General features: G+C 69.4%; 193 protein-coding genes, 1 tRNA gene and 34 pseudogenes. 126 read left to right on the top strand and 102 right to left on the bottom strand.

All coding sequences use genetic code 11. From position 1 onward, the window contains the following. Window positions 1–184 precede the first annotated feature (184 nt). Window positions 185–1,870: a ribonuclease J gene (locus tag ACIPUC_RS13735; protein ID WP_446589397.1), complete on the bottom strand. Its 1,686-nt coding sequence runs from the start codon at window positions 1,868–1,870 to the stop codon at window positions 185–187. Window positions 1,871–2,256: 386 nt separating this feature from the next. On the opposite strand from ACIPUC_RS13735, the gene ACIPUC_RS13740 reads away from it, so the two are divergent. Next, window positions 2,257–3,054, top strand: a complete 798-nt coding sequence (locus ACIPUC_RS13740; RefSeq protein ID WP_446589399.1) for an ATP nucleotide 3'-pyrophosphokinase — start codon at window positions 2,257–2,259, stop codon at window positions 3,052–3,054. Window positions 3,055–3,167: 113 nt separating this feature from the next. Here the strand turns inward: ACIPUC_RS13740 and xdhC are convergent, their stop codons facing one another. Genes xdhC through ACIPUC_RS13755 form a run of 3 tightly spaced genes read right to left on the bottom strand, consistent with a single transcriptional unit; the run spans window position 3,168 to window position 7,928 of the window. After that, window positions 3,168–3,977, bottom strand: coding sequence for a xanthine dehydrogenase accessory protein XdhC (xdhC, locus tag ACIPUC_RS13745; RefSeq protein WP_446589400.1), 810 nt, complete (start codon window positions 3,975–3,977; stop codon window positions 3,168–3,170). Between the two features lies 1 nt (window position 3,978). Then, window positions 3,979–6,432 (bottom strand): xanthine dehydrogenase molybdopterin binding subunit, encoded by a 2,454-nt coding sequence (gene xdhB / locus ACIPUC_RS13750; protein ID WP_446589401.1) that lies wholly within the window; start codon window positions 6,430–6,432, stop codon window positions 3,979–3,981. Then, window positions 6,429–7,928, bottom strand: a complete 1,500-nt coding sequence (locus tag ACIPUC_RS13755; protein ID WP_446589402.1) for a xanthine dehydrogenase small subunit — start codon at window positions 7,926–7,928, stop codon at window positions 6,429–6,431. Before ACIPUC_RS13755 ends, xdhB begins: the two co-directional genes overlap by 4 nt. 643 nt (window positions 7,929–8,571) lie before the next feature. On the opposite strand from ACIPUC_RS13755, the gene ACIPUC_RS13760 reads away from it, so the two are divergent. Continuing rightward, entirely contained in the window at window positions 8,572–11,004 is a 2,433-nt protein-coding gene (locus tag ACIPUC_RS13760; protein WP_446589403.1) for a SpoIIE family protein phosphatase, read from the top strand. 129 nt (window positions 11,005–11,133) lie between these two features. Here the strand turns inward: ACIPUC_RS13760 and ACIPUC_RS13765 are convergent, their stop codons facing one another. Further along, window positions 11,134–11,931 carry an alpha/beta fold hydrolase gene (locus tag ACIPUC_RS13765; protein WP_446589404.1) on the bottom strand — a complete coding sequence of 266 codons (798 nt, stop codon included), beginning with the start codon at window positions 11,929–11,931 and terminating at the stop codon, window positions 11,134–11,136. Window positions 11,932–12,076: 145 nt separating this feature from the next. Next, window positions 12,077–12,217 (bottom strand): hypothetical protein, encoded by a 141-nt coding sequence (locus tag ACIPUC_RS13770; RefSeq protein WP_446589405.1) that lies wholly within the window; start codon window positions 12,215–12,217, stop codon window positions 12,077–12,079. A 163-nt stretch (window positions 12,218–12,380) separates the two neighbouring features. On the opposite strand from ACIPUC_RS13770, the gene ACIPUC_RS13775 reads away from it, so the two are divergent. The 4 genes and pseudogenes from ACIPUC_RS13775 to ACIPUC_RS13790 all read left to right on the top strand — a co-directional run bounded on the left by ACIPUC_RS13775 (window position 12,381) and on the right by ACIPUC_RS13790 (window position 16,892). Beyond that, window positions 12,381–12,962: a hypothetical protein gene (locus ACIPUC_RS13775; RefSeq protein WP_446589407.1), complete on the top strand. Its 582-nt coding sequence runs from the start codon at window positions 12,381–12,383 to the stop codon at window positions 12,960–12,962. 139 nt (window positions 12,963–13,101) lie between these two features. Next, window positions 13,102–13,257 (top strand): annotated as a pseudogene (locus tag ACIPUC_RS13780) (TetR/AcrR family transcriptional regulator); the annotation flags it as partial. A gap of 519 nt (window positions 13,258–13,776) precedes the next feature. Then, a complete protein-coding gene (locus ACIPUC_RS13785; protein ID WP_446589408.1) occupies window positions 13,777–15,978 on the top strand; it encodes a heavy metal translocating P-type ATPase in 2,202 nt (733 codons plus the stop codon). An 80-nt stretch (window positions 15,979–16,058) separates the two neighbouring features. Further along, window positions 16,059–16,892, top strand: coding sequence for a DUF2182 domain-containing protein (locus ACIPUC_RS13790; RefSeq protein WP_446589410.1), 834 nt, complete (start codon window positions 16,059–16,061; stop codon window positions 16,890–16,892). Window positions 16,893–17,211: 319 nt separating this feature from the next. Here ACIPUC_RS13790 and ACIPUC_RS13795 read toward each other — a convergent pair whose 3' ends face one another. The 3 genes from ACIPUC_RS13795 to ACIPUC_RS13805 all read right to left on the bottom strand — a co-directional run bounded on the left by ACIPUC_RS13795 (window position 17,212) and on the right by ACIPUC_RS13805 (window position 18,995). Then, complete coding sequence (locus ACIPUC_RS13795) at window positions 17,212–17,832, bottom strand: DUF1326 domain-containing protein (RefSeq protein ID WP_446589412.1); 621 nt, start codon at window positions 17,830–17,832, stop codon at window positions 17,212–17,214. A 388-nt stretch (window positions 17,833–18,220) separates the two neighbouring features. Further along, on the bottom strand, window positions 18,221–18,658 hold the full coding sequence (locus ACIPUC_RS13800) for an SRPBCC family protein (RefSeq protein ID WP_446589413.1): 438 nt from the start codon (window positions 18,656–18,658) through the stop codon (window positions 18,221–18,223). Window positions 18,659–18,674: 16 nt separating this feature from the next. Beyond that, complete coding sequence (locus ACIPUC_RS13805) at window positions 18,675–18,995, bottom strand: ArsR/SmtB family transcription factor (protein WP_446589415.1); 321 nt, start codon at window positions 18,993–18,995, stop codon at window positions 18,675–18,677. 99 nt (window positions 18,996–19,094) lie between these two features. On the opposite strand from ACIPUC_RS13805, the gene ACIPUC_RS13810 reads away from it, so the two are divergent. The 4 genes from ACIPUC_RS13810 to ACIPUC_RS13825 all read left to right on the top strand — a co-directional run bounded on the left by ACIPUC_RS13810 (window position 19,095) and on the right by ACIPUC_RS13825 (window position 21,920). Further along, the gene (locus ACIPUC_RS13810) at window positions 19,095–19,535 is read left to right on the top strand and encodes an SRPBCC family protein (RefSeq protein WP_446589417.1); all 441 of its coding nucleotides are present in this window, start codon (window positions 19,095–19,097) and stop codon (window positions 19,533–19,535) included. Next, the gene (locus ACIPUC_RS13815; protein ID WP_446589419.1) at window positions 19,532–19,981 is read left to right on the top strand and encodes an SRPBCC family protein; all 450 of its coding nucleotides are present in this window, start codon (window positions 19,532–19,534) and stop codon (window positions 19,979–19,981) included. The genes ACIPUC_RS13810 and ACIPUC_RS13815 overlap by 4 nt, the downstream gene beginning before the upstream one ends. 303 nt (window positions 19,982–20,284) lie before the next feature. Further along, the gene (locus tag ACIPUC_RS13820) at window positions 20,285–21,286 is read left to right on the top strand and encodes an ArsR/SmtB family transcription factor (protein WP_446589421.1); all 1,002 of its coding nucleotides are present in this window, start codon (window positions 20,285–20,287) and stop codon (window positions 21,284–21,286) included. A 202-nt stretch (window positions 21,287–21,488) separates the two neighbouring features. Beyond that, window positions 21,489–21,920, top strand: a complete 432-nt coding sequence (locus tag ACIPUC_RS13825) for a hypothetical protein (protein WP_446589423.1) — start codon at window positions 21,489–21,491, stop codon at window positions 21,918–21,920. A 182-nt stretch (window positions 21,921–22,102) separates the two neighbouring features. Here the strand turns inward: ACIPUC_RS13825 and ACIPUC_RS13830 are convergent, their stop codons facing one another. The 3 genes from ACIPUC_RS13830 to ACIPUC_RS13840 form a co-directional block, all read right to left on the bottom strand. After that, on the bottom strand, window positions 22,103–22,318 hold the full coding sequence (locus ACIPUC_RS13830; protein WP_446589424.1) for a hypothetical protein: 216 nt from the start codon (window positions 22,316–22,318) through the stop codon (window positions 22,103–22,105). Window positions 22,319–22,531: 213 nt separating this feature from the next. Continuing rightward, the gene (locus tag ACIPUC_RS13835) at window positions 22,532–22,750 is read right to left on the bottom strand and encodes a hypothetical protein (RefSeq protein ID WP_446589426.1); all 219 of its coding nucleotides are present in this window, start codon (window positions 22,748–22,750) and stop codon (window positions 22,532–22,534) included. Further along, window positions 22,719–23,273 (bottom strand): transposase family protein, encoded by a 555-nt coding sequence (locus ACIPUC_RS13840; protein WP_446589428.1) that lies wholly within the window; start codon window positions 23,271–23,273, stop codon window positions 22,719–22,721. The genes ACIPUC_RS13835 and ACIPUC_RS13840 overlap by 32 nt, the downstream gene beginning before the upstream one ends. A gap of 127 nt (window positions 23,274–23,400) precedes the next feature. Here ACIPUC_RS13840 and ACIPUC_RS13845 point away from each other — a divergent pair, with 127 nt between their 5' ends. Together ACIPUC_RS13845 and ACIPUC_RS13850 are read left to right on the top strand one after the other, a co-directional pair. Continuing rightward, window positions 23,401–24,030, top strand: a complete 630-nt coding sequence (locus tag ACIPUC_RS13845; protein ID WP_446589429.1) for a class I SAM-dependent methyltransferase — start codon at window positions 23,401–23,403, stop codon at window positions 24,028–24,030. A gap of 301 nt (window positions 24,031–24,331) precedes the next feature. After that, on the top strand, window positions 24,332–24,652 hold the full coding sequence (locus ACIPUC_RS13850) for a DUF6191 domain-containing protein (protein ID WP_446589431.1): 321 nt from the start codon (window positions 24,332–24,334) through the stop codon (window positions 24,650–24,652). Window positions 24,653–24,798: 146 nt separating this feature from the next. Here ACIPUC_RS13850 and ACIPUC_RS13855 read toward each other — a convergent pair whose 3' ends face one another. Further along, complete coding sequence (locus ACIPUC_RS13855; protein ID WP_446589432.1) at window positions 24,799–25,482, bottom strand: TetR/AcrR family transcriptional regulator C-terminal domain-containing protein; 684 nt, start codon at window positions 25,480–25,482, stop codon at window positions 24,799–24,801. A 120-nt stretch (window positions 25,483–25,602) separates the two neighbouring features. Here ACIPUC_RS13855 and ACIPUC_RS13860 point away from each other — a divergent pair, with 120 nt between their 5' ends. Next, on the top strand, window positions 25,603–26,322 hold the full coding sequence (locus tag ACIPUC_RS13860; RefSeq protein WP_446589433.1) for a DUF4386 domain-containing protein: 720 nt from the start codon (window positions 25,603–25,605) through the stop codon (window positions 26,320–26,322). A 199-nt stretch (window positions 26,323–26,521) separates the two neighbouring features. On the opposite strand, the gene ACIPUC_RS13865 is transcribed toward ACIPUC_RS13860, so the two are convergent. Continuing rightward, complete coding sequence (locus ACIPUC_RS13865) at window positions 26,522–27,388, bottom strand: NmrA family NAD(P)-binding protein (RefSeq protein ID WP_446589435.1); 867 nt, start codon at window positions 27,386–27,388, stop codon at window positions 26,522–26,524. Then, window positions 27,385–27,813, bottom strand: a complete 429-nt coding sequence (locus ACIPUC_RS13870) for a nuclear transport factor 2 family protein (protein ID WP_446589437.1) — start codon at window positions 27,811–27,813, stop codon at window positions 27,385–27,387. The genes ACIPUC_RS13865 and ACIPUC_RS13870 overlap by 4 nt, the downstream gene beginning before the upstream one ends. Window positions 27,814–27,905: 92 nt before the next feature. Here ACIPUC_RS13870 and ACIPUC_RS13875 point away from each other — a divergent pair, with 92 nt between their 5' ends. Next, on the top strand, window positions 27,906–28,514 hold the full coding sequence (locus tag ACIPUC_RS13875; protein ID WP_446589439.1) for a TetR/AcrR family transcriptional regulator: 609 nt from the start codon (window positions 27,906–27,908) through the stop codon (window positions 28,512–28,514). Window positions 28,515–28,772: 258 nt separating this feature from the next. After that, window positions 28,773–29,048, top strand: coding sequence for a hypothetical protein (locus tag ACIPUC_RS13880; protein ID WP_446589440.1), 276 nt, complete (start codon window positions 28,773–28,775; stop codon window positions 29,046–29,048). 133 nt (window positions 29,049–29,181) lie between these two features. Here ACIPUC_RS13880 and ACIPUC_RS13885 read toward each other — a convergent pair. The 7 genes and pseudogenes from ACIPUC_RS13885 to ACIPUC_RS13915 form a co-directional block, all read right to left on the bottom strand. Then, window positions 29,182–29,437: pseudogene (locus ACIPUC_RS13885) on the bottom strand (NF041680 family putative transposase); the annotation flags it as partial. 41 nt (window positions 29,438–29,478) lie between these two features. Next, window positions 29,479–29,745, bottom strand: a complete 267-nt coding sequence (locus tag ACIPUC_RS13890) for a hypothetical protein (protein ID WP_446589442.1) — start codon at window positions 29,743–29,745, stop codon at window positions 29,479–29,481. A 516-nt stretch (window positions 29,746–30,261) separates the two neighbouring features. Next, complete coding sequence (locus ACIPUC_RS13895) at window positions 30,262–31,563, bottom strand: RICIN domain-containing protein (protein WP_446589443.1); 1,302 nt, start codon at window positions 31,561–31,563, stop codon at window positions 30,262–30,264. 94 nt (window positions 31,564–31,657) lie between these two features. Then, window positions 31,658–33,100, bottom strand: coding sequence for an endo-1,4-beta-xylanase (locus ACIPUC_RS13900; RefSeq protein ID WP_446589445.1), 1,443 nt, complete (start codon window positions 33,098–33,100; stop codon window positions 31,658–31,660). Between the two features lie 614 nt (window positions 33,101–33,714). Then, window positions 33,715–35,181, bottom strand: coding sequence for a family 43 glycosylhydrolase (locus ACIPUC_RS13905; protein WP_446589446.1), 1,467 nt, complete (start codon window positions 35,179–35,181; stop codon window positions 33,715–33,717). Next, complete coding sequence (locus ACIPUC_RS13910; protein WP_446589447.1) at window positions 35,178–37,397, bottom strand: glycoside hydrolase family 3 N-terminal domain-containing protein; 2,220 nt, start codon at window positions 37,395–37,397, stop codon at window positions 35,178–35,180. The genes ACIPUC_RS13905 and ACIPUC_RS13910 overlap by 4 nt, the downstream gene beginning before the upstream one ends. A 9-nt stretch (window positions 37,398–37,406) precedes the next feature. Further along, window positions 37,407–38,420 (bottom strand): LacI family DNA-binding transcriptional regulator, encoded by a 1,014-nt coding sequence (locus tag ACIPUC_RS13915; RefSeq protein WP_446589448.1) that lies wholly within the window; start codon window positions 38,418–38,420, stop codon window positions 37,407–37,409. Between the two features lie 234 nt (window positions 38,421–38,654). On the opposite strand from ACIPUC_RS13915, the gene ACIPUC_RS13920 reads away from it, so the two are divergent. The 9 genes from ACIPUC_RS13920 (at window position 38,655) to ACIPUC_RS13960 (ending at window position 48,354) form a co-directional block, all read left to right on the top strand. Continuing rightward, a complete protein-coding gene (locus ACIPUC_RS13920; RefSeq protein WP_446589450.1) occupies window positions 38,655–39,947 on the top strand; it encodes an extracellular solute-binding protein in 1,293 nt (430 codons plus the stop codon). A gap of 85 nt (window positions 39,948–40,032) precedes the next feature. After that, window positions 40,033–40,929: a carbohydrate ABC transporter permease gene (locus ACIPUC_RS13925; RefSeq protein ID WP_446589722.1), complete on the top strand. Its 897-nt coding sequence runs from the start codon at window positions 40,033–40,035 to the stop codon at window positions 40,927–40,929. Further along, a complete protein-coding gene (locus ACIPUC_RS13930; RefSeq protein WP_446589452.1) occupies window positions 40,926–41,756 on the top strand; it encodes a carbohydrate ABC transporter permease in 831 nt (276 codons plus the stop codon). Before ACIPUC_RS13925 ends, ACIPUC_RS13930 begins: the two co-directional genes overlap by 4 nt. Window positions 41,757–41,792: 36 nt before the next feature. Next, on the top strand, window positions 41,793–43,169 hold the full coding sequence (locus ACIPUC_RS13935; RefSeq protein WP_446589454.1) for a glycoside hydrolase family 30 protein: 1,377 nt from the start codon (window positions 41,793–41,795) through the stop codon (window positions 43,167–43,169). A 29-nt stretch (window positions 43,170–43,198) separates the two neighbouring features. Further along, the gene (locus tag ACIPUC_RS13940; RefSeq protein ID WP_446589455.1) at window positions 43,199–44,239 is read left to right on the top strand and encodes an endo-1,4-beta-xylanase; all 1,041 of its coding nucleotides are present in this window, start codon (window positions 43,199–43,201) and stop codon (window positions 44,237–44,239) included. After that, complete coding sequence (locus tag ACIPUC_RS13945) at window positions 44,236–45,282, top strand: Gfo/Idh/MocA family protein (RefSeq protein WP_446589456.1); 1,047 nt, start codon at window positions 44,236–44,238, stop codon at window positions 45,280–45,282. Before ACIPUC_RS13940 ends, ACIPUC_RS13945 begins: the two co-directional genes overlap by 4 nt. Then, window positions 45,279–46,139, top strand: coding sequence for a DUF6807 domain-containing protein (locus ACIPUC_RS13950; RefSeq protein WP_446589457.1), 861 nt, complete (start codon window positions 45,279–45,281; stop codon window positions 46,137–46,139). The genes ACIPUC_RS13945 and ACIPUC_RS13950 overlap by 4 nt, the downstream gene beginning before the upstream one ends. Next, window positions 46,136–46,879: a cupin domain-containing protein gene (locus ACIPUC_RS13955; RefSeq protein ID WP_446589459.1), complete on the top strand. Its 744-nt coding sequence runs from the start codon at window positions 46,136–46,138 to the stop codon at window positions 46,877–46,879. Before ACIPUC_RS13950 ends, ACIPUC_RS13955 begins: the two co-directional genes overlap by 4 nt. Then, entirely contained in the window at window positions 46,879–48,354 is a 1,476-nt protein-coding gene (locus ACIPUC_RS13960) for a non-reducing end alpha-L-arabinofuranosidase family hydrolase (protein ID WP_446589461.1), read from the top strand. Before ACIPUC_RS13955 ends, ACIPUC_RS13960 begins: the two co-directional genes overlap by 1 nt. A gap of 131 nt (window positions 48,355–48,485) precedes the next feature. Here ACIPUC_RS13960 and ACIPUC_RS13965 read toward each other — a convergent pair. Beyond that, window positions 48,486–48,788, bottom strand: a pseudogene (locus ACIPUC_RS13965) (DUF418 domain-containing protein); the annotation flags it as partial. Between ACIPUC_RS13965 and ACIPUC_RS13970 the strand changes: the two are divergent. Next, window positions 48,788–48,953, top strand: a pseudogene (locus tag ACIPUC_RS13970) (IS481 family transposase); the annotation flags it as partial. The pseudogenes ACIPUC_RS13965 and ACIPUC_RS13970 sit on opposite strands and share 1 nt — an antisense overlap. A gap of 183 nt (window positions 48,954–49,136) precedes the next feature. Here ACIPUC_RS13970 and ACIPUC_RS13975 read toward each other — a convergent pair. Continuing rightward, a complete protein-coding gene (locus ACIPUC_RS13975; protein WP_446589462.1) occupies window positions 49,137–50,393 on the bottom strand; it encodes a DUF6923 family protein in 1,257 nt (418 codons plus the stop codon). A 272-nt stretch (window positions 50,394–50,665) separates the two neighbouring features. On the opposite strand from ACIPUC_RS13975, the gene ACIPUC_RS13980 reads away from it, so the two are divergent. From ACIPUC_RS13980 to ACIPUC_RS13990, 3 genes and pseudogenes are all read left to right on the top strand, one after another. Next, window positions 50,666–51,067 carry a hypothetical protein gene (locus ACIPUC_RS13980; protein WP_446589463.1) on the top strand — a complete coding sequence of 134 codons (402 nt, stop codon included), beginning with the start codon at window positions 50,666–50,668 and terminating at the stop codon, window positions 51,065–51,067. Window positions 51,068–51,110: 43 nt separating this feature from the next. Next, a pseudogene (locus ACIPUC_RS13985) lies at window positions 51,111–51,936 on the top strand (IS5 family transposase). A gap of 15 nt (window positions 51,937–51,951) precedes the next feature. Continuing rightward, a pseudogene (locus tag ACIPUC_RS13990) lies at window positions 51,952–52,260 on the top strand (IS481 family transposase); the annotation flags it as partial. A gap of 6 nt (window positions 52,261–52,266) precedes the next feature. On the opposite strand, the gene ACIPUC_RS13995 reads toward ACIPUC_RS13990, so the two are convergent. Beyond that, window positions 52,267–52,773: a DoxX family protein gene (locus ACIPUC_RS13995; RefSeq protein ID WP_446589464.1), complete on the bottom strand. Its 507-nt coding sequence runs from the start codon at window positions 52,771–52,773 to the stop codon at window positions 52,267–52,269. A 381-nt stretch (window positions 52,774–53,154) separates the two neighbouring features. Here ACIPUC_RS13995 and ACIPUC_RS14000 point away from each other — a divergent pair, with 381 nt between their 5' ends. Further along, on the top strand, window positions 53,155–53,826 hold the full coding sequence (locus tag ACIPUC_RS14000) for a MerR family transcriptional regulator (RefSeq protein WP_446589465.1): 672 nt from the start codon (window positions 53,155–53,157) through the stop codon (window positions 53,824–53,826). Between the two features lie 454 nt (window positions 53,827–54,280). Here ACIPUC_RS14000 and ACIPUC_RS14005 read toward each other — a convergent pair whose 3' ends face one another. Then, window positions 54,281–55,312, bottom strand: coding sequence for a hypothetical protein (locus ACIPUC_RS14005; protein WP_446589466.1), 1,032 nt, complete (start codon window positions 55,310–55,312; stop codon window positions 54,281–54,283). Between the two features lie 303 nt (window positions 55,313–55,615). Between ACIPUC_RS14005 and ACIPUC_RS14010 the strand changes: the two genes are divergently transcribed. Then, on the top strand, window positions 55,616–56,038 hold the full coding sequence (locus tag ACIPUC_RS14010) for an acyl-CoA thioesterase (protein WP_446589467.1): 423 nt from the start codon (window positions 55,616–55,618) through the stop codon (window positions 56,036–56,038). A gap of 186 nt (window positions 56,039–56,224) precedes the next feature. On the opposite strand, the gene ACIPUC_RS14015 is transcribed toward ACIPUC_RS14010, so the two are convergent. The 8 genes and pseudogenes from ACIPUC_RS14015 to ACIPUC_RS14050 all read right to left on the bottom strand — a co-directional run bounded on the left by ACIPUC_RS14015 (window position 56,225) and on the right by ACIPUC_RS14050 (window position 66,660). Further along, window positions 56,225–56,665 carry a VOC family protein gene (locus ACIPUC_RS14015; RefSeq protein ID WP_446589468.1) on the bottom strand — a complete coding sequence of 147 codons (441 nt, stop codon included), beginning with the start codon at window positions 56,663–56,665 and terminating at the stop codon, window positions 56,225–56,227. A gap of 101 nt (window positions 56,666–56,766) precedes the next feature. Then, window positions 56,767–57,318: a hypothetical protein gene (locus ACIPUC_RS14020; protein ID WP_446589469.1), complete on the bottom strand. Its 552-nt coding sequence runs from the start codon at window positions 57,316–57,318 to the stop codon at window positions 56,767–56,769. 245 nt (window positions 57,319–57,563) lie between these two features. After that, window positions 57,564–58,862, bottom strand: coding sequence for an MDR family MFS transporter (locus tag ACIPUC_RS14025; protein WP_446589470.1), 1,299 nt, complete (start codon window positions 58,860–58,862; stop codon window positions 57,564–57,566). A 9-nt stretch (window positions 58,863–58,871) separates the two neighbouring features. Further along, window positions 58,872–60,746 carry an ABC transporter permease subunit gene (locus ACIPUC_RS14030; protein ID WP_446589472.1) on the bottom strand — a complete coding sequence of 625 codons (1,875 nt, stop codon included), beginning with the start codon at window positions 60,744–60,746 and terminating at the stop codon, window positions 58,872–58,874. 4 nt (window positions 60,747–60,750) lie between these two features. Further along, a complete protein-coding gene (locus ACIPUC_RS14035) occupies window positions 60,751–62,259 on the bottom strand; it encodes an ABC transporter substrate-binding protein (RefSeq protein ID WP_446589474.1) in 1,509 nt (502 codons plus the stop codon). Between the two features lie 158 nt (window positions 62,260–62,417). Beyond that, a complete protein-coding gene (locus ACIPUC_RS14040) occupies window positions 62,418–63,002 on the bottom strand; it encodes an ABC transporter ATP-binding protein (protein WP_446589476.1) in 585 nt (194 codons plus the stop codon). Next, window positions 62,999–63,752 (bottom strand): annotated as a pseudogene (locus ACIPUC_RS14045) (FecCD family ABC transporter permease); the annotation flags it as partial. The pseudogene ACIPUC_RS14045 and the gene ACIPUC_RS14040, both read right to left, overlap by 4 nt. A gap of 46 nt (window positions 63,753–63,798) precedes the next feature. Then, entirely contained in the window at window positions 63,799–66,660 is a 2,862-nt protein-coding gene (locus ACIPUC_RS14050) for a peroxidase family protein (protein ID WP_446589477.1), read from the bottom strand. 583 nt (window positions 66,661–67,243) lie between these two features. On the opposite strand from ACIPUC_RS14050, the gene ACIPUC_RS14055 reads away from it, so the two are divergent. Then, entirely contained in the window at window positions 67,244–68,950 is a 1,707-nt protein-coding gene (locus tag ACIPUC_RS14055; RefSeq protein WP_446589479.1) for a thiamine pyrophosphate-binding protein, read from the top strand. Between the two features lie 115 nt (window positions 68,951–69,065). Beyond that, window positions 69,066–70,457 carry a hypothetical protein gene (locus ACIPUC_RS14060; protein ID WP_446589481.1) on the top strand — a complete coding sequence of 464 codons (1,392 nt, stop codon included), beginning with the start codon at window positions 69,066–69,068 and terminating at the stop codon, window positions 70,455–70,457. Between the two features lie 44 nt (window positions 70,458–70,501). Here the strand turns inward: ACIPUC_RS14060 and ACIPUC_RS14065 are convergent, their stop codons facing one another. The 3 genes from ACIPUC_RS14065 to ACIPUC_RS14075 are packed head-to-tail and all read right to left on the bottom strand — an operon-like array spanning window position 70,502 to window position 74,966. Continuing rightward, a complete protein-coding gene (locus ACIPUC_RS14065) occupies window positions 70,502–71,356 on the bottom strand; it encodes a DUF5995 family protein (protein ID WP_446589482.1) in 855 nt (284 codons plus the stop codon). Then, window positions 71,353–71,928, bottom strand: a complete 576-nt coding sequence (locus tag ACIPUC_RS14070) for a hypothetical protein (protein ID WP_446589483.1) — start codon at window positions 71,926–71,928, stop codon at window positions 71,353–71,355. The genes ACIPUC_RS14065 and ACIPUC_RS14070 overlap by 4 nt, the downstream gene beginning before the upstream one ends. Before the next feature lie 56 nt (window positions 71,929–71,984). Beyond that, window positions 71,985–74,966, bottom strand: a complete 2,982-nt coding sequence (locus ACIPUC_RS14075) for a hypothetical protein (protein WP_446589484.1) — start codon at window positions 74,964–74,966, stop codon at window positions 71,985–71,987. Between the two features lie 276 nt (window positions 74,967–75,242). Here ACIPUC_RS14075 and ACIPUC_RS14080 point away from each other — a divergent pair, with 276 nt between their 5' ends. Together ACIPUC_RS14080 and ACIPUC_RS14085 are read left to right on the top strand one after the other, a co-directional pair. Continuing rightward, window positions 75,243–77,168 carry a M28 family peptidase gene (locus ACIPUC_RS14080; protein WP_446589485.1) on the top strand — a complete coding sequence of 642 codons (1,926 nt, stop codon included), beginning with the start codon at window positions 75,243–75,245 and terminating at the stop codon, window positions 77,166–77,168. Window positions 77,169–77,198: 30 nt separating this feature from the next. Continuing rightward, window positions 77,199–79,235, top strand: a complete 2,037-nt coding sequence (locus tag ACIPUC_RS14085; RefSeq protein ID WP_446589486.1) for a M36 family metallopeptidase — start codon at window positions 77,199–77,201, stop codon at window positions 79,233–79,235. A gap of 92 nt (window positions 79,236–79,327) precedes the next feature. On the opposite strand, the gene ACIPUC_RS14090 is transcribed toward ACIPUC_RS14085, so the two are convergent. From ACIPUC_RS14090 to ACIPUC_RS14130, 9 genes and pseudogenes are all read right to left on the bottom strand, one after another. Next, window positions 79,328–81,529 (bottom strand): endonuclease, encoded by a 2,202-nt coding sequence (locus tag ACIPUC_RS14090; protein ID WP_446589487.1) that lies wholly within the window; start codon window positions 81,527–81,529, stop codon window positions 79,328–79,330. 464 nt (window positions 81,530–81,993) lie between these two features. Next, window positions 81,994–83,151, bottom strand: coding sequence for an MFS transporter (locus tag ACIPUC_RS14095; RefSeq protein ID WP_446589488.1), 1,158 nt, complete (start codon window positions 83,149–83,151; stop codon window positions 81,994–81,996). After that, complete coding sequence (locus ACIPUC_RS14100) at window positions 83,148–83,780, bottom strand: HAD-IA family hydrolase (RefSeq protein WP_446589490.1); 633 nt, start codon at window positions 83,778–83,780, stop codon at window positions 83,148–83,150. The genes ACIPUC_RS14095 and ACIPUC_RS14100 overlap by 4 nt, the downstream gene beginning before the upstream one ends. Continuing rightward, window positions 83,761–84,657 carry an alpha/beta fold hydrolase gene (locus ACIPUC_RS14105; RefSeq protein ID WP_446589491.1) on the bottom strand — a complete coding sequence of 299 codons (897 nt, stop codon included), beginning with the start codon at window positions 84,655–84,657 and terminating at the stop codon, window positions 83,761–83,763. The genes ACIPUC_RS14100 and ACIPUC_RS14105 overlap by 20 nt, the downstream gene beginning before the upstream one ends. After that, window positions 84,650–85,672 (bottom strand): glycosyltransferase, encoded by a 1,023-nt coding sequence (locus ACIPUC_RS14110; protein WP_446589492.1) that lies wholly within the window; start codon window positions 85,670–85,672, stop codon window positions 84,650–84,652. Before ACIPUC_RS14110 ends, ACIPUC_RS14105 begins: the two co-directional genes overlap by 8 nt. A gap of 272 nt (window positions 85,673–85,944) precedes the next feature. Then, window positions 85,945–86,193: pseudogene (locus ACIPUC_RS14115) on the bottom strand (IS5/IS1182 family transposase); the annotation flags it as partial. Continuing rightward, the gene (locus ACIPUC_RS14120; protein WP_446589493.1) at window positions 86,178–86,525 is read right to left on the bottom strand and encodes a hypothetical protein; all 348 of its coding nucleotides are present in this window, start codon (window positions 86,523–86,525) and stop codon (window positions 86,178–86,180) included. The gene ACIPUC_RS14120 and the pseudogene ACIPUC_RS14115, both read right to left, overlap by 16 nt. Window positions 86,526–86,553: 28 nt before the next feature. After that, complete coding sequence (locus ACIPUC_RS14125; RefSeq protein ID WP_446589494.1) at window positions 86,554–86,820, bottom strand: hypothetical protein; 267 nt, start codon at window positions 86,818–86,820, stop codon at window positions 86,554–86,556. After that, window positions 86,817–86,945 carry a hypothetical protein gene (locus ACIPUC_RS14130; protein ID WP_446589495.1) on the bottom strand — a complete coding sequence of 43 codons (129 nt, stop codon included), beginning with the start codon at window positions 86,943–86,945 and terminating at the stop codon, window positions 86,817–86,819. The genes ACIPUC_RS14125 and ACIPUC_RS14130 overlap by 4 nt, the downstream gene beginning before the upstream one ends. 611 nt (window positions 86,946–87,556) lie before the next feature. Between ACIPUC_RS14130 and ACIPUC_RS14135 the strand changes: the two genes are divergently transcribed. Both ACIPUC_RS14135 and ACIPUC_RS14140 read left to right on the top strand, forming a co-directional pair. Further along, on the top strand, window positions 87,557–87,709 hold the full coding sequence (locus ACIPUC_RS14135) for a hypothetical protein (RefSeq protein ID WP_446589496.1): 153 nt from the start codon (window positions 87,557–87,559) through the stop codon (window positions 87,707–87,709). Window positions 87,710–87,828: 119 nt separating this feature from the next. After that, the gene (locus ACIPUC_RS14140) at window positions 87,829–89,310 is read left to right on the top strand and encodes a UDP-N-acetylmuramoyl-L-alanyl-D-glutamate--2,6-diaminopimelate ligase (RefSeq protein ID WP_446589497.1); all 1,482 of its coding nucleotides are present in this window, start codon (window positions 87,829–87,831) and stop codon (window positions 89,308–89,310) included. 428 nt (window positions 89,311–89,738) lie between these two features. Here ACIPUC_RS14140 and ACIPUC_RS14145 read toward each other — a convergent pair. Further along, a pseudogene (locus ACIPUC_RS14145) lies at window positions 89,739–89,878 on the bottom strand (transposase); the annotation flags it as partial. A 136-nt stretch (window positions 89,879–90,014) separates the two neighbouring features. On the opposite strand from ACIPUC_RS14145, the gene ACIPUC_RS14150 reads away from it, so the two are divergent. Beyond that, on the top strand, window positions 90,015–91,211 hold the full coding sequence (locus tag ACIPUC_RS14150) for a protein kinase domain-containing protein (RefSeq protein ID WP_446589499.1): 1,197 nt from the start codon (window positions 90,015–90,017) through the stop codon (window positions 91,209–91,211). 279 nt (window positions 91,212–91,490) lie between these two features. Here the strand turns inward: ACIPUC_RS14150 and ACIPUC_RS14155 are convergent, their stop codons facing one another. Further along, on the bottom strand, window positions 91,491–92,513 hold the full coding sequence (locus ACIPUC_RS14155) for a LysR family transcriptional regulator (protein ID WP_446589500.1): 1,023 nt from the start codon (window positions 92,511–92,513) through the stop codon (window positions 91,491–91,493). A 115-nt stretch (window positions 92,514–92,628) separates the two neighbouring features. Between ACIPUC_RS14155 and ACIPUC_RS14160 the strand changes: the two genes are divergently transcribed. Both ACIPUC_RS14160 and ACIPUC_RS14165 read left to right on the top strand, forming a co-directional pair. Further along, a complete protein-coding gene (locus tag ACIPUC_RS14160; protein WP_446589501.1) occupies window positions 92,629–93,441 on the top strand; it encodes an inositol monophosphatase family protein in 813 nt (270 codons plus the stop codon). 50 nt (window positions 93,442–93,491) lie between these two features. Next, complete coding sequence (locus ACIPUC_RS14165) at window positions 93,492–94,136, top strand: NADPH-dependent F420 reductase (RefSeq protein WP_446589502.1); 645 nt, start codon at window positions 93,492–93,494, stop codon at window positions 94,134–94,136. A gap of 312 nt (window positions 94,137–94,448) precedes the next feature. On the opposite strand, the gene ACIPUC_RS14170 is transcribed toward ACIPUC_RS14165, so the two are convergent. Beyond that, window positions 94,449–95,006 carry a DUF3291 domain-containing protein gene (locus ACIPUC_RS14170; protein ID WP_446589503.1) on the bottom strand — a complete coding sequence of 186 codons (558 nt, stop codon included), beginning with the start codon at window positions 95,004–95,006 and terminating at the stop codon, window positions 94,449–94,451. Between the two features lie 207 nt (window positions 95,007–95,213). On the opposite strand from ACIPUC_RS14170, the gene ACIPUC_RS14175 reads away from it, so the two are divergent. The 9 genes and pseudogenes from ACIPUC_RS14175 (at window position 95,214) to ACIPUC_RS14215 (ending at window position 103,841) form a co-directional block, all read left to right on the top strand. After that, window positions 95,214–95,411 carry a hypothetical protein gene (locus tag ACIPUC_RS14175; RefSeq protein ID WP_446589505.1) on the top strand — a complete coding sequence of 66 codons (198 nt, stop codon included), beginning with the start codon at window positions 95,214–95,216 and terminating at the stop codon, window positions 95,409–95,411. A 335-nt stretch (window positions 95,412–95,746) separates the two neighbouring features. After that, complete coding sequence (locus ACIPUC_RS14180) at window positions 95,747–96,253, top strand: DUF3995 domain-containing protein (protein WP_446589506.1); 507 nt, start codon at window positions 95,747–95,749, stop codon at window positions 96,251–96,253. A 57-nt stretch (window positions 96,254–96,310) separates the two neighbouring features. Further along, a pseudogene (locus ACIPUC_RS14185) lies at window positions 96,311–97,156 on the top strand (IS5 family transposase). Window positions 97,157–97,243: 87 nt separating this feature from the next. Continuing rightward, window positions 97,244–97,750 (top strand): DinB family protein, encoded by a 507-nt coding sequence (locus tag ACIPUC_RS14190; RefSeq protein ID WP_446589507.1) that lies wholly within the window; start codon window positions 97,244–97,246, stop codon window positions 97,748–97,750. 138 nt (window positions 97,751–97,888) lie between these two features. Beyond that, a complete protein-coding gene (locus ACIPUC_RS14195; RefSeq protein ID WP_446589508.1) occupies window positions 97,889–98,302 on the top strand; it encodes an SgcJ/EcaC family oxidoreductase in 414 nt (137 codons plus the stop codon). Between the two features lie 522 nt (window positions 98,303–98,824). Then, the gene (locus ACIPUC_RS14200; protein ID WP_446589509.1) at window positions 98,825–99,352 is read left to right on the top strand and encodes a hypothetical protein; all 528 of its coding nucleotides are present in this window, start codon (window positions 98,825–98,827) and stop codon (window positions 99,350–99,352) included. 455 nt (window positions 99,353–99,807) lie between these two features. Continuing rightward, a complete protein-coding gene (locus ACIPUC_RS14205; protein WP_446589511.1) occupies window positions 99,808–100,224 on the top strand; it encodes a hypothetical protein in 417 nt (138 codons plus the stop codon). 323 nt (window positions 100,225–100,547) lie between these two features. After that, on the top strand, window positions 100,548–101,177 hold the full coding sequence (locus tag ACIPUC_RS14210; RefSeq protein WP_446589512.1) for a hypothetical protein: 630 nt from the start codon (window positions 100,548–100,550) through the stop codon (window positions 101,175–101,177). Between the two features lie 141 nt (window positions 101,178–101,318). Beyond that, window positions 101,319–103,841 carry a M48 family metalloprotease gene (locus ACIPUC_RS14215; protein WP_446589513.1) on the top strand — a complete coding sequence of 841 codons (2,523 nt, stop codon included), beginning with the start codon at window positions 101,319–101,321 and terminating at the stop codon, window positions 103,839–103,841. 490 nt (window positions 103,842–104,331) lie between these two features. Here the strand turns inward: ACIPUC_RS14215 and ACIPUC_RS14220 are convergent, their stop codons facing one another. The 6 genes from ACIPUC_RS14220 to ACIPUC_RS14245 all read right to left on the bottom strand — a co-directional run bounded on the left by ACIPUC_RS14220 (window position 104,332) and on the right by ACIPUC_RS14245 (window position 112,778). After that, on the bottom strand, window positions 104,332–106,542 hold the full coding sequence (locus tag ACIPUC_RS14220; protein ID WP_446589514.1) for a geranylgeranyl reductase family protein: 2,211 nt from the start codon (window positions 106,540–106,542) through the stop codon (window positions 104,332–104,334). Beyond that, window positions 106,539–107,507 carry a polyprenyl synthetase family protein gene (locus tag ACIPUC_RS14225; protein ID WP_446589515.1) on the bottom strand — a complete coding sequence of 323 codons (969 nt, stop codon included), beginning with the start codon at window positions 107,505–107,507 and terminating at the stop codon, window positions 106,539–106,541. Before ACIPUC_RS14225 ends, ACIPUC_RS14220 begins: the two co-directional genes overlap by 4 nt. Continuing rightward, window positions 107,494–107,946: a hypothetical protein gene (locus ACIPUC_RS14230; RefSeq protein ID WP_446589517.1), complete on the bottom strand. Its 453-nt coding sequence runs from the start codon at window positions 107,944–107,946 to the stop codon at window positions 107,494–107,496. The genes ACIPUC_RS14225 and ACIPUC_RS14230 overlap by 14 nt, the downstream gene beginning before the upstream one ends. 49 nt (window positions 107,947–107,995) lie before the next feature. Beyond that, on the bottom strand, window positions 107,996–109,417 hold the full coding sequence (locus ACIPUC_RS14235) for a S8 family serine peptidase (RefSeq protein WP_446589518.1): 1,422 nt from the start codon (window positions 109,415–109,417) through the stop codon (window positions 107,996–107,998). A 1,038-nt stretch (window positions 109,418–110,455) separates the two neighbouring features. Continuing rightward, complete coding sequence (locus ACIPUC_RS14240) at window positions 110,456–111,886, bottom strand: non-reducing end alpha-L-arabinofuranosidase family hydrolase (protein WP_446589519.1); 1,431 nt, start codon at window positions 111,884–111,886, stop codon at window positions 110,456–110,458. Between the two features lie 544 nt (window positions 111,887–112,430). Continuing rightward, complete coding sequence (locus ACIPUC_RS14245; protein ID WP_446589520.1) at window positions 112,431–112,778, bottom strand: hypothetical protein; 348 nt, start codon at window positions 112,776–112,778, stop codon at window positions 112,431–112,433. Between the two features lie 309 nt (window positions 112,779–113,087). Here ACIPUC_RS14245 and ACIPUC_RS14250 point away from each other — a divergent pair, with 309 nt between their 5' ends. Then, window positions 113,088–114,914 carry a hypothetical protein gene (locus tag ACIPUC_RS14250; RefSeq protein WP_446589521.1) on the top strand — a complete coding sequence of 609 codons (1,827 nt, stop codon included), beginning with the start codon at window positions 113,088–113,090 and terminating at the stop codon, window positions 114,912–114,914. A 321-nt stretch (window positions 114,915–115,235) separates the two neighbouring features. After that, entirely contained in the window at window positions 115,236–115,562 is a 327-nt protein-coding gene (locus ACIPUC_RS14255; protein ID WP_446589523.1) for a hypothetical protein, read from the top strand. A 419-nt stretch (window positions 115,563–115,981) separates the two neighbouring features. On the opposite strand, the gene ACIPUC_RS14260 is transcribed toward ACIPUC_RS14255, so the two are convergent. Then, window positions 115,982–119,254, bottom strand: coding sequence for a DEAD/DEAH box helicase (locus ACIPUC_RS14260; RefSeq protein ID WP_446589524.1), 3,273 nt, complete (start codon window positions 119,252–119,254; stop codon window positions 115,982–115,984). Between the two features lie 680 nt (window positions 119,255–119,934). After that, complete coding sequence (locus tag ACIPUC_RS14265; RefSeq protein WP_446589526.1) at window positions 119,935–120,351, bottom strand: hypothetical protein; 417 nt, start codon at window positions 120,349–120,351, stop codon at window positions 119,935–119,937. Window positions 120,352–120,610: 259 nt separating this feature from the next. Here ACIPUC_RS14265 and ACIPUC_RS14270 point away from each other — a divergent pair, with 259 nt between their 5' ends. Together ACIPUC_RS14270 and ACIPUC_RS14275 are read left to right on the top strand one after the other, a co-directional pair. Beyond that, a complete protein-coding gene (locus ACIPUC_RS14270; protein ID WP_446589527.1) occupies window positions 120,611–121,162 on the top strand; it encodes a recombinase family protein in 552 nt (183 codons plus the stop codon). A gap of 132 nt (window positions 121,163–121,294) precedes the next feature. Beyond that, window positions 121,295–121,417 (top strand): hypothetical protein, encoded by a 123-nt coding sequence (locus ACIPUC_RS14275; RefSeq protein WP_446589529.1) that lies wholly within the window; start codon window positions 121,295–121,297, stop codon window positions 121,415–121,417. Window positions 121,418–121,604: 187 nt separating this feature from the next. Here ACIPUC_RS14275 and ACIPUC_RS14280 read toward each other — a convergent pair whose 3' ends face one another. Both ACIPUC_RS14280 and ACIPUC_RS14285 read right to left on the bottom strand, forming a co-directional pair. Then, window positions 121,605–121,856, bottom strand: coding sequence for a hypothetical protein (locus tag ACIPUC_RS14280; protein WP_446589530.1), 252 nt, complete (start codon window positions 121,854–121,856; stop codon window positions 121,605–121,607). A gap of 140 nt (window positions 121,857–121,996) precedes the next feature. Further along, the gene (locus tag ACIPUC_RS14285) at window positions 121,997–122,488 is read right to left on the bottom strand and encodes a DUF6326 family protein (protein ID WP_446589532.1); all 492 of its coding nucleotides are present in this window, start codon (window positions 122,486–122,488) and stop codon (window positions 121,997–121,999) included. Between the two features lie 159 nt (window positions 122,489–122,647). On the opposite strand from ACIPUC_RS14285, the gene ACIPUC_RS14290 reads away from it, so the two are divergent. From ACIPUC_RS14290 to ACIPUC_RS14300, 3 genes are read left to right on the top strand one after another with little or no spacing between them, the layout of a single operon-like run. Next, window positions 122,648–123,790, top strand: coding sequence for a sensor histidine kinase (locus ACIPUC_RS14290; protein WP_446589533.1), 1,143 nt, complete (start codon window positions 122,648–122,650; stop codon window positions 123,788–123,790). Beyond that, window positions 123,787–124,443: a response regulator gene (locus ACIPUC_RS14295; protein WP_446589534.1), complete on the top strand. Its 657-nt coding sequence runs from the start codon at window positions 123,787–123,789 to the stop codon at window positions 124,441–124,443. Before ACIPUC_RS14290 ends, ACIPUC_RS14295 begins: the two co-directional genes overlap by 4 nt. 16 nt (window positions 124,444–124,459) lie before the next feature. Next, window positions 124,460–124,585 carry a hypothetical protein gene (locus tag ACIPUC_RS14300; protein ID WP_446589535.1) on the top strand — a complete coding sequence of 42 codons (126 nt, stop codon included), beginning with the start codon at window positions 124,460–124,462 and terminating at the stop codon, window positions 124,583–124,585. 177 nt (window positions 124,586–124,762) lie between these two features. On the opposite strand, the gene ACIPUC_RS14305 is transcribed toward ACIPUC_RS14300, so the two are convergent. From ACIPUC_RS14305 to ACIPUC_RS14315, 3 genes and pseudogenes are all read right to left on the bottom strand, one after another. Then, a complete protein-coding gene (locus tag ACIPUC_RS14305) occupies window positions 124,763–125,140 on the bottom strand; it encodes a DUF4265 domain-containing protein (RefSeq protein WP_446589536.1) in 378 nt (125 codons plus the stop codon). Further along, a complete protein-coding gene (locus tag ACIPUC_RS14310; RefSeq protein ID WP_446589733.1) occupies window positions 125,122–125,253 on the bottom strand; it encodes a hypothetical protein in 132 nt (43 codons plus the stop codon). The genes ACIPUC_RS14305 and ACIPUC_RS14310 overlap by 19 nt, the downstream gene beginning before the upstream one ends. 53 nt (window positions 125,254–125,306) lie before the next feature. After that, a pseudogene (locus ACIPUC_RS14315) lies at window positions 125,307–125,519 on the bottom strand (DUF6461 domain-containing protein); the annotation flags it as partial. A gap of 363 nt (window positions 125,520–125,882) precedes the next feature. On the opposite strand from ACIPUC_RS14315, the gene ACIPUC_RS14320 reads away from it, so the two are divergent. From ACIPUC_RS14320 to ACIPUC_RS14330, 3 genes are all read left to right on the top strand, one after another. Beyond that, a complete protein-coding gene (locus ACIPUC_RS14320; RefSeq protein WP_446589538.1) occupies window positions 125,883–128,048 on the top strand; it encodes a DUF3289 family protein in 2,166 nt (721 codons plus the stop codon). Between the two features lie 10 nt (window positions 128,049–128,058). After that, on the top strand, window positions 128,059–128,634 hold the full coding sequence (locus ACIPUC_RS14325; protein ID WP_446589540.1) for a hypothetical protein: 576 nt from the start codon (window positions 128,059–128,061) through the stop codon (window positions 128,632–128,634). 87 nt (window positions 128,635–128,721) lie between these two features. Continuing rightward, complete coding sequence (locus ACIPUC_RS14330) at window positions 128,722–129,030, top strand: barstar family protein (RefSeq protein ID WP_446589723.1); 309 nt, start codon at window positions 128,722–128,724, stop codon at window positions 129,028–129,030. Between the two features lie 13 nt (window positions 129,031–129,043). Here ACIPUC_RS14330 and ACIPUC_RS14335 read toward each other — a convergent pair whose 3' ends face one another. The 3 genes from ACIPUC_RS14335 to ACIPUC_RS14345 form a co-directional block, all read right to left on the bottom strand. Then, window positions 129,044–129,184 (bottom strand): hypothetical protein, encoded by a 141-nt coding sequence (locus ACIPUC_RS14335; RefSeq protein WP_446589542.1) that lies wholly within the window; start codon window positions 129,182–129,184, stop codon window positions 129,044–129,046. Window positions 129,185–129,514: 330 nt separating this feature from the next. After that, window positions 129,515–130,633, bottom strand: a complete 1,119-nt coding sequence (locus tag ACIPUC_RS14340; protein WP_446589543.1) for a fatty acid desaturase family protein — start codon at window positions 130,631–130,633, stop codon at window positions 129,515–129,517. Between the two features lie 7 nt (window positions 130,634–130,640). After that, entirely contained in the window at window positions 130,641–131,696 is a 1,056-nt protein-coding gene (locus ACIPUC_RS14345; RefSeq protein ID WP_446589545.1) for a ferredoxin reductase, read from the bottom strand. Window positions 131,697–131,783: 87 nt separating this feature from the next. Between ACIPUC_RS14345 and ACIPUC_RS14350 the strand changes: the two genes are divergently transcribed. From ACIPUC_RS14350 to ACIPUC_RS14365, 4 genes are all read left to right on the top strand, one after another. Then, complete coding sequence (locus ACIPUC_RS14350) at window positions 131,784–132,923, top strand: PucR family transcriptional regulator (RefSeq protein ID WP_446589547.1); 1,140 nt, start codon at window positions 131,784–131,786, stop codon at window positions 132,921–132,923. A 190-nt stretch (window positions 132,924–133,113) separates the two neighbouring features. After that, the gene (locus ACIPUC_RS14355; protein ID WP_446589548.1) at window positions 133,114–133,269 is read left to right on the top strand and encodes a hypothetical protein; all 156 of its coding nucleotides are present in this window, start codon (window positions 133,114–133,116) and stop codon (window positions 133,267–133,269) included. Between the two features lie 576 nt (window positions 133,270–133,845). Further along, the gene (locus ACIPUC_RS14360) at window positions 133,846–135,819 is read left to right on the top strand and encodes a collagenase (RefSeq protein ID WP_446589550.1); all 1,974 of its coding nucleotides are present in this window, start codon (window positions 133,846–133,848) and stop codon (window positions 135,817–135,819) included. Between the two features lie 293 nt (window positions 135,820–136,112). Beyond that, entirely contained in the window at window positions 136,113–136,634 is a 522-nt protein-coding gene (locus ACIPUC_RS14365) for a hypothetical protein (protein ID WP_446589551.1), read from the top strand. A 364-nt stretch (window positions 136,635–136,998) separates the two neighbouring features. Here the strand turns inward: ACIPUC_RS14365 and ACIPUC_RS14370 are convergent, their stop codons facing one another. The 4 genes from ACIPUC_RS14370 to ACIPUC_RS14385 all read right to left on the bottom strand — a co-directional run bounded on the left by ACIPUC_RS14370 (window position 136,999) and on the right by ACIPUC_RS14385 (window position 139,792). After that, the gene (locus tag ACIPUC_RS14370) at window positions 136,999–137,304 is read right to left on the bottom strand and encodes a hypothetical protein (protein ID WP_328622911.1); all 306 of its coding nucleotides are present in this window, start codon (window positions 137,302–137,304) and stop codon (window positions 136,999–137,001) included. Window positions 137,305–138,001: 697 nt separating this feature from the next. After that, window positions 138,002–138,433: a VOC family protein gene (locus ACIPUC_RS14375; protein ID WP_446589552.1), complete on the bottom strand. Its 432-nt coding sequence runs from the start codon at window positions 138,431–138,433 to the stop codon at window positions 138,002–138,004. 416 nt (window positions 138,434–138,849) lie between these two features. Then, on the bottom strand, window positions 138,850–139,047 hold the full coding sequence (locus tag ACIPUC_RS14380; protein WP_446589554.1) for a hypothetical protein: 198 nt from the start codon (window positions 139,045–139,047) through the stop codon (window positions 138,850–138,852). A 295-nt stretch (window positions 139,048–139,342) separates the two neighbouring features. Then, complete coding sequence (locus ACIPUC_RS14385) at window positions 139,343–139,792, bottom strand: SRPBCC family protein (protein WP_446589556.1); 450 nt, start codon at window positions 139,790–139,792, stop codon at window positions 139,343–139,345. A gap of 662 nt (window positions 139,793–140,454) precedes the next feature. Between ACIPUC_RS14385 and ACIPUC_RS14390 the strand changes: the two genes are divergently transcribed. The 3 genes from ACIPUC_RS14390 (at window position 140,455) to ACIPUC_RS14400 (ending at window position 143,646) form a co-directional block, all read left to right on the top strand. Next, window positions 140,455–141,087 carry a hypothetical protein gene (locus tag ACIPUC_RS14390; RefSeq protein ID WP_446589724.1) on the top strand — a complete coding sequence of 211 codons (633 nt, stop codon included), beginning with the start codon at window positions 140,455–140,457 and terminating at the stop codon, window positions 141,085–141,087. A gap of 736 nt (window positions 141,088–141,823) precedes the next feature. Then, entirely contained in the window at window positions 141,824–142,798 is a 975-nt protein-coding gene (locus tag ACIPUC_RS14395) for an ABC transporter ATP-binding protein (RefSeq protein WP_446589557.1), read from the top strand. Then, on the top strand, window positions 142,795–143,646 hold the full coding sequence (locus ACIPUC_RS14400; protein ID WP_446589558.1) for an ABC transporter permease: 852 nt from the start codon (window positions 142,795–142,797) through the stop codon (window positions 143,644–143,646). Before ACIPUC_RS14395 ends, ACIPUC_RS14400 begins: the two co-directional genes overlap by 4 nt. Before the next feature lie 206 nt (window positions 143,647–143,852). Here the strand turns inward: ACIPUC_RS14400 and ACIPUC_RS14405 are convergent, their stop codons facing one another. Then, window positions 143,853–144,698: a peptidoglycan recognition protein family protein gene (locus tag ACIPUC_RS14405; protein WP_446589559.1), complete on the bottom strand. Its 846-nt coding sequence runs from the start codon at window positions 144,696–144,698 to the stop codon at window positions 143,853–143,855. Window positions 144,699–144,893: 195 nt separating this feature from the next. Between ACIPUC_RS14405 and ACIPUC_RS14410 the strand changes: the two genes are divergently transcribed. Further along, a complete protein-coding gene (locus ACIPUC_RS14410; RefSeq protein WP_446589560.1) occupies window positions 144,894–145,139 on the top strand; it encodes a hypothetical protein in 246 nt (81 codons plus the stop codon). A 544-nt stretch (window positions 145,140–145,683) separates the two neighbouring features. Next, the gene (locus ACIPUC_RS14415) at window positions 145,684–145,842 is read left to right on the top strand and encodes a hypothetical protein (protein ID WP_446589561.1); all 159 of its coding nucleotides are present in this window, start codon (window positions 145,684–145,686) and stop codon (window positions 145,840–145,842) included. 681 nt (window positions 145,843–146,523) lie between these two features. On the opposite strand, the gene ACIPUC_RS14420 is transcribed toward ACIPUC_RS14415, so the two are convergent. Continuing rightward, window positions 146,524–146,736, bottom strand: a complete 213-nt coding sequence (locus ACIPUC_RS14420) for a hypothetical protein (protein ID WP_446589562.1) — start codon at window positions 146,734–146,736, stop codon at window positions 146,524–146,526. Between the two features lie 899 nt (window positions 146,737–147,635). On the opposite strand from ACIPUC_RS14420, the gene ACIPUC_RS14425 reads away from it, so the two are divergent. Continuing rightward, on the top strand, window positions 147,636–148,505 hold the full coding sequence (locus ACIPUC_RS14425; protein ID WP_446589564.1) for an MBL fold metallo-hydrolase: 870 nt from the start codon (window positions 147,636–147,638) through the stop codon (window positions 148,503–148,505). 251 nt (window positions 148,506–148,756) lie between these two features. Here the strand turns inward: ACIPUC_RS14425 and ACIPUC_RS14430 are convergent. The 3 genes and pseudogenes from ACIPUC_RS14430 to ACIPUC_RS14440 form a co-directional block, all read right to left on the bottom strand. After that, window positions 148,757–148,876: pseudogene (locus ACIPUC_RS14430) on the bottom strand (TetR/AcrR family transcriptional regulator); the annotation flags it as partial. Between the two features lie 185 nt (window positions 148,877–149,061). Then, window positions 149,062–150,315 carry a PucR family transcriptional regulator gene (locus ACIPUC_RS14435; RefSeq protein ID WP_446589565.1) on the bottom strand — a complete coding sequence of 418 codons (1,254 nt, stop codon included), beginning with the start codon at window positions 150,313–150,315 and terminating at the stop codon, window positions 149,062–149,064. Between the two features lie 28 nt (window positions 150,316–150,343). Beyond that, window positions 150,344–150,490, bottom strand: a complete 147-nt coding sequence (locus ACIPUC_RS14440; RefSeq protein WP_446589566.1) for a hypothetical protein — start codon at window positions 150,488–150,490, stop codon at window positions 150,344–150,346. Between the two features lie 259 nt (window positions 150,491–150,749). Between ACIPUC_RS14440 and ACIPUC_RS14445 the strand changes: the two genes are divergently transcribed. From ACIPUC_RS14445 to ACIPUC_RS14475, 7 genes are all read left to right on the top strand, one after another. After that, window positions 150,750–151,742 carry a DUF3068 domain-containing protein gene (locus ACIPUC_RS14445; protein ID WP_446589568.1) on the top strand — a complete coding sequence of 331 codons (993 nt, stop codon included), beginning with the start codon at window positions 150,750–150,752 and terminating at the stop codon, window positions 151,740–151,742. A 245-nt stretch (window positions 151,743–151,987) separates the two neighbouring features. After that, window positions 151,988–153,187, top strand: coding sequence for a glycosyltransferase family 4 protein (locus ACIPUC_RS14450; RefSeq protein WP_446589570.1), 1,200 nt, complete (start codon window positions 151,988–151,990; stop codon window positions 153,185–153,187). After that, on the top strand, window positions 153,184–153,915 hold the full coding sequence (locus ACIPUC_RS14455) for a class I SAM-dependent methyltransferase (RefSeq protein ID WP_446589571.1): 732 nt from the start codon (window positions 153,184–153,186) through the stop codon (window positions 153,913–153,915). Before ACIPUC_RS14450 ends, ACIPUC_RS14455 begins: the two co-directional genes overlap by 4 nt. Then, window positions 153,912–158,039, top strand: a complete 4,128-nt coding sequence (locus ACIPUC_RS14460) for an alpha-(1->3)-arabinofuranosyltransferase domain-containing protein (RefSeq protein ID WP_446589572.1) — start codon at window positions 153,912–153,914, stop codon at window positions 158,037–158,039. The genes ACIPUC_RS14455 and ACIPUC_RS14460 overlap by 4 nt, the downstream gene beginning before the upstream one ends. A gap of 71 nt (window positions 158,040–158,110) precedes the next feature. Further along, the gene (locus tag ACIPUC_RS14465; protein WP_446589573.1) at window positions 158,111–159,349 is read left to right on the top strand and encodes a condensation protein; all 1,239 of its coding nucleotides are present in this window, start codon (window positions 158,111–158,113) and stop codon (window positions 159,347–159,349) included. After that, entirely contained in the window at window positions 159,346–160,281 is a 936-nt protein-coding gene (locus tag ACIPUC_RS14470) for a hypothetical protein (protein WP_446589574.1), read from the top strand. Before ACIPUC_RS14465 ends, ACIPUC_RS14470 begins: the two co-directional genes overlap by 4 nt. Further along, entirely contained in the window at window positions 160,265–160,504 is a 240-nt protein-coding gene (locus tag ACIPUC_RS14475) for a Trm112 family protein (RefSeq protein WP_446589575.1), read from the top strand. The genes ACIPUC_RS14470 and ACIPUC_RS14475 overlap by 17 nt, the downstream gene beginning before the upstream one ends. A 153-nt stretch (window positions 160,505–160,657) precedes the next feature. Here ACIPUC_RS14475 and ACIPUC_RS14480 read toward each other — a convergent pair. Together ACIPUC_RS14480 and ACIPUC_RS14485 are read right to left on the bottom strand one after the other, a co-directional pair. Next, window positions 160,658–160,778: pseudogene (locus ACIPUC_RS14480) on the bottom strand (transposase); the annotation flags it as partial. Window positions 160,779–160,877: 99 nt separating this feature from the next. Beyond that, the gene (locus ACIPUC_RS14485; RefSeq protein WP_446589576.1) at window positions 160,878–161,195 is read right to left on the bottom strand and encodes a hypothetical protein; all 318 of its coding nucleotides are present in this window, start codon (window positions 161,193–161,195) and stop codon (window positions 160,878–160,880) included. On the opposite strand from ACIPUC_RS14485, the pseudogene ACIPUC_RS14490 reads away from it, so the two are divergent. Continuing rightward, window positions 161,136–161,585 (top strand): annotated as a pseudogene (locus tag ACIPUC_RS14490) (IS5 family transposase); the annotation flags it as partial. The gene ACIPUC_RS14485 and the pseudogene ACIPUC_RS14490 sit on opposite strands and share 60 nt — an antisense overlap. A 527-nt stretch (window positions 161,586–162,112) precedes the next feature. Here ACIPUC_RS14490 and ACIPUC_RS14495 read toward each other — a convergent pair. Beyond that, a complete protein-coding gene (locus ACIPUC_RS14495) occupies window positions 162,113–162,571 on the bottom strand; it encodes a hypothetical protein (RefSeq protein ID WP_446589577.1) in 459 nt (152 codons plus the stop codon). A 288-nt stretch (window positions 162,572–162,859) separates the two neighbouring features. Here ACIPUC_RS14495 and ACIPUC_RS14500 point away from each other — a divergent pair. Next, window positions 162,860–163,060: pseudogene (locus tag ACIPUC_RS14500) on the top strand (alpha/beta fold hydrolase); the annotation flags it as partial. On the opposite strand, the pseudogene ACIPUC_RS14505 reads toward ACIPUC_RS14500, so the two are convergent. Beyond that, a pseudogene (locus ACIPUC_RS14505) lies at window positions 163,056–163,391 on the bottom strand (sigma-70 family RNA polymerase sigma factor); the annotation flags it as partial. The pseudogenes ACIPUC_RS14500 and ACIPUC_RS14505 sit on opposite strands and share 5 nt — an antisense overlap. 397 nt (window positions 163,392–163,788) lie before the next feature. Between ACIPUC_RS14505 and ACIPUC_RS14510 the strand changes: the two are divergent. Together ACIPUC_RS14510 and ACIPUC_RS14515 are read left to right on the top strand one after the other, a co-directional pair. Continuing rightward, window positions 163,789–164,397, top strand: a complete 609-nt coding sequence (locus tag ACIPUC_RS14510) for a hypothetical protein (RefSeq protein WP_446589579.1) — start codon at window positions 163,789–163,791, stop codon at window positions 164,395–164,397. 65 nt (window positions 164,398–164,462) lie between these two features. Next, window positions 164,463–164,975 (top strand): annotated as a pseudogene (locus tag ACIPUC_RS14515) (VOC family protein). Here ACIPUC_RS14515 and ACIPUC_RS14520 read toward each other — a convergent pair. Both ACIPUC_RS14520 and ACIPUC_RS14525 read right to left on the bottom strand, forming a co-directional pair. After that, window positions 164,926–169,044, bottom strand: coding sequence for a hypothetical protein (locus tag ACIPUC_RS14520; RefSeq protein WP_446589580.1), 4,119 nt, complete (start codon window positions 169,042–169,044; stop codon window positions 164,926–164,928). The pseudogene ACIPUC_RS14515 and the gene ACIPUC_RS14520 sit on opposite strands and share 50 nt — an antisense overlap. A gap of 226 nt (window positions 169,045–169,270) precedes the next feature. Next, window positions 169,271–169,669, bottom strand: coding sequence for a hypothetical protein (locus ACIPUC_RS14525; RefSeq protein WP_446589582.1), 399 nt, complete (start codon window positions 169,667–169,669; stop codon window positions 169,271–169,273). Window positions 169,670–169,797: 128 nt separating this feature from the next. On the opposite strand from ACIPUC_RS14525, the pseudogene ACIPUC_RS14530 reads away from it, so the two are divergent. The 8 genes and pseudogenes from ACIPUC_RS14530 to ACIPUC_RS14565 form a co-directional block, all read left to right on the top strand. Beyond that, window positions 169,798–170,060, top strand: a pseudogene (locus ACIPUC_RS14530) (HNH endonuclease); the annotation flags it as partial. Window positions 170,061–170,616: 556 nt separating this feature from the next. After that, on the top strand, window positions 170,617–171,420 hold the full coding sequence (locus ACIPUC_RS14535) for a class I SAM-dependent methyltransferase (RefSeq protein ID WP_446589583.1): 804 nt from the start codon (window positions 170,617–170,619) through the stop codon (window positions 171,418–171,420). A 2-nt stretch (window positions 171,421–171,422) separates the two neighbouring features. Further along, window positions 171,423–172,712 carry a salicylate synthase gene (locus ACIPUC_RS14540; RefSeq protein WP_446589584.1) on the top strand — a complete coding sequence of 430 codons (1,290 nt, stop codon included), beginning with the start codon at window positions 171,423–171,425 and terminating at the stop codon, window positions 172,710–172,712. 716 nt (window positions 172,713–173,428) lie between these two features. After that, entirely contained in the window at window positions 173,429–174,268 is an 840-nt protein-coding gene (locus ACIPUC_RS14545; RefSeq protein ID WP_446589586.1) for an alpha/beta fold hydrolase, read from the top strand. Window positions 174,269–174,327: 59 nt separating this feature from the next. Beyond that, complete coding sequence (locus ACIPUC_RS14550; protein ID WP_446589587.1) at window positions 174,328–174,450, top strand: hypothetical protein; 123 nt, start codon at window positions 174,328–174,330, stop codon at window positions 174,448–174,450. Window positions 174,451–175,355: 905 nt separating this feature from the next. Next, window positions 175,356–177,224: a hypothetical protein gene (locus ACIPUC_RS14555; RefSeq protein ID WP_446589588.1), complete on the top strand. Its 1,869-nt coding sequence runs from the start codon at window positions 175,356–175,358 to the stop codon at window positions 177,222–177,224. 405 nt (window positions 177,225–177,629) lie between these two features. Further along, a complete protein-coding gene (locus tag ACIPUC_RS14560; protein ID WP_446589590.1) occupies window positions 177,630–178,070 on the top strand; it encodes a hypothetical protein in 441 nt (146 codons plus the stop codon). Between the two features lie 348 nt (window positions 178,071–178,418). Beyond that, on the top strand, window positions 178,419–178,559 hold the full coding sequence (locus tag ACIPUC_RS14565) for a hypothetical protein (RefSeq protein ID WP_446589591.1): 141 nt from the start codon (window positions 178,419–178,421) through the stop codon (window positions 178,557–178,559). Between the two features lie 19 nt (window positions 178,560–178,578). On the opposite strand, the gene ACIPUC_RS14570 is transcribed toward ACIPUC_RS14565, so the two are convergent. Both ACIPUC_RS14570 and ACIPUC_RS14575 read right to left on the bottom strand, forming a co-directional pair. After that, window positions 178,579–178,707: a hypothetical protein gene (locus ACIPUC_RS14570; RefSeq protein WP_446589592.1), complete on the bottom strand. Its 129-nt coding sequence runs from the start codon at window positions 178,705–178,707 to the stop codon at window positions 178,579–178,581. A 169-nt stretch (window positions 178,708–178,876) separates the two neighbouring features. Beyond that, window positions 178,877–179,470 (bottom strand): hypothetical protein, encoded by a 594-nt coding sequence (locus ACIPUC_RS14575; RefSeq protein ID WP_446589593.1) that lies wholly within the window; start codon window positions 179,468–179,470, stop codon window positions 178,877–178,879. Window positions 179,471–179,584: 114 nt separating this feature from the next. Between ACIPUC_RS14575 and ACIPUC_RS14580 the strand changes: the two are divergent. From ACIPUC_RS14580 to ACIPUC_RS14610, 7 genes and pseudogenes are all read left to right on the top strand, one after another. Next, window positions 179,585–180,120, top strand: a pseudogene (locus ACIPUC_RS14580) (IS5 family transposase); the annotation flags it as partial. A gap of 113 nt (window positions 180,121–180,233) precedes the next feature. Beyond that, window positions 180,234–180,545, top strand: coding sequence for a ribosomal protein L7/L12 (locus ACIPUC_RS14585; RefSeq protein WP_446589594.1), 312 nt, complete (start codon window positions 180,234–180,236; stop codon window positions 180,543–180,545). A 43-nt stretch (window positions 180,546–180,588) separates the two neighbouring features. Then, entirely contained in the window at window positions 180,589–180,807 is a 219-nt protein-coding gene (locus tag ACIPUC_RS14590; RefSeq protein WP_446589595.1) for a DUF6233 domain-containing protein, read from the top strand. A 23-nt stretch (window positions 180,808–180,830) separates the two neighbouring features. Then, window positions 180,831–181,040: a hypothetical protein gene (locus tag ACIPUC_RS14595; protein ID WP_446589597.1), complete on the top strand. Its 210-nt coding sequence runs from the start codon at window positions 180,831–180,833 to the stop codon at window positions 181,038–181,040. 44 nt (window positions 181,041–181,084) lie between these two features. Continuing rightward, entirely contained in the window at window positions 181,085–181,321 is a 237-nt protein-coding gene (locus tag ACIPUC_RS14600) for a hypothetical protein (RefSeq protein ID WP_446589598.1), read from the top strand. Between the two features lie 127 nt (window positions 181,322–181,448). Beyond that, complete coding sequence (locus tag ACIPUC_RS14605) at window positions 181,449–181,892, top strand: hypothetical protein (RefSeq protein WP_446589599.1); 444 nt, start codon at window positions 181,449–181,451, stop codon at window positions 181,890–181,892. After that, complete coding sequence (locus ACIPUC_RS14610) at window positions 181,889–182,449, top strand: hypothetical protein (RefSeq protein ID WP_446589601.1); 561 nt, start codon at window positions 181,889–181,891, stop codon at window positions 182,447–182,449. The genes ACIPUC_RS14605 and ACIPUC_RS14610 overlap by 4 nt, the downstream gene beginning before the upstream one ends. A gap of 207 nt (window positions 182,450–182,656) precedes the next feature. On the opposite strand, the pseudogene ACIPUC_RS14615 reads toward ACIPUC_RS14610, so the two are convergent. The 3 genes and pseudogenes from ACIPUC_RS14615 to ACIPUC_RS14625 form a co-directional block, all read right to left on the bottom strand. Beyond that, a pseudogene (locus ACIPUC_RS14615) lies at window positions 182,657–183,496 on the bottom strand (IS5 family transposase). A 49-nt stretch (window positions 183,497–183,545) separates the two neighbouring features. After that, on the bottom strand, window positions 183,546–184,127 hold the full coding sequence (locus ACIPUC_RS14620) for a hypothetical protein (RefSeq protein WP_446589603.1): 582 nt from the start codon (window positions 184,125–184,127) through the stop codon (window positions 183,546–183,548). 114 nt (window positions 184,128–184,241) lie between these two features. Then, complete coding sequence (locus ACIPUC_RS14625; protein ID WP_446589734.1) at window positions 184,242–184,475, bottom strand: hypothetical protein; 234 nt, start codon at window positions 184,473–184,475, stop codon at window positions 184,242–184,244. 861 nt (window positions 184,476–185,336) lie between these two features. Between ACIPUC_RS14625 and ACIPUC_RS14630 the strand changes: the two genes are divergently transcribed. From ACIPUC_RS14630 to ACIPUC_RS14665, 8 genes and pseudogenes are all read left to right on the top strand, one after another. After that, window positions 185,337–185,714, top strand: coding sequence for a hypothetical protein (locus ACIPUC_RS14630; protein WP_446589604.1), 378 nt, complete (start codon window positions 185,337–185,339; stop codon window positions 185,712–185,714). Next, window positions 185,692–186,036, top strand: a pseudogene (locus tag ACIPUC_RS14635) (transposase); the annotation flags it as partial. The gene ACIPUC_RS14630 and the pseudogene ACIPUC_RS14635, both read left to right, overlap by 23 nt. Further along, a complete protein-coding gene (locus ACIPUC_RS14640; protein WP_446589605.1) occupies window positions 186,033–186,314 on the top strand; it encodes a hypothetical protein in 282 nt (93 codons plus the stop codon). The pseudogene ACIPUC_RS14635 and the gene ACIPUC_RS14640, both read left to right, overlap by 4 nt. Before the next feature lie 8 nt (window positions 186,315–186,322). Next, window positions 186,323–186,733: a transposase gene (locus ACIPUC_RS14645; protein WP_446589606.1), complete on the top strand. Its 411-nt coding sequence runs from the start codon at window positions 186,323–186,325 to the stop codon at window positions 186,731–186,733. Between the two features lie 657 nt (window positions 186,734–187,390). Further along, a complete protein-coding gene (locus tag ACIPUC_RS14650) occupies window positions 187,391–189,154 on the top strand; it encodes a family 43 glycosylhydrolase (RefSeq protein WP_446589608.1) in 1,764 nt (587 codons plus the stop codon). A 225-nt stretch (window positions 189,155–189,379) separates the two neighbouring features. After that, a pseudogene (locus ACIPUC_RS14655) lies at window positions 189,380–190,987 on the top strand (glycoside hydrolase family 43 protein); the annotation flags it as partial. A 24-nt stretch (window positions 190,988–191,011) separates the two neighbouring features. Next, window positions 191,012–191,455 (top strand): RICIN domain-containing protein, encoded by a 444-nt coding sequence (locus tag ACIPUC_RS14660; RefSeq protein ID WP_446589726.1) that lies wholly within the window; start codon window positions 191,012–191,014, stop codon window positions 191,453–191,455. A gap of 955 nt (window positions 191,456–192,410) precedes the next feature. Continuing rightward, complete coding sequence (locus tag ACIPUC_RS14665) at window positions 192,411–192,668, top strand: hypothetical protein (protein ID WP_446589727.1); 258 nt, start codon at window positions 192,411–192,413, stop codon at window positions 192,666–192,668. A 210-nt stretch (window positions 192,669–192,878) separates the two neighbouring features. Here ACIPUC_RS14665 and ACIPUC_RS14670 read toward each other — a convergent pair whose 3' ends face one another. After that, window positions 192,879–193,382, bottom strand: a complete 504-nt coding sequence (locus tag ACIPUC_RS14670) for an N-acetyltransferase (RefSeq protein ID WP_446589609.1) — start codon at window positions 193,380–193,382, stop codon at window positions 192,879–192,881. Between the two features lie 503 nt (window positions 193,383–193,885). Between ACIPUC_RS14670 and ACIPUC_RS14675 the strand changes: the two genes are divergently transcribed. The 4 genes from ACIPUC_RS14675 to ACIPUC_RS14690 all read left to right on the top strand — a co-directional run bounded on the left by ACIPUC_RS14675 (window position 193,886) and on the right by ACIPUC_RS14690 (window position 198,002). Next, window positions 193,886–194,470: a hypothetical protein gene (locus tag ACIPUC_RS14675; RefSeq protein ID WP_446589610.1), complete on the top strand. Its 585-nt coding sequence runs from the start codon at window positions 193,886–193,888 to the stop codon at window positions 194,468–194,470. A 596-nt stretch (window positions 194,471–195,066) separates the two neighbouring features. Continuing rightward, complete coding sequence (locus tag ACIPUC_RS14680) at window positions 195,067–196,176, top strand: FecCD family ABC transporter permease (RefSeq protein WP_446589611.1); 1,110 nt, start codon at window positions 195,067–195,069, stop codon at window positions 196,174–196,176. Then, the gene (locus tag ACIPUC_RS14685; protein ID WP_446589612.1) at window positions 196,176–196,961 is read left to right on the top strand and encodes an ABC transporter ATP-binding protein; all 786 of its coding nucleotides are present in this window, start codon (window positions 196,176–196,178) and stop codon (window positions 196,959–196,961) included. Before ACIPUC_RS14680 ends, ACIPUC_RS14685 begins: the two co-directional genes overlap by 1 nt. Before the next feature lie 15 nt (window positions 196,962–196,976). Continuing rightward, complete coding sequence (locus tag ACIPUC_RS14690; protein ID WP_446589728.1) at window positions 196,977–198,002, top strand: ABC transporter substrate-binding protein; 1,026 nt, start codon at window positions 196,977–196,979, stop codon at window positions 198,000–198,002. A gap of 823 nt (window positions 198,003–198,825) precedes the next feature. On the opposite strand, the gene ACIPUC_RS14695 is transcribed toward ACIPUC_RS14690, so the two are convergent. Continuing rightward, window positions 198,826–199,584: an RDD family protein gene (locus tag ACIPUC_RS14695; protein ID WP_446589613.1), complete on the bottom strand. Its 759-nt coding sequence runs from the start codon at window positions 199,582–199,584 to the stop codon at window positions 198,826–198,828. Between the two features lie 353 nt (window positions 199,585–199,937). Here ACIPUC_RS14695 and ACIPUC_RS14700 point away from each other — a divergent pair. Next, window positions 199,938–200,096 (top strand): annotated as a pseudogene (locus tag ACIPUC_RS14700) (hypothetical protein); the annotation flags it as partial. Beyond that, the gene (locus ACIPUC_RS14705) at window positions 200,045–200,167 is read left to right on the top strand and encodes a hypothetical protein (RefSeq protein WP_446589614.1); all 123 of its coding nucleotides are present in this window, start codon (window positions 200,045–200,047) and stop codon (window positions 200,165–200,167) included. The pseudogene ACIPUC_RS14700 and the gene ACIPUC_RS14705, both read left to right, overlap by 52 nt. A gap of 774 nt (window positions 200,168–200,941) precedes the next feature. On the opposite strand, the gene ACIPUC_RS14710 is transcribed toward ACIPUC_RS14705, so the two are convergent. The 3 genes and pseudogenes from ACIPUC_RS14710 to ACIPUC_RS14720 all read right to left on the bottom strand — a co-directional run bounded on the left by ACIPUC_RS14710 (window position 200,942) and on the right by ACIPUC_RS14720 (window position 203,870). Next, window positions 200,942–202,330: a hypothetical protein gene (locus ACIPUC_RS14710; RefSeq protein WP_446589615.1), complete on the bottom strand. Its 1,389-nt coding sequence runs from the start codon at window positions 202,328–202,330 to the stop codon at window positions 200,942–200,944. 286 nt (window positions 202,331–202,616) lie between these two features. Beyond that, window positions 202,617–202,907, bottom strand: a pseudogene (locus ACIPUC_RS14715) (ATP-binding protein); the annotation flags it as partial. Between the two features lie 90 nt (window positions 202,908–202,997). Beyond that, window positions 202,998–203,870 carry a hypothetical protein gene (locus tag ACIPUC_RS14720; protein WP_446589616.1) on the bottom strand — a complete coding sequence of 291 codons (873 nt, stop codon included), beginning with the start codon at window positions 203,868–203,870 and terminating at the stop codon, window positions 202,998–203,000. Window positions 203,871–204,310: 440 nt separating this feature from the next. Between ACIPUC_RS14720 and ACIPUC_RS14725 the strand changes: the two are divergent. The 4 genes and pseudogenes from ACIPUC_RS14725 to ACIPUC_RS14740 form a co-directional block, all read left to right on the top strand. Further along, window positions 204,311–204,463, top strand: a pseudogene (locus ACIPUC_RS14725) (IS110 family transposase); the annotation flags it as partial. A 59-nt stretch (window positions 204,464–204,522) separates the two neighbouring features. Then, window positions 204,523–205,197, top strand: a pseudogene (gene istB, locus ACIPUC_RS14730) (IS21-like element helper ATPase IstB); the annotation flags it as partial. 87 nt (window positions 205,198–205,284) lie between these two features. After that, a complete protein-coding gene (locus tag ACIPUC_RS14735) occupies window positions 205,285–205,644 on the top strand; it encodes an Imm51 family immunity protein (protein ID WP_446589617.1) in 360 nt (119 codons plus the stop codon). Between the two features lie 105 nt (window positions 205,645–205,749). Further along, window positions 205,750–206,777: pseudogene (locus ACIPUC_RS14740) on the top strand (IS110 family transposase); the annotation flags it as partial. Here ACIPUC_RS14740 and ACIPUC_RS14745 read toward each other — a convergent pair. After that, window positions 206,774–207,073, bottom strand: a complete 300-nt coding sequence (locus tag ACIPUC_RS14745; protein ID WP_446589619.1) for a hypothetical protein — start codon at window positions 207,071–207,073, stop codon at window positions 206,774–206,776. The pseudogene ACIPUC_RS14740 and the gene ACIPUC_RS14745 overlap by 4 nt on opposite strands. 361 nt (window positions 207,074–207,434) lie before the next feature. On the opposite strand from ACIPUC_RS14745, the gene ACIPUC_RS14750 reads away from it, so the two are divergent. Then, a complete protein-coding gene (locus ACIPUC_RS14750) occupies window positions 207,435–207,791 on the top strand; it encodes a hypothetical protein (RefSeq protein ID WP_446589621.1) in 357 nt (118 codons plus the stop codon). On the opposite strand, the pseudogene ACIPUC_RS14755 reads toward ACIPUC_RS14750, so the two are convergent. Next, window positions 207,781–208,071, bottom strand: a pseudogene (locus ACIPUC_RS14755) (transposase); the annotation flags it as partial. The gene ACIPUC_RS14750 and the pseudogene ACIPUC_RS14755 sit on opposite strands and share 11 nt — an antisense overlap. Before the next feature lie 102 nt (window positions 208,072–208,173). Next, window positions 208,174–208,292 (bottom strand) — tRNA-Gly (locus ACIPUC_RS14760). Between the two features lie 145 nt (window positions 208,293–208,437). On the opposite strand from ACIPUC_RS14760, the pseudogene ACIPUC_RS14765 reads away from it, so the two are divergent. Beyond that, window positions 208,438–208,559: pseudogene (locus ACIPUC_RS14765) on the top strand (IS5/IS1182 family transposase); the annotation flags it as partial. A gap of 20 nt (window positions 208,560–208,579) precedes the next feature. Here ACIPUC_RS14765 and ACIPUC_RS14770 read toward each other — a convergent pair. Beyond that, entirely contained in the window at window positions 208,580–208,876 is a 297-nt protein-coding gene (locus ACIPUC_RS14770) for a barstar family protein (protein ID WP_446589622.1), read from the bottom strand. Between the two features lie 26 nt (window positions 208,877–208,902). On the opposite strand from ACIPUC_RS14770, the gene ACIPUC_RS14775 reads away from it, so the two are divergent. After that, window positions 208,903–209,064, top strand: a complete 162-nt coding sequence (locus tag ACIPUC_RS14775) for a hypothetical protein (RefSeq protein WP_446589623.1) — start codon at window positions 208,903–208,905, stop codon at window positions 209,062–209,064. A 254-nt stretch (window positions 209,065–209,318) separates the two neighbouring features. On the opposite strand, the gene ACIPUC_RS14780 is transcribed toward ACIPUC_RS14775, so the two are convergent. Together ACIPUC_RS14780 and ACIPUC_RS14785 are read right to left on the bottom strand one after the other, a co-directional pair. Then, the gene (locus ACIPUC_RS14780) at window positions 209,319–209,756 is read right to left on the bottom strand and encodes a DUF3592 domain-containing protein (protein ID WP_446589624.1); all 438 of its coding nucleotides are present in this window, start codon (window positions 209,754–209,756) and stop codon (window positions 209,319–209,321) included. Window positions 209,757–210,022: 266 nt separating this feature from the next. Further along, window positions 210,023–210,262: pseudogene (locus ACIPUC_RS14785) on the bottom strand (ATP-binding protein); the annotation flags it as partial. Between the two features lie 216 nt (window positions 210,263–210,478). On the opposite strand from ACIPUC_RS14785, the gene ACIPUC_RS14790 reads away from it, so the two are divergent. Both ACIPUC_RS14790 and ACIPUC_RS14795 read left to right on the top strand, forming a co-directional pair. Next, a complete protein-coding gene (locus tag ACIPUC_RS14790) occupies window positions 210,479–210,688 on the top strand; it encodes a transposase family protein (protein ID WP_446589730.1) in 210 nt (69 codons plus the stop codon). A 278-nt stretch (window positions 210,689–210,966) separates the two neighbouring features. Beyond that, complete coding sequence (locus ACIPUC_RS14795) at window positions 210,967–211,404, top strand: hypothetical protein (RefSeq protein WP_446589626.1); 438 nt, start codon at window positions 210,967–210,969, stop codon at window positions 211,402–211,404. Window positions 211,405–211,705: 301 nt separating this feature from the next. Here the strand turns inward: ACIPUC_RS14795 and ACIPUC_RS14800 are convergent, their stop codons facing one another. Further along, window positions 211,706–211,948, bottom strand: coding sequence for a hypothetical protein (locus ACIPUC_RS14800; protein WP_446589627.1), 243 nt, complete (start codon window positions 211,946–211,948; stop codon window positions 211,706–211,708). 59 nt (window positions 211,949–212,007) lie between these two features. Between ACIPUC_RS14800 and ACIPUC_RS14805 the strand changes: the two genes are divergently transcribed. Both ACIPUC_RS14805 and ACIPUC_RS14810 read left to right on the top strand, forming a co-directional pair. Beyond that, complete coding sequence (locus ACIPUC_RS14805) at window positions 212,008–212,229, top strand: hypothetical protein (protein ID WP_446589629.1); 222 nt, start codon at window positions 212,008–212,010, stop codon at window positions 212,227–212,229. Between the two features lie 230 nt (window positions 212,230–212,459). After that, complete coding sequence (locus ACIPUC_RS14810; protein ID WP_446589630.1) at window positions 212,460–212,963, top strand: hypothetical protein; 504 nt, start codon at window positions 212,460–212,462, stop codon at window positions 212,961–212,963. 244 nt (window positions 212,964–213,207) lie between these two features. Here ACIPUC_RS14810 and ACIPUC_RS14815 read toward each other — a convergent pair whose 3' ends face one another. Beyond that, the gene (locus ACIPUC_RS14815) at window positions 213,208–213,546 is read right to left on the bottom strand and encodes a hypothetical protein (protein ID WP_446589631.1); all 339 of its coding nucleotides are present in this window, start codon (window positions 213,544–213,546) and stop codon (window positions 213,208–213,210) included. Between the two features lie 1,178 nt (window positions 213,547–214,724). Here ACIPUC_RS14815 and ACIPUC_RS14820 point away from each other — a divergent pair. The 3 genes and pseudogenes from ACIPUC_RS14820 to ACIPUC_RS14830 all read left to right on the top strand — a co-directional run. Further along, window positions 214,725–215,464: pseudogene (locus ACIPUC_RS14820) on the top strand (IS701 family transposase); the annotation flags it as partial. Between the two features lie 638 nt (window positions 215,465–216,102). Further along, window positions 216,103–216,561: a hypothetical protein gene (locus ACIPUC_RS14825; RefSeq protein ID WP_446589632.1), complete on the top strand. Its 459-nt coding sequence runs from the start codon at window positions 216,103–216,105 to the stop codon at window positions 216,559–216,561. Between the two features lie 603 nt (window positions 216,562–217,164). Beyond that, window positions 217,165–217,839 carry a hypothetical protein gene (locus tag ACIPUC_RS14830; protein WP_446589634.1) on the top strand — a complete coding sequence of 225 codons (675 nt, stop codon included), beginning with the start codon at window positions 217,165–217,167 and terminating at the stop codon, window positions 217,837–217,839. A 627-nt stretch (window positions 217,840–218,466) separates the two neighbouring features. Here ACIPUC_RS14830 and ACIPUC_RS14835 read toward each other — a convergent pair. Then, window positions 218,467–219,120, bottom strand: coding sequence for a DUF1326 domain-containing protein (locus ACIPUC_RS14835; RefSeq protein WP_446589635.1), 654 nt, complete (start codon window positions 219,118–219,120; stop codon window positions 218,467–218,469). A gap of 392 nt (window positions 219,121–219,512) precedes the next feature. Between ACIPUC_RS14835 and ACIPUC_RS14840 the strand changes: the two genes are divergently transcribed. Next, a complete protein-coding gene (locus ACIPUC_RS14840; RefSeq protein WP_446589636.1) occupies window positions 219,513–219,653 on the top strand; it encodes a hypothetical protein in 141 nt (46 codons plus the stop codon). 267 nt (window positions 219,654–219,920) lie between these two features. On the opposite strand, the pseudogene ACIPUC_RS14845 reads toward ACIPUC_RS14840, so the two are convergent. Then, a pseudogene (locus ACIPUC_RS14845) lies at window positions 219,921–220,753 on the bottom strand (IS5 family transposase). Window positions 220,754–220,876: 123 nt separating this feature from the next. Between ACIPUC_RS14845 and ACIPUC_RS14850 the strand changes: the two are divergent. The 3 genes and pseudogenes from ACIPUC_RS14850 to ACIPUC_RS14860 form a co-directional block, all read left to right on the top strand. Further along, window positions 220,877–221,973 (top strand): annotated as a pseudogene (locus ACIPUC_RS14850) (IS630 family transposase); the annotation flags it as partial. Between the two features lie 581 nt (window positions 221,974–222,554). Further along, a protein-coding gene (locus ACIPUC_RS14855) for an IS5 family transposase (RefSeq protein WP_446589637.1) occupies window positions 222,555–223,468 on the top strand; the annotation gives its coding sequence in 2 pieces (ribosomal slippage) (window positions 222,555–222,912 and window positions 222,912–223,468; 915 coding nt in all). Between the two features lie 126 nt (window positions 223,469–223,594). Then, window positions 223,595–224,248, top strand: coding sequence for a GNAT family N-acetyltransferase (locus ACIPUC_RS14860; protein WP_446589638.1), 654 nt, complete (start codon window positions 223,595–223,597; stop codon window positions 224,246–224,248). A gap of 109 nt (window positions 224,249–224,357) precedes the next feature. Here ACIPUC_RS14860 and ACIPUC_RS14865 read toward each other — a convergent pair. Continuing rightward, window positions 224,358–225,211 (bottom strand): annotated as a pseudogene (locus ACIPUC_RS14865) (IS5 family transposase). A gap of 265 nt (window positions 225,212–225,476) precedes the next feature. Continuing rightward, window positions 225,477–225,869 carry a nuclear transport factor 2 family protein gene (locus tag ACIPUC_RS14870; RefSeq protein WP_446589639.1) on the bottom strand — a complete coding sequence of 131 codons (393 nt, stop codon included), beginning with the start codon at window positions 225,867–225,869 and terminating at the stop codon, window positions 225,477–225,479. Window positions 225,870–226,243: the final 374 nt, after the last annotated feature.

Here is a 226,243-nt window from a genome sequence, read left to right on the forward strand (position 1 = left end):
GGACCGGCAGAGCAGCCGGCCCGCCGGGGGGGGGTACGGGTGGCGTTGGTTGCGCCCCGCCCCCCCCCCCCACCCCCCACGGCTGTCGTAACGGAGAGGGCCCCCCTGCGCATTCAGACAGCGCAGGAAGGGATGCGGCCGCCCGCAGTGCGCGGTGCGCGACCGGCCGTATCCCGCCTCGGCATCACGCGTCGATGATCACCGGGATGATCAGCGGCTTGCGCCGGTAGGTGCGAAACGCCCAGGAGGCCACCGCGCGGGCGATGAGCTGTTCGAGCTGGACCGCGTCCCCGACACCTTCCTCCGCGGCGGTGGCCAGGGTCTTTTCGATCACGGGGATGACGGACGCGAAGGTCGTGTCGTCGTGCTCGAATCCGCGGGCCAGGAAATCGGGTGCCTCGGCCAGCGTGCCCGTATCGGCGTCGACGATGGCCACGACGGTGACCACGCCCTCGTTGGCGAGGGCGACGCGGTCCTTGAGGGACGCCTCGGTGGCGCCGCCGACCGTCATGCCGTCCACGTACACGTTGCCGGCCGGGACCTTGCCGGTGATGGAGACCCGTCCGTCGACGAGGTCGACTACGACGCCGTCCTCGGCGATGACGACCCGGTCGGGGTCGACGCCGGTACGGATGGCCAGGTCGCCGTTGGCGCGCAGGTGGCGCCATTCGCCGTGCACGGGCATCACGTTGCGGGGTTTGACGATGTTGTAGCAGTAGACGAGTTCACCGGCGCTGGCGTGTCCGGAGACGTGCACCTTCGCGTTGCCCTTGTGGACGACGTTGGCGCCCCACCGGGTCAGGCCGTTGATGATCCGGTAGATGGCGCTTTCGTTGCCGGGGATCAGGGAGCTGGCGAGCAGGACGGTGTCGCCCTTGCCGATACGGATCTGGTGGTCGCGGTTGGCCATCCGCGCCAGGGCCGCCATGGGCTCGCCCTGGGAGCCGGTGCAGATCAGGGTGACCTTGTTGTCCGGGAGCTGCTCCAGCTCCTTCATGCTCACCACCAGGCCGGACGGAACCTTCAGGTAGCCCAGCTCGCGGGCGATGCCCATGTTGCGGACCATCGAGCGGCCCACGAAGGCGACCTTGCGTCCGTGCTGGTGGGCGGCGTCCAGTACCTGCTGGATGCGGTGCACGTGGCTGGCGAAGCTGGAGACGATGACCCGACGCGGGGCGGTGCGCAGCACCTGCTCGATCGCGGGGTTGAGCTCGCGCTCCGACGTGGTGAATCCGGGGACCTCGGCGTTGGTGGAGTCGGTGAGGAAGAGGTCGACCCCCTCTTCGCCGAGGCGGGCGAAGGCGCGCAGGTCGGTGATGCGCTCGTCCAGGGGGAACTGGTCCATCTTGAAGTCGCCGGTGTGCAGCACCATCCCGGCGCCGGTACGGATGGCGACCGCGAGGCTGTCCGGAATGGAGTGGTTGACCGCCACGAACTCGCAGTCGAAGGGGCCGAACGTGCGCCGGTCGCCCTCGCGCACCCGTACCGTGCGGGGCCTGATGCCGTGCTCCTTGAGCTTCGCCTCAAGGAACGCCAGCGTCAGCTTCGAGCCGACGACGGGGATGTCCGCCCGCTCGCGCAGCAGGTACGGCACGGCTCCGATGTGGTCCTCGTGGCCGTGGGTGAGCACCACAGCCACGATGTCGTCCAGCCGGCCCCGGATGGAGGTGAAGTCGGGAAGGATGACATCGACCCCCGGCTGGTGCTCCTCCGGGAACAGCACGCCGCAGTCGACGATGAGCAGCTTGCCGGCGTGCTCGAAGACGGTCATGTTGCGGCCGATTTCGCCCAGACCGCCCAGGGCGGTGACCCTCAGCCCTCCGGCGGGCAGCGGCGGGGCGGTTTTCAGTTCGGGATGGGGATGACTCATACCCTGACGTTACCCGGATGGAAATCGCCGACCGTCTCTTCACCCTCTCCGCCAACGGCGTGGTGAACAGAAGCGACCTGCTCGGCGCGGCCGCCGACGCCCGCCCGGAGCTCCGAGACATGCTCTCCCGGCTGCCCGTACGAGCTCTTCTTCGCCTCCTCCAACGGCCTAGCACCCCAGCGTGCCGTAGCAGCCGACGACGACGACCGGCCGCCTCGCGAGCTACTCGACCAGGTAGCGGCCGAGCTGTTCGAGCCTGTTCCTCGCCGCCCGGTAGCCGATCCAGCCAAAGATCACTCCACCGCTCCTGCACACGCAACTTGGGGCCGTGTCCGCCTGTTGTGCCGCGCGTAACGACTCCTCACGCAAAGGCAGGGCTCACGCGGATGACCATCACCCGTACCGTCACCCGGGCCGCGATCGCGGCCGCACTGACCACCGCACTTGGCACGGGCATCGCCTCTACGGCCATGGCCGTCCCCGCCGGGCCGGCCAAGACCGGCACCTCGCAGACGGCTACCGCCCAGCAGCCGGGCGACGGGTGGACCGGGGAAGGCGGGCTTTCGCTCAGCCCGGCCGACAACAAGCGGGTCGACGACTACGTCGAGAACGCCGAGCGGGCCGAGCGGGCCATCAGCCCCCAGGTACGGGCCGCAGCCTGGATCGCCGGCGCCGAGGTCATCGGCTTCGAGAACCGGCTCAAGTCCCCGGATTCCCTCAAGCGCAAGGTCGCCACCTCCCTCAGGGAACACCCGGGGCAGAGCGCCGAGGCTGGCCTCGCCACCCTCGGCGACGCGGTGCGCTACACCCTTCAGTGGCGCGACGATCAGTACACCGACGGCGTCACGACCGCCGCGCAGGTGCTGTCCTCGTGGGGTAACGACAGTACGAAGTGGTCCAACACCTGGGGCCGCACCGATGGGTACAGGGGACTCAACACCGGCTGGCGCGCTCCCCGCTCAGGGCAGCTCTTCGAAGTCCAGTTCCACACCCCCGCCAGCAAGTGGGCCCAGGAAGCCACCCACAAGCTGTACGAGGAGCAGCGCCTTCCGGGCACCAGCCCCGAGCGGAAGAAGGAACTCCAGGAACAGCAGAACGCCCTCTTCGCCGCCGTGCCCGTCCCGGCCGGCGCGGACCGGCTCACCGCGCCCGCTGCGCCCCGGGTACCCGCGCCCCTCGGGTAGCGAGCTCCCGACAGCCCACGAAAGCCGGCCCTGGCACAGCCGGCGCCGAGAGGGTGCCCCGCATACATGCGTTCCCACGAGTGCGGGGCACCTCTGTCGACCCGGTGGGAGCGTCAGTCCCCCTCGATTTCGAAGGTGCGCAGCAAATCGGCGGCGACGCTCACGGCAATGGTCGCGGGGTCCTTGCCGGTGATGTCGGCCAGCCCGATCGGGGTCTTGATCCGATCGATGGTGGCCTGGTCGTGACCGCCCTCCGTGGCGAGGCGTTTTGCGAACCGCACCCACTTGGCGGCCGACCCGATCAGCCCGGTGGAGCCGAGATGGGTGGTGCGCAAGGCGGCGTCGCACAGAGCGGCGTCCTCGGCGTGATCATGGGTCATGATCAGGACATGGGTGCCGCGCGGCAACTCCGCCAGCACCTCCTCGGGCAGCAGCGGCGTGTGATGCACGTGCACGTGCGCCACCGCGTCGGCCAGCACGTCGAGCCGCTCCTCGGTGAGGATGTCGGAGCGGGTGTCGATCAGATGGAGGTCGAGATCCTGACGTGCCAGGATGCGCGCCAGTTCCAGCCCGACGTGCCCGACGCCGAAGATCGCCACGGCCCGTACCACGGGCAGCGGTTCGAGCAGTACCGAGACCGTGCCGCCGCAGCACTGCACGCCGTGCTGGTTGGTCACCTTGTCGTTGAGGGCGAACTCCATCAGATCCGGCTCCGGCTTGGACGCGGCGATCATCTCCCGGGCCCGATCGATCGCGACGGCCTCGACATTGCCGCCACCGATCGAGCCCCACGTCTCGGTCCGCCCCACAACGAGCTTCGCACCGGCGTCGCGCGGGGCATGGCCGCGTACGGCCGCGACGGTCACCAGCACGCCGGACTCCCGGCGTGCTCGCAACCGTGCGACCGCGGCGATCCATGTCATGTCAGGCACCGCTCAGCGCTTCTGAGTCGGTTCGGATCCTGCCGCCGGCGTGCCCGTTTCCGCCGTGGCCGTTTCCGGCGTGGCCGTTGGTGGCAGACCCGTCACGGGCGTGACCGTCCCGCGCTGCATCGCCCTGGCGAACCGCCTGGATCGCCCAGTACACCGCCTCCGGGGTTGCCGGCGAGGCCAACTCGACGCTGACCCCGCTCGGCCCGAACGCGGCGGCGGCCTGCCGCAACGCCTCTCGCACCGAGAACGCCAGCATCAGCGGGGGCTCACCCACCGCTTTGGACCCGTACACCGCGCCCCCTTCGGTGGCGTTCTCCAGAAGGGTGACGTTGAACTCCTCGGGCATCTCCGAGAAGCTCGGCAGCTTGTAGGTGCTCGCGGCCTGCGTCAGCAGCCGGCCGCGCTGCGGCCCGTCACTGCCGTCCCAGCGCATGTCCTCCAGCGTCAGCCAGCCCGCGCCCTGCACGAACCCGCCCTCGACCTGACCGATGTCGATCATCGGAGACAGGCTGTCGCCGACGTCGTGCACGATGTCCACCCGCCGGATGCGGTACGCGCCGGTGAAACCGTCCACCTCCACCTCGGCCGCGGCGGCGCCATGGGAGAAGTACTTGAACGGCGAGCCCCTGAACGACTTCGCGTCCCAGTGCAGACCCTCGGTCCGGTAGAAACCGGCCGCCGACAACTGGACTCGCTGGAAGTACGCGGTGCGCACCAGGTCGTCCCACGCCAGTTCCTTGTCGCTGCCCAGGGTGCGCGCGACGCCCCCGACGATGCGCACGTCCGAGGCATTCGAACCGAGCTGGGTGGCGGCCACCTGCAGCAGCCGCTCGCGCAACTGCTCGCAGGCGTTCTTCACCGCGCCACCGTTGAGATCCGTCCCGGCACTGGCGGCGGTGGCAGAGGTGTTGGGTACCTTGTCGGTTCGCGTCGGGGCCAGCCGTACCTTGTGCAGCGGGATGCCCAGGGTGGTCGCGGCCACCTGCAGCATCTTGGTGTGCAGGCCCTGGCCCATCTCGGTGCCGCCGTGGTTGATCAGGACCGAGCCGTCCTTGTAGATCAGCACCAGCGCGCCGCCCTGGTTGAAGGCGGTGAGGTTGAACGAGATTCCGAACTTGATGCCGGTGACCGCGAGCGCCCGCTTGGTGTGCGGGTGCGCGGCGTTGAAGGCGGCGATCTCGCGCTTGCGACCTGCGACGCCGCCGTTGTCCAGGGTCTTGTGCCAGACGGCGGAGATCCGTTCGGGCTGGACGACCGGCTGTCCGTACGGGGTCGCCTGACCCTGTCGGTAGAAGTTGCGTTCCCTCAACTCCATCGGATCCAGGCCGAGCAGTGGCGCGCACCGGCCCATGATGTCCTCGATCACCAGCATGCCCTGCGGCCCGCCGAAGCCTCGGAAGGCGGTGTTGGAGACCTTGTTGGTCCTGGCGATGCGACCGGCGATGCGCGCGTTGGGAATCCAATAGGTGTTGTCGATGTGGCACAGAGCTCGGGCCACCACCGGCTCGGAGAGGTCCAGGCTCCAGCCGCCGTCCGCGGTCAAGGTGGCGTCCAGGGCCCGGATGCGGCCGTCGGCGTCGAAGCCGATCTTCCAGTCGGCGCGGAACCCGTGCCGCTTGCCGGACATGGTCAGATCCTGAGTCCGGTTGAGCCGCAGCCGTACCGGACGGCCGGTCAGCTTGGCGCCGAGCGCGGCAATGGCTGCGAACCCGTGCGGCTGCATCTCCTTGCCGCCGAAGCCGCCACCCATCCGCAGACATTGCACGGTCACCGCGTGACTGTGCAGGCCGAGCACGTGCGCGACGATTTCCTGGGTCTCCGAGGGATGCTGGGTGCTGCTCTGAACGAACACCTGCTCGGCCTCGTCGATGTGGGCCAGTGCCGCGTGCGTCTCCAGGTAGAAGTGCTCCTGGTCGGAGAACTGGAACTCGCCGGTGAAGACGTGCGCGGAGTCGGCGAAGCCCGCGTCGACGTCGCCGGTCAGCATCACGGGTCGAGCGCCGTGAAAACTGTCGGCCGCGATGGCGTCCTGCAGCGTGACCACGGAGGGCAGTTCGTCGAGTTCCACCTCGACGGCCGCCGCACCGAGCCGGGCCGCCTCCAGGGTCTCGGCGAGCACCCAGGCGACCGCGTGGCCGTAGAACATGACCTCGTCGGGGAACAGCGGCTCGTCGTGCTTCATCCCGGCATCGTTGACGCCGGGCACGTCGGCGCCGGTCAGCACGCGGACCACGCCCGGCACGGCGAGCGCGGGCTCGGTGCGCAGCGCGGTGATCCTGCCGTGGGCCTTCATGACCTGGACCGGGTAGGCGTGCAGCACGTCCTTCGTGCGCCAGACCAGGTCGTCGGTGTAGAGCGCGGTGCCGGTGACGTGGAGGACGGCACTCTCGTGCGGCATCGAAACGCCGACGACAGGCTGTTCGGGACGCTCGGACAGATGACTCATGACGACACCGCCTCGGTGGTTTGCGCGTGCAGCTTCAGCAGGCTCTGGCCGAGCATCGCGGAACGGTAGAGAGCGCTGGCGCGATGATCGTCCATCGGTGTGCCCTCGCCCCGCAGCACCCGGGCCGCGGCCTCGACGGTCTCCGCCGCCCACGGCTTGCCTTCCAGGGCCGCCTCGGTGGCGAGGGAGCGGATCGGGGTGGCGGCCACGCCGCCCAGGCCGATGCGCGCCTTGCGGACGATCCCGCCCTCGATGTCGAGCGCGAAAGCGACCGCCACGCTGGAGATGTCGTCGAAGCGCCGCTTGGCGATCTTGTGGAAGGCCACGACCGGCGACAGCGGCAGCGGGACGCGCACCGAGCGGATCAGCTCGCCGGGACGCCGCACGCTCTGCCGGTAGCCGGTGAAGTAGTCCGCCAGCGGGACCTCGCGCTCACCGTCGGCGTCGGTGAGTACGACGGACGCCTCCAGCGCGAGCAGCACCGGCGGGCTGTCGCCGATGGGGGAGCCGGTACCCAGGTTGCCGCCGAGGGTCGCTCCGTTGCGGATGAGCCGGGACGCGAAGAGCGGGAACAGCTCAGCCAGCAGCGGGATTTCGCCGTCGAGGCGGCGCTCGATCTCGGTGAGCGTCAGCGCCGCCCCGATCTCGATGTGGTCGGATTCGACGCGCAGCTCCCGCAATTCGGACAGCCGGTCGATGCCAACCACGCAACCGGTGCGCCGGGCACGGATGTTCACCTCCACGCCCCAGTCCGTGGAGCCGGCGACCACCACCGCGTCGGGCCGCTCGCGCAGCAACTGCAGCGTTTCGGCCAGAGTGCTCTTCCGCAGGAACGCGCTGCCGTCCTGGGCGTATTCGGTGGCGACCGGTGCGGGCGGGGACTGATCGCGACGCTGCGCCAGCGGGTCCTCGTCGGTGGGCGTCCCCACGGCGAACGCGGCATCGCGAATCGGGCGGTAGCCGGTGCAGCGGCACAGGTTTCCGCTCAGCGCGTGCAGATCGAAACCGTTCGGACCGTGCTCGGGGTCGGTGCTTTCGGTCGCGTACGGGCTTTCGGTCGAGTCCGCGCTGTCGGTCGAGTCCGCGTGCGTGCAGCGGTCGGGTCGGTAGTACTCGGCGGCCATGCTGCAGACGAATCCCGGCGTGCAGTAACCGCATTGGGAGCCGCCGCGGACCGCCATCTCCTCCTGCACCGGGTGCAGGGTGGGCGGCGTGCCGGATTCACCGGCGGTGGCGAGACCTTCGGAGGTGATGATCTCCTGGCCGTCGAGCGCCGCTGCCGGGACCAGGCAGGCATTGACCGCCACCCAGTCGGTGGGCTTGTTCACCCCGGGACGGGCCACCAAGACCGAACAGGCGCCGCATTCACCCTCTGCGCAGCCCTCCTTGGTGCCGGTGAGGCCACGCTCGCGCAGGAAGTCCAGCACGGTGGTGTGGGGCGCAGCCGGGGAAATCGGTGTTTCTTTCCCGTTGACCGTGATCCGCGCCGCTACCATGACAGGCCTTCATTTCGGTGCGCGATCGATTGATTCATCATGTTCGCCAATTTCAGGCAGCTTTCTGTGCTCAGACGCGCCACGTGAGAGAAGCGGGCGCAAAACGGCACGCAGCAGCGACGTGCCGGGAAATGGTGAGGGGAAACGCGGAATGTGCCACACACGGGCACATCAGAACGGCTTGCTCAGCAGCCGTTCCGGAACGTGCCACTGACGGGCATACGGCGTGCTCGGCAGCCGTGCGCGATCCGACCCGGAACCCAGGCCGTGCGGCGGGCGAGGCGACTCAGATCAGAGCTGATGTACATCCGCTGGTCGCCTCCTTTCGGGAGCCATGGGTCGACGTCTACGGCAAAGTAGTGGCCAGGGCCATAGAGGTCAAGAGGTTGACCTTGAACGTGCACCAGTGGATCGGCAGCATCGTGCCGAACGGGCCGCCGCCCAGCTCGGCCCCAGACACCCCGCACCTTGATGGCCGTACGCCACCATGGCCGCGCACCCGGCCCTTCACGGCATGGCGCACGCAGCGTAGGCAGGCGCCGACACCCTGCCGCCCGCATTCCGACTCGCCCGAACGGTACCCGGCGCGACAGCATGGAGAGAGGGCGGTCGGCTGGATGCTTCGGGAGGAGCGATACAGACAGTGACCAGACATCGCTTTGCGTTCTGCGGGGCTGAGCTTGCCGCTGTCTATGTGGTCGCCGACCAGGGCAGGGAACTTCATCTGGCCGAGCTGACCGGAAACCGCGGCGTCCTCTACGGGCTGCCCGCGATCCTCGCCGTGGCCAGCCATTCGCCCGCCGCCAACGCCTTCCGCTCAGGCCGCCCGCTCTGGCTGAGTCCCAAGGAACTCGCCACGTTCATCGAGGACGATCCCCACCACTTCCCCACCCGGATTGGGGACGGTGACCCCACCTCGCCGGCCAGGATCTCGCTGGGCGCGCTGCCACTGGGGCACGGCGACCAGGAGCTCGGGTGCCTGATCGTCGCCGGCGTGGTCGGGGACGGCTTCAGCGCCGACGACCGCAGCCTTCTGGAGCTCTACGCCGATCAGGTAGCCGCCGGGCTCGAATCGGTCGCCGCTCGCTTCGCCGGGCGCAAGGCCCCGCAGGCACATCTGGGCCAGTCCCTGGTGCCTCACCAAGGCGGCGCGTTCATCCTGGAACTGAGCACCGGCCGCATGGAGGCCCACGCGCACGTGCTGGAACTGCTCGGTCTGCCTCCCGACCAGTTCGACGGGCAGGTGGAGACCCTGCTCGCCTGCGCCGTTCCCGACGACATGCCCGCACTGATGGCGATCGTGGAGCCGGACCGGCTGGCCGCCGCCGGACAGCAGCTGGCGTTCCGTATCCGCCGCCCGAACGGCGAGCTGCGCTGGCTGGGGCTGCGTTGCCGCGTGGAAACCGACTCCGATGGCGCACCGCAGCGCGTCCTCGGTGTGGTGGCCGATGCCACCTATCTGCGCCCCAGCGCGGACGAGGTCTCCCTCGTGCAGCGGCTGTCGGCCACGCTGGCAGGAGCGGCGACCGTCCGGGAGGTCAGCCGGCGGGTTGTCGCCGCCCTGCGCGAGCCGCTCGGCGCCTCCCGGGTCGCGGTCGGCGAACTGGAGCACGAGCGACTCGTGGTCACCGCCCTCGACCCGCCGGAGTCCGATGCCTGGCCCGAGGTCTGGCGCTCGGAATGGCGCTCCGAGTGGCCCGACGCGTCGCTCAGCGACCTGCCCACCCTGCAGGGCGCGCTGCGTGGGGGGCATATGAGCCTGTGGCCGCCGGGCGCGGATCTCGAGCCCGGTCTGCTGGGCGTCGGGCCCGGTGGTCTCGCGGTGCTGCCGCTGCCCGCTGAAGGCCGGATGGTCGGGGTGTGTCTGGTGGGGTGGGACGCGGAGCACCGGTTCGGACCGGAGGAGCGGTCGCTGCTGACGGCGACCGCGGGGTTGGTGGGACAGGCGCTGGTGCGCGCCCACGCACTGGACGCGGGCCACGAACTCGCCACCATGCTCCAGCGCAGTCTGCTGCCCCGCAAGCTCCCGGAGCTGCCGGGCGGGGTCGCTGTCGCCCGCTACCTGCCCGCGACGGCGGGACTCGAGGTCGGCGGCGACTGGTATGACGTCATTCCGCTCAATGACGGTCATGTGGCGTTCGTCATCGGCGACGTACAGGGGCACAGCGCGGGAGCCGCCACCATCATGGGCCAGATGCGTACGGCGGTCAGGGCCTACGCGGTGGAGGGCCACCCGCCCGATGTGGTGGTCGCGCGGGCCAACCGTCTGCTCGTTGGCATGGAGACCGATCTGTTCGCCACCTGCGGGTATGTGGACCTGGACATGGAGGAGGGCATCGCCAGGGTCGTACGGGCCGGCCATCTGCCGCCGATACTGCGCCATCCCGACGGCGTCGCCGAGGAGATGGCGGTCGAGGGCGGGCCTCCTCTGGGAGTGCTCGCGGAAGCCGAGTTCCCCATGACCGAGGCGGGGCTGGTCCCCGGCACCCTGCTCGTTCTGCTGACGGACGGCCTCGTCGAGTCCGCCAGGCTGCCTCTGGAGGAGGGCATGCGGCGGGTGTGCGATGCGCTCGCCGCGGCCAACCCGGTCGATGTCGGAGCGGTCGCCGACGAGTTGGTCGCCGGTGTGGGCCGTCGCGACGACGATGTGGCGTTGCTGTTGTTGCGCTACGACGGCACAGGGGGCCGGCCGATGCGGAGCCATTGGACGGTATGGCGGTTGCCCAACGCGGTCATGCACGCGCGCCGCTTCACCGCGCGCATCCTGCGGTCCTGGGGAGTGGCGGAGGAACTCGACGCAGCTCTGCTGGTCGTGTCCGAGCTGGTCACCAATGCCATCACGCACACGCAGGGCGAGGTAGGGATGGACCTGACCCTGTCGACGGACCGGCTGCGGATCGCCGTAAGCGACGCGTCGCCGCGCAGCCCCGTCAAACCGGTATCGGTGAGCTGGGAGTCGACCGGCGGTCGCGGGCTCCTCATCGTCGAGGCGACGACGATGGCTTGGGGCTCGGTGCCGCTCAGCGGCGGCAAGCAGGTGTGGGCCGAGATCCCCTGGCGGCGCGCGAGCGGCTGACGCAGAGCGCGAGGGCCCGCTGCGCCCCCTCGCCACCGGGGCTCTGCGCTCACTCCGGGCGTAGAACGTAGCCGGGGTGGAGGTCTCACAGCAGTTGTGACTGTTCACCGTGGGCTCTGCGACCGGCAGCTACGCGAGTGCGCGCAGGAACGGCCTGATGGTGCGGACGAATTCCTCGGAATGATTCCACTGCGGCGTGTGTGCGCCCGGGGTCTGCACAACCTCGACCCCGAGTCGGGCGGCGAGCCAGGCGGCAGCTTCGCGGAAGGAATCCGGTGATTCCCGGCCGACCAAGACCTGGGCAGGGGCGGTGATGCCGGCGAGCGTCGCATCGTCAGGGCGGTAGGACTCGAACGTCCCCATCTCGACGCCGAAGAGGGTTTCCCCGTTCGAGGTCATCCTGTGGCGCAGGTCCGGGTCCAGGCGATCCCAGGTCTCGTCGCCCGCAGCGAATCGGATGAAGTGCTCTACGGCTGTCTGAGGCCCTCCGGCGGCCATCCCTGCTTCGACGACTGACCTCACGACGGCCTGGGCCTCGCCCGGATTTTCCAGGATCGAGAAGAGCGTGATCTCGTGCAGGAGGGCGCCCCGGACGACGCCGGGGTGGCGGATGAGCAGGTCGAGGGCGGTGATCGCCCCATAGCTGTTGCCGAACACGGCGGCGGGAGCGAGCGCGAGCGCGGTGAGAAGTGCCGCGGCGTCGTCGGCCTGCTCACCTGCAGAGGTGGTCTCCCACCCGCTGGGGCGGGGGCTGCGGGAGTTGCCGCGGCGGTCGTAGGTGACCACGGTGAATTCGTCGGCGAGCAAGTCCGCGACTCGGTCGAAGTGTCCGGCATCGCCGGTCGCGCCGGAGATGAACAGCACCGATGGGCCAGTGCCCCGAAGCTCGTAGTAGAGGTCTGTCCCGTTCACGGCAATCGACGGCATAGCGACTTCCTTAGCTGGACGAGGGCCTTCGCGCCCCTGCTGGATACTGCTGGTTCTGCTGCCTGTGCGCGTCGGGCGCGGCGCGCGGTGTCGCCTGCGGAGGGGCGCGTCGAACGGCCGAATGGCGGTCTCCCGCTGCCCCTCTTCAGGTGCCGGCTTCCGTGGTCTTCGCAGGTGCTGCGGCCGTACTCCAGTTGCAGGAGAACAAGGGCGGCTGGGCGGCGATCTCGGCGATCCGGCTGGAGTCGAGGCTGGCTCGGCGCAGGGCGCTGCAGGTCCGCACCATCAGCCCCACACGTCCCTGGCAACACTCTCGTTCGCATCGCTGTAGGCCAACGGGCGACGTATCGGATCCAAGCCGAGCATGTGGCCGGTAGGCGCCCTGTCGACCGGGCCGGTCGCGAGGGATCCTGAAGCCCGCCGAACGGACACCTGCTCAGGAGGAAGTTGTGCGAGTTCCCGGAAAATCGTCGCTGTCAAGGACTCTCCTCACGGCCGGTGCGGCCTTCACGCTCGCCCTCTCCGCCGCCAGTTCCGCCTCCGCCTCCGCCTCGGCCGCGCCCCATCCCGTGCCAGATGCCGTCGGACAGTACTGCGCGATCGACCTCAGCGCCCAGAAGAAGGCTTGCTTCACCTCCGAGCAGGACCTGACCACCCACAGTTCCACCCTGGCATTGCTCCCGCTCGTCGCTGTCTACAACTGGATCAACTACAACCAAGCGGGCGGCTACAGCATCTGGTACGGCGATCACGCATGCACGGCCACCACCACGGACGTCGATTACGCGCTCCCCGACCTCACGGGAGAGACGTACGACCACAACGGTCCCGGGATCAGCGAGAACAACACCTACAGCTCGGTGAGCACTTATGTCGCACAGTCTTGCGACATCAAGCTGTTCGACGGGACGAACTACAGTGGCTCCTCCTCGCCGTGGATCGACCGCTGCACTCACCTGGGCGGGTCAGGGACCGGGGACTGCCCCACCACCAACTGGTACGACCGAGCGGGCTCGTACCAGCTCAGCTGACCATCCCTACGGCCAGGGCCTGGTCATGTCACCCGTCACCTACGCGGTCGAACACGCCGAGACTCACGGCACCACACTGGTGATCACCACCAACCAACCCCACCCGAGCAACTGGTTCGGAACGCAAGGCGGCCGAGGACTCGTGGCGGAGACGGCCGAGCGCACTGGCCAACCACTCGCCCAGCCCGCGGAAACGATCGCGCGCTTCTTCCTCGCAGGCTTCGACGGACTCACCACGCAGCGCTTGGCCCTGGCCGGCGGCCGGCTGGACCTCGTGTCCCTGCCGAGCGCCTGATGACGATTGCGCCCCGCCGGCGGCCCGAACCCGGTGCGGCGCCCGGTCTCTCCGGTCGCCGCCGACTCACTGCCTCGACTCGCGAGGCCAGGTAGGCGACCGAGGCGGCCCGTGTCAGACCCGCGCTCTGCCTTCCCTCTCCGAACACGCTCTGTGACAGGCCGAGAGCCGTCCAGCGCGAGGACGGCCTTCGGCGCCACGCACTGCTCCGGCGCCATCGGGCATCGCGGACCGTGGTCGGGCGCTGCGACGGCGGCAGAAGCCTCGGCGTGCCCGCGGACCGCGACGTGGCGTCGCCGCAGGCGCGCCATGCCAGGCCGTGACGCGTGCGCCCTCCGGACCGGTCGCTCCGCGGGTCAGGACGCCGCCGACGTGCCTTCGACGATTCGGCAGGCTCCTGCGCTTTCAGGAAATCGCTGACGAGGCCGCGCGGCTGCTCGCCGCTGCGCGTGGTCGGACCGGCGGAGCTGTCGCCCCCGCCCGGTTCCGTACGACACTGAATGCGAGAGGAACCCCGCCATGGCACCTACCGTTCCGGCTCAGGCCGAGCACACCGTGGAGCTGGCCATCACTGGCATGACCTGTGCGTCCTGTGTGGCGCGGGTCGAGCGGAAGCTGGCCGAGCTGCCCGGAGTGAGCGCGACGGTCAACCTCGCCACCGCGACCGCGCACATCACCCGGGACGACCCGCAGGTGTCGCAGGAGCAGCTGATCGCCGCCGTCGAGGCCATCGGGTACGGGGCCTCGGCGACGGGCCGCGAGTCCGGGCGGGAGGAAGCCGAAACGGATGCCGAGAGCGCCCGCCTCGCCGGGCTTCGGCGGCGGCTGATCGGTTCGGCGCTGCTGGCACTGCCTGTGGTGCTGGTGTCCATGATTCCGGCCCTTCGGTTCGACGGGTGGCAGTGGGTCGCACTGCTGCCGGCCACGCCGGTGGTTGTGTGGGGCGCCTGGCCGTTCCACCGGGCCGCCGCGCTGAACCTGCGGCACGGGTCGGCGACGATGGACACCCTGGTGTCGCTGGGAGTGCTCGCCGCCTACCTGTGGAGCGTCGGCGCCGTCGCCGCAGGTGGCGACCACCTGTATCTGGAAGTCGCGGTCGTCCTGACGGTCTTCCTGCTGGCCGGCCGGTTCTTCGAGGCCCGCGCCCAACGCAGGGCCGGGGACGCCATCCGCGCGCTGTTGGACCTGGGCGCCAAGGACGTCGCCGTGCTGCGCGGCGGTACTGAGGTACGGATTCCGGTTGAGGACCTGGCAGTCGGTGACCTGTTCGTCGTACGGCCCGGGGAGAAGATCGCCACGGACGGCGAGGTCGCCGAGGGTGCTTCGGCAGTGGACGAGTCTGTGCTGACCGGGGAGAGCCTGCCGGTGGATGTCGAGCCTGGCTCGGCGGTCACGGGCGCGACCGTGAACAGTCACGGCCGGCTGGTCGTACGGGCCACCCGGATCGGAGCGGACACCAAGCTGGCACAGATCGCCGCCCTGGTGGAGAGGGCACAGACGGGCAAGGCGGCCGTGCAGCGGCTGGCCGACCGGATCTCGGCGGTGTTCGTGCCCGTCGTCATCGCGCTCGCCGCAGGCACCTTCGGCGTCTGGCTGCTGACCGGCGCCTCCGCCGCAACCGCGCTGACCGCTGCCATCGCCGTGGTGATCATCGCCTGCCCTTGCGCGCTCGGCCTGGCCACCCCGACCGCCCTGGTGGTCGGGACCGGCCGTGGCGCGCAGCTCGGACTGCTCATCAGGGGGCCGGAGGTACTGGAGTCCACCCGTCGGATCGACACGGTCGTCCTGGACAAGACCGGCACGGTCACCGAGGGCCGGATGCGCCTGACAGAGGTTGTCGCTGCCGCCGGTGAGGACGAGGGCGAGATCCTGCGGCTCGCCGGAGCCTTGGAAGACGCGAGCGAGCACCCCATCGCCGCCGCGATCGCCCAAGCTGCACGGGAGCGGCTCGGCTCCCTGCCCCCGGTGACCGGCTTCGCCAACACCCGGGGCCGGGGCGTCACCGGGACCGTCGAGGGGCGCGCCGTACACGCGGGCCGCGCCTCCTGGCTGGTGGAACAGCAGGAGCTGCGGCTGCCGGCCGAACTGGCCCGGACCCGGGACGCGGCGGAGGGCGACGGGCGCACCGTGGTCTTCGCCGCCTGGGACGGGCAGGTGCGGGCCGCGTTGGTGGTCGCCGACACCACGAAGGCGACGAGCGCCGAAGCGGTCGCAGACCTCAAACGGCTCGGCCTCACCACCGTCCTGCTGACCGGAGACAACACCGCCGCCGCCCGCGCGGTGGCCGCCGAGGTCGGCATCGAGCGGGTCATCGCCGAAGTGCACCCCGAGGACAAGGTCGCCGAGATCCGGCGGCTCCAGGAGCAGGGCCGCGTGGTGGCGATGGTCGGCGACGGAGTCAACGACGCGGCCGCGCTCGCCCAGGCCGACCTCGGTCTGGCCATGGGAACCGGCACCGACGCCGCGATCGCCGCCTCCGACCTGACACTCGTACGGGGAGACCTGCGGGCTGCCTGTGACGCCATCCGGCTCGCGCGCCGCACCCTCCGCACGATCAAGGCGAACCTCTTCTGGGCCTTCGCCTACAACGTGGCGGCACTGCCGCTGGCCGCCCTCGGCATGCTCAACCCGATGATCGCCGGCGCGGCCATGGCCTCCTCGTCCGTCTTCGTCGTCACCAACAGCCTGCGGCTGCGCCGCTTCCAGCCGCTGCATCGCTGACCCGCGGGTTCTGTGCTGAGCTGGAGATGTCCTCGTGCAACGGCGCCGGGCGCCCGGTCCGTCCCCCTGGGAGGCACGTCATGCCGCACGTCCATCTCGACGCACCTGCGCCGACCCGGCCCGGGGTCCTTCTGCCCCGGCGGGATCTGGCGGTCGCGTGGACGCTGATGGTGCTGATCGCCGTACTCGCGTGGGTACTCACGATCGGGCAGGCCCGTCACATGGGGATGGAGCCCGGCACCATGGGCATGGCGCTGCCGCTCTTCGTGCTGCTGTGGGTGGTCATGATGGTGGCGATGATGCTGCCGTCGGTGGCCCCGGTCGCCATCACCTGGGTACGGGGCATCAGCCGCCGCTCGGCCGGCCCGGCCCGCGCACTGCACATCGCCGAATTCGTCAGCGGCTACCTCCTGGCCTGGACCGCGTTCGGGCTGCTCGCTTACGGCGCCCTGGCGGTGGCCGGACACCTGGTGGAGGGTGATCCGGGTGTCGGCCGCTGGATCGGGGCCGGGGCGTTCCTCCTCGCGGGGCTGCACCAGTTCGGGCCGCTGAAGCGGGTCTGCCTGCGGCACTGCCGCAATCCGATGTTCCAGCTGCTGCGGTACTCGCGGTTCCGGCCGTGGGCGAAGGATCTGCGGGTCGGCGCGCACCACGGCCTGTACTGCGTCGGCTGCTGCTGGGGTCTGATGCTCGTCCTGATTCCGCTCGGCATGATGAACGTGGCGGCCATGGCGGCCGTGGCCGTGGTGATCTTCCTGGAGAAGCTGTGGCGACAAGGCCCCTGGCTCACCTGGGCCGTCGGGGTCGCCTTCCTCGTCCTGGCGGCTCTGGCTCCGTTCCAGGACTGGCTGCTGCCGGGCCTCGAGAACGCTCCCCCGATGGAGGAGATGGACCAGATGACGAACCTGCGGTGAGCCGCGGCCCCGAAGCCGCCCGCCATGCGGCGCGGCGGCAGCTGAAGAATCCGGCGCTGGAGACACAGAACGGCACCACGAAATTGACCGCCACGCGTACGGCCGTGGCCGCGCCGGCGTCGCCCGAGGCGATGACGGAGCCCTGGTTGACCAGGGAAAGCAGCATGCCGACGAGGATCGCGATCGGTACACACCGGGACAGCGACATGCGCGAGAACACCGTCGCCAGCAGGCGCGGCTCGACGTGCGCGGGAGGAGACATGCACCACCCACTCCCGTGTTCAACCCACCCGTGTTCAACCCACCGGCCGACTGCGCGCTACCGCCCTACGGGCGCGCCCTCGGGCTGCTCGCTGGAGAACGTGTAGTCGGACCGCTCGCCGTAGGTCGGCTCGAAGGACAGGCCGAAGGCGCTCGACGTGCCGGTCGTACGCCCCAGGGTGAACTCGGGGGAGAATCCGAACATCGCGTTCTTCATCGTCGTGGGACCGCCGTCGGGACCGCGCAGGGGCTCGAATGCCAGTTCGGTCTTCCCGCCCACGCTGAGCTGGGGTTCCTCCCCGTCCGTCAGGGATACGCTCGCCCGCTCCACGCCGAGGTACTCGCCGTAGAACTGCGACAGTTCACCGAACGCACCGCCCTCCCGCCCGGACAGAATGCGCTCGAGCGCATCGACTTGCTCGTCGCTGGCACCCTCGTCGACGACGATCCCGACCTTCCAGTTTCCGGCCGTCAGGTTGGAGGGGAAGTGGTTGTAGAAGGCGAAGGTCACCCCGGACAGGTCGACGTCGTCCAGGCGCCCGTCCGCCACATGGAATGCGGCGCACCCGAGGCATTCCTCGCGTCCTTGCGGGTCGTGCGGCTTCGCGTCGACGGCGCACCCGCAGACCATCGCGCATGAGCAACCAGCCAGGTAGTTGCCCGAGATACTCCACGTCATGACTGTTCCCGATCGCTGGATGGTTTCCGCCGTCCGACGGAGGCGGACGGCGCGCCGGCACCGAGAGCGGCGGGTGGGGAGCGCGCGGACCGCAAGGCGGTCGGACCGCAGGCCGTGGAGCCGGAGCTGACCGCGGCAGCGGCGGAGTGGGTCACCCTGCTGCCCGGTCCAGGAATTTCGTCCATCGCGACGGCAGCGTTCATGGTCGACTGGCCTCTGCGTGTTCCGGTCCGAGGATCCAGCCCTTCCCTTCAAGGCTAGGCGTGCCTGGGAGAGGTGTACAGATCGCCGTACACCCCCGGCACGGGTGCGTGCTGGACGGCCGGTCACGTCCATGCGGACGCGACGCTCCGGACCGTCGACCGGTGGTCCAGCGACGGGTCGTGGTTCACATCCAGTCGTCGGGGCCGGGGTCGCCGCCCTCTGCCCAGGTCACCAGGCGCCGGATGTAGTGGGTCCAGCCCTCGGCGTGGGCGGCGCAGGCTTCGGGGGAGGGGAGGCCGCTGTGTGTCAGGCGCAGCAAGGTGCCCTCGTCGACCGGTTCGAGGGTGATCTCCACGGTGCTGGAGCCGGGGGGTACGGGCACTTCTCCCTCGGCCCACCCCCAGGTGAAGACGATCCGCTTGGGCGGGTCGATCTCGATGAACTGCCCCGCGGCGACGTTGTCGCCGCTGACGTTGGTCCGGTAGGCGCCGCCGGGCTCGAAGGTGAACTCGCCGTCCTTGCCCATCCAGGCGAGCCACTTGTCGCGTTCGGTGAAGAAGGAGAACACCGTCTCGGGGCGGGCGGCGATGTGCCGCTCCAGCGTGACTACGTCCGTGTTCACTGCGCGTCCCTTCGGACTACTCGCTCTGCTCGCGCGCCTCGCCCCGCTCGGCCGCTTCCGCGAGAGCGGCGAGCGTGTCGAGCTTCGTGGCCCACATGGACTGCAGGTAGTCGGCCAGCGGGCCCATGCCCTGGCGGTCGGCGCGGTAGAAGCGCTTCTTGCCGTCCTGGCGCAGCGTAACCAGGCCGCAGTCCCGGAGCACCTTGAGGTGCTGGGAGACCGCGCCGAAGGTGACGTCGAAACGCTCGGCGATCTCGCCCGCAGACAGCTCCGCGTCCCAGACCAGGCGCAGGATTTCGCGCCGCCTCGGCTCGGCGACCGCTCGTACCGAATCCATGCGGCTCATTTTAGTCACCGCTATAGCTTGCGATCAAGGGAGGGTCATTTTAGTGTTGACTAAAGCAAAGAACCCCCACACGCAGCAGGAGCAGTACCCATGTCAGAGATCACCTTCCACACCGATATCGACGCCAACCGCACGAAGGTCTACGAGGCGCTGAACACCCACGAGGGCCTTACCGGCTGGTGGACCACCGGGGTGAACCGCAAGGACGAGATCCTCTTCTTCGAGTTCCCCGAGATTCCCGAGCCGTTCGAGCTCCGCCGGGACCGTGCCGACCAGGACGAGGTCCGCTGGACCTCCGTCGGAGTCTTTCCGCCCCACTGGACCGGCACCGTCATCACCTGGCAGCTCGCCGACGCCCCGGACGGGGCCGGTACCCGGGTGGACTTCCGTCACACCGGCTTCGCGGAGGACGACCCCGGCCTCGCCCACACCGCCGGCACCTGGGAGCAGCTGATGACCCACCTCAAGAAGTACGCCGAGACGGGAACGCCGCAGCCCTTCTTCACCCTCTCGCCGGCGGACCGGACGTGACCATCGACGTGACGGCCGAGCGGGTGATCCCGTTCCCGGCCCACCGGGTGGCGGAGTACGCGATGGACTGGCGCCACGACGCGGAGTGGACTCAGGGCATCACGGAGGCGGCCCTGACCCGGGAGGCGGAAGGGGGCGGGTTCGGCGTCGGCGCCGAGGTCACTCGTACGGCGTACTTCCTCGGCAAGCGCATCGACTACGTGCTGCGGGTGGCCCGGCACGACCCGGAACGGCTCCTGGACATGGTCTCGGTGGCCGGCCCGATGCCGATGCACGTCACCTACACCTTCGACCCGCACCCGGAGGGAACGCGCGCCCGCATCCGGGTCCGCGGCGGCGGAGGAGGCTTCTACCGGCTGGCCGCGCCCTTGATGGCAAGCAAGGTCCGCTCCTCCCTCACCAAGGACCTCCGCGACCTGGAACTCCGGCTGCGCCACCACGACTGAGTCGGATCACGGCCGGCGGCCGTCCTTCCTCACCGGAGGTCGACCAAGATCAGGCGCTGAGGTTGCGGGCTGTTCCGCTGTTCCGCTGGTCCCCCACGGCTGTGGCTGCTCACCGGCGGCAACGTTCCTGAACCCCCGCCAGAGGCCAAGGCCCTAACGACACGCTGAGTTACCTGTCACTTCACGGCAGCGTCGGGAGAACGGAGCCATCACGGAGGGCCGGGACCATCCCCGTTGAGGGCCGGGTTGGAGCATGCTGGGGGTGCGCTAACGCACTCTACTTCGGTGGCAGGAGGCCGGTCGTTGTTACGCATCTACTTCACGGCGGAAGACCTCGTCCGTACACGGGTGGCCGCAACGATCGGCGTCGCAGCGGAGGTCTACTACAGCCTGGAGCTGCTGAGAGAGAACCGGGAGCTCCCTCACTTCCGCTCGTGGCGGTCAGCGGTCGCGGGCCGGATGGGAGCGGACACGCGCCCCCTGACGTCCCTGGTCCCGGTGCGCGGTCCCGGGCTTGATCTGCTGGCCCTGATGGGCGATGTGCCCTCTCTTGACCACGCCGTGGACAACCTGCTGCACGCCCCGGCGTCCCGGCTGCGACGCGAGTTCGAGGGTCTCGACTTCCACCCCGGACACCTGCCATGGGCCCGGCGGGTGTCCGAGGGCGACCGCGACGCGCGGCGCGAACTCGCCGAGGCCGTGCGCGCCTGCCATCGGCTGACCGTGGAGCCCTACTGGCAACGAGGGCGGTCCGAACTGGTCGCGCTGTCCACCCGTTGCGCGAGCCTGGTGTTGGAGGGAGGCATCGATCTGCTGCTGCGTTCGATCTGCGCACCACTGGTCCGCTGGCGTCCGCCGGTGCTCGAAGCTCCCTACCCGCGCCCAGTCGAGGTGCGTCTCCAGGGAAGGGGACTGATCATCACGCCCACGGTCTTCTCGAAGCGCCCGGTGAGTTTTCTGTGGGATCCGCTCGATACCGCCCAGCCGCCCCGACTGACTGTGCCGGCTCTGCGAAGTCCCCTGGCCGGTTCCCGACCGGCGGAAGCGGACGGCTCCGCCGCGCGGAACCTGGAGTCTCTGCTCGGCCGCACGCGAGCTGCCGCCCTGCATGTGACAGCAGAAGGCTGCACGACGAGCGAACTGGCCCGCCGCCTCAACGTCACGGCGGCAGCGGCCAGTCAGCACGCGACAGTGCTGCGGAACACGGGTCTCATCACCACCAGCCGCCGAGGCAGGTCCGTGCTGCACTTCATCACCCCCCTCGGGCTGACCCTGCTGCGGACCGGTGCCCTGACGGAACCGTGAGGCCCGAGGGCACCGCGGCGTCAGACCGCTGGGCGCAGCGCCGCCCCTGCTCAGGTGCCACCGGCGACTCGTGCCCAGGTGCGCAAGGCGCCGCGCCTGCCGTCGAGGCCCCCTTTAAGCCCTGACTTAAGAGATGGGCCGCAGGTGGCCGACCCGGCCAGGATGTGAAGCCGCAACCGGCCCATCCCATCCTGGAGATCGCATGAAGACTCATCTCGCCGCCGCCCTCGGTTCCGTCGTGCTGACCGCGGGCGCCTTGCTGGGCGCTCCCGCCGCCGGCGCGCAGACCGCCGCCTACCCCACCACCGATTTCGACGTCACGGTCGGGAACACGTGGACGAAGGGCACGATCACCTGGTACAACCGGTCGGTCGTGGTGACGGGGACCCACAAGTCGGTGAGCTCGGCCGGTCCGGCGTACTGCCGGCGCACCTGGGCGTACACCTACAACGCCGCTGACACCGTGAAGCTGGGCTCGGCCGGCTCCGACTCTTCCGACACGGCGTGCGGCACGTCCAAAAACTTCAGCTTCGCCGTTCCGGCAGATGTCCCCGGCGGAGCGGGACTCGTGCGCGTCTGCCTCGACGACGGCAATCTCAAGGACCTGCTCTGCCACCCTTACCGGCGGCCCTGACATCCGACCGGCCGGAAAGTGACGTTGCCACAAGACCCAGGGCGGAACAACACGCGACGACCCTGAAGCTCATCCGGCCGCCCCACTAGCCACGGAGCTGTGGCTCCGGCCGGTGCGATCAGAGCATGCACGGCCTCGAAGGCCCCTTGGGCAGGGCCCCGCCGGGCTGCTGAGATTGCGTGTCAGGCCCGGTGGAACAGGTCATCGGTGTTCCTCCGGTGCAGGCCACCGGTCGACATGCCTGGTCGGCGGGGCACTTCACGGCCCTCGGCGAGCCACTGCCGCTCGAGGGCGTCGTAGATCGGCGCATCGGAGATGTGCCGGGGCGTCCACGCCAGCGGGGGGAATCCTGTCCAGTCCGGGGGTGAAACGGTTTTCTGCTCCATGTTGACGTCCAACGAGGCTGCTCGGCGGACGTGGCGGCGCGTGACCGTTCCGTCATGAGCTCGGAGCGGTGCTGACGCCGCGGTCGGCAGGATGATGACGACCCTGGTGCCGAGCGCTGTACCAGGCCGCACGCTAGAGGGGCCCGGGCCTCGGATTCCAGGTTCGGGCCCCCTCCTTCACCCGGCGCGCTAGAGACGATCGGTATCTCCATGCGCCTCAGGCCGTCACGGCGGTGATTGGGCCCAGGTCTCCGGACCGCCGCCTCTCCATTCCACGAGTTCGGGGTCGGCTAGGTCCAGGTCCTCGGCGTTGCGCATGCCGACCGCGGACAGGAAGACGGCGATGTCGGACGGCTTGTGGGCGACCCCGATGGCTGTTCCATCCCAGCGGACACGCCTCCAGCCGTTCTCGTCAGGCGGATAGATGACCAGGCGGGCAGGCATGCCCCCAGCCTCTCGGGCCAGCGCAGAACGGGCACGCCGAGGCAGGCCGTACGGGGCGTCGGAGTGCGGCCCCCGTCGCGGCCCTGATGGCCGAGGCCGCACTCCGTGCCGTCGAAACGACCGGCTCCCGAATCGAGCGGGAGACCCGTTCTCGCTGGCCGGGCAGGTGACCGCGGGCATCCGGATCGTTGTGCCGAGCGCTCATCCCTTGGCCCCTTCCGCCCCGCGGCAGCCCCCGCCCCACGCCACCGAGAAGCAACTGCGGCCGCACTCGCCGGCGGACCTGCGGACCGGAGTTCGGTGCAGTCGATGATCCCGGTCCGCCCGCTGGCTCCGAGAGGGGGCCGACCTCGCCGATGGCGCCCTTGATCGTGGATCGGGCGACACCAAACCCACAAGCCCGCACGTCGTGAGTGGCACCGTGGCGGAAGCGGACAAGCGTGGCCAGGCGCCGGTCGACAAAGACCAGTTGGTGGTGCCCCACCACACGAGCACGATCAGGGATCAAGATGCCGCGTCGCACCGCCAACCATGCACGAGCTCGTTACGGCCCGTCCCGAAATCACGCGATCGGACAGTCAGTCCCTTGGGGTGGGGTGGCGGCGGCACGGGCCGGAGAGGGTGCGAACGGGATGCTAGCTTCCTTTCCCGTGATGGAGCACCAGGACGAGACCAGGGCGGCCTACGACGAGGTCGTCGAGCTGTATGCGTCGATGTTCGCCAATCGGTTGGAGGCGCAGCCGTTCGCGCGGAACATGATCGGCACCTTCGCCGAGCTGGTGCGTGGGACGGGGAACCTGCGGGCAGTCGACGTCGGGTGCGGGCCCGGACATCTGACGGCCATGCTGCACGACCTGGGGCTGGACGCCTTCGGGCTCGACCTCTCCCCGGCCATGGTTGACCATGCCCGGCGGGCGCATCCGTCGTTGCGCTTCGACGAGGCGCGGATGGAGGCCATGCCGGTCGAGGACGGCGCACTCGGTGGCGTGCTGGCCCACTATTCGATGATCCACACCCCGCCTGGGGAATTGCCCGCGCTGCTTGCCGAGCAGGTGCGTGTGCTGGCACCGGGCGGTCTGCTCCTGGTCTCGTTCTTCGGGACCGACGGGCCGGAGCCGGTCCGTTTCGACCACAAGGTGGCGCCCGCCTATAGCTGGCCGGTGGACCGGTTCGCGGAGCTGCTGGCCCGGGCTGGTCTGGACGTATTCGCCCGGCTGCTCCACGATCCGGCCTCCGAGCGGGGCTTCCTCGACGCCCACTTGCTGGCCCGCCTCGCCTAGAGCGGGCGCCGCCGCACCTGGAGCGACGACGGCACACCATGCACCGGCTGCCAGGAGCAGAAGGCCGCTATCGAGACGGCGGCGGAGATCGCGCCGACGGTTCCCGAAGCTACGGCGCCACCAGGCGGGACGACACAGGGGCGCAACAGGCAGGACAAGAGCCTGGACATCCCGAAGCCGTGGTACCCGGGCACCGACAGGCCGCGCCACCAAAGGCGCGGGGTTATGGCCATCGAGGACTGGGCATCAGGTGGCGCGTCCAGCCTCCTCATGAGCCGGGTCTGGACCGCAGACTGGAGGAATGGAACTCATCGTCTTCGTGACCTTGCCCGGTCTGGTCGTCCTGCTGACCGTCATCGCCTTCGTCGATCAGTTGCTCCTGCGTGTCGGCAGGGCCGGACTGCTGCCGTGGCGGAACAGCGTCCGGCAAGGCCAGATATCGGCGACCGGGTTCGAGCAGCTTCACGCGAGCTTTTCACCGGGGAAGCAGAACGAACTCAAGGAGCGGCAGTCCGCCCTTGTCATGCGAGACGACGAGGAGGACGGAGCACCGCCGAACCGGACAACGGTGGACCTGCAGGGCGGCAAGGCAGTCGTACGGATGCCGCAGACCCGCCAGTAGTCGCTGCTCAAGCTTCGGCGTCCTCGTACGCCACCCTTACCCGGCTGCGCCCACCTGCCCGTCTCAGGCCGGGATCGAACCAGCTGAGTGCTGCCGGAGGCGCGTGGGAACGGCTAGAGCAGCCCCCGCCGCTGCCCCCGCACCCGCTACGCCTTCCGCGCGGACGTCCAGCCCTGGCGGCGAAGGCTTTCGAAGCCGTCCAGGAGGAGGTCCAGGGCGAATTCGAACTCGAACTGGTCGTCGCAGCCGCCACCCACCGTGGAGCCTCCGTCGTGTGCGGCCGTCGCGGCCAGTTCCGCGATGTGCGGGTAGAGCGCCGCCAGCCCGGGGTCCGGTGGGCCGGAGGGGCCCGAGGTGTCGAACAGTTCCTGGCTGAAGCCGAGCAGGCGGCTGCCCATCGCGTGCATGACGTGGTGCGTGAGGTCGGCGGAGAGGCCGCCGTCCCGGAAGGTCCCGGCCATCGAGTCCAGGTACGCCAGCACGGCCGGGGTGGGGCCGGTCCGCGACTCGATGACCCGGGCCGCCCAGGGGTGGCGCAGCAGGACCCGCCGGGCCGAGAGGATCCGCTCGCGGATCACGCGCTGCCAGTCGGGGCCCGCGGCGGGGGGGTCGATCTCGCTGACGACGGCGTCGGCCATGCCGTCGAGCAGCTCCTCCTTGTTGGCCACGTGCTTGTAGAGGGCCATCGGTACGACGTCCAGCTCCTGCGCGAGCTTGCGCATGCTGAGCGCGTCGATGCCGGTGGTGTCGGCGAGCGCGACGGCGGCGCGCAGGACGCGGTCCCTGTTCAGGGGGATCCGTGGCGTGTGCGTGGCTTCCTGCCGGGTCATTCCGGTTCTGCCCCGTTTCTTCTCCTCGACAGCCCTCTCCTTGACGAGTGTACGCCGTACACCTACGATCGCTGCCAGGTGTACGGCGTACACCACTGCCGAGCGAGGGGTACCGAGTAGATGAGTCCGGACCGGAGAACCGCGGTGGCCGCCGGGTCGCTGTTCCTGCTGACCGAGGTCGCCGCGATAGCCGGGGCGGTTCTCTACCGCCCCCTGCTGGGCGCGGCGGACGGCCGGCTCGCACAGGGCGCCGACACATCGGCGCTGCTCGGAGTGCTCTGCGAGGTGGTGCTGGTGGTGGCGGTGACCGGTACCGGGGCGGCGCTGTTCCCCGTCCTGCGGCGCCACGGCGAGGGGCTCGCGCTCGGGTACGCCTTCGGGCGGCTGCTGGAGGCGGCCGTCATCGCCCTCGGGATCGTCGCCGTCCTGGCGCTCGTCACCCTGCGGCGGGACGCGGGGGCGGCGGGCGGCGCCGACGTCGCGCTGGCGGCCGTGCACGACTGGACATTCCTCCTCGGGCCCAACATCGCCCTCGGCTTGAACACCGTCCTGCTTGCGTACCTGGCGTACCGCGCACGGCTCGTACCGCGCTTCATCGCCGTGCTCGGGCTGGTCGGCGGGCCGCTGATCTGCGCCTCGGCCGTCGCCGTGATGTTCGGGGCCTACACGCAGCTCTCGGTGGCGGGGGCGGCCGCCGCGCTCCCGGTGTTCGCGTGGGAGCTGGCGCTGGCCGGGTGGCTGATCGTCAGGGGGTTCGAGCCCGGCTCGGCCGCCCTATCGCGGGCAGACGGAGACGTGCCTGATCCGGCAGTGTCCGTCGGTAAGGCCGACCGAGCTTGACGTGTCCCTCTATGCCCATCCGGGATGCCGAGATGCAGAGGAACCGGAGGGGTGGACATGGCTGAGCGTTAGAGCGGCACCGTGAAGTGGTTCAGCGATGAGAAGGGTTCGGCTTCACCCCCGAGAGTGGCGGCGGGCGCCTGCCCGCATCTCGCGTCCCCCTGCCGACGCTGACCAGCCCGTACTTCGTCGCCATCGCCTACGGGGCGGGGCTGGTCTCCGCCACCGCCTGAAGCTCTCGTTCCGCAACTGTCAGGAATCCGTGCGGCGGGCGGCCGGTGAGGCGTTGGACGGTGTCGGTGGTGCGGTCCTCGGCTCCGTCGGCGATTGCGCGGTCCATGGCAGCCAGCATGGCTGCGAACTCCGGCGGTATCGATGCGGCCAGACGGTCGCGCATGTCGTCGTAGGTCAGGTGGTGGTGTAGGACGGGGCGGCCGGTGACCCGGGTGACGATCGCGGCGATGTCGTCGTGGCTGAGTGCCTCCGGTCCGGTCAGGATCAGGTCGGCATTGGGCGCCCGGTCGTCCGTCAGGGCGTGTACGGCAGCGGCGGCGATGTCGTGGGCGTCGACGAATCCGACCCGGCCGGTGCCGGCCGCGGTCCGGATGATCCCGTCATTGCGGATGCTGTCGGCGTGGGCGTGCGTGCCGGTGAAGTTCTGCATGAACCAGGAAGGCCGCAGGACCGCCCACTGGTCGAACAGGCCGGGCAGGGCCTGGTGCACCGCCCCCACCGCCGGGCCGCCCTCCGGGATCGCCGAGGAGCTGAGGAGAACAGCGCGGCGTACGTCGGCGGCGCGGGCCTGTTGCATGAACGGCAGCATGACCGCGGCCGGGTCCGGGTCGCCGACGGGCGGGACGAGGTAGACGCGGCCGACTCCGTCGAGGGCATCGCCGAAGGTGGCGGGGTCGTACCAGTCGAAGCGGACCGGTTCCGCGCCCGGGAGCGGGGTGGCTCGACGGCTGGCGGCCTTCACACGGTGGCCGGCGGCGATCAGCTGCGCGGTGGTGCGGCTTCCGGTGGTGCCGGTGGCGCCGATGACAAGAGTGGTTCCAGTGAGGGTCATCGGGCGTTGCTTCCCCTGTAGTCCATCCCGGGTATCTGGACGGCGAGGGGGTTCCAGTAGTCGCGGTAGGAGGTGAAGCGTCCGTCCTGGACGGTCACGACAGCGATGTAGGCCATGTCGAAGGGGCCGCCTGTCTCGACCAAACGGCCCACGCCGCGCATCTCGACCACGATGGTCCCCGGGTCGGTGCTCTCGTGGATCCGCACGTCGGGGAAGTCGTGAAGGTCGATGTGGTCGGGGTAGTCGCGCATGTAGGCGGCGATGGCCTCCCGGCCCTCCAGCCGTTCGGGCCGGCCCGGGGGCGCGAAGGGGAACTCCATCACGCCGTGGTCGGCCCACAGGCTGACCCATCCGGACATGTTCTTGTCCAGGAGCAGGCGCAGGCTGTGGCGGAACAGGTCCGCGGGTGAGGGGGTTGCGGGCATGAGAGTCTCCGTCCCGTACGATACGGACCAGCGGTCCGCTTCTTCCGTGAAAGATACGGACCGCCGGTCCGTATCGCAACCGGAGGATCTCGATGCCCGAACGCAGCCCACGCAAGGACGCGGCCCGTAACCGGGCAGCCGTCTTCGCTGCCGCCGACGCCCTCTTCACTCACTGCCAGAGCCCCGAGGACGTGACCATGGCCGACATCGCGGCAGCAGCGGGCGTCGGTAAGGGAACGCTGTTCCGCGCCTTCGGCGACCGCACCGGGCTGATCAGCGCGCTGTACGAGGCGCGGCTCGAACCGATCAGCAACGCTGTCGAAGGGGGTCCGCCACCGCTGGGGCCTGCCACCCCGCCGCTCCAGCGCGTGCCGGCCCTACTCGACGCCGTACTGTGCTTCAAGCTCGACAACCGCCACCTCGCCACGGCCCTGGAGGGGACCGGCGCGGACAGTCCCTACCGGACCGCGCACTACGAGCGGTGGCACGCCCTGCTTCGGGACCTGTTGGAGCAGATCCCGGGGGCGGCTGACACCGGCTTCACGGCCCACGCCCTGCTCGCCGCCACCCGCGCCGACCTCGTCGCCTACCTCGCCGGCGACAAGGGCGTGCCCCGCGAGGAACTGCGCCGGCAATTGGCGGAGTTCATCGCCGGGATCCTCGATACCCGCGCTCGACGAGGTTCGGCCGCCGAACACTGAGGCCGTCGGCGGCGCCGCGAGTTGAGGAACACCCTGCAGGACTGGCGGGGGAGCCGGCGCGGACGCGGGGATCGCCGTCCGTCATATCGTCTCGGTCCGCAGGCCGGAGCCTCGCGGTCCAGCGCACGGCGAGCTCGTTGCGAGACCCAGGGGGGCCACTCCCAAAGGCAGTTCGTGGCCCGAGGTCGCTGTGGGGACCGAGCGAGGTTTTGAGAGGGCATGACCGACCTCGGGCTGACGCTGAGTAGGGTTGTGGCCATGACCAAGGCACGGGGGCGATGGCCCAAGGTGGACCCGGACAGCGGCGTCGAGGACGTTACGCTCGTCATCCTGGAATGGCTGGGCGAGCAGGGTGTGGGCGCGATGATCCGGGTCGATGCGGAGCGAATGCGTGACGGCCTGCCGGCATGGACCTTCGCTGCCCACGGCGGACCGCTTCCCGTGGGGATGAAAGTCGATGGGGACTCGATCGCCGAGTGTATGGAGAGGGCACTGCTGCGACTTCGAGAGGCCGGACTGGCCGTTCCCTTCTGAGGCCGTGCTCAAGGACTGGTCGAGCCGATCCCCTGCCTGTGCTGTCGCCTTCCCATAGCGGTGGGTCCCTGATGTCACCGCCTTCCCGGTGCCCCGGGTCACGGACGTTGTCGAAGACGAACTGGCCGCCACTCGTGGGCCGGCGCATGACCCGGTCCGAGCGTGTCCGTCCGAGGCCCACCAGCGGCGATCTGGCGCTCGACCACTTCGCGTACCTGGGCGATCGTGAGGGCGGCGCTGTCCGCGCCCGGGCCGGTGCGCACGGCATCCGGTGCTCGTTCTTTCCCACCCGTAGGTGTGGCAGAACGAGCGGTCCGGCGCGGTCGAGGCGTCCGGCCGCAGCCAGGGGCTGACATCGACAGCCAGACCAACCGGCCGTCTGGCGCTTTCGACGCGATCGCCCACCGCATGCACCCGGCGGCTTCGCTGCCTATGTCACTTCGTCGCGGATGGCGTTGCGGTGTTGCTCATAGACGAGCCGCGCATCATCGCTCGGGAGTGCCTCGCTGACGAGGCCGCAGGCACACGTCACGACGGTGAGGCCCGACGGACTGCGCAGGGTGTTCCCTTCAGGGCTGGTCCAGGCTTTACCGGCCGGGTTCTCATACCGGAGGTTGTGGCGGTACTGGGGCTTGCGGGTATGACTCGGGGTGCAGCCGATGCTGGTCTGGTCAACGGTGAAGTGGTTCTCGCTCATGGCTACAGTGTGGCCGCCTGCCGGCGATCAGCCGGGGTCCGGATGCGGTCGGTTGCGGGATTTATTTAGCCGCCGGTTCTCCGTCGGGAGTGGCAGGCACTCCGATCGATGGTGGTGTCGGCAGGGCAGCACGTGGAGCCTCGCGCAGTTCGAACCCGTTCTGGAGAAGATCCGCGTGCCCCGCATCGGGCCGTCACCGGATCGGAAGCGGCCCGCTCCGAGCTGTCTGGGCCGTCCACCTTGCGGGAGCGTGCGGGGAAAGCGGCGGCGGGAGGCCTGATGGCGGCGCCGTCTGAACGCAGGTTTCCGCTGCCGCGCACGCATCGACGATCAGTCAGGTCGTAGACCACTGCGCCGGCAGCCCGCACCACCGCCGCCACAGCCGTCGTGGCAGCCATCGTCATGGCCGCCCTCGCCCCCGCTCATGCTGAAAGAGCTCCTCCGTCCGTCAGCCTGAGATGGACGACGACGGAGTGGAGCCGGGATCATCCTGGCTCCACTCCATGGTGCGGGGTGTCACTGGAACTGTGCGAAGAACCTCCAGATCTCTCCCTTGGTCCAGGTGGCGACGCCGCTCTCGTTGGGGGAGCCGTCGACCGGACCGGGTATGTGGCCTCCGCCGAACGCGGCCCATTGGACGGGGTACCCGGCACGGCAGCCCGAGTAGGTGGTGGTGATGTGCGTCCGGCTTCCCGGCGCCGGCTCACGCGGGCTCTGGGCAGTGCAGCCGTTGTTGCTGACGAATCTGTCGCGCAGGGACCGTCCCTGCGCGATGTTGAGGACGGAGTCGCTGATGCCGTGGATTCCGAAGTAGGCGATGGGCTGGGTGCCGCCGCTGCATCCGCTGATCTGGCCGCCTGAGATGACCGCGACTGCCCTGAACACGTTCGCCCGGGAGCATGCGAGTGCGTGGCTCATACCGCCGCCCCAGCTGAATCCCGTGGCGAACCGCTGAGCCGTGTTGACGCAGAGGCCGCCCTCGATGCGCCGGATCATGTCGTCGACGAAGGTGACGTCCTCACCGCCCGAATTGGCCCAGCCGTTGCCGAGGCCCTGCGGGGCGACGAGGATCGCACTGTTGTTGGACTGTTCCTGCTGGCCGTAGTACGACCAGGCGGTTCCGCTCGTTCCGCCCGAGGCGACGTCGCCGGCGGTTCCGCCCCGCCAGTGGAACGCGAAGATCAGCCGGTAGGGGTGGCTGTTGTTGTAGTTGCCGGGAACCCTGAGGATGAAGCTGCGGCTCTTACCGCTGCTCTGAATCGTGTGCGTACCGCTCGCCAGGGTCGGGGCGCTGCCGCATGCGCTGCCGCCACCGGACGACAGCTTGATCATCTGCCATTGCTGGTTGGCGCCGCCCCAGTCGCTGTACTGGACGACGTTGCCGCCGTCGGCGGTGGAGGCGCCCTGCACTTCCACGGCCTTGCCGCTGTTGCGGTTGATCAGCCGGACGTGGCCCGCGTCGGAGTCGGCCAGGCGGAACTGCTGGTTGGTCCCGTTGGCGTCGGCCCACTGGGCGATCGCGGCACCGTCGGCGGTCGAGGCGCCGGCCACGTCGAGGACCTTGCCCGAATGCCGGGCCCTGAGCCGGTAGAAGCCACCGCCGGAATCCACGAACTGCCACTGCTGGTTGGCTCCGTCGCTGCGCGTCCACTGGCCGACCCGCGCGCCGTCGGCGGTGGACACGCCGTAGACGTCCAGCGCCTTGCCGCTGTTGCGATTGACCAGGACGTACCAGGCACTGGTGTCCACCGTCGCCGCCTGGGCGGGCGCCGGGTTCACCGCGACCAGCATGCCGATCGCGAGGGTCGCCGCCATCACGACGGCTAACCGGGACCACCAGCGATGTCTTTGTGGAGGGGCGGGGGGAGCCGCACCGCAGGTCTTCATCGGTTCACCCTTTCGCTGTGGCAGGTCAGGTGCGGGTCCAGCGTTGGTTGCTGCCGTTCGAGCAGGAGTAGAGCTGGATCAGGGTGCCGTTGGCGGTGCCGTTGGCGGCGGCGTCCAGGCAGAGGCCGGACTGGACGCCGACGATGGATCCGTCGGCGTTGAGGCGCCACTTCTGGTTGTCGCCACCCCAGCAGCTGTAGATCTGGACTTTGGCGCCGTTGCCGGTGCCGGCGGCGTCCAGGCACTTGTTGCCGTAGACCCTGAGCTCGCCTCCGGCGGTGGCGGTCCACTGCTGGTTGGTGCGGTTGTTGCAGTCCCACAGGTTGAGCTGGGTGCCGTCGGCGGTGCTGGCGCCGGGCACGTCCAGGCAGCGGCCCGAACCGACGCCCTTGATCTGTCCAGAACCGGGCGAGGGGGTCGGAGTGGGGGTGGGGGAGGCGGCGTTGAGTGCGTTGAGGACCGAGGTGTAGGCGGGCTTTTTGCTGCCGTCGCCGTTGAACAGCAGCGGCGAGTGCTCCGGTCGCCAGGAGTCGGTGTCGCGCACACCCCAGACGGTGATGCCGAGGCAGCGCGGGACGGCCAGGCAGTCGTTGGTCACGTTGGCGTAGGTCGTGCCCGAGGCGCCCTGGATGTCGAGTTCGGTGATGGCCACATCGACGCCGAGGGCGGCGAAGCTCTGCAGGGTGGTGCGGAAGTTGCTGTTGTAGGGGCTGTCGCTGTTGAAGTGCGACTGGAAGCCGACGCAGTCGATCGGCACGCCGCGCTGCTTGAAGTCCCGGACCATGGCGTACATGGCCTGGGTTTTCGCCCACGTCCAGTTCTCGACGTTGTAGTCGTTGTAGCAGAGCTTGGCGGCCGGGTCGGCGGCGCGCGCGGTGCGGAAGGCGACCTCGATCCAGTCGTTGCCGGTGCGCTGCAGGTTGGAGTCGCGCCGGGCTCCCGAGGTGCCGTCGGCGAAGGCCTCGTTCACGACGTCCCACTGGACGATCTTGCCCTTGTAGTGGGCCATCACGCCGTTGATGTGATTGGTCATCGCCTGGCGCAGCGTGCTGCCGCTGAGGCTCTGCATCCAGCCGGGCTGCTGGGAGTGCCAGGCCAGGGTGTGGCCGCGCACCTGCTTGCCGTTCTGCACCGCCCAGTTGTAGACGCGGTCACCGGCCGCGAAGTTGAACTGGCCCCGCTGGGGTTCGGTGGCGTCGATCTTCATCTCGTTCTCGGCCGTCACCGAGTTGAACTCGCGGCCCGCGATCGTCGTGTACGCCGAGTCGTTGAGCCTGCCCGAGGCGATGGCGGTGCCGAAGTAACGGCCGCTCTGCGCCGCCGCGCTGCCGAGCGTGCTCTCGGCGGCGTGGGAAGTCAGCGGCGCCACCAGCGCGGCGGCCGAACCGAGGATGCCGACGACCAGGGCCATACACAGACCGCCGATCTTCCGGCGGACGGGGGGTGGGGGAATGGCATGTGAGCCCATGAATGAGCCTCCAGGAGGGAAATCACGGAAGGATTTGAGCGCGGCAGAGTGAACCCCCGTTAGCGACGCCCACTTCCATTGACAAAGGACGCTCACCATCAGGGCGTAACGATCCAAGGCCGGCACCCAGCACCCGGACAGGCGGGCGACGCCGCCTCGGGCCTCAGTCTGGAAACCCGGCCGAAACATGTCAAGAGTTTCGAAAGGATTTCGAGAATCCTCTCCTCTGGGTAACCCCGTAGCCGCTTTCCACTGTGCAAGGGTCATCGAAAGTATTTCGATGGGGGAACCCGGGCCGAGCGCGGAAAGGCGGCTTTGAGGAGGGAGATCCCTCTGGGCCGCCGATATCCGCGGGAACGCGGGTGACCGGCTCGAGCCGGCGCGCACGTCCCCCTCGGACATGACGGATGCCGAGTGGGCTGCCGTACACGGTCGGCTACCTGGTCGCGGGCGGCATCACGCGGCGGGCGATGCCCGCCGACGTTCCCGGCTCGGACCGAGTCCATGCCTTTGGGCCGCGCCGGCGCGACAAGGATTGGATCGCCGAGTTCCACGACCGGCTGCGCGACCGGGTCCGCCGGGCCGTCGGCGGGATCCAACACCGGCCGCGGGCGTCATCGACGCTGGTGTCCAGGCGGTTCCCGCCGGCTCGGGTACGTGATGTCGAACCACGTGAAGTGGGCTTGGCTGGTGGAGGGGCGGCCGTTGGAGGTGGCGTAGAGGCCGAGCTGGATGCTGGTGAACAGCGGGGTGAGGAAGGTGGCTTCGACGGTGGCCAGGTCCTGCCAGGCGCCGTCGGGTGCCGCGTGGGCGAAGGTGTGGCTGAAGCCGCGGATGCGGACTCCCAGGCGAACGGGGCCCGGGGAGAGGGGAATGCCGGCCAGGACCTCGGGCCCGTGGCGGAGGCTGAGTCCTTCCGTGGTGCGGAGGAAGAGGAGGTGGGTGTCGTCGTCGAGGACTACGGCGAGCCCTGCCTGTTCGTCCGGCCCGGCAGGGGTGAAGTGCAGTTCGGTGGAGACGTCGCAGTCGGGCTGTTCCTGCGGGCGGGCCAGGAGGGAGGGGACGGTGCGTTCGCCGAGGCGTTCGGGGCGGAGCTGGAGGCGGAGCCCGTCACCGGTGGTCCAGAACGGCGCGGGTGGGGTGCGCAGGGTGCTCCAGTCGGCGGAGAGGGTGGCGAAGCCGTCGTGGAGGGGGCGGCGAAGGCCGGTGTGCACGACGGGGGAGAAGACCGGCCAGCCGTCGTCCCAAGTGATCCAGCTGAGGAAGGTCTCGCGGCCGAGGGCGGAGCCCGGGCGGACGCCCAGGAGGACGGCCCGCCAGTCGCCGTACGGGGTTTGGACGAGGTCGGCGTGCCCGGTGCAGGTGACCGGGCCCTTGGCGGGCGGTAGCACCGGGTTGCCGGGGGCGCCCTCGTAGGGGCCGGTCACGCGGTCGGCGCGGGCGGCCACGACGCTGTGGTCCACATCGGTGCCGCCCTCGGCGGTGAGCAGTAGATAGGTTCCGTCGATCTTGTAGAGGTGCGGGGCCTCCGCCCATCGGGCGCCCGGGTGGCTTCCCGACCACAGGACGTACTCGGGTCCCGTCAGCCGTCGTTCGAGGGGAAGGTATTCGCGCATCCAGATCTCGGTGCGGCCGGCGGCCACGTCCAGCACGCGGGCGGCGGTGAACCAGGCCCGGCCGTCGCTGTCCGGCCCGTCGTCGAAGAACAGCGACGGGTCGAAGCCCTCGCCGTCCAGCCAGTGCGGCTGCGACCACGGCCCCGCCGGGTCGGTCGCCGTGACGACGAAATGCCCGGGGCCGTCCATCAGCGTGCAGACGAGATGGAAGACCCCGTCATGGTGCCGGATCGTCGGTGCGAACAGGCCGCGTGAGGGCTCGCACCCGTCGAGGTCGAGCTGGGAGGCCCGGTCGAGCGCGGAGCCGAGGCGCCGCCAGTTCACGAGATCGCGGCTGTGGAACACGGGAAGGCCCGGGAACCATTCGAAGCTGGACGTCACCAGGTAGTAGTCCGCTCCCACTCGGCAGACTGACGGGTCGGGCCGGAACCCGGGCAGCACGGGATCACCGAACAACGCGGTCATGGCACCGGGACGATCTCGACCGGCACCGACAGCACCCGGTCGGCCGCCGGGTGACGTACGGGGCCGTCCAGCGTGAAGGAGCCCTGGAGCGGGAGATCGCCGCTGGACCGTCCGACGGCCACGCCGATCTCCCCGGGCTCCACCCTCCTCCGCAGGTCGAGCCCGGTGAAGGAGGTCCGGTCGGCATGGACGGAGAAGGTGATCCGGGCGGCCTCGCCCGGCTGCAGCTCCACCCGGGCGAATCCGGCGAGCCACCGCTGCGGCCGGACGACGGACGCCACGGGGTCCGAGAGGTACAGCTGGACCACCTCGGTACCGGCCACCTCGCCGACGTTGCGTGCGGTGACCGAAACGGCGACGACCCCGTCCGTCGCGGCGACGGGATCCACCGAGAGCTCCGAGCAGGTGAAGCTGGTCCAGCTCAGCCCGTGTCCGAAGGGGAACAGCGGGGTCGGGTCCACCGAGCTCCAGTCGGTGTGCCCGCCGAGCCTGGCGTGCAGGTAGGTGCCGGGCTGGCCGCCGACCTGGCGGGGGATGGAGACGGGCAGCCGCCCGGAGGGTTCCGCGGCCCCGCTGATGATCCGGGCCAGCGCCGTCCCGCCCTCCTCGCCGGGGAAGAAGGCCTGCACCACCGCCGAGGCGCGCTCGGCCAGTGTGCCGAGCGCGTAGGGCCGTCCCGAGACGAGGACCAGGACGGTCGGCACCCCGGAGTCCAGGACCGCGGAGGCGAGTGCGGCCTGGTCGCCGGGCAGGTCGAGGGTCTCGGCGTCGCAGCCCTCTCCGGAGGTGCCCCGCCCGAACATGCCGGCCCGGTCCCCGAGCACCAGCACGTTCACGTCCGGGTCGTCCGCGGTGACCGTGAACCCGGCCGCGGTGAGCGCCTCGCCGAGCGTCGGTATCTCCAGCCCGAGGTCGCCGGGCAGCGCGACGTGGTTGGGGAAGGAGTAGCAGCCGAGGAAGGACTGGGGGTCGTCGGCGTACGGCCCGCTGACCGCGACGCGGCACGGCCGCAGCGGCAGGATGCCGTCGTTGGCGAGCAGCACGGTGGACCGTTCGGCCAGGAGCCTGGCCAGTGCCCGGTTCTCCGGCGGGTCGAGGTCGACCGGCTCGGCTTTGACGGGTTCCCAGTCGGGGTCGAGCAGGCCGAGTTCGGCCTTCTGCAGCAGGACCCGTTCCGCGGCCCGGTCGATGAGCTCCTCGGGTACGCCTCCTGACCGCACGAGTTCGGTCAGCGGCTCGCCGTAGCAGCGGGCCGTGGGCAGCTCGACGTCGATTCCGGCGGTCAACGCCAGCGCGCCGGCCGCGCCGCGCGATCCGGTGACGCCGTGCCGGGTCTCCAGGAACGAGATGGCGTAGTAGTCGGCGACGACCACACCGCTGAAACCGAGCTCACCCCTGAGCAGTTCGGTCAGCAGCCGTTCGTCGGCGGCCACCGGGACGCCGTCCACGTCGGTGTAGCTGTTCATCACCGACCGGGCGCCTCCCTCGCGCAGTGCCCGTACGAAGGGCTCGACCAGTACGTCGGCGAACTCGCGCGGCCCCGAGGCGACGGGGGCCATGTTCCGGCCGCCGCGCGAGGCCGAGTACCCGGCGAAGTGCTTGAGCGTCGCCACGATCCCGGCGCCTTCCAAGCCCTGCACATAGGCGGTGCCGATCGCTCCGACGAGATAGGGATCCTCGCCGATGCACTCCTCGGTCCTGCCCCACCGGTAGTCGCGGACCACGTCGAGCACCGGAGCCAGCCCTTGGTGGACGCCGACCCGCCGCATCCCCGCGCCGATGGCTGCGGCCATCTGGCGCACGAGGCCGGGATCGAAGGACGCCCCCCAGGCCAGCGGCCCGGGGAAGACCGTCGCCCCGAACGTCATGAACCCGGTCAGGCACTCCTCGTGAGCGACCGCCGGGATCCCGAACCGGCCGGATCCCGTCACCTGCCGCTGGAGCGAGGCGAGCCGCTCCATCCCGGCTTCTGCGGTGATCGGCGCGGTGCCGTACACCCGGGTGAGCTGGCCGAGCCCGTGGGCGACGATGTCGTCGAGGCCGGGCGCGGACTCGCCGGAATCGTCCTCCATCGGCGCGACCGGTGTCCCGGGATCCGATGGCAGCGCCCAGAAGCCGGCGAGCTGACCCGCCTTCTCTTCCAGCGTCATCCGTTTCAGCAGATCGGCGACCCGCGCGGACGCGGGCAGGAGGGGGTCACGCCAGGGCTCGGTCAAGGAGTTCTCCTAGTGACGGGGCGGGGCGGTGGAGAGCCGGACCTTGAGCTCGGTCGAGAGCTCCATCCGGGGGCTGACCAGGGGCTGGTCGTCCAGGAGCTGGAAAAGCGTGCGGGCGGCGAGCCGGCCCATCTCCTCCAGCGGCTGGCGCACCGTCGTCAGCGGCGGTGACAGCCATTCGCACATCGGCAGGTCGTCGAAGCCGACCACGCTGAGGTCCTGCGGGATGCTCAGCCCGCCCTGCCGGGCGGCTTCATAGACGCCCATCGCCTGCTGGTCGCTGCCGGCGAAGATGGCGGTCGGCGGCTCGGGGAGGGCGAGCAGTTCCCGGGCGCGCTGGAACCCGCCCTCGTGCTGGAAGTCGCCGAACCGGATCAGGTCGCGGTCGACCTCGATCCCGGCCCGCTCCAGCGCGGCCCGGTACCCGTCGATGCGGGCCTGGCTGCAGAGCATCTCCTTGCGCCCGCCGATCGTGGCGATCCGGCGGTGCCCCAGCTCCAGCAGGTGCTCGGTGGCGGCGAGGCCGCCCGCCCAGTTGGTGGCGCCGATGCTCGGCACGCCGTTGCCCGGCAGGTCGATCGGGTCGATGACGACCAGCGCCACCCCGGCCTGTTCGACCTGGGCGCGCTGGGCTTGGGTGACCGAGGCGGTGACGAGGATGACGCCGTCGCTGTGGTGCAGGACCGGCAGTGCGGCCCAGCTCGACGGCGTGGCCTCGCCCGGCGGGACGAGCGACACGACGGTGCCGACGCTCCGCTGGGCGCACTCGGCCTCGACGCCGCGCAGTATCTCCACCGCCCACGCGCTGTCCAGACCGCCGATGATCAAGTCGACCAGGCCCGACCTGCGGGCCCTGCCCTGCCTGCCGGGGTGGAGGTAGTTGTGAGACCGCAGCAGGCCCTCGATCCGTTCGCGTGTCGAGGGTGCGACATCGGAGCGGCCGTTGATCACCTTGGACACGGTGGCCTGGGAGACCCCCGCCTCCGCGGCGATGACGGCCAGGGTCGGACGCTGCTCGCTCAACTTCTCTCCTCTGCGTGGACGCCTTGAGCTGGCGACAAGTATCGCAAACTTTCGAAGAGTTTCCGGTCGGCGCGACCTGGTTGTCAAGCTCAAAGAGAGCTGCTGTTTGTGGATAAGTCGGTGAGAGGCCTTGACCGAAGGGCCCCACGTTCCTAGTTTATGGCCTCACAGAATTCGAGAGTGTTACGAAATGTTTTCGACCGCGAACCGGCATTCCCACTCCCCGGAGGTCCCATGGCCAGCACCCCCCCGAGCCGACGAAGCTTCCTGGCGCTCTCGGGCCTGACCGCTCTGTCCGTCTCGCTGACCGCGGCCTGCGGCGGTGGCGACTCCGGCGACAAGCGGGCGGCCGACGGCAAGGTGACCTTCGCGTGGTGGAACATCGCCACGACGGAACCGGGCAAGTCCCTCTTCCCGGAGATCTCCTCGGCGTTCACGGCCGCTCACCCGAACATCACGATCAAGACGACCTCGTTGGAGAACGAGGCGTTCAAGTCCAAGCTGACCGCCACCACCTCTTCGGGCAAGCTCCCCGACGTCTTCCAGACCTGGGGCGGCGGCGTGCTGCAGCAGCAGGTCGACGCGGGGCTGGTCGAGGACCTCACCGACGTGTTCGGCTGGTCGTCCGAGCTCACCCCGGTCTCGCTGCAGGCCTACCAGTTCGAGGGCCGGACCTACGGGGTGCCCTACGACGTCGGCATGGTCGGCTTCTGGTACAACAAGAAGCTCTTCGCCAAGGCCGGGATCACCGCTCCGCCGGCCACCTGGGCCGAGCTCCTCGAAGACGTCAAGAAGCTCAAGGCGGCGGGCGTCACTCCGATCGCCCTCGCGGGCAAGGAGAAATGGCCGGGGCACTACTACTGGGCCTACCTCGCGATGCGCGTCGCGGGCCTCCCCGCGCTGCAGCAGGCCGCGACCACCAAGGACTTCACCGGCGCCGGCTTCGTCCAGGCGGGCGCCCACCTCAAGGAGCTGGTCGACCTCCAGCCGTTCCAGACGGCCTTCCTCGGCGCCGGCTACGCCACCCCCGGCGGCCAGGCCGCGACCATGGGCAACGGCAAGGCCGCCATGGAGCTGATGGGCCAGTGGGGACCGTCGGTGCAGAAGGACGCGGGCGCCGACCTCGGAGCGGACCTGGGCTTCTTCCCCTTCCCGACGGTCGACGGCGGTGTCGGCCAGGTCTCCGAGGTGTTCGGCGGTGGCGGCGGCTTCGCGCTGCGCAAGGGCGCCCCGAAGGAGGCGCTGGACTTCCTGAAGTTCTTCGTTCTGGAGAACGAGTCCAAGCTGCTGGCCTCCAACGGCTTCCTGCCGGTGGTCAAGGGCGCGGAGAGCCAGCTCGCCGACGCCAACAGGAAGGTGGTGGCCGACAGTCTGGTCAAGGCGACGGGCTTCCAGCTCTTCCTCGACCAGGCCTACCCGCCGGCCGTCGGCCAGGAGATCAACGACAGCGTCGCCGACCTCATCGCGGGCAAGAAGACGCCCGAGCAGGTCACCAAGTCGATAACCGAGGCTGCGAAGGGTGCCTAGCTCCGTGTCCACCCCGACCAAGGAGCGGAGGCAGGACGCCGTTCCGGTGCGCCCGCCCGCCCCGGAACGGTCGCTCCTGCGCGGGTTGGGAAGCTGGGCGTCCGTCGCCTGGTTCCTCGTCCCGGCTCTGGTCCTCTTCCTCGTATTCGTCCTCGCCCCGATCGCCGTCGCCGTCTACACCGGCTTCTTCCAGTGGGGCGGGGTCGGCCCCATGGACGACTTCGTCGGCTTCGAGAACTACGCCAAGCTGTTCGGCGATCAGGTCTTCCTCGGCGATCTGGAGCGCGGGCTGTACCTGATCGCCCTGTCGATCACGGTGCAGTTGCCGTTCGCGCTGTTCACCGCGGTCCTGCTCAACCAGAGGCTGCGCGGCCGGGCCGTCTACCGGATGCTGTTCTTCGCGCCGTACATCCTGTCCGAGGTGGTCACGGCGGTCCTCTTCGCGATGATCTTCCTTCCCGGTGACGGCATGGCCGACCATCTCGCCGGCGCCCTCGGCCTGGAGGGGCTGCAGGGCAAGTGGCTCGCCGATCCCTCGACGGTCATGCCGAGCCTGTTCGTGGTCATGACCTGGAAGTACTTCGGCTTCCACATGATGCTCTTCCTCGCCGGGCTGCAGAGCATCCCAAAGGAGATCCTCGAGGCCGCCTCCATCGACGGCGCCGGCGCCTGGCAGCGCTTCCGGCACGTGACCCTGCCGCTGCTCGGCCCGACGATCCGGATCAGCGTCTTCCTTTCGATCATCGGGGCCATCCAGCTCTTCGACCTCGTCTGGGTCATGACCGCGGGCGGGCCCAACCACTCCTCCGAGACGATGGCGATCTCGATGTTCCAGTTCGGGTTCAAGCGCTACCAGGTCGGCTACGCCAGTGCGATCAGCGTGGTGCTGTTCATGATCAGTCTGGTCTTCTCCCTCTTCTACCAGCGTTACGTGCTCCGCCGTGACCTGAGCGGGGCCGTCACCTCGGGAGGCGGTCGATGAACGCCCGCAGGGCGGCACGCGGCCTGTCGCTGCACGCCGTGGTCTGGCTGATCGGCGCGTTCGTCGTCGTGCCGCTGATCTACGCCGTGATCTCCGGGTTCAAGAGCACCGGAGAGCTGACGACCAACCCGTTCGGGCTGCCGGAGCACTGGAAGACCGGCAACTACACCGGCATTCTCGGCGACGGAATGTTCTGGCGGCAGATCGCCAACAGCGCGGGCATCGCGATCGGTACGACGTGCTGCACGGTGGCGGTCTCCGCGATGGCGGCGTTCGTGCTGGCCCGCTACGCCTTCCGGGGCAGGGAGCTGTTCTACACGCTGTTCACGATCGGGCTGATGTTCCCGTTCGCGGTGGCCGTCCTGCCGTTGTTCCTGCTGCTGCGCAACTTCGACCTGCTCGACAACCCGCTCGGAGTGATCCTCCCGCAGGCCGCCTTCGGGCTGCCCATGACGATCATCATTCTGCGCGGCTTCTTCCGGACCGTCCCGGCAGAGGTCGAGGAGGCGGCCATCATGGACGGCTGCGGCAAGTTCCGCTTCTTCTGGAAGATCCTGCTGCCGATGGCGCGTCCGGCGCTCGGCACGGTTTCGGTGCTGGCGATCGTCGCGAGCTGGAACAACTTCTTCCTGCCGCTGCTGGTGTTCAACGATCCGAAATGGCAGACGATCCCGGTCGGCGTCCAGCAGTTCCAGGGCCAGTACTCGACCGACTACGCGCTCGTCCTCGCCTACATCGTGCTCGCCATGGTCCCCGCCCTCGCCTTCTACGCCGTCGCCGAGCGGCAGTTGATCGGCGGCCTCACCGCGGGCGCCACCAAGGGCTGACCCGTCCCGCGTGACCTCCACCCCCGAGGAGACCTCTTGAAACGCCTGATCGCACTGACACTGCCATTGTTGTTAGCGCTAACATCACAGGCCGTAGCCACCCCCGCACGACACGGCATCGACTTCCGCGCCGAGCTCCAGCCCATTGACGGATTCGGCTTCTCGATGGCCTTCCAGCGGGCCGACCTGCTGCACGGCGCGCGCGGCCTCAGCCCGGCCAAGCAGCGCGAGGTGCTCGACCTGCTGCTCAGCAAGGACAAGGGCGCGGGCCTTTCGATCCTGCGCCTGGGCATCGGGTCGTCGACCGACAAGGTGTACGACCACATGCCGACGATCCTGCCGGCCGATCCCGGCGGGCCGGACGCCACGCCGAAGTACGTCTGGGACGGCTGGGACGGCGGCCAGGTCTGGCTCGCCAAGGAGGCCAAGGCCTACGGCGTCAAACGGTTCTTCGCCGACGCCTGGAGCGCCCCCGCCTTCATGAAGACCAACGGAAGCGAGAACGACGGCGGCGAGCTGCGGCCCGAATGGCGTCAGGCCTACGCGAACTACCTCGTCCAGTACGCGGAGTTCTACCGGCAGGAAGGCATCGGGATCACCGACGTGGGGTTCACCAACGAACCCGACTGGACGGCGACCTACGCCTCGATGCGGTTCACCCCGCAGCAGGCCGTCGACTTCCTCAAGGTGCTCGGGCCGACCGTCCGCGCGTCCGGATTGAAGACCGGCGTGGTCTGCTGCGACGCCGCGGGCTGGGACCGGCAGGTCGCCTACACCGAGGCCATCGAGGCGGACCCCGCGGCCGGCAAGGTCGTGCGGACCATCACCGGACACCGCTACAGCGGTCCGACCGAGGTCCCGCAACCGACCGACAAACACGTGTGGATGTCGGAATGGTCGCCGGACGGCACCACCTGGAACGAGAACTGGGACGACGGCAGCGGCTACGACGGTCTCACCGTCGCGGCCGACATCCAGAACACCCTGACCGTCGGCAACGCCAATGCCTACGTCTACTGGACCGGCGCGTCCCTCGGCACGACCCGAGGGCTCATCCAGCTCGCCGACCCCGGTGACGACTACCGGGTGTCCAAACGGTACTGGGCGCTGGCCGCCTTCAGCCGGTTCATCCGCCCCGGCGCCGTCCGCGTGCCGGTCACGAACGCCGACCCGGCACTGAAGATCACGGCCTTCCGCAACACCGACGGCAGCCGCGTGATCGAAATCCTCAACACCGCGACCACCGAAAGCTCCGCCGAGTTCTCTCTTCGCGGCGGGCATGACCGGCACCCCGACGGCTACGTCACCGACGAGACCCGCTCGATCACCCCGGCCGACATCGTCTCCACGCACGGCACGACCCTCACGGCGACGCTCGCCCCGCGCGCGCTGACCACGATCGTCCTCGACTGAACCGCCCACCACCCGAGGAGTAGCCCGCCATGTCCATGTCCCGGATTCTCACCGCCCTGTCCGCCGCCGTCTGCCTCTCGGCCGGTCTCGCCGCCGCGCCCGCAGCCGCCGAGCCCCGGCCCAGGACGCTCGGCGAACTGGCCAAGAAGCACCACAAGTACTTCGGCTCCGCCACCGACAACCCCGAGTTCACCGACGCCGCCTATCTGAAGCTCCTCGGCAGCGAATTCGGGCAGACCACCCCCGGCAACGCCATGAAGTGGTACGCCACCGAGCCAGAGCGCGGCGTCTTCGACTTCACCGCCGCCGACGAGGTCGTCGATTTCGCCGAGGCCCACCACCAGAAGGTCCGCGGCCACACCCTCATCTGGCACAACCAGCTCCCCGCCTGGCTCACCGAGGGCACCTGGACCGCCGACGAGCTGCGCGCCATCCTCAAGAACCACATACAGAAGGTGGTCCGGCACTACAAGGGCCAGGTGATCCACTGGGACGTCGTCAACGAGGCCTTCAACGAAGACGGCACCTACCGCGAGACGCTCTTCTACAAGACGCTCGGCCCCGGCTACATCGCCGACGCCCTGCGCTGGGCCCACGAGGCCGACCGGCACGCCAAGCTGTACCTCAACGACTACAACGTCGACGGGATCGGCCCCAAGAGCAACGCCTATTACACGCTGATCAAGCAGTTGAAGGCCGACGGCGTACCCGTGGAGGGCTTCGGCATCCAGGGCCATCTGGCGCTCCAGTACGGCTTCCCCTCCGACGTCCAGCAGAACATGCAGCGCTTCGCCGACCTCGGGGTCGAGGTCGCGATCACCGAGCTCGACATCCGCATGAACCTGCCCGCGACCCAGGAGAAGCTCGCCACCCAGGCCACCTGGTACGCCGACTACGTCAAGGCCTGCCTGGCGGTCAAGAAATGCGTCGGCATCACCATCTGGGACTACACGGACAAGTACTCGTGGATCCCCTCCGTCTTCCCCGGTGAGGGCGCTGCGCTGCCCTACGACGAGAACCTGCTGCCCAAGCCCGCCTATCACTCGATCAAGGAGGTGCTGGGCGGATGATACGAACGGCCATCGTCGGAACGGGCGGGATCGCGGGCATCTGCCACGTTCCCGCCCTCCGGGCGCAGGCGCACCGGGCCGAGATCGTGGCAGCCGTCGACGTGGACGCCGTGCGCGCCGAGGTGTTCGCGGCCGAACACGGCATTCCCGCGGTCTACACCGACCTGCACACGATGCTCGATGAGCAGAGGCCGGACCTCGTGCACCTGTGCACGCCCCCGTTCCTGCACGCCGACCAGGCCGTGGCCTGTCTGGAGTCGGAGGCCTGGGTGTGGTGCGAGAAGCCGGTGGCGCTGTCGCTGGCCGAGCTCGACCGGATCCGCGGCGCCGAAGGGCCCGCCGCCGCGGGCGCGGTGTTCCAGCACAGGTACGGTTCGGGAGCCCGGTACTTGCGCGACCGGATCGCGGCCGGGGCGCTGGGCCGTCCGCTGGTCGCGCAGTGCGTCACGGCGTGGTACCGCGACGAGGCCTACTACGACGTGCCCTGGCGCGGCACGTGGGAGAGCGAAGGCGGCGGCCCGACGCTGGGCCACGGCATCCACCAGATGGACCTGATGCTCGCGGTGCTCGGCGAATGGGCCGAGGTACGCGCGATGGCCGGCCGCCTCGAGCGCGACGTCCAGACCGAGGACGTGTCCGCGGCCCTGGTCCGGTTCGACAACGGAGCCATCGCGACGGTCGTCAACAGCGTCCTTTCCCCGCGCGAGGAGAGCTACCTGCGGTTCGATCTCACCGACGCCACGGTCGAGCTGCGGCACCTGTACGGCTACTCCAACGCGGACTGGACGTTCACCACCAGCTCGCCCAGCGCGAAGTGGGAGCCGCCGGACGACCTGCCCAGCTCGCACACCGCCCAGCTCGCAGCCTTCCTGGACGGCTACGAGGCGGGGATCCGGCCCGACCTCGGCAGATCCACCATGGAACTGGTCACCGCCCTGTACAAGGCGGCGATCACCGGCCTGCCGGTCCGGCGCGGAGAGATCGACGCGGCCGACCCGTTCTACGGCTCGCTCAACGGAGGGCGCCCGGAGGTGTTCCGATGACGTTCCAACTCCTCGAGAACGAGGACTCGCTGACCGTCCGAACTCGCGACGTCGACCTCTTCCGGTACGTGCACCGGCCGGTCATGGACCCCTTCGAGGCGCCGAAGCCCTACCTGCATCCGGTGCGCACGCTCGCCGGCGACGTGGTCACCGGGTACCGGCCGCACGACCACCGCTGGCACAAGGGCGTCCAGATCACGGCGTCGTGGGTGTCGGGGCAGAACTTCTGGGGCGGCGGAACCTACCTGCGCGGCGAGGGCTACGTGGACCTGCCGAACCTCGGCACGATGCGCAGCCTCACCGTGTCCGCCGAAACGGGCCACGGCCGGGCAGTGATCACCGAGAACCTGGCCTGGCACACGATGGCGGGGGAGCACTGGATCGACGAGAGCCGCACGCTGACCGCACACGCCGTCGAGGCCGACTCCTGGACCCTGGACATCACCACCGCGCTGACCAACGTCCTCGACACCGATCTGGTGTTCGGCAGCCCCGGCACACAGGGCAGAAAGCTCGCCGGATACTCCGGCATGTTCTGGCGCGGCCCGCGCGACTTCACCGGCGGAGACGTGATCGGCCCCGCGATGGGAGAGCAGGGCGACTGGCTGGCCTTCATCGGCACGCACGACGAGGTCGACCGCTCCTCCACGCTCCTCTTCCTGGACGATCCGGACGCCCCCTGCCACTGGTTCGTCCGCAGTGAGCCCATCCCCGCCGTCAACCCGTCTCTGGCGTTCGACAAGGAACTGCCGCTGGCCCCGGGCGACACCCTGGCACGCCGCTACCGGATCGTCGTGGCCGACGGCGCATGGACCCCCGGACGCCTGTCCCGCCACATAGCGGACCACCCGTGGTGACCGCGCTCCCCGGCGGCGTGGGGATCTCCGGGTTGACCGTGTACGACTGGGAGGCCGCCGACGGGCTGTGCGGCGGCACACCCCACATGCACCTCGTCTGCTCCGAAGCCTACGTCGTCATCGGCGGCGCGGGCAGCGTCCAGACGCTCACCACCTCCGGCTTCGCCGACACCCCTCTGCACCCAGGCGACGTCGTCTGGTTCACCCCCGGCACGATCCACCGCCTCGTCAACGACGGCGGCCTGCGCCTCGTGGTGCTCATGCAGAACAGCGGACTCCCCGAGGCGGGCGACGCCGTCTTCACCTTCCCTGCTCCCGTGCTGGCCGATCCCCACGCCTACCGGAGGGCGGCCGCCCTGACCGGCGACCATTCCGCGGCAGCGCGCCGCCGCCGCGACCTGGCACTCGAGGGTTTCCTGGCCTTGCGCGAAGGCGGGCTGCAGGAGTTCCACATCGCGGCCCACCGCCTGAAAAGAGAGCTCCTGGACGCCTGGTGGCTCCGCTGGCGTGACGGCCCCCTGGCCGCAGCCGTCACGACCGGCCGTCAGCTGGAACGGCTGAAGGTCGGCGACCTCTCCCACCTCGACCACGGCGAAGTGTCACGACTGCAGCGCCCGGAGCACCAGCGCTTCGGCATGTGCGGCCGCCTTCACACCTATCCCGTCCCCGACCCCCCGACGCGGCCGCTCCGCGGTCCGTCGGGGTCACCTCACCTCCGTCCCCCGAAGGAGCTCTTCTGATGCGGTTTCGCCATCCACCCCTGGTCCTGAGTCTCGTACTCGCGGTCCTGTCGTCCTTGCTGCTCGGGGCCACTCTCCTCGGTGCCCCGCCCGCCGCCGCGGCGACCGTCGACCCCAACGCCTCGTATGTGCTGGTCAACCGCAACAGCGGTAAGGCCCTGGACGTCTACAATCTGGCGACCAACGACGGCGCGCGCATCACCCAGTGGACCAGGAACGATCAGAACCAGCAGCAGTGGCAGTTCGTCGACTCCGGCGGCGGTTACTACCGCATCAAGTCCCGCCACTCCGGCAAGGTGCTGGACGTCCAGAACAGGTCCACCGCCAACGGCGGCCCGATCGTCCAGTGGACCGACCTGAACGCCACCAACCAGCAGTGGCGGCTGGCCGACAGCTCGGACGGCTACGTGAGGTTCATCGCGCGCCACAGCAACAAGGCCCTCGAAGTACAAGGCGGCTCCACCGCCGACAACGCGAACATCGTCCAGTACGACGACTGGGGCGGCACCAACCAGCAGTGGCAGCTCGTCAAGGTCGGCGCCGGCAACCCCGGCCAGTGCGCTCTTCCGTCGACGTACCGCTGGACCTCGACGGGCGCGCTGGCGCAGCCCAAGGCCGGGTGGGCCTCGCTCAAGGACTTCACCGTCGCCCCCTACAACGGCAAGCAGCTCGTCTATGCGACGACGCACGGCGCCGCGGGAACGGGAGCGGGCTGGGGTTCGATGAACTTCGGCCTGTTCACCAACTGGTCGGAGATGGCCTCGACCAGCCAGAACACGATGTCGAACTCCGTCGTCGCGCCCACGCTCTTCTACTTCGCGCCGAAGAACATCTGGGTGCTCGCCTACCAGTGGGGAGGCGGGAGCGCCTTCTCCTACCGGACGTCGAGCGACCCCTCCAACCCCAATGGCTGGTCCGCACAGCAGGTGCTCTTCACCGGAAGCATCACCGGCTCCACCACAGGCCCCATCGACCAGACGCTCATCGCCGACGGCACGAACATGTACCTGTTCTTCGCCGGTGACAACGGCAAGATCTACCGGGCCAGCATGCCGATCGGGAACTTCCCGAGCAGTTTCGGCTCGACCTACACAACGATCATGAGCGATACGACGAACAACCTGTTCGAAGCGCCGCAGGTCTACAAGCTCCAGGGCCAGGACCGCTACCTCATGATCGTCGAGGCGATCGGCTCGCAGGGCCGCTACTTCCGCTCGTTCACGGCCACCAGTCTGAACGGCTCATGGACACCCCAGGCCGCGACCGAGAGCAACCCCTTCGCCGGCAAGGCCAACAGCGGCGCCACCTGGACCAACGACATCAGCCATGGCGAACTGATCCGCACCAGCGCCGATCAGACCTTTACCGTCGATCCCTGCAACCTGCAGTTCCTCTACCAGGGACGCGACCCCAACTCCGGCGGCGAATACGGCCAGTGGCCCTACCGGCCGGGTCTGCTGTCACTGCAGCGCTAACGACGTGACACCGGCCCGGCTCCGGAGCGGAGCCGGCGTGGGGGGGGGGGGGGATGGCCGCCCCCGCCCGGGTCACGCGAAAACGTCGACACAGGTGGCCGGGCAGGAGGACGAGCCAACCCGGCCGTACCTCAGCGGATGGAGTCGGAGGGTTTGGTGGCGGCGTTGAGCAGATACTCCAGCGGTCCGCGGCGGAAGAAGCGGGACCAGAGCGCGGCGAACACGGTCGCCCCGAGGATGAACGTCAGTACGGGCCCCCAGGACACCTGGCTGCTTTCGCCGGTCGGTATGCCCACCGCGGACTGTACGACGAAGTGGCCGACATAGGCCGTCAGGGACATGGCGCCCACGGCGACGACCGGCTTCGCCAGGCGGTGCAGGAGCGGCAGACGGTCCATCAGCACCGTCGCGCACCCGATCACGAGGATCGCGACGGGTCCGCCGCTGGCGGGCCGAGGGCGACGCAGGCCTGACTGACCGCTCCAGCAGGCCCCGCACGACCCTCACCCCACGTGTGCCGGGGTCGAGGCCCAGGTCTGCCGGCTGGACCGGCCGGAAACTCGGTCCGGCTCGGCATCGGGCCGGTCCTAGGTCGTCCCTTTCGGATCTTGCCGGTTAAGCCCGCGTCGTCCGGTGCCGTGCCTCAGCGCGCTGCCGGGCGGCGTGGGTCAGGCAAGATCCGGAAGAGACGGCCTAGCGCCGGCAGGCACGCACGCGCACCGGCGCCGCCGGGACCCCGGCCGAAGGGGCCCCGGCGGCGTGGCGAGCCGCATGTCACCGCACTACCGGGCGCTGTCCCCCGGCGTGATGAGGGTGGACGCGGTGTCCCTGTCGTTCTGCTTGTGCGGGTCCTTGTCGTCGCCGTAGACCGTGGCGGTGTTCTCCACGGTGGTGGGCTCCAGGACGGAGGCCGCGGTGCCGGTCACCTCGATCTCGACCTTGTCGCCCTTCTCCAGCGGACCACCCGTGCAGGAGAGGAGGCCGTCGGCGATCTCGCACCCTTCGGTCGAGGTGGAGGGCGACTGGAGCTCCGCCGGGAGGTCGTCGGTCAGGGACCAGCCGGAGGAGTCGCCCGTGCCCTTACCCCTGTCCTTGTCCTTGTCCTTGCCCTTCTCCCTCTCGTCCTTGCTCACGTTCTTCACCGTGATGCGGTAGGTGATCCCGCCGCCCGACGTGACTTCCCTGGGGGCTCGCTTGTGCACCGCGAGGTCGGCCTTGGAGTCGAGGAAGCAGGAGGTGGCGTCGAGGTTCACCAGCTCCTGGTCAGGGACCTGGTCCTGCGTCGACAGGATGGTGAACTCGGGGTCGGCGGAGGTCGCGTTCTTCACGTGCACCCGGAAGAGCTCTCCGTTTGAATTCCGGAAGAATCCGAGATCGCCGTTGCCGTAGACGAAGACGCCACCGAAGTCCGAACCGCCCGGAAGGACACCGGGGAAGAAGTCGATGTCCCCGTTGGAGACGCGGATGCGCGCGATGGCGCCGTCGTCGGTCGAGCCCCACAGGAATCCGTCGCGGAACGCGATGTCGAAGATGTCGAGTTCCGGGTCCGACAGCTCCGGAACGTCGATGGAGCCCGTGACCGAGCGGGACTTTACGTCTACCTTGTAGATCGTCGGCGTATCGTCCGCCAGGATGTAGTAGTTGCCCTCGTCGTCGAACGTGCCCGAGATGTAGAGGGCTTCCGGCAGGCCGGAAATGGGACCGAGTTTGGTGAAGTCGCCATTGCGGTCGAAGCGGACCAGGTCGTTGTTCGCGTTGCCGAACGTGGTCCCGTAGAGGAAGCGGTCGTTCGGGTTCACGCCGATGGCGTTGTAGAGGAACGGCGGCTGGCTGCCCAGCGCCGTGAACTGGTACGTTCCGGCCCCTCTGTCGGCGGTGTAGAGCTGGTCTGCGGGGTTGCCGAACGAGGCGTAGACCTTCCCGTCGCAGTCAACGCCCTTCTCCTTGTGCGGCTGCTGCGCGACAGCGGGCGCGGGGGCCGGGGCGGCACCGGCTGGTGACGCCGGCAGGCCGGCAGCGAGTCCTGCGACGATTCCCACCGCACTCAGTGCGGAAAGGGCGCACAGTCGCCGCTTTCCGTGGTTCGGCCCGTTCGTTCCTCGACGAATCACGAACATGCACCTTTCACGATCAAGGCGGATGTGACGGACAAGGATCAGCACAGGGAATGTCGGGTCGAATGACGCGGCTCGGGCTTTGAGGAGGAGTTCGCTCCAATGCACCAGGGAAAGACCCGGGTGTTTTTCGGATCATCGGAACGTCCGCCTGGCCGCGTCGCCGGCCGGCGGACCGGCCTGTTTGAATGGGTCCGGTGAACGTGATCGAGATCGTGGTGGTCGTCCTCGGCGCCGCGGGAGCCGGGTGGCTCCTGCGGCGCAAGCACCTCGCGCGGGTGGCCGCCGGGCCCGTGGCCGGGATCCCCGGCATGGCGCGCCGGCCCGCAGGTGAGGGGCGCTGGCGGGCGGGCCGGCTGTACGCGGACCAGGGCGAGGGCGCGGCCCGCTGGGTCCCGGCGCGGGGCGAGCCCCTGCCGCTGCCGGGCGGCCGCGCCACCGGCGTGCGGGCCCCGTCCGTGAAGGAGGGGATCTCCATCAACCCCGGGTCGCGGATCGTCGCGTGCGCGTACGAGGGCGGCGGGAGCATGGAGATCGCCGTCATGCCGATGGACCTGCGGGAGCTGCTCGTGGCGCTCCCGCAGGAAGAGGCGGCCTAGGACGTTTCCTTCGGATCATCTGATCGTTGGTTGATGTGTGTAGTTGACTGACGCGCAGTGGGCGCGGGTCGAGCCGTTACTGCCGGAGCGGACGCCTCGGCGGGTGGGCGGTGGCGTGATCACCGGCAGGTGATCGACGCGATCGCCTTCAAGTACCGCACCGGGACGCCCTGGATGGACCTTCCCGAGCGCTTCGGGTCGTGGAAGGGCGCCCACAACCGGCTACGGATGTGGGCCGCCGACGGCACGTGGGAGAAGGTCTTCACCGCCCTGCTCGCCCAGGCCGATGCCGAAGGGGACCTCGACTGGGTCGTCGCGGTCGACTCCACGATCGTCCGTGCCCACCAGCACGCCGCCGGGGCCCGCCAAAAGGGGCCCCGGCCGGCGAGCCCGCCGACCATGCCCTCGGACGGTCCCGCGGCGGACTGACCACGAAGATCCACCTGGCCGCCGACAATCGCTGCCAGCCGCTGGCTTTCGTGATCACGCCAGGACAGGCCGGTGAGGCGCCCGCGTTCCTGCAGATCATGGCCCGGATCCGGGTTCCCAGGCCGGTCGGCAGGCCACGGGCGACCCCGGACGACAAGGCGTACTCGTACCGCGCGATCCGTTCTCACCTGCGTCGGCGCGGGATCCGGGCGGTGATCCCGCAGCCCGCCGACCAGGCCGCCAACCGCAAACGCCTCGGCAGACGTGGCGGCAGGCCACCGGCCTTCGACCGCGAGGCCTACAAGCAACGGAACACCGTCGAGCGCTGCATCAACAAGCTCAAGCAATGGCGCGGCCTGGCCACCCGCTACGACAAGACCGCCACCATCTACCTCGCCGGACTCCACCTCGCCGCCATCCACGTCTGGTCAGCCAGGTGATCCGAAGGAAACGGCCTGGGCCTGCAGGCCTCGACCGTGCACCGGATCCTTCTCCGGCACGGCCTGAACCGACTGGCCTTCACGGGCGGCCCACCAGTCAGGTCATCCGCCGCTACGAACGCGCCCGGCCGGGCGAGCGGATCCACATCAACATCAAGAAGCTGGGCAACATCCCCGACGGCGGCGCCTGGCGCATGGCGGGCCGGGCGGCCGGCGGCCGCAACCGTCAGGCTTACAGCGAGGTCCTGCGCGACGCAACTCCAGCACACCGCCATCGCCTTCTGGCAGCGTGCCAACGCCTTCTTCGCCGGGAACGGGATCACTGTCGAGCTAACCAGGCACTCCGTCGGCCCGGCGGGCGGCGACGGCACGCGCCGGGACGTAGGCCCACAGCGCGACGCCGATGAAGATCACCTGCTCGGGAATCCTGAACCAGAGCGGCGTCGCCGGCTCCCCGTTGAACGGGATGTGCTCGACGGCCGCGTGGATGTTGGCCGGGAGCATCAGGACGAACAGCGCGGCGAGGCCGAGCCCGGCCGTCGGCCGGGTGGCCTCCCGGACGAGTCCGGCTGCGCCGAGGAGTTCCAGGACGCCCGTCGCATAGACCGCGAGGCGGGGGAACGGCACGAACGGCGGGACCATCGCGACCAGGTCGTGGTGGCCGGGCATGGGGCCGAGGGCGGACGGGACGAAGTGCGCGCTCGCCGTAAACACCAGCATGACCGCGAGGCCGTGCAGGACGGACACCCGCCAGGTCGCGAACCGCCCGACGCCGAACACGCCAAGCAGCCGGAACAGCACGGAGGGAACGGCGATGAGCATGAGCGTGCCGAACATGGGAGGAGAACCCTTTCGGTAGGTCGGTCGTGTTCAAGCCGCGGTGAACAGACCCGCGTCGTACGCTCGGCGGGCGGACATGAAAAGGCCGTCAGGTTCGGCCGGACCGCCGTCCTCGACGACCTGCCGCGCGGGGACCGGTGACGTCGAGCCGCATCTTGGGTCGGTGTCGGCGCACGTGGAGAGCGCGCGGTCCTGCCAGACGGAGAGGGTGTAGAAGACCCGCCGCAGAGGTTGCGCGATCAGCGAGGCGCGGGGTTCGGGGTGATCCAGCCTAATGCGGGCACGGCGAGGGGCCCCCTTCGGGAGGGTGAGCGGATAGGTACCGCAGCAGAATGGATAATAGCGTTATCCACTATCCGTTGCCGAGGAAGTGAGTGAATGAAGGTCTCCGAGCTCAGTCGTCGCACCGGCGTACAAGTGCCCCTGATCAAGTACTACTTGCGTGAAGGGATGCTGCCCCCGGGGCGGGCCACCGCGTCCAACCAGGCCGACTACGGCGAAGACCACGTGCACCGGCTCCGGTTCATCCGCACCCTGATCGGGGCGCGCGGCCTGTCGGCCGGCGCGACGAAGGAGATCCTGGACGCGATCACCGCCGAACAGGAGGATCTGCATCAGGTCTTCGGGATAGTGCTGGGCGTGCGTCCGACCAAGAAGGAAGAGGACGCCGGCACGGAACGGCCCTCGAGGGAGCCGGAGCCGAGGGGTCTGGCCGACGCACGCAAGCTGATCGCCGAGATGGGGTGGGAAGTGTCCCCGGGCAACCCGGCCGCGCACACCCTGGCAGAGGTCGTGACCGCACTCGCCGACCTGGGCGTGGACATCGACTGGCGCGGCCTGCTGCCCTACGCCCGACTCGCCGACAGCATCGCCGACGTGGACGTGCAGCAGATGCGCGGTGAGCGCGACCTGCTGGCCCAAGCCGAACGGGCCGTTGTGGTCTCGATCCTCCTCGAACCAGCCCTGCTGGCCCTGCGCCGACTAGCCCAGGAAGCCAAGTCGGCCCAACACTTCGGCCGCGGCCGGCCCGGCGAGGCCAACTCGACATGAAAGTAGGGGGCTGGCACAGGAAGTGTGCCGACCCACCGGTCAACGTCACCCGGTCGTCCCGTTGGCCAGCTGCCAAATCGTCCCCGGACCGCCAGTAGACCGCAGCGCCACCGAGCCCGCGGCCGCCAGCGCCAACGCTGATCGGTACACGAGAGACGCCTGCCAACAACGTTGGCTAGGGCGGATTGCTCGGTGGGGGCGGGCTGCGGTGGTGAACTGGCGCCACCGGCACGGCGATTTCCCGGACGTGGTGGGCGGCACGGAGGTGATCCGGAGTTCGACGAGCCGGCCTGCCGGGGGGCCGGACCACGAACGGCCACGGCATCGAACTGTCGCTGCGCCCCGGCTGGTACTCCGGCAAGCCGACCCTCCTCGCCGACCGAGGATGCGTAGGCCACCAGGGCTGACCTGCTGGACTGGGAGTAGCGCGAGCGTCGAAGCGGCCGCGCACCGCTCAGTCCTCCCAGTCCTCGTCGTCGCCGCCGCGCATGGTGCGCCATCCCTCGAGGTTTTGCAGCGCCGCCCGCGCCAACTGGGCGTACTGCACCGGGCACTCCCACAGCTCGCGGGCCGAGAGCTCGGCGGGCACGGGGGTGTCGGGGTGGTCCTCCGGCGCGTACAGGTGGACCACCGCGCGGTACCGGGACTGCACGTTGGAATCGGCGCTGGACCAGGGGTGCTGCGGATGCTCGCAGGAGACGTCCAGGTCGATGGTGGCGAGCGCGGCGGCCAGGTCGCGCGCGTACGAGGGCGGCAGACCCTCGTACGTCTGGGCGATGCCCATCCACAGGCACAGGAACAGGCCGATCCGCTCCTCGTCCCGCACCTGTCCGGTGAGCCAGCGGCGGGCGGACCACAGGGCGACCGGGCCGGTGTTGTCCTCCCAGCTACGCCTGATCGCCTCCTGCATGGCGACGACGTCGAGGCGGCCGTCGTCCCGGACGAACTGCGCGTCCAGATGGGAGACGTCGATGCCGCCGAAGAGCTCCCGGTGCGCCTCGTGCAAGCGGACCAGGGCCTCATCGGCGAGGTCCGCGAGGAACCCCTCGCAGTCGAACACCGCCGACTCCTCTTCGTCGAGACCGTAGTCCTCGGCGAAGGCGGCCCGTCCGGCCTCGGTCAGCATGCTCACCCCCGCCTCGACCTCGTACTCCGAGTCCAGTCGCGCGGGGTGGGCGCCGGCCGGGCAGGTGCAGGAGGCCCGGTCCAACTGCGCACGGAACCCGTCCAGGGCCTGTATGTACGACGCGACCAGGGACTTGCTGAAGATGCGTGCGCAGACGTACCAGCAGGTGGCATGCAGGAGGAGCGTGTACCCGGTTCGCTCCCGGTGGCCCGCCGGGGTGGCGACGCGGCCGAGCGCCTCCGCCGCGTCGTCGGCGAGGACGGCAAGGGTCGATTGGGGATCCGCATAAGGGTAGTCGCTGACGATCCCGGACAGGTCGGAGATCAGTTCGCGGTGGTCGGCAGGCAGCGTGGGCGTCACTTCATTCACATCCGTAACCGACGATTGCGCAGCTCGGACGGTTCCCGGCCCGCGCACGTGACCGATGGCGGGCGGCCCCGTCCTGAGGCCGGAGGGCGGGGAAGCAAGGCGCAGGACGTGCCGCGTCGCCTCGGGGATGGTGCGGCCACCGCTGAAGCGCCGGATACTGCCCGTCCTCTCACGCAAGGGCGCCCCGAACAGCCACACGTGATCAGGACACGAGCTCGTAGCGCGTGGAATACCGAACTGCGTTGCCCGGTTGGACCAGTGAGCAAGCGCTCAGCCGAGAACGAAGGGGACACCGTGGCAGAGCCGTTTTCCGTGCGCATCGAGGTACGTGGATACGAGACCGACTCGCAGGGACACCTGAACCAGTCTGTGTACCTGCAGTACGCCGAGCACGCGCGCTGGTCGATGCTGCGGCATGGCGGGATCGACCAGCGCGACCTTTTGGAGAAGGGCGTGGGCCCGGTCGTCCTGGAGACGAACATCCGGTATCTGGGGGAGCTGCGAGCAGGCGACAACGTGGAAGTGGACTGCAGGTTCCTGTGGGGCGAAGGCAAGACGTTCCGCATCGAGCAGCGGATCCGCAAGGCCGACGGCACCCCGTCGGCCGAAGTTGCCGCCGTCGGCGGCCTGTTGGACCTCAAGGAGCGCAAACTGGTCGCTGACCCGCGCGAGTACTTCAGGGCGCTCGCTGCGGACGCACGCGCCTTTGGCCTGTAGGCGCCGCGCGACCAGCGGAATGCTGACGAAAAAGGCGAGTGTCTGGCTGACGGCGTCGGCATTGGCCGCAGCCGTGATGAGCTGGAGCGGCCAGGCGGGTCACGTCACGGGTTAGCAGCTCCCGGCTCATCGGGCGGTTCAGAACCTCGATGATCTCGTTCGGCTGCATGGTTCGGTCCCTCCTTCTCAGCGCAGTTGCTCGGCCAGTCCGACGATGATGCCCTCCGGGCCCCGGAGGTAGCAGAGCAGATAGCTGTCCTCGAACCGGGCGATCTCACCGACGAGTTCGGCGCCGTGGGGGCGCAGGCGGGCAACGGTGTCCTCGATGTCGTCGACGGTGAACATGACGCGGTGCGTGCCCACAATGTTGTGCGGCCGGTTGCGCGGCCCGGCGCTGATCGCCGCGGGGCTGCGGTACTTCGCCAGCTCGAGCCGGCTGTGACCGTCCGGGGTCCGGACCATCGCGATGTCACAGCGGACGCCGTCGAGTCCGGTGCACTGGTCGGCGAAGGGGCCCTCGACCTGCGCCCTGCCCTCCAGCTCCATACCGAGTTCCACGAAGAACGCGATGGCGGCATCCAAGTCCTCGACGACGATGCCGACGTTGTCCATCCGCTGAATCGCCATGCTGGTTTCTCCTTCTTCCTCGTGCGGCCGGTGGTGGCCGCTGATGTCCCTGGGACGGAGCCGGTGCCATGCGGCGGTTTCGGCGGCGCCTGCGCAGCAGCTCAGGCGTCGTTGCGGAAGAGGAGGTCGTAGGGCATGTCTTCCTCGTCGTCGTCTTCCGCCGGGCTCGTCGGCAGGTAGTGCGGTGCGGTGCGGGCGGCTACCGCACGCAGCCGGGTCAGGGCTTCGCCTGCTGTCGGCCGCGCGAGGCCCAGGACGGCGAACGCACGGTCCCGGCGCTCGTCAATCCCAGGATGGTCCTCGCGGAGGGCTTCCTCGAGGTCGTCCACGGGATGGCCGTTGCCCAGGTCCTGCCAGTAGGGACAGGCGGTGATCAACGCGACGGCCTCGGCCAGGTCCGCGCCCATCAGCGTGGCTTCGCCCTCGGAACCGACGTAGAGCACGGGTCGCTGGGCTGCTCCCGGTTCCCCGCATAGGAAATACACGCCGCCTGAGCCGCAGCTGGCTATCGGGTACCGCGGCAGCCCGCCTGGCAGCTGAAAGTCCTCCCCGTGCTCCTCGCCACCGAGGGAGAAGCCGCCGGGCCAGGCCAGCAGCGCGGCGATGTCCGGATCGTTCCCGATCCGGTGGAGAAGGCCGTCCGATGTGATCATGACCGGCAACGTAACAGGAGCCTCTGACACCTGCGGCCGTCCGTGCGCCCGCCGGCAGGGAAACCGACGAGTTCAACACGGGATCACCACCGTTTCAGAGCCACAAAACCGCAGGTAGACGCATTGTGCCGATGACCGGTGGAGTTCCTCGTGCCGCTCGCCCTCGCCGCACCCGTCCGGGCCCCGCCGCGCGGCGCCGGAGTGAGCTGGCGCCGGAGAGAGCTTCAGGCGCCGGGCAGGAGCCGTCAGCGCGCCGGGACCCCGTCTTCCCCGCCTTCCGCGCCTTCCGGGCGATGAGGCAGCAGGGCCACAGCCAAGGCGGGCAGAGCTGCGAGGACGAGCCACGGTACGGCGGCCGGCAGGCCCAGGTCGAGCAGAAAGCCGGTGGCCGAGCTGCCGAGGAGGACGATGAGGCCGGAGACGGAGGACAGGGCGCCGGTGTAGAGGCCGAGGCGGCCGTCCTCGGCGAGGTCGGGCACCCACGCGCGGGCGGCCGGGACGATCAGCATCTGGCCCAGCGTGAGCAGGACGACGTACCCGGTGGCCGGCAGCAGCCCGACCATGCCCGTCCAGGCGGCGGGCCGGGCGGCGGCCACGACCGCGAATCCGGCGGCGATGAGCAGCAGGCCGACGGCCATGGAGCGGCGCAGGTCCAGCCGGTCGCCTGCCCAGCGGGTGACGGGGAGTTGAGCGCAAACGGCCAGGAGGGAGGCCAGGGCGAACAGCCAGGACAGCGCTGACTGGGAGCCGGTCGCGCGCTGCACCTCGTCGGGCAGGGCGAGATAGAGCTGGTTGTAGGCGAGCAGGTAGCTGCCGTAAGCGCAACACAGGGCGAGGAAGCGGCGGTTGCGGAGCAGCACGCGGAGTCCGCCATGTGCCCGGGTGCGGACCCGGCCGGGGATGTGCTGCGGCATCAGCCGGGCGTGCCCGGCGAGGACGAGGACGAAGACGGCCGCTCCGGCGAGGCAGGCGGTAGGGAAGTCCACGGCGAGCAGCAGGGCGCCGAGCAGGGGGCCGACGAAGGCGCCGGCCTGGCCCGCCGCCGAGAACAGCGCCAGTACCCGGGTGCGCGGCCCGTGGCCCGCTTGCTCCCACACCACGGCCTGCCGGGCCGCCTCCGACTCCACGGCCGGGGAGAACAGGGCGGCGGCGAAGCCGATCAGCAGGACCGCGCCGATCACGGCCCAGGTCTCCTCCGCGTACCCGAGCCAGGCGAAGCCGGCGACGCGCAGCGCGCAGCCGGCGAGGACGATGGGCCGAACGCCGTAGCGGTCGACGAGCCAGCCGCCGACCACGAACAGGCCCTGTTGGCTGAAGGTCCGCAGGCCGAGGACGAAACCGACCATCCAGCCCGCCATGCCGATCGCGGTGCCGAGGTGTTCGGCGAGGAACGGCAGGACGGCGTAGAAGCCGATGTTGAAGGCGAGCTGGGTCAGGATCAGCAGCTTCGGGACCGGTGACAGGTTCTTCCAGGTCCGCTCGCGCGGAGACTTCGGGGCCCCGGCGGGCCGCCGGGGCAGGACGCGGGAGAAGAGGGCGGTCATCGAGGTCCGTCAGTCGGCGGGGTGAGTGAGCACGGGCGTACGGGGCGGCGCGGGGACCGCCTGCTCCGTCTCCGCGGGACGTTCTTGAAGCGCTGTCGGGCGCGCTCCCGGCGGCCGTCGCAGGCGCGGCACGCGCACCCCGCCCGTCGCGGTCACCGCCAGCGCGCCGAGCAGGGCGAGGACGGCGGCCGGGCCGAGGACCGCCCACGGCGCGCGTTCGGCGTAGGGCTGGTTCTCGGCGAGCAGCAGACCCCATTCGGGGGACGGCGGCTGGGAGCCCAGGCCGAGGAAGCCGAGCGCGGCCAGGGCGAGCGCGATGCCGGGCAGTCGGAGCAGCGCGTGGCGGGCCACGGGCGGCAGGACGGCCGGGAGCAGCCCGCGGGTGAGCAGGTACCACTCGCCCGCGCCGAGCGCGCGGGTGGCGGTCAGATGGGTGGTGGCGCGTTCCTGCCGCAGCAGCGCTGAGGCGTGGGTGGCCAGCGGTGACCAGGCGACGGCGGCGACCGCGAGAGCGGGCGTCCACGGGCCGCTGCCCGCGATGCCGGTGACGAGGAGGGCCGCCAGGACGGGCGGTACCGCGTTGACGGTGTCGGAGAGCGGCGCGGACAGCCGGGGCAGCAGGCCCAGCAGCACGCCGACGACCAGGGCGGCGGCGCTCACCGCCAGGGCGGTGCCGAGGGTGGTCAGTGCGCCGTGCGCGATGCGGGCCAGGATGTCCCGGCCGAGCGCGTCGGTGCCGAAGGGATGGGTGGGGGAGGGGGCTTGGAGACGGGCGCCGGTCTCCAGCGCGAGCGGGTCCCGCGGCAGGCCGAGGCCGATCACGGCGGCGAGCATCGCCCCGTACAGCAGGGGCAGCGTGCGGGGAGCGGGTGGGGTGGGCCTGTGCAGGGAGTGCAGGGCGCCGTCACGCAGCGCGGGTCCGATCAGCAGCCGGGCCGAGAGCCGGGCCAGAGCGCTGGCGATCGCGGCGAGCAGGACCAGGGCGAGGGTGCCGGTCTGCAGGACGGGCAGGTCCTGGGCGAGGGCGGCGAGCAGGGTGAGCCGGCCCAGGCCGGGGATGTCGTAGATCTGTTCCACGGCGACGGCGCCGCCGGTCAGGCCGACCACGAACAGGCCCAGGTTGGGCAGCACGCCGGGTACGCAGCGCCGCAGCGCTTGCCGGGCCACGGACCTGGGCGGGATGCCGCGCGCGGCGGCGGCCAGTGTCCACGGCTCGGCGAAGGCGCCGGGCAGCAGATCGTCCAGCATCCGCCCGAGGACCGCTCCGGCGGGCAGCCCGAGTGCCAGCGAAGGCAGCACCATCCACTGCGGCCCGTACCAACCCAGGGCTGGCAGCCAGCCGAGCTGCACCCCGATGACCGAGGCCAGCACGGAGGCGAGGAGGAACTCGGGCAGCGCGCCCAGCACCGCCGACCCCGTGCCGCCCGGCTTCCGCCCGCCCAGCCTGCGTCGCGAGCCCAGCCACAGCGTGCGGGCGCATACGGCGCCGGCCGTGCCTGCGGCGACCGCCAGGGCCCCGGCCATCAGCAGCAGGGAGGCACCGAGGGCTTGGACGACGGACGGCAGCACCTCGCCGCCGGAGATCCACGAGCGGCCCGCATCCCCGTGCAGCAATCCGCCGAGCCACCGTCCGAGCAAGGGCAACGGGCCATCTTCCAGCCCGAGTTGGTCTCGTACGGTCCGCAGCGCCTCGGGGGTGGGGTCGCTCTCCGCCGATCGCGCTTTGAGCACGGTCAGTGCGGGGTCCGTGCGCGACAGCCAGGGCAGCAGGCCGATTCCGCACACCAGGGCGGCGGTGAGCGCGCCCCGCCACACCAGTGTGAGCCCGCCGCCCCGCACGATGGCGCGCAGGGCGGCGGCAACGTCTTTCACCGCGTCGGCCATCGTGTCAGCGCCGCGTTCCCGTGCCGACGACGAGACGCTCGTACGGGTCCATCAGCGTGCCCTCCACCGAGGTGCCGATGCCCATGGCGACCTTCATGTGCACCAGCGGGACCACTGCGTCCGTGGCGAGGACGGCGGCTTCGGCCGCCATGACGGCGTCCTGGCGCTGTGCGGTGTCGGTGACGGACGCGGCCTTGGCGACGGCCTCGTCGACCGTCTTGTCGCACAGCTGGGACTGGTTGTTGCCGCCCCCGCAGGTGTAGTCGCTGGCGAGGAAGGTAACGGGGTCCCCGGTGTCCATCAGGACGCTGCGGGAGTAGACGGTGGCGTCGAACTTCCCGGCCAGCGCGTCGCTGTCGAACCGGGCCAGGTCACGGACCTCCAGCTTCACCGTGAACCCGGCCTTCTGCAGCTGCTGCTGCAGCACCTGGGCAACTTCCGGCAGCTCGGGCCGGTTGCTGTAGGTGGCGATCGTGACGGAGGCACCGTCCGGATCCGCGGCCTTCGCCCGTCCCTTCGGCTCGACCCGCTTGCCGGCCGCCCAGGAGAGCGCTGGGCCGTAGATGCCCTGGCCGGGCTCGGCGTAGCCCTCGTACACGTCCTTGGCGAGGACGGCGGGATCGATGGCCTCCCGGGCGGCGGCCCGCAGCCCCGGATCGGCGAACGGGCCGGACTTCGTGTTCAGATTCAGCACGACGTTGCGCGCGGTCGGCTTCTCGTGGACCGTCTCCTTGTCCAGGGAGGCGATCTGGGCGACGGGCAGCGACTCCGCGATGTCCGTCTGGCCGGTGCGCAGTGCGTTGGCGCGGGCCGTGCCGTCGGCTATGAACTTGGCGTCGATGCCGGACGCTTGAGGGCGTCCGCCCCAGTAGCCGTCGAAGCGGTCCAGGGAGGCCGCCGTCTCGCCGGTGATCTTCTTGAGGGTGAACGGCCCGGTGGCGGTGCCGACCGGGTCCACGCTGCCCTGCTTCGCGTACGCCTTCGGGGAGAACACCGCCAGACGCGGATTGGACAGCCGCAGCGGGAGCACGGGGTCGGGGGCCTCGGTACGGACGCGCACCTGGTGGTCGCCCACCGCCTCGGCGGACAGCTTCACCCCGGACAGGGCGGCAGGCGCCGGCTCTGCCTGCGCGGCACGGGTGAGGGCGGTGACGACAGCGTCCGGGGTGACCTCGTCGCCGTCCTGGAACTTGGCGTCCTGCAGGGTGAACAGCCAACTGCGGCCGCCGTCCCCGCTGTTCCAGGACCGGGCGAGCGCCGGGGCCGCGAGGCCGTTGGCATCCAGCCGGGTCAGGCCCTCGGAGACGCCGAGCTTGGACAAGTGGTAGGCGTCCTCCCCGTACGGGGAGAAGTTCTCCCGGAGCGGGAACGCCATCGCCACGCGCAGCCGTGCGCCCTCTCCGGGACCGGAAGAGCCGGCGGACGAGGAGTTGCCGTCGCCGGAAGCGAAGCAACCGGTGAGCAGGGGAGCGAGGAGCAGGCCGGCTATGAGGCTACGGCGGAGTCTTCTCATGGTGCGCGTTCTCGTCTTCCAGTCGTGCCGATCAAGGGCGTCGACGAAAGAGTAAGCGATAATCGTTTTCATTTAAACCATCGCCGGTGCCCGGCCGTACGTGCACCGGCCGAAGCTGAGCGCCCCCGTCTCGGCGGCGACGCGCTCTCGATCGGTGGTCAGCCGGGCAGGAGTGTGCCGAGGAAGCGAATGTGCGGGCGGTCGCCGGGGCCGGCCCGGGTGACGGTGGCCCGTACGCCGTAGACCTCCGCGATCAGCGTCTCGGTCAGCACGTCCTGCGGGCTTCGGCAAGCCACCACACGGCCGCGTGCCAGCACCACGAGCTGATCGCAGTACATCGCCGCCAGGTTCAAGTCGTGCAGCGCGATCAATGTCCAAGTGATTGGTCGGTTCGTCCAGCAGTATCTCGCGGCGTGCGGGATGCGGCCGAGGCGTACGACGTCGATGACGGTCGGCACGACCTGCGTGTCGACCTGTTGCTCCACGACGGCAACGCGCCGGGCCACCTCCCGGCGTGCCACCTCGCCCAGCGGGCGGCCGTCGAGGGTGACGGCACCGGAATCCGGCACGGTGACGCCGGCGAGCAGGCGCAGCAGCGTGGATTTGCCCGAACCGTTCGGCCCGAGCAGGCCCGTGATGGTTCCGGGACGCGGCGTGAGGCTGACCGCGTCCAGGATCAGTGTGCCGCCGGCGGTGCGGGTGACGCGCTCGGCGCGCAGTCCGGCCTGCGAGGTTCCGGTCATCGTGGACTCCTGGTGCGGTACAGGACGAGGACGAACGCCGGGACGCCGATCAGCGAGGTCACCGCACCGACCGGCACCTCCTGCGGATCGAGGACCGTGCGGGCGAGGGTGTCGACCCATACCAGGAACACCGCCCCGGCCAGGGCGGTGACCGGCAGCAGCCGCGCGTGCCCGGGCCCGGTCAACGCGCGTGGGCGCGTGCGGCAGTACGACGCCGACGAAACCGATCGCCCCGGCCGAGCTGACCCGCGCGGCCGTCAGCAGCGCGGTCACGCACAGCAGTACCAGCCGGGTGCGCGCCACCGAGACCCCCAGGCTCGCGGCCGCGTCCTGCCCGAACGCGAACTCGTCCAGGGTCCTCGCGTACCCGGCGCAGACCAGCAGAGCCGCCACCAGAACCGCCAGGCACACCCACACGTCGGTCCAGCCGGCCCCGCTCAACGAGCCGAGCAGCCAGAACAGCACCCCGCGCGTGGTCTCAGCCACGGCCGCGGTCATCACGACGAAGGACGTGAGCGCGGAGAAGAGCTGCATCGCCGCGCCCCCGGACAACACCACCCGATCCGTCGCGCCGCCCAGGGTGCGGCTCAGCAGCAGCACGAGCGCGAACGAGCACACCGCGCCCAGGAAGGCGCCCCCGGGAACCGACAGGGCTCCGCCGCCGACACCGAGCACGACGACGACCGCGCCGGTCGAGGCCCCGGACGAGACGCCCAGGACGAAGGGGTCGGCAAGCGGGTTGCGCAGGAGCAGCAGCGACAACGGCCTCTGGCCTTGTTCGCAGGCCAGCGCCCTCTCAGCCGCGACCGCCTTCGGCTCCCTTCGCCGTAGCCAGGCGCCAGGGCGCGAACGCGCTGGCTGTGCGTGGCAGGAAGCTCGCCAACTCGGGGCAGTGCCGCACCACCACGCTGGTCATGCCATTGCGCTCGATCCAGTCGATGCCCAAGGGGGTGTACACCTCGGGCCGGTAATCGACCGTGAGGAAGCGATCGCTCTGCAGGCGGCGGGTCGCCATCAGGATGAAGATGCGGAATGCGGTGTCGCTGAAGCCGAAGCCCTGGGGTGGGTTCTCGGCGAAGAGACCGACCATGGTGTCGATCTCGTCGACATCGCGGTAGACCTCCTTCAAGCGTGCGACCGTCTCCGCATCGGAAGACACATCCTCGAACCGCCGCACGCGCGGCTTGTGCAGGCCCGCCCGGAAGTCGTTGTAGCGCGGTACACCGCGGCGCCGGGTGCGCACCAGGTCGACCACCGACAGGTCGATGATCTCGCCGTCCCGCTCGAACGCTTGCAGGGAGCGGGGATAGTTGTGCAGGGTGATCGCGCCGGGATGGGCGATGCCGAGCGAGTACAGCGAATTGGCCAGGCCGGTCTTGCGGATGAGCGCTTCCGCAGCGGGACCCTGGACGTCGTTGAAGCCGAGGGTGTCCAGACTCCGGCCGAGCCGGTGGTCCACGATCTCGAAGTCGTCGGGGAGCAACGGGTGCATGCGGTAGACGGTGACGAAGTCCTCGGTGAGCGAGTACGGAGCGGCATGGTGGTCGGGCTGGGTCTCGGGGATGCCGGTCAGTGAGTGGGCCTCGAAGAGCCACAGTCCCAACTGTTCGAGCCACTTCTTCGGTGGCCCCTGCCAGTTGGTCTTCAGCCCGATGTCGATCACTTCGGTGGCGAGGATCGCGGGGGTCCACTCCACGGTGTGGATCTTCGCGATGAGAGCCGAGACGACCAGTCGCGCCGTGTGGTAGACACGGTCCTCGCCCAACCTCGGGTACTCCTGCCGCAGCGCTGCGCACACGGCGTTGTGCTCGCGGGCGAAAAGGGTCTGCATGGCGCTGAGGCCGTACCACCAGCTCTCCGCGAAGCCGGTGAGCGGGAGGCCGTCCGGCCCGGCCGGCAGGTGGCCGTCCTCCAGGCGAAGCGCGGCACCGCCGCCCGGCTCGCGCAGCGACTTTCCGGCGTCCTCGTTGCCGCCGTAGATTTCGGAGCCGTCCCACCAGTGGGAGGCCGAGTTGGCGAAGAGCGTCGGCGGACCCTTGCCGTCGGGCGGTTGGAGCCCCTCGTTCTCGGCGAAGCGCATGACCTTCTCTGGACGTCCGCCCGGCGTGTTCGTCCACGTGAGACCGGGAGGGAGCGGCACCTCGACGGAGTTCGTACCGGTGGGGTAGCGCTTGTGGTTGACCCAGTCGTGCACCTGGAACTGGATCCAGGCGGCGGCCAGGATGTTGAGGGAGCGCGCCGGGATGAAGACGTCGCGGTGCAGCAGCTCGCGACTGACAGTGACCGGGTTGGGTACGTCGAACAGCTCCGGTTGGTAGACGGGCGCGAGGTTGCGGCCGAAGGCGGACCCGACCGAGCCCATCTTCGGCGCGGACAGGTCGTTGTAGGTGCCGTCGTAGCTCCGTGCGAGCCGCACGTCTTCGTCGATGGGCTCGGGTACGGGCTGGACCCTGGGCGGAGCCTCGCGGGCCTCGGTGTCGATCAGGTTGTCCTGGCGCAACTTCTGCCGGAAAGCCACGAGGTTCAGCAGGCCGAGGCGTGTGGGCAGCCGGTGCCAGGGGACGAAACGGTTGAGACCGCGGAAGGCGGCGCGCAACGGCACGCCCAGTACGGCGTTGCGTCGGGGCTCGACGTTGGCGAAGCGGTGGCCCAGGCGGTGGGCACTGCTGGCCTCGTAGGCGACCTTGCGCGCACGGTTGAGGTTTCCGAGGGGCCGAAACTCCTCCGTCGTGTTCCAGGGGTTGAAGGCGAGCTGATCAACCCGTGCCGCTGTGGCGCGAGCCTCGGCGGAGCCGATGTCCTGGCGCGGGATGGTCAGCGTCGCCACCCGCACGAGGGGCGTGTCCGCCTCCTTCCACTCGGCTGCGCCGTCCTCGATGGGTGTTCGGCGGGCGTCCAGGTAGCGCTGGACGTACAGGTCGAAGACGACATCTGCCTTCTTCAGCCGCTGTCCGAGCTCGTGGTGCAGGTAATCGGGATCAGTGGCAGAAGGGGCGGGGGCCGGCGGAGCGTCGTCCGCGGGGCTCAGCTGGTAGCGCACCGGCCCCGCGTCACCCCACAGGATGGCGCCGCGGCTCCAGTACGTCTCCAGCGCCAGGCTGGGTACCGTGCGGCTCGTACCCGCACGCACGTTGCGCCGCATGCGTGCGGCCGTGGACCATCCGACCGTGAGCGGCAGGGTGACGAACAGCGCGAAAGCCTTCCGCGGTGTCGAGTCGGCGCCCGCCATTGCCTTCGCGAATTCGACGAACTCGCGCGCGTTCCTGGCATGCGAGACCGGATGGCTCGTCATGAGCAGGTCGTGCGCCTCGTCGGCTCCTGCCGCGATGCGCAAGGCCGCTCCGCGCAGGTCGGGGGCGTGGTCGGGCCGGCGGGCACCGTTCGCATTGGAGAGCCGCACGGTGACGGGGTACTCGGCGCCAGGTTGGGCGAAGCCGGTCCGCAGGTCGGGGGGCAGGTCGTCGACGAAGTTCAGTCGCGCGTTCTCCACGCCGAGAACGTCCTTGGCATGGAACGTCCGTGCGATGTCGGGGGCGCCACTGCGCTTCCTCGACTTGAGCTGGACCCGCATGAGCTCGCGGGCGAGCCGCTCGAAGATGAGCCGTTCCGCTTCCGGGTTGCCGCCCACGTAGTGCTCGTACTGCCTGATCTCGTCCATGTGTGCCTCTTCGCCAAGCGCACCTGCTGTCCGGATGCGTGCTGCCGGACGACGAGGCGACGCTGCACGGCTGCCCGAGACTGCGTCCGCGGGCACCTTGGTTACACACGGCAACCCTGACTCAGTGATACGGCCGCGTCGCGCGGAACAACGCAGACGGGTGGAATCCGGCTCACGCCCCGGTAGGGACCACCGCACGAGTTCCTGCGGGCGCCGGGAGAAGCGACGCGGCCGCCTCACCCGTACGGCCCACTTCGTGTGCGGGAGCGGGATGCGTCGAGTACTGGCAAACTGGTCTCCGGAAGACTGCACAACGGAGCTGTCCGGCGTGTGCGAACACTTCTTCCCACAGTGGTCGGGCCCCACCCGGCGGGGCCCGTGCCGACGGGGCCGACGCCGAGATCAACCGGTAAGCGCTACCGCACCACAGTTCCTCGCCTGAGGTGTCATTCCAGGCATCTGGGGACGTTTGAGCAGACTCCGTCATGGGTGAGGGCGCCGCGACGGCCTCGGCCTCGCCATATGTGCCGCGTCAGCGAAATTGCCGACAAATATATGCGGGGGAGTGGACGAGGGAACGGCGATGAGGGTCTACGAAGCCATAGTCAAGGGGCTTGAAGGCATCGGAGTGCGCGCTGCTTTCGGCGGTGCCGGAGAGAACGCAGCCGGGCTCATGCTGGCGCTCAAGCACTCGCAGCAGATCCGGCCGATCATTACGCGTCATGAGCAGGCCGCGTCTTTCATGGCTTGCGGTTATGCGATGTACACGAACCAATTGGGCTTCTGTTTTGCAACGGCCGGGCCCGGTGCGTTCAACCTCTTCTCCGGCCTGGCCGTGGCGATGTCCGACTCCTACCCCGTCCTGGCCGTTTCGGGGTACGCGTCAACGGCATGGCAGGGATGGGGTTCGCTCAACGAAACCTCGGGCTTGAACCGGACGCCCGACTCCCGGTCCATGTTCGCCGCAACGACGAAGAAGTCCTTCCTGCTTACCGACGCCGCGGATACGTGCGATGTGCTCGAGGAAGCCGTCAACATCGCGTTCGAGGGAAGGCCCGGTCCGGTGCACATCCATGTTCCCGAGGACCTCACCCACCGCGGTGTCGAGGTGACGGACTTCCGGCATGTCCGGCTCGACGTCGCACCGGTCCTCCCGGATCCGGCACGCGTGGAGGAGATCGCATCGATGCTGGCCGGCGCCCTCACACGGCGCGAGCGCATCGTGGCGCTCGTCGGATTCGGTGCGATCCGCAGCGGAGCGGGAGCGGAGGTCCGGCGATTCATCGAACGGTTCCAGATTCCCCTGCTCACCACGTTGGACGGCAAGGGCATCGTGTCCGAGGGCCACCCGCTCTCGGTGGGCGTCTTCGCGGACAGCGGCCACTCCAGCGCGTGGAAGGCCTTCCGCGAGGCCGACGTCGTGCTGTGCATCGGAAACTCCCTGAACCAGCACGCCACGTTCAACTACCGCGAAGACCTCTTCGAGAACAAGGTCCTCGTCCATGTGAACATCTCTGAGACCGAGTTCCGCAAGGCCTACCGGCCCGACTACGCGCTGCTCTCCGATGCGCGCCTCGGGGTGGCGGCTCTCCACGAGGCATTGGACGGCAGGGTCGGCGAAATCCCGGCGGTCGATGTGGACGGCCGGGACTACGAGGCCCGCCACATCACGCACCTGACCGGAAAGATTCACCCGGGGGAGCTGGCCCAGGCGATCGGCCGGATGCTGCCCCCGCAAGCTGTTCTGCTCGCCGACGCGGGAGCACACCTTGCATGGCTGAGCTACTACGTCGAGCTGGAGGAGGGGCAGAATTTCCGCAAGGCCGGTTCGTTCGGACCGATGGCCGGCCACGTCAACGGCGCCATCGGCTTGAAGGTCGCACACCCGGAACGGACCGTCGTCGTCGGATGCGGCGACGGTTGCTACTCGTTGTCCGGTTTCGAGCTGATGACCGCCGTCGAGAACAACATTCCCGTCATCTGGATCATCTTCGACGACGAGGAGTTCAAGCTGATCAAACTTTTCCAGCTCGTCACCTATGGAGAGACGGGGCTCGTAGAGTTCCAGAACCCCGACTTCGCCGCGTACGCGCAGGCGTGCGGAGCCGATGGCTACCGCGTCGAGACGCTGGACGAGTTCGAAAAGGCCTTCCGTGAAGCGCTCGCCTCCGGCCGCCCCTCCCTCATCGACGCCAGGATCACGCGATGGGCCGTCCCCCACTACAGCCCCTCGCCCGACGGCGTCATCGCCGGCCTGGTCGAAACCATCGAGGCACGCTTGCGCGACTGACAGTGTCCGGGTCCGCCACATCTTCCCGGAGCCCCGCGCCCACGGTGGCCGGCACGGTGCGGACACAGGGATGCCGGGGCGGACCGGCTCGGCCGCGCCGTGAAGGGACAGCAGTATGAAAGACCCGCTGAACACCCAGAGCCGTGCCGGGTTCGACGCCCTGGCGAATCGCCCGCTGCTCACGTCGATCTGGCAGCGCCGCACCCACCGGGTCAGCCGTGGCAGTTCGGTCGAGGCCGGTTCGATGAGCTGGACCTCCGCCGAACCACGGGCCCCGCTGACGGAGCTCGAAGAGGCCATCCTCATTGCCATCACGGGCTGCTGCGGCCTCACCATGCCGGACCGCCCTTTCGCCGACCCGCGCGACGGCAAGCCCATCATGGCCAAGCCGAACCTCAACATGGCCGGCCGAACCGCGGGCAGTCCCGACAACGCCCAGGGCACGCACTTCTTCCTGATCAACGACACCGGCACCTACTTCCTGCGCAAACTGCCCCCTCCGCCCGACGGAGGGGCGGCGGCGTTCGACGCGGAGTCGCTCTGCTCGCGTGCCGCCGAGGCGAAGGTGCAGCTGCTCGACCACCGCATCGACGTACCGGAAGGGAAGCGGGACTTCCCGGCCTACCTCGACTCGAACCGGTTCCTGTCGAACCTCCCGGGCACCACGATCCTCTTTCCTGTAGTGGACCTGTCACGGCAGTACATCAACGGGATGATGTACCTGCTGACTCAGCCTGAGGGAGCACGGCCGGCGATCGTCGACGACCGGAACCTCTACCGCTCGGCGGGCGTGCGCAAATGGGTCAAGTCGGGATTCCTGAACAAGGACATCAAGCTGCCTCTGGGTTTCATCTGGGCGATGCGCACGCAGATCGAGGCCGACCTGCTCCTGCAGAACCTCATGCTCACCGCAGACGCCATGGGTCTCGGAGCCTGGATCCACGCCTCGATCGCCCCGTCGATCATGCTGGGGGACCCGAAGTTCCGTCCCACCTATGGCTCCATGCTCGATTTCGACTGGACCACCCCGAGGTGGAGACCGGCGGACATGCTGCGTTGGCAGGTGCCGCTCCCGCGCTACTCAACCCTGCGGACGACCACCGTCGGCCTGCGGCACAACGGTGAACACCTCATCAAGGCGATGTGTCCACCCAACTACGGCAGCATGGGCGAGGCAGTCGACGCCGTCGTGGCGGACAAGTTCGGGCCGGCGGGCATCTACGCCGACGAGGGGATGTTCGCGCGCATCTACCGGGGGGACTTCGGCAGCAAGTACTTGCACGAGGCCAGCGACTACTCCGCCGACGTCATCGCGTGCACGCGGGACATCTGCACCTACATCTACGAGACTCACGGACGGTTTCCCGCACACTGCGACACGATCCACGTACCGGGCGTGTGGCTGCAGGCCCATCACATCGAGAACGGCTACTACGAGCGGTACTTCCGCGACGGGTTGACCGAGGCCCACCGGAGGCACGACCAGAACTGGCACGGGACAGGGTGACAACAGCACGGGAGCCCGCCCAGGGGTAAATCCGCCTGACAGTCCTACGTTCCGAATGACGCCGGAGTGCCCGGCGGCGGCCACTGCCGGCGGGAGGGGACCAGTGCCCGCAGGACCCTGAAGGCCTGGCGGCGCTTCCAATCGTCCGGGGAGCGGAACTCGGCGATGAACGCGGCCGTGGATCTGCTGATGGAGCCCATCGCCTTGGCGCTCGCACCCGGATCCAGGAGCCTGTCGCAATTGAACCAGGCCAGGCCCCGAGCGACCCGGATCCCGTAGCTGGTGAAGAGCTCGTCGTCGCGGATGAACAAGCGGTCCAGTGACTGGAGGCGACGGCAGTAGCGGGCGGCGATCTCGTCCTGGACCACGTCGATGGAGGAGGCCAGCAGGTCGTTCATGCGGTGGAAGTCGGCGATGCGGTGGTGGACGTCCCCCTGCGCGGCCAGGGCCCGCAGCGCCAGCGGCAGGTCGTAGGACATGTGCGCCATCATCGAGAAGAGCACCTCCTCCAGGACGTAGGAGTGCCGCACGGTCGAGGCGGCGTAGACGTCCCGCCAAGGTTTCGGAATGGTCTCCGGAAGATCGACGGAGAGGACTTCGCCGCCGGGGCGGGGGTCGGAGACGGGGCCCAGCCAGGTGTCGATCGCGTCCATCGCCGTGAAATAGGCGGCGGCGAGGGAGACGGACAGGTCGGCGACCCACTCCGGCGCCCTGAACGACAGGCTGTTCGTACGCAGGCTCGTGGCGAGGTCGGAGGTGAGCCGGAAGTAGGTGTAGGCGAACACCGCGCGGGGGTCCCGCAGGGCGTCGTACTGCTCGACGCGGGCGGCGAGCTCCCCGACGACCTCGGCGACCTTCTCTCCGGCAGCGGCAGCTGCGGCAGCGGCGTCCCCAGTCATGAGACCCGGCGGGCGTTCTCCGTCGCCTTCGCCCAGTCGCACACGAGTTCCCCGTCCAGGCTCTGCCGGTCGGCTCCCACCTGGTACGTCGCAGTCCAGGGGCTGCCCAGCAGCGGCATGTGGTAGGTGGACGCCATGCCTGAGGGCTGGATCTCCGCGGGGTAGGTGAACTTCCGCGTCAGGATGCCCGGCACAGGGCTGAACTGCTCGTTCGCCTCCACCGTGACGCCCCTGCCGTCAGGGGCGAGCAGGTAGCGCTCCTTCAACAGGTACAGGGTGACGCCGAACTTGGAGACCCTGACCACGTTGTCGGCCACGCCGAAGGCGCCCGCGGACGGGGTCGCCACGATCGTCGACTCCAGCCGGGACGCGCCGGTCAGCCGCTGGGTGAGGGCCATCGCGACGACGAGCGCCCGGTTCCGCAGCCCGATGCCGCGGGTCTTCCGGAGGCGTTGCCACGAGGTGACCCGGAAGGTGAACTCCCCCTGCCAGTCCCCGGCCCCCACGTCGAAGTAGTAGATGTGACTGGGAGCGTCTGAGCGGGACGGATTACCGCCGGCATTGTTCGTCACCCTGTGTAGTGTACCGTCGACTGCGTGTACGGAGCGTCAGCAGGGGGCGTGTCTCTTCAGCGCACCTCCGAGGCCCTGGCGCCGAGGTGGTGTCCGAGCGCCCGGTAGGCGTCGAACTGGGTGTGGTCGAACCACTGGTCGAAGGTGGCCTGACGGGGGAAGGCCTTCTCCCGAAGGGCGTAACTGAGCAGCTCGTACGGCATGTCGGGGGTCAGGCTGGCCTTCACGTAGATGATCGTCCCCTTGGTGTCGGCCGGTGTGCCGGACGAGAACGTGACCGGCTCCGGGTACTCGATCGTGCCGCGCACCACGCAGGTGGCGGAGAACCGGGCGTTCAGCGAAGCCATCGGAGCCTCGGGCGGGAGCGGTTTCGCGCTGCCGGGTACCAGGTCCAGCAGATTCTGCTCCTCCTCGTCGAAGGTGATCGTCACTCCGAGGTCCTCGTAGGCGAGCGTCATCGCCTGCGCGAGAGTGGTGGCCAGCGGCGGCGTGTCCCCCGAGGCGTCGATGACATAGATGGTCCGGCAGCGCAGCCGGAGCATCTCGACCAGGCCCAGATTGTCGAAGTGTCCGCCGTCGGTGCACAGCAGCAGGGGAGTGGTGTCCGAGTACCGGCCCACCAGTTCCTGGAGTTGGTACCGGAGCCGCCGGACCCGCGGCAGCCGCGGCATGATCCGGTTGGGCCCGTACGTGGCCAGTTCGGCGAGGTACAGGGGGTTCGGCAGCCAGGTGCCCAGCCGCACGTTGGACAGTGCGAGCAGCCGCTCCATGAACATGGTCTGGGAACCCATCGCAGAGGCGAAGGCCGCTCCGGACACGGCGACGGCGGACTGTACGGTCAGGTCGCGCCCGATCAGCGCCGGGGCGGTCTTCTGCAGAGTGCCGGTGCGGACCCAGCCCGTGTCGGGTCCGCCGCAGTAGTCGGAGGCGAAGGTGAAGGGCACGGCAGGGCGGCCGGGCGCGGTGCGGTTGCGCAGCGAGACAGCTGCCGAGGCGGCGAAGATGACCTGGGGAAAGCCCTCCACCCGCTCTGCGTACGGAGCCAGCGGGGTCGGCTCGTTGTTGTAGTCGAACGGCAGGGCCCCGACAGAGCCGTCCTTCAGCACGGCGCGGCGCACGGCGAAGGCGCCGGCCAACCGCTGCCGGTAGAAGGGGTGCAGGCTGAAGGTGGTCTGATCGATCACAAACGCCAGCACGACCAGGGCGATCGGCACGCCCCACTTCCACGCCGCGTGCCAGCTGCCCGCGTAAACGGCGGCCCATGACATGAGGGCGAGGCCGAAGAAGGCGACCAGGAGCAGCACCAGCCAGCACACCACGGCTTTCACCCAGCTGCCGCCGACCTGCATGACGAGGGACGTGTCACCCTTGGCGCGCGGACCCGCCTGCTCACCGTCCGGCCTCAGCTTCTTCACCGTCTTGTGGACCGAAGTGAACCAGGTACCCGCCGCGGTCGCCGCCGCGGTGATCGCGCCGAGCAAGGCCACCCCCGTCCCACTGCCGTCAAAACTTCCCCACTTGCCGACGTTGTGGGCCAGCGAGGCGAAGAACCAGATCACCGAAGGAAGGACGATGGAGTACGCGGCGACCGCCACGGCCAGGCCCGTGACCGTGTTCACCGTGCTGCGCAGCCATGCGGGGCGGGACTTGTCGCTGCCCGCCCGAGCGAAGGCGTACCCGATGGACATCAGGCCGGCCAGGCCCAGAAGGGCGAGGACGGGGTGCCAGACGGCCGGGTACAACTCGAGGGACGACTCGAACGTCTTTCCTTCCGCCGTGAAGGGGCGGAGTTCGGTCAGCGGAACGTGCGAGTAGAACTGGTGAAGGAACTGGCCCGCCACGGCGAAGACCAGCGCCAGCATGCCGAAGGAAACGGCCATCCCCCGCAGCAGCGCCCCCGCGGCGTACAGCTTCTCCTTGGGTGCGTCCGCCAGGTACTTAGCGTGCCGGCGGATGTGGTCCTCCTCCGGGCTGCCCGGTGCGAACACATCCGCGGGCGTCGCGAGACCGGGCCGCACCGAAGGGCTCCCGTCCGGCGCCCGGCGCCGGGCATCGGTCAGCGCCAGTTGGAAGGCCCCGGCGGTGTACCCGCCACCGGACACCGATACCAGATACGTCGCCTTGAGCAGTTGCTCGCGCAGTGCCTGCAGTGCGCCGAGGGCGATCGAGGCCGACCGGATGCCGCCGCCGGAGACGCAGAAGCCGAGCTCCGAGGGGTGCCGACCCGGCGGCTGGTACGCGCGGGTGCGCCAACGGGTCGCCGCGTCGTCCTCGGGGTCCTGCGCCTCGGTCCCGCGTGGTTGCGCCACGTCGGGGGCGGTCCACTCGGGCCGGGGCTCCCAGTCGTGGGGCGCGGCGGGCGGGAGGATCACGTCCGGGTCACTCGACTGGCTTTCCGTCCCGCCGACGAGCCTATGGGCGTGGGCCACGACGGGACGGGGACGGTCTTCCCGCGCACTCTGTACGAAGGAGGGGTCCAGCACGCGGCGGCAATAGAGGGTGACGACGATCAGGAGGGCCGCTGCCACCAGCGGGACGGCGAGCGCCCATTTCACCTGGGCGAAATAGGTTGCCCACTTCAGGTCCGGTACCGGGTCGGTGCCGAGCCGGTTCAGAGCCCTCCAGAGGAAGATGCCCTCCACGCAGTCCGCCAGCGCCGTCACGGGCGTGAGGATGAGGGCGCGTCGGGCCCACAGCCGCGTGGACTCCCGGTAGAGCAAAAGGTGCCCGAGCCCGAAGGCCCCGGCCAGAGCAGCCGAGTACCCGGGGATGAACATGCGCCAGTCGAGCACGAGTCCGTCCTGGAACAGCGCGGCCCCGTCCCCGCCCTCGACGCCGTTCACGATGGCACGGGCCCTTTCGGCCGTCGCCGCGAACTGCAGGAGCAGTTCTCTGTTCCCCGGGGGCTTGTCCAGGAACGGCGGATCCGCCGCGTACCAGATGATCATGCAGAGACCGGCGGCGAGCCCGAACACACACAGCCCCACCGCCCAGCCCGGAATCTCTCGCAGCTTCAACTGCGTCGGAGCATTCGGCATGCACGCAGAGTAGTCAGGTGAGCGTCATTCGTATCGATGCGCGCCGTGCGCAGGAAAGCACAGGACCCGCTCGGCGCGCATCGATAGATCGGCGGCGCAGGCGTGGTCCGGATGCGGTCTCCCGCCGACCCGGGAGAATGGGAGGTACCGGAAGCCTGAGCGACGAGTGCGGTCGAGGGAGCCTGACGCCAACGCGCGGGCGCGACACGGTCGGGGGCGATCCGGCCGGGGGCTCGGGGTGCCGGTCAGGCCGATGATCTCTCGGAAGGATCCGAGATGTCCGTTCTGTTCTTCGACATCGGGGCAACGCTCGCCGATGTGACCTTCGAGGACGACGGCTCGTGGAGCTTCCGCCCCCGTCCGCGCGTCATCGAAGTACTGGATTCCTTTGGGTCGGTGCGCAAGGGCATCATTTCCAACCCCGGCGTCGGCGAGGGCGCGCGGGCCCGTGCGGAGGCAGCGCTCGACGCGGCCTTCGAGGGCCGGTTCCCCGATGCCGGGCTCAGGCACTGGGGGGCGAAGTCCAGCCGCGGGATCTTCGACGACGCGGTGGAGAGTGCCGGCGAGGCGGCGGACGACTGCGTCTTCGTGGGTGAGGACCCCGAGGAGCGGGCCGTGGCGCGCACGGCGGGCCTGCGCACGGCGGCCCATCCGGTCTTCGCGAGGGCAGCGGTCGAGGGCCGCACCGTCTTCTGGACGCGGGTCGGTCTGCCGGACGGCCGGGGCCTGGCCGAGCTCGACTCGGTCGCGAACACCTCCGAGGTCGTCCCCGTGCACGTCGCCTCCGACCGGCTCGTTCTCGCCATGGCGAGCGGGCGCGGCGTGAGCTCGCTGGAACAGGCCGGGTTCACCACCGATGTTCGAGGTCCGGTGGATGAGACGGTGGCCTTTCTGCTGCGGGACGACCGCCCGGTGGCCGCGCCGGCGGCGTTCGCGGCGGCTCCCGGCGAGGACCGGGCCGCGGTGGTGGCGGGCATGCGTGCCTCTGCCGCGTTCACCTTCGTGGCGGGCGAGCTCGCCCCCTTGGGAGCGGCCGTCGTGTCGCTCGGTCCGGCTTCCGGCGGTGTCTACCTCGCGGCGGTCGCCGACGCCCCGGTCGAAGGGGTCCACGTCCCCGGTGCCCAGCCCGGGCACACCGAACGGCTGCTGCCCGACCCCGCCCTGCTGTCCCGGCCGGGTGAGGCGCAGGCCGCGGAGTTCGTCGCCGGGTTCGCCCCCGCGATGCCGTCCGCGCAGACCGTCGAGGCGGTGCGCGCGGCCGTCACCTCGACGGTGATCCGCTCGTACGTCTCCCGTGTCTCGGGCGCCGAACCGCTCGTCGAGGGGGCCCCGCTGAAGGTGCGCAGCCGCGACGCGGCGAGCGGGGACAATCCGCTCGTGGTCGACGCGCTGGCCCGACGGCTGCGCGAGCTCGGCCTGACGGTCCGGCTGGGCAGCTTCACCTGGCGTGGCCACCGGATCGCGAACGTCGAGGCCGAGCACCGCGTCGAGGGGTCGGACGGGACCGTCCTGATCACGGCCCATCTGGATTCGACCGCTGAACAGGGCGAGTTCCTCGACGCCGACGGCCTGCCGCGCCGCTACGATCCCGCGGTCGATCCGGCGCCGGGTGCCGACGACGACGGGAGCGGTGTCGCGGCGGTCCTGGCATCGGCCGAATGCCTGGCCGCGATCGTCGCAGCCGGTCGGACCCCCACACGCACGGTGCGCTTCGTCCTGTTCAACGCAGAGGAACAGGGGCTCGTCGGCAGCAAGGTGTACGCGCGCGCGGCCGCCTCGGCCGGGGACACCATCGCAGGCGTCCTCCAGATGGACATGATCGCGGGCCGCCAGAACGGCGTGCGCACGATGGAGATCCACGCGGGCTCGGCGGTGCCGGGGCCGGCCGGGGACGCTTCGGATGTACTCGGCGACAGCCTGGAACGCGCCACCTCGGCGGTGTCGTCCGGCCTCGCGCTCGACCGGCTCAGCGGAGCCGACGACCCCGCCGCGGGCCGGAGCGACCATGCGAGCTTCCACGAGCGCGGCTGGGCGGCCGTCGCCGTGTGCGAGAACTTCTTCGACGGGAGCGGGCCCGCGACCGGTACGCGGCAGTACCACAAGCCGGGCGACACCCTCGACGACCAGGACCACGACACGGAGTACGCGACGGACATCGCACGGGGCGTCACGGTGGCCGCTCTCACGCTTGCAGGCCTTTGAGAACTCAATGGTAGGAAGCAGGTGGTGAGCATGACCACGTTGATTGACAAGCGGGACATGACCTACGACCGTTTCGAAGAGGTCGCCGGGTCCGACGAATTCCTTGCCGACACCGAACGGGTGGCGGAAGAGGTCAGCCACTCCCTCATCGCCGATCCCAACAAGGTGAACCGGTTCACAGGGCACTTGGGTGAGCTGAGGGCCGACGGCGCCCCGGCCTTCGAAAGCCGGCGGTCGGCCGCACCGGAGGACACACCCGACAGCTTCTACATCAACCAGGCCAAGGAATACGTCGATTCCGTCTCCGAGGCGATCGGTTTCGCGGCCGACGAGCCGGCCGAGTTCCAGGCCGACCCTTCGGTGACGACGACCAGTGGGGGCATACGCGTCGTGAGCCTTCAGCAGATGCTCAACGGCATCGAGGTGTGGGGCATGTCGCCGAAGGTGTGGCTGCTGGAGGACGGCACGGTCGAGCGGGTCGTCGGCGACACGGCGAGCGTCTCGGCCGACCTCCCGGTGACGCCCGTGGTCTCCCCGGAGACGGCCCTGGCCGTGGCGGCGGCGAAGGCCGCTGAGCCGGTCGTTCTGGAAGGGCCCTTCGGGAGGGACGAACTCCCGGCCCTCGACATATCCCAAGGCTTCCGGTGCCTGTCGGCCCAACCCGGGAACAACCAGCCGCTGACCTTCTCCAACGGCCCGTTCGAGGAAGCCGTCCCGGCCCGGCTCGTGTACCTCTACATGGGCAGGGATGCCCGGCTCGCCTGGTTCTTCACCTTCTCGCGGAAGAACCTGGTCGTCCAGTACCACGCCTTCGTCGAAGCCGCCGGGCCGGATGTCGACGCCGAGGCTCCCGAAATCCTCTACTTCTACGACGCGACCAACCACGTGGTCGCCGGCACCGTCTTCAAACACAACCCGAACGAGGGAGCCCTCGCCGAGGTCACCTTTCCGCCACCGCTGACCGACTATCCGACGCTGGTGCCCGCCGACCTGCCCGCGGGCTTCCCGGACGCCTGGACCAACCCGACCAACGGGAGGATGGCGACCGAGGGGAACAACGTGCGCGCCTTCGGCGGGAACGATCTGCCGTTCGAGGTCCCGATCGGTCTGGGCGGCGACACGGTCTTCGACCCGCTGGAGAACAGTCCCGAGCATCTGGTCACCAGCATCTTCTACTTCTGCAACTACATGCACGACTTCTTCATGATGCTCGGCTTCACGGAGGAGTTCGGCAACTTCCAGAAGGTGAACGTCACGGGCCGCGGCAAGGGCGCGGACCCGGTCAACGCCTTCGCGCGTCCGGGCGAGATAGAGGGCACGGCGACCATGGCCACCCGGGCCGACGGCCTGGCCGCCGAGATGAACATGGGCCTGGTCGAGGGGACGAACCGGCACACAGCGCTCGACGCGGACGTCGTCTACCACGAGTTCTGCCACGGGGTGAGCAACCGCCTCGTCGGCGGCCTGGCCGACGCGAACGGCCTGCGGGAACAGCAGTCGGGGTCGATGGGTGAGGGCTGGGGAGACTTCTTCGCGCTCAGCATCATCAACTTCTCGCGCGCCCAGGAGCGTACGGTCCTCGGCAACTGGGTGGTGGACGACCCTCGCGGCATCCGGAACCGGCCCTACGACAGCCAGTACCCCGGCACGTTCGCGCACATCGGCCTGCGCAGGGGCCAGGTCCCGGGCCACCCCGACCTGAGCTATCGGGAGGTCCACAACGTCGGCGAGATCTGGTGCGCCACGCTCATGGAACTGATCCGCAAGACCTCTACCGCGCTCGGCAGCAAGGAACGGGGGTACCGGGTGACCTGGCAGGCCGTTGTCGACGGCATGAAGCTCACCCCGCGCAACCCGTCGTTCCTCACCGCCCGCGACGCGATCCTGCGCGCCCTGAGGGCGATGGAGGGCGGGGCGCTGACCAGCGACGAGTACGCGGCCGTCCGCACCGGTGCCTGGGAGGCCTTCGCACGGTTCGCCATGGGCTTCGACGCCGTGAGTGCCAACGCGTCCTACGACGGCTGCCGGGGCGGCGTGGCCATGCCCCCGCCCGGATCCCAGGACTAGCAACGGATCAGCAACGGTCCCGTCCATCCCCCGCGCCGGCGCGGGGTATGGACGGGACCGGCGATCATCAGGTCAGGGCCAGGCAGCTGAGGTCAGGGCCAGGCGCCCGCGAAGTCGATCTGCTCGGCCCACTCCGGGTGGTCTATCAGCGGATTGCGGTTGCCCTGCATCTCGGCTATTGCCGCGTTGCGGTGCTGCTCGTAGATGCCCACCGGATGGTCCTTGTGCCAGTCCAGCAGCAGCTCGAGGCCGCCCCGCTGGAGTTCGCGCGCCTCGTCGCCGATCACGCCGGGATAACGGAGCAAGAAGTAGAGCGTCGCCCTGGCGACCGGTCCCTTGCCCTCCGAGGGTTCGAACTTGCCCGGCTCCCGGCGCCCGCAGGAGTGCCGTATGGCCTCGTCGAAGTCCGGGAAGTCGAAGTAGGGGATGTTTCCGCGGAAGCTGTTGCACGTCGACTCGCAGGCGAAGAGATGGTGTAGATCCCCGCGCATCGGCTCCTTCTTGGAGAACCAGGACTGGGGCACGACGTGTTCGCAGTTGAAGGGCAGTGACGCTTCCAGGAGGTCGAGCTCGGCTTCGATGGCCTCCCGGCCGGGCGCGCTCTCGTGGAGCATGAACTCCTGCCAGCGTCCGATCCGGGCGGCCTCCACCGCCGCGTCGGCCGCCATGAGCTCCTGTGGGGTGAAGCCTTCGTCGGAGTAGATGCCGTGGAGCTTCTCGTCGGGGTGCAGGTCCACCCACGGGTAGAGCAGACGCATCGGCTTGTACGCCGGTCGGCGCTCGTGCGTGGACTCGAGACGCTGGGTGAGCGCGAGGCGCAGGCCAGTGGCGTCGCCGGCGCGAATGCCCGCGTAGTAGGCGTCGCGTGCCGTCAGGTCCGCGGCCTCCTCGTAGTAGGGGCGGTCCCTGAAGGCCGCGAGGTTGACCATGGCGGCTGCCAGGTCCCGCTCGGCGGGCGACTGGCCGTCGATACTTCCGATCCCGGCCAGCGACCTGCCGTACGAGGGGGCGGTCGCACGGCGCGCCGGTCCCGCAGCAGGTGATTCGGCCAGGGGCGGCGCGGCGTCGGCGCCCAGGCTGACGCTGATGTGAAGGGGGACGCTCCAGCGGACGGTTCCTGTCGTGGCGGGCTGCTCACCGTTCCGGTCCATCGCTGTGTTCTGGGGCGCGGGGCCACCCGTCCGGTCGGTCAGGACCGTCGGCGGCGAGGCTTCCACGGGGTGCAGGGACGAGCCGGCCGCAAACAGCTCCGCGCGGAGCGCCGTGGCAGCGCCGGACAGAGGGAACTGCTGGATCATGCCGAGGATGCGGCTGACCCGCACGCCCTCATTGGCCTTCCAGTCCACCCGGTGTTCCCCCATGCTCGGATGCCAGCGGGTTCCGTCGACGGCCAGCACGTTGCCGTCCCGGTCCTTGCGGGGAGCACCTGCGTGGTGCAGTGCCACGACCTCCCACTGGTCGTTGAACACCGGAGCACCCGAGGAGCCGCGCGCCGTGTCGGCTGCGTAGTGCACGAAGTCGTCCAGCACGTCCACGATCTGGTTGTCCCGGAGGGCGAGCTGCTTGGGCTCGCCGTTGGGGTGCTGGATGATGTTGACGCGTTCCCCGATGACGGCCTTGCCCTGAGCTTCCTTGAGCGGCAGCCTCCCGAAGGACGCCAGCGGCTGACCGTCTCTGGAGCGTTCGGAGACCGCAACCACGGTGAAATCGAGGTGGCGGTGGGTGACGAAGAAGCTCTGCGGATCGAGCTGGAAGACGACCGGCAGGAGCGGCAGCCCGTCCAAGCCCGCCTGGACGTTGAACTCGACGACTCCGGCGGCTGCCTCCTCGGCGGAGCCCAGCACGTGGTTGTTCGTCATCAGCAGTGAGGGGGACACCAGGAAACCGGTTCCGTGGTGGGACGACCCGGGGCTCCGGACGGTAATGCGGCCGACCGAGCGGGCGGCGAGGAAACCGCCTTCGAGGTAGTCGATTCCGATGAGGTCGTTGCGGCCCATGAACCGTTCGAGCACCAGCAGGTCGGTGGTGACCAGCTCGCGGTCCAGATCCAGGCTGGTACCGGTCGTGGCGGTCTCCGGTGTCCGCTCGATCGCCGTGGCCATGGCCCAGTCGACGCCCAGGCGGTTCAGCCTGCGGTTGACCCGTTCCTGGCTGTCGGCATAGAGGATGCCGTGCTGCTCGAGCGCCTCCATGTGGCCGTCACGCTCGGCGGTACGGGTTGCGTAGCGCCGACTGGCATCCTCCACCTGCTCCAGGAAACCCGTGTCGACCTGTGACAACTGCTCCACTGTCATCTCGGCTCGCCTCCTCGGCGGCACTCTTCCGCGCTCAGATGTCGGATTTCCTCCCCTCATTTCAGTATGGGCACCGGATCTGGGTGCCGCTCAGCCGAACAGCGGGATGCCCCGGAGTGGTTGTTGCGTCAATCTTTGAACCTTCTCCGATCCGGACGGACAACGACTTCCCTCTGCCCGGCACCCCAGCAGTTGGCCGATGCTTCGTCCGGTCACAGAGCGGCTGAGACCGCTTACCCCGTGTACAAGTCGTTCTGAAATCCTCCCGGTTGTGCGCTCGACGTGATGCCGCCCGTGCCCGGGCAAGCCGCCTGACCGCGTGGCTCAGTCGGCACGCAGGCGCAACTGCGCAGCCGCCGCGGTGGCGAGGCCCCGCCGGTGTCGATCGCAACCGGTCCGCGAACCCGGTAGAGCACCTCCAGCTCACCGAGACCCCACTCGGGAGAGACCCCGAAGCGAAACTCTCAACGTTGTTCGAGCAGTTTTCGCTGTCGTCCCGCGGCGGCTGTCGTGCTGGTCCATGCGGCCAGGACATATGGGCCGGTCAGTGCGAGGAGCGCGGCGAGCGCCGCGGGAAGTGCGAGAGCGGTGGGCAGGGATGCGGAGGTTGCGATGTAGCCGATGGCGGCCGGGCCGACCAGGCTGCCGCTGTAGCTGAGTGTGGTGATCGTTGCGAGCTGGCGGGGCGTCCCGTGGCCCGCGGTGCTGGCCAGGACGGGCCAGACAAGCGCCATCCCGGCACCGGCCAGTGCCCATCCTGCATAGGCGCCGAGCGGGCCGGTGGTGGACGAGGAGACCACGAGCAGCAGTCCCGTCGCGGTGGCGAGCCCGGCGGTCCGGAGCGTCGCGCCCGGACCCAGGCGGGAGTGGAGGAGGTCCCCTGCAAGGCGAACCACGGTCATAGCCGTGAGGAAGGCCGTATAGGTCAGGGACGCCACAGCCGGCGTGATGTCGAGAACCCGACGGGCATGGACACCGGCCCAGTCGGTAGCGGCTCCTTCGGTGAGAAATGCGGCCGCGCCCAGCAGCCCCATGGCCATCACGAGCAGGGGACTGCGGCGAGCGGTGGTGCCCGACTCGGCGGGACGCGGGACGGGCGGCCTGGCCCGCCAGGTGAGAACGCCCATGACAACGGCCGAAGTCAGTCCGCTGAAGGCCAGCAGCGCCTCCACCCCGACACCGGCCTGCAGGGCGGCAGCGACGGCGAGGCCGCCGCCCACTGCGCCGACGGTCCACAGGGCGTGCAGCCGGGACATGAGCGGCTGCTGGTGGGCATGCTCGGCAGCAGCAGCGTGGAGCGTCAACACGACATTGAGGCCGCCCAGGAGCAGCCCGAGGACCCCGGCCGCGACCGTCAGCGCCCAGTAGCCGTCTGCGACGGCCGGGCCGGCGAGGGCCAGTGCGGTGGCGGGAGCGGTCCACGCGAGCAGCGGTCGTGCGGCCAGGCGCCCGGCTGCGGTCATGCCCGCCATCGCGGAGAGCCCCATGGCCAGCAGCATGACGCCCAGCCTGCCCTCACCCAAGTTCAGGCGGGCGTCCAGGGCGGGCAGGCACGCCCCCCACTGGGCGTTGACCACACCGGTGAGCAGGTAGATCAGGCGCAATCGCGCGAAGTCGGTCACCGCACGACTCGTAGGGCGTCCAGGCCGGTAACGAGGTGGTCGCCCAGGCGGGGCCGAACGGTCGGCAGGGGACGAATCTCGATGGTGGTCATCCCGGCCGCCGCACCGGCGTCGAGCCCCGCCGCCGCGTCCTCCAGTACCACGCACCGGCCGGCCGCCACGCCCAGGCGGCGGGCCGCCTGAAGGTATCCCTGCGGGTCGGGCTTTCCGGTCGTCACGTCATCGGCGGTTACCAGTACGTCGGGTATCGGCAGGCCCGCGGCTGTGAGGCGGGCTCTGGCCACCGCGCGCCGTCCGGAGGTCACCACCGCCCAGGGCCCGGCGTCTGCCAGGATGCTGCTCGCCCCCGGGGACGCCGAGATGCCTGCGGTGTCCTCGACCTCACGGACCAGCAGCCGGGCCTCCTCCGCGGACGCGTCCAAGCCGGGCGCCACCAGTTCTATCAATTCCAGGGTGGTACGGCCGCCCGATAGTGCAAGCACTTTCGCGGGATCCAGCCCATGCTCCAACGACCAGTCGCGCAGATGGCGCTCGATCGTGGGCAGGGAATCGACCAGCACTCCGTCCATGTCGAACAGCAGCGCGTCGCAGGACAAACGGATGTCGGGTTCAGCGGACAGCAGCAGCATGTGGGAGGAAGCCTCCTTCAGGGGGACGGGTGTGGCCGAGGATCTCGCTGATCACCGGAGCCCAGTCTCTGGGGTCTAGACCATGACCGCCCAAGGGCAGGGTCAGCATCTCCGCGCCCCGAATCTCCCGGGCGAGGGCCAGGCCGTGTTCCAGCGGGAGGAGCCGGTCGTGCGCGCCATGGATGACCAGCGTGGGTACCCGGATCTCGGGCAAACGCGTCCGCCAAGGAGTGACAGGCCCCACGTAGTAGTGATTGGTCAGGCTGGACTCGATGTTCCCTGCCCGCCCGATCACCCTGTGCGCCCGGTCCCGGGAGAAGTGCTCGTCGAAGTCCCGCCCCGATCCGGCGTGCAGCCGGTCCAGGAACACGATGTAGTCCGCGACCGAGTCTTGGTCCGACCACTCCGGCCAGGGCGCGTTGTGCAACTCGACCTGGGTCTCAAGCGGTGTGGGCGGCAAGGTCGGGCGTTCGGGATCCGCGTCGCCCGGAGTGCTGGAGATGAGCGTCAGCGATGACACACGGCCGGGATGGGCGAGCGCCACCAGCTGGCTGACGGCTCCGCCTTGAGACATGCCGACCAGATGAGCCTCCCCGACACCGAAAGCGTCCAGAATGCCGATCGCGTCCGAGGCCAGATCATGCAGGTCGTAGTCCGGTGAGCCCGGCGGGCAGGTGGTCGAACGCCCGGTGTCCCGTGCGTCGTAGCGCAGTACGCGCCGTCGCCCGGCCGCCAGCCGGATACAGAACTCCTCGTCCCACGCGAGCATGCACGCACCCGTGCCGGAGACCAGGAGGACCAGAGGATCTCCCTCCTCACCGAACGCCTCCACGAACAGTTCGGAACCGGGGAGACGGACAGTCGCTGTCTCACGCATTGACGCTCCTCCTCGCCACGTGCTGAAGGAGCTGCGTGTACGCGGCGGCCTCCGCGGGGAGGCCGTGCCTGCTGTCGATCATCCGGCGGGCGTTGCCCGCCAAGGTGGCCGCGAGCGAACGGTCATCCAGCAGCCTCTGCGCTTGCTTTCTGAACTCGTCCGGACTGTGGAACAGCAAGCCGGTGATGCCGTCGGCCACCAGGCAGGTGTTGCCCGGTATGTCCCGGGCAATGACCGGGGTGCCCAGATGCATGGCCTCCAGTACCGCGTTGGGGCTGCATTCGCTGATCGAGGTGTTCAGCACGGCGGCGGCCTCCCGCATCGCCGCGTGCAGGTCCCGGCGGTTGAGGGCACCGGCGTAGTGAACGCCGCTGTGCCTGAGACATCGACGACGCAAGACCTCTTCGAACCCGTCGTAGGAGACGCCTGCTATGACCAGACACACGCGGGGGTCTTCGCGATGCCACTCGTCCACACATCCGGTCAGGAAGAGGGGGTCCTTCACCGGACGAAGCCCCGCCGGCAGGAGAAAGACCTTCGAATCGTCCGGCAAGCCGAGCCGGTTCTTCAGCGAGAAGTCGGACGGGTCGGTATCCACCGCCTGGGGAATCGAGTACAGCTTCCCGATGGTGTCCGGCCACAGGGCCACGCAGCGCAGCACGAAGTCGTCGTTGAACGCCACCAATGCGTCCGCACCGGTCACCGCGTCGGTCATGACCTCGAGATGGGCGGGATCCAGGGAGAACTCGTTGAGATCGGTGCCGCCGAACACCACGACGTACGGGACCTTCAGGCTGTGCCGGAGCTCACCCGCGGCCACAGCGTGGGTCACGATCGCCGCATCGAAGCTCCGCTCCCCTACCCCGTGGGCAAGGACCTCCGGGAGGGCACTGGCTTCCACCAGCCGCACTTCATGGCCCGCACTGGACAAATGTGCTGCAATCCGGCGGATCGTCGTGTTGTTTCCGGTTCCCGGGGCACTATCTGCGATTGCCGCAATAATCATCGCTCGCATGACCTTTCGTCAGAAACGGGGGCTCGCGACGGCGTCAGAGAGGGGTCCCTATGCCGTGCCCCGGCAGGCCCCTGAGGGCGGGTGGGGCGCGGGCTGTGCCTCCACGTGCGGTGCGGGCACGGGCGCGGACATGGGCCAGCCTCCAAAGGACATGGCGAACAGGTTCCGGACACTGTCCCGCCCGCCCCTAGAGAGCCCACTGAGCCGGACCGGAGGCCCCGAAGGCATGTGGGCAGCGCCGAGCCCCAGGTGAACTTGTTCTGCCGGGGTCTGTTCGGCGGCCTCGCCGTTAGGCGGGGGCCAACCTGGTCGGACGGCTGCGGAATGACCGCGCGGATCCCACGTCGCTGCAGGTGGGACCGGATGGCATGGGAAGAACGGGCCCGGTCCGCGAGCACGGCCAACGGCCGGGTTCGCGGCCTGTCGGGCCCGCCTCGTGGGACGCGGATGCCGGCCATGACGGCCTCGAAGGCCGGTGCGGCGCCGGCCTGGCGCGCGGTGACGGTCAGGGCCAGAAGCCGTACTTCCACGCGATGGCCTTTAGGTGGGTCCGGTCACCCGCCCAGAAGCGGCCTGGTGCGGCACCGACTTCCAGGTGACGATCCGTACGAGCGGCGACGGGCGTGTGGTCCTGGCGAAGCACCTGAAGGACGGCTGTCCACCGGGGCACGGCTTGCATGCGCCGGATTCCCTCGTGGGCGAGGGTGACGATCGCGGGGGTGTTGCCCTGCTCCCAGTCGACGGTGATCGGCCCTTCGCCCGCCGGCCGACACGTGAGGTCGCGCCGTAGCTGTGCTCCGGTGATGCCGAGGAGGCGGTTGCCTTCGACGGCTTCGTACAGGACCCGGAGCACCTGATCGCGGTAGGTCGGGCCGGGGCCCTCAGGTCTCGTCGGAGTGGGCGCCGGTGCCGACGGGGGTCCGGCTGGCAGCCAGCCAGGTGCGGCCGGGGCCGGCGGGTGTTGCCGTGTCCACGGTGAGGTGGAGGCGGGTGTCGCCGTTGAGGCCGGGGTAGCTGCGCTGTTCCGCGCCGGCAAAGCAGTCGCGAAGCGCCTCCGCGACAGCTCGGGCGGCTTCGGGCGTGTGCGCGATGATCCGCACCTCTGCATGCCCGAGCGACGGCAGTGTCTGGGTCTCGATGTACTTCACGTGGGCGTGTTCCCTTCGTGGTGGGCCGCGATCCGTGCGTCGTGCTGGGCGTTGAGCAGGTGGATCAGGCGCATTCCGAGCGCGGTCGCGAGGACGATCACCGTGATGAGGACGAAGGTCTCCACGGAGCTCACCTCCAGCCGTTTCCGGGCAGGGGCAGGGGCAGGGGCAGGGGCAGGGCGCTTCGTTCCATCGGCTTTCCGGCGCAGGGCGTCACGGAGGCAGCGCCCGATGGCGGCAACCGTCTGCAGAACGACGGGTCGGCTGGTGGGGTACACGGTGACGTGCGCGTTGCGGCCTCAGGGCTCCTTCAGGGCAGCGGTGAGCGGTGGGAGCTCGGCTTCGAGGTCGCGGGGCGCGGTCCGGTCAAGGGTGGTGATCACGATGCGGGCCTGCCCCTGGACTGCCCGTCGGCAGCCTGATTTTAGTGATCGCCAGAAATGACACCCGCGTGAAAGCAGGTGCGCGAAGTACTCCCGGTGCCTTGACTGTACGCCTGTTCGACGGACTGTGACCGGAGTGACCAGGTATTTTCCGGGGGCGGGGCGAGAACCTGTCGGACGGCGCCGTGGACCGTCCGTGCCCGCCAGGACGAGCGCCGCCTGGACCTGGGCCGTCGCCTCCCGCCATGCATCCACGTACGGGGACCGCTCGTCGCGGGCGTAGACGGACCGGTGGCCTTCAGGCGCCGGCAGCGACGATCCCCGGGCCGCTCGGTGGGCCGTACACTCGGCCCATGGGTCGCACACGTTCCTCGAGGCAAGGCCTGCAGGAGGCCTCCTCCGGGATGCGCCCGGCCGCCGGGGTTCCGACCGTCGTCGACCCGGCCGGCACGGCCTTCGCCGCGGTGCCCGAGACCCGCCGTACCGCCTTGCACGGCCACGGCTAGCGCTTCGCGCCTCCGCCTCCTCCGCTCCACATCACCACAGCAGCTTCCCGGCATGCCGCCGGCGCTGCCATCTGGCGACGGCCGCACGCCCGGGCCCGAGCCCCCTCGAAGGGATCATTGTGAAGCTGAGCGCATTGCTGGCCGGGCAGGAGCACCACGTTCTCCATGGTGATCCGGACACGACGCTGATCACCGCGGGAACCACCTTCGACGCCGACCGGGTGACGCCGGGCTCGCTCTTCATCGCCGTACCTGGACACCGGGAGGGCGGCCCCGGCTCCGTCTTGCCCGCCCTGGCCCGGGGTGCCGCCGCCGTACTCGTCGACGGCGGTGAACCCGACCTGCCGGCCGCGGCGTGGCCCCCGGGCACCTGCGCCGTCCGGGTACCCGACACGCGGACGGCCGCCGGGGTGGTGAGCTCCCGTTACTTCGGCGAGCCCGGGCGGCAGATGGACATGGTGGCGATCACCGGCACCAACGGGAAGACCTCGGTCTCGTACATGGTCGAGTCCGTCCTGCGGATCGCCGAGGGCTCCAGGGTCGGGGTGATCGGAACCGCCGGAAGCAGGATCGGCGACGAGCCGATCCCCATGCCGCCATCGGTGCTGAGCACGCCGGAATCTCCCGACCTGCAGTACCTGCTGGGGCACATGCGCGACCGCGGGGCCGCCGGCGTGGTGCTGGAGGCCACCTCGATGGCGCTGCTGACGCACCGGGTGGACCGTACGTTCATCGACGTCGGGGTCTTCACCAACCTGACGCAGGACCATCTGGACGACCACGGGACGATGGCGGACTACCGGGACGCCAAGCTGCGGCTCTTCCAGGGCCTGTGTCGGCGTGCGGTGGTCAACGCCGACGACCCGGTGGGCGCGTCCATCGTGTCGATGATGCCGGGTGCGGTGACCACGTACGCCCTGGACCGCCCGGCTGACTACCGGGCCACCGACCTCGTGGTGAGTGCCTCGGGTACGCGGTTCACCCTCCACCACGACGGACGCGCCTACCCGGCCTCGATCCCCATCCCCGGCCGGTTTTCGGTGGCCAACGCGCTGGCCACCGTGGCGGCTTGCCACGTGCTGGGGCACGAGCTGGGCCCCCTGGTCGACGCGCTCGACCGGATGCCGCCGGTCCCGGGCCGTCTGGAACGCTTCCGGACCCCGATGGGCACGTCGGTGATCGTGGACTACGCCCACTCGCCGGACTCCCTGGACAAGGTCCTGACCACCATCCGGGGCTTCGCCCGCGGCCGGGTGATCACGGTCTTCGGCTGCGGCGGGGACCGCGACACCACCAAACGGGCCGAGATGGGCCAGATCGCCGGGACCCGTTCCGACCTCTGTGTCCTGACTTCGGACAACCCCCGCAACGAGGACCCCGAGGCCATCCTGGACCAGGTCTCCGCCGGCCTCACGGTGACCGGCACCCCCTTCCGGCGCTATGCCGACCGCCGCCAGGCGATCGCCTTCGCCCTGTCCGCGGCGGGCCCCGACGACACGGTCCTGATCGCCGGCAAGGGCAGCGAAGTGCACCAGATCGTCGGCGAGGAGCTGCTCCCCTTCAGTGACATGGCCACGGTGCGCGAACTGGCCCAGACCTAAAGGTGGTTGCAGAAGCTCCGTCCCGGGCAGGCCGGAGTGGTGCTTGACCTGCTGTTTCACCCTCAAGAGGGGCTGGCTGCGGCGGCCGGCCGGGGAGGCCGTCGGCGGCGCGCTGGCGAGCCCGAGACGGCGTGCATGACCGCGAGTGTCGGCAGCTCGGTGTCCGTCAGCTGCGGCGGGTGACCCGGTCGCGGCCTTCTTGCCAGAGAGTGAGGCCGATGCCGGCGATGGTGAGGCCGTCGGGTGGAGTGGTGGAGCCGTCGCCGAGGACCTTCGTGAAGGTGATCTTGAGGTAGCTGGCCTGCGGCCCGGCCCGCTCTCGGGTCTGGATGACTCCTGTGAACGATCCGTGGGGCGGAAGGCTGCCCGGCCATCGGGTGTGGGCGGGGTCGGGCGGATGATCTTTTTCCTTTGTGCGTCCGGCGGCCGGTCTGCCGGGCGGCGTATTCGCGGGTGCGGGAGTCGCTGGACATGCGAACGAGGCGATGCGGTAGAAGGCGGAGTTGGCCCCGCGGTCGCCGCCGCGGGAGAGGCGGTGGCGGTTCGTCCTGCCGCTTGAGGCCGGGACGTGTTTCTCACGGTCTTGTCCCCTGAGGGCCGCTGCCGCTGCCTTCGGGTCCCTCCACGCTTGCCGCGCGTCGGGAGGCCACCCGATATCGTGGGACAAGCACACTTGACGCGTTCTCAATAACAACGGGTGGGCCATGGTGCAGCAGACACAGCCGGGCACGGTGATCGGTGGCCGGTTCCGTCTCGACGAGGAGCTGGCCCGCGGCGGCTTCGGCATCGTCTGGCGGGCGCACGATATGGACCTCGACGTCGGTGTCGCCGTCAAGGAGGTGTACCTGCCTCCGGCGACCTCCCCGAAGGAGCACTCCGAACGCTTGGCCCGGGCCCGGCGCGAGGCCCAGAACGCCGCGGCACTGCGCGACCAGCCGTACATCGTCGCTGTCCACGACATGATCACCGAGGACGACCGGCCGTGGATGGTCATGCGTCTGGTCGACGGGCACTCGCTGGAGCGGCATCTCGAGATCGAGGGACCCCTGCCGGTGGAGAGCGCGGCCCACGCCGCCCGCTGCCTGCTCCAGGCCTTAGCAGCGGCTCACAGCGCGGGAATCATCCATCGTGACGTCAAACCCGCCAACGTCATGCTCGCCGACGACGAGTTCCTGCTCACCGACTTCGGCATCGCCGTCCACTCCACCGACACTTCCCTCACCACAACCGGCGCATTCATCGGCTCTCTGGAGTACGTCGCCCCCGAGCGCGCCAACGGTGCCGAGGACCACCCGGCGAGCGACCTGTTCTCGCTCGGGGCGACGCTCTACCAGGCTGTCGAAGGGACCTCACCCTTTCGCCGAGCGAATCCCACCGCCACCCTGACTGCCCTCCTGACCGAGCAGCCCCCGCGGCACGCGGGGCGCCTGGAGCCACTGATCACCGCGCTGCTCGAGAAGGACCCGGACCAACGGCCCACAGTGACAGAGGCGCTGACGCTGCTCGACGCGCTGGAGAGTACGACGACCGCGTCGGAGAAAACGACCGAGGTGGTCACGCGCGTCCCGAAGCCGACGAAGGTGGAGGTCCGCGCCACGGCTTCGGCCCGTAAGCGCGCCGCCGAGCAGGGCATCGATCTCCCCACGGTCAAGGGAACCGGCCCCGGCGGGGTCATCACCGTCCAGGATGTCTATGCCGCCGAGGGCAAGTCGGCGAAGGGGACGCTGTCCGGGTTCATCGCCAAGGTCATGGGCGGCACGGTGATCCTGGGTGTGTTGGCGATCCTCGTCCACATTTTCGATCCTGGCGAGACGTGGGCACTGACCGGGCCGGATGCCGTGGTGATCCTGGTCATGGTCGGGATCTGCGCATGGCTGGAGTTCGGCCGGCCGAAGGGCTGAGGTCTTCTCGCCAACGCGACGGTTGCGTCGCGTGAGGACGCGGAATAAAGCGCGGCTGACCCGCTCAGAATTGGCGGACGTCTCGCGTGGTGCTTCGGTGGTGCGGCATGATGCTGCTGCACCGTGTGGGGGTTGATCTGTCGCGTCGGCCGGTTCTGAACGAACTCCGCTGGACGAGCGGCGGTGTTCACGGCTGTGGTGTACGTGCTGACGAGCGGCGCGCGTGGCGGTATCTGCCGGGAGCCGTTCGGAGTCTCGCCCGCCACCGCACACCTCGATTCATTGCGTGGACCCGAGGCCCGCCCGGCTCTGGCGCAGGCTGCACCGGGCGGTGCTGGCCTTTCCCCGGGCGTGTCCGTCACTTCCCGGTCCGGTTGGTGAGGGGCTGTTGAGAGGTGGTCGGTGGTGTGAAAGTGCCTGGACGGCTTCGGTGGCCAGCTCTCGCAGCCAGGTGTGGGCGCGGTCGTTGTCGTAGCGCTGGTGCCACAGCAGGTACAGGGGTACGTCGGGCAGCGGGAGTGGCGGCGGCAGTGTGGCCAGGCCGAGTTGTTCCCGGGCCGTGCGGGTGACCGCGCCGGGGAGGGTGACGACCAAGTCCGTGTCGAGGGCGAGTTGCAGTGCGAAGGCGACGGTGGGCCCGGCGGCGACGACGCGTCGTTCGAGGCCGCGCGCGCTCAGGGCGTCGTCGATCGGGTCGCGCAGGCTTCCGCGCCGCGAAACGGTGAGGTGTTCGGCGGCTGCGTAACGCTCAAGGCTCAGCGGGCCTGCGGTGAGCGGGTGGCCCGGTCGGACGGCGACGACCAGCCGGTCCTTGCCGACGAGGCGGTGGCGGATGTCGGGGAGCGCCGGAGCGCTGGAGCTTGATTCGAGGTCGACCTCACCCCGACGCAGCTCGGCGTCGTCCGTCCCGGGTTCGGCAGACAGGCGCAGCCGGACTCCGGGGGCCTCGCGGTGGACGGCGGTGATCAGGGCCGTGCCGCATGCGGCGGTCAGGGCGTCGTGCCAGCGCACGGTGAACACCCGGTCCAGGGCCGCCAGGTCGAGTTCCTGCTGCGCGGACAGGAGTTGGTGGGCCTGCTGCACCAGGGCGTGGACCTCGGCGCGCATGGCCAGCGCGCGGGTAGTGGGGACCATGCTGCGGCCGGTGCGGACCAGGATCTGGTCACCGGTGGCCTTGCGGATGCGGCCCAGGGAGCGGCTCATCGCCGGTGCGGTGACGTGGAGGCGTGCTGCCGCGCCGGCGACGCTGCCCTCTTCCAGCAGGGCGTCCAGGGCCGTGAGCAGGTTCAGGTCCAGTTGCATGCCAGTAACTCTACAAGTGACAAGCATGCACTTGTTGTTAATGATCGAGCGGCTTACCTTCGAAGTGCGGGGGCGAGACAACCGCCCCGCTTCGACCAATCCCAGGGAGCCCACCATGAGCACCGCCATGCCTTTCGACGCCGGTACGACCCTCATGTCCGACGTGACCGCCGCGGTGAAGGCCGCCGGTGTCACGCTCCGCGACCGCTACACCTCGCACGCCCGGGGCGTGAGTCTGGACGAGGTCGTGGGCGAGATCCACGCCAACGACGACGCGGTGCTGGACGTGCTGCGGGCACCGCTGCTGCAGGCCCGGCCGGGGTCGCAGTGGACCGAGGATGAGCTGGCCGGCGGCGCGCTCCCGCCCGGGGAGTGGTGGGTCGTCGACCCCGCCGAGGGCAACATCAACCACGTCCACGGCATGGAGGACTGGGCCGTCACCGCCACCCTGGTCCGCGACAACCAGCCGGTACTCACCGTCGTCCACCTGCCGCTGACCGGCGACACCTACACCGCGGTCGCCGGCGGCGGTGCCCGCCTCAACGACCGGCCCCTGAAGGTGTCCGCCAAGACCGACCTGGGCGCCGCGCTCGTCGGCACCGGCCAGGCCAAGCCCGGCGAGGACGAGCGCACCTTCCGGCGGATCGGTGACTCCGTCACCGCCATGCTCATCAACGGCCTGGTCGTGCGCGTGTCCGTTCCCGCCACGATGCAGCTCATCCACGTCGCCGCCGGACGCATGGACGCGTTCTGGCAGTTCTCCGACGTCCGCTCCGGCCTGGTCGCCGGCGCCCTGCTGGTCTCCGAGGCAGGCGGCACCGTCACCGACCTGGTGGGCGAACCCTGGAACACCGGCAGCCGCGACTTCCTGGCCGCCGCCCCCGGCATCCACGGCGCCGCCCTCAAGGTCCTCTCGCCGATCGCCTGACCCGACATCTCCGCTCTTTCCCACCCGATACCACCAAGGAGCATCACCGCATGACCAGCATCGGCATCCTGGGCACCGGCCGCGTCGGAACCAACCTCGCCGGCAAGCTCTCCGCAGCCGGACACCACGTCACCCTCGGCGGCCGGGACCCCGAAGACACCGCCGGCCGCACCGCCGGGCTCGCCCCGCGGATCGCCTTCGCCGACCATCGCACCACCGCCCGCACCGCGGACATCGTGATCAACGCGACGCCCGGCGACAGCTCCCTGGACCGCCTCACCGACCTGCGCACCGAACTTGCCGGCAAGATCCTCATCGACGTCTCCAACGCCACCCGCGACGACGGTCACGGCCTGCCCGGCGACCTGTGCTATCCCGGCAGCAGCCTCGCGGAGAAGCTCCAGGCCGCGCTCCCCGACAGCCGTGTGGTCAAGACCCTCAACACCATGCTCTTCATGGTCATGACCGCTCCCGAAACCCTGGCCACCCCACCGACCGCCTATCTCTCGGGCGATGACGAACACGCGAAGAGGACCGTCACCGGCCTGCTCGGCGACCTGGGCTGGCAGCCCGAACGGATCGAGGACCTCGGCGACATCACCACGGCCCGCGCCACCGAGGCCATGATCCTGGTCGTGCCCCACATCCTGCGCCGACACGGCTTCAAGCCCTTCGCCGTCTCCCTCGCCCGCTGACCCACCAAGTCCGGGTCCAGGCCAAAACCAGGTAGCGGGCTCGTGCGAGGCGGCTGGCGGCTGGCGGCTGGGGGCTGGCAGGGGCAACGCCCGCTGGGCTGCAAGTGGCGCCCGAATTCATCGACATTGATCATGCCTACAAAGGGTGCAGGTTCGCGAACCGAGGAGAACTGGCGTGCACGGCGGACCGCGGATGGAGGAAGCCCTCGATGTCCTGCGTGCCGAGCTGGAGGTCGGGCGATCGACGAAGACCGAGTCGCCGTCATTCAATCGAGGTGTCTGACAGCGAACCCAGTCGTTCAGGCTTCCTTGTCAGCGAGACTGGTCGCTCTTCGGCCCGATGCCCTTGATCCTGGTCGGAGTTCCCTCCGGGGCGAACGAGTGGTGGAAGGTGAAGGCGTGCGGCACGGAGCCGTGGTCGTGGAGGTGTTCCAGCCTGGAAACCCCGTCCCGCCAGGTGGGTATCACGCCGCCGGAGACCCACCAGCACACGTAATTCGGGTGCCCTGTCCTCTCGAACCAGTCGTAACGCCTGTTCAGCGCCTCACGGTGCAGACCGGTGTAGACGGCGTCGAAGGCGGGGCGCAGGTCGGTCCAGAGTGAGAGTGTCGCGGCCAGGGCGGTGGTTTCCGCCGTACGGCCCTTGCCGTACCAGGTCGGTACGGCGAACTCTCCCCATGCACCCCAGTCCGCCCCGAAGAGCATGCCCCGGTCACCGTCTGCCGCTTCAGCACGCGCGAGGTATCCGGGGTGCTGGCTGACCTTCCGGTAGACGGCCTCACCAATGTCGTAGAACTCGCGCGTGAGAGGTGCGGGATCGGCGAGAGGTGACTTCAGGACGCCGAATGTGTACAGAGCAAGATGGGGCATGCGTCTCTCCCTGGTTGGGGGTGCCTGGTGTGGACCCGGTTCGGTGGCTCACGCATGGGGGCGAGGAATCGTGGGGGCGTGACCGACTCACCCGTCGCGGGTGGCTCAGGCTGAAGGAACTCCTGTGCGACCGTGGGCGATCGCCGAAGACCAGGTGAAGGTAGCTGCCTCCGCGGGCCGTGTCGAAGTTGCGTTTTCCCTGTCCCAGTGGCCTCTTGCACCGGCCATTGGAGCGACCTCCAGAGCTGGTGGCAGGACACCCACCACATCTCCGGCGAAGCCGAGGCCAAGAAGTCCCTCTACGCGCGACTCCGCCGCAACCTGCCCGACAACCCTTCCGGGCACCGCAACCTGTTCGCGCTCCACCAGTGCCACGACCACCTCGGCGCCGGTCAGGGGCGGTAGCACCAGCCGCTGCGCCTGGTCACCGAGGCCGGCCAAGAGGTCGTAGGGGCGCGGCTCAACGGTGCGGCGGTAGACCCTCACAGCTCCGGTGAGCATTCCGGCCGCTAGGTAGGCGAGCAGCTGGGTGCCGGTTCCCACGGCCAGCGCGGTGAGCACCGCGGCACTCCTCAGCCTGGCGGCCGACGGGCCTACCCAGGGTGGACCGGGCTCCCCCGGGTGGGGGAGTACGCAATCGTGCGGCTGCCTGATCCGCGGGAGGCGCCTGTTCGGAGAGGCTTGTTCACGGCGGGGGGACATCGGACCGCCACTCGAACCCGAGCATTTTGGAGGACCTGATGGCGACCGAGAGCGCGACCTCACTGCCCGCCCGTCAGCCCGCATGGCCCGGTTACGTGGCTGCCGTAGCGGCCCTGGGATACGCGGCGCCCCACTTCTGGTGGGGGGCCGGTATCTCGGCGATGTTCCCCGGGGACTTCGCCACGGCCCCTCACGGAAACCTGGAGGCCGTGGTCGGCTACTGGATGATGGGCGCCCTGGCTGTGTTCGGCGGCGTGCTCTCCCTCGCCCTGGTCCGCCCCTGGGGCCGCCGTATCCCGGCCCTGCTCATCGCCGTCCCGTCGGGGCTCGCCGCGATCGGCATGGCCCTCTGGGGCTTCACGTACTTCGCGATGCAGTACCTGATCTCCGCCGACCGCGTGGTCTCGGCCCCGGCCTTCGCCGCCCAGGACGCTCACCCGCAGGCGGCCTGGGCGCTGTTCTGGTACGCCCTCTTCCTGACCTGGGGCATCACCCTGGGCATCGCCGCCTGGCAGCGCCTGCGCGCGCGCCGGGCGGGAGTCTGACGAAGGGTCGCAGTTGTCCGGCCGACCACGTGACTGACCCGCGCCCAGGCCGTTGATGTGAGCACGGGGCGGGATGATCTGAGTGATGCCGAGTGGGAACGGCTGCGGGCGTTCCTGCCGGTCAGCAACCGGCGTTGTGGTAGGTGGCGGGATCACCGGCAGGTGATCGACGGGATTCTGCACCGGGTGCGGACCGGTGTGCAGTGGCGTGCCCTACCCGAACGATTCGGGCCGTGGAAAACCGTCATTGGGACATCTCGGTCGACTCCATCATCGTGCGAGCACACCAGCACGCGGCCAGCGCTCGCACCGACCCGGCTACCGGCCCCGCCTCAAAGGGGGATCGGGTTCCGGAACATCAGAACGAAACCGCGTGGCAGAGCCTTCACGCCCGCCTGGTGAAGGTGTCCAGGCGGCGAGGGCCTTGGCCGCTCGTGGGTCGGGTTCACCAGCAACATCCACCTGATCGCGGACGCCTGCTGCCGCCCGCTGCCCCTGATCGTCACACCGGGACAGCGGGCGGACTGGACACAGTTCAAGCCGGTACTGGAGAAGATCCGAGTCCTGAAGATCGGGTCGGGAAGGCCCCGCAAGTAGCCGGACAGTGTCGCGGCCGACAAGGCCTACAGCAACGGGCCCTGCCGCGAGTACCTCCGGCGGCGGGGCATCCGGTGCACCATCCCGGAGAATACTGGCAGCCAGGCCGCCCGCCCGCGTCAAGGCTCACGCGGCGGACGGCCGCCCGGCTTCGACGAAGAGCGGTACAAGAAGCGCAACACCGTCGAACGGGCCATCAACCGCCTCGAGCGACACCGGGCGGTGGCCACCCGCTACGACGAGCGCCGTTACGTCTACCTCGGCACTGCGAGCGCCGCGGCACGCGCCATTTGGCTTCGAACATGATCGGCCGGACAGGTCTTACGCGGAGCAGGTTGGGCCCGCCGATAAATGCCTCGACATCGGTCGCGGTGATCAGGGACGCTTCGCGCGATGACCAGAATCGACGACACACCACGAACGTGGGACGAGCGCACCCAGCTCACCACAGTTCTCGACTACACACGTGACACCGCCCGCGCCAAGTGCGATGGCGTCTCTGCGGAGAACGCCCGCAAGGCGCTCCTGCCGGGGTCACCGCTGATGACCATGAGCGGAGTGATCAACCACCTCCGCTGGGTTGAGTACTACTGGTTCCAGGTCGTCTTCCTCGGCGAGGAAGACCGTGGCCCCTGGACCGAGGAGGACCCCGACCGCGAGATGCGTATCGCCGTCGACTTCCCGCTCACGCAGTTGCTCGACGAATACGCCGCGCAGAGCGCCCGCTACCGCGAACTGGTCGCCGCGAATGGCCTGGACAGCCAGGCCAAGCGAGCTGTCCGGGACGGTCTCCATGTCGACCTGCGCTGGATCCTCCTTCACCTCACCGAGGAGACGGCCCGTCACAACGGCCATCTGGACATCCTGCGCGAGATGTTCGACGGCACGACCGGCGACTAGCCGGGCGTCTCGTGCCGGGTCGTTGTCCTGGGCTCCAGACTGCCCTGGGCAGCATGCGGCTCTCGCACTGGGCGTCCGGTCATCTTGGTATCGCGATGTGATCACACACTTGACCTCTATCACGCTTGAGGTGTGAAGATGACGCACATGACCCTGGAATCCGAGGCCCACGCGGCAGACATCGAAGCCATCAGCCAGCTCGTCGCCACCGTCGAGCACTCCCAGCAGAACAAGGACCCCGACGAGTTCCTGGGCCTCTTTCACCCGGACGCGATCTGGACGACGGCCCACGGCAAGGTCCTCATCGGCCTTGACGCAATCTCGGAGTTCACCCGCAAGGTCCTCCCCGCGGCGAACTGGGACGGCAAGGTCACCTACGAGGTGACCCACGTGCTCTTCATCCGCCCCGACGTCGCGGCGGTCAAGGTCCGTCAGCGATACCTGGCCCCGGGCGAGGAGAGTGAAGGCGCCCCTCTGTACGTGACCTCCAAGCAGACCGACGGCCGTTGGCTGCTGACCGCCTGCCAGAACACGGCCGTCGTCGCCGACTAGCTTGCCCGTCGATCACATGCGAAGCCAGATGACTATGGTGGCGGCGGTGACGGTGTCGAGGCAGATGTAGCCGCGTGAGACGCAAGCAGGAGGGCAGCCCGACGAGGTGGAGCCGCTGGGCCGGGCTGGTGCCCTGGCACGCCTTCACGCGTCGCACCCCGAACCGGTCGGCCGCCTCGTGCCGTTCGAGCGACCGGCAGCGCTGCTGTCCCTCACCGAGCCGAACGACCTCCCTTCACCGCACGGGGCGGAGCTGTCCGAGGCAGAGACGATGGGCCACCTCCACGACCTATCCGCACGGTCACCCACGGCGTCACCACGGAACTCGGCTAGGCCAGCCCCGGGATCCCGCTCGAGGGTCCTGGTCGGCAAACGCCGCGAACTCGCGCTGCACCCGGCCCATGCCGACGGCCTCGCCCGGCTCCTGCACCACGCCGTCGGCACCATCGGTGCCCGCAGCACGGGTCCTGCGCCGGAATCCTGGTCTGGCGAGGCTGGCGACGGGATCCTTCGATTTTGATCTTGACCGGCCTGAGCACGGGGGAAGAGGTCCATCTGGCGAGCGGAGCGCCGCTGAGGGCCGTGGCCGGCGACGACACCGGCGGAACCTACTTCATATGTGCCGACGGGGCTGTGCTGTACGCGAGCTCCGAGGGCGAAGCCGGCCTCATCGGCGCCAGCATGGACGAGGCCCTGGAGATCCTCTTCGGTCTGCCGGGCTGGCGCGACTACACCGAACTCGACCTCGCGGCCGATGACGAAGCGCTGGAGGCGGTGTTCAACCAGCCCGAAGACGAGGTTCGGGACTCCGACGGCCCCGAGCTGGACGCCGATCGCAGCACCCTGCTCAGCGGGTTGGGCCTGCGCCGGCTCCGCAAGCGGGAACTGCTGCGCAGGCTCCAGGAATCCCTTCTGCAGACCGAGCCTGAGTTCCCGCTGGTGAACGCGGATGAAGGCTGCGCGTACGAGTTGCTGGACCGTCTCCAGCGTCCGCCGCTCTGGCAGGTGGTCCTCCCCCCGGCCAGACCGAACTGGCCCGGATGCGGGTAGACCGCACCTGCTGGGACGCGACTGCGGGCGATCCGGTACGGCGGGCCACTGTTCTGCGCCCAGCCCAGTACGACGGCAGCCGGGCGATCTGCGGCTTTTGCGCATACTCCTGCAGTAGGAGGCGGCCCGCCGCGGCCCCACCGAGGAACTCAGCCTTGCCGCGGTCCTGGTCGCCCTGCACGGTGAGACGAAGGACCACACTCTGCTGCGGTCCCTGCGGAAGTCCGAACCCGATTTCCACTTCCTGTTCAGCAGTTTCCCGGTTTCGGCGGGATGGAGGCGCAGAGGTATAGAAGCACGCCTCGTTGGTGGCCGGTCGGCTCGTGCTTACCGGCGGGGGCATCGCCCAGACGGTCAGATCCGGTCGCTATGCGCTACTTTCTGTCGTTCCCTTGCGCTCGCGTGCAGCTGGATCGACGGTGGGCTGAACGCTTACCGCAGCGCTTGGAGGTTCCATGAGGAAGACCCGACGCACGGCGGCAGTATCCGGGGCGCTGCTCTGCGCACTGCTCACCCTCGGCGCTTGCGGCGGGGATGAGGGTGGTCGGGGCGGTGCGGGTGGCAACGACGGCGGTGGTGTGTCGGGCGGCGGCCTCTCCGACGACCGGGGCGGGGTCGCCGGCATTCCGGCCGCACTGATCGGAAGTTGGAGCGGAGGCAGCTCCGACGGCTTCAAGTCCTCCGTGTACAGCTTCTACCCAGACGGCACGTGCAAGATGGACATCTGGGGCACGACCCTTGTCGGCCGCTTCACGGTCGCCGGGAACCAGCTCACCACCTACACCCAGGCGGGATCACAGACGTACGTATGGGAGATCGGCCCCCAGGGGTACCTGTTCCTCAACGGGGAGAGCTACGTCCCCTTCGGCTGACCCGGTCACTTCCGCTACCGAGGAGGCCGGCCATTCCTGGGATTCCCCGTGGCGGAACTGGTAGGCGCCGCCGGCCGTCCTCGCGATTGCCTTCTGTGGGGTCGTCCGTCAACGGTCGGGGATCCTGCCCCGATCGGCGGCTCTCCTCCCGCCCTGGAGCCCTGCCTGCTGACGGCTGCCGGGGGCGTGCGCGGGGCGAGGGAGCCGTGCAGTGCACTCACGCGCGCCCTGTACGACCCTGGTACGCCACCTGGCTGCTGCGTAGGGTTGGTCGACCGGAAGGGAAGCCGTCCGGCGCGAGCCGTGCAACCCGGGGGTGGGGCGTGAGCCGATCGCAGGCGGAGCCGTACGTGCTGGAGGAAGACCTCCTCAGGGAGATCGCCCGCGAGGTGGTGGAGGACGTCGCTCCGCACGAGCTGGTCCTCTTCCACGCCGAGAGCACGGCCTACTTCCGGGATCCCCGCAAGGCGCTCAAGGCGGCGCGCAAGCGGGCGGCCGCGACACCGAAGGATGAGCGGTTCGGTTTCGGCGGCGGTGAGCTGATCGCCATAGCGACTCCCATCGTGCTGGCGATGGTCGAGACCGCCCTGGTCACCGTGGGCGCACACCTAGCGCTGACGGCGACGGAGCGGAGCGCGGGCTCGGTACGTGCCCGGGTGCGACGCATGCGGCGGCGACCGGACCCGGCGGAGGGGGAGGAGCCGACCGGGGGAGAGAACTCCGCCGAGGCGAGCGTTACCCCGGCGGCTGGGGCGGCCATCGACTCCGCGGCCGGTCCGGAGACCGATGCGGTGGACGGGACCGCCCGCCCCGCCGAGTCGGCTGAGGCGCTGCCCCCTGCGGTGAGGGAGGCCACCCGCCAGAAGGTGTACGAACAGGCCCTGCGATACGGAATCGACGAGGACGGGGCCCGACTGCTGGCCGACGCGGTGATCGGCAGCCTCACCACATAGCCGAGCCCGCCCACCACCCTTCGGGGGTTCGCGATGCCGACGCCTGCCACGCCGACGGTTCCCGCACCGGCGACTTCACCGGAACCGTCCGGGCTTCCCGCCGGGACGACGTTCCGGTTCCTCCTCCTTATCACCGCGTTGTTGGGCGCGTCCGTCTTCGTCTACAACACCGTGTACCTCGCCCTCGCACCCGGCGCAGACCGGGCGCAGGAGGTCTATGAGCAGTGCTCCGCGGCAGCCGGCCGGACCGGGGGGAACGGCGCTTTCCTGGACTCCTTCCTTACCTGTACCGCGGAGTACGAGCGGACGAAGGCTCCCTGGGTGCTGGCCGGGATCGCTCTCCTCCTGGCCCTCGCCGGGCTGTTGTACTGGGCGGACCCGAAGGTGCACGTACGCAGGCACGACCTGACCGCTTTCGCCCCGGAAGCGGACGCGGAACAGGCGGCCCTCGTGGGACGCCTGCACGAGCTGGTGACCGAGGCGGGCCTGCACCGGCCACCCCGATTCCTGCTGCGGCTGTCCAGGGGTGAGGTCACGGCCCACGCGTTCGGGCGCGCGGGCTGGTACGCCGTGGTCCTCGACGCGGGGTTCGTCACCTTGTTCCGGGCGGACCCCGCGCGGTTCCGCGCCGTGTTGCTGCACGAGCTGGCACACCTGCGGAACCGGGATACCGACATCGAGTGCCTCACTCGGTCGTTGACCTGGGCCTTTCTCCCCCTCGGCGTGCTCCCCCTGGCCGTCGGCCTGATCGGCTCCCCACCCCAGGACGCGCTCGGCGTCGGGTTGCGGGCCGCGGTCCTGCTGGGCCTCGTCTTCCTGACCTCCCAGGCCGTGCTGCGGGTGCGGGAGTACGGTGCGGACGCACGCGCGGCATCGTGGGTTGTCCGTGAGGACTTGGTGGCCGCGCTCGAGGCGGCAGCGGACGATGGCCGCCCGTGGTGGAAGGCGTTGCGCGGCAACCATCCCACCACCGATCAGCGGATCCGTATGGTGCACCATCCGGAGCGGCTGTTCCGGATCGGGTTCTGGGAGTGCTGCGCGGCCGGAGTGGCCGCCATGAGTGCCGGCAGCGGGTTCCTGATCCTGTGGTGGCTCACGGCCCATGAGGCCGATCCGCTGAACAGCCGATGGGCGGCGGCGCTCGTGGTCTCGCCGGCCATCGCGGCCGTCATCGGCCTCGGAGCATGGCGTACGCCCCGGTCCGGACGCACCGTCCGGGACACGGTGTTCCCCGCACTCGGCCTGGCGGCCGGGCTCGTGCTCGGCAGGCCCCTCGCCGTGGACAGGGGGGTGGGGGCGGTCTCGCCCTGGCCGCCTTCGTCCGAAGGCATGACAGCCGCCCTCTGGGCGCTGTCCCTGGCCGTGATGCTCGTCCTCTTCGTACGGTGGGCCGCTCAGTCCTCGGCAGCCTGGGGGGCTCCGGCCGCTCCACGGCGCACGCTGTGGGCGGTGGGCTGGGCCGCCGCCTCGCTGATCCTGTCGGTCGTGATCGCCTCGTGGATGGTTCTCACCGACACGGCGGACTGGCTCGGCACCATCGGGGAGGGGGTCCGCGCCGACCACCGCGCTGTGGCGCAGGTGGCGCCGGCGGGGCCGTACTGGCTTTGGTCGGCCGTTCAGCATCCGCTGGTCCTGCGCTTCGCGGAATGGACCCCGCTGGTCCTGGCGCTCGTCGTGGTGTGGGCGCTGCCGCTGGCCGCGCGCCTGCAGCACCCACCGCGGTCGGCGACGGCGGGGAGGAGCACGGCGGAGACTGCGGCAGGGGGCCGGAGGACCTGGCCCTTCGTGGTCGTCCTGACCTGCCTGGCCGCCACCGCGGCCTTCCTCGGTGGCACTCTCGTCTCCCGCCTCCTGATCCATTCCGGCATCTCCGAGAGGACCCGTACGATGGACGGCTTCCTGCTCGCCTTCACCCACGGGAACCTCGTCGCCGCCATGTTCCTTCAGGGCCTCGTCGCGGTCTCCACGGTAGCCTTGCTCCGGCCGCGGCACGGGCGCATGGCCGTCCTTTACGGGCTCGTGGCAGCCTTCCTGACCGGGTGTCTGCTGACGGCCGTGCTCTTCGGCGGTGTCCTGGCCGCCGGCTGTGTCGACGCGCTCGCTCTGCGCCCCGCCGCGTGCAGCGGGATCTCGGTGCCTCTCGTGCGCAACACCCTGTTGCGGATCCTCGTCGGGGGTACGGCCTGCTCGCTGCTCGCCATCACAGTGGGGGGCGTTGCCTGGGCCGTACGTCGCCGTGGCCGACCGGAGTCGCCGCCTCGGCCCGTGGCCGAGGCGGCGACAGAAGGCAGGCTCACCGCACGCCGGGTCGGCCTGGCGGCGCTGCTCCTAGCCGGAAGCGTGACGGTGTTCGCGTGCACCACGGACAAGACCGACCGGAGCTTCGGCCCGCCTCCGGGCGGGCTCGAAGAGGTCCGCTCGGCCTGCCAGCACTACGACGAGTTGCTGGGCTCTCTGGACGCGCTCACGACCCCCGAGGTGCACACCCGCCTGGACGAGGCCAGTCAGCTGGCCGTCCGCGGCGGGGAACCAGCGCTCGCACTCACCTTCATGGAGCATTTCAAGGCAGCTCTGGAAGGCGATTCAGCAGCGTTCGAAACACACGGAGAGCGAATCCACCAGACCTGTGGTGCTGCCGGGGTCGTTCTTGTGAACCTTCCCTGAAGGGCGAAACCAGAGAACCGGTCAGGGCCAGGCGATCGCTCTTGCGTCGGCGTTCGAGGCAGTGCACACGTCGAAGCGCTCGTCCGCCGCCCGCGGCCGTACTGCCGGCGCGCTCGCTGCGAAGAGTCCGGCGTTCTTCATCGCCTTCGACGCCCGGAGGTCCTCTTCGCGGCCCGCGCACTGACCGCCCCATGGACCCTGTGTCCCATGACCACCGACCCGGACAAGGCCAGGGATTGGCTGGAGGACTGGAGGGACGTCACCGGCGTCGAGGGCCTGGTCGTAAAAGCCCTCAACCAGCGGTACCGACCCGGAGCCCGCGACCGCGCCTGGACCAGATCCGCCGCCGGGACACCACCGAAGCGATCATCGACGCCGCCACCGGCACCCTCACCCGGCGATCGCAACGCCATCCCCAGGGCCTTGCTGTGGCAAGTCGGCGGGCGGGGCGACGACGGGATGGCAGTAACTGGCTTTCCCGATCGCCGGATCATTCGAACGATGACCCCAAATCAGCTCGTTCGGACACCTGTCGCGTGAGCGCGTATTCCGTCAGCGCGAACAAGGATGCGCGGGCAGGACCTTGCGGCAGTGCCTCAAGCGCCTCCGCGGCCCGGCCGGCTTGCTCGCGGGCCAGTTCCATCGTGAGGTCCAGGGCTCCGCTGCCGCGGACGATCGCGACCGCCTCGTCGACATCGTCCGCAGTCAAGCACCCACGATGGATCAGGCTCGCCAGCCTGCCTTGTGTGCGCCGCAGGGCGACCAGTACGGGATGGGCCAGCGTGCCCTCACGCAGGGCGGCGCCCGCGTCCTTGTCCACCGGCCCCGTGACTCCCGTAACCCCCGTGAGGATTCGGATGTCCTCGGTCAGGCGGAACGTGACGCCGAGCGCACGGCCATAGCTCGCCAGAGCGCTGACGTGTGGCGGCTCGGCGCCGGCCACGACGGCGCCGAGCCGGCACGGCAACTCGAAGGATGACGCCGTCTGCAATTCGACCAATGACAGGTGTTCGTCCTCGGACACCCCTGCGTCGAACGCGTGGCGGCGCTCGCGAATTCGGCCAGTGCACACCTTCCCGACGGCGCGGGAGATGAGCTCAAGTGCCTCAGGGCCGCCGTCACCGGCGAGGTGCAATGACTTCGCCATCAGCAGGTCGCTGACCAAGATGGCGAACCTGTTACCCCAGCCGGAGTGCGGGGTCGGCGTGTCCTCGACGCCGAGTTGCGCGAGCGCCGCCAAGGCGCTCAGTTCGATCGCGGCGCCCAGCTTGATTCTGCAGCGCGTGCCTGGGTCACCGAAATGGGTTGCAAGCAGCAGCAACAGTGCCGGCCGTAACTGGACGCCGGGATCGCCCCAGCCCGACGTGGCCAGGCGGGCCAGGAAGGGCCACTCGCCGCGGACAGCGCTCGTCATGAGCTCACCGACGCCGAGCAGATCGGTGCGTACGTCGAGCCCGGGCGACAACAGCGCGGCTACGTCGCCGATCGTGCGATGGGCGCGGAGCTCGCCCGTACCCTCGGGCAAGAGAACCGCCCGCCGACACAGAGCGAAGGGCGCGCGCTCGCTGTCGAATGTGCTCTCAAGGACCCGCCAGACGAACTGGTACCGGTGAGCCGAGCGGCGGCCGGCCGTCAGCCATCCGGAGTACGAATTCTCCAGCAGCAGTGCGTAATCGAGCAGGTCCGGACGCACGGGATCGCAGATCAACCCGCGGTCAATGACCTCGGCCGCAGTCCTGCCGGACTCCAGCGCGTAGCTGATGCCCTCCCCCGTGAACGGGTTCACCAGCCCGGCCGCATCGCCGACGAGCAGGATGCCGTTGGCAACGCAGCGATCGGGTGCGAAGTCGAGAGGGAACGGTGCCGTGGCCCACTCTCCGCGCAGCCGGCCGCCGAACGTCTGCCTGCCCGTGCCCAACCGAGTGAGGAAGTTCTGCAGCACCTCCTCGGCCCGGCCTTCGTAGCCGGGACGGAACAACCCGACGCCGATATTGGCTTGCGACGCACAGGTCGGGTTGACCCAGCCGAACGACGGCAACAGCTCCCGCCCGGCCACGTCGTCGAGCGACAGGAAGACCTCTTGGAGATCCGGCAGCCCGCGTAGATCGGTCAAGTAGCCGCGGATTCCGACACCGAGGTCACCCTCCGGTCGCAGACCGACCGCGCTCGCAAGCGGCGACCGTGCACCGTCGGCCGCGACGACCGCGGCCGCCCGGACATCGATGAATCGGCCGTCACGGTGTACCCGCACCCCGACGACCCGTCCGCCCTCGACGATCGGGGCCGTGACGGCGGCCTCCTCCCATAGTTCGGCGCCTACCGCCGCGGTGCGGGTACGGACCGCCTCGTCGAGCACGGCACGCGGCACGATGAGGCAATGGCTGTCCGACCCCGGATAGGCCTCATAGAGGAAATCGCGTCGGCCACGGTCGCGCATGTGGACCCGCATGCCCCGCATCCGTTCCGCATGGGGCAGAGAGCCGAGGACGCCCATCGCGTCGAGGATCCGGACCGCGCGCTGTGTCACCGCGTCACCACACGGCTTGTCCCGGGGGAAGCGCTGGGCATCGAGCAGGAGGACCCGGCGGCCCCGGACCGCCAGATGGTAGGCAGCCGAACAACCTGCGGGCCCCGCGCCGACAACCACCGCGTCGTAGCGATCCGGCGCATCCACCGCGTCCACCGCGTCCACGATCTTCATCGTGTGCGGCTCACTACGCTTCGGGTGATGGTGGCGAGCGCCTCGCGGCCGGGGAAGTCTGGAAGCTCGGCGAGCGCGGCGGCGGCGCGCGCGGCATGGGTGTGCGCGAGTTCGCGCGTCGTGCCCACCGTGCCGCCCATCCGCACCAGCGCCGCCGCTTCGGCCGCCTCGTGCACGGTGAGGTTCTTGTGACGCAGCAGTGCTGCCAGTCGGCCGCCGGGGTTCCGCCGCAGGGCGAGGAGGACGGAATGGGAGAAGACGCCGGCACGCATATCCGTACCCGTCGGCTTGCCCAGGTCCGCCGGGTCGCCGACCAGGTCCAGCAGGTCGTCGGTGAGCTGGAACGCGATCCCCAGCTGCTGTCCGAAGCGGGAAAGTGCATCGACCAGGCGCGGGTCGCCGCCGGCCAGCTCCGCACCGAGCCGGCACGGCAGTGCGAACAGCGTGGCCGTCTTCATGCGAATGATCTCGAGATGCTCGTCGATGGCCAGCTCCGTGTCGTACGCGTGCTCAGTTTCCCGGAGCTGGCCACTGCTGAGTGCGAACGCCCCTTCCGTGACCGCCGATACCGCGTCGTGTGGCAGATGGGTCAGCTCGGCCATCGCGCACGCGAGCACATGCGTTCCCGTCGTGGCGGCGTAAGCGTTGCCCCACCGGGAGTTCACGCTCGGTGCTCCGCGTCTCGTCGCCGCACCGTCCATCACGTCGTCGTGCATCAACGAGCCCACGTGCAGGAGCTCGATCGCGGCGGCGGCATGGAGGAGCAGCCCCTCATCGGCCTCACCGAGGCTCGCGGAGAGGAACAACAACTGCGGGCGAAGCCGCTTGCCGCCATGCCGGATCAACTCGGCGGCGATTCGGCCCAGGCCCGCGTCCTGTGCGGTCACCGCCTCGTACATGGTGTCGGCGAGCCGCGCGGACCATCCGGTGTACGTCGAAAGCGGCGGAGTCTCAGAGGAATTCATCGCGCAGTTCAGCGAGCTGTGCGCGCAGGCTCGTCGAGGTGAAGGCAAGTTCGGCGAACCGGATGAAGAAGCCGTAGCCGTTGTGCAGGTCGTCCGCGGGAGCCCGGACGATGACGTCTCCCCGGAAGTAGGCCTGCAGTGGCGTCAGCTGGCCAGCCGCGATCGCTTGCGCGGCCTCCAGGTACACCGCTCCGTGCATCATCTCGGCCGGCCCGAGCCCCGGATCGATGATGACGTCGCCACCTCCGACACGAACGTTGACCCGGCCCAGGCCGAGCACGGCCACATTGGCCTTTCGGCCGTCGAACTCGCGCACCATCTCCTGGAACTCGCCCGGGTTCTCGGTCCGGAAGTTGGTGACCCCACGACGGATGTGGTTCGCCAGTGCCTTGTCGTTCTGGGTGACGCTTGTGGCTCGGGGCGCGAAGTCCTCTGACACGGGACGTCTCTCCTCCTTTTTGACGGATCCGGCCGGTGATGTGGCGCCGTCACGGCGGCGGCGGTGTGGCGGTGACCGCCGCCAATGCGTCGACCCTGCCGTACCAGACAAACGGAATCGGCCCCGGCATGGTCGTGGTGATGAGCGTCTTGACCACGCCGGGGGTCAGGTTGTCGTTCTTGTCCAGGATGAGCGCAGCGACGCCTGCCACATGGGGGGTTGCCATGCTGGTGCCGGATTTGTTGATGAATCCCGGTGCAACGACGTCCTGCGGCTTTCCCGTGCCCGCTGCGCGTGCCGAGGCGGTGGCGACACCCGGCGCCGCGACATCCGGCTTCCGGCGGCCGTCCGGCGTCCAGCCGTGGCTGGAGAAACTCGCGATCTCGTCGTCGTCGTCGGTGGCACCGACGGTGATGACCGTGTGTGCGTTTCCGGGACAGCGGATCCTGGGCCAAGGGTGCCCCCAGAAGTCGACGCCTTCGTTTCCGGCGGCGACGACGACCACCACGCCCAGGCTCACCAGCCCGTCGGCTCCGGTACACACCACGCAGGTGCCGGCGGGGCAGTACCACCCGCCGTCACGGTGCGAGAATCCCCAGCTATTGCTTGCGACATCGGCGCCCGAGGTCGAAACGGCGATCAGCCCCTCGACTGCCCATTCCGTTTTCGTGAAACCGTTGCCGTCCATCATGCGGATGTCGACGAGGGTCGCGCCGGGGGCAATGCCGCGGAACGTCGGGTCCTGGCTCGCGACGACCCCGGCGCAATGCGTTCCGTGGCCCTGGTCATCGCGGTTGACCGCCGCACCGGTCATGTCCTGTTGCGGGCCGACGATGCCCACGAGGGCGGGGTGGGTGTCGTCGACTCCGGTGTCGACGACCGCCACGGTGATGCCCGTGCCAGTGGTACCGGGAGGCAGGACGTCCGCCTGGATGAGGGGGCGGCTGACGTCGAGCGTCGCGGCACTGCGCAGCTTGTTGCTCACGACACTGCTGACGTCGTCCCGCGCCGCCAGCGCCAGCACCTCGGCCGACGTGAGAGTGGCGAGGACGCTGTGCGTGAGCCAGAACTCCTTCTGGATTTCGATCCCCCGCCGTTCGAGGTCCGCCCGGATGCCCCGCAGGAAGATCTCGGCCTCGGCTTGACGCGTCTCAATGGCCCGAGCTCGTTCAGCCTTTGGAACAGGCCTGCCCCGTGCTGCGGTCAGGCCCGACACCAGGTTGATCATCACCTCGTGCCCCGGCTCCTCGGCCGGGCCGGGCGCACCAGTCCAGGTGGCGAGCTTGCGTTCCTCGCGTTCCAGGAGAATGGCGTCGACGAGCCACGGATCGAGCTTGCGCACCGCGACGGGGCTCTGCGCCGTCAGCTCTTCCAGCTGCTTCAGGTGTCTCTTTTGTACGTACCAGTCGAACTGCGCGCGGCTACGGTCGGCCGCGGACCGACCGTCTCTACCGGCAGGCGGCGAGGACATCCGGGCTCCTCTCGATACTCAGCCACGATCTCAGCCTGCGTCGGCGTTCCAGCAGTACGTGCCTGCCGGGCTTCCGGACGGCCAACGACCGCGAGCAGCGACAGTAACGGCAAACGAGCTGTATCCGAGTAAATCGCCCGGAACTCGCAGCTTTCACCCCCACCCGTCGCAACATGTGTCTCGATCACCGTCTCGACCCGCGTCAGGTTCACCTGTACGCCGACGCTGCACCGGACGACTCCCCATCAGCTGCTGAGGCCTGCTCTCGGACGCCGACGACGGCCCGGCTGGCGATCTTCAGTGCTACTTCGTCATTCCTGATGGCCTGCTTGAGGAGCTGGGTGTGGGGTGCGTTCCCTCGGCTTCGACACTGCAGCGTGTGGTGCGCCGTGACTTGCGGGCGGGACGGGTGTGGGAGGTGGCTCGGCCAGCGCGGGGCCGGGTTGCCGCGGGCTCCTTTGACCAGGTGCTGGCTGACCTTCGGCTGACGCGTTCTGGGGATGGCCCGCCGGTCTTGGATGGTGATGAAGACGCTGCGCCGGCGCAGAACCCCGGGTCAGGACACAGGGCCGGAAAGCGCGTTGCGGGGTGGGGCGCGGTTGTTTGTGGCGGGTGCGCGTGTGGTTCGCGCCAGCGCCGGAAGAAGCCGTAGACGCGGTCCCACGCGGGGAAGGCCGCCAGCATCGCCCGCCACCCCCGAGCTACACGGGAGGCCCTGCCTTCATTCACACCCGGCCAGAAGATCACCCGACCGAGTCGCGCACTCGAACCGACGTTCACAGAGATCGATAGAGCAACGGCTTCTAAGGCTTCGCGGGCGAGGAGCGCAAAAGATGTCCGTCACGGCAGGCGGTCCAGGCTCCCCAACCGGGCGCCCTGAAACCGCCTGCACGCAGGATGAGGAACCCCAGCCGATGCGCGGCTGGGGTTCCTCGGTGCGGTGAGTATCGGTCAGCAGGTGGAGCTGCCCACGCCGTAGAGAGCTCGTCTACGCGTCGGCGGACCGCACCACATCGCGATCACCGTGGATCAGGCGGGTCAGCGCTGCAGGGTGAGCAGACCCGGCCGGTACGGCAGTTTCAGGTAGTCGGTGCCCTCCGGTGTGCTGGTGGGGAGGCCCTGGTAGAGGAACCGCAGGTTGCAGGCATCGATGGTCATGGTCTGGTCGGGGTTGTTGCGGACCAGGTCACCGTGGCTGACGCCCTTGGCCCAGGTGGAACCGCTGTTGGCCTGGCCCGCGAAGGGGCTGCTCTCGCTGCCGGCCTGGACGGTCCACGGACCGTCCAGGCTTGAGGCGGTGAACGAGCGGAAGTAGCGGTTCGAACCCTGCGCCTCAACGATCATGAGGTACTGGTTCTGGCCCTGGACCTTGTAGACCTCCGGCGCCTCGAACAGAAGGTCCCTTGCGTCGCTCATGACCGTCGTGTACGAGGAGCCGAAGTTGCCCGGGAAGTTCCCGATCGGCATGCTCGCCCGGTAGATCTTGCCGTTGTCGGCGGCGAAGAACAGGTACATGTTCTGGTCGTCGGCGATCATGGTCGGGTCGATCGGGGCGTCCCTCTGGTCCCCGGGGCCCGGGGGGAGGCTGCCGGTGAACAGCGGCTGCGCGGCGGACCAGCCGTTGGGGTTGGTGGGGTCGCTGGACGTGCGGTAGTAGAGCGGCCACTGACTCCACTGGGACACCATCACCCAGACGTTCTTGGGCGCGAAGTAGAACAGGTCGGGCGCCACCGCGGGCTCGTTCATCCTGGTCTGGGTGGCTGCCCCCATGTCCGACCAGTTCGTGAAGGGACTGAACGCCGTCGAGCCCCACGCCGTTCCGTTGGAGGTGGTCGCGTAGACCAGGTGCTTGCCGTTGTAAGTGGTGGTGCTGAAGTCCTTCAGCGCGAGCTGCCCGTTCGCCGGCTGCGCCAGCGGACCCGTCGAGGTCCACCGGTAGTTCGACGGAAGAGCACACGCGTTGCTCGCCCCGGACAGGCCGGTCCACTTCTGGTTGTTGCCACCGTGGCAGGACCAGACCTGCACCCCCGTGCCGTTGGGCGTACCCCAGCCCGAGACCTCCAGGCACAGCCCGGACCGCACGCCGACGATCGTGCCGTCGGAGTTCACCCGCCACTGCTGGTTCTCACTGCCGTTGCACGTCCAGAGCTGCACCGGGGTGCCGGACGTGGTGGCGCCGCCCCGGACATCCAGGCACTTGTTGCCGTACACGGTCAGCTGGCTGCTGTCCGTCAACGTCCACTGCTGGTTGATTCCACCGTGGCAGTCCCAGATGTGCACGTTTGCGCCATCGGTCTGGCTGAAGCCCGCCACATCGAGACAGCGGCCGGAAGCAACGCTGCGCAAGTCGCTGGTGGTGGCCGCCTGAGCCGGGCTGGTGACGAGCAGCGCCGCCAACGCGGCCAGGGCCGCAACCGCGGCGGCGAGCACCGCGGACGGGCGTCTGCGGCTGGAACTTTGTCTGCGCATTGAGATCTCCTTTGTGACCGGATGAGCTGTCACACGGTTTAGGCAGGGGCGACCTGTCCTCGGCACCTGTGGATCCGGCTGGATCGGGCATGGCGCGTCGGAGCGGCGACAAGGTGTGGCCCCTGGGGTGGTGGGGGACGCCGGAGTATTGTTAGCGCTAACAATTCGCAGCTCGCACATGGGCGTTGGAGGCAGGCAACCAGGGGCCTGAGCGACTGTCAAGATCTTCTGCAAGATCCGTCGGATCGCTGAAGCAAAATCAGGACGGTCAACCGCGTACGGGAGTTGATGGAGTCGAGGACCAGCGAGTCGGCGGTGGTTCCGGCGGCCAGCCAGGCCTCCACGGCGGCGACGTGCAGCGTGCCGCCATAGGCATGCTGCGGCTGACCGGTCGCATGTGCGCGACCGGGCCCGTAGGAAGAGATACATGCAGCCTCCCGTCCCACGACAGGACGGGACCTCAAGGCTGCTGTCCCTCCTCGCCGGGGCCCGTAGGTCCTTCAGCCGTTCCAGATAGCGGGTCTGCTTCTCCCGCGCTTCCGGCTCACACCTGGGCGCACCATGTTCTCCCCACCGCCGCTGTCCCACAATCAACGCCTGCATACATGGCACAGCCCCAGATCAGGATCGGTACGACGCCGGGGTGAACGAGCCCGTGCTTGGCCGTGAAACGGCCGTTGCTGAGCGAGGCCGCGCCGACCTGCGACTCGTGGTCGGGCCACAGCGCGAGGTACGCGCCCCGGCTGACCGCGGCACAGGCGGAGCGCCGTGCCTGGCGCAGCTCCTCGCCGAAGCGGGTCATCTCCTCGTCGGCGCCGAAGTTCCGGCGCGGGTTGAGGGGAGTGGGGGAGACCTGGTCGAGGGGGACCCGGATGAGTTCGTACGCCGGCACGTCGCCCTGGGCGATGGCCTGGCCCGCCCGCGTTCGCTCCGGCCGTTGGTGCGGCGGGCGTTGCTGAAGGCCGCGCCGGTGCCGAGGAGGTCGCTCCGCCCTGTCGGCGGCGCTCGAATCGTGACCCACCCTGGCCGCACGGCTTCTCAGGCGGATTCGCGTGATCGTCGCCAACGGTCCACTTTTCACCCGTCACCGACAGAGCCCGCCATACGGGAGCAACTCCGGCGCCCCTGGCCTCGTCTAGTCAGCAGCAAGGCGAGCCATGTGGCGCTCCGCAACACGAACACCTCACGGAAAAGCATGGTGATGACGCAACTGACCCCCGCACCCCCTGCCAGGACCGAAAGCGCCCGCTGCGCCGGGGATCCGTCGGCGGACAGCCGTACCCTCGCAGGGTGGTGGCATGCGCGCTGGGTGGTGCCGTCCGCGCTCGCCGTCGGATACGTGCTCAACGTGCTCTTAAGGCTTTCCCTGGTCACGCATCAGGACCATCCGACGGTCAGCCCGGACGAGCAGATGTATCTGGTGATGGCCAGAATCATGGCCGGCCGGCCGACGACCGAGATACACGGGGACCAGATCCTCCCAGGCGGCTACTCGCTGCTCATCTCGCCGGCTCTGCGCATCACCCAGGACCCGGTTCACGCGTACCACCTGATCATGGGTATCAACGCCCTCATCAGCTGCCTGATGCTGCCCCTCTCGTACTGGGCGCTGCGTCGTCTGAACACCTCGCGGCCGGTCTCGTACGCCGCCGGCCTCGCAGCGGTGCTGCTGCCGACGGTGCTCTTCTACACGCAGTACGCGATGGCCGACACCCCGCTGCCGGTTCTGGTGCTGCTGTGGCTGATCGGTGTGCACGGCCTGTTCACCGAGGGCAGTGTGCGTCGCAGGATCCGGTTCGGCCTGCTGGTCGGCTTCGCCGCCGGGTACTGCCAGTTCACCCACGACCGTGGCGGCGTGATCGTCGCACTGACCGCCGCGGTGCTGCTGGTGGCGCTGGCCTGCAACTGGGTACCCCGCATGGCCAGTGCGCCGGCGCTGGCGGCGCTGGCCGTGATGTTCGCCGTCAAACAGCTGATGACCGCCTGGCTGATGTCGCGAATCGACGGCGCCCGCCCGAGCGAAGTGGGCAACGCCGTCTTCGAGACGCTGGCGAACACCCGGCTGATGCGCCGCACCTTCATGCGCGCGGTCGGCCACCTCTGGTACTTCATGACCTCCACGTGGGGCCTGGGTGCGCTGGCCCTCGCGGTCTGCGTGTACGCGGTGTTCAGCAAGCGCTTCAGCCTGGCCAACCGTGTGGTCGCCTTCCTCATGGTGGCGCTGCTGGGCGGCATCACACTGGCAGCGGCCGCCGGCCTGCCCGCCGACGGCCGGATCGACACCATCACCTACGCCCGCTACCTGTCCCCGCTGGCCCCGGCGTACGTGCTGGTCGCGGTGGCGGTGCTCTACCACGTCCGAGGCTGGAAGAAGATCGTCGCGCTCGGCGCGACCGCCTCCGGCGTGACGCTGGCCCTCTTCGCGGTGCTGGTCCACATGGCGGCCAAGGAGCTTCACACGTCGTACTTCGTCGTCTGGGGCCTTCCGGACGCCACCTTCCTCGCCAGCCTCTGGCCCGCCAAGGACGACTGGGGCGGCTTCCACGCCGGCCGCACCACCGTGACCGCCCTGATCGTGCTCGCCGTCGTGCTGATGCTGCGCCTGCTCGGCGGCAACCACAGGGCCGCGCTCGCCACCGGCGCCATCGGGATGTCGCTGGCCGTGTTCGCCGGCGTAGGGAGCGTGGCCATCACCGACCACATCACCAAGCCCCGGACGAGCGGGACCTACGGCGTTGCCACCGGTTTCGTCCGGGAGGTCGGCATCCTGCCCGGCGACCGGATGGTGATGGACGACGGCCTCCTGTGGGAGATCCGAGCGACGATGACCTTCATGGTGCTCGACGGCCGGGTCTGGTCCCGCGCCCTGAACAAGAACGAGGCCGCGCCGGCCGAGGCCAACGTCGCTGCGCTCCCCCTCCTCGACGAGAAGGCGCCGCCCTCTGACAGCTGGCGCGACGCCCCGCCCGGCTGGTACGTCGACCGGGACGTCCGGGAGCGCCAGTACGTCATCTGGCGGCGAGGCTAGCTCTGCCGAAGGTGTTGCAGAACCCATGGTCAGCAGCCGTGACAGGGGCCTGGCCCTCCTTGCGCTGCGGGGGTGAACCCACGTAGCCGTGCGGGCTGGCTTTGTACACGTCGAGGAGCAGCGTTTCGACAGCAGTTCGGGAGTCACCCCGGCCATCGGCGCCGAGCCGTTGTTCATGACGACGGGAGGCGCGGCCTACCGCTGGGAAGTCGTACCGACGGTCTGGGCGACACGGCGGCTTCGGGCATTTATGCCCGTATCCGGTACGGCGGCGTGCTAGAGATAAGGGGAAAATACTCCCAAAGCAGGAGGTATACGACGATGCGCACAACTCTTCTCGGCGTGACGGTCGCGCTGGGTGCAACGGCAGTGCTGGCTGTCTGCGGCGCCGGCGCGGCCAGCGCCGACGGCGTGGGCAACGCAGGCATCGGCAACGCAGGCGTGGGCAATGCAGGCGCTTTCAACGACGGCATCGGCAACGCGGGGATCGCCAACTCGGGTCTGGGCAACGCGGGGATCGCCAACTTGGGTCTGGGCAACGCGGGCATCGCCAACTTGGGTCTGGGCAACGCGGGCATCGCCAACACGGGCATCGGCAGCCACGGCATCGGCAATTCAGGCATCGGCAGCTCCGGCATCGGCAATTGAGACGGGCTCACGGCCCCCGCACCACCGGGTCGCACGACGCGTCCGGCTGACGCAGGGCCGGTCCACCCGGGCTGCCCGCTCCACCAGCGGCCGGCCCGGGTGGGGCGCCGAGTAGCTGGCACGCGAGGATGGCGAACCGCGCGCTCGGCTTCACCTCGTTGCACGAGAACCTGGATGCCATCACCCCCGGCGGCGGGCGGCTGCTGCCGCCCGCGAGCGCGGCCAGATCGGCGGCCGCCGCGGGTCGCCACCGAGGCCAGCGGGCAGACGATCGCTTTGTACTGGTTCCCCAGGCGTGCGGGGAGGGCGCCGCGGGCGTGCCGTCAGGCCGGGGCGGCCGTCGCGGCGACTGGCTGCTGCTTGTCCCCGGCCTTGGAGTTGACCCCGAGGATCCAGAGGGAGGTCGGCCGGCCCCGCGCCTAATCGCGTCCGCGCGCGGTTTGCGGCTGCCAGGTGTGGGCCGGGAGGGACTCCGCCACGGTGGTGAAGAAGCGCTGGTCGCGCCATGCGTCGAGGTTGCCGATGACGAAGAGGCGGCGTTTGGCGCGGCTGACCGCGACGTTGAGGAGGTTCGGGCGGGAGGCGGCCCAGGCGCGGGCGCCCGGGCGGCCCGGGTCGGTGCCCAGGATCAGGATGACGACGTCCGCCTCCTTGCCCTGGGTGGTGTGCACCGTGCCGACCCGCTCGGCCGGCATCAGGTCCCGGCAGGCCCGCTTCGCGCCCGCCACGACCTGCCGGAACGGGCTGATCACGAACACGTCCCGCGCCAGGTCCACGTCGCCCTCGTCCCGCAGCCGCTCCAGCACGCGCCGCAGGGCCCGCCCCTCCTCCGGGATCCAGTGCCCGTCCGCCTCCGCGCCGACCACGTTCACCCAGCTGCTCGTCGGCCGGTAGACGTACGGGTCACGCTCGGCCGTCCCCTGGACCATCAGGCCGTCGTACGCGATGGCGTTGCTGAGGGAGAACATCGGGTCGTCGCACCGCCGGTGCACGCGCAGCGGCGAGCCGACCCACACCTCGTGGCTGCCGTCCGGCAGTTCCGCCGGCAGCAGCGTGCCGTAGTGGTTGGCGCGGTCGGCGAGCTGCTGCACCGATGTGCGCCCCGGTGCCCACTCCTCCGCGGCACCGAAGTCCTCGCGCAGGGCCCGCTGCGCCGTCCACGGCAGAACCACGACCGGCTCGAGCTGCAGCGGGTCGCCGACGACGACCGTGCGCCGGGCCCGCCACATGCCGCCCACCGCCATCTGCGGCGTCGCCTGCCCGGCCTCGTCGACGAACAGCCAGCCCAGCGCCTCCGTCCCGAGCCGCCCGAAGACCCGGTCGAGCGAGGCGAACGTCGTCGAGACGACCGGGACCAGGAGGAACAGGCTCTGCCACGCCGCCCGCAGATGCCCCTCGGGCACCGTCTTCGGCACCGCGCCGGTGACCGCGTCCATGGCGGCCATCAGGTTGGCGTACATGGTGCGGGCCGTGCACCGCAGGAACGCCTGGTGGAGGTGGAGGGCGGCGAGGAAGAGCTCGGTACGGGCCGCGGTGATCTCCGCGTCGGACCAGGGGGCGGCGAGCTCGCGCGCCGAGTCGTCGGTGAGCCACGACTCCTGCGGGACGTGCTTCTCCCAGCGCTTACGTGCTTCTGTCACGGTCTCCTCGGCGCGCGCGGCCCGTGCGCGCGCCGCTTGCTGAGTTTGCTCGCGGGCGCGCAGGCGCGCTGCCGCCGCGCCCACGGCTCCTCGTACGCCGTCCCGTTGCGCCTGCGCTGCATCACGCGCCCGGCGGGCGCCGGCGACCAGGTCCGCGGCGCCGGCCTCCTCCGCGTGCCAGGTGCGCGCGGCGCGGCCCAGCGTGAACAGGCTGACGGTGAAGCCCGGGCGGCGGGCCAGGTGCGCCTGATGCGCGTGTTCGGCCTGCGCCAGGGCCTGCTCGGTACGGGCCAGTGCCGCCTCGGCGGGCGGGAGCGTCTCCCGTACGCGCGCCAGCTGCGCCGTGTCCCGCTGCGCGGCGAGCTGCGCCTCGCGCAGGGCCTCGTACGTCGCCGGGAGGGCGTCGTACGCCTCGGCGGCGTCGGCCCGTTCGGCGCGCAGCCGCTCCACCTCGGCCAGCGCCGCCTCGAACCGCTGTTTGCCCTCGCGCCACACGCCCGTCTGCGGGGTGTCGCGCCACTCGCGCAGGAGCTGGGAGAGTCCGCTGCCGCTGTCGATCCAGGCGTTGCGGGCCCGGCGGCCGCGGCCGCCGGCCTGCGGCGGGACGGGTGGCGGGGGAGGGGCGCCGGCGTCGGTCTGGCGGTACTTGCCGTGCCAGAAGCGGTTGACGAACTCCAGGCGGTTCTTCTTGCTGCCCAGGCGCGCCGCGACCGCGCCCCACGCGGGCTCGCCCTTGAGGAGCCGGGTCGCCTGCTCGGCGAAGTAGTCGGCGTCCTCCCGCCACTGCTCGCCGAGCGCCTCGCGGGCGGGGATCTCGGTGGAGATGTTCTCCACGGCCCCGTTGTTGGCGGAGGCGACGACCATCTCGAAGCCGGTGAACTCGGGCCGGAGCGGAGTGACCGTACGGGTGTAGTCGCCGCTCTTCCAGACGTACGGGGACTGCTCGGCGAAGGCCTGGGAGGGGAGGCGCAACACGGCGAGGCGGCGGGCCCGCTCGACGACGGCCGCGGCGAAGCAGTCGCGCAGCATGGTCGTCTTGCCGGTGCCGGGCGGGCCGTTGACGGCGAAGATCCTGGCGGCAGGGGCGAGCTCGGTGTGGATGGCGTTGACGGCGAACTGCTGGCTCAGCGCGAGCGCGTGCGCGGCGTCGGCCGGCCACCGGCCCAGCGGGGTACGGGTGGGGGCGACGCCGGCGAGCGCGACGGCGGGGTGCCGGCGCAGGTCGACGCGGCGGGTCTTGTCGAAGGCGGCGTCGGGGGTGAGGTAGGCGGCGAGTCCCGGGCCGGGATCGCGGGCGGCGAGCTCGCGGGCGACGAGGTCGAGGTCGGCGGCGATGAAGCTGTTGAGGAAGTCCTGCTGGTCGGAGGCGTCGGTGGCACGGTCCAGCCGTACGGGGACGCTGCGGACGCGGACCCCCACGGGGTCCAGCGCGACGGAGACACCCCAGGCGTCGGCCAGCTCGGCGGTGAACTCCAGGAGGTGCGCGGCGGTGACCACCCCTGGCCCGACCGGGGACTCGTCCTCGTCCGCTTCGTCTTCCTCTCTGCGCTGCCCCGGAGTGGGATCGCCGAGCTCGGCGGCTCGCGTACCCCAGGCGTCGGCCTCCTCCTCGAATCCGTCCAGCCAGCCGCGGCTGCCGGGGCCGGGGGCCACGGCCCGGCCGGTGGCCCAGGCGCAGGAGGAGAAGACCGGGGAGTCGAGCAGCAGCCGGCCCTCGTCGGTGACGGTCAACGCGAACAGCGCGCTCTCGCCGTCCATCCGGCCGTCGTGGTCCTCCCCGCTCTCCCCGAAGACGCGGAGCAGGGTGTCGCGTACGGCGGCGAGCGCGTAGGCCCCGCCGTAGACGACGTGCTGCCACCCGTAGCCCGGCTCGAGCGGGACGGCCCGCAGCGGATGCCCGGCCTCCCAGGGCAGGGGCCGATCGGGCTCGGCCGCGTACACCCGCTCCCGGACGGACAGGGCCGGGACCTTCTGCGGGCTGAACAACTCGACCGCCCGCCAGTACCCCACGATCCCGCTCCGCCGCCGACGCTCGTCCCCCAGCCGCGTCACGCCCGCTCCCGTCATCGATGATCACTACTGCGCACCTTACGGGGCTCATGACGGCGGGTCAGGCGGTTGGGCGGGCTGGACCGATGGTGTGCGGCTGACAGGGTGCGGGGCGTCGGGCTGCGGGTTCCCGCTTGGTGCCGACTTGCCCGAAGCGCCGGCTATGCCTCTTCTGCCGGATTAGGCGAAATCGCTCGAGGTGAGCCGATCGCCTGCGTAGAGCCGCAGGTCAGTAAGCCTGCTCCCCGCGCACGCGGGATGCCGGCACTTTGCCGTTCCTCTCCCTACGGACCCACTGCCCACGGAGGTCTCCACCCAGCCGATGTATGCAGCCCGTCGCAGCGGTCTTGCGGTTGTTGCACCCCCCGGTTTGCGGCCCGGCTCTGCGACGGGCCGTTTTCTAGCCTGGCGGCATGACGAGAACACCCCCGAGCGAAGCCGATCGGCAGCTCGTTCAAGCCTGCCGTGAGCAGGGTTTCCCGCTGAAGGCGTCGCGTCTTGCCACATGGCGGAGGCACGGCTTGGTTCCTGAGCCGAGGCCCTGCTACCTCGGCGGGCGCCGCGGGTCCCGCCGGGTCTACCCGCCGGGGACCGAGCAGCAGGTCTTGTGCCTGGCCGCCTGTGACGGGCTCCATCCGCGCATGTCCCCATCCGATCTTCTCCTCCTGGCCTTCTTCGCCGAACTACCGCTGCCCTTCCTCCCCGTCGAGCCCCTGAAGGTTGCGCTGGCAGAGGCGTACTTCGGCACCCGCGCCGTATGGCGGGACGAACAGCAGGCGGTGTTCGACGCCGTTGCCGCGGACTGGCGGGACGAACTTCCGGCCGATTTCAATTGGGCCCAGACCGAGGCCGCGCTGGAGATCAGGCAGGACCCGGAGCACGTACGGCAGATGCGCGCGAACCTCAAACGGCTCCCCGCCCTGGCAGGGGCCACGCGTGAGGAGCTCGACGCCCGGGTGGACGGGGTGCTCACGGCCCTGAACCGTGACAGCCTTCCCGAGGAAGACGCGCCGGTCATGGCAGATCTCAAGGCGGCGATGGCCTTCGAGGGACCCCCCGCGCAATCGCGTGCCGCTTGGATGCATGCGGCGCTCTGCCACGCCGAACAGCTCTCAGCCCGGCAGGAGACGAACGGCGAGGAGCGGTTCCAGGCGCTCATGGCACTCGAGAGCTTCGAGCTGTTGCACTTCCGCGAACTCGTACGAGAGGACCTCAGCGCCATGTACACGGTCGCGTCCGAGGGTCGGCTGCGGCGTTACGAGATCCGCTCTCCGCGTGAGGCGCGCATGGCGGGAGCCATGCTCGTGGAGTGGAACAGCGTTCGGTGGTCGGTCGAGCCGGGATCCCGCCCCGTACAGCGTGCCCGGGACGCCCTGTACAGCCTCTGGTCCATCTGCTCGCACACGGGAGGAGCCGGCGAAGGCCGAGCGGCATTCGCCGCCCGCACCGGAACGGTTACCCCTGCATGCCACAGGGAAGATCGTCCTCGAGCTGATCAGCAGCGCGCAGGACCTCGCCGAGCGCGGCCACCGCCTGGAGATCCGCACCGGGCACCTCGCGGGCACCTGCGAACCGCAGGGCGCTGGCAAGGTGCTCTTGGTCGTCTTCGCCGCGATGGCGGAGGTCGAGCGGGAGTTCATCAACGAACGGACCCTGGTCGGCCTGGGCAGCGCCGCGGCGAACGGCAAGCACGGCGGCCGCCCGCCGGCCGTTGACGGCGACATGCTCTCCGTCGCCCTGCGGCGCCGCGACGCGAAGGAGTCCGTCATCGCCGCGCACCTCGGCAGCGGCCGCTCCACCCTCTACCGCACCCTCGCCGCGTACGACGAAGCCACCGCCACCACGAGCCCTCTGCGCAGCACTGACATCTACCCTGCGCCCGACATGTATCCGCTTTCGTCGTGCGGCTGAGGCCGGTCTCGTGTGCCCGCGTGTGCTCGTGCAGGTGGCGAGCAGCGCGTTCGCCCACGGTCGAGTGAATGCGGGAGTACGTGGTCTTGGAGGGGTTGGTTGGGGTGCATGGTGTGCTCGAACGAGGCGGCGTTGAGTGGCAACCATCCCGAGAGGCGTGATGACGCGATGACGGCCCCCGATGTCGATGCCCGCGACGGCGAAGACGACGACGACTTCGAGCCCCCTGCGGAGGACACGGAGATGAGCGGCTGAGAGCACTGGCAGATGCGAGGACGTACGCGGCAACCCCTGTTTCCACCTAGAGGGCGCAGTGACGGCGGCCGGGGTCGAGCCGCGGGGAAGGGCTGGCGCATGAGCGGGAGCAAGCTGGTGCCGGAGAGATGTTCTCGGCGGTGAGGCCTGGTGCTCGTCGTGCTCCCGGTGGCGGCGGAGGGTCGAGTCAGCCGCTGTTCTTGATGCTGGAACCGGTGTCGGTGTCCTTGGGCTTCACGATCTGGGACACGGCCATCAGGGCCGCGCCGATCACGAGCTGCGCCCAGGCCCGCTGGGTCAGCCCGGACGCCCCGATGATCAGCCCGATCCCGAGCAGCACCACCCCCGTCCCGACCCCGTGGCGGGTGCCAGTGACGCGGACGACGACGTTGCCGCGCTTGGGGTCGGTGTCGACGATGCGGTGGGCCTGTGTGCGCATCCGATGACCCGACCTGCCCGTAGGGGCCTTGGAAGGCCCCTACGCGACGTCCCATTGGTAGTTGGTGTCCCGCCGCCAGGAGGCCCACACCGCGGCACCGAGGCAGATGGCTCCGAACAGGACGGGGACTGTTCTTGGGTTCACGCTTGCTGCTGGGCGCGAACGGTTTCACGGTCCGGGGTGGTCGCCATGGTCGCCGACGGTGCGGTGCGGGGCCAGGTCCAGGCGTACCGCAGGATGAGGGCGAGAACGATCACTTCCAGTGCGACGCCAAGGCCGTAGAAGTACGTCCAGGACTCGCCCACCGCGTTGAATGCCGCGAAGGGGATCTGTACCGAGGCGACGATGAGGTTCGTGATGCGGTTCGCTCGGGCGGGCAGCGTCATCGACAGCACGACCATGAGGATCGGGATCGCCATGAGCGCGAGGAAGGCGGTCAACAACGTCTGGCTGATGTCGAACTCCCAGACGACGCCGACCAGGATGTCATCGATGACGCCGGGCTTGAAGAAGGCGAGGATGTCCACGTAGACGTACAGGAACATGAAGCTTGTCCACGCTGCGGCGAGCTTGGCTCTCACCGGGATCCGCTGGTCTTCCAGTGTGGTGATGGGTTGACGTGTCCTCATCATGGGCTCCGTTGTTGTGGTGAGGATCGGTAGGTCCACGATCGATGAGCCCGGCGGCGGGCACATCGGCGTCGAGGCCGGACCCGCCTCGGCCGTTGGGAGGAGCGGCGTCTCGTTCTTTCGGTCGGTCCCCGACGCCTCGGCGGTCCGTAGGCTAGGTGTGTGACTACCAACGCCCTGCGCTCGCTGTGGGCCGAGCCCCGCGCCACGGACGCTCCCGAACGGGTGTCGCGCGACTGGGTGCTGGTCGGGGTGTTGATGGTGACGGCGCTGCTCGAGGGAGTCCTCCGGGACGACGTCGCCTGGCGGCCGTTAGCGACGATCGTGGCGGTCGGCCTTGCGCCGGTGCTGCTGTGGCGGCGTACCCACCCGCTGGTCTGCGTCGTGGTGGGCTTCGGCACCGGCATGGCGTTGGGACTGGCGAGCCTGCTGGGCGGGATCCCGGGCGTGGGCCTGAACACGATGATCTACATCCTGGTGCTCGTCTACGCGCTGGTCCGCTGGGGCTCAGGGCGCGAGATCGTGATCGGGCTGGCGGTGGTGGCGGTCGCTGCGGTATTCAGCATTGCGACCGACTACACCGGGCCGGCCGAGCTCTTCGGCGGGCTCGCCGTCCTGGTGGCGGCGGCGGCGGGCGGAGCGGCGTTCCGCTACCGCGCCGAGAGTTGGCGCCGGGCGTTGGACCAGATCCGCAGCCAGGAGCGGGTCGGCCTCGCGCGCGAGCTGCACGACATGGTCGCCCACCACGTCTCGGCGATCGCTGTGCAGGCGCAGGCGGGCCGGGCGATGGCCGGGCAGCGACCTGAAGCGGCGCTCGAGACGCTGGCGGTCATCGAAGGGGAAGCGTCGCGGACGCTCGCGGAGATGCGGGCGATGGTCCGGGTGCTGCGCGACGGAGCGCCGGCGGAGTACGCCCCCCAGCCCGGCGTTGCCGACCTGGTGTCCCTCGCCCGCCGCGACCCGGTCCCGGTCGTCGACGTGGAGTTGCCAGATGACCTGGACGAACTTCCGCTCCAGGTCGACGCGGCGGTCTACCGGCTGGCGCAAGAGGCGCTGACCAACGCCCTGCGGCACGCCCGCAACGCCTCGCGTGTGGAGATCCGGGTCGTAGAAGGCGCGGGAAGGCTGCGACTACGCGTGACCGACGACGGACAGATCGACCCGGCACGGTCGGTGAACCACGGCTTCGGGCTGCTGGGGATGACCGAGCGCGTGCAGCTGCTCGGCGGCACGCTGCGTGCCGGGCCTGCGCCCGAGGGCGGGTGGACGGTCGACGCCGAACTGCCGACGAAGGTACGCCGATGACGGTGCGCGTTCTGGTGGCCGACGACCAAGATCTGGTGCGCACCGGCCTCTCTATGATCCTTGACGCGCAGCCCGACATCGAGGTCGTCGGCCAGGCCGCCGACGGCCACGCCGCCGTCGAGCTGGCGCATCGGCTCCGCCCCGACGTGTGCCTGGTCGACATCCAGATGCCCGGGCTCGACGGCATCGAGGTGACCGAGCTCCTCGCAGGGCGGGGCGTCCCGGACCCGATCGCGGTAGTGGTGATCACGACATTCGACCTCGACGAGTACGTCCAGGGCGCGCTCCGGGCCGGCGCCCGAGGCTTTCTGCTCAAGGACGCCGGGCCGGAACTGCTCGTCCAAGCCGTCCATGCCGCCGCCGTCGGCGATGCCCTGATCGCGCCGAACATCACCCGGCGGCTGCTAGCCACCCTCACCGCCAGGGAACCGTCGAGCCGACGGACCCAACCGATCGAGCCGCTCACCGAACGCGAGGAGGAGGTGCTGACGCTGGTCGCCCGTGGCCGCACGAACGCCGAGATCGCCGCCGAGCTATTCATCGGCTTGACGACCGCCAAGACCCACGTCGCAAGCCTGCTGACCAAAATCGGCGCCCGAAACAGGGTCGAGATCGCGATGTGGGCGTACGACACCGGCCGGGTGGGGGACTGAACCGAACCTGACGTGCATGCCCGTTTGGGTGAACGGCGCGTCGCCCCGAAACGCCACCTATCTCGACAACGCCCGCACGCTCGACGCCCACGCCATGAGCCACCTCGACGCCTACGACCTCATCCGCCAACTCGCCAAATAGAGCCGCGCGGCAGTTCGAGCGCCGACCTCCTGCTGCGCCCCACCCGTCACCACGCCAGGGCACACCCGCCGACCCCTGGCCCGCTCACATCTGCCGCTGATCCGATACGTCACGCCGGCCTCGCTGCGTACCCGTCCGACAACGAGTGGACCGAGGTCCGTGCTGGCCTCGCGGACCTCAGCCTGAGCCGGTGGCGTTCCAGGCGGCAGTGACACAACCTTCCTCCCAGTGCCACCATCCCTGGCCCTCGCCGTGTTCCAGGAGCTTTCGGATCCGCGGCAGATCCGCGTCCGGCGGGACATCCAGTGCGACCATGCGGTACCGCTCGATCCCCTCGCCGGTCGTGCCGAGGCGGTGGAAGACCTCCAGCGCGCTTTGCCGGGCGGCGGCTGAGCCTTCGTCCTTCAGCACGATCAGCCGGATCGTGCAGTTCTGAGACGGCTGGACCGTCTCACCGGCCCAGAAAACACCGTCGCCATCGAGCTCCACCTTGATGATGTCCCCGCTGGCGACCACGTGGTCGTCACTGATGTTCGTCACCCCGCCACCGTCCACGCCGCATCCACGGGTCCGGACGTGGGAGTGCGGACGGTTTCCGGAGCTTCCTCCTCGAGATGGAAGACGATCCGCTCCATGACGTCCAGGAGTTCGTCGGGAGCGCTGCCCACCGGTCCTCCGGAAACATGGGGTCGAAGCAAAGCCCCAGGACCCGGTCCTCCGCCCAGAGGAACGTGCCGACGCCGTTGATGTTGGCGAAATGAGAGACCCAGCTCCCCCCCCCCGGGGAGGCCGGCAGGACTCGATCTTCGGTGACCCCGAGGTAGCCGTTGCGCTCAATGAGCAGCGTCCAGGCACCCACAGTCGTCAAGGTGACCAGCTGACGGGCGCCATCCTCCAGGTCGTACTGGGTAGTTCCGGCTTGGGCTGGCCCCACCTGGTCTCCTGCGGTGAGACGGTCGCGGAGTGCGGTCGGGAGGGGCGTGGGGCCGTGGATCTGTCGAAGGACGAGTCGTTCTTACGGATCCGTCGTGATTCGTGGCAGGCGGGGTTGTCGGAGCGGGCGCCGGCGCGGAAGTACCGGGTGCATCGCCGGCGGGTGCGGGAGGCTCTGTCGTCGCCGGCAAGCGGAACAGGACTTACCAATCTCCCAAACGTTTCAATTTCGCCTCCACCACACCTTGGGAACCATCCCCCACGTCTGCTAGCTTCCCCGTTTGATTCCGAACTGCCGTGACACAACGGCAGCTTCGCGACAACAGGCATGTCTTCAGGCATGGCTTCAGACATGGGAGGCCCCATGAACAGAAGCGCCGCCGTGCCCCTCGGCGCGGCCTTACTCCTTCTCCTCGGCACGGCCGAGCCCGTCGCCGCGGCAACCCCCGGCGACGGTGCGGCCACCGACGGGGCGACGCTCTACCGCGACAACACGGTCGACGTCTCCTACCGCCAGGTCGCCCCCGGCGACGCGGCGTGGAGCCAGGTCCCGGCCGCCCTCCGCGGCAGAGCGACGGAGGGCTCGTACGTCGCCCGGCTCCAGCTCGAGAACGTCTCAGATCACCCCGTCTCCACATGGTCGCTGACCTTCGAGCTCTCTGACCGCATCACGGACACCTCCGCCGCGAAGCTCGCCGCCCCCCAGGACGCGCGCACGACGCTCCAGGGCGTCGGCCCCACGAACACCCTCCAGCCGGGCAGGACCGAGACCGTCTGGTACCGCGCCGAGCCCGGCGCCAAGGCCGATACCCCGACCTGGGCGTCCTTCGCCAAGCACGGCATCTCGCCGACGGAGGACACCGACGGCGACCGCCTCCCCGACGACCTGGAGGTGCGCGCCAAGCTCGACCCCAAGTCCGAGGACACCGACGGCGACGGCCTCTCCGACTTCGCCGAGCTCGGCTACCGCTTCAGCTCCCCGCTCAAGGCCGACACCGACGGCGACGGCACCAGGGACGGCGCCGAGGACCCCGACAAGGACGGCCTCACGGCCGCCCGCGAGCTCGAGCTCCGCACCACGCCCACCCGCGCCGACACCGACCAGGACGGCCTCGCGGACGCCCGCGAGCTGGAGCTCCGCACGGAGCCCACCAAGGCCGATACCGACGGCGACGGCGTCCAGGACGGCGAGGAGACGAGGCTCAACGCCTCCCCCCGCGCTAAGAACTCCTCCTTCGACGTGACCCGCCGCGCGGACGGCGGCGGCACCGTCGCCGAGGCCACGCTCAAGGGCCTGCGCGCCGAGCAGGTCGGCGGCTTCCAGGTCACCAGGCTCCCTGCCGAGCAGCGGGAGTTCCCGGAGTCCACTCCGGGCTACCTCGGCAACGGCTTCCAGGTCTCCGCGCCCGCGGACGGCGCCGCAAGGCTCACCTTCCGCCTCGACCCCGACCGTACGGAGGGCACCGCACCGGCCCTCTACCGCTACGACGAGAAGGCCCGCCACCTCGTCAAGCAGTCGGGCCAGCAGCGCAGCGGCAGCACGATCACGGCCACCGCCACGGCCGACGGCTCCGCCAAGTACGTCGTCCTCGACAGCCACGCCTTCGACGAGGCAGGCCCCGAGGCCCCTGGCAAGCGAATCCTCTCCGACGGCCCCGGCGACGGCGGAGACCCGGGTGACCCGCCCCCGACCGACATGCTGATCCACCAGTCGTCCTTCCGCGAGGGCCGCCGCAAGGCCCCCGACCCCCAGCACCCGCCCGTCCCGGCCGGCCCGCGCGTCGCCGACGACCTCACCTTCAACGACTACAACTTCGACGAACTCACCGACCTCGGCTGGGAGTTCTGGGCCGCCCGCATCACGCCCGAGGCCTTGATGTGGGCCGAGTTCAACGACATCATGAACTTCGGCAAGCTCGGCGCCGACGCCGATTACGCCCAGTCCGTCGACGACCTCCGCAACGCCTTCCGCTACGGCCGCGGGGGCCAGAGCGCGGGCACGGTCACCGTCGACGACAACTTCGACCCCGGCCGCTACCTCTACCGCGGCTCCGGCACGGCCCTCTCCCGCGCCGTCGGCGCCTCACCGCAGGAGAAGACGTACACCGACAAGGCCGGCCAGATCATCAAGCAGTCCCTCATCGACAACAAGGGCCGCACCGATCAGCTCAAGGTCCAGGAGGACCTCTCCGAGAACTTCCTCTTCCAGGAGTTCCTCCGCCAGGACGTGAAGTACCCGGTCTACGACTTCTCGCTCTGGGACGCCAACCAGCGCGCCCTCTCCATCGCGATCCACCAGTTCCACGGCCACACGATCGCGCTGAAGGACTACAAGGTCGAGGGCAACTCCTTCTCCGGCAAGCTCGTCTTCCACTCCTACGACCACTTCGGTCTCGACCCGGACGACGAGATCACGGAGTACGGCTTCATCGACTGGTTTACGCTTCAGCACTATGACCGGTTCGACGGGAAGTACCCCCCGCCGATCGCGCAGGCGGACATCGAGATCCCCATCAGCGGCACGTTCTGACTTCGCCGACATGATGCCCCACAGGCGCTCGCCGGGCCGGGTCCTGGTCGTCACGCTGCTCGTCGTGACGGCCGGGTACCTGGCCTGGCGGGTCGCCGTCCTCGCGGGCCTGGCGGCCCACTTCGGCAGCGGCTTCGACGAGCAGCGCTTCAACCGGCTGCAGCAGGAGTACGACCGCCGCGAGGACGCCTTCGCCCGGGCCGACGCCCGGATGCGGGAGCTGATCGCGGAACACCCCCGCGCCGAACGCATCGACTGGAGCCGGTACCGGACCTGCGTCCGCGAGCCCGGCCGCCCCTCCGACACGTGCACGACGACGCCCCCGCGCGATCAGAAGGTGTACGACGCCCTCTGGGGCGTCAGCGTGATCCTCTACCAGTCCAAGGACGAGGGCCGCACGTTCTACCGCTTCTACCACGAGGACCCCCCGCGCTACACGATCATGCGCGCCCCCGAGGACACCGCGGAGGAGGCCGAGGAGTACGCGGACGCCCACGGCTTCCGCTCCACCCGCCCCCTCGGGCCCGGCTGGACGATCCTCGGCCCGATCGACGACATCGGCCGCGAGGAGAAGCAGTTCCCGTAGGAGGGCTCGCGGAACGCTCCGCCGGGAAGCAGCCGGGAAGCAGCCGGGAAGCAGCCGGGAAGCAGCAGGGAAGCAGCAGGCGAGAGCATCGGCTGCGGCGGATACTTCGGCCGGAACCTCGATGCCTTCGCTGACTGCCTCCGCGGCGGCTTCGGGACACCGGACGACGGCGACTTCGTGATCGAGTGGCGTGATCACGAAGCCTCCCGCCAGAACCTCGGATACCACGAGACTGCTCGTCAGCTAGAGATGTGGCTCGCCCGCTGTCATCCGACGAACAAGGACCGCATGGGCGCCAGGCTTGCAGAAGCCCGCGCTGGACGTGGTCCGACCGCCTTCGACTGGCTGGTCGAGATCATTGAAGAGGAACTTCCGGGGGGCCTGCGTCTTCGTTAGGCAGGCGAACAGGTCACCGGTCCGGCAGACGGACCTCATCGACGTGGTCGGCGAGATAGATCAGTGTGGCCTGTGCGTCCATGCCCAAGGCGGCGGCGACGAGCTTGGGGTCCATGGTGTTGACCAGGTCGAGCAGTCGAGTACCGCGAATCATGCGGGGTGGGAAGCCGCAGGGTGGCGGCGACGCCTACGACGATGCCCCCGCCGCCCCGCTACAACTACGACCGTGACGTTCCCTCTCGGAGTACGCCGGTCGCGGCCATCACTCACCCGGCGTCCGCGACCGGCCCCGCCCCGAACCCCGGCACGTCCTGCACCGTGACGTCCAGCCGCAGCCGCTCGAACCGCATCGGATGCCGGAAGACGCCGCCCCAGATCCCGTGTCGTACGGTCTGACGTCGCGGTCGCCCACCGTTCGCAACGGATCTCACCGAACCCGGCGGAGCCGCCGGTACGGCCGAGAGATCTGAACCGATACCGGGAATCAGGCGGCGACGAGCTCCTGCTCGCGGTCCGGTGTTTTGACCTTGGGCTTCTTGTTCGGCAGTGAGAGCCGGAAGACCTTGCGCCACGCGGAGAACACCTGCTTGGGGAGCGGCCCGGTGACGTACTCCAGCTCGTACTTCTCGAACAGCGCGCGTACCTTCACCGCGACCTCGGCGTACCGGTTGCTCGGCAGGTCCGGGAACAGGTGGTGCTCGATCTGGTGCGACAGGTTGCCGGTCATGAAGTGCATGGCCTTGCTGCCGCTGATGTTCGCCGAGCCCATCATCTGGCGCAGGTACCACTGGCCGCGCGTTTCGTCCTTGATCGACCGGCGCTCGAAGACCTGTACGCCCTCGGGGAAGTGCCCGCACATGATCACAGAGTGGGTCCAGATGTTGCGGACCAGGTTCGCGGTGAACGTGGCGGCGAGCGTGGGGAGGAACGACGGGCCCGACAGCAGCGGGTGGATCACGTAGTCCTTGAGCACCTGCTTGCGGATCTTGCGGCCCACGGCCTTGGCCCGCGCGCGGAACTCCGGGTTCTTGCGGCGGCGCTTGTGCAGGTTCTTGCCGAGCTCCAGGTCGTACGCCGCGATGCCGTACTCGAAGAAGCAGGCGTTGAGGAAGTTCCACAGCGGCTGGCCGAGGTGGAAGGGGTGCCACTTCTGGTCCTCGTCGACGCGCATGATGCCGTAGCCGAGGTCGTTGTCCTTGCCGATCACGTTGGTGTACGTGTGGTGCAGCTCGTTGTGCGAGTGCTTCCACTGCTCGGACGGGGAGACGTGATCCCACTCCCAGGTGGTGGAGTGGATCTTCGGGTCCCGCATCCAGTCCCACTGGCCGTGCAGGATGTTGTGGCCGATCTCCATGTTGTCCATGATCTTCGCCACGGACAGCCCGGCGGTGCCGAGCAGCCAGGCGGGCGGGAAGATCGAGAACAGCAGCACGCCCCTGCTGACCAGCTCGAGCTTGCGCTGCGCCGAGATGACCTTACGGATGTAGGCGGCGTCCTTCTCGCCGCGGTCGGCGATCACCTCGTCGCGGATCGCGTCCAGCTCGCGGCCCAGCTCCTCGATCTGCTCCGCGCTCAGGTGGGCGGTGGGGTCGATGGCGGTCAAGGTGCTCCTACCGTTCGATGTCGCAGGGGCCCGCCGCGGCGGACACGCAGGTCTGGATGAGGACGCCCGGCTCGGCCTCGGTGATCTCGCCGGTGCGCAGGTCGCGGACGGCGCCCGCCTTGAGCGGCGTGACGCAGCCGAAGCAGATGCCCATGCGGCACCCGGAGGGCATGAGCACGCCGGCCTCCTCGCCGATGTCCAGCAACGGCGTGGCGCCGTCCGCGTCGACGGTCTTGCCGGTGGCGCTGAACGTGACCTCGCCGCCGTCGCCGGCGACGACGATGCCGGGTCGGAAGCGTTCGGTGTGCAGGCGCTCTTGAACGCCGTGCCCGGTCCAGTGCTCTTCGGCAGCGTCGAGCAGGCCCGCGGGTCCGCAGGCCCAGGTCTCGCGCTCGGCCCAGTCGGGCACGAGTTCGGCGAGGCGGGCGATGTCGAGCATTCCGTCCGTGTCGGTGTGCAGCTCGGTGAGACGCAGCTTCTTGTCCGCGACCAGGTCGTGCAGCTCGTTGCGGAAGATCACGTCTTGCGGCTGTGGCGCGGAGTGGACCATGACGACGTCGTCGATCTCGAAGTCGCGCAGCATGCCCATCACGGGCGTGATGCCGCTGCCGGCCGTCAGGTAGAGCACTTTGGCGGGCTTGGCCTGCGGCATCACGAAGTCACCGGTCGGCTGGTCGAGCTGGATCAGCGTGCCCGGTTTCGCCTTGCGGACCAGGTGGTTGCTGACCTTGCCATCCGGGATCGCCTTCACGGTGATCGTGACGCGGCCGTCCTGGCGGTTTGTCGGCGAGGTGATGGAGTAGGCACGCCACAGGCGCACCCCGTCGACGTCGACCCCGATCCGCACGTACTGACCGGCCGTGTGGCCGCGCCAGCCCCGTCCCGGCCTGATCACGATGGTCGCGGCGTCACCCGTCTCGGGGTGCACGGCCTCGATGCGCCCGCGCAGGTCAGCGCCCGCACGCAGCGGGCTGACCAGGTCGAGGTAGTCCGACGGCAGCAGCGGCGTCGTGACCATCTCCAGCAGTTTCCACGCCCTACTGCGGAGGGCTGCACTCGTCATGGCTCCAGCTTGATGCGCCTCAAGGGGTAAAGTCTTGACCGCAGGACGTAAATCTGATCGGCTGAATTGTTCGCAGGGAACAAAATCGTGAGCCATGCAATCCGGAGGGCCAGCGAACTGGCCCTGGATGAGACGACGGTCACCGCACTTCGGGCCGCGCTGAAGACCACCGCCGACGAGGTCGTCCAGGCGATCATCGACGAGGTCCCTCCCTACGCCAACGCCCTTTCGGGCCGCATGGGCGCCACCATCCGCCGAGCCGTCCGTACCGCCCTGGGGCACTACCTGGACCTCGCGAGCGGGAACGCCACAGGCGGCGACGCCGGTGACGCAGCCTACGAGCTAGGCCGCGGCGAGGTGCGCGACGGCCGTTCGATGGACGCCCTACTCAGCGCCTACCGCGTCGGCGCCCGCGTGGCCTGGCGATGCCTGGCAGCGGGTGCCGTACCCGTAGGTCTGCCCGCCGCCGACGTCGCCAAGTTCGCCGAGCTGACCTTCGCCTACATCGACGAGCTCTCTGCCGCGAGCGCCGCGGGCCACGCCGACGAACTGGCCGCCCGGGGCAGGGCCCACGAGCGCCACCTGGAACACCTTGCCCGCGACCTCCTCGCCGGCGCGAGCTCGGAGGTGCTGCTGGCCTCTGTTCAACGGGCTGGGTGGCAGCCTCCGGTTTCGTTGACCGCGGTCCTTCTGCCCGCCGCCCAGGCCCGGCCTGCCTACCGCACGCTCGACCCGAGCACCCTCGTCCTCGACGATCTGCCGGACGCCACCGGTGTGCTGCTCGTCCCCGATGCCGACCGATCGCATCTCTTGCGGCAGCTGACCGACCGCACCGCCGTGGTCGGCCCGGCCCGGCCATGGACTCGTGCGTCCGCCTCGTACGCACGAGCCGTACGCGCGCGCTCCCTCTCCTCCGATATTCGCGACACCGAGGACCACCTGCCCGAGCTGGTGCTGAGCGCCGACGTGGACGCGTTCGCAGACCTGCGTGCCCGAGCCCTCGCACCGTTGCGGACGTTGCCTGTCGCGACGGCACGGCGGCTGGAGGAGACGCTGCGAGCGTGGCTGCTGCACCAGGGCAGGCGGGACGAGGTGGCGGCGGCGTTGTTCGTCCATCCCCAGACGGTCCGGTACCGGATGTCGCAGCTGAGGGAGCTGTTTCCGGATCTCGCATCGCCACACCGGGTCCTTGAACTGACGCTGGCGGTCGGTCTTCGGGCCAGCTGACGCGTACGTCGACCGTCCACGACCGCGTCCGCGAGCAGTCCAGGAAGCGTGCCTCGTTCTCGGTGCCCATCAGCTAGCTCATGCGGCCCGGGGGACAGCTGTATTGGCCAGCTCAACGGGGGTCGGTTGCCACTGGCGTGCGGTCGTCGCGGGCGTCGGCGTAGGTGAGCAGGTTCCACAGGCTGGTGCGGTGTTCCAGGAACGCCTCCAGCTCTTCCCGGCTGTCGTACGCGTCGCCGAGGAGTTCGGCGCACTTGTCCTGTCCCCGGTGAGCCGGCTGCGTGGCCTGCCGTCGGCACCGGCAGAACCCGTCACCGCGGCAACGGACGGGCAGTCAGCCGGCTGAAACGGAGACCGTCGAAGCGCCCCACCGCAAACGGTGGGGCGCTTCGCCAACGTGCCCGATGAGGCACGCCACTTCGCGTTCCAGGGCCGGTGGGCCCGGAGTCGTGGTGGTCCTGGGCCTCACGGGTGGCACTGCCGTCCCGGAGATGGCTGAAGCCGACGAGGGTCGGGGCGAAGAGGATGGCGGCCCACGAGGAGATCTTCTGCTGTGCCCGGGCGGCGCGAGTAGGCGCGAACATTGGCGTCCCCGGCGGAGGTCACCAGCCGGTGAAGCCCTCGTCACTGCACGGCCCGTCCAGCCGGTCCCGTACCCATGTCGCCGTCGTGCCAACAGGATTGCCTGCCGGCGTCACCCGCGCGCTCAAGTTCCCCGAGGAGACCCCTGCCTGACGTCCCATCACTTTTCCCTGATGCTTGCAACCCTCTTTCACTGCCATGTGAACTGTGAAATTGTACGGTCACACTTTCCGCGGCCATGCCAGCTCCGGGAGTGCTCAACTTCCGTTGCCATCACGGTCCGCACCCCCACCGCCGTGCCCCACGCACGGCTGCCGACCCCGGCCTGGAGGCCATCGCCATGCGCAAACCCCCCACCCTCAGGAAACTCACCCACCTGCTGATACCCACCGTGGCCGTCGCCGGCCTGGGGCTCACCGTGCTCGCCCCCAATGGCGCGGCGACGCCGGCCGACGCCGGGGCACCCAAGTCCGCACCGAGGTCGGCCCCCGCCCCACAGCCCGCCTCTGCCACCGTGCTTGCCACCGATCTCGCCCCCGGACACGCCGCCGACCCCGCGCGATCTGCCGCGAAGGCCTCGAACCCCGCGCAACGCCCTCCGCTCCCCGCGGCCCAGAACGCCTCAGAGCGCAAGCAGGACCGCTCTGCGGCAAAGGCGGCGGCAGACTGCAAGGTCAGCGACTTCACCTCGAAGACCGGCGCTGCCCTGGCCGAGCAGATCAAGAAGTCGGAAACCACCTGCATCAACACGCTGTTCAGCGTGACCGGTGAGGACTCCAAGGCCCTCTTCCGCGAGGAACAGATGGTCACGGTGGCGAACGCACTCAAGGACGTCGCGACCAACTACCCGGGGGACAACAGCACTTTCGCAACCCAGGTGGTGCTGTACCTGCGCGCCGGCTACTACATCCAGTACAACCAGCCGGAGAACGTCGGTGAATACGGCCCGACGCTGAAGAGTGCCGTTGAGGGCGCCCTGGACGCCTTCTTCGGATCGTCCCACGCCTTCGACGTCACCGAGGCCAACGGAGAAACCCTGGGCGAGACGGTCACCCTGATCGACAGCTCCGGAGAGAACGCCCGCTACGTCGGTGTGGTCAAGCGTCTGCAGAAGGACTACAACTCGTCGTACGACCAGTTCTACGGGATGCTCGCGGCGGTCAACAACACCTACACCGTGCTCTTCCGCGGCCACCAGCTGCCGGAGTTCGTGGAAGCCGTGAAGGCGGACCCGAGTGTCCTCACCGGGCTGCGTGACTTCGCCGTCACCCACGACGATCTGCTCGGCACCGACAAGTCCTACCTGGCCAGCAATGCCGGACGCGAACTCGGCCGCTTCCTGCGGCACGCCGACCTCAAGAACACCGTCAAGCCGTTGGTCAAGGAGCTGCTCGGCCGCAGCAAGATCACTGGACGCACCGCCCCGCTCTGGGTCGGCCTTGCCGAGATGACGGACGAGTACGACAAGGAGAACTGCGCCGAGTTCGACACCTGCGACCTGCAAAACCGCGTGCGCCGCGCCGTGCTGACGGTCAAGCACGCATGCGGTCCGAGCGCGAAGATCCTCGCACAGGAGCTGACCGCGTCCGAACTGTCGGCCACGTGCGACAACGTCCTCAAGCAGGACCCGGTCTTCCACAACATCGTCAAGGACAACGGTCCGGTCAAGGACGACAACAACACCAGCATCGAGATCGTCGCCTTCAACTCCAGTACCGACTACAAGACCTACGCCGGTGTCGTCTTCGGCATCGACACCAACAACGGCGGCATGTACCTGGAGGGCGACCCGGCCGCTGAGGGCAACCAGCCGCGCTTCATCGCCTACGAGCAGCCGGCCCAGGACGGCGCCTTCCAGATCTGGAACCTCAACCACGAGTACACCCACTACCTCGACGGCCGCTACGACATGTACGGCGACTTCGCAGCCGGGCAGACCACCCCGACCGTGATGTGGATCGAGGGTTTCGCCGAGTACGTCTCGTACTCGTACCGCGGCATCACCTACGACAGGGCGATCGAGGAGGCGGGCAAGAACACCTACAAGCTCAGCCAGCTCTTCGGTACCACCTACGACAACGCCGACACCACCCGTATCTACCAGTGGGGCTACCTGGGCGTCCGTTACATGCTCCAGTCGCACCCCGAGGACGTGGCCACCCTGCTCGGCCACTACCGCGCAGGCGAGTACGACGCGGCCCACAGCCTGCTCCGCGACACCATCGGCACCAAGTACGACGCCGACTTCGCCGACTGGCTGGGCAAGTGCGCCGGCGGCGACTGCGGCCAACTGCCGGCTCGGAGCGGCCGGTGACCGGGACCTCGGTCACCGGCAATAACTGAGCCAGGAGAGCCTGGGGCCGGTCTCCACCGGCCCTGATATGGCGTCAAAAGAAGAGGCTGCCTTCCGGACCGGGCCGTATGCCGGTCCGGAAGGCGGCTTCATTTTGCCCGGCAGCCCGCAGGGACTCGTGCAGGGGTGGCCGTGTATTTGACAGCGACGGTGCGGTGAGCAGACCTGTACGGCATTCCGGCGGACCTGTTCGGCGGGGAGAACTTCCCTGGGCTCGTGAAGGCGGTGATCCCTGGTTTTGGGAGAGTGATCCGATGACGTCATCAGCTGAACTCGCCAGGATCGCCAACCGCCCCGACACACTCCCGGAGGGGTTGTTGTCGGTGTTCTTCATCGAGGTGGAGGCGTGGAACGAGGCGGAGGGTTTTGGACGGCGGATGCGGCAGTTGGTCGGGGCCGGTGTCAAGGCGGGCTTGGAGGCCGACTTCGAGGCCGAGACGATCTCCGAGGTCGACGTGCCCGCTTGGGCTGCCGATGCTTGGGCTGAGGCGGGTCGGAGGTATGCGGCGCATCGGGGCGATGAGGAGTGGACGGTTCAGGACGTCCTGTACTCATTCGATCCGGGTCAGCGGACTTGGTCCTGGTGGGATGTGACGCTGGTAGCCGGAAACATCGTGTGCATGTGGATCGATTCGAAGGAAGAGGCGGTCTACGGCTGCGAGGAGCTGCGGTGGATGGCCTACGCGGCTGGTGCGCGGTCAGTGGTTGGGCCGCTGTTGAGGGAGGTTGGGGAGTGGGAGCGGTCGGCGAGTCTTGGCATCGGGGCCTTGCCTTGATCCCACCGGAGGGTTGCCCGCCCGGGAAGGGGTCAGGGGCGGAGGTATTCCGTCACGTACGTCCGTGCCGCTGCCTCGCTGGTGCCGAGTGCGGTCGCCACCTCCTGCATCGGTACCCGGCCGCCGCCGTCACCGGCACCCTGTCCCGCCCGGGCTGCTCGTCCTGGGCCGCCACGACCAGGACGGCCGGCTGCGCGCGGTGGCTGATCCACTTCGCGATCAGCGCGGGGTCGCGGGGGTACAGCACAGAGCGAGTCAGCGTCCCGGGCAAGCCGGGCAAGCCGGGCGACCCGCAGCCCTGGCCCCGGAGAAGCTCCGGGGCCAGGGCTGCGGACGGCAAAATCCGGCGCGGTGCCGGGTGGGGCTACTTCTTCCAGTCGACCGAGTAGGCCATGAGCGCGTACTGGCCGCACTCGCCGCCGAACGCCCACTGCCCGCGGCCGACCCACTTGCCGTAGATGACCTTGCCGTTGCCGCACTCCGTCGTGGCGCGCGCTTGGCCAGAAGTGACGGTGCAGGAGGCGGTCCACTTGTGGCTGGACGTCTGCCAGTTCTTGCAGTGGTATCCGGGGCCTGCGGCGCTTGCCATTCCCGGAAGTGCGACGACCATCCCGCCGGCGAGCGCCGCCGTGGCCACGGCGGCGCCGATGCGGCGTACTGCGTGCTTCATTTCTCTCCCGATGCTGCCCGCTGAAGACGCCCGGTGCGGGACACAGCGAGCCAAACTTCCCGTACCGGCGGATAAGGCTACGAGGAGTCATGATCATTTAACAAGTTCAGGAGCGGTCCAACTGCGTCCCGACGCGGCCCGCACGTCGCCGAGCACTTGACCCCCGCGGGCTCGGCCACCCGTGGACCGGCGCGAAGTTCTTCTCGGTATGAGGCACCCGCGGCGTCCTGGGCACCAACCTCGTCCAGCCTGGCCTCGTCGCAGAGAGTTCGGCGGTCCGAGGATGTCGAGAACGTGCCACCGCCGGGCGGCTTCGCCGTTCTTGAGCCCTGTCCCGCTCGCCGCGGGTCAGGTCCCGTCGGATCGCCCGGTGCAGTGTGGAGAGCGACGGCGGGGCAGCGCCCGGGTCTTGGGCTGCCTGCTGTACCAGCTCGGCGTTAGCGCGGGAGGCGTTGCCGCCCCACAGGGCCAGCAGGCGCCTCTGGCAACTGGTGAACAGCCGTTCCTGTTTCGGGAGAGGTCAAGCTGCACTCCATCGGGTGCCACCGATATGCCATCAGCTACGAGCGCGCGACGAGTCGCTTCGCTGGTGTGGCTTTGTTCATGAGAACGACCCGTGAACAAAGCCACCCGCACCGCATGCGGACCTGAGAGATCCAGGGAAGACGGCTCCCCACCTCGGAGTCTCGGAGGAGACTCAGTCGAGGCAGAACTCGTTGCCCTCAAGGTCCTGCATCACGATGCAGGACTCGTTCTCGCCGTCGGCGCGCATCGTTCGCACATGTGCCGCGCCGAGCGCGACCAGTCGTGCGCACTCGGCCTCGAGTGTGGCGAGGCGCTCGTCACCCACGAGCCCGGCGCCGGCCCGCACACAGAGATGCACCCGGTTCTTGACGACCTTGCCTTCGGGAACTCGCTGGAAGAGCAGCCGCGGGGCCACACCCGAGGGATCAGTACACGCGAAGTAGACCTCGTCCTCGGGCGGCAGCGAGCGGTGGTACTCCCCCCACGTGGCAAAGCCCTCCGGGACCGTCGGCATGACGTACCCCAGCACCTCGCACCAGAAGGCGGCGAGGCGCGCAGGTTCCGCGCAGTCGAAGGTCACTTGGAACTGTTTGATCATTGACATCGGCGCACACTAGCAGGGGCCCTGCTCCTCTCCCCGGGTCGGTAGGTCCGCACGTTGTCGGGAGGAGGCACCTGCTACCCGTTGCTGTGCCGTGCGGTCGCAGGGGTGAACCGAGGCCAGTGCTTCCCCCAAGGGAACCTGGGATGCGATCCCGGCCAGCCACTCTCGTGCTGCCAAAGATCAGTTACGGGACAACCCTTAGATCAAGCGGCGCCACGAGGACGACCCGCTCGCGGAAGAGCGCGACCTGCGCGACGAAGTCGCGAAACACGGGATGATCAGTCGCCGACAAACCATAGGTAGCTGCCTGGGGTCTGTGAGCAGGACTGCAGCAGTCTCTCGAGGTCAAGGACGGCCGCTGTCTGTGATGGCCCCGAACACCGCTTCAACAGGTCAGGCACCTCCCGCAGCGCAGCTTACGCCTGCTGCTCGTTGAACAACGTGTCGCCGTAAGGATCCACACGCGCAAGGTCGCCTTCATGGGTCTCGTCCATGCCGAGCAACACGTCGGCCAGCTTGTCGCCATGCTCGTACGATCCACGGATCAATGTCCCCCTGGACCGATCCCAGTCCAGGACGGGCCGGTCGGCATGCAGTTCTATCTCGACGCCCACGGTGCTTCCCTTCGAAGGGCTGCACCAGGCAGCCAAATCACGGGCGATCAGTCAAGCAGAGGCAGCCGACGACCGGAGATCATTTGTCAGGCACCCCCTAGGAGACACGGACGTTGCCGATACAGTGCAGTCGCTGATTCGGGAACTGGAGGACGCCCATCGCGCTGCGGTTGACATCGCCGCATCCAGAGCCAGCGCCCGCGATGCTCATATGGTCTGGGAAGGCTGTTGCGCAACCGTTGATAGCTCGCCTCCATGAACTCGCCAGAACGATGGGGCGGATCGTGTTCCCCAGCTAGGACGCGCCCGCCTCAAGCAGTTCCTTGAGGTGCGCCTCGTCCCGCGGAATCTCCTTGCGGACCAGTGGCTTGACCACGAGCGGAACGAGGACCTTGCCGATGCCGTGCGGCTCGAGATCGAGGGACAGCGTCAGCCGGGACCGCTCGCCGTCGTCGAGCGGCTCGATCGTGCCCTGGAGGTCACTGCGGACTGGGCCGTCGACGCCGTGGAAGTGCCAGCTGCGCGGCGGGTTGAACTCCCTGACCTCCATGGTCATGGGGACCTTCAGACGCCCGATCCGCCGCTGCACCTGGAACCGAGAGCCGACACCGAGCGGCCCTTCACTCAGGGTGCGTACCGCTATGGCGCTCTCCTCCCACTCAGCGATGTGCTTCGGATCCGTCAGGTACGAGAAGACTTCGTCGGGGCGACGGGAGATGTCGATGGCTTCTTCGATGCGGGACATTACGCCCCCTTCGGGTAGTCTCTAGGACAAAATGATCCCATGGGGTGGGGTGGACGACCATAGGCCGCCGCGGCCCGGCGAGCTGCCTGCGGCACCACACCGGAGCCTGGCCCTGGCGGCCATGATCGACGATCTTTCGTCGAACCCCAGCCCGGGAACGATCACCATGCTAGGCAGCCGTGATCATTCTCAGCACCAGCGGCCGTACCAGTCCCAAGGCCGGGCTAGGACTCCAGGCCCGCGCCTGATCCCAGTCCCGCGTCGGCGCCCATCGGGGAGTCGGGAAGCTCAAGGCCGGAGTCCACTTCGCCTCACTCATCCTCCGGCTCCGCGAACCCGCCCGAGATCATTTGCCAGCCAGGTCCTAGGCGGGGGACCGGAGGTACTGCCGGAGGTGGCAACCCCCGAATTCGGTGATCTTCCGTCTGCGCAGGTCAGACGCCGTGGGCAAGCCCCCTTCGGAGAACGACACCTCTTTCCTCGCGATAGCGCGCCCGGTGCAATGGGAGGTGGAGGCGTTGGAGCCGGTGTCGGCGTACACACGTATCTGCTCAGGACGGTACAACCGAAGGTGCTCAGTTCCGTGGGTCGAGTGAGGGTGCTCGGTGTAATCGGGAGGCGATACGGGCGGGGGATGCGGAACACTTTGCCGGGTGATCGTGATGCAGCCAGTCCTGGAGATATACACACCTGACGGCTTCGACCTCTGGCCTGTCGCGGAGATCGAGTCGTTCGGCTTCCTGCCTCTCAGCGGCGAACTCTCACCCGCTGAGGTCGGGACAGCGGTGATGCGCATCGCCAGCTGCAATGACGTCGCCCCGGACGGCGACCGCCCGCCTCGTCCGGCCGACGCACTTGATTCGTTCCTTCACGGACTGCTGACCTTCGACGACCTCTTCGCGGCCGGCGGTCTGCGGGTCACCGACAACTCCACAGGCGTCACCTTCCTGCCTGGCTGCTGCGATGGACTGGAGGACTGGCGCGACTGGCACCAGTTCGTCGACGGGGGCAGCCTGCTCGGATTCGGCCACGACCCCTTGTCACCGGTTGCGGAGCGCTTCGGCGACACCGTCCGGCTCACCGTCAACGCCGACCAGAGCGACAGTCCAGTGGTCGAGCTGTCCATCACCGAGCTCCGCAGCCTGCTCGCCGGTGCCGAGCGCGACCTGGCCGACTTCCTCGCGCTGGCAGCCGACTGGGCCTCTAAGCACCTGCCTGGCCACGGCGCTCCCGTCACAGCCGCCCTCGCCCGCGTCCTCGGCCTTCCCGCGCCGGCCATACCGCCGCAGCCGTAGGACGGCGGGCCTCGCTTCGTCGGCCAAGAAGGCAGCCCCTGGATTGCATGGCGTGCGACGCGGTGAGCATGTTCGTGTGTACCTGCCTGGACACTTCGACGTGTACGCCGACAGCCGGCCGAGCTCCAGCGCCTGGTCCTCGCTGCCGTGGGCGTGGCGGGTGTGCTCAGGGCGTGCCGGCCCGCCGAGGCAGCGGTCGCCGTGACCGGTGACGGCGCGTGACGCCTACCTGGATGACTCAATTCCGGACTGGACTCCGGCCGTTGCACGAGGGGCCCCGTGCGCGTGTGCGAACGCCGCTGCGTGCGCCGGGAACAGGCGGCGAGGAGAACGGCGGCAAGGATCGCGAGCGAAGTCCCAGCTGTCGTACCTCGCACCATCCCTCCCTCCAGCAAATTCGGCACCTCTTGTGCGGACCAAGCGTCAGTCAACGGTTGGTCAAGAAACACGTCAACCCGACGGACTTGTTTGCGTAGTTAACACAACGTGCCCAACCGAAGCGAGCCCGGAAGTGCGAGGTTTGTTGGCGCGAACCTGCCCTTGATCTCATGTGGGTGATCGGCTGTTTCGCCTCGATGCCCCTCCGTCCCAGGAGATCGTCCCCACATCAGCATGTGAACCGTTCGGTAATGTGTTCGTCCGGGGAGGGCTTGAGCGGTTGCCGCCAGGCGACCGACGGAGTGGCCTCCGGCCCCCGATTCCACAGGACGAACGCCAGATGCACGGGGGAACACCGATGACGTCCGATCACGCACCATCCGGGGCCGGGAGCGGCAGCCCACCGCCGGAGAGCGACACGGTCGTCGACGTACGGGACCTGCGGATGCGCTACCGCAGCCACGACGTGCTGAAGGGCGTGGGCTTCACGGCCCGGCGAGGCGAAGTCGTCGTGCTGCTCGGCCCGAACGGCGCGGGTAAGACGACCACGATCGAGGTCTTGGAAGGCTTCCGGATGCGCTCGGCCGGTGATGTGACCGTCCTCGGCACCGATCCGGCCCGCGGGGACGAGCGGTGGCGTGCGCGCCTGGGCATCGTCCTGCAGTCCTGGCGGGACCACGGCAAGTGGCGGGTGCGAGAACTGCTGGCCCATCTTGGTTCGTACTACGCGCCCTACTCCACCACCCTCGTACGGCGGCCATGGAATGTCGACGAGCTCATCGCGGCCGTGGGGCTGACCGAGCAGGCAGACAAACGGGTCGGGACCCTGTCCGGGGGGCAGCGCAGACGTTTCGACGTGGCCATCGGCATTGTGGGAAGACCCGAGCTGCTGTTCCTGGACGAGCCGACGGCCGGTCTGGACCCGGAGGCCAGGAACGAGTTCCACGGCCTGGTACGTGGGCTCGCGGACGAGAGCACCACCGTTCTGATGACCACGCACGACCTCGCCGAGGCGGAGAAGCTCGCCGACCGGATCCTCATCCTGGCCGGCGGCCGGATCGTGGCCGACGGCGCGGCCGAGGAGCTGTCCCGGCAGGCGTCGGCCGAGGCCACCGTGCGCTGGACGCGGGACGGGCGGCCCTTCGAGGAGGCGACGGCCGAGCCCACCCGGTTCGTCCGCCGGCTGTTCGAGGAGCACGGCGAGGCGATCGGCGGGCTGGAGGTGCGCCGGGCGAGCCTGGAGGACACCTACCTGACCATGGTGCGGGAGCAGGAGGCGGGGAGCGTCCCCGGCGAGCAGGCGGCACACGTTTCGGCGGAGGGATCGCGATGAGTCCGGTGTGGTACGCGGCGGGAGTAGGGGTCCGGCGCGGTTGGACGGAACTCCGGCAGACCTTCACCACCGGCCAGGACGTGTTCGGGTACGTGCTGTGGACGATCCTGCTCGTCGTGCCGCTGTTCCTGGTCAGGGACGATCCGCTGAAGGGCGCGGGCATCTCGGCCGGCGCGTTCATGTTGCCCAGCATGCTGGGCATGACGCTCGCGTTCACCGGGGTGATGACCACGGCTCAGCTGCTCGCGACCGAGCGCGAGGACGGCACGCTGCTGCGGGCCAAGGCCGTGCCTCACGGCATGGTCGGCCACCTGGTCGGTAAGATCATCATGGTGTCGGGGACGGCTCTGGTCTCCATGGTGCTCGCCCTCGCCGCAGGCGTGTTCCTGGTCGAAGGCGTCGCCCGGCAGGGCGGCGGAGCGTTGCTGACGCTGGTGTGGGTGGTGCCGCTGGGTCTCCTGGCGACCCTGCCGATGGGCGCCGTCATCGGCTCCCTCGTCGACAGTCCGCGCACGGTCGGGTTGCTGATGCTTCCGGTCATGGGGCTCGTCGTGATCTCCGGGATCTACTTCCCGCTGTCCAAGCTGCCCGAGTGGCTGCAGACCGTCGGGCAGATCTTCCCCGTGTACTGGCTCGGCCTCGGCCTGCGGGCCGCGTTGTTGCCGGCCGGCGCGGTCGCCGCCGAGATCGGCGCCTCGTGGCGACACCTGGAGACGGCGGGCGTGCTGGGCGCCTGGGCGGTCGCCGGGCTGCTCCTCGCACCGTCCGTCTTGCGCAGGATGGCCCGCCGCGAGTCCGGGGCCGCGATGGCGGAACGGCACCGGAAGGCGATGCAGCGGGTCGGTTAGCGGTGTGCCGGGCACGTCGGCCCGGTTCCTGGTCAGGCCGCGTGGGCCGAGGGCGGCCGGCCCGGCGGCTGTTCTTCTCGCTGCGGACGCTGCGGACGCTGCGGACGCTGCGGGCCGTGCGCCCTGTGCGTTCAGCGGCCGGTAGGGCGTCGGGTCGTTGTCAGCGGCTCGGCCTGTGCTCCTGACGCGTGAGCGAGAACAGGCTGTCAGGACAGGCGGCTCGCCGGGAGGTATTCCGGGCCGTGCTGGGACAGGCCCGCGGCCGGCTGGGCGGTGGCCTGGCGGACCAGGTCCCACAGCGGGTCCGGCACTTGGTCCGCCTCTTGCTCCCGATCCGGCTCCGGCTCCGTCTCCTGGTCTGCCTGGGGCGCGCCGAGGCGGGTGGCGACGTCCCGGCGGAGGGTCGGCAGCAGGGCGTAGAGGCGGTCGCCGGGGCAGGAGGTGGCGTTGAAGTCGCGGTGGCCGTAGATCTCCGACGCGGGCAGACCGTACTGGCCGCAGATGTGGGCGCACAGGTCGGCCAGCGTCGCGTACTGCGCCGCCGGCGGGGCCTGCGACGTGTACGTGCCTTCGTTCTCGATTCCGATCGCCACCGTGTTCTGCCCGACGCAGTGCGCCGCGCGTACCTGGCGGGTGCCGGCGCGCAACTGCGCGAGGCTGTTGTGGCGGCCCTCCATCACGAACGCCCCACGGCTCACGGTGAAGTGCTGCCCGGTGTCGATCCAGCCGTGCGCGTCCATGTGGTACGTCTGGATCGCGCGGGCCAGGGCGAAAGCGCGCCGCCGCGAGTAGTCCGTCACGTTCGCCGTCGCGGTGTGGTGGACGATGATCCGTTCCGGGCGGTTGGCCAGGATGACGACGGGCTCGGACGCGGCCCGCGCGCCCCAGGTGGCGCAGCCGATGACGTTCGGGCCGGCGGCGGAGTAGGCGCGCCCGGCCGTGGCGAGGGGCAGTGCCGCTCCGGCGGCCAGGACGAACCCGCCCCTGAGGACTGCCCGGCGCGTGTGGAGGGCCGCTGCGTGCGCCGGTGGCTGGTGCAGGGCGGAGGTCATACGGTGCCCGTTTCCGTAGGAGGCTGCCCATTGAAGGGACCCCGGCCGCACGGGCCGCGCAGACACACCGCGCCACAGCCGCACTGCCCCCCGACCGGGCGCACCACCTCGCTGCGCCCCGACGCGGTCGACGAGGTGCGCCTCAGGGGCGGTGATGCCGGAGGCGGTGATCCGGTACGGAAAGGAGGCCGTTCGGTGTCTCCCTGCCGGGCCGCTGCGCACGCCGCAGCTTGGGGGCCAGGATCCCGGCCAGATCAAGGAGACGGCCGGCGGCGCTGGGGCAACGAACGCCTGACGGCCGAGGGCAAGGGCGCCTACTTCACCGTGCCCGGCACTCCGCCCCGCAGGGTGCAGAACATCCAGTCCTTCAACACCCTGCTCGGCGGCGAGTACTTCTTCATGCCCAGCCTGTCCGCCATCCGCTGGCTCGGCAGCATCTGACGCCCTTACCCTTGCGCGGAGGCCACCAATGACCACACCCCGCACGTACGTCCAGTACCGCCCCGACCTCGAACAGCCCTTCCCCGACGAGGAAGAGCTGATCCGCCAGGTCGTCGAGGCCACGGGCAAGGCCAACCAGCAAGTTGCCGACAAACACGTTCGTTGGTCGCGGTCGAGGAGGGGCCTTCAGCGGTCCAGCTTCAGGCGCAGGAACGCCGGCGGCGAGCATGCCCGACGGCTGCGACAGCCGCCAGGGGCCATCTGGGAGGTCACCGAGCTGCCGGTGCTGGTGACGCGTAGGACTTCCTGGATGGAGATCGGCATGAGACCGGCGAGATCACATGGCGGAGCAACCTGCCCGACGAGGTCGAGGCGCAGCTGACGGAGACGTTCCAGCGGTGGAGCGAGGAACCGTACACGTCCCTGGACACGGAGTACGGGAACGTCATGCGCTGCATCTGGAACGACTTCTTCCGCAGGGGTTGACGCAGGCATTTGCCAGGCGGATCGTGGGCGCCTCAGCCGAACGAACGCTGGAGGTCCTGTGACCGACGAGTACCGCACCAGAGAACTGACGCTGCCAGTCGGCACCGCCACGATTCTGGGGACCGCCGACATGGACTTGACTGATGCCGAGCTACTGGAGCGGTACCCGCGCGTGGCCGAGATCCTGGCCCGTTGGGAGCAAGAAGATCGGGTGTGATTCCGCGAGGGGCCATCCCAGGCCGACGCCCCTCTCGCTCCTCCCCACGGGAGGGTCGTCGTCCGCCTACTCCGCAGGCAGCCGCATCCCAATCGTTGCCTGTAGTTCCAGTGCTGCCGCCCGCAGATCGGCCTGTGCCTCGGCTACCTGTCCGAGAACGGTGATGAGTGCTTCGGTCTCGAGGCGGGTGAGCGTCGGTGCGAACTGCGTTTTCGCTTACCGCCCCGGATGGCGGCGCGGCCGTGGCCCCTCAGGGCTGGAGCCCTATGCGTTTGGTCAAGGGAAACGGGGGTGGTGCGTTGGGCCGGGGAGCCGGGCAGCATGCCGGAGTGGCTGATCTGCTGCGGGATGACGTGAAGTGCTTCTTCGATCGGGACTTGATGGGGTCGCTGCCAGACGTGCGTGTCCCACATGCCTCGGCGGAGGACTGGCAAGCGGTCCTCGATCTTGTCGCGGAGAGGGACTGGCGGATCGAGTCGTTCTCCTCGCAGAGCCACTCGGGCGTGCATGAGTCCCCCAGGACGTAGGTCGTGAGGGGTGCATCATCCGCTGCTCGGGCCGGGCAGGCGTGCGGCCTGCGTGACCCCTCCGTGACGTGGTCAGGTCACCCGGAGCGTCCCGGCGAGCCGGACGACGAGCTTGTCGTTGGGCGGGGCGATGCGGAGCCAGACGTGCCCCTCGTCACGGCTGAACGCTGTCGCGCCGCCGGAGCGGCCGACGAGGATGCGCGCAGTGTCGTCGGCCCCACTCTCCGGCGAGCCAGTCGCCGGAAATGGGGTTGGCCAGGTTGGTGTCCGGCAGGAACGCGCACTGCGGTGGTGTGCCGCTGAGCGACGCCGGTGTGGTGGCGATGGCGACGTTGACGTAGTCCAGGCTGCTCGCGGCTATCCCCACCGCGCGCCCACCTCCCATCGGCTGCTCGGTACGGCGGCCGCCCACGCGGCGGGGGGTGACGGTCCATTGCCCACGAGCAGACCGCCGACGCCGCGGATCGGAGCCACCACGACGATCGCCGCGCCCGCACCCCTCCCCGGAACCGCGACCACAACCCCGCGCACCTCGCCTCCACGCAGTGCTGTACGCCCCGCAGCCAGCCCCCGGGCTCGTCACCCTCGCCCCAGGGCGAGTCGAGTCGACAGCCACCCTCCAGGAGCCCGCCCAACGGGTCCGCCGGCAGTCCAGGTAGCCCGCGGCGAACGAGAGAGTCACCGGACCGCTGAACACCGCGGCCGACAAGCTCACCCGCCCGGCGCACACCGACGGCCCGAGGACAGCAGCTCGCTCGAAGAGAGCTCGTTCAAATTGGGCATCGCCCTGGAAGGTCGCCTCTGCGAAATCGGCGATGCCGAAACAGGGGTGTCCGGTGGAGGGGTCACGGAGGGCGTCGAGGAGGGCTTCGAGTAGGGGTTCGGTGAAGGAGGTGGCGCGGTGGTCGATGTCGGCGCCAGGGCCCAGGCCGGCCAGGTAGGCGTCACGGTCGGCATCTGCCAGGTGAGGGAGGCATGCGGTGTGGCTGGGGACTCGGCTGCCGCGGCAGCCGACCGGGTCCTCCGGGGTGGCGCCATGGCTGCCGTGCGGCCAGCGCGGAGTTGGGGACTGTGCGGGGCTCGGGTGTGTCATGCCCGAAGGACGATCGAGCATGGCTGATGACTCACCCCGACTGTCTCGGCTATTCCTGGAGAAGGGGTGCAGGCCCAGGAGGTCCCTGGCTGCCTGCACCCTGCTGCTGGTGGGGCTGATCAGCACGATCGATTCCGTTCTCCAGGCGCCGAGAACATGGCAGGATCGACGTCATGTCCCTCCACGTTCCCCGCGTGCGGGTCGGCTCGGCCGAGATCATCGCCTTGGCCGACGGCGAAGGCCCGTTCTTCTCCTCCCGCGCCGATGCCTTCCCCGAGGCCACGGCCTCACAGTGGGCCGAGGCCGACCGCTACGACCCGGGCGCGGTCGACGCCCAGGGACGCTGGCGGCTCCAGTTCCGCGCATACGCGGTCCGCAGCGACAAGGGCCTCACCGTCGTGGATGCGGGGATCGGTCCGGCGGACAGCCCGGCCGCCACCTGGGCGCCCGTGCCCGGTGTGCTCCCCGACTCGCTCGCTGCCGCGGGCATCGACCCGGCCGAAGTCGACACCGTGGTGCTCACCCATCTGCACACCGACCACGTCGGGTGGGCGGTCGTGACCGAGGCTGCCGTCCCGTCAGCGGGCGGCGGGGTGGGCGGCGGGGTGGACGGCAACGCTTCGACCGGCGGCCGCCGCCCTTACTTCCCGAATGCGGAATACCTGCTGCAGCGGGCCGAGTTCGAAGCCCTCGACGCACTCAACCCGCAGCTACGCGAGACCCTCACCGACCCGCTAGCGGCCGCCGGCCGGCTCCGGCTCCTCGACGGGGACACGCCGCTTCGCACCGGGCGCGCGGTCGCCACGCCCGGTCACACCCCCGGACATCAGAGCGTGCTGATCGAGGACGGGCGCCAGGCGGCGCTCATCACCGGCGACCTCCTGGTGCACGCCCTCCAACTCCTCCACCCCGAGCTCGCCTACGCGCACGAGATCGATCCTGAGGCGGCCCGGTACTCCAGGAAGCGCATGCTCGCGCGTGAAGCCGCCACCATGCTGCACCTGGCGACGCCGCATCTGACGGAGCCGTTCCTTTCGGCGTGATCGCGTCTGTTCGGCGAGGGGGAGGCGGCGTGGGGGCATGTGGTTGTTCCGACTTTTTCGGCGGTCTCGCCGTCGATCGGGAGCGAAGACCGTGAGGTGGTAGGCGACATTCGGGCCGGAGCCGCATCCGGTCGGCGTGCTGACGCAGCACACCCACCTCAAGATTGCAGAAGGTTGTGACGTCCCTGACGTTCGGCACTGCCCAGCTGGGCGGGTTCCTGATCGCCGGGTAGGTGTCGGCAGACGTCTTCTTACGAGCCGGCCGGCCGGCTCAGGCGGATTGCGGCTTCGATGTGGGCGAGTTGGGCGGCGAGGATTTCTTCGAACGCGGCGCGGCGATCCGCCCCGAGGGGACGGACGTCGCGGGCGAATGGTCGCGCAGAGACCGCTGCCATGCTTCACCAACAGCGCCCCACCCGCGGTGCCGGCTGTATTGAGCCACCACTTCTGGGTCAGGTAGCCGCGGCAGTCATACTGCTCAAGCACTGCATTGTTGGACGACCGAGCTGCGGTGCTGGGGAGATGTTCTACCGGACGCGCAATCGTGCGACGCCCCTCAGGCGAGGGCGGCCGAGCGCAGCTTCCGGGCCCGGAGCACCAGCTCCAGGGCGAAGCGCTGATCGTGGTCGTCCAGTGCGTCGCCCCACAACTCCCTTAGCTGGCGCATCCGGTATCGGACCGTCTGAGGGTGGACGCCGATCCGCGCCGCCACCTCCGCCGCGCCGCCCCGGGTCTGGAGCCAGGCCAGCAGCGTATCCGCGAGCCGCTCCCCGTGGCCCGGCGTGCAGGCGGCCAGCGGGGCCAGGCATCCGGCGGCCAGGTCGTCGATCAGTTCGGCGGGGGGCAGCAGGAGCAGGGCCGTGGTGTTCTCGGTGCAGTCGAGCAGACCACAGGACGGCAGGGCCCCGGCCGTGATGAGCCCGACCGCCGTTTGCGCCCAGTGCAGCGACCGTGCCGCATGGGCCAGCGGTACGGTTGGCCCCAGCGCTCCGGTCCAGCCCGGGAGTGCCTGGCGCAGCGCGTCGGCCCGGCCGGCCGGGGCGGGGTCGGGGATGACCAGCCGGGGCTGCTCGCTCTCCCAGTCGAGCAGGATGCCGCTGCCGAGGGCCGGTGGCAGTATCGCCTTCTCGTTGCGGTTGAGGACTGCGACCGCGACCGTGCTCGGTATCCGCCAGCCGATGTTGGCGGCGTACTGGGCCGTCGTCTCGGGGGCGGCGGGCTGGTGCGCGAGCAGCAGCTCGACCAGACGGCGCTGGCGGCGGAGCCGTTCGCCGGCGGCCAGGGAGTCGTTGCCGAGTTGGCCCCGGGCCGCCTCGACGACGAGGGCTTCGATGTAGTCGAAGCCGGCCTCGGCCAGCTCGTACATCGCGGTGGGCGGGATCCCCACTCCGTCCGCGATCTCCGTGAGCCGGCGCCAGGACACCCGGGCCCCGAAGCGGTAGACCGCCCGCATGAAGTCGAGCGCCCGCCCGGGCATGGTCTCGCGCCGGTCGAGGGAGGCGGCGACCTCGCGGAAACGTACGCCGCCGTCTCCCGAGATCTGCGGGCCGCCGGCCGCCCGGACGCTCTCGACGAAGGGGCCGAGGGCCTGCCTGATCCGGGTGAGGACTCCCGAGACGCCGTCGTCGTCGTAGATCTCCACGATCTGCGGGAACTGGGCGTGGATCTGCTGCATCACCTCGACCGAGAGCGTGGGGATCTCGGCGCAGGCGAGGCGGATGAACCGCTCGGTGTCGGCGGCGCTGACGGTGCTCCATGCGGAGGCCGACCGCAGTGCGACGGTCGGAGCGGAATCGGTTCGTGCGCTCATGCGGGCAGCCTCCCTGGGTGCGCCGAGATCAGTCGGTGAAGGACACGAGCGGCACGTCGGGCTGGGCGGGAGCGGCGGTCGCGACGGCGACCAGGCCGAGCGCGGCGGCGGCGGCGAGGACCGCCCCCGCGGCGGCGGTGAGGGCGAGGGCGAGAACGGGGTGTCGGGTACGCATGGCTGCGGATCGTCCCTTCGTGGGCCCCGAGCGAGCGGGGCGGAACAGCAGGCGACACCATTCGCACCGGCCCGGTCCCGTGCCCGCACAGTTTTGCCCTGGCGTTGACAATCCGTCAAGGGGGGACCTACGGTTCCGCGCTCAGGGGATGTACACGGGACCTGCCTCACTCTCGGCAGCCGTTGGGGACCTTTCGTCGCACCACCGCCTTCACCACCGCACGGTCTGTGCCGACCCCAATCCCTTACGGAGCGTAATCATGTCCGTGTCCACGGGTCAGATCCTTGACCAGCCCGCCGATGAATTCCCCGAACCCGCGGCGCCCCGCCACCTGTCCCGCATCGGCCTGGTCCTGACCGCCGTCGCGGCCTTCCTCCTGGTGCTGGCGCCGCTTCTGCACTGGTACGCGCTGCCGAACCTGCGCAAAACGCCGATCGACACCAACACCACCACCGTCTTCACCGGCAGTGGCAGCGTCTTCGACACCAAGGCCGTCGCCGTCAGCCCGGTCCAGGACCTCACGCTCACCCGGCGGGTAGTGGGCAACGTCGCACAGAGCAGCCCGACCCGCGCAGTGATGGATATTTCCACCCAGATCGACACCGCCGCCACGCTCGCACTCGGTGACCCGCGGAAGTCCGTCCAGTGGACGGTGGAACGCTGGGTGACCGACCGCCGCACCAACCTGCCGCTGCACTCGCACGGCGAGACCCCGGTCTTCTCCGGCGAGGCGTACCTGAAGTTCCCGTTCGGCCTGGTCAAGCGCCCGTACGCCTACTGGGACTCGACGCTGGGCGGCACCGTCACGCTCGACTTCCAGGGCACCGCGACCGTGAACGGCCGGGTCGGCTACCGCTACGGTGCCGTGCTCGGCGCGACCAAGGTCGGGACCCAGCAGGTGCCCGGCAAGCTGCTCGGACTGGCTGACCGCAGTCAGGTCGTCGCCGACCGCTACTACGCGAACGCCGGGTTCAGCGTGGTCGTCGACCCGGTCACCGGCACCGTGATGGACGCCCGTACGCAGCCGCAGGTGACCCTGCGGACCTCTGAGGACGGCCCTGACCTGCTGGTCCTGCTGCGGGCGGATCTCACCATGACGGCGGAGACCCGGGACGGCCAGGTGCGGACCGCGCAGGCCGCCGCCCGCAAGCTCGAGCTGGTGGGCACCACCGCCCCCCTCGCCGCCGGCGCCGCAGGCCTCGCCTGCTTGCTGGCGGCGGGCGTGCTGCTGCGCCGCCGCGCCTCGCTGTGACATTCGTCGCTCGCCCCGGTGACAGAGAAATCGTGTGTTCCGCGCGAACTCGACTGGAATTTATCAATTTGGTGAGTAGTACCGGGCGGTAGCAACGGTCCAGACTGGCGGCGCGCGCCACTCGCGCGCCGCCAGCCGCATCCCCCGGTCCCTCCCGTGCGACTGCCCCACCGGTCACCCCCGGTCCCCTGAGCCCAACCGTCCCTGCCCTCACCGCCTTGAGCACCGCCCCCCCAGGAGCTCCCATGGCACACCAGACGTCCCCACACGCACCTCCGGCCGTCACGGCCGCCAGGCCGTCGCCGGAGGTCCCACGCCGGATCACCGTCCTCGCCTGGCGCGACCTGGCCAACCCGGCCGCCGGCGGCTCGGAACTGCTCGTCGACCGGCTGGCCTCCGGCCTGGCCGACCGCGGGCACGAGGTCACCCTGCTCTGCGGGGGCCCGGAACCGTCCGTCGACCGCGCCTACCGCGTGGTCTCCTCCGGCGGCACGTACGACCACTTCTTGCGCACCCCACGCGCGTTCGGCCGCAGCGTCGGCGAGACCGACCTGCTGGTCGAAGTCTGCAACGGCGTCCCCTACCTGGCGCCGCTGTGGCACCGAGGACCGGTGATGTGCCTGGTCAACCACGTGCACACCGAACTCTGGGACCAGCGCCTGCCCGGCCCGGTCGCCCGGGTCGGCAGGATGCTGGAGCACCGTGCGCTGACCCGTACCCACTCCCGCAGCCTGATGGTCGCGGTGTCTCCGTCCACGGCCGAGGCGATGGCGCGCATGGGCGTACCGCCCGACCGCATCCACCTCGTGCCCAACGGCGTCGAGACCCCCGCGCCGCTGCTCCCCGAATCCGACGAACCGCTGTTCACCGCCGTCGGCAGGCTCGTGGAGTACAAGCGCATCGATCTGCTGCTGCGGTTGTGGGAGCGGGTCCGCCCGATCACCGGCGGCAAGCTGGTCATCGTCGGCGACGGCCCGGAGAAGGCCCGCTTGGAGGCGCAGGCCGGGCCCGGCGTGGTCTTCGCCGGGCGGGTCGACGAAGCCGAGAAGCACCGGCTGCTCTGCCGGAGCTGGCTGCTGCTGCACCCCTCCTCGCTGGAGGGCTGGGGTCTGGTGGTCACCGAGGCCGCCGTCCGTGGCACGCCCGCGGTGGGATTCGAGATCCCGGGCCTGCGGGACTCCGTCGTCCACGGCCGCACGGGCTTGCTCGCCCAGGGGGAGAGCGGGTTCGCCGCGGCCTGGTGCGCACTGGCCCTGTCCGCCGAACGCCGCGCCGCGACGGGGGCGGCGGCCCGCCGCCACGCGGAGCAGTTCTCCTGGGAGCACAGCGTCGACTGCTTCCAGGCCGCCGCAGCCGAGGCGGTCGCCCTGCACCGCTCCGGGCGGACCGGGTTCCGACGCACCACGGCCGAGCCCCCGGCCCCGACCCTGGCGGAGCGCTCGTGAAAGACCCCTCCCTGCGCCGCTCCCTCGCGCTGTTCCGCGCCTTCCGCAGCGAGCAGAGCGACCCGGAGAGGTTCTACGCACTGCTGGCCGAGGATGCCGCCGACCAGGTCGAGCGGTACACACCCCTGGCCGGGGCGGTGGTCGCCGACGTCGGCGGCGCCGCCGGCCACTTCACCGAGGCGTTCCGGGCCCGCGGCGCGCACGCCTTCCTCTTCGAACCGGACCTCGCCGAGCTCCACTCGCGCGGCGGACGCACACCCGACCACGCGGTCGTCGCGGACGGGTACTGGCTGCCGCTCACCGACGGCGCCGCCGACGTCTGCTTCTCCTCCAACGTGCTGGAGCACGTGCCCGACCCGGAGACCTTCATCAGCGAAATGGTGCGGGTCACCCGCCCCGGCGGCCTGGTGTACGTCTCCTACACCAATTGGCTCTCCCCCTGGGGCGGCCACGAGACCTCGCCCTGGCACCTGCTCGGCGCCGACCGGGCCCGGCGCCGCTACCGGCGGCGCACCGGGCACAGTGCCAAGCACACCCTCGGCGAGAACCTCTACCGGGTGCACATCGGCCCGGTGCTGCGTCATGTGCGCGGGCGCGGCGACGTCGAGGTCCTCTCCGCACGATCGCGTTACTGGCCGTTCCTGGCCGAGACCCTCGTCCGTATTCCAGGTCTGCGCGAGATCGCGTCCTGGAATCTTCTCCTGGTGATGCGGAGAACCTCCGAATGAGCGCCCCCACGCTGCAGCTCCCCGACGCGCCGCCCTCGAGGCCGCGCCCCGAGCCGCGTGCCGGCCGCCGCTGGCTCGCCGCCTTCTGGCTGCTGGTCCTGTCCGCCTTCCTGGCCGCCGCGCCCGGGAGGATCGCCTTCGACACCAAACTCGCCGTCGCGCTCGACCCGGTGGGCTTCCTCGGCACACTCGGAACGCTCTGGCAGAGCGAGGGCAGCTTCGGCGCCCTGTCCAACCAATACGTCGGTTACGCCTTCCCGATGCTGCCGTTCTACCTGATCACCGACTTGCTCCAGCTGCCGGTCTGGCTGGCGGAGCGGCTGTGGCTGTCGCTCGTCGTGACCGCCGCCTTCTGGGGCGCGCTGCGGCTCGCCGAACGCCTCGGGTACGGCACCGGGGCGAGCCGGCTGCTCGGCGCGGCCTGCTACGCGCTGTGGCCGGTGTTCACCATCGTGGTCGGATCCACCTCCGCCGCCGCGCTCCCCGGCGCGGTCCTGCCCTGGGTCCTGCTGCCGCTCACCCGCTTCGTCTCGGCGCGCGCCGCCGCACTCCGCTCCGCACTGCTGATCCCGCTGATGGGCGGAGTCAACGCCACCTCGGTCGCGGCCTCACTGCTCCCGGTCGGGCTCTACCTGCTCAGCCGGCCCGGCGGCAGCCGCAAATGGCGCCTGATCGCCTGGTGGGTGCCGGGCGTGCTCCTCGCCACGGCCTGGTGGGCCGTGCCGCTGCTCCTGCTCAACTCCTACGGCGCCGACTTCCTGCGCTACATCGAGCAGGCGTCCACCACCACCGCCACCATGTCCGCCACCGAGCTGCTGCGCGGGGCCGGGAACTGGGTGGCCTACCTGCACTTCGGCTCGGCCTGGCTGCCCGCCGGCTGGGACGTGGCGGCGAACGTCCTGGTGATCGCCTGCTCCGCGCTCGCCGCAGCCCTCGGCCTGGCCGGGCTCGCCCGCCGTGACCTGCCCGAGCGGCGCTGGCTGCTGCTCGTCGTCGGCACCGTGGCGCTGATCACCCTCGCCGGGTACGGCGGCTCCCTCGGGGCGCCGTTCCACGGCACGGTGCAGCAGCTGCTCGACGGCGCGCTGGCGCCGCTGCGCAACATCTACAAGTTCCAGACCGGCCTCGCACTGGCGCTGGCCCTGGGCCTGGCGCACCTGTGCGGGCGGCCCCTGCGCCGCGCGGCCGCGCGGCCCCGGCTGGTCCCGGCACTGGTCGCACTGGCGGTACTGCCCGGCCTCGCGCTGCCCTACCTGAACGGAAACATCCTCCAGCCGGGCTCCTTCAAGGCGCTGCCCTCCCAGTGGAAGCAGACCGCGGCCTACCTGTCCGCCGAAGCGCCCGACAGCCGGGCCCTGGTGGTTCCCGCCGACGCGCACGGCCTCTACAGGTGGGGCTCGACCATCGACGAGCCGCTCGACGTGCTGGCGGACTCCCCATGGGCCCAGTACAACTTCGTGCCCTTCGGCCAAGCCGGAGAGCGCCGCTACCTGGAGGCGATCCAGGAGGCGCTGGCGACCGGCACCAAGGTGCCGGGGCTCGACGCCTTCCTGGAGCGGTCCGGCGTGCACCACCTGGTGGTGCGCAACGACCTCGACCCCGCGCAGGCCGGTTACATCCCACCCCAGACGGTACGTGCCACCCTGCTGGCCTCGGGCTACGAGCGGGTGACCGGCTTCGGCCCCGCGATGACCTCCGGGCAGCTCACGCCCGACACCCCGGCCCAGATCCAGGGCCTGAGCCGGCAGTACGCCGCAGTGGAGATCTTCGCCCCCACCGGTGGTGAAGCCGCACCCGGACGGGTCACCACCCGCCCGGTGGCCGACACCGCGGTGGTCAGCGGCGGTCCCGAGTCGCTGCTCCCGCTCTCCGCGAGCGGTACGGTCACCGACCGCCCCGTGATCCTCTCCGGCGACCTCCTGCCGAAGGGCACCGGTGCAGCGCTGCGGGCCACCGCCGACGGGCAGCGCCGGAGCGACACGCTCTTCGGGCTGGTCGACGCCAACAACTCGTACACCTACACGGCCACCGAGACCAACCCGAAGGACGCCGGCCAGGACCCGGGCGGCCCACCGCGGCAGATCCTGCCCTCGGGCCGGGCCGGTTCCGCCGCCGAGCAGACCACCTCGCTGATCGAGGGCGCCAAGTCGATCACCGCCTCCTCGTACGGTTCCTGGCTGTTCGCCCTGCCGCAGTACGACCCGGTCGGAGCCTTCGACGGGAACGCCGGCACGGCGTGGACCGAGGGCAGCAGCGCGGACCCGGTGGGCCAGTGGCTGCGGATCGACCTCAACGGGTCGGTGGACCTCCCCGCCACCCTCAAGGTCACCCCGCTCGCCGGGGGTTCGCTGCGGCCCACCATCACCAAGGTGCGGATCACCACGGACCGGGGCTCGCAGGTGAGCGTGCTGCAGCCGCAGGCGGTGGCGCAGGACGTCAGCGCTCCCGCGGGGCCCGCCGCCTGGGTGAAGATCACCATCGAGGGCGCCGTCACCGCCTCCACCGGCGTGGGCGGGGCCGGGTTCTCGGAGATATCGATCCCCGGGGTCAAGGCCACCCGTGTGCTGTCGCTCCCGGCCGCCACGGCCGACTCCTACTCGCTGCACCGCACCCTCGACCTCGGCGGTTCCCAGTCGGGCACCGTCGAGACCGGGCTCAACCGACAACTCACCACCGGTACAGGTGACTTCAAGGTGACCGGCAGCGCCGTCGCCCTGCCCGGTCCCGCCCTGGACGCCCTGCTGGACCAGGTCGCCCCCGGCCGTGCCACCGGAAAGATCGGTATCGAGGCCGGCTCCACCAGCTCCGGCAGCCCCCGCAACCTGCTCGACGGCGACTTCACCACCGCCTGGATCGCGGACGGCAAGTCCTCTGTCCGGCTCGCCTGGCAGGGCAGCCGCAGCATCGACCACCTGGTGCTCGGTGCCGCCGGCGGACTTTCCTCCCGACCGACCCAGGTTCAGCTCAGCACCCCGACCGACGCCGTCAGCGCTGCGGTGGACGCCAACGGCCTGGTCCGGTTCGCCCCGCTGACGACCGACCAGCTGACGATCACGATCACCGCGACGGCCCCCGTCGTCGTTCACAACCCGCTCGCCGGACAGAATCTCCAGCTGCCGGCGGGCCTCAGCGAGGTGCACATCCCGGCCCTGGCCGATCTGGTGGCCCGTCAAGACGCCCAGGAGACGCAGGACACGAAGGGCACCCAGGACACCGCCTTCACCCTGCCGTGCGGCAAGGGCCCGGTTCTCACCGTGGACGGAACCGCCCACCAGACCTCCGTGACCGGCACGGTCACGGCCTTGCAGAAGCGGCATCCCGTCGCCGTGACCCTGTGCCCGGCCAGCGGGCCCACCCTGACGCTCGGCCAGGGCAAGCACCGGGTGTCCGCCTCCGACGACGGCGCACTGGCCGTCACCGACCTCACGCTCTCGGCCCGCGACGCCGGCCCGGCTGCCGATCCCGGCTCGCGCCGGACGGTGGAAGTCCTGTCCTGGTCCGGCGACGAGCGCAGCGTGAAGATCGGTGGGGGCGACGCCTCCTACCTGCAGGTGCACGAGAACGCCAACCCCGGCTGGCGCGCAACCCTGAACGGCAAGCCGCTGCAGTCCGTCCGGCTCGACGGCTGGCAGCAGGGCTACGTGGTCCCGGCGGGCACGGGCGGAACCGTACTGCTCTCCTACGCCCCCGCCACCACGTACGACCTCGGCCTCGTCCTCGGCGGCCTCGCCCTGCTGGTGCTCGCCGGGCTGGTCGTGGTGCCGGCGCTGCGGCGCCGGGGCGGCCGGCCGCACGACCAGCCCGGCCCGCAGGACTGGGACGCGTCCAACGCGCCCCGGTGGCTGCTGGGCGTGCTCTTCCCGCTGCTGGTCCTCGGCGTCGTCGGCGGTCCGCTCGCACTGCTGGCGGTGCCGCTGGTCCTGGTCGCGTTCCGGTGGCCGAGCCTGCTGCCGTACGTCGCCGGGGCGGCGATGATCAGCGCCGGCCTGCTGGCGGTCCTCACGCCCCCGAGCGGGGCGTTCAGCCCGGCCGCCGAGGTGCTCGCGCTGCTGGCGCTCGCCGCCACGCTGGTCACTGCGGACCGCCAGGCCACGCGGCCCCGCCACCGGGCCGAGGCCCAGTGACCCGCCCGTCTCTCGCCGCCCTTGCCGCCCGGACCCCGTCCGGGCGGCAGGGGCGCGCTCCCTTCCCGGCGATGGACGAGTACTCACGCCACCTGCTCCAGGAGCACCTTGACGCGGACACCGTCCACCTGGAGGCCCACCTCCCTGGCACCGTCGACGTGGAGCGGCTCCGGGCCGCTTTCACCCGGACCCTGGCCGCCCACCCGACGCTGCAGGTACGGCAGGCCGACTCCCGCTGGTGGCACCGCCGTTACCACTGGGAGCCGGCGCCGATCGGCCCCGGCGCCGTGGCGGCCACCGCCGACCTCGGCCCCACCCGACACCGTGCCCTGACCGAACCGCCCCCGCTGGCGGCCGGCCCTCCACTCCGGCTGGAGACCGCACCCGCACCCGGCGGCGGCACCGCCCTGCTGCTGACGGCAGCGCACACCCTCGCGGACGCCGGCACCTGCCTGCGACTGCTCTGCGACGTCGCGGACCACTATTCCGGTGCCCCGGCCGGACGCCACTCCGGCGCCCGGGCCGGGCAGCGCTCCGGCGGTGCGGCCGATGCCCCGGCCGCTTTCACAACCCGGGGTGGCCGCCCGGCCCGCATCGCTCCCGCCGCAAGTCCCTCTCCCGGCACCGGTGTCCACCTCAGCGTGCTTCCCCTCGACCGGACCGGCGCCAAGCCGCCCCAGCCGACCGTCAACGATCTGCTCCTGACGGCGGTCCAGCTGACCCTGGCCGAATGGAACCATCGGCACGGCCACCCCACCGGCCCGATCCACCTGTCGATGCCCATCGACGACCGGCCGGACGGCCCGCTCGCCCCCGGCGCCCCCATGGGCAACCACAACCACCTGGCCATCATCCGCGCCGAGGCTCCCGCCCCCGACGCCGGTGCGGCCATGCTGCTGGGGCGCATCAGCGCGCAGACCCGCGCGGCCAAGGCCGCCCCCGTCACCGGTGGCGGCCTCGTCGCCGGCCTGGTCAGCACCCCCTGGCTGCCCGTCGGCGCCAAGGCCCCGCTGACCAGGGCACTGCGTCGCATCGCCGCACCCTGGACGTCCACCGCCCTGGTCAGCAACCTCGGCAGGGTCACCCACCCGCTGGACTTCGGCCCCGTCGGCCCGGCCGACGCGCTGTGGTTCTCGGCACCCGTCCGGATGCCCCGCGGACTCTCCGTCAGCGCCCTCACCCTCGGCGGCCGCCTCCATCTCGCCGTCCGCCATTGCCACCAGCTGCTCGCCGAACCCGCCGCCGCCGAGCTCGCCCGGCGCTGCGCCGAGATCCTGGACGCACTGGTGAAGGACGGGGGACGCCGTTGATCCTCGGAGTCGCGGTCGCCCTGCTCGCCAACGTCCTTTACAGCGCGGGCTTCGTCCTCGAGAAGCGTGCGCTGGCCGCCCTCCCCGCACTGGACCCCCGTCGTCCGCTGCACCTGCTCCGAACGCTGGCCTCCAGCCCCGGCTGGCTGCTGGGCTTCACCGTGCTGGGCCTGGGATTCGCCGCCCAGCTGAAGGTGTACCAACTGCTGCCGATCGCCGCCGCCCAGGGGGTCTTCCTCTCCGGAACCGTGCTCCTGATCGCCCTCTCCGCCGCCGCACTGGGCGAACGCCCGGGCCGGCGTGAACTCCTCGCCACCGGCGTCATCCTGCTCGCCCTGCTCGCCGTCGTCGGCTCGCTCGGCGACGGAAATGCCGACGGCAACCGGGTGGGAACGCAGGCACCCGTCATGCCCCTGCTTGCCGTCTGCCTCCCCTGCCTCGCCTTCGGCCTCCTGCTGTTCCTCGCCTCACTGCGCCGAGCCGGCCGCCGGCACCGACGCCACAGCGCCGGAGTGCCGTACGGGGTCGCCCTGGGGCTGCTGTACGGGGTGAGCTCACTGGCCATCAAGGGCACCTCGGCCGCATTCGCCGAGCAACCGCTGACGACAGCCTTGCCCGAGCTCCTGCGCGGCCCCCACCCCTGGCTGCTCGTCGCCACTGGAGTAGCCGGTCTCGGCCTGTCCCAGACCGCGCTCCAACGCTGCCGCGCCTCCGTGATCGTCCCGGTCACCACCACAGTGTCCAGCATCTTCACCGTCGTCGCTGGCACCGTGGCCTTCGGCGAAGACCTCCCCACCGAACCGCTGCGGCTGGCGCTCCGCCTCGGCGGCACCGCACTCGCCGTCCTTGTCCTGCTCACCCTGCCGCGCCACGACGAACCGCCACCCGCACCGACCCGCCTAGGAGAACCCCACCATGCCGCAACCCACTGAGCCCGACCCTCAGCTCCTCTCCCTCCTCGCCTGCCCCGTGGACAAGGGCCCGCTCATCCACGTCCCCGCAGAGCACCTCCTCTACAACCCGCGCCTCAGGCGCGGCTACCCGATCCGTGACAACCTCCCCTACCTGCGCCCGCTCGACGCTCTCACCCTCGACGACATCCGGCACCAGGAGGTGCTCTCCAGAGTGGAGGGAGGCGTGTCGCCCGCCTCGTGAGGACGACTTCCTCTTCCATTACCGGTCGGCCGGCTCGGCCTGGGCCCGGACGGCGATCTGGCCTTTTGCAACACCGACACCGACACCGACACCAGCGCGAGCCGGGCCGGCGACGGACCCGGGCGCCCATTCGCCGGATACCAGGCGGCAAACGACCTGACGATTCTCCGTTCGGCACGCCGTTCCCGAGTACTGACGCTGGACCCCGGCCGAGCGTGCCCTTCCTCAGGAACCCGGTGCCGTCCACGATCAGGACCGCCTCAGGGGCACCGAGAAAACGCGCGGGTGGACGACACCACGGGGACGACGCGCACCCAGCCGGTGCGCCCCCGCCGCTTCTGAAGCGCGGGGGCGACGAGGAAGAAGACGGCCGTTACGAGGGTAGCGGCGGCCTCGCTTCTTTCCCCGGCTCGACGGCGGCAACCTGCAGGTCGAGCCGGGTGAGATCGACGACTTCCTGGCCGAGTGCGAAGCGATACGCCCGCACTTCGATCACCTTGCTGAAGTCAGCGGCTACGACACGGAGTACGTCACCCGATGCTTCAACAACATCGTTGCCGCCTCTGTGCGAGCCAAAGCCGAGGGCGGCGGTGTCATCGTCTGGTGAGCTTGATCTCTTTCCTCGGCGACGCCCTCGCCCGCCGACCGTGCCCGTCCCGGCTCCAAACACCATCTGATCGTCGATCGCCATGGCACACCTCTCGCTGCCATGCTCACTGGTGGGAACCGACATGACGTCACCCCGTTGCCGCCCCTGCTGGACGCCGTCCCAGTGATTCGAGGCGTGCCAGGACGCCGTCGCCGCAAGCCCCGGCGTCTGTACACCGATCGGGGCTACGGTTTCGACAAGCACCGCCGCCTGCTGTGGAAGCGTGGCATCAAGCCGATGATGGCCCTATGCGGCGTCGCACACGGCTCCGGACTGGGCAAGGCGCGCTGGGTCGTCGAGCGCGCCTTCGCCTGGCTGCACCAGTTCGAGCGGCTCCGCGTCCGCTACGAACGACGCGCGGATCTGCACCAGGGCCTGCGCGAACTGGCCTACAGGCTCATATGCCTTCGCCGCCGCCGTACTTCATTCTGAAAGATCAGCAAGGGGCGACATGCCGGAGTCGGTGGCAGGGCAGCGAAGTCGGGTTCCTGCCCTAGGGGGCTGCACTCAGGTGAGGTCGAAGGTGCCGTTCGCGGAGCCGTCCCAGTCCGGTGCCCCCGTGAGCGAGAGGGTTCCATTCTCTGCCTCGACGACGCGCACCGTGATCCCGCCGCGATCCTCGCTGGGAAACGCAATGGAGAAGTGGGGATCGGGGATCCATCTCCATGAGGAAGACTCAGCCCTCGCGCTGCGTCGTGTCGAGGGCGGTGGCATGCCGACCGGTTGCCTGCAACAACTTGCCGATCGCGTTGACGGTGATGGTGATGTCGCGCCAGGACGATCAGTGCGGACGCCCGGGCGCCACCTGCTCCTTTCGTGCAGTCCTGCCTGACTGTGACGGCGTGGCGCGCGCCCGGTGGTGACCCGGTTCCCGTCCGGCCGGCTCGTGCTTTGCGGACGTCCGTCCGGCGAGCCGCGGCGAGGACCGTCCCAGGGATGCGTTCGCCGGAAGGAAGACGCTACGTGCCGATGAGGCGTCCGATCAGCGTGTGACTTCCGCTGCTGCCGATGCCGAACGTGGTGGGCCCGACTTGTGCCCGGTCCGTGCCGGCGGAGAGGGTGCACCAGTTGCGGTACAGGTAGCCGTCCGTGCCCCCGATGGCGCAGTCCCATGCGTAGGTACCCGCCCGGAGCCAGATGGCTCGCTGTTGCCGGCTTCCCGGCACGATCTGCTGGGAGCGCTCGTCGAACAGCAGCACCTCCCACAGGTAATAGTCTGCTTCGAGGTATATGTAACGCACATTGGTGCTGGCGTAGTCATTCATGTCAGGTCGATCCGTAAGCGTGAGAGTCCGTCGGACTTCCGCTGTACCCGCCTGAGCGGGTCCCGTCGACCAGACCACGAACGCGGCGGCCGCCGCCAAGGCGGCCGTCACCTTCATGATGCGCTGCCTCGCGCGACGTGCGAGCTGGTTCATGCTTGCCCCGTTTCGCCTGCATGGTTCTCGACTGAACATCTGACTGGTGACGCATCGCCACTCGCCGACATGAACGTGGGCCTGACGCGGGCCTCCGGCGGCCCGCGCGGTGGCAAACGGTCCCTGGCGCAGCAATTACGCTACGGACGATTCACCGCCCCTCACAGGACACCCGACGCCAACTACGGGGCCGAGCACGCCACGCGGGTCCCACGGCAGGGACCGGTGGGGAGGGATGGCCGGCGGACCGATGCCGCCCCAGCCCGCCGACACTGCAAGGAGGAAGGCGTGACCTGGTTCGAACGCACCGTGGTGAGGGACGGTGTCCGCCTGTCCTGCCGTGACTGGGGCGGTTCAGGGCTGCCGGTCGTCCTTCTTCACGGATTGGCCGGCCACGTGGGCGAATGGGACGCCCTCGCCGGTGCCTTGAACTCTCGCTATCGGGTCGTCGCCGTTGACCAACGCGGTCACGGCGCCAGCGAGCGCCGGGGCACGGTTCCACCCACAGGACGGAGTCCTGCGGGGGCGCCGGCGGGGTGCCGCCCCCGCTCGGGCCGGACAGGTCCATCGGCAGCGCCCGCCGCTTGCCCGATGCGAGGGCGTCCAGACACACATTGGTGGCGATGCGGTACACCCACGTCCGCAGCGCCGAGCGGCCCTCGAAGCGGTCGATACTCCGCCACGCCCGCACCAGCGCCTCCTGTACAGCGTCCTCAGCCTCGGCGTACGACCCCAACATCCGGTAGCAGTACCCGGTCAGCTCCCCCCGGTACGCCTCTAGCCCCACAGCCACTGCACCGGGCGCCCCGGTATCCCCCATGCCGCACTCCTTCAAAGAGACAGTCCAGGCCGCTGACCCGGCACTCCACGGTAGGAGCAGTGTCCATGGCCGAAGCGCGTGGCTCCTCCGTAGACCTGCTTGAGGGACCAGAGCACGCAGTTGGGCCGGGCGGGCCGACTACGGCGCTCAGTCGCACGGGTGGAAACCGTGAGCTGGATGACGAGGAGGTTGACTGGAGGAGGTGGCGGCCGTGGCTCGCCCCGAAACCGCCGAAACCGCCGAAACCGCCGTGCAGCCGCAGGCTCTCAGGCGGCTCGGTGGCCTCCCGCCCCGCAGGGCGGTGGACGCGGCCCCCTGGACGGCGCTGACTACTCAGACGGTCCCTGAGTACTCCCGCTCATGGCCCGCGGGGGCACCGCTGCCTAGGGTGACCAGCATGGACACGGAAGACGCCCCTACCGACACACCAACCGCGGACATGCCCCGATGGTTCAGGGGCTGCTCGATCGCCGCCCTCGTTCTACTCGTCCTGATCGGTCTCGGCGCCTGGGGCCTGGCAGAGTTCGAGAAGGGCCTCGACGGCTACGGCCAGCTGGAACAGAGCGGCCCCGCCGGATCGGTCGCGGACCCCCTCGGCCCCGGCGCGACCGCCCGGTACGAGGACGGCCTGAAGGTGACCGTCAGCCGCCCGCGCCCGGAGCCCGACGGCACCTACGGCCTCACCGTGACCTACGACAACGGCACCGACGAAACGATCCGCCCCATCGGCGAGTCGCCCGACGCGGGCGTCTCCACATACAGTTCCGCACCTCTGGTCGTCCGCGCGGGCCGGTCCCTCGACGACCACTCCTCCGGGGCCAGCGTGCACTGGCTTAACTGGAAGGAGGCCGCCGCAGCCCTCGTGCCGCCCCTGGGTGCGGACCGCGAGCGCACCGTCCCGGTGCGCATGAGGCCGAACGGCAAGGGGATCACGATCACGGTGGAAGTGGCCCCGCCGACTGCCTCGTTCCGCGAAACGGCCTACTTCCAGATCTCCCTGGACTGACCCCGCAGAAGCACTGTCATGGCGGGTCGGCCCGAGCCGCGTGATCGGCGACATCCGTTGGCGGAATTGCAAGGTCGGCGACCACGGAAGCCGAGGGCCATCGCCGCTCGCCACCGCTTCCCCTACTTCACGTCTGCGAAGCTCGTTGTGCGGGTCCTTCGGGTGGTGAAGGGCGGCAGCGGTCCTGTGGTCCAGGACGACCGCGATCGGTCCCACTGCGCGGCCGCCGGACCCTCGTGACGGTCGGCCCGTCCGACGCCGGCTGACACTTTGAGCTGACGCACGACCCCGAACGCCCGCTGGAGCCTACCCCGACCGTGGACGACCTGTTCGTGCTCTACCTCAGGGAACCTGCCGAGCAAGAGCTGGTGGGCCGTCTGGTGGCAGTCGGCGGTGCCCGTGTCCCGGCCCACAACCCGTACTGGGACGAGTACGGAGTGACGATCGCCGACCCGGACGGCTACCGGCTGGTGCTGTGCTCCGCGAGGAGCGGCTCAGCATTCATGGCCTTCCCGGCGTGCAGCAGCATCACGCCTTCCCTTCTGGCCGTGCCGCACTGTCCGCCCAAGCTCGGGTGAACCGCTCGTGCGCGGGTGCCGGGACCGCAGCGGGGAGTTCCGCCGGGGCGGCGGGTTTGGGGCGCGGGGCCTTCGCGGCGGTCAGCTCCTTGCGGACGGCGCGGTGATGATTGATGGACCAGGAGTTCCAGCGGCGGACGGTGCGGTCGGCCGGGCGGTCGAAAGCGTGCAACTGAAGCTGGAGGGCGGCCGCGTCACGGCTGACACCGAGGGCCGCCGCCACCTGGTCCACCAGGTCCGGGACGCTGAACAGCGGGTTGGTCTCGTACTGGCCTGGCGGAACGGGGGTGGTGGCGGACCGGTCCGCCAGCTTGCGCAGAGCGGTGAGCAGATCGGCGGGCAGGTCCGTGAGCCCGCCGAGCAGGACGCGGGCACCCTGCGCAGCAGGGTCTTCGACCGGGCGCTCGGCGAGAGCCCAGGCGACAGCGGTGGCGGCGGCCTGCATGCCCTCGGCCTCCAGAGGCTCATCAAGGCGGCCGGTGAGCAGGGCCGTGGCCCAGATTTCCGGAAGTCCGTGGTCCGCGGCGAGGGCAGCGGCATGGCTGCCGTCGTCCGTGTACGGGACACTGCCGAGCAGCCGGGTCCAGGCCACGGCCATGCGTTCCGCGGCCGCGGTCATCCCGCCAGGGGCCCAGAGCTCCGCCGGGTCGCCGGGCAGAGCGGCGGCGAGCACGGTGCGCCGGCCGCCCGGACCGAGCCGCCGCCGGAACTCGTCGTACGCGTAGAGGGTGTTCTGGTCCGCCTTGTACGGCTTGGAGCGGACCACCTTGCGGTGCGCACCGTAGTCGTCGCTGCCGGCGAATCCGTCGAGGACCAGGGCGGCGATCGGGCGCGGCACCCCGGTGCGCCAGCGGAACAGGTCCACGGCCTCTTCGGGCACCGGCAGCGGGCCCTCTTCGGCGAGCAGGGCGAGCAGGCGGGGGAGCCGGGCGGTGTCGTCGGCGGCGACGGTGTGCGTGGCGCATTCCTCGGCATCGGCGGGCACCGGATCGGCCGCTCGCTGGAGGAAGGGGGCGAGTCCGCTGCGGTCCGGCCCGGAGGCCACGGTGAAACCGTCCGCGCGCAGTGCGGCGATCCGCTGTTCCGGGGCCCGGCCGGTCCGCCAGGAGCTGCCGGCCTCCGCGAACGGCTGCCGGCTCCATACGCCGAGCAGGGCCGCGAGCGCCTGTCGCTGCTCGTCGGGGGTGGCCGCGACGACGGTCCGCCAGGCCACGGCATCGATCCGGCCGGTCAGCACCGCCCACTCGCAGGGCGGCGCGGGCAGGGCGAGCACCCGCACCTCGTCGTCGATCTCGCCGCGCAGGTACCGGCCGTCGGCGGCGACGGAGGTGAGGAGGGCGGGCTGTGGCTGCGGCTGCCGTTCCTCGTAGCCGCGCAGCTGGGGCAGCAGGCCGTGGAGGGCCGGGACGAGCCGGTTGTCCGGCATGGGGTCGGGCAGGTCGACGACCGGCCCGGCCCGCATGACGGCGACCCGGTGGGACAGCTCCCGGCGCCGACGCAGTACGTCGGCGGCGAGCCGGACGGCGCGGTCGACGCCCTCCTGGACCCGCGGGTCGGTCACTCCGGGCAGGGCGCTCTCGGCGCCCTGGTACAGCAGCTCGCGCACCGCGGTGTCGGTGACCGTCCGCAGGACACGGGAAGAGGGCTCGTGGCGGGGGGTGAGGAAGTGCCAGAAGGCGGGTGGCGGAACCGGCCCGGCCAGTTCGCCCAGAGTGGCCCGGCTCCGGGACCTGTCGCGGCTGCCGGGGAAGCCCTGGACCTGCCAGAGCAACGAGTTGTCGCCGGCGGCATGGCAGCGGATGGTGGTCCCGCCGGCCAGGACGGCGTCCTCACCGCCGAGCGGCAGGGCAAGGATTCCCCACGGGCGGCGGCCCCAGGTGTTGCTGCGGTAGGAGGCGGTGCGGCCGTCGATGGACTCCAGTACGAACTCGCGGGGCGAGGGACCCGCGTACGGGGTGCGGTAGTCGACCCGGCAGCCGGTGAGTGCGCCGTCCTGGCCGAGCGGGGAGGGCGGGGCGCCAGGAGGCAGTGCGGCGAGGATCCGGTGGTCAGGGAAAGGCCTCGTGCCGGGCGGGGACAGGTCGGGGCCGTGGAAGGCGGGCAGAGTGCGGTCGGCGGTGGGAACACCGGTGGCCGGGTCGATGCGGTTCCAGCCGCCGTGGTCCTCGCTGAAGACCGTGGTGCTCCAGAAGGTGTGGCCGTCGGTCATCTGGTAGTCGCGGTGACCGATGCCCTCACGTCCGCCGGCCCGCAGGACGCGCTCGCCGTCGAACCGGCCGCCCCCGTCCGGGGTTTCGAACTGGTAGCCGAGGCCGCCCTGGATGCTGCCGCCGTAGGGGCGCAGCCCGTACGTCTGCTCCGGTTCGAACCTCTCACCGGGGCGGTCGGACCAATAGGCAGTGTTGGAGGAGTTGTCCTTGTGCTCCTCGTTCCAGGCAACGAGGAACTGGCCGCCGACCCAGTGCACGGTGTGGCCGAGTGCGCCGTCGGGCAGCTGCAGGGTGTGCTCTGCGCGCAGCCCGGCGTGGTCGACGGCGAGGGCGCGGGTCTCGCCGTACACGGTGAGCACCGGCCAGGTGCAGGTGACGTGCACGGTTTCGTCGGGCCGGAACGAGGCGAGGGCCTGGTCCAGGGCGGGCCAGCCCAGCTCCTCGGGGAGCCCGGCCCGCAGGGCGCGGGCCAGCGGGCCGGTGAGGTCGAGTGCGTCGAGGGCCTCCTCGATGCCGTCCAGGGCGATGGCGGTGGGCCGGTCGAGGAGGCCGCGCAGCTCGTCGACGGCCTCGTCGGCGGCGGCGAGTCCCCCGCCGCGCAGGGCGTCGAGCAGCTTCTCGACGCGGGCGTGCACCTCGGCCGTGATGCCCGGATTGTGCGGGAGCCGGCTGATGGCAGTGCCGCTGATCGCAGTGCCGCCACGGGTGCGGAGCCCGGCGTGCACGGTGCCTTCCAGCCGGGGGCCGAACACCGGGTCGGTGGCGAGTGCCTTGAGGTCGCGCTTGGAGTGCTCACCCCAGAACTCCAGGCTGATCGCAGCACCGGGGTCGTGGACGGGTACGCCCTCGGCGAGGCAGAGGTCGAGGAGGTCGGCGTCCAGATGCGGCCACCGGTAGCGGTCCTCGTGCAGCCGGACCGGCGTGCCGTGCGCGCGCAGCAGCGGGGCGAACCGGCTCACCAGGTCGAAGAGTTCCGCGGGCATGGGCTGGCGGGTCACCCCTCCGCCGCCGACCGTGCGGTGGGAGTATCCGGCGGCATACCGGCGCAGCCAGTCGCCGAGGCCGCCCTCCGGGGCGATCCGCCCGGCCGCGGCCGCGTCGGCGGCACCGCACGCGATGAGCAGCCGCAGCCAGGCCGCCGCGTCGCTCTTCGACTCGGGAAACAGGTCGAGGAGGGCGGTGGCCTGCTCGTCGGCGGGCGGGTGGTCGCCGAGCGGGCCGGCGGCCGCATCGAGCAGCCGGTCGGGTATGGCCTTGCCTCGGGCCGCGGCCAGCATCCCGCCCAGCACCCGGGCCTCCTCCTCGCTGCCGAGCCCGGCCGCACGAGCCGAGTCCCGGACCCGGCGGGCCAGATCGGCGGGAAGCTCGCCTGGGGACGCCGCCCAGGCGCTCAGCAAACGGACGAACTCGTGGTGCGCGTCGACCGGTTCGAGGACACCGGCCAACCAGGCCGCCGCACCGCTGAGTTCACTGGCGGGCAGGGCGCCGAACCGGGCGAACAGCAGCTGATTCGCCCGCCGCCAGTCGGGATCGACCGGCAGAGCGTGGGTGCGCTCGGCGGCGCGCGCCCGCGCGTAGGCGCGGGCGGCGGATCGGCGGTGCGTCTCCAGCATCCAATGACCGATGGTGTCCCAGAACCAGGGCAGGTGGGCGGCCGGCAGGCCCCGGGCCAGGCGCTCCGCATCGTCCACGAACCGGCCGGGCTTCTCCCAGGCCCGGTGCCGGCTGCTGCCCGCCCGTTCCATCGTGTCCCGGGCGTCGGTTTCGATGCCCGGCCCCTGAGTACGTGCCCAGTCGACGTACGTCTCGGATATGCGGTGGTTGGCTGGGATGACGGGAGTTCCGGTGTCGCTGGTCATACGTGTGATCTTGCCAGGTGGTTCTGACAGGGGTGTTCACGAGCGCTCCTGCCCTGCGACGCCGCCGGCTACTGAAGGTGCGGTTCTGACCCGGGGCGGGGAAGAGCCATCCATCACCAAGCGCGCGTACGGGAGATCCGACAGCTGCCTCTCCCATGCCTGGGCGCCGCGCTACTCAACGGAAGGGCACCACGCCCGCTCGACGGCCTGTAGCCACTACTGCGGTTCAGTTGTCCGGACCGCAAACGGTGCCGCCGGGCCGCTGACGGGAGTACCGGACGATGGCTTCCTGCGAGCTCGAGGATGGGCTGCCGTCGGCGGGGGTGAGCGTGTAGAAGGCGATGATGGAACCCTCGGTGACGGCGTCCAGGACGCCGTTCCAGGGGATTGTGTAGCTGGCCGAGGTGGTGTCAGCGGTGATGCTCGCGACACCCTGGATTTCAGCAGCCGGGGTCCGCCCGGTGGCGTCGCTGCAGACCGTGATGTGGAAGGTGACCTTGTCGCCGGTCTTGAAACGTATCTGGTCCACCACGACGAGGACGCCATTCCAGGGCTTCTGCCAGCAGGTGATGCTGCCGGAGGGTTCCTCGTAGGGAAATTCGGGGAAGTCGAGCTCGACGGACATGCGGGCTCCTGGTTGGTCGAAGGGCGGGGGCGAGAGATCGGACTCCCGCTCCATGATCACGGGTCGAATGCCAGGCCGTGAGGCCGGATCCGTGAGGATGACCAGACTTGCCCGCCACCAAGGCGGTCGCCCGGCGGGAGGTGTACGCCAATGACCTGGGCCAGCTCCTCGCTGGTTGCGGTGACGGCGCGTTCGAATCGGCAGAAGGCGGATCAGGATCCGGTGCAGTGGCTGCCGCCGTCGCCGGAGGCGTTGTGCCGGTACGGCGCGGAGCGGCGGCGACCAAGCTCCGCTGGGGCATGGCCACGTCGATGAGGCCGAGCAGGCTCGGCTGTCCGAGATCGCGGCCGGCTGTGGTGATACCGAGGTGGAGTTCACACCCGCCTCGTAGCCAGGGCTCGCAGCGCCGAGGCCCGCCACCCCCTGTGGGTGGCGGGCCCTTTGGGACCTGGTCTTCAGCCGCCTGCATGACGACGGCTGGTTGCGCGGTCGGCCGGCCAGCCCCGCTGCGTTGGAGCAGGCCGGTAGGTGGACGAGCACCTGATTGAGACCGCCCCTGGGCACCGTGGGAGGGTGTGCGGTTCGCATCGTAGTGGGGGAGCCGCGACGTCCTTGACGTGGTGTTGGTCCACCGGGGTGGTGGCGGAGGCCAGCGCTGGCCGGCCGTGGCCACCGTCCACGAGCCCGGCCCGCAGGCGGCAACGGCGGCCCCATCACTGCCCACGCGGCATCGGTAGATAGGGACATCCCTCATGCAGTGAGATGGATGTCCGCGAGCGCGCGCCGCGGGAATGCTGTCATGCGCCCCCGCTGATTCGGATGGGCCGTTGCCTGATGGGCATGGCGTTACGGGAGAGGCATGGGCCCCTGGGGCCTGCAGCGATTTGGTGTCTCTTCCATCGTGACCGTGTGAGGGCACTGTCCCCTCCTGCGCATTGAGGAATTCTGTGTCCCGTTACCTCTTCGACAGCGCCGACGCTCATGCAGTCGGCCGTTTCACCGTCCTGGAGTCTTGCTATGACCCTGTTTCCCGGAGCCAGTTGGAGCTGACCGGACTCGCCAGGGGTTGGAGATGCCTGGAAATCGGCGGGGGCAGTGCCTCGTTGGGCGACTGGCTGGGTGAGCGTGTGGGGCCGCAGGGCGAGGTGACGGTCACCGAGCTCGAACCGCGCTGGGCCGCCTCCCGGCAGCGCCCGGATCACGTGCGCCTGCTGCGGCACGACGTCGTCCATGACCCGCTGCCGGGAAAGGACTACGACCTCATCCACGCCCGGCTGGTACTGCTGCACCTGCCGCAGCGGATCGAGGTGCTCACGCGGCTCGTGGCGGCCCTGCGGCCGGGCGGGTGGCTGGTGCTGGAGGAGTTCGACTGCGGCTGGACGCCGGTACTGGCAGCGCCCGACGACGCGTCGGTGCTCCTGTTCGACCGGGTCCACACGGCGCTGATGGGCCTGCTCGAGAAGGCCGGCGCCGATCCGCTGTGGGGGCGGCGGGTCCTGGGGGCGATGGCGGTGGCCGGACTGCAGGAGCTCACGGCGACCACGTACGCCCAAGCGTGGCCGGGCGGGGGTACGGGCATTGCCCTGCACCGCCACAACACCGACCAGGTCGCCGACCGACTGGCTGCATCCGGCGTGAGCGCCGATGACCTGGATGAGTTCCGGGCGTTGTTGAAGCGCCCGGAGTTTGTCGTCAACTCATACCCGCTGATCAGTGCGCGGGGCCGCCGGCTGCACGAGAAGGAAGTGTAGTGATGACGCGCAACACCTACCTGGAAGTGCGCCTGCCACTGGAGGAGGAGCCGCTGCTGCTGATGGCTCGGCTGGTCCGCAGCGGCCTGTTCGACCAGTACGTTGTATACGAGAACGCTTCCGGCTGGTCCCTGGCCGGCGACATCCTGGCTTCGGTCCGGCTGAGTGGACACGAGGCCTGGGACCTGGGCAAGGTGGGGGCACGGCTTGCAGAGACCCCGGTGGCGGGCTGGCGGGCGTACGGCTGGGTGAAGTTCGAGCTGGGAGCTGTGCTCGCCGGAGCAGAACCGCAAAGCATGGAAACCCTGCTGGACCTGATCGTGCCATCGGACGAGGTGCGCTGCGACGCAACACACGTCCTCGTACGGTCCTTGACCGCCGAACGGCGGAATCTGCTCGTCGACCACGTGCGGGAAGGGGGCGCCGCAGCCCCGCCGGTACCGGCCGGGCGGATGGCGCTGTCCCTGGAGGACACCGGCACCTACCAGGCGTCGGTCACGGCAGCCCTGGTGGAACTGCAGGGGCAGGGCCCGCTGGAGAAGGTGATCCTCTCTCGGCGGGTTCCCTTACCCGGGGAGGTGGATCTGGTCGCCAGTTACGTCGCGGGGCGGCGGGCCAACACTCCGGCCCGTTCGTTCCTGCTCGACCTCGGCGGTATCCAGGCGGCCGGGTTCAGTCCGGAGACGGTCGCAGAGGTCACCACCGACGGCCACGTCACCACCCGGCCTCTGGCCGGCACCCGTTCCCGGACGGGAACGGCCGGGAACGACGCCCGGCTGCGCTCCGACCTCCTCGGCGACCCCAAGGAGATCCACGAGCACGCCATTTCCGTCAAACTCGCGCTTCAAGACCTCGACGAGGTATGCGAAGACACCAATGTCAGCGAGTACATGACCGTCCTCGACCGGGGCTCCGTCCAGCACCTGGCCTCCACCGTCACCGGCCGCCTCCGCCCTGGCCATGGCCCCTGGGACGCGTTCGCGGCCCTCTTCCCCGCTGTCACCGCCACCGGCATCCCCAAAGCGCAGGCGTATCCCCTCATCCGGGCGCTCGAAGGCAACCCCCGCGGCCTGTACGCGGGCGCGGTCCTGACCTGCGACGCCGACGGCACACTCGATGCCGCCCTCGTACTGCGCAGCGTCTTCCGGATGGGCGGCCAGTCCTGGCTCCAAGCCGGGGCGGGCGTCGTACGGCAGTCACGGCCCGAACGCGAGCACGAGGAGACCTGCGAGAAACTGCGAAGCGTCGCCCACCATCTCGTCCCCTCCGACCACACCGCCAGGAATCCCTAGGGTCGTCGGCTGTCATCGGCGTTGCCATCTCGTCCGGCGTTGCGGACAGTCCGGTGCGCATCGGCCAAGCCGAGAGGAGGTCAGGGAGCTGACACAGCAGGGATGCTGCATGACGCGCCGGTCGTGTCGTCTTTCGCCGCACGTGCCGGTCGGATACCGGCGCGATGGTTGGGCCGATTTTCGCGATGCTCGGCAGCCCCCGGCCGGTGAGTCTGCGAGCACGGCTACCCCGGCAGTCGCCAGGTCGACCGCAAGCACCTCGCGGCCCTCCGCGCCGGGAACGCCGAACCCGGCCGCGCGGACATTCCCAGACGTCAAGTGTGTGCGGAAGGGGACGGTGTAGCGGTGGCTCGCGCAGGCCGAAGGCGACCCCTGCGTACCGGGGGCCAAGCCTGAAGCGCTCGCCGATGCCCTGGTGGTGCTGGCCCGTACGGGCTCTCCCTACCAGGGCGGTCGAAGTGGCCGCCGAACTCACCCGCACCATGGACCCCGACCCGCTGCTACCGCTCGAACTCCTGCCGCAACCCTGGCCCGGGACCGGGAGCTCGTCGCGCCTTGCTGGGCCCCTGTACGAAACGCGACCCCGGCGAAGGCCGCCCCGTCGCCTTCCGCGTCCACGCCGACATCACGCGAGAAGCAGCGGACCGGGCCACGGCCACGCGCCGAGCCGAGCCGGGTTCCGGCCGCCTTTCCGGCCACAGCGCTAGCGTGAGGCCATGAGGACCCTGGGAGGACATCCCGTCTCCGAAGGCCGCTTCCGCCATCGCGGCGCGGAGCTCGTGTACGACGACGCCGGGCACGGGCCGCTCGCCGTGTACGCACACGGGGGGTTCGGGAGCCAGGCCAACGAGGAGCGGATGGGCCTCTTCGACTGGGCACCCGTCCTGGACGCCGGGCGGCGCCTGGTCCGCTACGACGCCCGGGCCCACGGCCGGTCCACCGGCGAACCCGTCGCCACCGACTACACCTACCCCTCCCTCGCCGACGACCTGCTGGCCCTGCTCGACCATCTGGGGGCCACGGCACCCGTCGACGGCATCGGAGCCTCCATGGGCTGCGGCACGCTCCTGCACGCCGCCCTCCGCGCGCCCGAACGGTTCTCCCGGCTGGTGCTGCTGATCCCGCCCACCGCATGGGCGACCCGCGAGGCCTACGCACGCGCCAACCGGACGGCCGCCGACACCATCGAACGCCAGGGCGCGCAGGCCTGGGGGGCCGCCAGGACCGGCCGGCCCCGTCCGGCGGCCGTGGCGGACGTCCCCGAACTGCCGCCGACACCCGAGGAGCGCGTCGTGCCCTCCGTACTGCGCGGCCTCGCACTCAGCGACCTGCACCCGCCCGCCACGATCGCCACGCTGCGCCATCCAACCCTGATCCTGACCTGGGCGGACGACCCCGGCCACCCGCAGGCGACGGCCGACACCCTCGCCGCCTGTCTGCCTGACGCCCGGCTGCGCGTGGCACACACGCGAGCCGACGTCGGGACGTGGGGGGAGCGCATCGCGGAGTTCCTGACGCGGCCGCCCCGCCCAGACATGGGCGCTTCATGCCGTTAGCCTCCTGAAGGGACCAGAACAAGACCGTTGACGGCCCTAGCGATCAGGAGGGCATGTCGATGGCCAAGCCCTTCGATATCGACGTGGCGACGACCAACTCCGTGATCGTCGTGCACGAGGGCGGCACCACCACGGTGATCACCAAAGCCGAGTACCGCCGGCGACACCCATCGCGGTGGTGACGACTTCGTCCGGCGTCTGGTGGACCAGACCCAAACCAGCCGCTGGCACCACCTTGTCGCCCGCCATCGCCTGCCGCACCGGGCCCATGCACCGCTCGACCAGGTCGGCGGAGAAGTCCTGCCTCGGCTACTTCGCCACCCTGTTGTGCATGCGCCGTGCGGCGCCAGGCTGCCGCCCAGATGATCCCGCCTGCTCTCCACGCAAACAAGCAGCTCGCGGTCCCGCTCGGCCACTGGCAGGAGGAGCTCCGCGATTACGTCCGGCGCGTTGACGCCCGTGCCGGCGAGGCCGAGGTCGTCCTTGTCGAGTTCGAGAACCGTGCCCAATCCGGAATGCCAAACGCCATTCGCCACACCCCCACCCGGTAGCAATGCGAAGAAGGCCGCGTTTCCACGGTACGACGCATCACTAACAGCGGGACAGAGGCAGGTACACGCCGGGCTCCCGGCGACCGAGGGGTCGAGCCGCCGCCTGTCGTCAGGACCCCACACGGCCGTACCGTACAACAGATCATGATCAAGCCCGTGTTGTAGTCGTCCGGGCCGGGCGAGCGGGAGAGGACGAGGGGCTACATCACCGGGCGGTGGCCTCGATTCACCGAAGCGATGCTCCGTGCTGGTAAAGAGGCCTATTCGGCACGTTGCCGTCGGGCACGTGTCGTGCGGATGGCGCGTGCACCCCAAGTGGTGGCAGCGACGAGTGCCGCCGCGGCGATGTTCCCGAGGACGTCGTGAAGCAGGAAGTCGCAGATGCTGTTCAAGGGCATGGTCATTTCCCCCCGGGGATGTGGTGAACCAGGTGTCGCTCCAGAGTGCGAGCTGATCTGATTGGCCATGCGCTGGTGGAGGATCACCGCACATCAGCGGGCCAGGGGCGTGGACGAGCGCTGGACAATGGGGGACGGATGGCGCGCAAGAGGGAGTTGAGGGGACGTCCGGAGGCCAATGCGCTGGCCGCGTTCGTGTGCCGGATCACGGACCCGCGGACCGTCGACGAGGTTCGCGCGCTCTGTCCATCCGGACCGGCCCGTTCGACGTGGGCGAAGTACATGAACGGCACCGAGGTGATTCCGAAGCAACTCCTCGGCTCTCTCATCACGTCGCTGTTCGCCGAGAAACCAGCCCTGCTGGGCGCCCATACGACCGAGGGAGCCGAGCGGTGGAAGGCCGCGCACGCGGAGTCGCTGCGGCCGGCGGAGCCGGAACAGGGAGCTGCAGCAGGGGCGGGGGGCTCGGTTCAGCTGCTGCGGGTACAGGGTGAGCTGATCGAGGCTTTGAAGGGACAGCACCGGGCGGTGCAGGCGGCGGATAAAGCGAACGCGATGATCTCCTCGCTGCTGCAGATGGGCGCCCTGCTGGACACGGTCATAGCGAGCAAGGAGACGCAGCTGCGTTCGGTCGTTGACCGGGAGCGGGCCGAGGTGGAGCTGCAGTTGTCGCAGGCACGGCTCCGGCTGGAGCGGACTTCTGCGGAACTGGAGAAGGCCAAGAGCCGCCGGTACACCGCCGAGCAGGCTCAGCAAGCCATGACGCGGGAGGTGATGGAGGCCCGCGAGCAGGTGGCCCGCCTCCAGCAGCGCATGGAGGCGGTAGACACGGCGGGACTGCCCGTCGTGGCCCAGCTGCCGCCGGTACCCGAGATCCTGCTGGAGGACTTCGACAACACGCTGGCCGACCTCATCGAGGAGGGCGCCGAGGCAGATCAGGAGATCGCAGAGCTTGCCGTGCAAGCCCACCTGACCAACGAGAACCTCGCAGCTGCGGTCGGGCCCACCATCCTTGAAGGCACCGTCATCGCCAGCTCGGTACCCGACCAGCGACAGCACGTTGAGGATCCGGTGTTGTCCAAGACAATCACGGACAACAACGCGACCAGCAACGAAAGGGCTGAACAGACGCCTGCCGCGTCCGAGCCAGAGGGGCGAGATACACGCGTCGTGGACAACGGACGGCAAGCGGCCGTCTCTGATATTCACCCGGGCTACTCCCAGGCCAACCCTCTCTATTCCGAGGCCCGGCCCCGCTCCGACGGCAGCGGACGGCCGGCCAACACGGCCAGCTTCCAGGACACCGCCGCATCGCTGGTCGAGGACCTCGACAAGGTGCAGGACCTCGCGGGCTTCGCCCAGCAGCTGCGCGTCCTCCGTATCCGGGCAGGCACGCAAAACTGGCCCCTGGAAAAGATAGCCAGGGCGGTCTTCCCCGACGCCGACGTCCCCGACTTCGAGGACTTTCCCAGCTGGATTGCCTACTGGCTGTCCGGCCGGGGCATGCCTCCGAAGGAGTACATGGGGACCCTTGTCCGTGCCATGGGGGCCACGGTGGCGGAGGTAGAAGCGTTCGAACTGGCACAGATACGCGTTGGGCACCGAGCCGGTAAGGAGGAGGCTGCGAGGCCTGCGCCCTCCCCAGAGACTCCCGCCCATGTGGGATCCCCCTCGGCTCCTGAGCCCGGGAGGCCATTGGGGTGGCCACTGCCAGCACGCCTCCGGATCACCATGCTGATGCCCCTCGCGTTCATGACAGTGATCGCCTCCATGATCACAGCATCGGCCCGGACAGAAGGGCCTACGTGGGGCAACTTCTGGGTGGGGGTTGTTGTCATGGCGATCGCAGGCCCGGTGGCGGCGGTGAGAGGCAAAGATCCCACGACGCGCAGATTGCGAGCCGGGATGACGCTCGCGGTGCTGGCCGGAATCATCCTGCCCGTCCTCTTGAACGCCGACATCTTTGGCGGCTACTGGATTACCAAGCACCTGAGTGGGCTGAAGTGAACGAAGCCACCCCGGGGTCACGACATCCCGGGCTTCGCTGACCGCCTGAGAGACCGCCTCTGACGAACCCCAGCGCGGGCCGCCACCACTGTGGTGGCGGCCCGCGCTGTCGTCTGTCCGGGGCGGGGCCGGGTGCCGGCGGGAGCTGGCTCTCCCGCTTCCATCCCGGGCAAGCCTCCTGGTGACCGAGTCGGGCAAGCCTCCTGGTGGCCCGGTTGGGCAAGCCCCGGTGACCGTGGGCAAGCCACCCTCGAGCGGGGCTTGCCCACGGCCGCCGCAGCGCGCCGGGCTGGAACTGCACCACACGGCGATCTCACGCACGGAGTCCGCGGTGGGAGCCAGCCTGGCCCGCGCCGCGCCGGCCCTGGTGCGCGGGGTGGCGGCCGGGCAGGTTACTTTGCTCGGATGAGTCTCCTTGATGATGTGGCCGAGCGTGACGGCTGGCGGTGCTGGGTGTGTGACGAACCGGTCGATCCCGACGAGTCGGTGAACGATCCGCGGGGGCCCAGTGTCGACAGCCGCACCGCCGACCGGAAGGCCAAGGTCGCCGAGCGGCTCGCGCACCGCGGGTGCAACACCCGCAAGGGCGCGGTCAAGGTGGTCATCCCCTGGCCGGAGCGCCTGTACGTAGTCGAACCCGCGCCCCTGATCGCCGTTGCCGAGAGGCTGGAGCGCAAGGGGGGCCGCGAGATGGTGGGCCGTTGTCCGACCAGGAAGGACGCCCAAGAGGCGGCGGATTGGCTGGTGGACCGGTTTTCCCGACTGGTACCGGGGATGCCGGTCACAGCCGACATCCAGGCCGGCGGCGGCCAGTTCCTCGTCATCCTGGCCACCGGCCGCCGCTGACCGGAGACCACCCGCGCACACTCGCGCTGAGCCGGTGGTCATCTGACCGTCCGACGCTGCGAAGCCTGGCCAACTGCGATGTGCCGGTTTGGTGTGGGTTGGGGTTGGCAGTGACGGGTCGTCAGCCAGGGCGTACGTGCTGGTCGTATGACAAGGGGCGTGTCTGCTACTGACACGCAAGCGGTGGTTGGGGTGGTTGTCGCTGTCATAGGGCGGCGCGGCCAGCACCACGGTCTCCACTGCCACGGAATCGGCGTTTCTTATCCATGGTGGGTGTGTCGGCCGGGAGGCTTGAGGCCTGTGGTGGTCTTCCCGGTCGTCGGGTGTGTGGTGGTGGGGGAGCGGAGTGTGCTGCCGGAGGTCGCGCGGGTGGAGATGCGTGGCGCGGTGGTGGGCCGGTTACTGGAGTTGCGGGCGGCGGGTCGGCTGACGGCAGGCCACGTACGGGCGGCCGCAGGGGCGCTGGGAGTGTGGGAGCGGACGGTGTGACGCTGGCACAGCACGGCTGTCACCACGTCCGCGATGAGCCCTGCACGCGGACGCTGGTGCGGTTGCCGCGGGCGCTGTTGCACCTGCGGTGGGCGCTGCGGGCGTTGGCCTTGTCGAGGAGGTCGCCGCTGCGGCTGAGGGGCTGCACGTGATCGAGAGTGAACGCGTCGGGGTGCCTGCCTGTGTGGGGGCCGGTGATGTCGTAGTGGATGTCGTGTCGCAGAGCCAGGAGGGACGGCGTGCGGCGCGCTGCCAGGCGCAGAGGCTGCGGTAGGGGCGCCCGTTGCGGGGGTTGCCGACCACGGGCGCCACCTCGCTTACTGGGGCGGGACGGTCCACTCGCGGGGCTTGTCGAGTGACTGGGGGGCGTAGATGACGGTGCTCGGCCGGGGGCTGTCGGGCACGGCGAAGACGATGTTCCCCTTGACGCACTTGCCTGCGGTCAGCTGCGTCTCGAAGGGGAACGCTGGCTTGGGGAAGTCCCCGTACGTGGTGCTGGATGCGCTGACACGGGCCCCGTCCGCGTAGCTGAGGGTCCATGGCGGGGTCGTCGCGAGGAAGGCGCCTGACTCGCTACACACCTTGATGTCGAGGGCGGCCCAGACGTAGCCGGGGGTCCCGGATTCGTCGGCAGCGGAGCCGACGGAGCGGACGTTGTGCCGGTAGCCGAGGACGGTTGCGTTGCCGCGTACCGGGTCGTTGTCGGACGGGTCGTCGAACGTCACTGTCTGGCCGAAAGCGAGGACCGGGTCGGCCGTCGGGGTGGCGGAAGGGGTGGGGCTGCTCGTCGTGGGGGCGGGTGTCGGGCTGATGCGAGTGGCCTCGTCGGAGGGGCTGTCGCTGCTGCCGCACGCGGTGATGGTGCAGAGCAGCAGGGCGGTGGCAGCGAGGCCAGTGGTGCGGGCGTGCATGAATCCCCCCAGGGACATAGGTCGTGAGGTGTGCATCATCCGCTGCTCGGGCCGGGCAGGCGGCCTGCGTTACCGGTCCGTGACATGGTCAGGTCACTGGGAGCGTCCCGGCGAGCCGGACGACGAGCTCGTCGTTGGGCGGGTCGGTCGGAACCCGACCATCACGCACTCGGACGCTCCAGCGGCGGCCTGAGTGCGAAAGTCCATCCGGCCAGCGACAGCCGCGCCCGGCCACTGGGCTTGCACGTCACCGCAGGTCAGGCCGGTGATGCGCCAGCCTTCGAGGCCGTCATGGCAAGGATCCGGGTCCCGCGGGGCGGCATCGGGAGACCGAGAACCCGACCAGTCGCTGTTCTTGCAGATCGCGTCTATTCGTCCCGCGCCATTCGCGGACATCTCTGCGTCGGCGCGGCATCAAGGCTGTCATTCCGCAGCCCGCTGACCAGCTCGGTCACCGCCTGAAGCGGGGCCGTGCCGGATGCAGGCCGCCCGGTTTCGACGGTGAGGCCTACAAGGAGCGGAACGCCGTTGAACGATGCATCAACCGGCTCAAGCAGTGGCGAGGTCTGGCCTTGCGAACGGACAAGCTCGCCGAGGCCCACCAAGCCGCCCCCCACCTCGCCGCCATCCTGATCTGGGTCCGGCGATAGCCTGCTGGGCCTATCGTCCACCCGCCCGCGGCACTCAGCCGTTGCCGTGATGGTTCATTTGCCGGACAGCTCGTGAACGGCCGGGAGGGTGTGTGGAAGAGCCAGGATTCCGTGTGCTGCTGACACAAGCAGGAGACGGGAAAATGGAGGCAGTCCGTGCGATACGGACGGTCACCGGCCTCAGTCTTTGGAACAGCAAGCTTCTGCTCGCCGGCGCACCCGTAGAGATCGCGGCAGTCGGCTGGTTCGAAGCCGCTGTCGAGGCGGCTGGGATCCTTGAGGACTCAGGCGCCCGCACCAGGCTGCTCTGCGATTGCTGCGGCCGCACCATTAGGTGGGGAGCCTTCCCCCTCAACTCGGCGCAGTACACGGAACCATGGCCCCTCGAGATCTGCTGGGCAAGTGGACTGCCCGCAGCCATCTGAGGTAGGCCCAGTTCGGTCGGAGAGACGGGCCCTCCGGCGAGGTGTGCCGGGGTTATGGTCGCGGTTCTGGGGGGCGCGGGCGCGGGGATCGTTGTGGTGGCTTCGATCCGGGCGGCGTCGGCGGTCTGCTCGGGGGCAATGGCGTGGGACACCCGGCCGCTGCAGGCCCGCCGACCGGGACGCTGCGCGCCGTGCCCTGGCCGAGGGCGTCGAGGCGTGCACGCACTGCCGGCCGGACACGGCGCTCGACGTGCTGGACTGACCGGCCCGCCGCACCATGGAGGTATGGCCGACAGCGTGTACATCGTCGTCCACCCGCTCGCCGGAGACGGCCGGGCCGTCGTGGCGCACGTGCACGCCGAAGACCGGGCCCTGGGCGTCGCGCACAGCTTCGCCGGCGTGGTGGAGCTGCTCCGCGCGGCCGGCCTGGAGACGGCGGAGGGCTGGCCCCCGATCCGGTGGCTCGGCGGAGGTCCGGAGGAGTGGGGCGAGTGACCGCTCCGGATGCCCGGCCGGGGCGTCGACGGCAGGCTGGAGGCATGGACCGTGCGCCGATCCTCGTGCACCGCATCTCCCCGTCGGGTGGCCGGCGGGTAACGATCCGCGTGCACGGCGTGGACGCAGTCCTCGGCCTGGCGCATAGCGACGCTGACCTGATCGAGTTCCTGCGGCGAATCGACCTGCCCGACCCGGAGGACATGGTCCTCGGGGATTCCCCTGCGATCGCGTGGCAGGGCGAGCAGCCGCATCAGTACGAGGCCGACGAGGAGCCTTGACCAGAAGGCGCGCCTACGTTGGTCGGGCATGACCTCGCATGGACTGGGACTCGATGTCGTTGGAGCAGGTACGGGACGAGTATCCCGACACCTATCCGCACCTCACGGACGTGTCCAGGTCGCAGTCGTGACCTCCGGCGTGGACCATGACGGCCCCATGCAGCAGCCCGGCGACCGGCTTCCGCTCCTCACCCGCGGCGAGGCTCGCGCGGTGATGGCCGTCTTCGGCGAACTGGCCGACGAGGCTCAGGGCGGCCTGCGGGTTGCCGCCCTCGATCTCCAGACCCTGATCGGCATGCGGCTACCCGCAGCGATGGTTGACCCTTCGATCGTCACGGTTAGGACACCACCGCACATGCACGCGAATGTGCCTTACGGTGACCTGATTCGCACCGCTTCCCGTGGGGCCCGATCTCAGCCGTTCCCGCCGCCCGGCCAGCCTGGCCGGCAGCCCCCGCCCGGACACGGCTACCTGCCGCCCGGCCAGCCGCCGCACCCCCGGGTACGGCTCCCCGCCTCCGCCGCCCGCGCATCTTGCGTGTTCGATGGTCCTGACAGACTGCGCGCATGAGCAATTCGTATGGGCAAGCAGTGCTGAGGACGCCGGACCTGGAAGAGGCTCTCCGGGCGGTCCACCAGTTGCTCGCTCTCGCCGACACTTCGGGGATGGATGTCACGTTCTTGGCCAGGGTCCACACCCCGCAGGCGCTTGAGCGGGTGGGCAAGATCCTCACCGAAATGAGCTGGTGGTCGGAAGGGGCTGATCGGTCGGCCCCGTTTGATGACAGCGACAACCCGGCCGAGCACCTGCCGGTCCTGGTCAAGTCATTCTGTTTGTCCCCGGACGCCGTCGAGGAGCTCTTGGCTGCGGTTGGGGGCGGTGGCTCAGTAGTGTGCTGGGATTTTTCAAGTTGGCCGGAGGCGCCTGAGGTGGGTCTTGGGCCAGGCGGCGAACGAGGCGCCTACGTGTCGCTATGCGTCAACGCGCGGGATCTGTACCTGGACGAGCCGTCGGAGGACCACACGGTCTATGCCCACGTGAAGCAACACGAAGCCGAGCGTGCGCCGTGGCTGGCAGCCCAGATCGGACTCCAAGTGTTCGGCGAACTGGTGATGGCTGATGACTGAACCTGCCGTGCGGTGAGTCGGCGAGTGCTTCGCAGCTTGCTGGTCAGCTGACGCGTCTGGGTTTGGTGCCCTGCTTGTGATGGCTGGGGCGGGTGTACGGTTCGCCGGTTTTGAGGACACGGCCATCGTCGCGTCCTGTCCGGAACGCGCGTCATGCGATGCGGGGCCCGGGGTGTTCGATGAGATAGCTGCGTTTAACTGACCGTTTCAGAATGAGATTCGGAGTCGTCTCAAGCCGGTGATGCTGCAGGCGAGTTGGAGCAGGCCGAGGTGCAGGTCCGCGCGTACCTCGTAGCGGATGCGTAGGCGCTTGAACTGGTGGAGCCAGGCGAAGGTCCGATCGACCACCCAACGGGTCTTGCCCAGCCCCGAGCCGTGGGCTACGCCGCGGCGGGCGCTGAGCGGCTTGATCCGACGCTTCCGCCGCAGGCGGCGGTATTTGTCGTAGTCGTAGCCGCGGCCTGCGAACAGCCTGCGTGGCCGTGTGCGCGGGCGTCCGCGAGGCCCCGGGTCGGTGGGATTGCGTCCAGGAGCGGCAGGAGCTGTGTGACGTCATGGCGGTTGCCGCGGGTCAGCGTGACGGCGAGCGGAGTGCCGCGCCGGTCGACGATCAGGTGGTGCTTGCTGCCCGGCCGACCCCGGTCGACTGGTGAAGGTCCGGTGTGAGCCCCCCTTTGAGTGCCCTGACGTGCGAGCCGTCGATCGCCGAGTCGTCCATCTCCAGGAGCCCCGCCGCTCGCAGTTCAGCGAGAAGGACCTCGTGCAAGCGGAGCCAGACGCCGGCTTCAGTCAGTCCCGGAGTCGGCGCCAGGCGGTCACTCCTGAACAGCCGACGACTTGGATATGCACATCGTGCCAGGCCACGCCTTTGCGCAGCACGTAGGCGATGCCGGCCAGTGCGATGCGGTCCGATACCGGCATTCGTCCCGGGTGGCGATGGCGTCGGGCGGGCCGGGCTGGGAGAAGCGGAGCTATCCGCTCCCAGAGAACGTCGGGAACAAGGTCGGCAGACGCGCAGGAGAGTCTGCCCGACGTGTTGTCAGGCACTGGCCGAGCTACCGGTGTCGATACGACTGGCGCCAGCGGCCGGTCGGGGTCAGCGCCAGCCTCCGTGGCGCGGTTCCACATACTTGCCGAACGGTGGATCGAATTCTTGCCCGTCGTCGTCGGCCACGACGTAGTCCGGTTCGGTCTTCGAAGCGGCTGCGTGCAACCGGACGACGAGGTCGGCGACAGGCACGATACGCAGCGACAGGGCTGCGGCCACCTGAGCAGCTTCGTCGTCGATGTCCGGGTTGTTCTTGTCGCGGAACCGTTGGAGGTGTTGGGCGGAGATCTGCATGACCTCCACATCGCCACCGCCTGAGAACGAGAGGCAGTCCCGCCACTCCAGCCCGATCATGATCTCCAGAGCGTCCGCCAGGTCATCGGCGAGTAGCCCGCCTTCCCCTTCGGAACTCGCGAACACCACCGGTCGGCGGCCGTTCCGCTCGGCGCACAGGAAGTACGCCCCACCGGCGAACTCCCCGGCGATCGCCTCCAGCGGCGCACCCGAGGCCAGCCTCAGATCATCGCCGTTGTGCTTCCGGTGGATGTCGAAGCCGAACGAGGAACGCAGCAGCAGATCGATTTCCGGGGTGGTCCGGATCAGGTCAAGCAGATGATCACTTGAGGTCATGGCATGGACGATAGCGAGTGCCGCTGACGTGTCGGCGGCAAGGCGAACAGCGCGTGCCCGTGTTCGGCCGTGGCGCGTCCCCGAGGATGACGCGCTCCACATTTGCCATGGAGGTCAGACCACGCCTGAACCCAAGCGATTGCAGCTCATTCTGAAACCACCAGTAAAGCGGACTCCCGCGCCGACGATGTGGGGTGCGTTCACCGTCTGCCAACGGGCCTGGGCGGACTCGATCAGCTTGAATACCATGGCCAGTCCGGCCGCGCGGCTGCCCGCGATTTCACGGACGATCTCGTCGATCAGGGATCCGTCTCGCGTGGAGCCATCCTCGTTGACTGCCGTGAGCACGGACCTATCGATCCCTTGGGAAGGTGGGCCCACTTCCTTCGGGCCGATCCACAGGTTTTGAGCATGTGCTCCGTCGGACTCGACGGAGCACATGTGGCCATCCGGATTACGATGGCTCCTGCGGTCCGGCAGGGCGTCGGCGAGGAGGGCGGGGGCGTGTGAACAAGTCGGATGCCCCACAGCAGGAGCCTCTCTGGTTGGTGGCGGCGAACGTTGTGGCCTGGCGTCGATGCGGAGTCGGTGGCCAGGAACTGCGCCCGGGGACGAAGTACTTCAAGGGCGGATCGAAGGTCTACATAGTCGGCGTGTATTGGGGTCCTGGAGGTGATCGGGTCACGGTGGTCGGACGTGAACGGCACACCAGCCGGTGGATCGTCATCGACACGGCGACGCGCCACCTCCACGGCTTTCGACCGAAACTCGTCCACACCCCCCGTGTCCTGGAGCGGCTTCGTGAAGCAGGAGTCGAACGTGGACTTGACGCGGACTACGCAGCGGACGTCTCCGCGACGCTGGAACGGTATGCGCGCCAGTACCGCGCCGAGACGGCGCCGAACAGTCCGCACCCGGGCCGATGCCTGTGCCACGCCTGCCTGACCGGCGAGTCCGGGTAAGCGCGGCAGGCGCGCTGCTGCGTGCCGACGGCTGGCATGACGAGCATCTTCGTGCCCGACTTCAGGGCGATGCCTGGCCGTCCTGATTGGGTTGTTCTGGGCCCTGCCTGCTGCCGGGCGTGATGCTGTCAGCCAGCTGGGCGAGGGGAATGAATGCGACTTTGGTTCCTCGAGCCTGTCTGACAATTCGCATCGGATCGGGCCGGGCCTGACGCGAATTAGCGGACAGGCCTTAATGTGATCACCCATGAGACGAGGGTGGGCGCTCGCCCTGGCCACGGCTGGTGCCGCGGTCCTGGCTGGGGGCGGATACGCGGTGGGGGACTGGACGGGTGGCCGAGGCAAGCCGTCCTGCGCCGAGGTGCGGCAAACGGCCGAGGACCTCTTCGGCCAGTGGTCGAAGCTGGACACGGACGACGGGGTGCGGCCGGTCAAGGTCAGGGCGGCGGTCGACATCGTGCTGGTACATGGAGACTGCTTCACGTTCGCTACGCAGTCCGCAGCGCGGGCCGCATTGCAGCAGCTCGACGTGAGCGGCGACTCGACCCCGATGCAGATCGCGGCAGGCCTTGTGGCCTGCGAGGCGGTCGTCAAGAACCCGTCCTCATGCCGGACCAGGCCTTAAAGGGTGTTGCCCGAGGCGCAAGCCACTCCGGGTGCGGGGTGACAAGGCGTATTCCTCGCGCGCCAACCGTGCCTACCTGCGCAGACGCGCAATACGGTGCACCATCGCTGAGCCAGCCGATCAGATCTGCAACCGTAAGCGCCGTGGCAACGGTGGTGGACGGCCGCCGGCCTTTGACCGGGAGGACTGCAAGGCCCGCCACGCGGTCGAGTGCGGGATCAGCCGACTCAAGCAGCACCGGGCGGTGGCGACTCGTTACGACAAGCTTGCCGTTCGCTTCGAGGCCACCGTCCACATCGCGGCGATCCACCAGTGGCTGTGAACCACCGACCCGGCGCATGCGATCGGGGCGACATCCACGCCGTACTCCGGAGCAGCCCGGCCGCGCGGTGGCGCAGCTGCTTCCAGCTGATCGGGCGCTGCGTGGCGCCGCTCTGCCGGTTCAGGAACAGGTCCTCTAACGTCCCGAGTCCCGAACTGCGCCGCACGGCCATCATGCGCCGGCTCATCTCCTACTCCCTGGTCATCGGACACCATGACGCCGGGCTCACCCCGCAGCAGGCCGTCGCCCTGATCCGACGTTCCATCAGAGCCGTCTGACGAACGGCATGGCATACCGACCGACGCCCCTCGCCCCCGCCTCGCCCCATAGCGGCCGCCAGCGGCAACGTCCAGCTCGGCGAGACACTCGCCGGCCTGCACCGCCCGCAGGCCGTCGTCCGGTGCGCACCAGGGAGTTCGCTCACGGACACGGCGTGCGTCGCTCCCGCTACCGAGGACAGCCCAAAGCCCACCTGCAACACGTACTCACGGCTATCGCCGTCAACATCGAACGACTCAGCTGTCGAACAGTGGCCGAGGAAACCTCCACATCGAGACAACCCACCGCCTTCCAGACCTTCCTGGACCAGCAGAGGATCCCCCGGTCGAGGGTCCTGGCGAACCCTCGGCAACCTGACTGCGACTATCAGGATCACCGACAGAGTCAAGCCAACTGCCGCCCGCGCCGAGGAGTGTGAGCGCTCACGTCCGACCCGTCAGAACTTTGACAGGACGAGATCCTGATGACGCCTCAGTAACGGGCAGGTTGCGACGCGGGTACTTGACGGCCTCTCATGTGCCGTGGTTTTCTCCCTGCAACACGCCGGATGTTCCACTTTTAAGTTGTTAGCGCTAACAATATGCCGGAGGCCCGGCATCCCCACCCTGCAGGGATCACGTCTTGCCGCCGCCCCGGACGAACAGTCCGTTCGCGCAGGTCAGCGCACCAATCCAGATGACCAACCGCCCCGATGCGGGACACGGTCACCGGCCCGGACGACCGAAAGGCAGCACAATGGCCGACACCACCAACTCCCGTGCAGGCAGCGGCCGCCCGCCCGGCATCCGAGTAGGTGAAGACGGTCTGACGGATCGCCAGCGCTTGGCGGCTCCGTCCGCATCGCACGGTTCGCACTGACCACACCCCGAGCACAGCAACGTCCCTCCCCCGCATCTGACCAGCTGCTCAGTCCCCGACCCGCAACACCAGGAAGGGCCACACCATGGCCAGTAGCGCCGTCCACAGGCCAACGGCTCACCCGACCGCAGTGAGATCACCCGCCACCGGTACGAGCCTCGCCCGGGCAACCTGGGTACTGATCCTCACATTGGCGTTCGCCGTCCTTCCCACCGCAGTGCATCCCACAGCGGCCAGGGCCGACAACCCGATCGTGCAGCACGTCTACACCGCCGACCCTGCCCCACTGGTGCACAACGGGCGGGTCTACCTCTACACCGGGCACGACGAGGACGGCTCCACCTCCTCCTTCGTGATGAAGGACTGGCGGGTGTGGTCCTCCGCAGACATGGTCAACTGGACCGACCACGGCTCACCGCTCAGCCTGAACACCTTCAGCTGGGCGGGCGCCAACGCGTGGGCGGGCCAGGCCGTCGAACGGGACGGCAAGTTCTACTGGTACGTGCCGGTGTCGGTCCGGGCGACCGGCCAATTCGCCATCGGCGTGGCGGTGTCGGACAGCCCCACCGGCCCGTTCCGGGACGCCCTCGGCCACCCGCTGGTGGAGAACAGTGAGATCGACCCGACCGTCTTCATCGACGACGACGGCCAGGCCTACCTGTACTGGGGCAACCCGAACCTTTGGTACGTCAAGCTGAACGCGGACATGACGTCCTACGCAGGCAGCCCCGTCGGAATTCCGCTCACCACCGAGGGCTTCGGGTCCCGCACCGACAACCCCGACCGTCCCACGCTGTACGAAGAAGCGCCATGGGTCTACAAGCGGAACGGCCTGTACTACATGGTGTATGCCGCCAAGTGCTGCTCGGAGTTCATCGCCTACTCCACGGCACCCAGCCCGACCGGACCGTGGACCTACCGTGGAACAGTCATGCCCGCCCAGGGCAACAGCTTCACCAACCACGCGGGCATCGTGGACTTTCAGGGCAACTCGTATTTCTTCTATCACAACGGCGCCCTCCCGGGCGGCGGCGGCTTCACCCGCTCGGTCGCAGTGGAGAAGTTTTCCTACAACGCTGACGGAACGATCCCGACGATCAATATGACGACGGCCGGGGCGCCGCAGGCCGGCACGCTCGATCCTTATGTCCGCCAGGAAGCCGAGTCCATCGCGTGGGGCAGCGGCATCGAAACCGAACCCTCCAGCGAGGGCGGGATGAACACCAGCTGGATCGAAAACGGCGATTACATCAAGGTCAAGGGCGTAGCATTCGGCACCGGTGCCGGCTCGTTCACCGCCAGGGTGGCCTCAAACACCAGCGGCGGCCGAGTTGAGCTGCACCTGGACAGTGCTACTGGGCCGACGGTCGGGACATGCACGGTGTCGGGCACCGGAGGCTGGCAGACCTGGAGCACGGCATCGTGCCCTGTTACCGGTGCGACCGGGACCCACGATCTGTACCTGCGCTTCGCCGGTGGCAGCGGGTACCTGTTCAATATGAACTGGTGGCAGTTCACCACCGGCCAGTCCACCTTCTCGTCAACCGCCGTCGCCCAGCACAGCGGGCACTGCCTGGACGACCCCAACCAGAGCACCACCGACGGCACTCAGTACCGGCAGTACACCTGCGGCGCCGGTGAGGAACAGCGGTTCGACTTCCGTCCGGTGCAAGGGGTGGCGGACACCTACTCCCTGGTGAACCGCCACAGCGGCAAGTGCCTCGACATCCGCGGTGTCTCCACCGCCGACGGTGAGGCGGTCCACCAGTGGACCTGCCACGGCGGCACGAACCAGCAGTTCACGCTGCGGCATGTCGCCGCCAACGACTACCAGCTCGTCGCGGTGCACAGCGGCAAGTGCGTGGACGTCAGCGGGATCTCCACCGCCGTCGGAGCATTGGTCCACCAGTGGACCTGTGACTCCGCCAGTGCCCTGGCAACCAAGAAGAACCAGGTCTGGCGCCTGACCGGCAAGAGCTGAACCAACACAGGGTCGGGCCCGGGCCGGCAACCCGGTGCCCGACCCTGTCCAGGGCCTTTGCGCGACGGCTTCATCTCGCCGCCCGGCCTGGGTCAGCCCTCGGGTCACGTCAACGAGGTGCAGGGCGCGGCGCACTCAGATCACCCCCCTGAACGGCTCGTCCTCGGAAATGTTAACGCTAACACTTCGGCTCTCGGTCCCCACACGTGAGGAAGCTGATCTCGCATGTCCTGGCTCCAACACCCCCACAGCCGCCGGAAAGTCATGGCGGCCACCGTCGGCCTGGTCGCGGGCGCCACGCTGCCGGCGATAGGCGCGAGCGCGGCGGCGGGCACGACGGCCCAGCAGGAGCAGTTCACCAACCCGGTGATCTGGCAGGACTTCGCCGACCTCGAGGTCATCCGCGTCGGCGACACGTACTACTACACCGGCTCGACCATGCACTTCTCGCCGGGCGCGCCCGTCCTGCGCTCCTACGACCTGGTCAACTGGGAGTTCATCGGCCACTCGGTGCCGGTCCTCGACTTCGGCGACGCGTACGACCTCAAAGGCGGACGGGCGTACGTCCAGGGCATCTACGCGTCCTCGATGCGCCACCGCCCCAGCGACGGGACCTTCTACTGGGTGGGCCAGATCGGCGGGCAGCGGTCGTACGTATACAGAGCCACCGACGCGGCGGGCCCCTGGACCCGGCACGCCGAGATCGGCAGCAATTACTACGACGCGGGGCTGCTCTTCGACGACGACGGCACCCCGTACGTGGCGTACGGCGCCAACGAGATCCACGTCGCGCAGCTCTCCCCGGACATGCGCACCGAGGTCAGGTCCGAGCACGTGCTCACCAAGCCCGACACGTTGCACTACATGGAGGGCTCCCGCTTCTACAAGATCAACGGGAACTACTACATCTTCGTCACCCGCCCGCCCAACGGCCAGTACATCTGGAAATCCACATCAGGCCCCTTCGGCCCGTACAAGATGCGGGAGGTGCTGTTGGACCTGCCCGGCCCGATCCCCGGCGGCGGCATACCGCACCAGGGCTCGCTGGTCGACACCCCGAACGGCGACTGGTACTACATGGGCTTCATCGACGCCTATCCCGGCGGCCGCGTCCCCGCCCTGGCCCCGGTCACCTGGAACGCCGAGGGCTGGCCCGAGCTCCAAACCGTCAACGGCACGTGGGGCGAGACATACCCCTACCCGGTCACCCCGCACCCGCTCCCGCCGATGACCGGCGCCGACACCTTCGAGGGAACGGCGCTGGCGCCGTACTGGGAGTGGAACCACAACCCCGACACCGCCGCGTTCACCGTCAACAACGGGCTCACCCTCAGGACCGCCACCGTCACCGACGACCTCTACAGCGCCCGTAACACCCTCACCCGCCGCATCCAGGGCCCCGCCTCCACCGCGACCGTCGTGCTCGACTGCTCCGGGATGGCGGACGGCGACCGGGCCGGGCTGGCGATGCTGCGGGACTCCTCCGCCTGGATCGGCGTCACGCGGCAGGACGGCGTCAGCAGGCTGGTGATGTTCGACGGCCTGACCATGGACGCCAACTGGAACACCAGCAGCACCGGCACCGAGCGGGCCCGCGCCGACCTCCCCGCGTCCGGTAGCCGGGTCTGGCTGCGCGCCACCGCCGACATCAGCCCGGGGCCGGGCCGCCAGGCGACGTTCTCCTACAGCACCGACGGCACCACCTTCACCCGGCTCGGCCCGGCCTTCACCATGAGCGATAGGCCTCATTTCTTCATGGGCCACCGCTTCGCCGTCTTCAATCACGCCACCCGGGCCCTCGGCGGCGAAGTGCTGGTGGAACGCTTCGAGTTGCGCGCGCACGCGCCGGCGGCCCCTGTGGACACCAACGCCTGGTACGTCATGGTCAACCGCAACAGCGGCAAGGCACTGGACGTGGAGGGCGTGAGCTCCGCGGACGGCGCCGCCCTCACGCAGTGGGCCCGGTACGACGGGCCCAACCAGCAGTTCCAGTTCGTGGACTCCGGTGGCGGCTACTACCGGTTGAAGGCGAGGCACTCCGGCAAGCTGCTGGACGTCTCCGGCTGGTCGACGGCCGACAACGCCGCCATCCACCAGTGGAGCGACCACGGTGGCGTGAACCAGCAGTTCCGGTTGGTGGACTCACCGGACGGATACGTCCGGTTGATCAACCGCAACAGCGGGAAGGCCGTCGAGGTACCGGGCTTCTCCTCCGCCGACGGGACCGGCATCGTCCAGTATTCGGACTGGGGCGGCGTGAACCAGCAGTGGAAGCTCGTCCGCGTCGGCTCCACGGGCTAGTCCTCCTGCTGACACCGGTATCCGGTTCAAGCCGACCGAAACTCCCCCTGCCCGCTGGGCAAGGGGAGTTTCGGTGGCGCGCGCCCGAGGTCGCACGGCCGACAGCGAGGTCCGAAAAAATCTTGGACCGGACGGCAACCCTTCCTGAAGAGGGTCATCCGGCGCCCACAGGACCCCCACCCCGCCACCCACGCCGCCGTCGCCCTGCTCACCGACCTCTACCGCGAAGACGCCTGACACCCGAGCCCCTGGTCCGCGGGCGCCAGCCGGCTCACTACATGAGGCGCGGGCTGACACGAGCCCAGCCCATGACGTTCCTTGCCATCCAACCCAGACGCCGCAGGCCACAGGTTCGGGCCGAAGGCGGCGTCACGCGACTGCCTTGACAGCGAAGTTAGTCCGCGCAGGTCACCGACTTCAGCCGGACTAACTTCGCTGTCAAAGGACAACGGTTTGAGGCCTCAGCCGGACAGAACTCAGATCAGCGGCGTCTTCCGGCGCGCCGACGCGTCAAAAGACAAGCACACCCAACTGGGCGCCCGCCTTCGCCGCCGTCGACCGCGCGGCGTTCCTGCCTCCGGTCATGTGGCCGTTCATCCCAGCCGACCACCAGCAGCCCGGCGATGTCCCCGCCGCCCGAGCCGTGACCGTAGACCGGCGCACAAATCCGGCCGCCTCGTACGGATACGCCGACAGTGACCTGTCCGTGGTCGCCCAGTGGGACGACGGCGCCCATCGCGGCACTAATCCGGGCACGATCCCGACCTTCGTGAAGCTCTCAACCCTCGGTGGTGTTCCGCCTCCTCGCCGCCCTGGACGCTGACGCCGGCATGCACGTCCTGGACGCGGGCACCGGCACCGGCGAGACCGCCGCACTCCTGGCCACCGCTGCGGCGCAGCCAACGTCAGCACCATCGACGTGGACCCGGCCGTGTAGGCAGCGGCGCGGGAACGGCTGTGCACCCTCAGCCTCTACGCCGAGGCGGTCACCGGCGACGCCCTCGCCGGGCACCCCGACCGTGGCCCGTACGACCGGCTGCCGTGCACGTTCGGAGTGCGCAGCATCCCGCGCGCATGGGTGGAACAGGTCAGGCCCGGCGGCGTCATCGTCGCCCCGTACGGAACGCACTACAGCAGCCGCGACGCCGCCGCCCGCCTCACGGTCCACGCCGACGGCACCGCGTCCGGCGGCCCGTTCGCCACCGCGGTGTAGTTCATGAAAGCCCGCTCGCACCGCACGGTGTGGCCGGACGCCGGGCAGTACGTCAAGGAGTGGCCGGGCTCGAGAGGCACGGCCGTGCAGCCCGACCAGCTCGCCGAGCTGTTCTGGCGGCCCTCCTCGCATGCGCCGAGCACCCGACGACCACCCAATCGAGACGGCCGTTCGAGCACCAAGCCCCCAGAGCATTAGGACAAAAGCTACTTACGCGTCGGGGTGCTCCGGCAGGGCGAGCCAGTCCGACCAGGAGATCTCGCGGCCGAGGAAGCGCGGCTGCTCGAACGGCCAGTCGGCGGCGATCCACTGCGGCACCAGCGCGTCGAGGGCCTGCTCGACCTTGCTGCCCACCAGCTCGTCCACCACCCACCAGGAGATCTCGCCGTCCGCGCCGGCCCTCTCCGGTGGGTCGATGTAGACACAGCCGAGCAGAGCTGTCTCCGCCGCGTCGAACAGCGCGTAGTTGAAGGACTGGTGTGCGGCGATCTCCTTCTCGTGTCGCAACAAGTCGGCTTGGTCGGCCTCGTAGGTCATGGTGGCCGCGGGCCAGCCCCAGGCCGGGCCGTAGATGGTCCACAGCCGCTCGCGCGAACCCATCACAGCCGGATAGTCGAGCGGGGTGTCCGTCTCGCGGATCGGCCGCAGGTGATGACCACTGCCCGGCAGCGGTACCAGGACGGGATGGACGAAGCTATCGGGGAGCCAGCTCATGACGCCCGACCGTACCAGCGCGCGGCCGCCCGCTCCCCTGGATTTTCCCCGTATACCGCCAGGCCCTGCTCTCATGCCGGGCAGTGCCCGCGATCACCCGATCGAGACTCCCGTTCGATCGACAGACTCCATGATCGGTATGGCAACGGCTTCTAACAGCTTCAGAGCTCAAAGTGCTGGCCGCGTGGAGAAGTCCCCGCCGGACTTGCTGCGTCGGCTGGACCGGCCGACGGTGCTGCACGCCTCTCGATGCCACAGCTCTGGTAGTGGGTGCGACGCCGTAGTTCCGCAAGGTGTTCGGATTGCCGGGCGAGTCGAGGAAGATGTCCGCTGCCGACTGGACGGTCGGCGCCTTCCCGGTCGGTAGCTGCAGAACAGCGAGTACTGCTCCCCTTTGCCACAGATCACAGAGTCGCTTCGCGCCGCGGCCCGGGGACATCGCCGCACATGGAGCTTCCATTTTCCGCAGATAATAGGACGTTGTCTGCGTTAAGTTGACGCGCATGATCTTCGACGCCTCCGCTCTCCGCAAGGACACCGACGCCGACGGCTTCCCGTACAAGGAATCCGGGGTGACGTTCCTCCGCGTCGAGCACAGCACCGGCATCGTTACCTCTGACCACACCGTCACAGGCAAGCGCCGGATGGTCACCGACCACCAGCCCGGGGACTTGCTCCTCGCGGCCTGGACGGGCCAGTACCGGACTGACCTATTCACGGTCACCCACGAGCGGGCAGCGCTCGCACTCGGCGTCACCATCCCCGGCGCCCGCGAGGGCGACACTCCGTCCGTGGTCCCGACCCCGCTCGGCGACCTCACAGACGTGGAACTCGTGTGCGACGACAGCGGGGCCGTCTGCGGCATCGTAGGCAAGAGCACCAGCCGAGGCACGTGGCAGGCCGTGCGCTGGCACAAGGGCGGCGGGTCGAGCGGCGGAGGCGGCGGCACCCTTACCGCCACCAAGGAAGCCGTACGCCAGCGCGTGCTTGAGGGCGGCCCGCTGGACGCTGCCCCGCAGTGGACGCACGTCTTCCTGACCGAGGCCCAGCGCAAGGAGCTGCGTGCCCGGGGGCGCGCCCGCAAGTAGCGACAGTAAGCCCCTCGGCGCTGACGGGCCGCGGCCGGCCAGCACCGGGGCCATTGTCAGTGGCTGCCCCCGCGTCATCGGCGCGCGCTGACGACCACGGCAGGACGTTGCGGCTTGGCCATGTCCTCGTCGCGTTGGTGGAAGGGATCCATCTCAGTCCGTGCGAACGGCTGGTTCCTCCCTCGGGCGCCTCGCCGACCGGTTGCAGCCGGCAGGACGTGACGAAGGGCATCCAGTGCGCGGATGCTCGATGACGGGCGGCGTCGGGGCCACGCGCGTCAGTTGGCCGACGCACGCCTCGATCCTGACGCTCGCCGGACACATGCGGGCCCTCGATCTGCGGTTCCGTGTCGAAGGGGCCCCGCGTGCAGGTTATGCTGCAATCCGTCCCGCGGGGGAAGTCCGGTCGAAGTCCGGCGCTGACCCGCAACGGTAGGCGGAGCCGCACAGGCGGCTCCGTGAGCCCGATTACCCGCGGTGATGAAGGCTCCTGTCAATTCGCCGTGGACTGCGAGAAGGCGCTGCGCAGGGCGCCCCGCGTCCCGGGCCGCTCCTGTGCTCATGTAGGGCACGGCCTGAGGCGAAGGCGATCCGCCGTGGCCACACCCGTGGAACTCGAACCAGCCGCGCCACCTCACACGGCGCCTACCGGCCTCGGCCCCGCGCCGCCCAAGCGCCTATCACTGCCCCTTCTCTTCGTCACCCTGTGCGTCGCGCTTGTGCTCTCCATCGTTTGCGGGGCGGGGATGGGGGCGTCGGGACTTTCCTGGGGCGAGGTGCTGCGTTTTCTGTGGGCCGGGCTGACAGGCGGATCCATATCGCATGACGAAGTGTCGGCTTACACGATCGTGTGGGAACTGCGCTTCCCGCGAGCCGTGTTGGCCGCGGTCGTCGGAGCCGGTCTGTCGGCGATCGGGGTCGCCGTTCAGGCCATGGTCCGCAATGCACTCGCCGACCCGTTCGTCTTGGGTATTTCCTCGGGCGCGGCCGTCGGTGCGAATGCAGTCCTTCTCTTCGGGGCCTTCGGCGCTCTCGGTCTGTGGGCCCTGTCCACTGCGGCCTTCCTCTCCGCGCTCCTCGCCATGGCGCTGGTGTACGCGATCGCCCGCACCGCTGATGGCCTGACCCCGCTGCGGCTCGTCCTGACGGGCACTGCGATGTACTACGGCTTCTCGGCCGTCACCACGTTCATGGTGTTCGCGGCCGAACGCGGCGAGGCGGCCCGCTCCGCCATGATGTGGCTGCTCGGCAGCCTCGGCGGAGCCAGCTGGGCCTCCGTGCCGATCGCCGCCGGAGCCGTGCTCGTCGGCCTCGCCCACCTCACTGTGTCAGCGCGTCGCCTGAACGCTCTGGCGATGGGTGACGAGACCGCGGCCGCCCTGGGAGTGGACGCGGGGAGGCTGCGCAAGGAGCTGTTCCTGATCTGCGCCGCCGTCACGGGGGCCGTGGTCGCGGTGAGCGGTGCGATCGGATTCGTCGGCCTGATGGTTCCGCACGCCGCACGGATGCTGGTCGGCGCGGACCACCGCAGGCTGCTGGCCGTCGCCCCCCTCGCTGGCGCCGTCCTGCTGATCTGGGTGGACATCCTGTCCCGTGTCGTGCTCGCACCCGTCGAGCTGCCGGTAGGAGTGCTGACCGCCGCCATCGGCGTGCCGTGCTTCGTCCTGCTGATGCGCCGCCGCTCCTACACCTTCGGAGGCGCGTGATGCGTATCGACATCGATGCACTGACGGTCGAGATCGCCGGCGCGCGGCTGGTGCGGGAGGCCACACTGCGTGCGGACGGCGGGCAGGTCGTCGGGCTCGTCGGGCCCAACGGCAGCGGCAAGTCCACCCTGTTGCGCTGCGTCTACCGAGCCCTGCGCCCCTCGGCCGGTACGGTCCTGCTCGGCGGCGAGGACCTGCACTCCCTGAGCGCACGCGAAGGCGCCCGCCGCCTGGCCGCCCTGCCCCAGGAAGCGGTCACCGAGTTCGACTTCACGGTCGGCGAGGTCGTGGCGATGGGGCGACTGCCGCACCAGCGCTCCGTGGCCCGGACCACCGACGAAGACCGGAAGACGTGCGAAGCCGCGCTCGTCAGGGTCGGAGCCGACCACCTCTCCGACCGCGGCTTCCTCACCCTCTCCGGCGGCGAGAAGCAGCGGGTCCTGATCGCCCGCGCGCTCGCGCAGCAGCCCCGCGTACTGGTGCTCGACGAGCCCACCAACCACCTCGACATCGCCCAACAGTTGGAAGTGCTGGCTCTGGTACGCGGCAGTGGGCTGACGGTGCTCACCGCGCTGCACGACCTCAACCTCGCCGCGCTCCACTGCGACCTCCTCTACGTCATCGACAGCGGCCGGATCGTCGCCTCCGGCGCTCCGCACGACGTGCTCACGCCCGAGTTGCTGGCCGAGGTCTTCGGCGTACGGGCCCACCGCGTACCGCATCCGGAGTCCGGCGCCGTACAGCTGCTCTTCGACCGTCTCCTGCCCACTCAGCCCGCTTCCTGAGGAGTCATGGCCATCATGCCGAACCTCGTACGCCCTGCCGCACTCGTATTCGCCGCCGCCCTGGTGCTCACCGGATGCGGCGCGGAGGTCACCTCTCGGGATGGAGAGGGTGGTGATGCCAAGGCACACGGCGGCCACTATCCGGTGACCATCGAGAACTGCGGCCAGAAGAAGAGCTACGACAAGGCCCCACAGCGCGTGGTCACCAATGACGTCGGTATCACCGAGATCATGTTCGCGCTGGGACTCGAGGACCGTATGGCGGGCTATGTGATGCCCGACGACAGGGGCGATCTCACATCCGTTCCGTGGAAGGACGCTTACCAGAAGACGAAGTGGCTCTCGCAAAAGACGATCAACAAGGAGCTGGTCCTCGACGCTCGCGCCGATCTGGTGTTCGCGGGCTGGAACTACGGCTTCAACGAGGGGGAGGGCTTCAGCCCCGCCGAGCTGGAGAAGGTGGGCATCGACTCGTACCTGCTGAGCGAATCGTGCCGCAACGGGCAGGGAAAGGCACGCGGGGTGATGCCGCCGCTGGAAGCGCTGTACACCGACCTGCGGAACCTGGGAAGGATCTTCGACGTCGAGGACCGTGCGGAGGCCCTCATCGCGGGCTTCGAGAAGCAGGTGGCCGAAGCGGAGGCGAAGGCCCTGAAGGGCGCTGACCGTCCGCGCGTCTTCCTCTATGACGACGGGCAGGACAAGCCGCTGACCTCGGGTCTGTACGCCGGGCCGCACGACATCATCACCAAGGCGGGTGGCGATCACGTCATGAAGGACCTCAAGGACAGCTGGGCGACGGTGGGCTGGGAGACCGTGGTCGAGCGTGACCCCGAGGTGATCGTGATCAACGATTACGGGGACACCACCGCGGAGCAGAAGCGGGAGTTCCTGAAGTCCTATCCGCCGCTCGCCGGCGTCTCGGCCGTCAAGAACGACCGGATCGTCGTCCTCGACTACGCGGAGCTGGTGGAAAGCCCGCGCAATCCCGCGGCCATCGCCTCACTCGCCTCGGATCTGAGGACGTTCTCTCGCGGCTGACCGGCAGAGGGACTTCGGCCGCCGCCTCGTCACGCGGGTGGCGGTACCGGCCCTCGCAGCAGCGCCATCGGGCGGGGAGCGTTGCCGTGAGTTGCAGCGCTTCCCGGCTGCGGTTCGGCGTCGGACACCCGAACGCGATGCCGATCTGGGATGCCAGCCCGGACAGCACGTGGTTCGTTATGCCCGTCGCGCAGGCAACCGCCATGGAATGTCTGGACGAACTCCAAGACGCGAGCACACTGCGGGCCCTGGTGGACAGACTGTGCTCCATACTGTCAAGTTGGCGGAGGCTCACTGAGGTCGCCGCGGTGCTGCCAGGCATGACCGAGATGCGTCGGTTCCAGGCTGCCCCTCGTTCCGGGAGACCCTCGGCGTGGAGTTCGGCACGGGGCGTGCGGAGCCTGCCGTGTCTCAGATGACGCTCTTGGGAAGGGAGTTGGCCCCCTGCGTCCCAGCCGATTTGGAACGGTGACCCGGACTGCTCTCGGGGCGCCGAATGGACCTTCCCGCTCATCGACACATCCTGAGTCGCCACCGGCGCAACGGGCCTGTTGGAAAACTGCTGGTCACAGCCGCTCTTTGCACAGCCGCCTTGGTGCAGAGAAGGTCGAGGCAGTAGCGCCCGTTCATTCGGAAGTCGGCCAGCTTGAAGAAGTTCTTCTTGCCGGTGGCCTCGGCGAGCCGCTGGAGGAGGCCCAGGGGAACCCTGCGGTCCACGGCGAAGTGGGTGGCTCCCGAGACTGCGAGGGCGGCGGCCAGGGCGGCCGGGTGGAGGCGGATTCCGCGAGCTGCTCTGCCGCTCTGGTGCTGCGCTGGGTACGCGTCAGGTGGACCGGACGACGACCGTCTTGGCGGCCTTGTCGTGCAGGCCCTGTTGGTAGGGCTTGTCGACCAGGATCGAGATGAGCACGACGATCCACCAGACGGGGCCCAAGCAGCAGGGGAGGAGGCACGGCAGCCACAGGGTGGCCGCTCGGCCGAGGGCGACGTTCGACGGGGGCAGGCTCCCGTCGTTGAGCACGGCGACACGGAGGCTCATCGCCTTCTTGCCGAGGGTCTGGCCGCTCTTGCGGGTGAGGAACCAGTCATAGGCGATGTAGGCGACGAACCAGATCAGCGCCCACAGCAAAAAGGCGACGCCTAGCCAGGTGCTGGCGGCGTCGGACATCTGCATCTCGCCCGTGTAGGGGTCATCCGTTGGCCAGGCGATGCCGATCAACCAGAACGCGAAGAGCGTGATGAGGAAGAACGGGGCAGTCACGATCAGCCCGTCGATGATGCGCGCGACGACCCGCTTTCCGATGTCCCCGAGCGGGGGCATGCCCGCCAGTGGGTCGGGCACGGCGTAGCCGCCGCTGCCGTACGGGACACCCGAGCCGCCTCCCGCGCCGTACGGAGGCGGTGGCGGCGGGTATCCACCGCCCGCGCCGGAGCCGCCGTAGGGGCCTCCCGGCGGCGGGGTCCCGCCGCCGGGTGGCGGCGAGCCGTACGGCGAACCGCCCGACGGAGGTGTCGGTTCCTGGGGCTTCTTGAGGAACGGGTCCTCAGGCGGCTCGCCCGTCGGCGGCTGGTCGGTACTCATGGCCCGAGTCGAACGCGCCTCCGGCAGCCCCGCAACGGGACGGCGTCCGTTCGGGGGAGGCCCCGACCTTGGCCGTGCCGCTCACCGTCGCGGCGGGTGGCGTGGCCCTCGTCTTCACCATCGCCGGCGTCATCGCCGCCTTCATCGCGACCTCCAAGAGGTACACCAGTACCTGAGCACCTCTGCGGCGGCGCTGGGTGACCGCTCACCTGTGGTCTCGGAGCCCGGGCCGCGAGCTGAGCGGCGGCCGGGTTCTGGCTCATGGACGCCAGTACCGGTGACCTTGTACGCACCTTCGAGGATGTACGGGACCGGGACCGGACCGGGACCGCGGCTCGCCGGGGCATCCCGACGACCGGTCCGGCGAGGTCCTGACGGCCCGGTTCACCTCCGACGGACGGTTCGCGGTCTCGGGCGAGGATGACGGCCGGATACGGATCTGGGACACGGCGACCGGCCGTTGCGTCCGGACCTGGACGGCCACGACGACGACGTCTACGGCATCGCGCTGACCCCGGACGACCGGTTCCTGCTCTCGGGCAGCTCGGACGGCATCTTGCAACTGTGGGAGCTCCACTGGTAGCCGACACCGTCCTGCCCTGGTCCCAGACCGCGTACGAGAGGGCCGCCGCGCACGCCGCGTTTTCCCTTGACAACGCTCGCTAGCGGCCGCCGTCAGGCTGCGGTCAAGGGGTGCCCCTGCACGCTGCTCCTTCGAAACGACCGCCCCGGGGGCAGTGAAGGAGACGAGACGATGATGACCACCCCACCCTGGCTGCGTCAGTGACAACTGACTCCATTGGTCGCTCAGTTTTGACTCCACTCGGGGGCCTCAGGGACAAGATCCGAATGCGAGAAGTGACTCCACTGCCAGCGATTCCGCAATGGATATTTGGGGCATCCCGGGTCTGCTGCTCTCCTGGTGTCGGCTTACACCCGAACATACCCAGGCAGGGCCGCCCATCACGTCGAGGATTTCGATGGGCGAGCGCTGTGAGATCGTGATCGATTTCGACTCATATAACTCATTCCCGCCCCGCTGACAGCGCCGGATCCAACCGTTGTGGCCGCCCGGGCTCCGGGCGGCCACACGGATGCTCGGGAAGGACCGGCGCAGAGACGGGTCTTGACGACGTCCCTCCCGCTTCAGCGCAGTGCTCTTTCGAACGTTCCGGCCTCCGGCGGGGCTGTCTGCCCGATCGAGGGCTCAGCGCACTCGGTCGTAGACCAGGACCAACGTGCCGTGCTCGCCCGTGGCCTGACTGACGAGCGCCCACTGGCCGAGGGTGCGCTGACCTCCTCGACTCCTGGCACCGTGGCCATACGGCCCGGCGGGCTGAACTGCCTCCGGTGGCCGTCAGCCGGTGCAGCCCGGGACCGCGCCGGCCGGGCTGCAGTTGTTCGGCTGGTTGTCGCGAATGACGTCGCCGTTGACGGTGAGGACGCCGGAGGCCTTGAAGATGCCGCCGCCGTCGCCCGCCCGGTTGTGGGTGATGGTGTTCTCCTCCAGCGTGGTGGTGCCCAGCCCCGTGGTTCCCCCGGCGTGGTAGAGGCCGCCGCCCTGCGCGGTGCCGTCCTCGGCGGTGGCCGTGTTCCGGAGGACCTTGTTGTGCCTGGCTGTCAGGGTGCCGCCGTCGGGGTTGTCGAGGCCGCCGCCCTGAGCCGTGCCGTTCGGTGCGTCGGCGGTGTTGCCGGTGATGTGGCTGTCGGTTAGGTCGAGCGTGCCGAAGGGGCCCACGCGGACGCCGCCACCGCGCGCGGTGCCGCCCTCGGCGAAGGCCCGGTTGCCGCTGATCTTCACCTTGCTCACGGTCATCAGGGCGTTGTTCGCGATGCCGCCGCCCTGGGCGAAGCCGTGCGGAGCGTCCGATGTGTTGTCGCTGATGGCGCCGCCGGTCACGGTCAGCCTGCCGGGGGCCGGGATGCCGTTGGAGACGGTGCCACGCGCGAATCCGCCCGGGGCGAAGGACCGGTTCTTGCTGATGATCGTGTCCTCGACGGTCGTCTCGGCGAAGCTGATGATGCCGGCCCCGAAGGCGAAGCTCTGGGTGTCCTTGGTGACGGTCGCGGTGTTTCCGGTCAGCCGGGAGTGGGTGACCGTCAGCGGACCGTCGTTCGCGATGGCGGCGCCGGCGGCGCCACCACCGTTGTCGCTCCCGCTGTAGATGACGTGGTTTCCGGTGACTTGGGTTTCACTCACGCTTGCGGTGCCGGGGTTGTCGATGGCGCCGCCCTGGGCGAACACGTCGGACTGGGACGTGTTGCCGATGAATTTGCTGTTGGCCACCTTCATCGTTCCGGTGTTGGAGATGCCGCCGCCGCAGGCCAGGCCCGGGGGGTCGGGGAAAGCCGGGCAGTCCGTGGCGAAGCCACCGCTGATCGTTGTGTGGGTGAGCGTGAGGTTGCCCGTCGGTCCGACGAAGAGGATCCGGAACTTCGGCACGTTGTCTGCGTGCTCGTCCCGCCTGATCGTGGCCCCACGCCCGTCGATGGTGATCTCACTGGTGATCACCGGCAGTCCGTTGCCGGGGTTCACGGGGTCCGGCGCCGTCAGCTTGTACGTGCATTTGTGCGCCAGCCGGATCGTGTCCGGTCCCGGTGAGCTGTTCGCGGCGTTGATCGCCGCGACGAGTTCCGGGACGGAGCAGCGAGCCTGCACCGTGGCGGCGTGAGCGGCCAGGACGGGGACCGCCACCAGCGCGCCCGCCACTAGGCCGAGGACGGCCGGGACATGCCGACGAGACATCGGAGACTCCTCTTTCTGCGGTGTACGGCCGGCCGTCAGGGGACCGCAACCAGCCGAGCCCAGCCGACCATGCGCAACCGACGTCGGCTTCCCGGCGTGATCCGTACGGGCGGGCGGACAGCCCGGACGGAGCATGAAAACGCGCGAACGGGCCAAGACGAGCGAACGGGCCCCCGCTGGTGGCGGCCGTTCTGCCAGGCCAGGCGGCCCTGGACGGTGGAAGCCGGTTCGTGGAACAGGTCGGCTTGGCATTCTTCCTCGGCCAGCCGGTCGCGGACGAAGGCGATCAGCGCGTCGGTGCCCGGTGGAGGATGCCGGGTCGCGGGGCCCGGTCAACTGACGGCGGCGGCTGCTTCGGCGCGGGCCGGGCCCGGGTGACGGCCAGGCGGTAGGAGTCGGTGCCGGTCTCGATGATGTTGCCGCCGAAGGTGAGGCGGTCCACGATGGCCGCGCAGAGCCGGGGATCGGTGAAGGTCTTGGTCCAGCCCCCCAACGATTCTTCGGAGGCTATCGCCACAGAGCTCTTCTCCTCGCGCTCGGTCAAAACCTGGAAGAGGAGTTCGGCACCGCGCCGGTCACCGACGTGATGGAGTGGCACGCCGGCGGCGGAATCCGCTGTGCCGAACTGGCTCGTGCGTGACGCGATTCCGAGCCTGCGGACGACGATTCAGGAACCGTAGGTGATGGACACCTGCGCCGATCCGGTGGCGGGGCCGGAAGTGCCGCCCGCCGGGACGAGGTTTGACCCGCCACCGCCACCGCCGGGCCCGGCGGTGCCGTCGGCGTTGACCAGGAAGCAACCGCCGCCTCCGCCACCGCCGTGCCAGCCGCTGCCACCACCGCCCCCGCCGAATCCGCCACCGCCTGTGCCGCCGGTACCGGGCGTGCCGTCGGTGCCGGCCCTGAAGCCCTCGGGGCAGGCGGCTCCGCCCTTGCCGCCGAGGGTCTGGGTTCCGCCGCCACCCCCGCCGCCGCTGTCCGGTCGCTCGCCGCCGGGCTTCCCGGTGTCGCCCGCGTCTCCGCCGGTGGCCTCGCGGACGGGGTTTCCGGTGAAGCTGGAGCCGCCTCCGCCGCCCCCGCCGCCGGCGGCGACGATGAGGCGGGGGTCGGTGCCGGGAACGCCGGTCAGGGCACAGCTCGCGCGCGCCGAGCTGCAGGTGCGGACGTCACTGGCACCGCCGCCGCTGCCGCCGGGGCGCTGACCGGTGACGGCTCCGCCGCCCGTGTCGACGTTGACGTAGTAGATGGTGCCGGGCACCACGGTGAGGGTGCCGGTGACGGTCGCGCCGTTCCCGCCCGCTCCGCCCTCGATGGGGGACCGTCCCGGCTCGCCGGTGGCGGTGACGGTCAGTCGGGTGACGTCGGCCGGGACGACGAACCGCTGGTTGGCGCCGGCGGTGAAGGTCTTGGTCACGGGCGCCGCTGCGGCGGGCGCCGCGGGCACCACCAGGGCCGTCGGCAGCGCTGCGGCGGCGAGCAGGAGCGCGGCCCGTCGGGCCGTGCGCCGAGGGCGTTCGGATCGCTGTGGGGTCAAAGTCACGATGGGGACTCCTGGACAGGGCCGTGGCACCCACCCCCGAGGCGCGCGCGGACGTAGGTCGATGGTCCGGCCCCTGCGCGGGACCGTCCGCCGCGGACCGTCCGGGCCGCAGCGGTCAGGCGTCACGCTCTCCCTCAGTGTCTCCGTTTCCCGGCCCGCCCGCCTCCCGGCGTCCCCGTCCGTCCAGGCGTCCCGGATCCCCCCGTTACCGTCTTCGTGGCTCCGCAATGGGGCCTCCGGCCTTCGGGTCCGGCATGGCTTCCCCCCTTGTTGCGGTTGATGATCCGTGGGTGTCACCGGGCCCGGAGGCATCGACGGACCGCTGATGAGGGGCTTGAGCACCGGCTTCACCCGAGCCGGAAGAGCTCTCCGTAACGTGGATGTGGCAGCTCGGTGCCGAGGCAAGGTCGGACGAAAGCGTGAGCGGAGGGGGCCTGCACGTGATCGACACCGGCGACATCGACGTCTTCCTCGGCCTGGACGTCGGCAAGGGCGAACACCACGCCACCGCAGTCACCCCGACCGGCAAGAAGGCCTTCGACAAGCGGTTACCCAATACCGAACCCAAGCTCCGCGAGCTCTTCGCCAAGCTGTAGGCCAAGCATGGAACGGTACTTGTCAGCGTACGAAGTGAACGTGCGCCACCTCGTACGAAGGAAAGTGCACCTTCCTTGATGCGTTGAAAGGCCGTGGCCGGGAGCCTGCTGTCGTCGGTGATGACCGACGCTTCCGCCAAGGCCTGCGGCTCTCTCGGCTGCCGCACCACAAGACACTCGAGGACTACGACTTCTCGTTCCAGTCCGAGCTCGAACCCCGCAAGGTCAAAGACCTCGCCACCCTCTCCTTCGTCGAGGCCAAGGCCAACGCTGCCCTGCTCGGGCCGCCGGGGGTGGGCAAGACACACATCGCCGTCGCTCTCGCCGTCGCGGCTTGCCGGGCGGGCTACTCGATCTACTTCACCAGCCTCGACGACATGGTCCGCAACCTCACCGCTGCCGAATCCGCAGGCCGCCTGACCAGCAAACTCGGCAGCTACCTGCGGCCGGCCGTCCTTGTCCTGGACGAAGTCGGCTACCAGCCTCTAGCGCGAGCCGAGGCAAACTTGGTCTTCCAGGTCATCTCAAAGCGATACGAAAAGGGCTCGATCATCCTGACCTCGAACAAGACCTTCAGCGAATGGGGACAGGTGTTCGGCGACGAGGTCCTGGCCACCGCCATCCTCGACCGCCTCCTCCACCACTGCGGAGTCATCTCCATCAACGGCCCAAGTTATCGCCTCAAGAACCGACTTGCTGCCATCGAACGAGAACGAGACGAGGCAGCCTGATACCGATCGACGCCAGGACGCAGACCTGCTCGTCCTGACAAGTAACCCGGAACGGCGTCGGGACACGGCGATATCTACCATCGCCGCATGACCGATGCATCAGCCCTGGCTCCATTCCATCTGGACGAAGGCAGCGAATCCGATCCCTCCCACTGCCTCTATCTCTTAGGCGGCGACATGGAGCAGGTCGCCGACGTGTTTGAGGAACACAACGCCGAGAGCCACGGTCACGGTTGGGAAGGCCTGGCTGAGTCGCTGGTCCGCTCCCGCATGCCCGAAAGCGTCGACATGCTCCGCTCCGGATCCGAGGCCGGCACCTTCGTGGTCACAAGCACCGACCTCAAGGCCCTCACGGATCTGGCCGTCCTCCTGCACTCGGCCTTCCACAACCGGGAACGCCTCAGCGAGTACATCCTGACGGCGGACCCACGGTTCCTACCCCGATAGACCCGCGAGTGGGGCGAGGGGCAGGCCGAACCCGGGGCCACCTCATCGACGATCGAGTGGCGCACGTATATCTGTACTCGGCGGAGCACTCAGAGGAGTACGCCGACAGTAATGGTCGTAGTCGACCAGCCGGCCTCGATCGGGACTCTGCCGCTGGCGGTCGCGAGGGACATGGGCTGCCCGGTCGCCTACCTGCCAGGGCTGACGATGCGAAGGATCGCCGACCTCCCCGGCGAGGCCAGGACCGACGCGAAGGACGCGTTCATCATCGCGGACGCGGCCCGAGCGATGCCCCACACCTTGCGGGCGATCGACGGCGAGGACGAGACGATCGCCCGAGCTGGAGATGATCGTGGGCTTCGACGATGATCTGGCCGGCGAGGCCACGCGAGTCGAGAACCGGGCCTGCTGACCCAGATCCATCCGTCGCTGGAGCGGATACTGGGCCCACGGCTGCAGCACCCGGCGGTGCTGGCTCTGCTGGAGCGATTCGGATCTCCGGCCCAGATCCGCAAGGCCGGCCGACGCCGCCTGGTCACGTTGTTACGGCCGAAGGCGCCGAGGATGGCCGAGCGACTGGTCGAGGAGATCTTCGAGGCTCTGGACGAGCAGACGGCCACCGTTCCGGGGACCGAGGCGGCCGCACTGATTGTCCCGAGCCTGGCCGGATCACTGACCGCAGTCCTGGACCAGCGCAAACCGGGCGAATCGAGGAACTCCTGGAGGCTCACCCTCTTTCGAAGGTCCTGAGGTCGCCGGGAGTAGGCGTCATGACCGGAGCCAGGATCCTGATCGAGGTCGGCGACGGCAGCACCTTCCCGACCGCCGGCCACCTCGCCGCCTACGCCGGCCTCGCCCCCGTGACCCGCAGTTCAGGGTCCTCGATCCGCGGCGAACAGCCCTCCCGCAGGGGAAACAAGCAGCTCAAGAGAGCTTTCTTCCTCTCCGCGTTCGCGGCCCTGGGCGACCTGGCATCCCGGACCTACTGCGACAGGAAGATTGCCCAGGGTAAGCACCACGCCCAGGCCCTGCTCTGCCTCGCCGGACGACGCGCCGACGTCCTTTTCGCGATGCTCCGCGACGGAACCTTCTACGAACCGCAGCCTGTTCGGGCCGTCGCTCCGCAGACCTAGACCAGGGCCGGGAGGTGGTCCGTGGAGCCGTAGTCGATCTTCCAGTTGGCATAGACCCCCACGGTGCCGTCCTTCTGGCACCGCAGCCCAACGGTCACCCGGCGGACCGACCCGTCGCCGACGACGGAGAACGCGACTGCGATCTCGAACTCCTCGCTCCCGCAAGGGCAGCAGGCCTCGCCCGGATCCGCGTCCTCCCAGAACTCCTCGCTATCCGCGATGAACGCACGGCCGCCGCAACCAGCGCACACCCGCTCGGCTCCGCCCTCGACGTCGTCGACGAGCACGAAGAACACGCGCCCGCCACACCCGCCGCAGACGGAAGGAACGGTCTTCACCGGACGGCTGTCGGCAGCGTTCCGGAGAAACACCGCGAGCTCCGCAGAGACACCCTCGCCAACCTGATCATCAGCATGCAGGCACATCGTTCCAGACGCCCGAACCAGCACCCATCCACCTTGACCAAAGACATAGGGGCCCCCGCAAGGACGGATCGAGGACGCTCCAAGGACGCTGTCGGCGGTCAGTGAAACTGTGCAGCCGTCAGGCTTCTGACCTGGGGTTGTGCAGGTTGGCTATGACCTTGTTTCCTGTGGTTGAAGCCCGTGCTGGTGACTGGCTCAGATGGGTGTCAGTGCGGTGTGAGAGCCTCCGGGGATGAGTTACGACCTGGCTGTCTGGGAAGGCGAGAGGCCGGCGGATGACAAGACCGCCGGCCGGGTCTTCACGGATCTGTACGACCGCTACATCGACGCCGAGGTGGAGGAGCCTCCGTCGGAACGCATCGCGGCCTACGTCACCAAGCTTCTTGAGCGGTGGTGCGACATCACCGAGGACGAGGAGGACACGTCGCCCTGGTCGACCGGCCCGTTGATCGGCGAGGCCAGTGGTCCTCTGATCTACTTCCCGATGCGGTGGAGTATGGCCGAGGAGGCGTCGGCTTACGCGGCAGCTGTGGCGGAGTCCATGGGGCTGGTCTGTTTCGACGTGCAGCAGGATCGGCTCAGGCCTTGAGCAGGGTCGTCAACCGGCGGTAGCCGATGAGGGATGCGGAGATGCCGACGAAGGCGAGGAAGTGTTCGGCTTCGCGTTCGTAGCGGCGGTGGAGCCGACGGCAGCCTGCAAGCCAGGAGACGGTTCTCTCGACTACCCAACGGTGGCGGCCCAACCGTTGTGAGGACTCGACGCCCTTGCGGGCGATGCGGTGGCGGATTCCACGATGGCGGAGCCATCGGCGCAGGTGATCATAGTCGTATCCCTTGTCGGCGTGCAGTTTCTCTGGCCGTCGCCGCGGGGCCGCGTCGTGGCTTTGTTCCCTTCAAAGGGCTCTGGCGCAACTTCTGTGGACCTGGCGCGGGCGGCAAGTCCTCGCGCTGGACCAAATCCAGGTCGGTTGCAGTGCCGACGGGATTTGAACCCGCGGACAGATGGAAGCAGGTCCGCTCCGTCTCCGTCAGTCGCCGTGGGAGGGACCTCGCCCACGGAGATCGCAATGGGCCGCTCTGCCACGGCACTGCAACCTGCGGGAATGCGCGCACTCCCGCTGCGACTCAGGGTAGAGACACCGTTCGCTGCGGACGAATCTTTATCCGGGAAGCCGGAGGCCACTGCCATGGGTCCACAGAAGTTGTGCCAGAGCCACAACCCGTGAATAAAGCCAGTCGAGCGGTGCATCGCCGACTCAAGCAGTGGCGCGGCCTCGCAATGCGGACGGATAAGCTCGCCATCGCCTACCAGGCCGCACTCCACCTTGCTGCCATCCTCATCTGGACCCGTCACCGAGCAAGCGTTCGAAGGCTTCGTCAGACCAGCTCATGGACGACGAGGCGATTGTGTTCTCCGTCAAAGATGCCGGCCAGGACGTTGGCCTCCCGCCTGTCCCCACCGAAGAGACCCCGCTGGTCGACGTGCACGATCAGAATGTCGTGGCTGTCGATCACCTCGGAGATGCCCCGGGTCTCGATCGTGTCCGACCACGCGTCCAGGTTCCGACCAAACCACCCCGGCAGCCAGCACGGCTCGGCAACAGCATCCCAGAAGTCGTTGAGTGTCTCGATCGGCCGACCGCGCAGGTCAACGGCTCTTCGCGGCCCGCGCACTGACCGCCCCGTGGACCCTGTGCCCGATGACCACCGACCCGGACAAGGCCAGGGAGTGGCTGGAGGACTGGACAGACGTCACCGGTGTCGAAGGTCTGGTCGTAAAAGCCATGAACCAGCGCTACCGGCCCGGAGCCCGCGACCGCGCCTGGATTGGCTGCGTCAGTGACAACCGACTCCAGTGGTAGGTCAGTTCTGACTCCGCTAAGGGGTGTCGGGAGCAAGATCTGAATGCGAGAAGTGACTCCACAGCCAGCGACTCCGCAGTGGATATTTGGGGCATCCCGGGTCTGCTGCTCTCCTGGCCACTCCGGAAGACGAGATTCCATCGAGTCGCAGGGAAACGGGGGCCGTCGGCCACGTCAACAACTGGGTGGCCGCCAGTGGTCGATCGATTGGATGGTCGGCTCGTGCGGGTTGACGCGCTTGCCGGAAGCAAGAATTAGAGCAGGCTCAGCACCGTGAGGAGGACACCGACCAGCCCGAGGCCCGTCAGAAACAGGAGGGTCAGCACCGTGCGCACGGTGCCCCGGCCCGCTTCGACGAGGACTGCTTGTTCCGGGCTCGACGGGAGATAGCGCAGTCGCACCTGCGCGCCCAGGGGCCGTCGACGGTCGGTGTCGATGTCGAGCCGGTACTCGCGCCCGTCGGCTGCGCGGAAGCCCACGATGGCGTGCTGTAGGCCCGCCCGGCCCTGGCCTTCCGTTAGCACGTAGGCATCCAGCACTCTGCCGTCGGTGGGTAGCCCTTCGTTGAACGTCTCGCGGACCAGCAGCCATCGGCTGCAGGTCCGCACCGCGAGTGCGACGGAGAACGATATGGCGAGGAGCCCGACAGAACCGAGCAGCAGCCGGTGGCCGTCCTCGCGTAGGAATTCCATGGCGCCCCTCCACGTCGACCTACCGCCGGGCCGCCGTCCGTGGCGCCGCCGGACGAAATCTACCGGCTCTTGCTACCGCCAAGCACTCGGCAGCGCTGCCGACGACCGTGCTGGTGGCGGCCGTTCTGCGAGGCCAGGCGACCCTGGGCGATGGAAGCCGGTTCGTGGAACAGGTCGGCTTGGCATTCTTCCTCGGCCAGCCGGTCGCGGACAAAGGCGATCAGGGCGTCGGTGCCCGGTGGAGGATGCCGGGTCGCGGGGCCCGGTCAACTGACGGCCGCGGCCGCGGCTGCTTCGGCTCGGACTCGGGTGATGGCCAGGCGGTAGGAGTCGGTGTCGGTCTCCATGATGTTGCCGCCGAAGGTGAGGCGGTCGACGATGGCGGCGCAGAGCCTGAGGTCGGTGAAGGTTTTGTCCAGCCTCCAAAAGGATTCGTTGGAGGCTATCGCCACAGAGCTCTTCTCCTCACGGTCGGTCAAAACTTGGAAGGGGTGGCTTTGTCCACGAGAACGGGTTCTGGCTCAGGTTCTGTGATCTGGCCACGGTGAGTAACGGCGGGGGCGGTGACAGGTGGTGGCGAGGTCGCCCGAAAACGGCTCTCCGTCCTGGTGGTTGGGCTGACAGTTCGGAGCCGTGGATGACCTTGCAGTTCGGTTGAAGGATCTGCTGTTCCCGTCGGTGGCGGACGTGGTGTGCTGTCGGTAGACGTGAACATCGCGATAGTGCGCGTTGACGTCCAGGGCTCGGCGGCAGGCGGGTCGTGTCCGTTGTGCGGGACGTGGTCGGACCATGTCCATGGGTCCTACCTGCGGTTTCCTACTGACGTGCCGAGCGGTGGCAGGAGTGTGGTTCTCCGATTGAGAGTGCGGCGGTTCACCTGCCGAATGCCTCCTGTGGTCGGCGGACGTTCGTCGAGCAGATACCGGGGCTGACACGTCGCCACGGCCAGCGGACGGAGCGGCTTCGCTCGACGCTGTCCGACATCGGTCTGGCCTTGGCCGGCCGGGCCGGTGCCCGCATGGCCCGGGTGGTCGGCGTCGGCGTCAGCCGGAGTACAGTCCTGCGCCTGGTAGACGCACTGCCGGAACCGGAGCCGCCCGCCCCGCGGGTGGTCGGTGTCGACGAGTACGCGACTCGCAAAGGACGGGGTCCTCCGCGTGTGAACGCTGGCGACCTTCAGTTTTTCCCATCTGCAACGGACGAGAGAAGCATGAGTGCATCCGATGGCCGGCATTGGTCCAGGCCCCAGTACCTGCACGAGGTCGTGACCAACCCGAACATCCACGTCCGGGGCACCCACAGCTACTGCAGCAATGCCTGGAGCGGGGACTTCGAGGGGTCCGTGGTGCGCTACCTCTACGGCGACGCCGTCAGCCTCGCCTCCTGGGAGCCGGCCTGGCCCATCGACCAGCTGCACGGTGTCGTCACCCGCGATGTTGCCCCTACACGATCGTCGGCGGCAGCCCCCGCCGCCCCCGTGCGAACCCGCTTCGCGCCGGGGACCGTCGACCACCTGCTCGATCTGGACGTCTACTCCTGGAACGAGGAGAAGTTCACCGTCCTGCGCGAGACGCTCTGCGCAGCCGACATCGACGCACTCGAAGAAGCCTCCCGCGCCTACGACCGGCGAACGCGCACTGTCAGGTAGGCGGGAGAACAGGGCCTGCCGCTGTCATCTGGTGAGAGATGCGCAGGTCACGCACTGACGTGAAAGCGAGCGATCGAACCTCGCCATGGCTGCGTCCGGCCGTCGGCCCGCGTCGCCGACGGAGGATGATCCTCGACCGGGGAGCGCAGGACGTCGGTGTGGATCCGGGCCCGGATTCCCGGCTCCACTGGATACTGGCGCACTGCGACGATGCCCGAGGGCGCCCACCGTCCTTCCACCGCTGACCATTGCGAACGCCCCGGTCAAGACGGCGGAGGCGGGGCGGTCATTGAGGCCTGCCTCACTCAGAGTCAGGACTCATCGTCGACCGCTCGTGCTTGTTGTGGCCGTGGCGGTAGTAAGGCGGAAAGACGATAAGCAGAACCGCTGCTGCCACCATGGCCCGGACCCAAGGGATGTCGGTCGCCAATTTCGTGAGGTGTGATATGGCTATTGCGTAGAAAAATGCCCACAAGAGAGCGGATGCTGCGGCTGTAATCCGCCGCTTGACGTTGATTGTAATCTGGCGATCGGGCGTAGACATGCTGCGCTCCCTTTCTTTCGACGGATTGCTGCCGTGACGCTCTTCTTTGTGCACTCAGAATGACCGGCGCCGGCCGGTGGGGCAAAGTCCCGGTAACCAGTGACTTGACAGCACAAGGAGGGGTCCTGTCGGGAGGCATTCTCCGTGCAGCACAGGCGCGCGGCCTTTCCCTGGCGCGGCAGGTCTTCATCGGCGCCTTGATGACCGCGGTGATCCTGCTCCTGATCGCCCCGCCGAAGAACTCCGAGCGCCGGGCCGAACATGCCGTGCAGCCGTGGTGACCCGTACTAGGTGAGTTGAGCTTCCGAGTTCTGGAACGCCTGAGTGCTGGCTTCGGGACCGTGCATGTCTCTGCAGCGACGAAGGCGCTCGTCCCGCAGACGTCAAGCCCCGAGATGCAGGGGCGTGCTCCGCTGGGCAGGGTCGGTCTTACTGGAACCAGGCGCCGCCGGGCGCCGGAAATTGATCGTAGGAGCTCGCGACGGACGGGCACGCACATGAGGAGCCAGTCGTGGCGATGGTAGGACTGTTCTGGATCACCGAGGACTCCGTGTACGTGGGTTCCCCGCCGAGCGCGGAGGGACACTGCGTCCGGATCACCTCGGAAGGGGTGCAGGCGCGGGACCCGGACGGTGTCCGGGCGTGGCCGTGGCCGATCCTGCGCTCCGCGGGCGTGGAGGCGGCGCCCGTCGGGGGCGGCTCAAGGGGCGCAGGCCGCTTCCTGGCGGCGGTGCTGGAAGCGGTGGTTACGCTGGGCTCCAGCTACGGCGGAGAGGAACCGCCACAGATGTTCCTGGTCCTGGAGACGGAGGACGGTACGGAGGAGGTGCAGGTGCCGGCGGCGACCAGGGGCTACACCTCCCGGGAGATCGCCCTGTCCCAGCACCTCCTGGCCTGCTTCCGGGAGGGCACGGCAGACCCTCGGATTCTGACGGCCTGGAGCCGGGACCACGGCGGTGACCCGCCGAAACCGCCAGAGCGCGAGGCCCTCCTGCAGGAGTGGATACACGCGTGAGCCCATCGGGCAGACGGCTCACATCTGCGCAGGTCGGCACCGCTCTGAACCCGGACGCGGCGGCCCGGCGTCTGTCTCCGTGCGTTTCGGATTGATCCACATGCTTGAGCAGACCATGGCGAACAGCCGCCGCAGCGTCGTTGGGTGAAACAGGGTTTGCAAGAGGATTGATGAGTCGATTTTATTGCGCCAGGGGCATGGTGGAAGTGACTGCAGAATAAACCCGCGACGACTCGTACCTCGATTATCGCTGAACTGCTGCCGCAATACCCTGACTGAGGTGTCGCCTAACCTTGTCGGCGTGCACTTTTTCACCCCATTTAGTGGTAAGGAAAGTCCCCTTTGGATTACCGCGAACGTGGACCTCTGAGCCGCCGTGCGGCCCAGCCTCGACCCTAGCCTGCAACTCCTGACCCCAGCTCGTAGATGTGGCGCCGGTCGAGAATTCAAGCGTCCTGACGTGATCGTCAACACTTCCCAATTTCGCGCCGTCCATGTCGTCGACCGTCTTTTGCAATGCCAACCACACTTCGTCGGGATCGCCCTGCTGTCTGAGCGTGAACGCCTGCGTGTACTTGCCCATTGCTCATCCATTCGCATTACGGATGCTCTCAATCAAGCCTGCCCGTCGTCAGCCGTGGCAGCAACCGGCCTGGACCTCGACGGACCGTCCAAGATGTCCGCTCTCGGCCGGGCCGGCTGCGGGTACCGGTGGCGGTGTGGCGGTGGGCGGTCGGCTCGGGCCTCGTTCCCCCGGCGGACGCGGATCGGGGCTGTGGTCGCGGGCGGTGGTGGAGGCCGCAGACCCGGAGCCGTGCGGCGCTACGGGGCCCGGTCACCGCGGGGTGGGCGGCCGACTGCCTGACTGAGGCCCTGGGCGTCCAGCTACCGATGCTCCGACCGAGGGGTGACCGCCTCGGCGGTCGGCCGCCTTGTCCGGGCCGGCCTTCTGGTCTGAGAAGTGTTGGTGGCATCCAGAGCCGGGGGACTCCGTGCTTGCGTACGAGACCGGTCAGCGTTGCGGCGTCGGGGAACGTGCCCATACGTCTATGGGGCGTTACGGCCCGCGTTCACCGTCGGCGCGTTCGAGGGGGGCTGCATCAGCGCTGCCTCGATCGGCTCCAGGCCCCGTAGAACGGGTTCAGATCAATGGGGATCCCCGTTCGGGCGCGGGGCCGTGTCGGCGGAAGTCGTGGTCCGGGCAGCCTTCGGGCCCCGAGTCCGCCCGGTCGGCTGAGGCCGTCGGTTGGTACTGGCCAGTTGCCATTGCAGGGCTGTTGAGGCCCAGCATGACCAGGGCCGTCGATGCCATGGCGCCGGCGAGAACCAACCTCCTTCCTCTGGCAAGTGGGCCGAGGGTTGACCGATGTGTGCGCTCGTTCACGCCTAGCTCCTTCAGGAACCCAGTGGAATGCTGAGAGACGATCTCCGTTTCCCTAGGCAGCATCGGTCATCGGGTCATCACACTTAAGGAGCCCGCAAGGGCGATCAGCCCATCGGCGTATCAAGCTCCCTCAAGCGCATCATCCGGAACGCTATTGGCTTCCCGAAGCGCCAACAAGCGCCGGTGATTCTCGATAATGTCGCCGGTCAGCGAAGGTGAACAGTCGCCAGGATTCTGAAAGGGTCGGTCTGATGCGGTGAAGGTGGTCTCACGGTGATGAGTTGGCGGCGTGGACATCGGAACGCGGTGTCGCTGGTCTGCGACAGGGGCTTGCCCACCGCTGCAATGGTGAGGGCGCCTGGTTCCTATATCTAGCCCGCTATAAAGTGCCGACGTCCTGGACGGAGGACCGCGACCGGTGCCGACGGGCCGGGATCGGCGACGATGTCGCCTTCGAGACGAAAGTGGTGACGGCCAAAAGTCGATGGTTCGCCGGGTGATCGTGGGCAAGGTCCCGTTCCGGTGGGTGACGGCTGACGCCGCCTACGGCTTCTCCAAGGGCTGGCGTTCCGAGCTCGAGAGGGCAGATGTATTCCACGTCATGGCGACCACCCGGCATGACACCGTCGTCACCCGCTGGGCCATCGACCACCCCGTCCACGACCTGTTCCCGGGCCTGCTCCGGAAGAAGTGGAAGCGCCGTTCCTGCGGGAACGGCGCCCACGGGCCCCGAATCCATGACTGGGCCCGAGTCGAGGTCCGTCCCTGGCACCGCGAGGACCGCCGTCACTGGGTGATCGCCCGCCGAAGCGTCCGCAGGCCGGACGAGATCTCGTACTACATCGCCTACTGCCCGGCCGACACCCCACTGGACGAGCTGATCCGTATCGCGGGGAGCCGGTGGACGGTGGAGGAATGCTTCCAGACCGCGAAAGGCGAGTGCGGCCTGGACGACTACCAGGTCCGCCGCTACGACGGCTGGCACCGCCACGTCACCCTGGCCATCGCCGCCCACGCCTGCCTCACCGTCCTGCGGGCCCGCGAACTCGAGACAGACAAAGCAGAAACGGATCCTCCCAGCTCATACCCCTCACCCTGCCCGAACTCCGCCGCCTGATCAGGCGGCTCACCCGGCCTCGCCCGAGCATCGCCCACGTCCTGCACTGGTCACACTGGCGACGCAGACGCACCAAGCCCGCCCAGCCACTACAAACACCGCGGCCACACACCACCAGAAGCCAACAAACCATCACAGAAAATACCGTTGCAGTACTGAGGGGTTGGGGCCGGGTTCCGGGAGCTTGCCGCGGAACCTGGTGTGCGGTGCGGCTGTGACACGGGGCAGCTGGGGGCCGCCTGCCCGCGGTCGATGCGGGTGTAGGGGTCGGGCACTGAGACACTCCGGCCTTTCTTGAGGGCACGCTGTCCTCCCCAGCCATCGATGCCGGAGGCGGAAAAGGAAGACCGTCATTCCAGCCGATGGACGTTCCACCACCCGTACGTGGCACCCCGACGCGCCGTCGTGGCAGCGGCCCTTCTTCACCGTGGGAATCAGAGATCAGCTGACCGCCAGGCGGAGCTGACGATCGACAGCGGCTCGGAAGCCTACGGCAGCCGGGATCCGGGTATCCCCGGGTCTCGGTGCCGAGCGGCATCGTGTGTGGCGGGCGCAACGCCGTCAGTCATCGCCAGGGAGTGTGAATATCCGCTAGCTTGAACGTGTTCAAGTCGAGGAGTGGCCGGAGGGGGGCGAGTATGGCGGGGATCGTGTCGCCCGGGCGAGGCGTGGCGGGCGGCGGCGTCGCGATGCGCCGGGCGCGGGCCGCCCACCCGTGGCAGCAGCGGATCGCGCTGGCCGCGCTGATCCTCCCGGTGCCGCTCGTGGTGGAAGCGCTCAAGGCGGGGCTGTCGCCGTTCGTGCTGACCGCCCCGCTCCTCCTGCTCGCGGGGCCGCCGGCCCTGCGAGCGAACCGGGCCTGGTTCATGACCTCGTGCGTGGTCCTCGCGGTCCTGCTGTCGGGGTGGGCTCTCTTCGGCCTCCTGGAGGGGGCGTGGATCTTCACGCCGTCGGCGCTGCTCCTGCTGTGTGCGAACTTCGCAGACCCGCGCGCCTATGCGACCCCGGCCGCGGTCTTCGCCTTCGCCGCCGTGGTCATCGCGGTGCTGCCCGCCGTCGGCTCGCTGGCCGCTGCCGTCCACCTGCTCGGCGGTTGAGTCGGGCAGCGCGGGCCAGACAAGATCCGAAAGAGAGGGCCGAGCCCTCCCGAGTGGTCTCGGGAGGGCCAGGCCCGTGCCATGCGCGGCCGATCGCCGCCGTCTCACCAAGGGCGCCGCACCCTGACGCCGAGCGCCCGGACGCGCTCCTGGGCCTGCGGGTCGAGCTTCAGCAACAGGTTCCGCGGCGCCACCGCGTACGCACCCATTGGGGACGGCACCACTGGTCCGATCCACTGACGCCTCCGCGAGGCGTCCCACCACCTGTGATCCCCGATCCCCACGATGGCCGAGGAAGCTCGGAAGGGGACCCACCGCCATCGTGCGATCCGGTTTCGAGAAAGAGCGGCGTTACATGAGCCCCGAACACAAGACCAGTACAACCCTCGGACCCCTGCCCAGAGCAGCCGGCGGACTGGCGGCACCCTCGCATCGCTTGCCCTGCTACTCACGGGAATCACCGGCCCCGCCGTCGCCACCGCCCAAACCATCCAGGCCACCGAAGCAGTCCGCACAGCGAGCCCCACAGCAGGAGGCGACGAATGCCGGCCGGATCACCACCGGCCAGATCACCAAGGGCCCGATGACCAGGGGCCCCGGACAGTGGCCGACGAGGACGTCGCCCACGGCGACGAGTGCCAGCTGGGCGCCACCGGTCCGACGGGCGCCACCGGCCCCCAGGATGAGCCCGGTGCAACGGGCCCGACCGGTCCAGCCGGCGCCACCGGAGCCACGGGCGCGACCGGAGCAACAGGCGCCACCGGCCCCAGCGGCGGAGCCACCGGTCCGACGGGCCCGACCGGTCCCACCGGCACCCAAGGTGAGCCCGGTACTCCGGGCGCCACGGGAGCCACCGGAGCCACGGGAGCCACCGCGTGCAACGACGTCGACGCCTACAACTTCAACGACGAAGCGGAATCTCAGATTAAGGGGGTGCTCAACAACGGCGTGACCTCCGTTGGGTTTCGCAACACCAGAAACGGTTTCACGCCCTACACGTGGTACAACCTCACCGATCCGGTCGTGCATCCCGACTATCCGACGAACGCCTGTTCCGTCTCCGTGGCTGACGTCGACGCGGAGCCCCTAGACACCGGCTTTTCCACACTTATCTCGATCCAGGTGCTGACCACTACCGGCGAGGTGTGGGAGACCCTGTGCTCTCCGCTGGCAGGCAGCCAGGGGCTTTCAGCGCTCGACTGCCATGGCGGCACCGATCCACGGACGGGGCCGTGGGTGCAGCGGACCAACCCGACCCCCGGCGACTCGCCGGGGTAGCCCCAAGTGCACCGGGGACTCATTGCGTTGGCGGGACGATGAGTTCGGCCCGTGGGTGCGGCAGATGACACCGACCGTGGGAGACCAGCACTCAACTGGGCTCAGCGCCGCCGCTGAGTGTTGATGCCGATGTCGGAGCCTGTCCGTGACGGACAGGCTCCGTCCGATGAGCCGCGCCGGTAGAGCCGGGATGAAGATCAGCTGATGGGCTTTCGTTCATATCCGAGTCAGCCCTGTTCTTGAGTGGTGACTCCTCAAGATGGCGTTGGTGTTGTCTATGTCGCGTTCGTGCTCCTCAGGCGGTTTGTTTCAGAGCCGATGGGGTGAGTACGTGTGTGAGCCCGGTCATGACAAGTGTCGTGATGGTGAGGTGAGGTGCGGTGCGGTGCGGTGCTGACGTTGTGCAGGCGGGGTCCGACGGCTTGAGTTGCTAGGTCAGAGCATGGGCGCAAACCGCTCGGGGCTCTTGCGTCCCCTCGTGATCCGTCGGTGGTGAGGGGGCCGGCGTCCCGTCCCGGGCTCTCCCGCGGAGCCAGGTCGCTTCCTGCGGATCAGTCCTCCAGCAGCTGCCGCAACCGGCAGGCGTACCACGCGGTCGCCGCGCACACGGTTTTGGCCTGCCCAGATTCAGTCCGGGCCGCTCCAGTCGAACGGGAAATGCTTGCTGGACACGCCACTGCGGTTCCAGCTGAAGCCGAAGGCGTCGGCTTGGTGGGTGGTCGCGCAACCCCAGGTAGCAATCTGGCCCGGGCCGACCTCGGAGCCCGGCGCATTGTGGACCTGCACCCGGACGCCTTCCGGGGTGGTCGGCCCGGTGAGGGCCTCGGCGCGGGCAGTGACCCGGTCGGGGATCTCGGCGCTCCAGCTGCCGAGGTCCTCGTCGATCTCCACGCGAATGGGCGCGAAGTCCATGCCGCGCATTTCAGGGCTGAAGGCCTCGCTGAACTGCGCCGGCCATCCGCCTGCCTGACCGCCGAAGATCGCATGCAGGGCGGCGCGCTGCCGCTCGTCGGCGCGCTCGTCGATGAAGGCGGCGGCATAGGCATCCGTGTGCGTGCCGGCCCATACGTTGCCGGTGAAGGACGCCAGCATCAGGAAGTTGAGACCGTCGAGCCGTACATCCCCGTAGCTGCCCTCGCGAATGTGCCAGGCCATTACGCCCTCGCAGTCACCGTAGGTCGGGGGCTGCGCGAAGGTGCAGGGGCACGGTATGGCGCACTTACAGGTGTCGAACCAGTCGCCGACCAGATGCCAGGTGGGGCTGGTGGTCGTTTCAGTCATCTCGCTGACCTCCTCGCCCCCCGCTACTGCAAGGTTCCAAGCGGCGAGGCTGCCCGACACCGGATCCCGCCGACCGCGATGGCGAAGCGGCCTCATCTCCAGCATGCGCCTGCCCGGCGACCGCGGCCCTGTACCGGGCCGTAGGCTCCCGTAGGCCCAGCGGTTCCGGAGATCCCGAGGGCGATGGCGTTCCCATGATCGACCGTACGCCTTGGCCTCGCTGGTTACGGCACGATCGATCATGAAAGACCAGCCGTAATCGCTGCTAGTCACGGCGTTGCGTCCACCGCCGACCCGATCAGCGACCGCGTCGACCGCGTCGACCGCGTCGACCGCGTCGACCGCATCTGCCGCGACTGGCGCGACTGCTTGAGAACGCCCTGGGGGCGTCCGTGCAGAAGGCGCGGGAAGCCCGGGGTGAGACGGAGGCCACCGTCCACGAGCTGCCCACCAAGAGGAAGACCGCGAAGAGGACAACCAAGAAGAAGACCACCGGTGCGGCTGAGGGCCGCACACCGCGCCGCCGCGCCTGATGTCCCGCGACAACCAACGTTGACCGTGCGCCATCGAAGTCTGACCACCGTGGCTTTTGTGACAGTGGAGGTTGATCGTGTAGGTCGGCTGGGTGTGGCGATCGTCGAGGGGGGTTAGGTGGTGCCGTCGGCGCTTCGGGGCTCAGGCTAACCGAATGAATCTCTGCGGCTACTCTTTGTTGCGGTTCATTCTGCCGGGGTAGACGGCCTGGCGGTGAATGCTCCCGAGGACCCGGCTCTGACCCGCCCTAGAGGGTGTCCGCAATGTCAGGTGGGGAGCCAGAGTCGTAGGCAGGCGAGGGTGACCAGGGCTTTGTAGTGGCGGGCTCGTTTGTCGTACCGGGTTGCGAGGGCCTTGTTCTGCTTGAGCCGGTTGAAGCAGCGTTCGACGACGTTGCGACGCCGGTAGACGGTTCGGTCGAGACGGCACAGGCTCTCGCCTCGTCGCAGGCGCCCACTGATCTGGTCGACACGTTCCGGAATCGTGCAGGCGATGCCGCGTTGTCGCAGGTAGGCGCGGATCTTCCGGGACGAGTAGCCCTTGTCCCCGACCACCCGCTGCGGTCGAGTGCGGGGCCGGCCGGGCCCGCACCGTTTGATGCGGATGCGGGCCATGACCGGCTCGAACTGCGTGCAGTCGTTCACGTTCCCGCCCGTAATCGTGAACGCCAGCGGCCGGCCGTGGCCGTCGCAGGCGAGGTGGATCTTCGTGCTCAGTCCGCCGCGGGACCGGCCGAGTCCCTCGCCGGTCCAGGGCCCCCTTTTCGGGCCCCGGCCGCGTGCTGATGGGCCCGCACGATCGTCGAGTCGACGCACACGATCGACCAGTCGACCCCGCCGATCGCGTCCGAGTGCTGCTGGACATGGGCCAGGAGCCGGTCCCAGGTGCCGTCCGCTGACCAGCGGCGGAACCGTTCATAGACCGTCTTCCACGGCCCGTACCGTTCGGGCAGGTCCCGCCAGGCAGCCCCGGTGGACAGCTTCCACAGGATCCCGTTGAGGACCTGGCGCCGGTCCCGCACCGGACGGCCCATCCGGGGCGGAGCCAGCAACGGCCCGATCACTTCCCAGGCCTGATCAGTCAGTTCATGACGTCGCACCACGAACGGAGTAACGACCAGCCGACATTGCGGACACGGCCTAGTGCTGTGACCGCGAACCTTTGCCGGGTTGCTCGGTGCTGGTTGGAAGTGACGGCGCTTCCAACAGCATGGGGAGGCGGGATGGCGCAACCGGTCAGGGTTCGCAGGCTGACCGAGCAGGAGGGGCAGAACTTCCAGAAGATCGTGCGGCGGGGCAGTACCAGCTCGGTGCGGTTTCGGCGGGCGATGATGCTGCTGGCCTCGGCCGGCGGCAGCACGGTCCCGGTCATCGCGCGTCTGGTCCAGGCGGAGGAGGACATTGTCCGCGACGTGATCCACCGCTAGAACGAGATCGGACTCGCATGCCTGAACCCTCAGTGGGCGGGAGGCCGTCCCCGCCTGCTCAGTGGTGACGATGAGGACTTCGTCGTCCAGACGGCCACCACCCGGCCGACCCAGGTCGGCAAGCCTTTCACCCGCTGGTCGATCCGCAAGCTCGCCGATCACCTGCGACGCAACATCGCCCGCCCGATCCGGATAGGCCGCGAGGCCCTGCGGTGCTTACTGGCCCGCCGGGGGATCTCCTTCCAGCGCACGAAAACCTGGAAGGAGTGCCCGGATCCGGACATCGACGCCAAGCTGGAGCGGATCGAGTACGCGATCAACGAGCGGCCCACCCGCGCGTTCGCCTTCGACGAATTCGGCCCGCTGGACATCCGCCCGACAGCCGGTTCCTGCTGGGCCGAGGAAACCCGTCCCGACCGACTGCCGGCCACCTATCGCCGCACCCACGGAATCACCTACTTCCACGGCTGCTACTCGGTCGGCGACGACAAGATGTGGGGCGTCAACCGACGCCGCACGGGCATCGACCACACCTGGGCGGCTTTGAGAACGATCCGGGCCGCCCGCCCGGACGGCGCCCCGCTCTCGTGATCCTTGACAACCTCTCCGCCCATACGAACCGGCGGATGAAACGGTGGGCGGTAAAGAACAAGGTCGAGCTGTGCTTCACCCCGACCTACGCCTCCTGGGCCAACCCCATCGAAGCCCACTTCGGACTGCTACGGCAGTTCACCCTCGCCAACTCCCACCACCCCAACCACACCACCCCAACCACACCGCCCCAGACCTGGGCCCTGCATGCCTACCTCCACTGGCGCAACCGCAACGCCCGCCACCCCGAGGTCCTCACAGCACAACGACGCGAACGCGCCCGGGTCAGCGGCCATCCCGGCCGCATGGTGGTGTGCGCGAGCGACCGTGGAGTCCACGCCGACCAGGCTGAGGTCGACCTGCCGGCGCGCCGCTGCCTCGGCGATCACCCCTCCGCCAACTCCCATCCAGCATCGGTCAGATCACTACGCGCCAACCGGGACCTCTAGCAGGTCGCAGCCTCACCGTGTCGGGCAGGATCATCAAGCTGGCGAACTCGGAACAGTCCTAGGCCCTGTCTGACAAATGATCACCGAGCAGCTGCGTGCTTGGTCCAATTGCCTTGCCGTCCTGACGACAGCCAGTGATTCTGGGCAGGTGTCAGGACAGGGGAAGAGAAGGCGGCGGCAAGAGGACGCGCGGCAGCGGCTTGCTGCCCGCACCGCGCCGGACGCGGGGCAGTGGGAAGTGGTCGTTGATACACGGGACCAGGCGGAGATGCGTACGCGGTTGCGTCATCTTCGGGATGCAGGAGTCGACGGGTCGATGATCCGGATCGACACCCTTTGCGGGCGCCTGGGGTTGCCGACCACCTACCGGCTGAGCCGTTTCGTAACGGACCCCACGCGGGAATCCGAGCACGAGCAGTCTGGTCATTGATCTTGTGGCAGGTCGAGGTGAGTTGACGGATGCGGCGTGGGAGCGGATAGAGCCCCTCTTGCCGCGGGTGGATGGTCGTGGTCGTCCGTGGCGTGATCACCGGCAGGTGGTCAACGGAGTGCTGTGGCGGCTGCGGACCGGGGCTCCGTGGCGCGACCTGCCCGAGCGGTACGGACCCTGGCAGACCGTCTACGAGCGGTTCGCCCGCTGGGAAGCGGATGGGACATGGGCGAAGCTGCTGGAACACGTCCAGGTCCGCGACGACGCGGTGGGCCGGGTGGAGTGGACCGTCGCCGTCGACTCCACGGTCAACCGCGCCCATCAGCACGCCGCCGGCGCCCGCAAAAGGGGGCCGCAGACAGGGACGAACTGGAAGATCCGGGCTGCTCGCAGACGCGCCAGGCCCTCGGCCGGTCCCGAGGCGGGCTGACCACCAAGGTCCACCTCGCCGTCGACGGCCGGGGTCTGCCCCTGTCCATCGTGCTCACACCCGGCAACGTCAACGACGCCACGGCCTTCGGTCAGGTCCTCGACGGGATCCGAGTTCCCAGAGTCGGCATCGGCCGCCCGCGCAGGACACCGACCCGAGTCTTGGGCGACAAGGCCTACTTCAGCCGGGCGATCCGGCACCTGCTGCGGCGCCGCGGCATCGCCGTCACGATCCCCGAGCGTCGCGACCAAGCGGCCAACCGTCGGCGCCGAGGGCGCCACGGCGGCCGGCCGCCTGCATTCGACAAGGAGGTCTACCGTGACCGCAACGTGGTTGAGCGATGCTTCGCCCGCCTCAAGCAGTTCCGCGCGATCGCGACCAGGTTCGACAAGCTCGCCGACCGCTACCACGCCGGAGTCGTCCTGGCCTCGCTGATCCTCTGGCTCCGCGAAACACCAGTCCGTGATCATTTGTCAGACACTGCCTAGTGGCTACCGGTGACAAGCACTCGCGGCCCCTGGCCGAGCGGCCTGCCCCTATAGTCAAATCCCATCCCTGTCGCGTAAGGTCCACTTGGTGCTATCAGCTATTACTATTCAGGGGGGCGGGCGGCAATGTCGGACACCAGGGTCAGTGAGCTCGTGCGGATGTGGATCGACGGCTGGGTCGTCTCCCGCGGCAGCTCGGACCCGATCGACGAGCCGTGGGGGTGGACGATCGACGTCGGGCAGCCCAAGCACGTCGCCCGACACGTGCTGCCGGAGCCCACCGAGGCCGACGTGCGCAAGATCGTCGCCGCGACGAGCGCGCCCGGGACGTGGCTCAAGCTGTTCGCCGAGGACCAGTCGGTCCTGCCCTGGGTCGGGCAGGGCTGGCGGCGCGACGTTCCCGGCTTTCTGATGACGTGTCACCTTGAACCGGAGCTCACCGAAGTGCCGGCCGGTTACACGCTGACCAGTTGGACCCGGGGCGGCGTCAGCCGGGTGCTGGTCCGCACGCGCGCCGGGCACTTCGCCGCCCGCGGACAGATCGCCCATGCCGGTGACCAGGTCGTGGTCGACCAGGTCGAGACCGCCGCCGAGCATCGGCGCAAGGGCCTCGGTGGCCTGGTGATGCGCACGCTGCAGAGCACCGCGTACGAGGTCGGCGCGAAGACGGGCGTCCTCGTCGGCACGCCCGAGGGCCGGGCGCTCTACTCCTCGCTGGGCTGGACCATGTGCTCTCCGATGACGAGCCTCTGGTACGAGCCATTGGATGCCGACCAGTGAGCTGATCCTGATTCACCGGACCGCCCGAGCCTTGCACTTCGATAGTACGGCGGCATTCTGTTGCTCCGCAGCCTCCAACCCACCACGTGGTCTGAACTCAGAACAGTCCCTAGTAGGAGTTGTCGTCAAAGTGGCACGCCCACATCAGGAGCGATGCGAGAGTGACGGCTGCTTGGTAGGACTGGGCGGTCTTGTCGTAGCGGGTGGCGATGCCGCGCCACTGCTTGAGGCGGTTGAAGCACCGTTCCACGACGTTGCGGTGCTTGTAGAGCTGCTTGTCGAAGGCTGGCGGGCGGCCGCGGAGACTGCCGCGCCTGGCCTGGTTGGCGATCTGGTCGGCCCGTTCGGGAATCGTGTGGGCGATGCCGCGGCGCCGCAGCCAGGTGCGGATGGCCCTGGAGCTGTAGCCCTTGTCTCCGAGGACGTGGCTGGCCCGCACGCGGGGCCGGCCCCGGCCGAGCCGGGGCACCCGTATCGCCTCCATGACGGCGGTGAACTGGGTGCAGTCGTTGGTGTTCCCACCGGTCAGGACTATGGCCAGCGGGCGGCCGGCTCCGTCGCAGGCCAGGTGGATCTTGCTGGTCAGTCCGCCGCGGGACCGCCCGAGCGCCGGGTCGCGGAGCCCCCGTTTCGGGCTCCGGCCGCGTGCTGGTGGGCGCGGACGACGGTGGAGTCGACCGACACCAGCCACTCGATGTCTCCCGCGGCATCCGCCCGGGCCTGCGCGGCCTGGAGCATCCGCTCGAAAGTCCCGTCCGCCGCCCACCTGCGGAAACGCGTGTGGAGGCTGGCCCACGGCCCGTATCGCTCAGGCACGTCCCGCCAGGCGACCCCGGTCCGGAACTTCCACACGATCCCGTTGAGGACCGTCCGGTCGTCCAGCCGGGGCCGCCCCAGCACAGGCCGGGGCAGCAACGGCTGCACGAGTCCCCACTCAGCATCGGACAGTTCATGGAGGCGTATCACCGCTCCATGATCCACAACGCAAGATCACTTTGACGACAGACCCTAGAACACCGCCGACAGCATGGGTCCGGGGACAGAGAATCAGGGTGCCTCCCATTCTCGGGTTCTGGCTCACTTTCCGCGAAGGGTTGACTGACCGTGATGCACCGGCCCGGCCGTGCGCTCGCTGCCGTCCCGGCGTGCATCAACGACGGCGCATTGGTGCTGCTGTGGTGGTCGCGGGCGCGCGCCGGCGTGGAGGCCACCGCAGCCCCTCACATCTCTACGACCAGAACTCGTCGTATGTTGCTTGGTCAGCCCAGAGCTCCCAACCTTCGGCGATCCTGCCGTCGCTGATGTGGAAGACGATCACGTAGTCCATGTCGAGCTGCTTGCCCTCGCGCGACGCAGTGGCATGGAGCAGGGCGACCGTATGGGCATCGTTGGCGAGAACATCGTGGAGCTGAGGGCGGTACGTGCCACCTGACAGCTCGAAGTCACGACCGAACATCTCGAATGTGGCCTCTCGGCCGTGAAAGTCCCCCGACAGCGGCCCGTGACCCCCGTGGTGCCAGACGACGTCGGGGTGGAAGACCTCCGCCAGCGCCTTCATGTCGCCTGCTGAGAAGGCCTCCATGGCGCGCCGGAACACACCAATGTGGGGGTGATCGGTCATCGCTTCCTCCCTTACCGGCTGTCAACGTAGGCCCAAGCCCGTTAGCCGCTTGATGGGCACACTGGCCCGGCCGGCGATGCCACCTAATTGGATGAGACCCACAGCAGACAGACAGAGCACCGACGTCACGCTCCGTCAGCCCTCCACGGAAAGTGAGCCAGAACCCACTCGGGTTCTGGCACAGCTTTCGTGCAGTGGGCACGGTGAGTGACGGTTGAGCGTTCCCAAGCGGCATGCGAAGTCGCCCGAAAATAGGCCGTGGTCCGTGCGGCTGGGCTGACAGTCCGGGCCGTGGAAGAGGTCCTGCTCCGGCTGAAGGAGCTGCTGTTCCCGGCGATCGCGGACGTCGCGGTGCGGTCGGTGAACGCGGATGT

It is taken from the genome of Streptomyces sp. LARHCF249, assembly GCF_052871255.1.

Excerpts from the sequence above, each read along its gene's own strand:
- ACIPUC_RS14065 (WP_446589482.1), bottom strand. The coding sequence starts at position 71,356 with ATGACTGGGGACGCCGCTGCCGCAGCTGCCGCTGCCGGAGAGAAGGTC.
- ACIPUC_RS14040 (WP_446589476.1), bottom strand. The coding sequence starts at position 63,002 with ATGACCGGAACCTCGCAGGCCGGACTGCGCGCCGAGCGCGTCACCCGC.
- ACIPUC_RS13810 (WP_446589417.1), top strand. The coding sequence starts at position 19,095 with ATGTCAGAGATCACCTTCCACACCGATATCGACGCCAACCGCACGAAG.
- ACIPUC_RS14675 (WP_446589610.1), top strand. The coding sequence starts at position 193,886 with ATGATCTTCGACGCCTCCGCTCTCCGCAAGGACACCGACGCCGACGGC.
- ACIPUC_RS13790 (WP_446589410.1), top strand. The coding sequence starts at position 16,059 with ATGCCGCACGTCCATCTCGACGCACCTGCGCCGACCCGGCCCGGGGTC.
- ACIPUC_RS14160 (WP_446589501.1), top strand. The coding sequence starts at position 92,629 with ATGAGCACCGCCATGCCTTTCGACGCCGGTACGACCCTCATGTCCGAC.
- ACIPUC_RS14370 (WP_328622911.1), bottom strand. The coding sequence starts at position 137,304 with ATGAAGCACGCAGTACGCCGCATCGGCGCCGCCGTGGCCACGGCGGCG.
- ACIPUC_RS14445 (WP_446589568.1), top strand. The coding sequence starts at position 150,750 with ATGTCCGTGTCCACGGGTCAGATCCTTGACCAGCCCGCCGATGAATTC.
- ACIPUC_RS14035 (WP_446589474.1), bottom strand. The coding sequence starts at position 62,259 with ATGAGAAGACTCCGCCGTAGCCTCATAGCCGGCCTGCTCCTCGCTCCC.
- ACIPUC_RS14320 (WP_446589538.1), top strand. The coding sequence starts at position 125,883 with ATGAACAGAAGCGCCGCCGTGCCCCTCGGCGCGGCCTTACTCCTTCTC.
- ACIPUC_RS13930 (WP_446589452.1), top strand. The coding sequence starts at position 40,926 with ATGAACGCCCGCAGGGCGGCACGCGGCCTGTCGCTGCACGCCGTGGTC.
- ACIPUC_RS14170 (WP_446589503.1), bottom strand. The coding sequence starts at position 95,006 with ATGCCCCATCTTGCTCTGTACACATTCGGCGTCCTGAAGTCACCTCTC.
- ACIPUC_RS14825 (WP_446589632.1), top strand. The coding sequence starts at position 216,103 with ATGGCGGGGATCGTGTCGCCCGGGCGAGGCGTGGCGGGCGGCGGCGTC.
- ACIPUC_RS14600 (WP_446589598.1), top strand. The coding sequence starts at position 181,085 with ATGGACCGTGCGCCGATCCTCGTGCACCGCATCTCCCCGTCGGGTGGC.
- ACIPUC_RS14235 (WP_446589518.1), bottom strand. The coding sequence starts at position 109,417 with ATGTCCTCGCCGCCTGCCGGTAGAGACGGTCGGTCCGCGGCCGACCGT.
- ACIPUC_RS14385 (WP_446589556.1), bottom strand. The coding sequence starts at position 139,792 with ATGTCCCGCATCGAAGAAGCCATCGACATCTCCCGTCGCCCCGACGAA.
- ACIPUC_RS14780 (WP_446589624.1), bottom strand. The coding sequence starts at position 209,756 with ATGGAATTCCTACGCGAGGACGGCCACCGGCTGCTGCTCGGTTCTGTC.
- ACIPUC_RS14030 (WP_446589472.1), bottom strand. The coding sequence starts at position 60,746 with ATGGCCGACGCGGTGAAAGACGTTGCCGCCGCCCTGCGCGCCATCGTG.
- ACIPUC_RS14195 (WP_446589508.1), top strand. The coding sequence starts at position 97,889 with ATGACGCACATGACCCTGGAATCCGAGGCCCACGCGGCAGACATCGAA.
- ACIPUC_RS14595 (WP_446589597.1), top strand. The coding sequence starts at position 180,831 with ATGGCCGACAGCGTGTACATCGTCGTCCACCCGCTCGCCGGAGACGGC.
- ACIPUC_RS14685 (WP_446589612.1), top strand. The coding sequence starts at position 196,176 with ATGCGTATCGACATCGATGCACTGACGGTCGAGATCGCCGGCGCGCGG.
- ACIPUC_RS14295 (WP_446589534.1), top strand. The coding sequence starts at position 123,787 with ATGACGGTGCGCGTTCTGGTGGCCGACGACCAAGATCTGGTGCGCACC.
- ACIPUC_RS14100 (WP_446589490.1), bottom strand. The coding sequence starts at position 83,780 with ATGCTGCTGCTGTCCGCTGAACCCGACATCCGTTTGTCCTGCGACGCG.
- ACIPUC_RS14460 (WP_446589572.1), top strand. The coding sequence starts at position 153,912 with ATGAGCGCCCCCACGCTGCAGCTCCCCGACGCGCCGCCCTCGAGGCCG.
- ACIPUC_RS13890 (WP_446589442.1), bottom strand. The coding sequence starts at position 29,745 with ATGAGCGAGAACCACTTCACCGTTGACCAGACCAGCATCGGCTGCACC.
- ACIPUC_RS14250 (WP_446589521.1), top strand. The coding sequence starts at position 113,088 with ATGACGCAACTGACCCCCGCACCCCCTGCCAGGACCGAAAGCGCCCGC.
- ACIPUC_RS14860 (WP_446589638.1), top strand. The coding sequence starts at position 223,595 with ATGTCGGACACCAGGGTCAGTGAGCTCGTGCGGATGTGGATCGACGGC.
- ACIPUC_RS13755 (WP_446589402.1), bottom strand. The coding sequence starts at position 7,928 with ATGGTAGCGGCGCGGATCACGGTCAACGGGAAAGAAACACCGATTTCC.
- xdhC (WP_446589400.1), bottom strand. The coding sequence starts at position 3,977 with ATGACATGGATCGCCGCGGTCGCACGGTTGCGAGCACGCCGGGAGTCC.
- ACIPUC_RS14630 (WP_446589604.1), top strand. The coding sequence starts at position 185,337 with ATGAGACGAGGGTGGGCGCTCGCCCTGGCCACGGCTGGTGCCGCGGTC.
- ACIPUC_RS14240 (WP_446589519.1), bottom strand. The coding sequence starts at position 111,886 with ATGCGCAGACAAAGTTCCAGCCGCAGACGCCCGTCCGCGGTGCTCGCC.
- ACIPUC_RS14000 (WP_446589465.1), top strand. The coding sequence starts at position 53,155 with ATGAAGGTCTCCGAGCTCAGTCGTCGCACCGGCGTACAAGTGCCCCTG.
- ACIPUC_RS14440 (WP_446589566.1), bottom strand. The coding sequence starts at position 150,490 with ATGCGTACCCGACACCCCGTTCTCGCCCTCGCCCTCACCGCCGCCGCG.
- ACIPUC_RS14375 (WP_446589552.1), bottom strand. The coding sequence starts at position 138,433 with ATGTCAATGATCAAACAGTTCCAAGTGACCTTCGACTGCGCGGAACCT.
- ACIPUC_RS13855 (WP_446589432.1), bottom strand. The coding sequence starts at position 25,482 with ATGACCCGGCAGGAAGCCACGCACACGCCACGGATCCCCCTGAACAGG.
- ACIPUC_RS14395 (WP_446589557.1), top strand. The coding sequence starts at position 141,824 with ATGACGTCCGATCACGCACCATCCGGGGCCGGGAGCGGCAGCCCACCG.
- ACIPUC_RS13805 (WP_446589415.1), bottom strand. The coding sequence starts at position 18,995 with ATGGATTCGGTACGAGCGGTCGCCGAGCCGAGGCGGCGCGAAATCCTG.
- ACIPUC_RS14360 (WP_446589550.1), top strand. The coding sequence starts at position 133,846 with ATGCGCAAACCCCCCACCCTCAGGAAACTCACCCACCTGCTGATACCC.
- ACIPUC_RS14205 (WP_446589511.1), top strand. The coding sequence starts at position 99,808 with ATGAGGAAGACCCGACGCACGGCGGCAGTATCCGGGGCGCTGCTCTGC.
- ACIPUC_RS13875 (WP_446589439.1), top strand. The coding sequence starts at position 27,906 with ATGCCCGAACGCAGCCCACGCAAGGACGCGGCCCGTAACCGGGCAGCC.
- ACIPUC_RS13835 (WP_446589426.1), bottom strand. The coding sequence starts at position 22,750 with ATGCCTGCCCGCCTGGTCATCTATCCGCCTGACGAGAACGGCTGGAGG.
- ACIPUC_RS14225 (WP_446589515.1), bottom strand. The coding sequence starts at position 107,507 with ATGAATTCCTCTGAGACTCCGCCGCTTTCGACGTACACCGGATGGTCC.
- ACIPUC_RS14670 (WP_446589609.1), bottom strand. The coding sequence starts at position 193,382 with ATGAGCTGGCTCCCCGATAGCTTCGTCCATCCCGTCCTGGTACCGCTG.
- ACIPUC_RS14090 (WP_446589487.1), bottom strand. The coding sequence starts at position 81,529 with ATGACAGTGGAGCAGTTGTCACAGGTCGACACGGGTTTCCTGGAGCAG.
- ACIPUC_RS14400 (WP_446589558.1), top strand. The coding sequence starts at position 142,795 with ATGAGTCCGGTGTGGTACGCGGCGGGAGTAGGGGTCCGGCGCGGTTGG.
- ACIPUC_RS14335 (WP_446589542.1), bottom strand. The coding sequence starts at position 129,184 with ATGATTCGCGGTACTCGACTGCTCGACCTGGTCAACACCATGGACCCC.
- ACIPUC_RS14775 (WP_446589623.1), top strand. The coding sequence starts at position 208,903 with ATGACCACCGACCCGGACAAGGCCAGGGAGTGGCTGGAGGACTGGACA.
- ACIPUC_RS14545 (WP_446589586.1), top strand. The coding sequence starts at position 173,429 with ATGAGGACCCTGGGAGGACATCCCGTCTCCGAAGGCCGCTTCCGCCAT.
- ACIPUC_RS14365 (WP_446589551.1), top strand. The coding sequence starts at position 136,113 with ATGACGTCATCAGCTGAACTCGCCAGGATCGCCAACCGCCCCGACACA.
- ACIPUC_RS14735 (WP_446589617.1), top strand. The coding sequence starts at position 205,285 with ATGACCGATGCATCAGCCCTGGCTCCATTCCATCTGGACGAAGGCAGC.
- ACIPUC_RS14795 (WP_446589626.1), top strand. The coding sequence starts at position 210,967 with ATGAGTGCATCCGATGGCCGGCATTGGTCCAGGCCCCAGTACCTGCAC.
- ACIPUC_RS14710 (WP_446589615.1), bottom strand. The coding sequence starts at position 202,330 with ATGTCTCGTCGGCATGTCCCGGCCGTCCTCGGCCTAGTGGCGGGCGCG.
- ACIPUC_RS13785 (WP_446589408.1), top strand. The coding sequence starts at position 13,777 with ATGGCACCTACCGTTCCGGCTCAGGCCGAGCACACCGTGGAGCTGGCC.
- ACIPUC_RS13880 (WP_446589440.1), top strand. The coding sequence starts at position 28,773 with ATGACCAAGGCACGGGGGCGATGGCCCAAGGTGGACCCGGACAGCGGC.
- ACIPUC_RS14110 (WP_446589492.1), bottom strand. The coding sequence starts at position 85,672 with ATGCGAGCGATGATTATTGCGGCAATCGCAGATAGTGCCCCGGGAACC.
- ACIPUC_RS13795 (WP_446589412.1), bottom strand. The coding sequence starts at position 17,832 with ATGACGTGGAGTATCTCGGGCAACTACCTGGCTGGTTGCTCATGCGCG.
- xdhB (WP_446589401.1), bottom strand. The coding sequence starts at position 6,432 with ATGAGTCATCTGTCCGAGCGTCCCGAACAGCCTGTCGTCGGCGTTTCG.
- ACIPUC_RS14300 (WP_446589535.1), top strand. The coding sequence starts at position 124,460 with ATGCCCGTTTGGGTGAACGGCGCGTCGCCCCGAAACGCCACCTATCTC.
- ACIPUC_RS14055 (WP_446589479.1), top strand. The coding sequence starts at position 67,244 with ATGAGGGTCTACGAAGCCATAGTCAAGGGGCTTGAAGGCATCGGAGTG.
- ACIPUC_RS14465 (WP_446589573.1), top strand. The coding sequence starts at position 158,111 with ATGGACGAGTACTCACGCCACCTGCTCCAGGAGCACCTTGACGCGGAC.
- ACIPUC_RS14510 (WP_446589579.1), top strand. The coding sequence starts at position 163,789 with ATGGACACGGAAGACGCCCCTACCGACACACCAACCGCGGACATGCCC.
- ACIPUC_RS13850 (WP_446589431.1), top strand. The coding sequence starts at position 24,332 with ATGGAACTCATCGTCTTCGTGACCTTGCCCGGTCTGGTCGTCCTGCTG.
- ACIPUC_RS14280 (WP_446589530.1), bottom strand. The coding sequence starts at position 121,856 with ATGCGCACACAGGCCCACCGCATCGTCGACACCGACCCCAAGCGCGGC.
- ACIPUC_RS14575 (WP_446589593.1), bottom strand. The coding sequence starts at position 179,470 with ATGCACGCCCGCACCACTGGCCTCGCTGCCACCGCCCTGCTGCTCTGC.
- ACIPUC_RS14180 (WP_446589506.1), top strand. The coding sequence starts at position 95,747 with ATGGCGACCGAGAGCGCGACCTCACTGCCCGCCCGTCAGCCCGCATGG.
- ACIPUC_RS13740 (WP_446589399.1), top strand. The coding sequence starts at position 2,257 with ATGACCATCACCCGTACCGTCACCCGGGCCGCGATCGCGGCCGCACTG.
- ACIPUC_RS14025 (WP_446589470.1), bottom strand. The coding sequence starts at position 58,862 with ATGACCGCCCTCTTCTCCCGCGTCCTGCCCCGGCGGCCCGCCGGGGCC.
- ACIPUC_RS14345 (WP_446589545.1), bottom strand. The coding sequence starts at position 131,696 with ATGACGAGTGCAGCCCTCCGCAGTAGGGCGTGGAAACTGCTGGAGATG.
- ACIPUC_RS14150 (WP_446589499.1), top strand. The coding sequence starts at position 90,015 with ATGGTGCAGCAGACACAGCCGGGCACGGTGATCGGTGGCCGGTTCCGT.
- ACIPUC_RS14800 (WP_446589627.1), bottom strand. The coding sequence starts at position 211,948 with ATGTCTACGCCCGATCGCCAGATTACAATCAACGTCAAGCGGCGGATT.
- ACIPUC_RS14550 (WP_446589587.1), top strand. The coding sequence starts at position 174,328 with ATGGCCAAGCCCTTCGATATCGACGTGGCGACGACCAACTCCGTGATC.
- ACIPUC_RS14325 (WP_446589540.1), top strand. The coding sequence starts at position 128,059 with ATGATGCCCCACAGGCGCTCGCCGGGCCGGGTCCTGGTCGTCACGCTG.
- ACIPUC_RS14525 (WP_446589582.1), bottom strand. The coding sequence starts at position 169,669 with ATGTCCGTCGAGCTCGACTTCCCCGAATTTCCCTACGAGGAACCCTCC.
- ACIPUC_RS13735 (WP_446589397.1), bottom strand. The coding sequence starts at position 1,870 with ATGAGTCATCCCCATCCCGAACTGAAAACCGCCCCGCCGCTGCCCGCC.
- ACIPUC_RS14750 (WP_446589621.1), top strand. The coding sequence starts at position 207,435 with ATGAGTTACGACCTGGCTGTCTGGGAAGGCGAGAGGCCGGCGGATGAC.
- ACIPUC_RS14450 (WP_446589570.1), top strand. The coding sequence starts at position 151,988 with ATGGCACACCAGACGTCCCCACACGCACCTCCGGCCGTCACGGCCGCC.
- ACIPUC_RS13870 (WP_446589437.1), bottom strand. The coding sequence starts at position 27,813 with ATGCCCGCAACCCCCTCACCCGCGGACCTGTTCCGCCACAGCCTGCGC.
- ACIPUC_RS14620 (WP_446589603.1), bottom strand. The coding sequence starts at position 184,127 with ATGACCTCAAGTGATCATCTGCTTGACCTGATCCGGACCACCCCGGAA.
- ACIPUC_RS14690 (WP_446589728.1), top strand. The coding sequence starts at position 196,977 with ATGCCGAACCTCGTACGCCCTGCCGCACTCGTATTCGCCGCCGCCCTG.
- ACIPUC_RS14075 (WP_446589484.1), bottom strand. The coding sequence starts at position 74,966 with ATGCCGAATGCTCCGACGCAGTTGAAGCTGCGAGAGATTCCGGGCTGG.
- ACIPUC_RS14435 (WP_446589565.1), bottom strand. The coding sequence starts at position 150,315 with ATGAGCGCACGAACCGATTCCGCTCCGACCGTCGCACTGCGGTCGGCC.
- ACIPUC_RS14815 (WP_446589631.1), bottom strand. The coding sequence starts at position 213,546 with ATGGGCAAGTACACGCAGGCGTTCACGCTCAGACAGCAGGGCGATCCC.
- ACIPUC_RS14135 (WP_446589496.1), top strand. The coding sequence starts at position 87,557 with ATGGGTCGCACACGTTCCTCGAGGCAAGGCCTGCAGGAGGCCTCCTCC.
- ACIPUC_RS14255 (WP_446589523.1), top strand. The coding sequence starts at position 115,236 with ATGCGCACAACTCTTCTCGGCGTGACGGTCGCGCTGGGTGCAACGGCA.
- ACIPUC_RS14080 (WP_446589485.1), top strand. The coding sequence starts at position 75,243 with ATGTCCGTTCTGTTCTTCGACATCGGGGCAACGCTCGCCGATGTGACC.
- ACIPUC_RS13960 (WP_446589461.1), top strand. The coding sequence starts at position 46,879 with ATGCGGTTTCGCCATCCACCCCTGGTCCTGAGTCTCGTACTCGCGGTC.
- ACIPUC_RS13945 (WP_446589456.1), top strand. The coding sequence starts at position 44,236 with ATGATACGAACGGCCATCGTCGGAACGGGCGGGATCGCGGGCATCTGC.
- ACIPUC_RS14285 (WP_446589532.1), bottom strand. The coding sequence starts at position 122,488 with ATGATGAGGACACGTCAACCCATCACCACACTGGAAGACCAGCGGATC.
- ACIPUC_RS14645 (WP_446589606.1), top strand. The coding sequence starts at position 186,323 with ATGGCATACCGACCGACGCCCCTCGCCCCCGCCTCGCCCCATAGCGGC.
- ACIPUC_RS14390 (WP_446589724.1), top strand. The coding sequence starts at position 140,455 with ATGCAGCCAGTCCTGGAGATATACACACCTGACGGCTTCGACCTCTGG.
- ACIPUC_RS14155 (WP_446589500.1), bottom strand. The coding sequence starts at position 92,513 with ATGCAACTGGACCTGAACCTGCTCACGGCCCTGGACGCCCTGCTGGAA.
- ACIPUC_RS14610 (WP_446589601.1), top strand. The coding sequence starts at position 181,889 with ATGAGCAATTCGTATGGGCAAGCAGTGCTGAGGACGCCGGACCTGGAA.
- ACIPUC_RS14020 (WP_446589469.1), bottom strand. The coding sequence starts at position 57,318 with ATGATCACATCGGACGGCCTTCTCCACCGGATCGGGAACGATCCGGAC.
- ACIPUC_RS14060 (WP_446589481.1), top strand. The coding sequence starts at position 69,066 with ATGAAAGACCCGCTGAACACCCAGAGCCGTGCCGGGTTCGACGCCCTG.
- ACIPUC_RS14520 (WP_446589580.1), bottom strand. The coding sequence starts at position 169,044 with ATGACCAGCGACACCGGAACTCCCGTCATCCCAGCCAACCACCGCATA.
- ACIPUC_RS13770 (WP_446589405.1), bottom strand. The coding sequence starts at position 12,217 with ATGGTGCGGACCTGCAGCGCCCTGCGCCGAGCCAGCCTCGACTCCAGC.
- ACIPUC_RS14105 (WP_446589491.1), bottom strand. The coding sequence starts at position 84,657 with ATGCGTGAGACAGCGACTGTCCGTCTCCCCGGTTCCGAACTGTTCGTG.
- ACIPUC_RS14165 (WP_446589502.1), top strand. The coding sequence starts at position 93,492 with ATGACCAGCATCGGCATCCTGGGCACCGGCCGCGTCGGAACCAACCTC.
- ACIPUC_RS13950 (WP_446589457.1), top strand. The coding sequence starts at position 45,279 with ATGACGTTCCAACTCCTCGAGAACGAGGACTCGCTGACCGTCCGAACT.
- ACIPUC_RS13765 (WP_446589404.1), bottom strand. The coding sequence starts at position 11,931 with ATGCCGTCGATTGCCGTGAACGGGACAGACCTCTACTACGAGCTTCGG.
- ACIPUC_RS13865 (WP_446589435.1), bottom strand. The coding sequence starts at position 27,388 with ATGACCCTCACTGGAACCACTCTTGTCATCGGCGCCACCGGCACCACC.
- ACIPUC_RS14540 (WP_446589584.1), top strand. The coding sequence starts at position 171,423 with ATGACGCGCAACACCTACCTGGAAGTGCGCCTGCCACTGGAGGAGGAG.
- ACIPUC_RS14085 (WP_446589486.1), top strand. The coding sequence starts at position 77,199 with ATGACCACGTTGATTGACAAGCGGGACATGACCTACGACCGTTTCGAA.
- ACIPUC_RS13920 (WP_446589450.1), top strand. The coding sequence starts at position 38,655 with ATGGCCAGCACCCCCCCGAGCCGACGAAGCTTCCTGGCGCTCTCGGGC.
- ACIPUC_RS13900 (WP_446589445.1), bottom strand. The coding sequence starts at position 33,100 with ATGGGCTCACATGCCATTCCCCCACCCCCCGTCCGCCGGAAGATCGGC.
- ACIPUC_RS14425 (WP_446589564.1), top strand. The coding sequence starts at position 147,636 with ATGTCCCTCCACGTTCCCCGCGTGCGGGTCGGCTCGGCCGAGATCATC.
- ACIPUC_RS14190 (WP_446589507.1), top strand. The coding sequence starts at position 97,244 with ATGACCAGAATCGACGACACACCACGAACGTGGGACGAGCGCACCCAG.
- ACIPUC_RS13860 (WP_446589433.1), top strand. The coding sequence starts at position 25,603 with ATGAGTCCGGACCGGAGAACCGCGGTGGCCGCCGGGTCGCTGTTCCTG.
- ACIPUC_RS14220 (WP_446589514.1), bottom strand. The coding sequence starts at position 106,542 with ATGAAGATCGTGGACGCGGTGGACGCGGTGGATGCGCCGGATCGCTAC.
- ACIPUC_RS14485 (WP_446589576.1), bottom strand. The coding sequence starts at position 161,195 with ATGGCGATCGACGATCAGATGGTGTTTGGAGCCGGGACGGGCACGGTC.
- ACIPUC_RS14495 (WP_446589577.1), bottom strand. The coding sequence starts at position 162,571 with ATGAACCAGCTCGCACGTCGCGCGAGGCAGCGCATCATGAAGGTGACG.
- ACIPUC_RS14405 (WP_446589559.1), bottom strand. The coding sequence starts at position 144,698 with ATGACCTCCGCCCTGCACCAGCCACCGGCGCACGCAGCGGCCCTCCAC.
- ACIPUC_RS14015 (WP_446589468.1), bottom strand. The coding sequence starts at position 56,665 with ATGGCGATTCAGCGGATGGACAACGTCGGCATCGTCGTCGAGGACTTG.
- ACIPUC_RS14555 (WP_446589588.1), top strand. The coding sequence starts at position 175,356 with ATGGCGCGCAAGAGGGAGTTGAGGGGACGTCCGGAGGCCAATGCGCTG.
- ACIPUC_RS14475 (WP_446589575.1), top strand. The coding sequence starts at position 160,265 with ATGCCGCAACCCACTGAGCCCGACCCTCAGCTCCTCTCCCTCCTCGCC.
- ACIPUC_RS14695 (WP_446589613.1), bottom strand. The coding sequence starts at position 199,584 with ATGAGTACCGACCAGCCGCCGACGGGCGAGCCGCCTGAGGACCCGTTC.
- ACIPUC_RS14560 (WP_446589590.1), top strand. The coding sequence starts at position 177,630 with ATGAGTCTCCTTGATGATGTGGCCGAGCGTGACGGCTGGCGGTGCTGG.
- ACIPUC_RS13940 (WP_446589455.1), top strand. The coding sequence starts at position 43,199 with ATGTCCATGTCCCGGATTCTCACCGCCCTGTCCGCCGCCGTCTGCCTC.
- ACIPUC_RS13825 (WP_446589423.1), top strand. The coding sequence starts at position 21,489 with ATGAAGACTCATCTCGCCGCCGCCCTCGGTTCCGTCGTGCTGACCGCG.
- ACIPUC_RS14835 (WP_446589635.1), bottom strand. The coding sequence starts at position 219,120 with ATGACTGAAACGACCACCAGCCCCACCTGGCATCTGGTCGGCGACTGG.
- ACIPUC_RS13905 (WP_446589446.1), bottom strand. The coding sequence starts at position 35,181 with ATGACCGCGTTGTTCGGTGATCCCGTGCTGCCCGGGTTCCGGCCCGAC.
- ACIPUC_RS14050 (WP_446589477.1), bottom strand. The coding sequence starts at position 66,660 with ATGGACGAGATCAGGCAGTACGAGCACTACGTGGGCGGCAACCCGGAA.
- ACIPUC_RS13995 (WP_446589464.1), bottom strand. The coding sequence starts at position 52,773 with ATGTTCGGCACGCTCATGCTCATCGCCGTTCCCTCCGTGCTGTTCCGG.
- ACIPUC_RS14870 (WP_446589639.1), bottom strand. The coding sequence starts at position 225,869 with ATGACCGATCACCCCCACATTGGTGTGTTCCGGCGCGCCATGGAGGCC.
- ACIPUC_RS14805 (WP_446589629.1), top strand. The coding sequence starts at position 212,008 with ATGACCGGCGCCGGCCGGTGGGGCAAAGTCCCGGTAACCAGTGACTTG.